Source organism: Streptomyces sp. NPDC017202 (assembly GCF_044331705.1).
In the GTDB taxonomy this organism is placed as follows: domain Bacteria; phylum Actinomycetota; class Actinomycetes; order Streptomycetales; family Streptomycetaceae; genus Streptomyces.
In genome coordinates this window covers 1-166,265 of record NZ_JBIRNP010000014.1, presented here as the reverse complement: position 1 = coordinate 166,265, position 166,265 = coordinate 1, and the positions used below count along the sequence as shown (strand labels likewise).

Here is a 166,265-nt window from a genome sequence, read left to right as displayed (position 1 = left end):
TGCCGGAGGGACAGCGCGCCGAGGCCGGGCGCTACCTGCTGCATCCGGCCCTGCTGGACGCCGCCCTGCACACCCTCCTGCCCGGCGTCGTCGACCAGGACCGGGAGGCCCTCGTGCCCTTCGGATGGGAGGGCGTCACGATCCACGCGGTGGGCGCCGGGACGGTCCGGGTGCGCTTCTCCCTCGACGCCGCCGACTCCGTCGCACTGACGGTGGCGGACGGTACGGGTGCCGCGGTGGCGTCCGTGGAGGGCTTGACGCTGCGGCCGTTGTCGGCGGAGGCGCTGCGTGCGGCGGCGGCCCCGGGCGGCCCGGACGGCCTGTTCGCCGTGCGGTGGAAGCCCGTACCGGTCGGCACGGCACCGGCCCCGGACGGGGCCGAGGTCGTGGAGGTCGTCTCCGGCGGGCGGTCCGCGCCCGAGGTGCTGTACGACACCCTGCACGGGATCCAGGAGTTCCTGACCGACGACAGCAAAGCGGACAACACCCTGGTCGTGGTGACCCGCGGCGCCGTCGCCCTCGACGGCGAGGAAGTCGCGGATCTCGCCGCGGCCGGCGTCACCGGACTGGTGCGCGTGGCACAGACGGAACACCCCGGCCGCATCGTCCTCGCCGACCTGGAACCGGACACCGACCTGGACACCGAGACGATCCTCGCCACCGGCGAACCGCAACTGGCCGTACGTGACGGAGTGACGTACGTGCCCCGCCTGAACCGCGCCACCGGCGAACCCGGTGAGCGGACGGTGCGCTGGGACCAGGGCACCGTCCTCATCACGGGCGCCACCGGAACCCTGGGCGCGGTACTGGCCCGCCACCTGGTCACCACCCACGGAGCACAAAACCTGCTCCTGGTCTCCCGCCGCGGCCCGGACGCACCCGGCGCCACCGAACTGAAGGACGAACTGCTCGCCCTGGGAGCCGAGGCCACCCTCGCCGCCTGCGACGTCTCCGACAAGGACTCCCTGGCGGACGTCCTGGCACGGATTCCGGCCGACCGGCCCCTGAAGGCCGTCGTCCACACGGCCGGAGTCCTGGACGACACCGTGCTCACCGACCTGACCCCCGAGCGCCTGGACGCCGTACTGGCGGCGAAGGCGGACGCGGCGTGGCACCTGCACGAGCTGACGCAGGACCTGGAGCTGTCCGCCTTCGTTCTCTACTCGTCGATCGCGGGCCTGATCGGCAATGCCGGCCAGGCCAACTACGCCGCCGCCAACACCTACCTGGACGCCCTCGCCCAGCACCGCACGGCCCTCGGACTGCCCGGCGTGTCACTGGCCTGGGGCCTGTGGAACCAGACCAGCACCATCAGCGGCGAACTCGGCGACGCGGACCTGCAACGCATCAAGCGCCTGGGGCTGCTGCCCCTCGCCACGGACGAGGCGATGGCGCTGTTCGACTCCGCCGTGGCGGGCACCGAGCCGGTCCTCGCCGTCAGCCGCATCGACACCGCTGCCCTGCGCGCACAGCACCAGGCTCCCACCCCGCTCCTTCGCGCTCTGGTCCCGGCAGGTCCGCGACGCGCGAACGACACGCGGAGTGATGCCGCCGCCTCGCTGGCCGAGCGCCTGGGCGCCCTGTCCCGGGAAGAGCGCGAACAGGCCCTCGTCGACCTCGTCCGCGCGCAGGTCGCCGCGGTCCTCGGACACGCAGACGCCGGTGCCGTCGACCCCCGGCGCGCCTTCCAGGAACTCGGCTTCGACTCGCTCACCGCCGTCGAACTGCGCAACCAGCTCAACGGCGCGACCGGACTGCGCCTGCCGAGCACGCTGATCTTCGACCACCCCAGCCCCGCCGCCCTCGCCACGCACCTGGCCTCCGAGCTGTTCGGTGAGGAGGAGTCCGTCGCCGTCACCGCGGACTCCGCCTCCATGGAACCGATCGCGATCGTCGGCATGGCGTGCCGTTACCCCGGCGGGGTGTCCTCCCCGGAGGACCTGTGGAACCTGGTCTCCGGCGAAGTCGACGCCATCAGCGAGTTCCCGTCCAACCGCGGCTGGGACATCGAGAAGCTGTACGACCCGGACCCGGAGCAGTACGGGACGTCGTACGTCCGCGAGGGCGGCTTCCTGCACGACGCGGACCTCTTCGACCGCGAGTTCTTCGGCATGTCACCGCGCGAGGCGACCGCAACCGACCCGCAGCAGCGCCTGCTGCTGGAGACCGCCTGGGAGACGCTGGAGAACGCGGGCATCGTGCCGGCCACCCTGCGCGGCAGCCGCACCGGCGTCTTCACCGGCGTGATGTACCACGACTACGCCACCGCCACCGGGACCGTCCCGGAGGAGCTGGAGGGCTACCTCGCCGCCGGCAGCGCGGGCAGTGTCGCCTCCGGCCGGCTGTCGTACACCTTCGGTCTCGAAGGTCCGGCGATCACGGTCGACACGGCGTGCTCCTCCTCGCTGGTGGCCCTGCACATGGCCGCGGGTGCGCTGCGCAACGGCGAGTGCGACCTCGCGCTCGCGGGCGGTGCCACGGTCATGGCGACACCCGCCACGTTCGTGGAGTTCTCCCGTCAGCGCGGGCTGTCCGCCGACGGCCGCTGCAAGTCCTTCTCCGACGACGCCGACGGCACCGGCTGGTCCGAAGGCGTCGGCCTGCTGCTGGTGGAACGCCTCTCCGACGCCCGCAAGAACGGCCACCAGATCCTGGCGGTCATCCGCGGCACGGCCGTCAACCAGGACGGAGCCAGCAACGGCCTCACCGCACCCAACGGCCCCTCCCAGGAACGCGTCATCAAGCAGGCCCTGGCCAACGCCGGCCTGAACACCGACGACGTCGACGCCGTCGAAGCCCACGGCACCGGCACCCGCCTCGGCGACCCCATCGAAGCCCAGGCCCTCCTCGCCACCTACGGCCGCAACCGCACCACCGACAAACCCCTCTACCTCGGCTCCCTCAAGTCGAACATCGGCCACTCCCAGGCAGCCGCCGGCGTCGGCGGCGTCATCAAGATGATCGAAGCCATGCGCCACGGGACCCTCCCCCGCACCCTGCACGCCGACAAGCCGTCCAGCCACATCGACTGGGACGCAGGAGCGGTCGAGCTGCTGACCGAGGCACGGGAATGGCCCGCCACCGACGGCCGACCGCGCCGCGCGGGCATCTCCTCCTTCGGCATCAGCGGCACCAACGCCCACGTCCTCATCGAGGAACCCCCGGCCGCCCCCGCGAAGCGGGACACCACCGAACGTGGCGAACTGCCGCTGATTCCGTGGGTGTTGTCGGGCAGGAGCGCGCAGGCGGTCCGCGACCAGGCCGCCCGCCTGCTCACCCACCTGGAGACCCACCCCGCACTCGCCGCACAGGACATCGCCCTGTCCCTGGCGACCGAACGCGCCGCCTTCGACCACCGCGCGGTGGTCACGGGCGCCGACCGCACCCAACTCGCCGACGCGGTAAGAGCGCTGGCAGAAGGCACCGGCACCCGGCCGACCCAGACACACCGCCCCGGCTCCACGGCTTTCCTGTTCACGGGGCAGGGAGCGCAGCGGCTGGGTATGGGCCGCCAGCTGCACGCGGCGTTCCCGGTGTTCGCGACCGCCTTCGACGAGGTCGCCGCCGCCCTCGACCCCCACCTGCCCCGCCCGATCAGCGACGTCATCACCGACGGCGACCACCTGGACCGCACCGAGTTCACCCAACCCGCCCTCTTCGCCATCGAAGTCGCCCTCTTCCGCCTCGTCCGCTCCTGGGGCATCACCCCCGACCACGTCGCCGGCCACTCCATCGGCGAACTCGCCGCCGCCCACGCGGCCGGCGTCTTCTCCCTGCAAGACGCCGCACGACTGGTCACCGCCCGCGGACGCCTCATGCAAGCCGCCCGCGAAGGCGGCGCCATGGCCGCCATCCAGGCCACCGAGACAGAAGTCCGCGCCTCCCTCCTGCCCCACGGCGAGGAACACATCGCCGTCGCCGCCGTCAACGGCCCCCGCGCCACCGTCGTCTCCGGCGACCAGGACACCGTCACCAAGGTCATGGAGGAATGGCAGGCCAAAGGCACCCGCGTCAAACGCCTGACCGTCTCCCACGCCTTCCACTCCCCCCACATGAACGACATCCTCGACGCATTCCGACAAGTCGCCGCCACCGTCACCTACCACAAACCCCGCATCCCCCTCGTCTCCACCCTCACCGGACGCATCGCCACCGCCGACGAACTCACCGACCCCCAGTACTGGACCGACCAGATCCGCGGCACCGTCCGCTTCACCCACGCCCTCACCACCCTCCACGAAACCGGCACCCGCGTCTTCGTCGAGATCGGCCCCGACGCCGTCCTCACCGCCCTCACCCGCGACACCCTCGACGACACCACCGCCCTCCCCCTCCTGCGCCGCGACCACGACGAAACCCACACCCTGATCTCCGGCGTGGCCCAGGCGTTCGCCGCGGGCGTGCCGGTCGACTGGTCCGCCTTCCTCGGCCCCCGTACCACCACCCCGACGCCCCTGCCCACCTACGCCTTCCAACGCGAACGCCACTGGATGGAGCGCAAGGACGCCGTCCCGGCCGACGAGGCGCGCGGCTGGAGTTCGCTCGGTCATCCGCTGCTCGCCGCGAAGGTCGAACCGGCGGGGAGCGAAGGGGTGTTGTTCAGCGGCCGGGTCTCGGTCGAGACGCATCCGTGGCTGGAGACGCACGCCGTCCTGGACGCCCCCGTCCTGCCCACCGCCGCACTCGTGGACCTCGTCGTGCGCGCCGGTGACGAGGTGGGCCTCGGCGCGCTCGACACCCTCACCGTGCACACCCCGCTCGTGCTCCCGGCGCTGACCTCGACGGAGATCCAGCTCGCCGTCGCCGGCCCCGACGGCTCGGGTCTGCGGGCCTTCACGCTGTACGCCCGGCCGGCCGACGAGGGCGCTCGCTGGACCACGTACGCGGAGGGCGGCCTGTCCGTCGCCGCCGCCCGGCCGGTGCGTGCCGTCGGCGACGGCAGCGGTACGGAGGTGGCGCTCGCCGACGAGCTGCTGCCGGACGCCGTCCGCTACGGACTGCACCCGGGGCTGCTGGAGGCGGCCCTCCGTGCGGCGGAGGAGGCCGACGCCGTCGCCCCGGCCCGTCCGGGCACCGTTCTCGTCCCCGCCGAATGGCACGACGTGCGGCTGCACGCGAGTGGTGCCACGGTCGTCCGTGTCCAGTGGCAGGCCGTCGACGAACGCACCCTGGCCGTCCGGCTCACCGACGCCGCGGGCGAGCCGGTCCTCACGGTCGGCCGACTGGTCTTCCAGGACGTGCCGTACGACCGGTTCACCGCCGCCGGCCGGGCGGCCCTGCCGCTGTACCGCACCGAGTGGGGCATCGCCGAGCTGCCGACGGCCGAGGCCCCCCTGCGCTGGGCCGACCTGGGCCCGGACGGCGGCGACGGCACCGGCACCGCCTACTCGACCCTCTCCGAAGCGGCGGAGGCCATCGCGGCGGGTGCCCCCGTCGACGCCTTGCGCGTGTGGGCGCACGACGAGTCCGGCACCGACGTGGTCGACGCCCTGCACCGGCGCACCCGTGACGCCCTCGCCCTGGTCCGGGAATATCTGGCCGACGAGCGTCTCGGGGACGTCCCGCTGGCCGTGGTCACCCGCGGTGCCGTCGCCGTCGGCGGCGAGGAGGTCGCCGACCTGGCAGGTGCCGGAGTCCGGGGTCTCCTGCGCTCCGCACAGGCCGAGGCACCGGGCCGGATCTTCCTCCTTGACCTGGAACGGTCGGCGGGCGGCGAGGGCGAGCCGCTCGCGTCGGACGCGCTGCTGTCGGCGGTGGTCGCCGCCGACGAGCCGGAGGCCGCCGTACGCGACGCCGGGATCCGCGTGCCGCGCCTGCGCCGCGTCGACTCCACCGCGGCCGCCCCGTCCGTGCCCCCGCGATCCGATGCCGACCTGCCCGTCTCCGCTCGATCCGATGCCGACCCGTCCGTCGCCGCTCGATCCGGTGCCCGCCCCTCCCGTCCCGGCTTCGACGGGTCACCCGAGGGGACCGTGCTGATCACCGGCGGCACCGGAGCCCTCGGCGCTCTGGTGGCCCGCCGTCTGGTGGCCGAGCACGGCGTACGGCACCTGCTGCTGCTCGGCCGGGAGGGCGCCGCGGCCCCGGGCGCCGAGGCCCTGGTCAAGGAGCTGACGGGAGCGGGTGCCACGGTCACCGTCACGGCCTGCGACGCCGGGGACCGCGCCGCGCTGGCGGCCGTCCTGGACGGCATCCCCGCCGAGCACCCCCTCACCGCGGTCGTCCACGCCGCGGGCGTCCTCGACAACGCGCTGATCGCCGACCTGGGCGCACCGAGCCTGGCCGGGGTCCTCGCGGCCAAGGCCGACGCCGCCTGGCACCTGCACGAACTGACGCGGGACCGGGACCTGTCCGCCTTCGTCCTGTTCTCGTCGAGCGTGGGCGTCCTCGGCGGGCCGGGTCAGGCCAACTACGCCGCCGCCAACGCGTTCGTCGACGCCCTGGCCGGCCTGCGCGCCGCCCAGGGCCTCCCGGCCACCGCGATCGGCTGGGGCGTGTGGGACCCCGCCGAGATCGGCGGGGGCATCAACGCCGGCCTCGGCGAGGCGGGCCACAAGCGCTACACCAGGGAAGGCTTCCGGCTCATCCCCGCGCAGGAGGGCCTCGGCCTGCTCGACGCCGCGCTCGCGGAGGGCGCGGCCCACCTGGTGGCCCTGCCGCTGGACCTCGCGGCCCTGCGGGCGCACGGCCGGGTACCGGCCGCGCTGCGCGACCTGGTCCCCGCGCCGGGCCGCCGGGGCGCCGCGCACGGCGCGGACGCCACGGGCGGTGCCGCGGGCCTGGTCCCGCTGGAGCAACGGCTGGCCGCCCTGCCCGCCGAGGAGCGCGAGCAGGCCGTGCTCGACCTGGTGCGCGGTGAGATCGCGGCGGCGCTCGGCCACGCCGGGGCCCATCAGGTCGCCGCCCACCGGGCCTTCCAGGACCTCGGCTTCGACTCGTTGACCGCCGTCGACCTGCGCAACCGGCTGACGACGGCCACCGGTCTGCGGCTGCCCTCCACGCTGGTCTTCGACCACCCGAACCCCGAGGCGCTCGCCGCCCACCTGCTGGGCCGGCTGGACGTGGGCGACGCACCGGGCGGGACCCCCGCCCTGGCGGAGCTGGACCGCCTGGAGGCGGCACTGCTCGGTGCGGACGCCCCCGACGACGAGGAGACCCGCTCCGCGGTCACCGCCCGGCTGAAGGCGCTGCTGGCGCGGATGACGGCGGCGGAGACACCCGAGGACGACGCGGCGGACGTGACCGAGTCCCTCGAGGCCGCCACGGCGGACGACCTCTTCGCCTTCATCGACACCCAGCTCGGCCGTTCTGCGCACTGAACTTCGGCGGGGGCGCCCCACCGGCGCCCCCGCCCGGACTGAGGAGAGACGAACCAGCATGGCCACTGAGTCCAACGACCGGGCCCGGCAGACCCCCGCCGCCAAGGGACAGACCAACGAGGAGAAGCTGGTCGAGTACCTGAAGTGGGTGACCGCCGACCTGCACAAGGCCAAGCAGCGGATCACCGAGCTGGAGAGCGGTCAGGACGAGCCCGTCGCCGTCATCGGCATGGCGTGCCGCTACCCGGGCGGGGTGACCTCGCCCGCCGAGCTGTGGAGGCTCGTCGCCGACGGGGTGGACGGCATCACCCCCTGGCCCACCGACCGCGGCTGGGACATCGAGGGCCTGTACGACCCGGAGCCCGGCAGGGCGGGCAAGTCCTACACCCGCGAGGGCGGATTCCTGGACGGGGCCGCCGAGTTCGACGCGGCCTTCTTCGGCATCTCACCGCGCGAGGCCCTCGGCATGGACCCGCAGCAGCGCGTCCTGCTGGAGACGGCGTGGGAGGCGCTGGAGAGCGCCGGCCTCGACCCGGCCGCCCTCAGGGGCAGCCGCACCGGCGTGTTCGCCGGCCTGGTGGAACAGAGCTACCTCGACCGCGAAGGCCCCGAGGAGCTCGAGGGCTACCTCATGACGAGCAAGCTCTCCAGCGTGGCCTCCGGCCGGATCGCCTACACCTTCGGCCTGGAGGGCCCGGCCGTCTCCGTCGACACGGCCTGCTCCTCCTCGCTGGTGGCCCTGCACATGGCGGTGCAGTCGCTGCGCTCGGGCGAGTCCACGCTCGCCCTCGCGGGCGGCGTCACCGTCTCCGGTTCCCCGAGCGGCTTCGTGGACTTCTCCCGTCAGCGCGGGCTGTCCGCCGACGGCCGCTGCAAGTCCTTCTCCGACGACGCCGACGGCACCGGCTGGTCCGAGGGCGTCGGCATGCTCCTCGTCGAGAAACTCTCCGACGCGCGGAAGAACGGCCACCGTGTCCTGGCGGTGATCCGCGGTACGGCCGTCAACCAGGACGGGGCCAGCAACGGTCTGACCGCGCCCAACGGTCCGTCCCAGGAACGCGTGATCAAGCAGGCCCTGGCGAACGCCGGTCTGAGCACGGCCGACGTCGACGCCGTCGAAGCCCACGGCACCGGTACCCGCCTCGGCGACCCCATCGAGGCCCACGCGCTGCTCGCCACCTACGGTCAGGGGCGTCCCGCCGGGCGCCCGCTGTACCTGGGCTCGCTCAAGTCGAACATCGGCCACTCGGTCGCCGCGGCCGGAGTGGGCGGCGTGATCAAGATGATCGAGGCGATGCGGCACGGGGTGCTGCCGAAGACCCTGCACGCGGACAAGCCGTCCAGCCACGTGGACTGGGACGCCGGTGCGGTGGAGCTGCTGACCGAGGCACGGGAGTGGCCCGAGGTCGACGGCCGGCCGCGCCGCGCGGGCGTCTCCGCCTTCGGCGTGAGCGGCACCAACGCCCACGTCATCGTCGAGCAGGCCCCCGCCGAGGACGCCCCGGAAGCCGACCCGGCCGAGTTCGCCCTTCCCGTCGTTCCCTGGGTGTTGTCGGGCAGGAGCGCGCAGGCCGTCCGCGACCAGGCAGCCCGCCTGCTCACCCACCTCGACACCCACCCCGCGTTCGCCGCACAGGACATCGCCCTGTCCCTGGCCACCGAGCGAACGGCCTTCGAGCACCGCGCGGTGGTGACAGGCGCCGACCGCACCGAACTCATCGACGCCGTCAAGGCATTGGCGCAGGGCAGCGGTGCGGAACCGTCACGGGTACGTGACGCGAGTGGGACCGCTTTCCTGTTCACGGGGCAGGGAGCGCAGCGGCTGGGTATGGGCCGCCAGCTGCACGCGGCGTTCCCGGTGTTCGCGACCGCCTTCGACGAGGTCGCCGCCGCCCTCGACCCCCACCTGCCCCGCCCGATCAGCGACGTCATCACCGACGGCGACCACCTGGACCGCACCGAGTTCACCCAACCCGCCCTCTTCGCCATCGAAGTCGCCCTCTTCCGCCTCATCCACTCCTGGGGCATCACCCCCGACCACGTCGCCGGCCACTCCATCGGCGAACTCGCCGCCGCCCACGCGGCCGGCGTCTTCTCCCTGCAAGACGCCGCACGACTGGTCACCGCCCGCGGACGCCTCATGCAAGCCGCCCGCGAAGGCGGCGCCATGGCCGCCATCCAGGCCACCGAGACAGAAGTCCGCGCCTCCCTCCTGCCCCACGGCGAGGAACACATCGCCGTCGCCGCCGTCAACGGCCCCCGCGCCACCGTGATCTCCGGCGACCAGGACACCGTCACCAAGGTCATGGAGGAATGGCAGGCCAAAGGCACCCGCGTCAAACGCCTGACCGTCTCCCACGCCTTCCACTCCCCCCACATGAACGACATCCTCGACGAGTTCCGACAAGTCGCCGCCACCGTCACCTACCACAAACCCCACATCCCCCTCGTCTCCACCCTCACCGGACGCATCGCCACCGCCGACGAACTCACCGACCCCCAGTACTGGACCGACCAGATCCGCGGCACCGTCCGCTTCACCCACGCCCTCACCACCCTCCACGAAACCGGCACCCGCGTCTTCGTCGAGATCGGCCCCGACGCCGTCCTCACCGCCCTCACCCGCGACACCCTCGACGACACCACCGCCCTCCCCCTCCTGCGCCGCGACCACGACGAGGCCCGGATCCTCGTCCAGGCCGTCGGTGCCCTGCACACCCAGGGCGTCCGGGTGGACTGGACGGCCTTCTTCGCCGGTACCGGTGCCCGCCGCATCGAGTCGCCCCTGCCCACGTACGCCTTCCAGCACGAGCGGTACTGGATCAAGCCCGTCGCCGGTGCCCTGGACACCGCCGGCCTCGGTCTCCGGCCGGGCGGACACCCGGTCTTCGGCGCCCAGGTGGAACAGGCGGACGGCCGGGGCGCGCTGTTCACCGGCCGCGTCTCGGTGCGCAGTCACCCGTGGCTGACCCGGTACACCCTCCTCGGAGCGACCGCGCTGCCGCCGGAGGCCCTGGTGGACGCCCTCGTGCGCGCCGGTGACGAACTCGGCACGGGCGCAGTGGAGTCGCTGGTCCTGGACCTGCCGCCGGCGCTGCCGGAGGACGGCAGGCTCCAGCTCCAGCTGTCCGTCGGGGAGCCGGACGCGGACCTGACGCGGGCCTTCACCCTGTACGCCCGCCCCGACGGCGGCGACCTGCCGTGGTCGGAGTGCGCGCGGGGACGGCTGGGCCACGGCGGCTCCAGGGCGCCGTTCGGCCCCCCGGCCGCGTGGCCGCCCGCCGAGGCCGCCGCGCTCGCCCTCGGGGACACCGACACGGACCGGGGCGTCACCGCCGGCTGGCGGCTCGGCGACGAGGTGTTCGCCGACCTCGTCCTCGACGAGGCGCTGCACGGCGAGGCCGCCGACTTCGGCCTGCACCCGGAGCTGCTGCGCTCGGCCCTGTACGCCGCGGCGCTGACCGGCCCGCACGGGGAACGGGACGACGAGACGCTCGCCGTCGAGTGGAGCGGCTTCCAGCTGTACGCGACCGGTGCCACCGCCCTGCGCGCCCACCTGGTCCCGACGGGCGAGCACACGGTCGCCCTGCGTCTCGCCGACCGCGCCGGCCGGCCCGTGGCCTTCGCCCGGGCCGTGACCAGCCGCTCCGTGGACGCCGGGCGGGTGCGCGACGCCCTGGCCCGGGACGCCGACGCGTTGTTCCACGTGCGCTGGCAGGCCACCCCGCTGCCCGTGCCCCCCACCGCCCCGGCCCTCGCCGTCGTCGGCGAGGACTTCGACCGCCCCACCGCCGCCCCCGCCGGCGAGGGAACCGGCCGCACCGGCCGGGAAACCGAGCGCACCGGTGGAGGAACCGACAGTCTCAGCCTGGCCGAGGCGGCCGGGCGGGCCGGGCGCGGCGAGGCCGACGCGGTCGTGGTGTTCAGGCCCGCCGTCGACCCGCGGGGCGCGGACGTCGTGGCCGCCGTGCACGCGCACACCCGTGCCACCCTCGATCTGGTCCAGCGGTGGCTGGCCGACGAGCGGCCCGGCGCCGTACCGCTGGTCGTGGTGACCCGGGGCGGTGTGGCCACCGGGGACGAGGAGTTCCTCGACCCGGCCGGCTCGGCGGACTGGGGTCTGCTGCGCTCGGCGCAGTCGGAGTCCCCGGACCGGATCGTCCTGGTGGACGCCGACACGGACGATCCGGACGCCCTCGCCGGCCCCCTGGCCGCGGTGGTCGCCTCCGGCGCCGCCCAGGCCGCGATCCGCGACGGCCGCGTCCTGCTGCCGAGCCTGCTCCGTACCCCCCAGGCCCCTCGTGCTCCCCGTGCCGAGGACGACGGCGCCCGGCGCTGGAACCCCGAGGGCACGGTCCTGATCACCGGTGGCACCGGCAGCCTCGGCGCCCTCTTCGCCCGCCACCTGGCGGGCGAGCACGGGGTGCGGCACCTGCTCCTGGTCAGCCGGCGCGGGCCCGCCGCGCCGGGCGCCGAGGACCTGCGGGCGGAACTGGCCGGGCTGGGCGCCACGACGACCGTCGTCGCCGCCGACATCGCCGACCGTGCCGCCCTGGCCGCCGTCCTCGACGCGGTGCCCGCCGAACACCCGCTGACCGGTGTCCTGCACCTGGCCGGTGTCACCGACGACGGCCTGGTCGGCGACCTCACCCCGGAGCGTCTCGACGCCGTGCTGGCGCCCAAGGCCGACGCCGCCTGGCACCTGCACGAACTGACCGAGCGGCTGGACCTGTCGGCCTTCGTGCTGTTCTCCTCCGTCGCGGGAGTCATCGGCGGCGCCGGCCAGGCCAACTACGCGGCGGCCAACGCCTTCCTGGACGGACTCGCCGCCCTGCGCGCCGCCCGGGGCCTGCCCGCCACCTCCGTGGCCTGGGGGCTGTGGGCCCAGGACTCCGGCATCGCCGGCGACCTCGACGAGGCCGACATCGCCCGCATCACCCGCGCCGGCTTCGGCGTCATCTCCCCGCAGCAGGGCCCCCGGCTGCTGGACCTCGCCCTCGCCCTGCCGTACGCCGCCCCCGTCGTCACCCCGCTGGACCTCGCCGCGATGCGGGAGCGTCCCGCGCAGGTGCCGTCGCTGTTCGCCTCCCTGGTGCGCAGGCCGGTGCGGCGCGCCGCCAACAACTCCGAGCGCACGGCGGACGGTCTGGCGCGGCGCCTGGCCGCGGCCGACGAACGCGAACAGCTCGCCCTCGTCCTGGAGGTGGTGCTCACCGCCACGGCGGCGGTCCTCGGTCACAGCGACCCGTCGTCCCTCGCCGTCGAACAGCCCTTCAGCGGGCTCGGGTTCGACTCCCTCACCGCGGTGGAACTGCGCAACCGCCTCGCCGCGGAACTGGACCTGCGCCTGCCCGGCACCCTGGTCTTCGACCACCCCACCCCCCGCGCCCTGGCGGAGTTCCTGCGGACCGCCCTGACGGACGGCGCGGACGGCACGGGCGACGGCACGGCCGCGTCGGCGGCCGGCCGGGAGGGGGAGGACCACGCGGCGGAGATCCGCCTGGACGAGGCGATCCGGCCCGCCGCCGAGGTCGTACGGCAGGTCGACGACCCGGCGGAGATCTTCCTGACCGGCGCCACCGGCTTCCTCGGCGCGTTCCTGCTGCGCGACCTGGCGCGCGCCACCCGGGGCACCCTGCACTGCCTGGTCCGCGCGCGCGACGCGGCCGACGGCCTGCGGCGGCTGCGCGAGAACCTGGAGTACTACCGCGTCTGGGACGAGGTGGACCCCGCCCGGATCAAGGTGGTCGTCGGCGACCTCGCCGAGCCCCGGTTCGGCCTGGGCGAGGAGGAGTTCGACGCCCTCGCCCGCACCGTCGACGTCGTCTACCACGGCGGTGCCCAGGTGCACTGGCTGCACCCGTTCGGCACGCTGAAGGCGGCCAACGTGGGCGGCACGCGGGAGGTCCTGCGGCTCGCGGCACGGCACCGCACCGTTCCGGTCCACTACCTGTCCACGACCGGCGTCTTCGCGGGCCAGGAGACGGGAGGCCGTCCGCTGAAGGTGGACGACCCCACCGGGCCGGCCGAGGCGCTGCCCAGCGGCTACCTGCGCAGCAAGTGGGTCGCCGAACAGGTCATCGGCATCGCCCGCGACCGGGGTCTGCCGGTCTCCGTCTACCGCGTGGACGTCGTCTCGGGCGACCAGGTCAACGGTGCCTGCCAGACCCGCGACTTCGTCTGGCTGAGCCTGCGCGGGCTGATCCAGGCGGGCGCCGTCCCGGCCGGCCTGGACGTCGCGGTGCCGCTCACGCCCGTGGACTACGTCAGCTCCGCGCTGGTCGCCCTGTCGCTGTCGGGGCGGGTCCGTCCGGGCACCTTCCACCTCTACAACCAGAGCCACATGACCTTCGCCGAGTTCGTCACCGAACTGAGGGCACGGGGCCACCGCCTGGAGGAGCTGGACCGGGACTCCTGGAGCGCCCTGGTGCGGTCGGACCCCGACAACGTGATGCTTCCGCTGCTGGAGGCCTTCGAGATGATGGCGAGGGGCGACGGGACCTTCTACCCGCCGGTCGACACGAGTGTGGCCGAAAGGGCACTGGCGGACACCGGGATCGAGTGCCCGAAGATGACGGTCGACCTGTTCCGGCGGTACGTCACCTTCTTCACGGAGGCCGGTTTCCTCCCGCCGGCGGACACAGCCGCACAACCGGTGGACGCGGCCGCACAACCGGTGGACGCGGCCGCGCGCCTCTCCGCCCGCCCCTGAACCATCGCCCAGCCGTTCGCGACGACAAGCGGCTGCCGCGCCCCGCACCGCATCGCCGGGCGGGGCGCGGCGGCCGCTGGATTGGACCCGACATGTCCGTAGTGGAGAGCCGCTGGCTGCGGCGGTTCGCAGGCGCCGAGGGCGGTGGGGGCGGCGAGAGCGGCCGGCTCCAGCTGGTCTGCTTCCCGCACGCGGGCGGCGCGGCCAGCGCCTACCTGGGCCTGACCCGGGCCCTGGCACCCGACATCGACGTGGTGGCCGTCCAGTACCCGGGGCGGCAGGAGCGCCGACTGGAGCCCGCGCTGACCTCCCTGACCCATCTGGCGCGGGCCGTCGCCGAGGAACTGGCCCGCGTCCCGCAGCGCCCGTACGCGTTCTTCGGCCACAGCATGGGCGCGGTCGTCGCCTACGAGACGGCCCGCGTGCTGGCCGAGTTCGACCTGGTCACCCCGCGGCGGCTGATCCTGTCCGGGCGCGGCGCCCCGAGCATGGAGCCCCGGGCGAGCGACCGCCTGGAGGGCGACGCGGCCCTGATCGCCGAGATCCGCCGCCTGGGCGGCACGGGCAGCCGGGTCCTGGACGACCCCGAGCTGCTGGAGATGGTGCTGCCCACCCTCCGCGCCGACTACGCGGCCCTCAGCCGCTACCGCTGGCTGCCGGGACCGCCCCTCGACATCCCGCTGACCGTCATGGTCGGTACCGCCGACCCGGTCGTCCCGGTCGACGACGCCCGCGGCTGGCTCGCCCACTCCACGCGCCCGGGCGAGCTCCTCACCTTCGACGGCGGCCACTTCTACCTCGACACCCGGCTCCCGTCGGTGGCGGAGGCGGTGCGCACCCTCCTGGGACAGCCCACGACCGTGTGAACGGCCCACGCACCGGAGCCCCTTCCCCGAAGGGGCGGCCGGCCGGCACCGCCCGACACGGGTCCGCCCGACACGGGTCCGCCCGACACGGGTCCGCCCCTGGTGACTCGCCGGGGGCGGACCCGTCGCCTGTCGAGTCGCCCACCGGACGGCGAAGCCGACGAACGCGGTCCACGCCGAGGGCTCAGTTTCCTTTGATCCTGGCCGAAGTCCCGTCCGGGGCGAACGAGTCGTGGAAGGTGAAGGCGTGCGGCGCGGAGCCGTGGTCGTGGAGGTGCTCCAGCCGGGAAACCCCGTCCTGCCAGGTGGGTGTCACGCCGTCGGAGACCCACCAGAAGACGTGATTCGGGTGCCCCGTCCTCTCGAACCAGTCGTGACGCCTGCCCAGCGCCTCACGGTGCGGACCGGTGTGGACGGCGTCGAAGGCGGGGCGCAGGTCGGTCCAGAGGGAGAGGGACGCGGCCAGGGCGGTGGTTTCCGGCGTACGGCCCTTGGCGTACCAGGCCGGTACGGCGAACTCTCCCCACGCACCCCAGTCCGCCTCGAAGAGCGCGCCCCGGTCGCCGTCCGCCGCTTCAGCACGCGCGAGGTACCCGGGGTGCCGGCTGATCTCCCGGTAGACGGCCTCACCGATGTCGTAGAACTCGCGCGTGAGAGGGGCGGGATCGGCGAGAGGTGATGTCAGGACGCCGAACGTGTACAGCGCGAGATGGGGCATGCGTCTCTCCCTGGTCGGGGGTGCCTGGTGTGGACCCGGTGCGGTGGCTCACGCAGGGGGGGCGAGGGTTCGTGGGGCGTGCCCGACTCGTCCCGCCGCGGGTGGCTCAGCCCGAAGTGACTCCCGTGCGACCGTGGGCGGTCGCCGAGGACCAGGTGAAGGTAGCTGCCTCTGCGGGCCATGTCGAAGTTGCGTTTTCCCTGTCCGAGTGGCCTCTTGCACCGGCTCTTCGCCCCGGCCGTCGCGGGGGCCGGGGCGGTGACGGGCGGGGCGGGCTGTGGGGTAAGCCGCGCGTGCGGAACGGCGTGAACGGCGTCGCGCCCGGCGTCTTCGTCCTCTTTCCGGCCGTCACGGTCACGGACTTCCTGGCCTCGCGTCGGAGGCGCGGGCGTCCTCACCGAGGTGCCTGCCGCCTGGGCGCCGGACGGCAGCGCGGGATCGCCGAGGATGATCCCGGCCGGCCCGGGGTGCGTCGCGCTACGGGCGCCGCGCTGCCGCCGGGGCGCTGATCGGCCCCAGGGCGGCCTTCACGGTGTCCGCGAGGGCGTGCGCGTCGGCTCCGGCCCGCGAGCGCAGGTTGACGCCGTACGCGAGGAGCGCCAGCAGGTCGGCGGAGGCCCCCGGATCGACGCCGACGGCGAGCTGCCCCTGTTCCTCGGCGGCGACCAGCGCCGCGTACATGGCGTCGCGCAGCTGCTGGTGGTGCCGGTCGAGGAGGGCGCGGACCCCGGGGTCGTCGTTCTCGGTCCCCGCGTGGGCGTTGGAGACCATGCAGCCCCAACGGGCGTACGCACCCGAGCAGCGGGCCGAGATGAGCCCGGTGAAGAACTCGGTGATGGCCGGCAGCCCCCTGCCGTCCTCGGCGAGGCGCTGGAACACCGGCTGGGAGCGCTGCTCGAGGTAGCGACGCAGGGCAGCCCGGTACAGCGCCCGCTTGTCACCGAAGGTGGAGTAGAGGCTGGAGCGGTTGACGCCGGTGGCCGTCACCACGTCCTGGATACCGGTCGAAGCCATGCCCTGCCGCCAGAAGAGCCGCACCACGGTCTCCAAGGTCACGTCCGGATCGAAGTGCTTGACGTCGGACATGCTTCACCCCGCTGTCTTGAAATGGGAATTCCAAGATAGCGGGCAGGGGTCGCCGCACACAGCTCCTGCGGGGTCCGCCGAGGCCGGCGGCCGTCCGGGTTCGTCCACCGTCCCCCGCCCTCGCCCCCGCCCTCACCCTCGTCGGCCACCGCCCCTTCACCACGCTCCGAACCGTCAACTACCGTGCCACCACTGGCACATGCCCTCGCACGACGCTATCTTGAAACGCCCATTCCAAGTTACGGTGGGCGGGTGCGCCGGCGTCCGGCGCCCGTGGAGACCCGCGCCCGCCACAGCCCAGGAGGACCCGCCCATGACCCTCAACGCCGAGTTGCGCGGCTTCTACGAGGCCCGGCATCAGCAGATCCCCGCCGAAGTGCGGGCGGTCATGGAACGGGCGGGGGAGGAACTCGCCGCCTCCGGCCAGGCCGAGCGCGCGCTCACCGTCGGGGCGCACGCCCCGCGGTTCACCCTCCCGTCCGCGACCGGGCGGACCGTGTCCCTCGACGCCCTGCTCACCGACGGGCCCGTGGTCCTGACCTTCTACCGCGGCGCGTGGTGCCCGTACTGCAACATCGCCCTGCGCTCGCTCCAGCAGCACCACGCGGACATCACCGGTCGCGGTGCGCGACTGGTGGCCCTCTCCCCGCAGATCCCGGACGAGTCACTGTCCCTCACCGAGAAGCACGGGCTGGCGTTCGACGTCCTGAGCGACGTCGGCTCCGACACCGCGAAGCAGTACGGGCTGGCGTTCGACCTGCCGGCCGACCTCGCGGCCGTCTACGACAAGTTCGGCTTCGACCTCCAGCGCGTCAACGGCGGCCACGCCCGCACCCTGCCGCTGCCGGCGACGTACGTCATCGACCGCGACGGCACCATCCGCTGGGCCTTCGTCGACACGGACTACACCGCCCGCGCCGAACCGGCCGACATCCTGGCCGCCCTCGACGCTCTCGCCTGAACCGACCACCACCGCGGCCCAGGAGGGCGCGTGTGGGGGGGGGCAGGGGGACGGACGGCAGACGAGGGCGCCGTCCGCCCCCTGACGCATCCCGCGACCGGCGCCCGGGGGCACCCGGCGCATGGCGCCCCATCCACCCGAACAGAACTGACAGAACGTCAGAACATCTGAATGCCTGAACGAGCTTCATGAGCACGGCGTTTGACGCAGACCGCGGGACCGAACACCGAGTCGTCGCGCCGGACCACCAGCGGATCACGGACGTCCTGGCTGATAGAAGCAGGAAGCGCGGGAGCCGGTGGACCGCCGTCAACCGGGTCGCGCTTTTCAGGGGTGGCGGCTGCGCCCGAGCGGCGTCCGCGGCGCTGCTCGACCGCGTGCAGTCCCGCGTGGACGGCCTCACCGCGTCGCCCCGGCGGGAAAGCCGGGACAGCGCCGCCGGCGCGCTCGGCCCGAGGCCGAAGGACGTCACCGTCACCGACGAGGGGCTGCGGCTCGCCCTCACCGGCGACGCGGCCACGCCGGGCGGGAGCGGCTCCTGAGGAGATGACCGCGGTCGCGCGGCGGGAGTGTCCGGCCCCGGTCACGCCTCACGTCGTCACGCCCCACGCAATACACAACCAAGGTGTACAGTTTAGCTGCAGAAAGCGCTCGGTCCGAGAGGAATCCCGTGAAGCTCACCAAGCACGCCCACGCCTGCGTCACCGTCGAGAAGGACGACACCCGTCTGGTGATCGACCCCGGCACCTTCACCCCGGACGCGGCGGCCGCTGTCGCTCGGGCGCAAGCGGTCCTGATCACCCACGAGCACTTCGACCACTTCGACGAGAAGCTGATCGCCGCCGCACTCGCCGACCGGCCCGAACTGCAGGTCTACGGCACCGCCGCCGTCGCGGCGGCCCTCGGCGGCCAGGACAGCCGCGTGCACACCGTCGCCGCCGGCGACACCTTCACCGTCGGCTCCATCCCCGTCGCCGTGCACGGGCACCGCCACGCGCCGATCCACGCCGACATCCCGTGCCCCGACAACGTCGGCTACCTCCTCGACGAGGGCACTCTCCACCACCCCGGCGACGCCTACTGCGCGCCCGACGTCCCCGTGCGCACCCTGCTGCTCCCCACCAGCGGGCCGTGGACGAAGCTCGGTGAAGCCGCCGACTACGTCCGCGCCGTCAAGCCCGAACACGTCATCCAGATCCACGAACTCATGCTCAGCGAACTCGGACAGCACTCCGTCGCCAACCTCCTGGGCGAGAACGGCCTGACCGGCACCGCGATCCAGCGCCTCGCGCCGGGCACCACCGTCCAGCTCAAGAACCAGTAAGGCCCGGTAAGGACCGGACTCCCCGACGAAGGAGCGGCATGCGCTTCGCGACCATCCGCACCGGCGACACCCTCACCGCCGCCCGTATCTAGAGCGACCGCGCCGTCCTGGTCGACGCCACCGACCCTCCGGCCAACACCAGCGGCCTCTCCCCCACCCACCTCCGCCCGGCCGCGGACACCTCGTCGCCCACGAGCGCCGTCGATGTGCACCCGCACCGCGCCCGTGATCAGCCCGCTTCGGTCAAGGCCGCGTGCGCGGCGGCGAGGATCTCCTCGGAGAGCGGGGAGCCCTTGGTGGCCCGGGACAGGACCAGCGCACCGAACAGGGTGCAGAGGCGGGCGATGCCGTCCTGGTCGTCACCGGCCAGGAAATCGACGAAGTCGGCCACCCCCTCGGCGTAGACGCGACGGGCCTCTCGCGCCCCGCCCTCGCGCGCGATGTCGGTGGCGAGCGCGGCGACCGGGCAACCGTCCGCCGGGTCGTCGCGGTGCTCGACGGAGAGGTAGGTGTCGATGAGCGCCTGCTGGGCGGCGGCGCGCTGACCCTCGTACCGCTCGAGTCCGGCGCTGTGGCGTCGGGCGAGCTCGGCGAAGGCGTGGGCGGTGGCCTCGTCGACGAGCGCCTCCTTGGAGGCGAACTGCTTGTAGAAGGCGCCGTGAGTCAGACCGGCCGCCTTCATCAGGTCGGCGACACTGACCTGCATGCCCTGCTCCCGGAACAGCCGGGACGCGGTGTCCACCACCCGCCTGCGGTTTTCCTCCGCCTGCGCCTGCGATACGCGGCCCATGACCACCTCCCATTTGGATGTCGACTGGCATCTATCATAGGCCCGTGTTTAGATTGTCTTCGTAATCTAAAAAGTTGCGGGTGGCCGACGGCGCCCGCCACGACCAGGAGTGAACATGGAACTGAAGAACGCGGTCGCAGTCGTCACCGGCGCCAACCGGGGCCTCGGACGGCACCTGGCCGCCCAGCTCGTCGAGCGCGGCGCGAAGGTGTACGGCGCGGCCCGACGCCCCGAGACGGTCGACGTGCCGGGCGTCGTCCCGCTGCGGCTGGACGTCACGGACGAGGCGTCGATACGAGAGGCCGCGCGCGTGGCGTCCGACGCGACACTGCTGATCAACAACGCGGGCATCTCCACCGGCGCGACGCTGATCGGAGGCGACGTGGCCGAGGTGCGCCGGGAGATGGAGACCAACTTCTTCGGCCCGCTCGCCGCGACCCGCGCCTTCGCCCCCGTGATCGAGGGCAACGGCGGCGGCGCCGTGCTCAACGTCCTGTCCGCCCTGTCCTGGTTCCATCCGGCAGGACTCGGCTCCTACGCCGCGTCCAAGGCCGCCGCCTGGGCGCTGAGCGACGCGACCCGTGAGGAGCTGGCACCGCGCGGGATCACCGTCTCGGCGCTGCACGTCGGCTACATGGACACCGACATGGCCGCCGACGTCCCCGCCGACCAGAAGGTCTCCGCCGCCGACGTCGCGGCCCAGGCCCTGCAGGGCGTCGAGACCGGCCTGCCCGAGATCCTCGCCGACGAGACCAGCCGGTACGTCAAGCAGAGCCTGTCCGCGGCCCCCCAGCCGAACGCGGGCTGACGCTCACCCCTGCACCCCGGCGCGACCGCCCTCCCACCCCTCACGCAAGGACATCTCGTGCGTTGCACGACCTTCGGCCACCGGACCGGACTGCGCGTCTCCGAGTACGCGCTCGGCACCGCGAACTTCGGCACCGGCTGGGGCGCAGGCGCCGAGCCCGACGAGGCACGCCGGATCTTCGACCGGTTCGCCGAGGCCGGCGGCACCTTTCTCGACAGCGCGGACGGCTACCAGTTCGGCGAGTCGGAGGAACTGACCGGAAAGCTGATCTCCGCCGACCGCGACCACTTCGTCCTGGCCACGAAGTTCACCCTCGGCGCCGGCCCGCAGCCGGACATCTCCAAGACCGGCAACAGCCGCAAGAACATGGTCGCCTCGGTCGAGACCGGCCTGAAGCGCCTGGGCACCGACTACATCGACCTGCGCTGGGTGCACTTCCCCGACGAGCTCACTCCGATGGAGGAACTCCTGCGCGGGCTCGACGACCTGGTGAGCGCCGGCAAGATCCACCACGCCGCGCTGTCCAACTTCCCCGCCTGGCGCGTCTCGCGCGCGGTAACCCTCGCGGACCTGAAGGACTGGGCCCCGATCGTGGGCATCCAGCACGAGTACAGCCTCGTCGAGCGCACCGCCGACCGTGAGCTCCTGCCCATGGCCGAGAGCCTCGGGCTCGGCGCAGCCCTGTGGTCCCCGCTCGGCGGCGGACTGCTCACCGGCAAGTACCGCAGCTCCGCCGAGGGGCGCCTGAGCGACCTGGGCATGGTCATCCACACCGAGAGCACCGGCCAGAAGACCGCCGTCGTCGACACCGTCCTGGCGATCGCCGAGGAGACCGGCGTGACGCCCGCCCAGGTGGCGGTGGCCTGGGTGCGCGAGCGCGCCGCCCGCTCCGTGGCCACGCTCGTCCCGATCATCGGCCCGCGCAGTCTCTCCCAGCTCGACAGCTACCTCGGCGCCCTCGACGTCCGGCTGACCGACGCGCAGTACACCCGCCTGGCCGAGGTCAGCGCGGTGCCGCTCGGTATGCCCCACGAAGGGATCGCCGCCACCCTGGACCGCATCCAGGGAGGCGCCGCCGACCGCGTCACCACCCCGGTCGTGCCGATGGCCTGACGGGGGAACGCGGCTGAGGACGAGGTGCGCCCGCGCCGCAGCCGGGAGAGCAGCACAAACCATCTCGTACGGGGAGAAGCCCGGGGCGAGCGGAGACCCCGGCCTTTCACGGACGGGAAACGGAACGGAGACGACGATGAAGGCTTTCATGGTCGAGAAGTACGGCGACCAGGCCGGGATGCGCGCCGCCGAAACACCCGACCCCCAGGTGGGTGCCGAGGACGTCCTGGTCAAGATCCACGCGGCGGGCGTGAACCCGCTGGACATCAGGATCCGCAACGGAGACTTCAAGGCGTTCATGCCCTACCGCCTCCCGCTCGTCCTGGGCAACGACCTCGCAGGGACGGTCGTCCGGGTCGGCCCGTCCGTCACCCGCTTCACGGTGGGCGACGAGGTCTACGCCCGGCCCGACAAGGACCGCATCGGTACCTTCGCCGAACTCATCGCCGTCCACCAGGACGACCTGGCGCCCAAACCGGCCACCCTCACCATGGCCGAGGCCGCCTCCCTCCCCCTGGTCGCCCTGACCGCATGGCAGGCACTGGTCGAGCGGGCCCGCGTACAGCCGGGCCAGAAGGTCCTCGTCCACGCGGGCGCCGGCGGCCTCGGCTCCATCGCCGTCCAGCTGGCCAAGGCGCTGGGCGCGCACGTGGCCACCACCGTGAGCACCGCCAAGGTCGACCTGGCCAGGGACCTCGGCGCGGACGTCGTCATCGACTACCGCACCCAGGACTTCGAAGAGGTCCTCGACGGCTACGACGTCGTCCTCGACAGCCTCGGCGGCAAGAACCTCGCCAAGTCCCTGCGCGTTCTCAAGCCCGGCGGCACGGCCATCAGCGTCGCGGGCCCGCCCGACCCGGCCTTCGCCCGCGAACTGGGCGCGAACCCGATCCTCCGCCTGGCCATGACCGCCCTCAGCTTCAGAACCCGGCGCGACGCCAGGCGCCACGGTGTGACGTACTCGTTCCTGTTCATGAAGGCCGACGGCGACCAACTGCGCGAACTCACCCCCCTCATCGACACCGGGAAGATCCGCCCCGTCGTCGACCGCGTCTTCCCGTTCGAAGAGACCCTCCAGGCCATGGAACACGTCGAGAAGGGACGGGCCAAGGCCGGCAAAGTCGTCGTCGCGATGGCGTAGGGGCGAAAACGAGTCCCAGGCACCGGTCACCTCCGACAGCGACAAGACCCCGCGCACCCCGCTCCCCCGCCACACCATCTCAGGACCCGGCCATGAGCACACCGTCCAGTTCACCCGCCCCGATGTCGTACGAGAACACGCCGAACCGCTCCGTGTCCGTGCGTGGCGTGCCTTCGTCCACCGGCGGCTCGGTCCGGACGAGGGCGTACCCCTGATCCTCCTCAACCACCTGTCCGCGGTCCTGGACAACTGGGATCCCCGCGTCGTCGACGGACACGCCGCCCGGCGCCCCGTGATCGCCTTCGACAACCGCGGCGTCGGCGCGTCCGGCGGCTCCACACCCGACACGATCGAGGCGATGGCCCGCGACACCGTGCTGTTCATCCGGGCCCTCGGGCACGACAGGGTCGACCTGCTCCGCCTGTCGATGGGCGGTTTCATCGCCCAGGTCATCGCGGCAGAAGAACCCGATCTCGTCCGCAAGATCGTCCTCGCGGGCACGGGCCCCGCCAAAGGCCCCGGCATCGACAAGGTCACAAGCCTCACCGTCAAGGACACCGTGATCCTGGACACACGAGACACCGGATCCTGAGGATCTGAGAACGGACATCTCGCGGCCATGAAGCACTGTCCGCCGGAGTTCAAGGCGGACGCGGTCGCGCTGTACCAGTGGCGGCCCGAGGCGACGATCCGGCAGGTCGCTGCCGATGTTCTGACGGGCGCTGTCAGACCTCCGGCCGGATCTTGCCGCCGATGTGGGCGAGGCGGATCGTGCGTTCCTCCGGGACCAGGCGGAAGTGGACGCGGCCGGCGCCCGGCGTGAACCGGGCGTGCAGGTCGAAGGTGCGTGTTTCCCCGTCCAGGTCGGTGAAACGGCACACGCGCTTACGGGTCTCGCCCTCCGGGCTGACCTTGCTCCGCCACTCGGGTTCGGCCATGGTCGTCGGATCCCACGCGGCGACGGCTTCCTCCAGCCGTTCCAGGGCTCGCCGTACGGGCACCACCCAGTGCGGGTTCAGGCCGCCGAGCTGGCCCTCGACGCGCGGCAGGAAGGTGAGGTGCGGGTAGAGGTCGGCCCGGCTGTCCCAGATCCGCAGGCCGGTGGTGACGCTCTCCCTGCGCGCCTTCCGGATCCACTCCAGATGCCCGTCGAGATGCGGCTCGGCAGACAGATGCCGGACGTCGACGGTGTCATGTCGCATCTCCAGCGTGCCATCGTCGTCCTCGACGAGCTCGGCGCGCTCCAGTGCGACCTGGTCGGTCTGCCAGGGACGGGCCACCGGAAGGCTGACGGCGATGCCGTCCATGAAGTGCGCGGCGCCCAGGCCGAGGACGACCTCGCCGTGGTGGCGGTACTCCAGATGGTCGGCGGCATCCTCTGCGGGGAAGACGCTCCGCACGGGAGAGCGGCCTTGTAAGGCCCGCAGTCGCTGCCAGAGGGCACGGTTGCGCGGGCTGGCGCCGATCCACTTGTTGACGGGGTAGCCCTCGGCGATCTCCAGCGCCTTGACGTCCACCTCGCTCACGAGGGTCGCGCCTCCTGCGGCCGCGGCGGCACGGACGACGGCCACGAAGTCGGCCATGGCCCGCTCGGCCCGTGCCGGGTCGCAGGCCGTCCCCCAGGACTTCTCGTTGAGAAACAGCAGTGACACGCTTTCCCCTCCCTCTGTGTCATCCCGTGGCGTCAGTCCAGCAGCCGGTCGAGCGAGTTCTCCCATTCGTCGAAGAAGCCCTCGGGCCACTGCTCGAGCATGCCGTCCTTGTCGATGCGCGGGGTGACGACCTCGGTGCCCGCCCCATTGCCGCTGAAGTAGTGGACGACCGCGTCCTGCGGCTGGAGGACGCCCTGTTTCACCGCGATGCGGACGCCGTTCAGCACGTGGTCGCTGTGCGTCTCGACGATCAGCTGGGCGCCGGTGGCGGCGGCCGCGGACAGCAGTGCCGCCATCCTGCTCTGCCCCTTCGGGTGCAGATGGGCCTCGGGGTTCTCCAGCAGGATCAGGCTCTCGGGCGTCGCGGTGAGGCAGGCGACCACCACGGGCAGCGCGTAGGTGAGACCGAAGCCGACGTTGGTGGGGCGCCGGCGGCGGGTGGCGTTGATGCCCGCGGTGCCGCCGAAGCCGTAGGAGAGGCGGACCGAGTCGGTGCCTTCGATGGGGTCGGTCTCGATGTTGACGCCCGGACACAGCTCCTGCATCCAGGCGATCGTCTGGTCCAGGAGCTGGGGAGACGTGGCGCCGCGATGGCGGAGTGGACCGTCGGGCACCTCCATGGGTACGTCCTGGTCCGTGTGGTGACGCAGGTAGTTGACGGTGTGTTCACCACGTACGCCGAGGAAGCCTCGCGCGACGGCGATCTGGTGGGAGCGGGGGTAGGTGACCGCCGGGGTGATGCGGTCGGCGTGCAGGTATTGGAACGGCTGCTCGGCGAGGTGCGCGCGGACCGATCCCTCCGCCAGCGGCATGACGTCCCGGTCGGGGTGGCGGACGTCGTACGCGGCGGCCCAGGTCCGCTGCTCGCCGTCCTCCTCGATGACGAAGCCGACGAGCGGCTCACGGACGGAGGGGAGTTCTTCCACCGGCCCGAAGTCCTCGTGCAGAACGTCCTGTGCGGTTCCCAGGGTCACGAGGTCACCGTTGAGCAGCAACCCGCCCCCGGCACGTCTGGTCCGGATGAGCATCTGCGTCTCGTACGACTGTCGCAGCAGCCCGAGCGCCTGCAGGACACTGCTCTTGCCCGAGGAGTTGAGACCGGTGAGGAGCGTGAGCGGGCCCAGGGGGAGTTCCAGACGCCGGAACGCCTTGAAGTTGATCAGCGTGATGCGGTTGATCACTGCCCGGCCCCGCTCCGTCCCTCGCCGAGCTCCTTCTCCAGAAGCTCCTTGACCGCGTCGAACCGCTTGCGGACCTTCCTGGCGTCACCGGTGCCCACCGAGATGGCACGTTCGAACTCCACGTCCTCCATCAGCTCCGCGAAGGCGTCGAGGACGTCGGTCTGCCGCAGCACCTCGCGCTCGTCGTCGCCGAGGCTCGCGAGATTGACGGCGACCGCCTCGAAGAGCGCCTTGTTGATGGGTGACTTGCGCTGCTGGTTCCGGCGGTACTTCCGGAAGGCGTGGGGGCCGAAGACTTCCTCGGCCGCGAGCATCGCCGTGAGGAACTCGGTCCGCAGCCGGTTCTCCTCCGCGCTGTCGAGACGGTTCACCTGGTGCATCGCCTCGGCGAGGAACGCGTCGAAGTCACCGGGCTTGTACGCGTGCGGAGAGGTCATCCGGAAGGCCAGGAAGCGAAGGACCATCTCCCGGTCGGCCATCCGGTCCCCGACGACGCTGTAACCGGTGGCCCGCCGGAACTCCTCGGTCTCCGCGAGCTCCGCGAGGAGCGTACGCGCCCGGCCCGAGATGAGCGCGTGCCGGATCTCCTGCCGGGTGAGGGGCTCGCCTCCGGTGTTGATGCGCGCGAAGACGTTGAACATCACCGGCTCGGGGGTACCTCGCCGGATGACGTGGACGACGACCTCGGTCTCACGCAGCCGGATCTGGAGTTTCCCGGACAGGTTCGCGAAGCCCGTGCCCTCGAAGTTGCGCAGGTACTCCAGGCCCGTCAGTTTCAGCGGGTCGGCGCCGACCGCCTCGGGCTCCACGAAACGCGCGATGGACGTGAGGCGCTGAATGCCGTCGACGATGGCCCAGCTGCCGTCCTTCTTCTCGGCGGCGTAGAAGGACGGGATGGGAATGCGCAGCAGCAGAGACTCGATGAGCCGGGACTGCTTGCCGTCGGTCCAGATGCCCGCCTTGCGTTGGAAGTCCGGGGCGAGGTCGATCATCTCGTTGCGCAGCCGGGACAACAGCAGATCGACGGTCGTCGTCCGGGTGTCGATGTCGATGTGCTCGGGGTCGAAGGGAGAGGTGATCTGCTCGATCACCACATCCTCGGCCTCCTCGCGCTCGATGTCGGTCGGCCGGCCGTCGGTGGTGACCTCCACGGAGAACAACGGGGATTCAAGCTCCCCGGCATCGGCCGCGGCGTCCTGGTACCGCTCGAACACCGACCGTTGGTCCCGTGTACGCCCCTGGCTCTCCTCCAACGCCGCCATGTCCTCTGGTCGCCCTCCCCCTCATGCCGTACGCGATCACCGTGTCCGCTGCGATCACCCTCACCCTACCGTCCGTGATCCCGCGGTGACGCCGGATCGATCAGAGCAGTGGGGACGGGGGTTGAGCGGGACGGCACCGGGCGGTCGGGCTCCTCGTCCCCGGTCTCGGGTTCCCCGGCGGTGGACGAACCGTCGACGAGAAGCTCTCCGCCCCGGTGCCGGAGGCCTTGGACGGGCGGGCAGATCACGGCCAAGCCGGCCACGCCCGCTGCCGCGAGCAGATCCGGGACCGCTCCCCCGCCCGGGAAAAGGAACGCCTCGGCAATGAGCTCCACGGTCACCGCGAGTCTGCCCGCGCCGGCCGGCAGGCGGCTGCCGAGCGGCTCGGCCACGGCACCGGCCGCGTCGGACTCGGGCCCGTCCGCGAGGAGCCGGGCGTCGACGATCACCAGGCTGTCCCGCCTGTACCGCGCACGGCAACTGTGCCGCAGGGTTCCGGCAACGAGCCGGGACAGGTAGCGCAGGGCGCTGTCACGATCGGCTACTTCGCCGAGGCGATAGCGCTGATCGGCGTCGGCGAGTGCCGCGACCAGCTGTTCCGTGCCCGCCCGTACCCGCTCGCGGGTGGCAGGAGGCATCATGCGGGTGCCGTGCCGGGCCTGACCGCGCAGGGCGTCGCGGAGGCGGCCGAACTGCCTGCCGTGGACGTCGAAGCGCGGAGTACCGGGACCGACGCCGGGACGGTCCCTGGGAGGTGCCGGGAGTGCCGTCTCCGTCGGCGTCACCACTGCTGCGGCCGTGGTACATCCGGAGTTCCCGTGGGGGTGTCCCGGGCGATGAGGCCGGTGAGTCCGTCACCGTCGATGTCCCAGGACGAGGCGATCCGCGTCCAGGACCGGCCGCCAGTGGCGATGAGGTACTCGGACCGGAGCGTGTTGCCGAACCGTCTGGGCAGGGACTGAACCGGTCCGGGACCGGTGGAGGCTCTGTGCGTCGGCTCCAACTCCCTCTGGGGGGCTGGTGTCGAGCGTAGTGGCTGGTCTCGGGCTCGTGGGGTGGGATGTCGCCGATCGCTGTGTGGAGATGCCGGTTGTCGAACCGGTCGGCCTCCCCCAGCCTTCGGCCGGGGGTGCCCCCACCGCGGTGGCGAGTTCGCCACGGCTGCGGGCCCCGCCACGAGGACGGAACCCGCAGCCGGTCGTTCGCCGGACAGAGGTCAGCCGCTGACCGTGATGTTCGAGCTTCCGCTGCTCCGGTATCCCTCGGTGGCCATGATCATGTAGTACTTGAACTGGCCCATGTTCATACCCGCGCGTGCCCAGGCGTCGAAGTGGTTGCCGGTGGTGATGGTGCCGGAGCCGCTGGTCACCTTCGACTGCCGGACGCTCCAGTACTGGTCGAAGGTGCGGGTGCCCTCGACGGAGGGGGCGTTGTACCGCGTCGTCCTGTAGATGTCGTACGTGCCGCCGTCGCTGTGGACGGTGCCCCTGTACTCGCCGGTGGGCCGGTAGTTGCCCCAGTTGTCGACGATGTAGTACTCCACCAGCGGGTTCGATGTCCAGCCGTAGAGGCAGCCGTAGCCGTTGCCCGACGGGTTGAAGTAGCCGGTGTAGCGGACCGTCCTGCGCCCGCCGGTGTTCCAGCCCTTGCCGGCGACGAAGTTGCCGCAGTTGGTCCACCGGGTGCTGTAACTGCCGCCACCGTTGAGCGTCATGGAGACGGAGCCACCGCCGTCGGTCCAGAACGAGTAGTACATGCCGTCGTAGCCGGTCTGGTTGGTGGTGATGGTGGTGGCGGCGTGAGCGGTGCCGGGCAGCAGCAGTCCGGACGCGGTGGCGAGCGCTGCGGCGCCGGCGCCGCCGAGGAAGCCTCGCCGGCTCAAGCCGCTGAAGGAAGCGGGGTTCTGCTGGATCTGGTCCTTCTGCATGCGTCCTCCCGATGAAGGCTGGTGGGGGGGCAGGCGGCTTCTGCTGCCCGCGGCCTTGCATGGAACACGGCGGGGATCGCCCCACGTCGTGCCGCAACGACCGACCGCCCTCCCCGGTCACATGACGCGAGGGGAACGACGGTCTCCTGTCGTTCGGTGGCCACAGTTTTCGTAGAGCATCATGACCCTGTCAACACTTTCGGCGTTCTTTCGGAAACATCGCTTTCACCAGAAGAGGTCTTGGCGAGTACGTCTTCGCTGCTCAAGCCATCCCTCACGCGAACCTTCGCGAGGGATGCAATGAGATGAGAAAGGGTCGCAACGAAAGCGTGTACGCGATATCCGAATCTTTCGAACGAGCGTGGACGCGCCTGCGGTGGCCCCATGGGGAACGACTGCGCGCGAACGGCCTCGCGGGGCTTTCGACATGTGTCCCACCGCACGGTGGTCCCCGCACCCCGTCTCGCGGCACGGGCAACGCGTCGGCCCGGAGGAAGGAGGTCCGCCCTCGCCGTGTCCGTCAGCGGCTCCGACGACCCGCTCGTGATGGTCTGACTCCGCGGCCTGCGCGCCGTCGACCCCTTGAGCAGGAAGCCGCCGGCGCCGGCCTTGGGCGCGGCGTAGACGTAGTGGTCGAGGTCGTATGTGGTGAGGATGATGACCCGCGTTCCGGCCGCCGAGGGCGCCCCGACCCTTTCGATCGTCGGCTTCGCCGTGTCGGCCGGCAAGACGGCCGACTCCTGGGCTGCTCCCGCGCAGGTCGACGCGCCGGCGTCGGAGGGCAACCCGGTCGCGAGTCAGATGCTCTACCGCTTCGACTCCGCGAGCACGAAGCAGCAGATCACCGCCGACCGGAAGAAGCTCGCCGACTCGGTGGGGTCCGGGGCACTGCTGGGTACCCGGTCCTGGCTGGACATCAAGCGCGCCGCTGATCAGGGTGCGGCGGCGACCGTCCCGTTCGTGATGGCTTTCGGCGCGCTCGGCATCGTGATGTCGGTGATCATCGTCAGCGGTGTGACCAGTGGCGCGGTCGGCACCAGCCTGCGCAGGATCGGCATCCTCAAGGCCATCGGCTTCACTCCGCTTCACTCCGCGCGAGGTCGTACGCGCCTACGCGGCCCAGGCGCTGATCCCGGCCGTCGTCGGCATCACCCTGGGTGTCGTCCCGGGAAATCTCCTGGCCGTGCCACTGCTGTCCGACATCGAGTCGGTGCACGGCGGCGTCTCGCTCTCGGTGGCCTGGTGGGTGGACGTCGCCGTACCGGCCGCCGCCCTGGTCGTCGTGGGGCTCGCGGCGCTGATTCCCGCGCTGCGGGCCGGAAGGCTGCGTACGGTCGAGGCCATCGCGGTCGGCCGGGCGCCGCGCACGGGGCGCGGCCAGTGGGCGCATCGGGCGATGGGGACACTGCCGCTGCCGCGGCCGGTGACCTACGGTCTCGCCACCCCCTTCGCGCATCCGGTACGTACTCTCGCGATGCTGCTCGCGGTGGCGTTCGGTACGGTCGCGGCGACGTTCGCGGTGGGGCTGACCTCGTCCCTGAACGCGATCGGCACCTCGCAGGACCCCGAGAACCGTGCCGCGGTCACGGTCGCGACGACCAAGGTGAGGGAAGTCGCTCCCCCGCCGCCGCCTCCTGTGGGGGGCGATGCGGTTGGCTGTGAACGGCTTCTCCGGCTCGGAGAGATCGTCGAGGACGAAGTCCAGGACGCCTGCGGCGGGGCGGCAGACGACCGTGCGGACCCCGGGTCACTCGCCTGACGCTCCGTCGGGACCAGCGTCGAACGAGCGTCATGACGGTTTCCCGTACGCCCCGCGGCGCAGGGACAACGCGTCCGCCCTCTCGCACGACGCTCACAAAGCCGCAGGTCGATCCCTCTCCCCAGTCCCCCGGCATGCTCCACGTCGTGTACTGCGGGAAACAGGTCGAGTGCATCGGCCACGCCGAGAAACCCGACAGAACTGCAGGTCAGATCCCCTTCGCCCCCCGGCTCCAGGATCGCCACGCGCTCCACGTGGTGCGTCATCGGAAAGGTGTCCCGGCAGGATGGATCTCGCACAACACCAGGTCAGGGGCCGTTTTCTGCTCCGCCGAAGCGCCCTTCGTGCGCACGGAGCGTCAAACGGGCGTCACGCCCAAGGGCTACGTCCTGGTCGGTCATTGCCGGGGATTTCAGGACCCTGCCGGTACAGCCAGCCGCTTGGCCTCCACGGCCCGGGGCCGGACCGCCCGATGAGCGAAGTGGTCAGTTGTCGGGTTTCTTCTTCGAGCGCCAAGGGGCGGCGGCCTGGGTGGGGCGAGCGCCGGCCTCGATCTGCTGGGCGTACACGGCGTTCGTCACGAGCTCGCGCGCGTATGCGGCGTCCAGCCGGCCAGGGCGGAAGAGGATGCGGTACATGATCGGCGCCACGACACGGTCGATCAGCAGTTCCGTCTCGGGCACCGGCTCCCCCCGCTGCACCGCACGGGCCAACACGACGTCGATCTGCTCCGCGGCATACGCCGAACACTGACCGGCATGGGTTCCGTCGGGGTCGCCGAGCAGGGCGTCCCGGATGTAGGCGCGCCCGGGCGGCGAGGCCATCTCGTCGAGGAACTGTTCCGCCCACGCGTCGAGATCGGCCCGCAGGCTTCCGAGATCGGCCGGATCCGTTTCCGGGCGCAGTCGTTCGACGGCCACGTCGGACAGGAGTTCCTGCAGGTCGCCCCAACGACGGTAGATCGTGGAGGGGGTCACGCCCGCCCGAGTGGCCACCATCGGGACCGTGAGCGCGTCGCGGCCCACCTCCCCTACGAGTTCACGTACCGCCGCATGGACGGACTCCTGGACGCGTGCGCTGCGCCCGCCGGGGCGGACCATGGGCCTGGGACTCATGCGATCCACCTTAATGCGATTTTGTTGCTTCTAGGCGGTGGCCGGCGTCGGCGACCCGCGGGGCCACCCACGTGTCCGGGTGCCCGAGCACGGCGGACGCCCCTGCAGCGACGCGACCGCATGCCGGCCGGAACGTCCGCCTTCCCTCAGGCGGCGATGGGAGCAAGCCGCCCCGCGCCGGCCACCGACTCCTCGTAGACCCGGCCCACACGGAGCACCGTCGCGTCATGGAAGGGGCGCGCCATCAGCTGCATACCGATCGGCAGTCCGGCGCGGTCGTGACCGACCGGCAGGGTGAGGGCCGGGACGCCGGTGATGTTGGCCGGGGCACAGAGGCGGACGTAGCTGTCCGACACGGCCTCGGTCGTGCCGTCGGCCCACTCGACGGCTTCCTGCCCCGCCTCGGCGGCGGTCATCGGCACCGTCGGCGCGGCGAGGACGTCGATTCCGTCGAACATGCGGGCCCAGGCGTCTCGCATCATGGTGCGGGCCCGCTGGGCGCGGAGGTAGTCGCCCGCAGAGGTGAGTTCGCCGGCCTCCAGCAGGATGCGGACGTCCGCCGCGTACAGGTCGGGGGTGGCCCGCAGCGACCGCTCGTGGTAGGCGGTGGCCTCGGGAACCATCAGCCCCCACTGAACGGCCTGGATGTAACGCGCCATCGGGATCTCGACGTCGACGAGCTCCGCCCCCAGCTCCGCCAGCCGCTCGATCGCGCCGCGTACGGACTCCTCGACCTCGGGCGTGACCCGGTCGAAGTAGTGGTTCCGCGGTACGCCGACCTTCAGTCCTCGCAGGTCGCCTCCCGGGAAGCGGTCCGGCATCGGGCCGGACACGCTCGCCGGGTCGCGCGGGTCGTGGCCGGCGGTCGCCGACAGCACCAGCGCGACGTCCTGGACGGTGCGGGTGAGAGGGCCCACGTGGTCCAGGGACCAGGACAGGGAGGTCACGCCTGTGCGTGGGACCAGGCCGTAGGTCGGCTTGAGGCCCACCACGCCGTTCAGGGCCGCGGGGACCCGGATGGAACCGCCCGTGTCCGTGCCCATGGCGAACGTCGCCCCGCCGGCGGCGACAGCCACCGCCGAGCCGCCGCTCGACCCGCCCGCAACCCGGCTGTGGTCCCAGGCGTTGTTCGTCTGCGGAGTGGTCAGGCCGTAGGCGAACTCGTGCGTGTGCGTCTTGCCCAGGAGGACGGCCCCGGCGGCGCCGAGCCGTTCGGCCACCCGGCTGTCGCGTTCCGCCACGTGTCCTGCCCGGACGTGCGAGCTCGCCGTGGTGGGCATCCCCTCTGCGTCGATCAGATCCTTGAGCGCCATGGGGATCCCGTGCAGCGGCCCGCGCGGTCCGCTTCCGGAGATCTCCCGTTCGGCGCGGACCGCTGCGGCCAGGGCCGCGTCGGCGGCGACGGTGACGTAGGCGCCCAGCCGTCCTTCGACGGCGGCGATACGGGCGAGCACCGATTCGGTGAGTTCGACGGGGGACAGCTCCCGTGCGCGCACCGCACGGGAGGCTTCGGTCAGCGACAGCTCAAACGGTTGCATCGGCGTCCCCCTGTCCGGCTCGGTAGGAGGACGCGGGAGGGGTCTCGCCGAAATCGAGCTCGCGCAACGTGCTGATCACGGAGTGGATGTGGTTGGCCGTCATGGCCACTCCTTCGTGTCGGCCGTCCCCGAGGGGGAGCCCCGCCCGCAGCGCCCCTCGGGCTGCCTCTTGGGGGGTGAGTTCGCCGGTCATGGCTTCCTTCCGGATCTGTATGGCGCGACGGGCCGGGGCTCGTACAGGACCTCCGGCCACCGTAAAAGCGAATCGTTTGCTTTAGTCGATCGTAGGGCCTACGGTGACTTAAAGCAAACGATTCGCCTTTAGCACGGGAAGGACCCTCATGCGGAGCGTCCCCGCGGGCCTCGCGCCTCCCCGCACCTCCCCATCCGGACGCCTGCCGTTCGCATTGCACGCCTCGATCCTGATCGCGCTGCTCGCCGCATCCAGCGCGCCGACCCCGCTGTACCCCCGCTACCAGGCTCAGTGGCAGTTGTCGTCCCTCGACATCACCGTGGTCTTCAGCGCCTACGCTCTGGCGCTCCTGATCGCACTGCTGACGACCGGAACCCTTTCCGACCATGTCGGACGCCGCCCCGTGCTCCTGGGCGCGCTCACGGTCCAGGTCGCCTCCATGGCACTGTTCGCGACGGCCGGCGGCCTGACCACCCTGATCGGCGCCCGCGTGCTGCAGGGCATCGCGACCGGCGCGGCGACCAGCGCAGCAGGTGCGGCACTCCTCGACCTGGAAGACCCCGCCCGGCCGGGTCGCCCCGCTCTGGCCAACAGCATCGCGCCGGTGACGGGCATGGCGGCCGGCGTCCTGGCAGCCACCCTCATGGTGCGCTTCGCCCCCGCTCCGGCGATCACGGTGTACGCGGTCCTGATCGCCGTGTTCGCCGCGCAGGCCATCGCCCTTGTCCCGACGTCCGAGACCGTCCGCCGCCGTCCCGGAGCACTGCGCTCGACGCGGCCCCACCTGGCGCTGCCGTCGGCGGCCGCCCACGCTCTCCTGCGCAACGGCGCCGGCGTCGTCGCCGTCTGGGCACTCGGCGGCTTCTACTCGTCCCTGGGACCGGGCTTCACACGGCTCGTCTCCCCCGGCGGACCCGAATACGCCGGCGGCATGGTCTTCTTCACGCTGACGGCCGTCGCCGCCCCGACGGTGTACTTCACGCGCAGGATGCGTGCCGACGTCTGCGCTCTTCTCGGGAGCTGCGCGGTGATTCCGGCGGCCGTCCTGACCCTGGGTGCCCTCCATCTCGCCGGCCCCGTACTTCTCTTCGCCGGGGCGGCGCTGGCCGGGTTCGGCTTCGGCGCCGTCTCCCAGGGTGCGCTGCGCGCGGTCGTCGACTCGGTCCCGGCCCGGGAGAAGGGCGGCACGCTCGCCTCCTATCACGTACTCAGCTACCTGGCGATGAGTCTGCCCGCCATCGGCGCCGGCGCCCTCACCGCCGGCTTCGGGCTGCGTACGGCAGCACTGGCCCATGCCGGCTGCGTGGCCGTACTGGGGACCGTCGCAGTCGCGACGCTGACCGCGCCGCTGCGCAGTCGGCGCCGGACACCGTCCCCGGACTCCCACTCCCGCCCGGCAACGGGCAACCACACCTCCGCCTCACCCGACACACCCGCTCCAGACGTCTCCGTCCTCGCGACCCATGACAGGTAAGGAAAGTCGCCGTGTTCACCTCATCGCAAACGACCAAGTCCACTATTTCCCCCGCCTCTTCCTGGACGGTGGGCAACCACACCGTACGACGCATCGACGAAGTGGCCCTGCCCGCCCGGACCGGTCCGTGGCTGCTGCCCGGGGCAACCACCGACCTCGTGAGCCGGACTCCCTGGCTGAGCCCCGAGTTCGCCGACGAACAAGGCGTCCTGCGCCTGGCGAGTCACAGCTTCGCCGTCGAGGTGGACGGCATGCGGGTGCTGGTGGACACCGGCATCGGAAACGGGAAGCGGCGCGCCAACCCCGCCTGGCACAACCTGAACAGCGACTACGAAGCACGGCTACGGGCGGCGGGCTTCGCGCCGGAGAGCGTCGACGTCGTGGTCCTGACCCACCTCCACGCCGACCACGTGGGGTGGAACACGCGTGCCGAGGGCGACGCCTGGGTGCCCACCTTCCCGAACGCGCGCTATCTCACCTCACGCACCGAGTGGGACTACTGGGCGGGTGTCGACATGGAGGAGGCGCGTCGGCAGATGTTCCGGGACTCGGTCCATCCCGTCCGGGAAGCAGGTCTGTTCGACCTCATCGATGTCGCGGACGAGGGCACGGACGTCGCGCCGGGCATCCGTCTGCTGCCCACCCCCGGCCACACACCGGGGCAGGTGGCGGTGGAACTGAGCAGCCGTGGCGAGACCGCGTTGGTCACCGGCGACAGCATCCACCACCCGGTCCAGATGGCGCATCCGGAGCTCTGCAGCTGTGTGGACGTCTCTCCCGAACTCGCGGCCAGGACCCGGAACCAGGTGCTCGGCTCACTGGCCGGTACATCGACTCTCCTGCTCGGGAGCCACTTCCCGGCGCCGACCGCCGGACACGTGCTACGCGAGGACGGCGGGTACCGACTGGTCCCGGCTCCCTCAGGGGTCACGCCCATCGGCGGCTGAAGCGGATCGGAGCACCCGGGACGTGCCGCGTACCGAGTCGCACCGAGTCCGTGCGGGTGACGTCCTGGGCGTCCGCGACCGGACGGCCCGGGAGCGGCTGTGAGACTCCTCCGGCATGCGCTCCGTCGTCACCGATGGGGCCGGACGACGTGATGACCGGTCACCGGCTTGCGCCCTTTGCGTGAGCCGGCTGTCGGCTGTCCCTCGTGGGCGACAGTCACGCCGCCGCGTCGCGAACGAGGGCAACCTGCCGGCCCCACTCGCCCCTCGCCGGCCGAGCAACGCGGCTCTGCTTCAGTCTCACGAATCGAGCGTCATTCGAGCGTCAGCAATGATGAATGCACGTCGCCGACATCATCCGTACGAACCCCGCCACACCCTGTAACCGCAGGTCAGGCGAGTTTGAACAAGCAGTGGGTCTACCCGACCCGCTGTACGGAGGAAAACAGGTCGAGCGGCCCACCTGGGCCACGCAACCGCAGGTCAGACGCCCTTTGCGGCAGGCTCCAGAATCGCCACGCACTCCACGTGGTGCGTCATCGGAAAGATGCCGGCTTGAGCGGGTCTCGGGAAAGGCCAGGTCAGAGGCCATTTCTCGGCTCGCTGTCCCGCCTGCGGGAGACCGGAGCGTCAAACGGGCGTAAACGGTCGACAGCCCATCCCCGCGCGTACGGCCGCCCCCTCTCTCATCCCGCCCTGCCCCTCGGGGCCTCGTCGGCGTCGCCCCGTGCCCGTGAGGGTGAGCGCTCCGGCGCCTGCGCGCCCTGTGCCGCGGCGAGCGGGCCCAGATGCTGTGCGGCGCTGTCCAGCAGTCCGAGGTCGGCCTTGGTGTGCGCGATGGCGGCGTCGATCAGGACGGCGACCAGCGGCTCGTCGGCGTGGGCGCGGCGCTGCTGCGCCAGGCCCGCGAGCTCGGACAGGTACGTCTGCCGCTGCGACTCGATCAGTGTGGCCAGGGCCTGCGGGCCCAGCGCGACAGCACCGAGGAGCTTCAGGAACAGCTCGTCGCGGAAGCCGCCGACACGCACCCAGGCGGTGGTCGCCCACGAGCGCAGCTCGGCCTCGCCCGCTTCGGTGAGTGTGTAGAGGTTCTTGTCGGGCCGGTCGGTCTGCGTGACCTGCGAGCGCGAGACATAGCCGTCACGGACCAGCCGTTCGAGGATCTGGTAGAGGTGACCGATGTTCAGACCGCCCCACTGCGGGCCGACGGCCTCCTCGAACCGGGCCTTGAGTTCGTATCCGTGATTCGGTCGCCGGGTCAGCAGCGCGAGCACGGCGTGGTGGAGCGGCATACACGTCCCTTCTACATTGTGACAACATACCCCTGAATTGTCGCAATGTATGGGCGGCGATGTACGTGCGCGATGTACGAGGGCGAGGCTGCATACATGGCTGTGAGCGTGACGTTGCGCGGGGTGAGCCGCCGGTATCCCGGCCTGACCGCTCTGGACGAGATCGACCTGGAGGTCGCGGCCGGCGAGGTGGTGATGCTGACGGGGCCGTCCGGCGCCGGCAAATCCACCGTCCTGCATGTGACGGGCGGCATGGACCAGCCCGACGAGGGGCACGTCGAGATCGACGGCACACCACTGATACCCCGGGACCTGGACCGTCACCGGCGGCGTGTCGGCTTCGTCTTCCAGCGCTTCCACCTGCTGCCCGCGCTGACCGCGCTGGACAATGTGCTCGCCCCGGTCCTGCCGCGCAGAGTGGACTTCGACCGGCGTGCGCGCGGCATGGAGCTGCTCGAAGCCGTCGGCCTGGGCCGGCGGGCCGACGCCCTGCCCTCGCAGTTGTCGGGCGGCCAGCAGCAACGCGTCGCCGTCGCACGCGCGTTGATCAACCGGCCGGGACTGTTACTGGCCGACGAGCCCACGGGCAACCTGGACAGCGTCATCGGGCGGGAGATCGTCGACCTGCTGATGTCGCTGCGCGAGCGCTACGGGATGACGATGCTGATCGCCACGCACGACGCCGAGGTCGCCGCGGGCGGCGACCGGGTGGTGCGACTGCAGGACGGCAGGATCACCTCGGACCAGCGGATCACACCGTCCGGCGACGTGCTGCACCGGCTGGGGGGCCTGCGCCCGTGATGGCGATGATTCTCGACCAGCTACGGCGGCGGCGCGGGCGCGCGCTGGCCCTGGCCGCCGGAATCCTGGTGGCGGCGACCAGTTTCACCCTGCTGACCGCGACGGTGAGCACGAGCCAGGCGACCACCGTGGGCACGGTACGGAAGAACGCACGCTCCGCGTACGACGTCCTGGTACGCCCGCCCGACTCGCAGACGGACGTGGAGCGGCAGAGCGGTCTGGTCACGCCGAACTTCCTGTCCGGCACGTTCGGCGGCATCACCGTCGACCAGTACCGGCGCATCCGCGGCATGGCCGGGATCGACGTGGCCGCACCGGTCGCCAACATCGGCTATCTCATGGTGGCGAGCACCGTCACGGTGGACGTGTCCCGCTTCCTGGACGGGAAGGCGTCCCGGCAGATCCTGCGCATCAGCCCTACGCTCACCTCCGGACTGGGCAGCTACCGCACCTCGGACGAGTACGTCTACCTCACCCGCTCCCCCCTGACGTCGGGATCGGAGTCGGACGGCCTCTTCGAGTCCGACACCCTGGAGACGGGTGCGGCCGACAAGAGCACCCAGCGGTACCGGATCAAAGGGAAGTACGACGTCTGCTTCTACTTCAACCAGGACAAGACCCAGCAGACCGAGTTCAACCTGGATCTGCCGTTGAAGCCGAACATCATCGCCGAGGACCTCAGGGACAGGTCGCCGTTCGACCCGGAGCTGAGTTCGCGGATGAACTGCCAGTCCGGTCAGGACAAGGCCACGATCGACGTTCCGGTCAGTTACCCCGTGCTGCTGGCCGCCATCGACCCGGTGGCCGAGGACCGGCTGGTGGGCCTGGGCGACACCATCGTCTCGGGCCGGATGCTCACCGAGCAGGACAAGCCGTGGAGGGTGTCGGGCGCCAAGAGCGTCCACGGACAGCACGACTCCTACATCCCGGCGCTGCTCAGCGACACCCCGCTGACCACCGGCACGCTCGACGCCACGGTCGAGCGGCTCGACGTCGGCGACCCGGCCGAGCTGCCCTCGAAACTGGGCAACCCGACAGCCGCCGGCTTCGTCCGAAACCTGCACGGCACCACGGTGGGCACGACCCGCGTCGACCTGGGCAAGGGCTACCGGAAGGCACTGACCGAGGACTCGTTCGACACCGGCAGCTACTGGACGGTCGGCCCGGTCACCTACCGCCGGACCCCCGACGGAGGCCTCGCCGCGCAGCCGCAGCCCCCGCAGAAGCCCAGCCTGTGGATCACCAACTCGAACCGGCAGCCGTTTCCCAACGTCCCCGAGGAGAACCACCAGGGCACCCAGTACCGGAAGGTGACCAGTCACGCCGCCACGAGCTGCATCGGACTGGGCAGGTGCGACGGCGTGGACTCCGGACGCCTGCCCAATCCCTTCGTCCACCTGGTCGGCCGCTACGACACCGGCAGACTGCCCGGCTTCTCACCCCTGTCCGACACCCCGCTGGAGACCTACCAGACGCCGCAGGTCACCGGTGCGGACAGCGCGACCCGAGCGAAGCTTCACGGCAAGCCCCTGCAGCCCGACCGCAACCTGGGCGGCTACGTCAGCCCGCCGCCCACCATGCTGACGACGATGGACTCCATCACCGCGCTCACCAAGAGCCGTCGGGTCCCGAGCCTCCAGGACAAGGCGCCGGTCAGCGCGATCAGGATCCGGGTGGCAGGAGTGACCGGCGTCGACACCGCCTCCCGGGCACGGGTGAACGCGGTGGCCGGGAAGATCCGGGCCACCTACCCCCGGCTCCAGGTCGACGTCACCGTCGGCAGCTCGCCTGCACCGCAGACGGTGGCACTGGGCGACTCGGCACAGGTGACGGAGCGTTGGGTCGCCAAGGGCGTGGCACTGCGCATTCTCCGGGCGGTGGACACCAAGAGCGCGGTGCTCTTCGTGCTGGTCCTCGTCGTGTGCGCACTCTTCCTCGGCCAGGCCGCGCTGGCTTCGGTGCGCTCACGTCGCACCGAGATCGGCACGCTGCGCTGCCTCGGCTGGAGCGGTGGCGAAGTACTCCGCCTGGTCCTCGGCGAACTGGCGCTGATCGGCCTCGCCGCCGGAGCCGTGGGCACGGTGCTCGCGTACGTGCTGGGCCGGGTGCTGGGCCAGCCCGAAGCCGGCGCCAAGTCGCTCCTCGTGCTCCCGGTGGCGCTCCTCCTGGCCACGGCGGCGGGCCTGATCCCCGCCTGGCTCGCCACCCGGCTGGGACCGATGGAAGCCGTCCGGCCCCCGGTGACGGCGGCCCGCCGCGCGCACCCGGTGCGTTCGGTGGCCGGACTGGCCATGCTCAACCTGCTGCGGGTGCGGGGCCGCACGCTGCTGGGTGCGACAGGGCTGGCGCTGGGAGTGGCCGCCTTCACCGTGCTGCTCGCCCTGACGCTGGCCTTCCGGGGCGAGGTGGCCGGGTCGCTGCTCGGCAGTGCCGTGGTGGCGCAGGCGCGCGAGGCCGACTACCTCAGCGTCGCTCTCTCCCTGCTGCTGGGCGCCGCCGGCGCCATCGACGTCCTGGTCATCTCGCAGCGCGAACGCGCCGCCGATCTCGCGGTGCTGCGGGCGACCGGCTGGACCAACCGCGAGCTGGCGAAGCTGACCCTCTACGAGGGAATCGGACTGGCTCTGCTGGGCGGCCTGTCCGGTGCGGTGGCCGGTCTGGCCGGGGTGCTGACCCTCGGCCGGGGCGTGCTGCACGGTCACCTGTTCCCGGTCGCCGGCGCCGCGCTGCTGGCCACGCTCGCGGCGACCGCCCTGGTGGTGGCGGCTCTGACGGTGCCGATCCGGGGGCTGTCCCGGATCGCCCCCGCCCACCTGCTCGCCGCCGACTGAGCCGAGCCGCCGCCACCGCCGGCGGCTTCGCCGGCGGCTTCGCCGGCGGCTTCGCCGGCGGCTTCGTACAGCGGAAGACCCCGGCCGTGTTCACGGGCCGGGGTCTTCCGCTGTCGACGGACGTCCGCGGTCGTGCCCTCCCCTGTCAGCGACAGCCCTCCGCATCGGCTCACGTCGCCGGACACTCATCGGTGGATCCGTTGCCGAGGAGGGCCGCCGGCCAACAGACGCCCACCCGCACGGCATGTCGGACCGGGGTGAACGAGCCGCCCGCGGGCTCGGACCTGTCGCCCGCCACCCGCCGGGTACGGCCGGGAGCCCATGGCCCCGGCGTAAGCGCCGCACCGTGGGCACGAAGATCCGGTCGTCGGCGAACTGGTCCTGGACCGGGACACGCTCACCGCCAGCACCGATCCCCACCAGCACCTGACCGTCTGGACCGGCGCCCCGGGCTCCCCCGCCCACGAGCGGCTGCGCCTCCTGGCTTCCGTGCCTCGCACACGCCTCCCTCCGGCGCCTTGGCGTGGAGACGATCGAATCAGGACGCATACACAACCTGACACCTCATCAGATCGAGCGTCGCATGAGCGTCACGGCTGCTCCGCGCGAACCCGGCGAAGCTCGGGGGCACCCCGTGCCGGCCATTCCGGCGATGATCGGAACCCCAGGTCCAGGACCAGTTCGCCGACGCGTGGCGTGCTCCACCTCCTGCACTTCGGGAAACAGGTCGAGCACACCCGACCGCACCGGAGCGGCCTAGGAAAACCGCAGGTCAGAGCCCCTTTGCGGCAGGCTCCAGAATCGCCACGCACTCCACGTGGTGCGTCATCGGGAACAGATCGAACGCCCGCAGGGTCCGCACCCGGTACCCCCCGTCGCGGAAGTACGCCAGGTCGCGGGCCAGCGCGGCCGGGTCACAGGCCACGTAGGCGATCTTCCGTGCGCCCAGGGAGGAGAGGTGCTGGACCGTCCTGCGTCCGGCGCCCGCCCGCGGCGGGTCGAGGACGATGAGGTCGACCTCGCTGATGCCCGTCCGCGGGAGCACGCTCTCCACCTTGCCCTGCTCGATACGCACACGGTCGAAGCCGGCGAGGTTGTGCCGGGCGTCCTCGACGGCGCGCTTGCCGGACTCGATGCCGAGGACCGCGCCCTTGTCGCCGATGCGGTCGGCGAGGGCGCCCGCGAAGAGGCCGACGCCGCAGTACAGGTCGAGCGCCATGTCGCCCTTGCGCGGCAGCAGACCCTGCATGACCGCCTTGACGAGGGTGTCGGCGGCCTGCGGGTGGACCTGCCAGAAGCCGCCGCTGCCGACGCGGTAGGTCCGGCCGTCGGCGCGCTCGCGCACGAACGCGCGGCCGTGGACGCGGTGGATGCCGCCGTCGTGCTCCTCGACGCGCATGACGGAGACGGGCCGGTCGAGCTCGACGAGGGGGAGGCGGGCGCCGGGCCGGGGTTCGAGGATCACCATGCGGTCCTGGGAGCCGGTCGCGGCGATGGCGTCGACGGACGCCATCCCGGACCAGTCGCGGCTCTCGATGCCCAGCTCGCTGACGCCGGGCGCCGCGATCATGCAGTGCTCGACGGGCTCGACCTCGTGGGAGCGGTGGCGCCGCAGTCCGGCGTTGCCGTCGGCGTCGACCGCGTACTGCACGCGCGTCCGCCACTGCGGCACCTGGCCGGCGGGCAGCTTGTCGCCCTCGGCCGGCATCACCGTGCCGTCCCAGCCGGCCTCCTCGGGCGTGAGGCCCGCGAGCCGCTTCAGCTGCTCGGCGATCACCTCGCCCTTGAGGCGGCGCTGGGCGCCCGGCTTGGCGTGCTGCCAGTCGCAGCCGCCGCAGCGGCCGGGTCCGGCGTACGGGCAGGGCGCCTCGACGCGGTCCTTGGACGCCTCCAGCACCCGCACCGCGTCCGCGCGCAGGAACCGGGCCCCCTCCTCGCCGTCGGTCACCCGGGCCACGACCCGCTCGCCGGGAAGCGTGTGCCGGACGAACAGCACCTGTCCCCCGTCGGTACGGGCGATGCAGTGCCCGCCGTGCGCGACGGGGCCGACCTCGACCTCGTACTCCTCGCCGACCAGCGACCTCGCCTGCGGGTCCGCCTGCGACTTCTTCGTTTCTGCCTGCATGGCGGGATGACTCCACTACGTCGAACGAGGTACGGCCGGACAACAGCCCACCAGTCTACGTGGCTGTCGTCCGGCCGCTCACCATGAGCAGGTCAGGCCTGCGGGCCCGCGGGGCCCTCGCCCGGCGCACCCGGGGAGTCGGCGGAACCCGTGCCCGACGGCTCCTTCGCGCGCCCCTCGTGGACCGGGCCGCGCCGTACGGAACCGGGGGCGTTCCAGTCCTGCCGCCTGCGGGCCCGCTTCTTGGCCACCTCGGAGGACTGGAGCTGGTAGGGCACCGAGGTCACCATCACGCCGGGCGTGAACAGCAGCCGGCCCTTGAGGCGGAGGGCGCTCTGGTTGTGCAGCAGTTGCTCGTACCAGTGACCGACCACGTACTCGGGGATGATCACCGACACGGCGTCCCGCGGCGACTCCCGGCGCAGGCTCTTGACGTACTCGATGACCGGCCGCGTGACCTCGCGGTAGGGCGAGTCCAGGACCTTCAGCGGTACGTCGATGGCGCGCCGTTCCCACTCCGCGCGCAGCGCCTTCGTCTCGGCCGGGTCGACGTTGACGGTGAGCGCCTCCAGGGTGTCGGAACGCATCAGCTTGGCGTAGGCCAGGGCGCGCAGCGTCGGCCGGTGGATCTTGGAGATCAGCAGCAGGGAGTGCACGCGCGAGGGGCGGACGCTGTCGTCGCTGGGGCCCTCGGGTGCGGCGAGTTCCTCGGAGACGCCGTCGTAGTGGCGGCGGATCACGGTCATCGTGCCGTAGAAGATCACCATGCCGAGCAGGGCGACCCAGGCACCGTGGGTGAACTTCGTGATGAGGACGACCACCAGGACGAGGCCGGTGAAGAACGCGCCGAAGGTGTTGATCGCCCGGGAGCGGACCATGTGGCGGCGCTTGGCCGGATCGGTCTCGGTCGCCAGGTGGCGGTTCCAGTGCCGGACCATGCCGGTCTGGCTGAGCGTGAAGGAGACGAAGACGCCGACGATGTACAGCTGGATCAGCCGCGTGGAGTCGGCGCCGTACACGATGATCAGCAGGCTCGCCGCGCCCGCGAGGAGAACGATGCCGTTGGAGAACGCCAGGCGGTCGCCGCGGGTGTGCAGTTGGCGGGGCAGGTAGCGGTCCTGGGCGAGGATCGAGCCGAGCACCGGGAAACCGTTGTAGGCGGTGTTGGCCGCGAGGAACAGCACCAGCGCGGTCGCCGCGGCGAGCACGAGGAAGAGGAAGCTGCCCTTGCCGAAGACGGCCTCGGCGACCTGGGTGATCACCGGGTTCTGGACGTAGTCGGCGCCGACCGCGACACCGTTGTTGAGCAGGTCGGCGGCCGGGTGCTCGGCCATGCGGACGTCGGTGACCAGGGCCAGCACGATGATCCCGCAGAACATCGTGACGGCCAGCAGACCCATCGCGGCCAGGGTCGTCGCCGCGTTCCTGGACTTGGGCTTGCGGAAGGCGGGCACGCCGTTGGAGATCGCCTCGACGCCGGTGAGCGCCGCGCATCCGGAGGAGAAGGCCCGCAGCATGAGGAAGAGCAGGGCGAAGCCGGCGAGGCCCTCGTGCTCGGGCTTGATCGTGTAGTCGGCGGTGGGCGCGCGCATGGTGTCGTCCAGGACCAGTCCCCGGAAGGCGCCCCACGCGATCATGATGAAGACGCCCGCGACGAACACGTACGTCGGAATGGCGAAGAGCTTGCCGGACTCCTTGACGCCGCGCAGGTTCATCAGCGTCAACAGCACGACGACGGCGACCGCGCAGGCCACCTTGTGCTCGACGACGAACGGGATCGCGGAGCCGAGGTTCTCGATGCCCGAGGCGATGGACACCGCGACGGTCAGGACGTAGTCGACGAGCAGGGCGCTCGCCACGGTCAGACCGGCCTTGGCGCCGAGGTTGGTGGTGGCCACCTCGTAGTCGCCGCCGCCGCTCGGGTAGGCGTGGACGTTCTGCCGGTAGGAGGCGACCACCGTGAACATCAGTACGACGACCGCGAGCGCGATCCACGGGCTGAAGTGGTACGCCGACACGCCCGCGATGGACAGGACCAGCAGGACTTCCCCGGGCGCGTAGGCCACGGAGGACAGCGGGTCGGAAGCGAAGACGGGCAGGGCGATGCGCTTCGGCAGGAGCGTTTCCCCGAGCCGATCACTGCGCAGTGCGCGCCCGATCAGGATCCGTTTGGGCACGTCGGTCAGTTTGGACACAACTGAGCATCGTAGGCCTTCGAACAGGGGACCGCCCACTCTCCCCCGGGGTCAGCCGGGTGATACCGCGTCCCTGCCGCCCCATGGACACTCTCCGTCTGCCTCACGGGTGAAATCGGCCACGGCGCGGCTGCGGATTCCGCGGCCGTCCCGACCCCCATGCCTATATGACAATTCCCCTTCCCTGCCGCCCTCTGGAGGTTCCATGCACACGACCGCGGAGCTGATCGGCGCCGCCGGCACCCTGGTCGGCCTCGGAATCCTCACCCTGTTCAGCCTGTGGAGCATCAGCCGTCGCTGACGCCGGGAACCGTGCACGGGGGTGCCCCCCCGCGGACCGCGCGTGTGTAGCTTGGTCGGCGGTCTGAGACCCTGTTACAGCCAAGCCGGCAACATTTGACCTCGGAAGGACGGTCGTGCACATCGTCATCATGGGCTGCGGCAGAGTGGGTTCCGCTCTCGCCCAGACCCTGGAGCAGCAGGGGCACACGGTCGCCGTGATCGACCAGGACCCCACCGCCTTCCGACGTCTTGGCTCCTCGTTCGGCGGCCGCCGGGTCACCGGGGTCGGCTTCGACCAGGACACCCTGCGCGAAGCGGGCATCGAGGAGGCCGGGGCCTTCGCCGCCGTCTCCAGCGGCGACAACTCCAACATCATCGCCGCCCGCGTGGCCCGCGAGATGTTCGGCATCGAGAACGTCGCCGCCCGCATCTACGACCCCCGCCGCGCCGAGGTCTACCAGCGCCTGGGCATCCCGACGGTGGCCACGGTCCGCTGGACCGCCGACCAGATGCTGCGCCGGCTTCTTCCCTCGGGTTCCGAGCCGCTGTGGCGCGACCCCACCGGCGGCGTCCAGCTGGCCGAGGTGCACGCCTCCGCCGCCTGGGTCGGACACAAGATCAGCAAGCTTCAGGAGGAGACGGGCGTGCGCGTGGCGTTCCTGACCCGCCTCGGTGAAGCGATCCTGCCCACCTCGCAGACGGTTCTGCAGGAGGGCGATCTGGTGCACGTGATGATGCGCACCGACGACGTGGAGAAGGTCGAAGCCGCGTTCGCCGAGGGCCCGAAGGAGGACGGTCACTGATGAGGGTCGCCATTGCCGGAGCCGGCGCAGTCGGCCGCTCGATCGCGGGCGAGCTGCTGGAGAACGGCCACGAGGTCCTGCTGGTCGACAAGGCGCCGACCGCCATCTCGGTCGAGCGCGTCCCGCAGGCGGAGTGGCTGCTGGCCGACGCCTGCGAGATCACCTCCCTCGACGAGGCGGCCCTCCAGCGCTGCAACGTCGTGATCGCCGCGACCGGCGACGACAAGGTCAACCTGGTCGTCTCCCTGCTCGCCAAGACGGAGTACGGCGTACCGCGCGTCGTCGCCCGCGTGAACAACCCGAAGAACGAGTGGCTCTTCAACGAGTCCTGGGGCGTGGACGTCGCCGTCTCCACGCCGCGTCTGATGTCCGCCCTGGTGGAGGAGGCGGTCAGCGTCGGCGACCTGGTCCGCCTGCTCCGCTTCAGTCACGGCGACGCCAACCTCGTCGAACTGACCCTCCCCGAGGAGTCGGCCCTGGCCGGCACCCAGGTCGGTGACGTGGAGTGGCCCGAGGACACCTCCCTGGTCACGATCATCCGCGGCACCCGCGTCCTCACCCCGTCCCGCGAGGACTCCCTGGAAGCAGGCGACGAACTCCTGTTCGTGGCAGCCCAGGCCCAGGAGGAACAGTTGGAGGACCTGTTGTCGGTCCGCCGCGAGGACATCAACGGCTGACCCTGCCCTCCCGCCCGGGCGCGACGCCGACCCTGCCGCGGCCGTTCGGTGTCCGGGCGACGGCCCGTGGACCTGTGGACAGCAGCGTTCGGAGAGGGAAGCGGGGGTCTGGGGGGGGCGGCAGCTCCCAGGGACGGGAGGGGAAGGGGCGGCGGGGGCGAGAAACCCCCGCCGGAACTACCCGTCCCGCCGGTGCCGCGGGCCGGCCTCCGCCGACTCGTGCGAGGCCCCGGCCGCCCTCGCCTCCGCCGCCTTCTCCTCCGCCTCCATCTCGGCGAAGACGTCGATCGGCGCGGGCGCCTTCGCCAGGAAGACCCACGTCAGCCAGACGGCCAGCAGGAACGGCGGGATCTTCAGCGCGATCAGTACCCAGCCCAGCTGCGTGGTGTCGGCCCACCAGTACAGCGGGAAGAGAATCGCGCACTTGGCGAGGAGAATCAGGCCCCAGGCGTAACTGGCCTTCGCATACGCCTTCTTGCGGCCGGGGTTGCGGGTACGCCAGGAGAGGTTCTCCTTGAACACCGGCCCGAGGATCAGCCCGAGCAGCGGCATCCCGCACAGGGTCGAGACGATGTACGCCAGCGACAGCCCCAGCGTGTAGAGCATGCCGGGCAGGTAGAAGTCCTTCGCGTTGCCCGTCATCATCGCGAACACGACACCGAAGGCGACGCCGAAGACACCGCTGAAGGCGTGCTTCACGGTGTCCTTCATGGCCAGGCGGACCACGACCAGGACCAACGACACCGCCAGTGCGGCGATCGCCGACATGTGCAGATCTTTGTTGATCGTGTAGATCGTGACGAACAGCAGGCCGGGCACCACCGTCTCGACCATGCCCCGCACCCCGCCGAACGCCTCGAACAGCGCGGCCTCCGTCACCGCCCGGGCGTCGTCCTGCTGAGTGTCTTCGGTCGGCTTGTCGAGCGACGTCACCGGCTACTCCCTACCAAGGGGTCTCAGTTCGTACTTGGGGTTGAACAGCACCCGGCGGCCCCGGCTCATCGAGATCCGGCCCGATGCTATGAGCCTGCGCCCCGGCTCTATACCCACGATGGAGCGTCTGCCCAGCCACACCACGTCCAGCGCGGCGGAGCCGTCGAACAGCTCGGCCTCCAGGGCCGGGACTCCGGCCCGCGGTCGCAGGGTGACCGTGCGCAAGGTACCAGTAACCGTGACTATCTGGCGGTCCTGGCAGTCTCCGATCCGCGTACAGCCGGCGGTCTCGGCATCCTCCCGCAGCTCCTCGGACTCCAGGTCCTCCTGCGAGGAGGAGAGCCGATCGAGCATGCGCCGGAACCGGCCCACCGGCTTCTCGGAACGAGGAACAGCACTCATATCTGAAGGGTACCGGGAGGCACCACCGGGCCCGTACCCGCGTTCCGACGCCCGCCTTCACCCCCGCACCCCGCCCCGCCCCCGGACCTGCTGCGGCTCACTTCTCGAACCGGTACCCCATCCCCGGCTCCGTGATGAAGTGCCGGGGATGCGACGGATCCGCCTCCAGCTTCCTGCGCAGCTGCGCCATGTAGACCCGCAGGTAGTTCGTCTCCGTCCCGTACGACGGGCCCCACACCTCCTGGAGCAGTTGCTTCTGGCCGACCAGGCGGCCGGTGTTGCGCACCAGCACCTCCAGCAGGTGCCACTCGGTGGGCGTGAGCCGTACGTCCTTGCCGTCCCGGCCGACCTTCTTGGCGCCCAGGTCGACCGTGAACGCGTCGGTCTCGACCAAGGCCTCCGACTCCGCCCCGCCCGCGGGTTCGGCACGGCGGACGGCGGCCCGCAGCCGAGCCAGCAGCTCGTCCATGCCGAAGGGCTTGGTGACGTAGTCGTCGGCGCCCGCGTCGAGCGCCTCGACCTTCTCGTCCGAGGAGTGCCGGGCGGACAGCACCAGGATCGGCACCCGGGTCCAGCCGCGCAGGCCCCTGATCACCTCGACGCCGTCCATGTCGGGCAGCCCCAGGTCGAGCACGATCACGTCCGGGTGGCGGGCGGCGGCGAGCCGGAGGGCGGCGGTCCCGTCATGAGCCGCGTCGACCTCGTAACCGCGGGCCTTGAGGTTGATCACGAGGGCGCGCACGATCTGGGGTTCGTCGTCGATCACGAGCACCCTCGTGGGGCTCTGGGCGGTGCCCCCGGTCGAGCTCATGACGCCTGCCTCTCGGTTGGTGCGGGGTGGTCCGGGAAGGGGCCGGCGGTGGGGGGTACGAGGTCCGTGGACCTCCCCGGCCGGGCCTCGCCCCGGTCCTCGGCCGCACGCACGGTGAGCACCATGGTCAGTCCCCCGCCCGGGGTGTCCTCGGCGTGGAGCGTCCCGCCCATCGCCTCGGCGAAGCCGCGCGCGACCGCGAGGCCCAGGCCCACCCCCGCTCCGCGCGGAGCGTCACCGTACCGCTGGAAGGGCTCGAAGATCCGTTCCTTGGCCTCGTCCGGGACACCCGGCCCACGGTCGACGACCCGGACCTCGACCCGGTCGGCGAGCACGCTGGCGGCGACCAGCACGGGGACTCCGTCCGCGCTGTACTTCACCGCGTTCTCGACCAGGTTGGCGACCGACCGCTCCAGCAGCCCGGCGTCCACGGCGACCATCGGCAGCGTCTCCGGGATGTCCAGCGCCACACTGTCCTCCGGAACACCGCCGAGCGCCATCGGCACCACTTCGTCCAGGTCGGTCTCCCGGATGATCGGGGTGACCGTGCCGGTCTGGAGCCGGGACATGTCCAGGAGGTTCCCGACCAGGTGGTCGAGCCGGTCGGCGCCGTCCTCGATGCCCTCGAGCAGCTCCGCCCGGTCCTCCTCGGACCAGGCCACGTCGTCGGATCTGAGACTGGACACCGCCGCCTTGATCCCGGCCAGCGGGGTGCGCAGGTCGTGGCTGACGGCGGCCAGCAGTGCCGTACGGATGCGGTTGCCCTCGGCGAGCGCGCGGGCCCGGTCGGCCTCCTCCTGGAGGCGCCGCCGGTCCAGTACGACGGCCGCCTGCGCGGCGAAGGCGGCCAGCACCCGCCGGTCCTCAGCGGGCAGCAGCCGCCCGGTGAGCGCCAGCGCCAGACGGTCCCCGACGGGCACGTCCACATCGGCGTCCTCGGGCCGCCCCACGGGTCGCCCCGTGCCGGCCCGGCCCGCGCAGATCCAGGGCGCCGTGTCGTCCGCGCGCTCCAGCAGGGCCGCGGACTCCATGCCGAAGGTCTCCCGGACCCGTTCGAGCAGCGCCTCCAGACTGGTCTCGCCGCGCAGCACATTGCCCGCCAGATAGGAGAGGATCTCCGACTCCGCCCGCAGCCTGGCCGCCTGATGCGTGCGCCGGGCGGCCAGGTCGACCACCGACGCCACGGACACCGCGACCCCGACGAAGATCACGATGGCGACGATGTTCTTCGGGTCGGCGATGGTCCAGCGGTGCAGGGGCGGTGTGTAGAAGTAGTTCAGCAGCAGGGAGCCCAGGGCCGCCGAGGCCAGCGCGGGCAGCAGGCCGCCGAGCAGCGCCGCCGCCACCGTCACCGTCAGGAACAGCAGCATGTCGTTGGCGAGGCCGAGGTGGACCGCGCTGAGCAGCACCGCCATCAGCGCGGGACCGGCCAGCCCGACCGCCCAGCCCCAGCTGATCCGGGCCCGCCCGAGCCGGGCGCCCCGGGTCACCGGCAGCCCCCGCCCCTTGGCCGCCTCCTCGTGGGTGACGATGTGCACGTCGAGATCGGGTCCCGACTCGCGGGCGACGGTGGCACCGACGCCGGGTCCAAGCACGTACTGCCAGGCCCTGCGGCGGGAGGAGCCGAGGACGATCTGGGTGGCGTTGGCGCCCCGGGCGAAGTCGAGCAGCGCGGCCGGGATGTCGTCGCCGACGACATGGTGGAAGGTGCCGCCGAGGTCCTCCACGAGCGTGCGCTGGACCGCCAGTTCCTTGGGTGAGGCGGAGGTCAGGCCGTCGCTGCCGGCGATGTAGACGGCCAGGACCTCTCCGCCGGCGCCCTTCTCCGCGAGCCGGGCCGCGCGCCGGATCAGCGTCCGCCCCTCCGGGCCGCCGGTCAGTCCGACCACGATCCGCTCCCGCGACCCCCAGATCGCCGACACCCGGTGCTCGCTGCGGTACTGCTTCAGATACTCGTCGACCCGGTCGGCGACCCACAGCAGGGCCAGCTCGCGCAGGGCGGTGAGGTTGCCCGGCCGGAAGTAGTTCGACAGGGCGGCGTCGACCTTGTCCGGTGAGTAGACGTTGCCGTGCGCCATGCGGCGCCGAAGGGCCTGCGGCGACATGTCGACCAGCTCGATCTCGTCGGCGCGGCGCACGAACTCGTCCGGGACCCTCTCCTGCTGCCGCACCCCTGTGATCGACTCCACGACGTCACCGAGGGACTCCAGATGCTGGATGTTGACCGTGGAGATCACGTCGACGCCCGCGGCCAGCAGTTCCTCCACGTCCTGCCAGCGCTTGGTGTTGCGCGACCCCGGAACGTTGGTGTGGGCCAGCTCGTCCACCAGGGCGACCCGGGGGCCGCGGGCGAGCACCGCGTCCACGTCCATCTCGGTGAAGGCGCCGCCCCGGTACTCCAGCCGTCGGCGGGTGATCTCCTCCAGGCCGTGCAGCATCACCTCGGTGCGCGGCCGGTCGTGGTGCTCGACGAAAGCCACCACGCAGTCCGTGCCCCGCTCCACGCGGCGGTGGGCCTCGGACAGCATCGCGTAGGTCTTGCCCACTCCCGGTGCCGCGCCGAGGTAGATCCGAAGCTTGCCGCGCGCCATGGCCTCATTGTCTTCCGGTGTCTCCTGCGTGCACAGCGTCGACCTTACGGCCAACGAAACGGACAAAGGGGGCGAGAGGGAGGGCGCGGGACCGCTTTGACGCAACCCTGACGCGGTGGACTCTCCGCAGGTCGACCCGGCCATACACCCTCCCCCTCACTCCCCCGCCGTTCCCCTCACCGCTACGAGGAATGCGGGTCCACGCACAACGACTCCGTTCTCGTACATGAACACAGAGTGCCCTCGTGAACCAGGCGTTGAGCGGAGACCGTAGGTACAGACCAATGAGCCGTCAAGGGTGCGCGCGCACGGAACAGGGCCGCACCCCGTCAAGGGTGCGGCCCTGTTCCGTACGACTGTGACGCGGTACGGCTGCTAGCGGACCTCGGTGATCTCCGGTCCCCGCTGCAACTGACCCATGCCCCCGGAGAAGCGGGACCCCGCGTCCTCCTGCTGGACGCTCTCCGGAACCATCTGGGCGTCGTTGGGCAGCTTCAGGACGATCGGGTCGCGAGGCGCCATCGGGCCCTCACCGCGGACCACGACGGTGTCCCGGAAGATCTGCTCCAGCAGGCCGGCGGCCTGCGGCTGCACCGCGCCCTGACCGGAGATCACGCCGCGCAGGAACCAGCGGGGACCGTCCACGCCGACGAACCGCACGACGTGGAAACCGCTCGTGCCGTCCGGCAGCTGCACCGGCACCTGCGCCCGCAGCTCCCAGCCCAGCGGGCCCTCGACCTCGTCGATGATGCCGCCCTGCTGGGTGATGCCGGAGGCGATCTCCTCGCGCACCTCGCCCCAGATGCCCTCGCGCTTGGGGGCGGCGAAGGCCTGGAGCTGGATGGCGCTGTCGCGCAGGACGACGGTCGCCGCGACGATCGCGTCGCCCGCGACCTCCACCCGCAGCTCCATGCCGTCGACTCCGGGCACGAAGAGGCCACCCAGGTCCACGCGGCCCTCGGCGGGGTCGCGCACCTCCGAGCTGTCCCAGGGACCGTCGGGCCTCGGCTCCGGCTCCAGCCTCACGCGCTCGCGCCCGCCCTCAGCCTCGTCCGCCTCAGTGTCGACACTGTCGACGACCTGCTCGGCCTCGCCGGCCGCGTCCTCGGCGGCACCCTTCTTCTTGCGACGTCCGAACACGTCACTGTCCTTCCCGGTCGGATACGACCGAAGCGTATCGATTCCCACCCGTCGCGCCGCCCACGGCGGCTTGACCGTCTGTGCCGCTTCCGCCGTCCACGGCGGCGTGGCCACCGGTGGACCCGAAGCCCCCCTCGGCCCGCGCCGAGTCGGGAAGTTCCGCGACCTCCTGGAAGCGGACCCTCTCGACCTGCTGGACAACCAGTTGGGCAATCCGGTCGAAGCGCTCGAACCGCACGGACTCGCGCGGGTCGAGATTCACCACGATCACCTTGATCTCCCCACGGTACCCGGCATCAACCGTCCCCGGGGCATTCACGAGAGCGACGCCGCATCGGGCGGCGAGCCCCGACCGGGGGTGCACGAAGGCCGCGTACCCCTCGGGCAGCGCGACGGACACCCCCGTGGGCAGTACGGCCCGCTCCCCCGGCGCCAGTTCACGGCTCTCGGTGGTCCGCAGATCGGCCCCCGCGTCACCGGGATGCGCGTACGCCGGAAGCGGTACGTCGGGATCGACGCGCCGGACCAGCACGGGCACGGGTTCACGGCTCACGGGTTCACCTCGAAGGCACGGCCGCGCCGGACCTGGTCCGGGTCGCTCATGGCGGCGTCGATCTCCTCCCGGCGGCCGTGCTGGACGAAGTGCTTGACCTGGACCTCGACGAAGAGCGCGTCGGCACGGACGGCGACGGGCCCCTCGGGGCCTCCGATACGGCCGGTGGCCGTGGAGTAGATCTTCCGTCCGGCCACGGCCGTCACCTCGGCCTCCAGGTACAACGTCGTACCGACGGGGACGGGCCGCACGAAGTCGGTCTCCAGCCGTCCGGTCACGGCGATCGTCCGCAGCAGCCAGTTCAGCGAACCGAGCGTCTCGTCGAGCGCGGTGGCCAGCACCCCGCCATGCGCCAGACCCGGCGCTCCCTGATGAGCGGGCTGCACGGTGAACTCCGCGGTGACGGTCACTCCCTCACCGGCCCGCGCCTCCAGGTGCAGCCCGTGCGACTGCCCGCCGCCACATCCGAAACACTGTTCGTAGTGTGCGCCGAGGAGCTCGCCGGGCGCGGGCGCGTCGGGGTGCCGGACCGGTTCGACGGCGCCGGCCGGAGGCTCAAGAGCTGCGGAAGTACCACTCACAGCCGCAGACCTTACCCGCCCTCCCGCCACCCACCACCACCCCGACCGACAGCACCACTCACCGCCCCTTTCGTCCCTCCCACCACCCGCCGCCGCCCGCCGCCACCCTGGGCCGGGCACGGTCCGGACACCGTGCCAAGCTTGTTTCATGCAGCTCTCCGCCACTCCGTACGACGAACGCCTCACCGCCCCCCGCTCCTGGTGGGCCATCTCGTTCCTCGTGGGCGTCGCCCTCGCCCTGATCCTGCTGCCGTTCGGCACCCTGCCGCTGCTCGGCGGCCTGGTCGGCGGCACCGCGGTCGCCGCCGTCGCTGCCAGTTCGTACGGCTCGCTCCGCATCCGCGTGGTGGGTGACTCCCTGATCGCGGGCGAGGCGAAGATCCCGGTCGCGGCGCTGGGCGAGGCGGAGGTGCTGGACGCGGAGGAGGCGCGGGCCTGGCGCACGTACAAGGCCGACACCCGGGCGTTCCTGCTGCTGCGCGCCTACATCCCCACGGCCCTGCGCGTGGAGGTCACCGACCCGGCCGACCCGACGCCCTACCTGTACCTGTCGACCCGCGACCCGCAGCGGCTGGCCGAGGCGCTGCGAGCGGCACGGCAGCCGGCGGCATAGGCGCACCGCCCTGTGAGGTCGCCGGACCCGGTGGGCGGGAGGTCGCGGCGCGGGCAAAGGTTTCGCCCCGGCCGTGCAAAGACTTCACTCAGCCGCCGAGCTCGCCGGGTCTGTCCCCGAGCGGGAGCGGATCCTGCGGCTGCTCCAGAGGCGGCAGGTCGGGCAGCGCGTCCCACGGCACCTGCATCCCGCGCAGGTCGGCCCGGACCTTGGCGGCCAGTTTCTTGGTCTCCCGGCGGTTCATGAGCGCGCCCACGGCGGCACCCACCAGGAAAGGCATGAGGTTCGGCAGGTCGCGGAGCGTGCGCTTCATGACCTGCTGCCGCAGCTCGCGCCTCATGTGGCCGCCGAGCGCCGAGTTGAACGAGGTGGGCTTGAGCACGTCCACACCGCGCTCGCCCGACCAGGAGCGCAGATACGCGGTGCTGCGGTCCACGAGGTTCCCGGCGGGGCGTACCCCGTAGACCTCGTGCAGTTCGGCGATCAGCTTCAGCTCGATCGCCGCCACGCCGCTGATCTCCGCGGCGATCTCGGCCGGCATCGCGGGCGGTACGGGGAGCATGGCCGCCGCACCGACACCGGCACCCACGGTGGACGTGGCCTTCGCCGCGCCCGCCACGAGCTTGTCGGCGATCTGCTCCGGCCCGAGCCCGGGGAACTGCCGGCGCAGCGTCCGAAGATCCCGTACGGGGATCCGCGGGGCCATGTCGATGATCCGGTCTGCGAGATGGGCGATGCCCGCCCTGGCGCGGCCGCCGCCCCTGCGGGCGCCTTCCTTGGCCAGGTCCACCGCCTTGTGCCGGATCGCCGCGGCCCGTCGCCGGGCGACGGGCGCGGCGCTCTGGGCCGGCGCCGGGAGATCGCCCCGGCCACCCGCCGCGTCGAGCGAGGCCGATCCCGCAGGGAGAACTCCCTTGCCGGATGGGCCTCGCTCGTCGTCACGCACGCCGTGAGGGCCGTCGGACGGCCCCTTGTCCGCTCCCGAAAGGGGGAAGCGGCGCTTCCGAGGAGGGGTCGAGCCGGTCACGGCCGACCCGCCCTCAGTCGCAGTCGCGGCAGATCGGCTGGCCGTTCTTCTCGCGGGCCAGCTGGCTGCGGTGGTGCACCAGGAAGCAGCTCATGCAAGTGAACTCGTCCTGCTGCTTGGGCAGTACCCGGACAGCCAGCTCCTCGTTGGAGAGGTCTGCACCGGGCAGTTCGAGGCCTTCCGCGGCCTCGAACTCGTCGACGTCGACCGCGGAGGCGGACTTGTCGTTCCGCCGGGCCTTCAGTTCTTCAAGGCTGTCGGAGTCAACGTCGTCGTCGGTCTTGCGTGGGGTGTCGTAATCGGTTGCCATTTCGCCTCTCCCCCTCTGGGTTTCTGCGGTGTCTCCAGCGCACGTAACGCGTGAGAGGCCGGACTTGTGCCCGCCTCGAGGCGGAGATTTTGCCTCACATCAAGGTCTGTTACTCAATCGACACCCAACCGGACTCCTCACGAGTGATCGGCTTGGATGGCGATCGGGACCGTACACGGTCCGAATGCCGCACCACAAAGGCGCCTCACCGTGTACTTCCCGTGATCAGGACCCCTGAAAACCCGGAGTTTCCGGGCTTTCCGACAGCATCCATGATCACGGAGAGTAGATGACCGGAAAATCGTTCTTGTGATCGATCACACACGGGAAAGCCCGGTCGAGGCCCAAAAAATTTCGCGCAAAGCGAACAAGCCCATGTGTGTCGCGGCCGGGTCTCACAGCGGCAGACTGACTCGCATCACGAGCCCTCCTCCCTCGCGCGGCTGGGCCGCGATATGGCCGCCGTGCGCCCGTGCCACGGAGCGCGCGATCGACAGGCCGAGCCCGACACCCTTGTCGCTGCCCGTACGCTCCGTGCGCAGCCGCCGGAAGGGCTCGAAAAGGTTGTCGATCTCGTAGGCGGGGACCACCGGGCCCGTGTTGGACACGACGAGCACCGCCTGACCGTGCAGGACCTCGGTGGTCACCTCGACCCAGCCGTCCTCGGGGACGTTGTAGCGCACGGCGTTCTGCACCAGGTTAAGCGCGATCCGCTCCAGCAGTACGCCATTGCCCTGGACGACCGCGGAATCCCGCTTCCCACGGATCCGTACACCCTTCACCTCCGCCTCGCCGTGCACCTGGTCGATGGCCTGCCCGGCGACCTCGGCGAGGTCGACCGGCTTGCGCTCGACGATCTGGTTGTCGCTGCGGGCGAGCAGCAGCAGGCCCTCCACGAGCTGCTCGCTGCGTTCGTTGGTCGCCAGCAGCGTCTTGCCGAGCTGCTGGAGTTCCACCGGCGCGTTCGGGTCGGAGAGGTGGACCTCGAGGAGCGTGCGGTTGATGGCCAGCGGCGTTCTCAGCTCGTGCGAGGCGTTGCCCACGAAACGCTGCTGAGCGGTGAAGGCCCGCTGCAGCCGCTCCAGCATGTCGTCGAAGGTGTCGGCCAGCTCCTTCAGCTCGTCGTCCGGCCCGTCCAGCTCGATACGGCGGGACAGGTCCGAACCCGCCACGGAGCGCGCGGTGCGCAGGATCCGCCCGAGCGGGGCCAGCACCCGGCCGGCCATGGCGTAGCCGAACGCGAAGGCGATCACCGCGAGTCCGAGCAGGGCCAGCAGCGAGCGGCTGAGCAGGTCGTCCAGCGCGTGCTGGCGCTGCTGGTTGACGCACTCGTTCATCGCGCGGTTGAGTTCGCTGGCGGTCGGCTCGTTGGGAAAGTTGCAGATGTCGCTGGCGACCTGCCCGATGAGGATCTTGAAGGGCAGCTCGCTGCCCACGTTCAGCGCGTGCGCCGCCAGCAGGTAGATGATCGACAGCAGCAGGATGCCGGCGATCAGGAACATCCCGCCGTAGAGCAGCGTGAGCCGTATCCGGATGGTCGGGCGCAGCCAGGGGAAGGGGGCCTGCGGCCGCCTGGGGTCCCAGGTGGGCTTCGGGGGCGCCTGGGGAGGCGCCGGAGTGGTGGCCACGGGATCAGATCCGGTATCCGGAGCCGGGAACCGTGACGATCACCGGCGGTTCACCGAGCTTGCGGCGCAGGGTCATGACGGTCACGCGCACGACGTTGGTGAAGGGGTCGGTGTTCTCGTCCCAGGCCTTCTCCAGGAGTTGTTCCGCGGAGACGACCGCGCCCTCGCTGCGCATCAGGACCTCCAGGACGGCGAACTCCTTGGGGGCGAGCTGCACCTCCTTGCCGTCCCGGAAGACCTCGCGGCGGTTCGGGTCGAGCTTGATGCCGGCCCGCTCCAGCACGGGCGGCAGCGGCAGGCTGGTGCGCCGGCCCAGGGCCCGCACGCGTGCGATCAGCTCGCTGAAGGCGAAGGGCTTCGGAAGGTAGTCGTCGGCGCCGATCTCCAGACCCTCGACGCGATCGCTGACGTCACCGGAGGCCGTGAGCATGAGCACGCGGGTGGGCATGCCCAGCTCGACGATCTTGCGGCAGACGTCGTCGCCGTGCACGAGCGGGAGGTCACGGTCGAGGACGACCACGTCGTAGTCGTTGACGCCGATGCGCTCCAGGGCGGCCGCACCGTCGTACACGACGTCGACGGCCATGGCCTCCCGGCGCAGTCCGGTGGCCACCGCATCGGCGAGCAGCTGCTCGTCCTCGACGACGAGTACGCGCACGTCGCTTGTCCTTCCTGTGTCCACCCGCGTAGCGCGCTGTGGGCGCACGCGGGCAGGGGGTTCGGTGAGTGTGGGCTTCCATCCTGCCCTTTTCGGCCATAAGTCGGCGGTAAGGCGGGTGCGGGGCCGTGAGGGGCAGGTGTGAAGCCCGGGAATGCCGGATTTTCTCGCCGGGTTGAGGTTTCTGCGGGAGGGAGCGGGGGGAGGACGGCTTTACACCCCGCGATCACGCTCTGCATGTGCCGCAGCACCATGCGGCACTCCGCGATCCGCTTTCCGCAGAGCGGGCGTGGGTGTCCGGCACCGTCGCCGCCCGGCCGGGCAGCGCTGGGCACCTACTGGAGACGTGATCGCCCCTTCCCAATCGGCACACCCCCGTGCCACAGACCCACGACCAAGGACGAGGGGGCGCAGCATGGACGCATTCACCGCAGGACTTCTGCAGCGCATAAGGGCGACCGAGTCCGATCTGACGCGGGCTCGAAGCGAGGGCGACGACTTCCTCGTGGAGGTCGAACAGGGCGAGCTCGACGACCTGCGCCGGCTCGCCGCCGAGCACGGTGTGCAGGTCGGCGCGACAAGCGTCTGAGCCGTTCGCACGCACGACGGAGGGGCCCCGGCGAATCCAGCGCCGGGGCCCCTTCGTGCGTCCGCGGGGCGTCCGGCCGGGCATGCGGCCGGACGCCCCGCGGACGCGTCGTCGTGCGTTCGGCGGGCGCGCCGCCGTCCGTTCAGTCGTGCCAGGCGCCGAAACCCTCCAGGAGCCGCTGGAGGGGCTCGAAGACACCCGGCGTCGCGGCGATCGCCAACTCGCGCGAGGGGCGTTCTCCGGGGCGTCCACCGGTCAGGGCGCCCGCCTCCCGGGCGATCAGGTCGCCCGCCGCGAGGTCCCACGGGTGCAGACCGCGCTCGTAGTACCCGTCGAGCCGGCCGGCGGCCACGTCGCACAGGTCGACGGCCGCGGAGCCGCCGCGCCGGATGTCGCGCAGCAACGGGATCAGCTGCCGGGAGACGTCGGCCTGGTGGGTGCGGACCTCGGTGACGTAGTTGAAGCCGGTGGAGACCAGCGCCTGTTCGAGCGGGGCCGGCGGCCGGCAGGTGATGCGGCGTTCGCCCTCCCAGGCTCCGGTCGCCCACGCGCCGCCTCCGCGCACCGCGCGGTAGGTCTCGCCGCGCATCGGGATCGCCACGACGCCGACGACGGTCTCGCCGTCCTGTTCGGCGGCGATGGAGACGGCCCAGGTGGGCAGGCCGTACAGGTAGTTCACGGTGCCGTCGAGGGGGTCGATCACCCAGCGGATGCCGCTGCTGCCCTCGCTGGAGGCGCCCTCCTCGCCGAGGAAGCCGTCGTCGGAGCGGTGTTCGGAGATCAGGCCGGTGATCAGTTTCTCGGCCGCGATGTCCATCTCGGTGACGACGTCGATGGGGCTCGACTTGGTGGCGGCGACCGCGAGGTCGGCCGGCCGGCGGTCCCGCAGCAGTTCGCCGGCCCGGCGGGCGGCCTCCTCCGCGAGTTCGAGCAGTTCCCGGTGCAGGGGGTCGGTCACGGTGCTCCTCACGCGTACGGGCTGTCGGCGCCCGCCGCGGCGGGCCTGGGGGCGCGGGACGGGCAGCAGCCCACCGGGCAGACGTTGTGGCTCGCCCCGAGCGTGCCCAGGGCGCACGGGGTGACGCCCCGGCCGCTCTCGGCCGCGGCACGCTCCAGCACGAGGTCGCGGACGGCGGCGGCGAAGCGCGGGTCGGCGCCGACGGTGGCCGAGCGGCGCACCGGCAGGCCCAGCTCCCCGGCCTTGGCCGTGGCCTCGGTGTCGAGGTCGTACAGGACCTCCATGTGGTCGGAGACGAAGCCGATGGGGGCCATCACGACGGCCGACGCCCCGGCGGCGTGCCGCTCCTCCAGGTGGTCGCAGATGTCGGGCTCCAGCCACGGGATGTGGGGGGCGCCGGAGCGGGACTGGTAGACGAGCTGCCAGGGGTGGTCGACGCCGGTGCGCTCACGGACGGCGTCGGCGACGAGCCGGGCCACGTCCAGGTGCTGCGCGACGTACGCCCCGCCGTCGCCGTGGCCCTCCTCGGGGCCGGAGGTGTCGGCGGCGGCCGTCGGGATGGAGTGGGTCGTGAAGGCGATGTGGGCGCCGTCGCGGACGTCCTCGGGGAGGTCGGCGAGGGACCGGACCACGCCGTCGACCATGGGCTCCACGAAGCCCGGGTGGTTGAAGTAGTGCCGCAGCTTGTCGATCTTCGGCAGGTCCAGGCCCTCGGCCTCCAGCGCGGCCAGCGAGTCGGCGAGGTTCTCGCGGTACTGGCGGCAGCCCGAGTAGGAGGCGTAGGCGCTGGTGGCGAGGACGAGGACGCGGCGGCGGCCGTCGGCGACCATCTCGCGCAGGGTGTCCGTGAGGTACGGGGCCCAGTTGCGGTTGCCCCAGTAGACCGGCAGGTCCAGTCCGTGGTCGGCGAAGTCCCGGCGCAGGGCGTCCAGCAGGGTGCGGTTCTGGCCGTTGATGGGGCTGACCCCGCCGAACAGGAAGTAGTGCTGACCGACTTCCTTGAGGCGTTCCTTGGGGATGCCGCGCCCGCGTGTCACGTTCTCCAGGAACGGGACCACGTCGTCCGGGCCTTCAGGTCCGCCGAAGGAGAGCAGGAGCAGGGCGTCGTAGGGGGTGGCATCGAGCGCGTCTGGCATGTCTCGATCCTGCCACCCGTCGCCGACAGCCCGGAAACTCCGGGTGTCGTGGCGGGCGACTCCCCTGAAGGGGAACGCGCGCGGGGGTGCGTTAGGGTTACCTAACTCGTAAGCTGTATCGGCTGCGTACACGCCTTACCGGGTGGGCAGCGCACTCCCGCATGTCCTGCCGAGCCCCGCAGCACCCCCCTTCCTCGCGCCGTGCCGAGCCGCCACGCACGCGTGACCGGACCCGACGGAGATCTCCGTGCCCAGCTCCTACCGCGCCCTGTTCGCCGCCCCAGGCTCGAGGGGTTTCTCCGCCGCGGGGTTCCTCGGCCGGATGCCGCTGTCGATGATGGGCATCGGCGTGGTCACGATGGTCTCCCAGCTCACCGGGCGCTACGGCCTCGCGGGCGCCCTCTCGGCGACCATCGCGCTGTCGGCGGCGGCGATCGGGCCGCAGATCTCCCGCCTGGTGGACCGGCACGGGCAGCGCAGGGTGCTGCGGCCCGCCACGCTGGTCGCGCTCGCCGCCGCGGCGGGGCTGCTGCTGGCGGCGCACTTCACGTGGCCGGACTGGGTGCTGTTCGCGTGCGCCGCCGGGATCGGTACGGTTCCCTCGCTCGGCGCGATGATCCGGGCCCGCTGGGCGGCCCTGTACCGGGGCACCCCGCAGCTGCACACCGCGTACTCCTTCGAGTCCGTGGTGGACGAGGTCTGCTTCATCTTCGGCCCGATCATCTCCATCGGCCTGTCCACGGCCTGGTTCCCGGAGGCCGGCCCGCTGCTGGCGGCCTGCTTCCTCGCCGTCGGCGTCTTCTGGCTGACCGCGCAACGGGCCACGGAGCCCGAGCCCCACCCGCGCGACCACAAGGGCGGCGGTACGGCGATGCGCTCACCCGGTCTGCAGGTGCTGGTGGCGACGTTCGTGGCGACGGGGACGATCTTCGGGGCGGTCGACGTGGTCACCGTCGCGTTCGCCGACGAGCAGGGGCACAAGGCCGCCGCGAGCGTCGTCCTGGCGCTGTACGCGGCCGGTTCCTGTGCGGCCGGTCTGGTCTTCGGCCTGCTGCGCCCCCAGGGGGCCCCGGAACGACGCTGGTTGCTGGGCGTGTTCATGATGGGCGTGAGTATGATCCCCCTCCTACTGGTCGGGAACTTGCCGTTTCTGGCCGTGGCGCTCTTCGTCGCGGGCCTCGCCATCGCTCCCACGATGATCACGACGATGTCCCTCATCGAAGAGCACGTACCACGGGCGCAGCTGACCGAGGGCATGACCTGGGTGAGCACCGGGCTCGCGGTCGGGGTCGCGCTGGGCTCCTCGATCGCCGGCTGGGTCATCGACACGGCGGGCGCGCGGGCCGGGTACGGGGTTCCGGCGGTGTCCGGGGCCGTCGCGGTCGCGGTCGGTTTCCTCGGGTACCGTCGGCTCAGCAGGCCGGCGCCGGGTCGTGGAGGCACCGTTGAGCAGCACAGCGAGCGGGAAGAGCGGCACGTGGCGTAACTGGGGCGGCAACGTCGTCTCCCGCCCCGCGCGGGAGGTCACGCCCGCCTCCGTCGACGAGCTGGCCGCGGCCGTGCGCCGGGCGGCCGAGGACGGGCTGACGGTCAAGGCGGTCGGCACGGGCCATTCCTTCACGTCGATCGCGGCGACGGACGGTGTGCTGATCCGCCCTCACCTGTTGACCGGTATCCGCGACATCGATCGCGAAGCGATGACCGTCACGGTCGAGGCGGGCACCCCGCTCAAGAGACTCAACCTGGCGCTGGCGCGCGAGGGGCTGTCGCTCACCAACATGGGCGACATCATGGAGCAGACCGTCTCGGGGGCCACCAGCACGGGCACCCACGGCACGGGCCGCGAGTCGGCCTCCATCGCCGCGCAGATCAGGGGCCTGGAGCTGGTCACGGCCGACGGCTCGGTGCTGACCTGTTCGGAGAAGGAGAACCCGGACGTCTTCGCGGCGGCCCGGATCGGTCTCGGCGCCCTCGGCGTCGTCACCGCGATCACCTTCGCCGTGGAGCCGGTCTTCCTGCTCACCGCGCGCGAGGAACCGATGCCGTTCGACAAGGTCCTCGCCGACTTCGACGAACTGTGGGCCGAGAACGAGCACTTCGAGTTCTACTGGTTCCCGCACACCGGCAACACCAACACCAAGCGCAACAACCGCAGCGCGGGCCCGCGCAGGCCGGTGGGGCGACTGGCCGGCTGGTTCGAGGACGAGTTCCTCTCCAACGGCGTCTTCCAGGCGGCCCAGTGGGTGGGCCGGGCGGTGCCGGCCACCGTCCCGGCCATCGCCGAGGTGTCCAGCAGGGCGCTCTCCGCGCGCAGTTACACGGACATCCCGTACAAGGTCTTCACGTCGCCGCGCCGGGTCCGGTTCGTGGAGATGGAGTACGCCGTGCCGCGCGAGGCGGTGACCGAGACGCTGCGCGAGCTGAGGGCCATGATCGAACGCTCTCCGCTGCGGATCAGCTTCCCCGTGGAGGTGCGCACCGCGCCGGCCGACGACATCACCCTGTCCACCGCCTCCGGCCGCGACAGCGCGTACGTCGCCGTCCACACGGCCAAGGGCGCGCCCTACCGGGGGTACTTCACCGCCGCCGAGCGCATCTTCACCGCGCACGGGGGCCGGCCGCACTGGGGGAAGATCCACACGCGGGACGCGGAGTACTTCGCCGGGGTCTACCCGCGGTTCGGCGAGTTCACGGCACTGCGGGACCGGCTGGATCCCGACCGGCGCTTCCAGAACGACTACCTGCGGAGGGTCCTGGGGCAGTAGCGGACCCGCCGGCACGGGGGCCGCGACGTCGATCCCGCCCATGCGGTGCCCGCGGCCCGAGGGACGCTCAGGCCGGTCCGTCCCCTCGCCCGCCGCCTTCTCACCCTCCGGCGGCCGCGTGACGTACGCCACGTCCAAGATCACGGAAAGCGCTTGCAGAATCAACAAGTCGCATTCCTTGCCAGAAGTTGGACGGCGCGCCAATCCACGCACGTGGCCCGAATGGAGTACTGTGGCGAGCCCTGGGTCCGGTCTCCCACCAGGATGTCCGGAGCCTTGACGGACAGCCAGGAGGGGGCCGGTCGCACAGGGTTACGGAGTTGATCACTCAGCGTGGCGAATTGATAACCGTGCCATAACGGCGATCAAGGGTCCGCGCGCGACACGCCGGGCAACTCGGCAAGGTTGTGGCAGGCTGCACCCGGGCAGGCCACACTCGACTAGCGGAAGCAGCGACGCACGTGACGTCGGCAGGCACCACCCGGGAGGTCCCCATGCCCGAACTGCGTGTCGTGGCCGTCTCGAATGACGGCACACGGCTGGTGCTGAAGGCTGCGGACAGCACGGAGTACACGCTTCCGATCGACGAGCGTCTGCGCGCCGCCGTCCGCGGCGACCGTCCCCGCCTCGGCCAGATCGAGATCGAGGTGGAGAGCCATCTCCGCCCCCGTGACATCCAGGCGCGTATACGTGCCGGCGCGACCGCGGAAGAGGTCGCACAGATGGCGGGCATCCCCGTCGACCGCGTACGCCGCTTCGAGGGCCCCGTGCTGGCCGAGCGCGCGTTCATGGCCGAGCGCGCCCGCAAGACCCCCGTTCGCCGGCCGGGTGAGAACGCCGGACCGCAGCTCGGCGAGTCCGTGCAGGAGCGACTGACGCTGCGCGGCGCCGACAAGGACACCGTGCAGTGGGACTCCTGGCGCCGCGACGACGGCACCTGGGAGGTCCTGCTCGTCTACCTGGTGGCGGGCGAACCGCACTCGGCGAGCTGGACGTACGACCCGCCGAGGCGGCTCGTCCAGGCCGTCGACGACGAGGCGCGCTCGCTGATCGGCGAGTCCGACGACCTCGCCGCGCCGGAGCCCAGCTTCCCGTTCGTCCCGCGCATCGCCCGGCTGCCCCGCGACCGCACGATGGACCGCGCTCTCGACCGGGCGAGCCTGCCCGCGCAGCCCTCCGAGCCCTCCGAGGAGAGCACCGGCGAGCGCGAACGGGACTCGCTGACCAGCCTGCTGGAAGCGGTGCCGAGTTTCCGGGGCGACATGGTCGTCCCGGAGATCCCCTCCGAGGAACCGGAGGAGCCCGCGGACGAACCGGACGTCGAGGAGCCTCCGGCGCCCGCCGCGTCCGCCGGTTCCGCCTACGCTGACGTCCTCATGCCCCGCTCCGTGGGCAGCCACCGCGATCGGCTCATCGGTTCCACGGACCGTCAGGCCGAGGCCGACGGCGTCCGTCCCGGCCGCCGCGCGGCGGTGCCCAGCTGGGACGAGATCGTGTTCGGCACCCGCCGCAAGAAGCAGGAGTAAGCAGGAGCACGGGAGCGGGCCGCCGCACGGCGGCCCGATGGCGGTGGCCGACGCTTCGCCGGAACGGTTTCGCACACGGGTTCATACGTACGGAGGGGCCGCACCTGTTCGGTGCGGCCCCTCCTTCCTTTCCTCGCTCCCTTGTCACGCTTCCCTGCCGCGTGCGACGGAGCTACCGGGGGTCGGGTCCGACGGCGACCGGCCGGGACGGGTCCGAGGACCACTCCGACCAGGAACCGACGTACAGCGCCGCCGGAATCCCCGCGACGGCGAGCGCCAGCACCTCGTGGGCGCCGGAGACGCCGGAGCCGCAGTACACGCCCACCTCGCCGCCGTCGGTCGCCCCGAGCGACGTGAAGCGGTCCCTGAGGTCGTCGACGGGCAGGAAGCGGCCGTCCGGGCCGACGTTGTCCGTGGTCGGCGCGGAGACGGCGCCCGGAATGTGTCCGCCGACCCGGTCGATCGGCTCCACCTCGCCCCGGTACCGCTCGCCCGCGCGCGCGTCGAACAGCACGCCGGAGCGGGCCAGCGCCGCCGCCGCGTCCGCGTCGAGCAGTCCCGCGGCGGCCGGCCGCGGCTCGAAGTCGCCTCCTCCGGGCGCCGGGACGTCGACCGACAGTTCTCCCCGCCACGCCGTCAACCCGCCGTCGAGGACCCGCACATCCGGGTGACCCGTCCAGCGCAGCAGCCACCACGCGCGGGCCGCCGCCCAGCCCTGTCCGCCGTCGTACACGACCACCGGCCGGGCGGCCGACACACCCGCTCGGCGCATGGCGGCGCCGAACTCCGCCAGGTCCGGCAGCGGATGGCGGCCGCCCGCGCCGGGCGCCCCGGCCAGCTCCCGGTCCAGGTCGACGTAGACGGCGCCCGGCACATGCCCGGACGCGTAGGCGGCACGGCCGTCGAACGGCGGCTCTCCGGCCGCCTTCGCCACGCTGAGCTGCCAGCGGACGTCCAGCACGACCGGCGGGTTCTCCCCCGTCAGGGCGCTCGCGAGTTCGGGTGCGGAGATGATGGCGTTCATGGCCCCATCCTCGCGCACGGGGTGGCCCCGCCGTCCAGGTCCGGCTACTCTGCTCGGCCGGACGGGCCCGATCACCCGGCGTACGGGACCGGGCACATGCCGTACAGCCGATCGACGTCCTTCGGCAATCGCACGAAGACGGATGAGGAACCGCACACCGGGCGTCCTCCCGACACGCCCGCCGCAGCACGGCGGCGCGCCCGGAGCGTTCGGCACCGCGGGTGGTGCGAACATCGGCCCCGGGGTGCGGAAGCGACGCGGCCACCGCGAGTGGCCGAGAAGAGAGTGACGATGCCCGAGGCACGTGGGCCGGCCGGCCTGAACGGCGAAGCGCACACTCGGTACGCACCCGGCACACCCTGCTGGGTGAGCCTGATGGTGCACGGGTTGACGGCCACGCAGGAGTTCTACGGCGAGCTGTTCGGTTGGACGTTCCAGCCCGGACCGCATCAGCTCGGCCCGTACGCACATGCCCTGCTCGACGGCCGTGAGGTGGCCGGCGTCGGCCAACTCCCCCCGGACCGCAACCTCTCCGTGGCCTGGACGCCCTACCTGGCTTCCGACGACGTGGACACCACCGCCGAAACGGTACGCCTGAGCGGCGGCACGATCGGGGTCGGTCCGCTGGACGCCGCCGACGCCGGACGCCTGGCCATCGGCTCCGACCCGGTCGGCGCGGTCTTCGGCATCTGGCAGGCGACGGCCCACCTCGGCACCGGCATCACGGGCGTGCACGGCACGCCCGCCTGGAACGAGCTGCTGACCTTCGAGTCGGCGAGCGTCGTCAAGTTCTACGAGACGGTGTTCGGCTACCGCCGGGAGGCCGTGGTGGCCGACGACTTCGACTACGTCACCCTGAACGCCGCGGAACGTCCGGTCGCCGGAGTCCACGGCCTGGGCAACGCCCTGCCCCGGGACCGCGGACCGCACTGGATGACGTACTTCCAGGTGGACGACGTGGACGAGGCAGTCGCGCGGGTCGTCGGCCTCGGCGGCCGGCTCCTCGCGCCGGCCCGGGACGGCGCGCACGGGCGCGTGGCGACGGTCGCCGACCCGGAGGGGGCCCGCTTCGCGCTGACGCAGGGGCCTCGCTGACGTGAACGGGACCAGACCAGCGGTCGCACCTCGACGCGCATCTGGGCGTGGCTCGGGCCGATCCCGTCTGGCGGTACTCGCAGCCCGTACTGAGCCGGCTTGAGAACGCGTGAGGCGGGTGCCGGACCAATCTCACCCAGGCCGTCAGCCGCCATCCGCGACCGGAACAGGCAGCGAGGGGAGTAGTTGACGTCGTCATGTCGGCGCGGCGCTTCCCGAGTGGGATGAGCCTGACGGAGTAGGCGAATTCCAACCTTCCCGTCGAATCGGCGCGCTCAAGGCAGAGAACGACAAGCGATGGCAGCGTACCCAGAGATGACACGCGGGCACCGATTGTCACCAAGTAGTCTTACTCGGGCCGAACCGACTCCATCGAGGCGGTTCTGGCGCCACGCAACAGCCCGGCAGCGTGTCATTGCCGTTCCCCGTTGGTCAGCGCGACAGCCACGGCCACGCCGGTCTCCCCGGAGCCGCGGGAGATGACCCGTTCGGATTCCGGGCACGGTGTCCATCGGACAGGGGGACGGAGTGAGGGAGAGCGCAGCGTCAAAGGGCGGAAGTCTTCCGGCGACGGCAGACTTGTCACTTGATGACGACCGGCTCCTACTGCGGTACATCCCCTGGGGGGATTCGACCGGAACGTCGGTGCGGGAAAAGCTCGGTGAAGCGCACCATTTCTTCTACGACAGCCCGGAGTGCTCCGAGCGGATCCCGGTGCCCGCGGCACGACAGCATCCCGTGCCGCAAGCGCATGACGGCGGCACCGGAAGCAAGCTGCCCGGCGGCATCTACCTCTTCGAGTCACGAGCCGACCGGACTCTCGTGGGGTTCGCGTTGAGCAAGGGTGAAACCGCCGTCGCTTCCCAGTTGAAGCGTCTGCGTGACGTGGACGACGGTCACCTGCTTCACCAGGCCCTTCTTCAGTACAAGGTCTGGCACGCCGCTGTCCGTGACGAGGTCACCCCCACGTTCGCCCTCGGTGACCTCGTCCGCCTCGCAGGCAGGCGGGAGACCTTGACCGTGGTCAAGGCGACGCCGATACGGGACGGAAGCGTCCAGTACAGGTTGCAGGACGCGACCGGCGGTCGCCGCATGGCGTTCGAGGAGGATCTCGAGGCGCTTCCGCCCAGCACGGACGATCCCGAGGACTGGATCCTCCGTCCGCCCGCTCCTGCCGACCGGACCGCGCTCGCGCTCACTCTCGCCAAGCTGAGCACGCCGCTCACGGATGTCGTGTACTCGTACCAGTCGAGCCGCACACTGTTCCGGCCCTACCAGTTCCGGCCCGTGCTCAAGCTGATGAGTTCGGAACGCCAGCGGTTGCTGATCGCCGACGAGGTCGGGCTCGGCAAGACCATCGAGGCCGGCTTGATCTGGAACGAGCTGGAGCAGCGCACCCATCTGCGGCGTGCCTCGGCACGGCGCGGTGGCACGCACTTCCGGGGACTCGTCGTGTGTCCCGCGGCGCTCGTCACCAAGTGGCAGCACGAGATGCGCGACCGTTTCGACCGTCACCTTCGCGTCCTCGACAAGGAGGGCATGGCGGAGTTGGTGGAGCTGTTCCGCAGCGGCGACACCAGCGAGCCGTTCGCCGGAGTGGTGTCTTTGGAGCGGCTCCGGCGGGCCGGACAGCTCGATGAACTCGCCTCCCTCCAGCCCCGGTTCGATCTCGTGATCGTGGACGAGGCGCACTACCTGCGCAACGCGAGCAGCCGGAGCCATGCCGCCGCAGCCCTGCTCGCCGACTGGGCGGACGCTCTGATCTTCCTCTCCGCCACTCCGCTGAACCTGGGCAACCAGGACCTCTACAACCTCGTTCACCTTCTCGACGAGTCGTCCTTCCCGGACCCCAGGGTCTTCGAGAACCAGCTCGAGCCCAACCGCCATCTGAACGCGGTGGCCGTCGGTCTCACCAACGGCGACGCGGACACTCCGGACGGCGCCCGGGCGCTGCACTCGCGGCTCATGCGAGTCCAGACGTCCTCGTACGGCAGGATCACCGCTCACCGACCGGAGTTCCGGCGTCTCCGGGAGCTTTTGAACACCGGCGCTCCGCTGTCTCCCCAGCAGCGCGCCGAGGCGCGGCGGTGCATCGCCGAACTCAACGCCCTGGCGGGTGTCGTCAACCGTACGCGCAAGGCCGATACGCCCGACCGCAAGGCCCTGCGTGAGGCTGAGGACGTCGCGGTCCGTTGGACCTCCCAGGAACGCGCCTTCTACGACGACCTGCACACCTGGTGTCTGCAGCGCGCCGCCCGCAGCGGGACCGCCGCCGGTTTCGCCGCGCAGATGTGGCTACGGCAGGCGGCCAGTTGTATCCCGGCCATGCAGCAGCGGCTACGGGAGCGTTTCTCGCCCCGGCCGGCCGAGGACGAGGCCGTCGAGGAACTCCTCTACGAGTCGGAAGTCGTCGACGACTCCGAGGCCGCCCCGAACGACAACGCCTCGAGGTCGTCCGCCTCCGCCGACAGAATCGCCCGCGAACTGGCGGAGCAGGCCGACGACCTCTCGACGCTGCACTCCCTGCTGCGGCAACTTCCCGTGGACACCAAGTTCGAGCGGTTCGCGGAGATGCTGCGCGGCGCCCGCGCCAAGGGCATGCGGCAGGCGATGGTCTTCTCCTTCTTCACCCGCACCCTGGACTATCTGGAGGAGAGGCTGACCCCTGAGTTCAAAGTCCGGGTGATGCACGGGAAAACCCCGCCGATCGAGCGGGAGCGCATCATGAAGGACTTCCGTTCCGGCGCGTTCGACCTGCTGCTGGTGAGCGAGGTGGGCAGCGAGGGCCTGGACTTCGAGTTCTGCAACGTCCTGGTCAACTACGACCTGCCCTGGAACCCCATGCGGGTCGAGCAGCGCATCGGACGCCTCGACCGGTTCGGCCAGCAGCACGAGAAGATCTTCATCTTCAACATGCAGGTCCCGGGCACCATCGAGACCGACATCTTCCAGCGCCTCTACACACGCATCGGGGTCTTCCAGGACTCCATCGGGGAGCTCGAACCGATCCTGCGCGGGCGCCTCAAGGAGTTGCACCGCATCGTCCTCGACCCTCACCTCACCCCGGAACAGCGACGCCGCCAGGTCGACCGGATCGCGGTCGCGCGGGTGGACCGGGAGAAGGACCTGGAAACCCTGAACGACGCCCAGGCGCTTCTCACCGGCTTGGACGGCCTGCTCATCGAAGGCTTCGACGAGAGCAGTCCGGGCCGGGGGCGCTACCTGGGCCCCCAGGAGATCCGCGGACTCGTCGAGTGCTTCCTCAGGGACAGCGGGTACGGCCTGCTGCGCGAAGTCCCCCACGAGGACGGCCTGGTGGACATCACCGGCAGCGGCGACCTGCTCAGGGCGATGTACGCGGCGATGGACGCGGGCGCCTTTCCCCAGCCCCGCGGCGATCTGCTGGCCAGGCTCAAGAGCGGTTCACCGATGCAGGCCTGCTTCACCGCGAGCGCCTCGTCGGCGAGCGGGGTCCCGTTGCTCAGCGTCCGCCATCCGCTGGTACGCACCGCCCAGTGGTGGTACGACCAGCATCCCGAGCTGCTCCTGCGCTACGGGCGGGTACGACTGCCCGGCCTGCCACCCGGCTCCCGGTATCTGGTGGAGGTCCGGCTGGCGCGCACGGACGGCACTCGTTCGCGTCGGGAGCTGTGGACCACCGCGGTCGACGTCCGGACGATGCGAGAGGTTCCCGAGGTCGGGACGGCGCTGCTGACCTGCCTCGCCCGCGGTGAACTCACCGGCGCCGAGGAGCCGCTGCCCGTCGGCATCGACGCGTCGCTCGCCGACACGCTGGAGGAGGTGCAGGCCCTCGCGGCCCTGCAGGAGCGCACGACCAAGCGGCTCTACGAGGCGGAGAACACGCGGTTCGCCGAAGGCCGGCGGGCGACGGTGAGCGACACCTTCCAGGTGAAGATCGCGGGAGCCCGTCGTCTCGCCCACGAGGTGAACCACCACTCCATCCGGCGCCTCCACGAGAGCCGGGTGACGCACCTGGAGACCCGGCGGGACGCCCTTCTGGCGCAGATGGAGCGGGACTCCCGCTTCAGTCTGTCCACCGAGACGGTCGCCCTCGTCCTGGTCGAGGGAAGCTGACCGGCCGCCGGTCGGCGGCCAGGCGTGGTGCGGGCCGCCAGCCGGTGGCCAAAGACGTGCTCCGGGCCGCCGGCCGGCGGCAGGCCCAGGCCATGGGTCCGCGATTCACTGCCACGGGTGGGAGTACAGGTCGGTGAAGGAGACATGCCCGTGCTCCTGACCGTCCCTTCGCACCCGCGTCAGACGGATGGCGCCCTGCTCTCCCGCCCGGAGCACGGGCCACCTCTCCACTCTGAACGTCATGGGCCGGGCGGTGGAGTCGTGCACGACCATCTCGCCGTTGAGCCGCAGCGCGAGCGAGAACGCCGTCCTCGGGTGGAGTACGACGGGGAGATACGGCAGCGCACTGCCTTCCACCGAGAAGTCCATCGGTTCCCCGTCCACGGCCGACGCCCGGATCCGGGCTTTGGTGATCAATCGGACGTCCGGTGTCCCCCTCCAGTGATGGGCCAGCTCCTCACGGCGCATCACCTGGTGCGGGGTGTAGAGGGGCTGGAAGGCGGGATAGAGCAGTTCGCTGTGCCGGCGCCCGTCGGGGTCGTCCCACTCCAGCACCAGGTCGAAGCCTGGCCGGGGAAGGTTGAGCCGGTGGTAGTTGTGCACCACCAGGCCGGTCACGACCGACTGCTCAGGTGATTCCAGCGCCCTGTCGAACTCCACCTCGGCATGGGGGAAGTTCTCCTCGAAGGCCTGGCGCACCAGAGGCACCTGGGACATGCCGCCGGCGAGCAGCACGTGCTGCACGTCGGTCGCCAGTTCCGACAGCGGCATACGGGCCAGACGCGCGATGTCGGGCGTCGTGCGCCTGCGCAGCCGCGCTTCGCACAGGGCGGCCCTGACGTATTCCAGGGCTTCCGTCATCTGCGGCCAGAACGCCTCCTCCAGGCGCCGGCGCGTGTAGGTGAGCAACGGCAGGTCGGTGTATCCGCCGCCGACCGGCACCGCCTGTTCGTCGTACCGCGTGTCCGAGAGCAGCACCTTGAGCCGTCGGGCGGCCGCCAGGAGCAGCGCCCTGAGGGTGGCGGGATCAGGCATCCGGTCCACCGATATGCCCATGGCCGCCAGGTCCTGTTCCAGGTCCCGGGCGATCCGGAGGTCCAGAGCGTCACCGGCCTTGGCCACACCGCGTGCCGAGAGCACGGTGAGTTCGGGGGCGCTGTCCTGGAGCGACTCGGTGACCTCGACCACGGCGATGTCGAGGGTGCCGCCGCCGAAGTCGAAGACCAGTGTGGTCCCGTCGGGCCGCTCCTCGCCGAGTTCCCAGTAGAGCCCGTCCGACCAGGCGAGGCCGGCGGCCACGGGCTCGTCGACGATGTCCCCGACAGCCACCGGAATGCCCGCGGCGTTGGCCAGGGCCGCGAGCCGCCTGCGCTGAGGCCCGTCCCAGATGGCGGGGCAGGCGAGGCGGAAGTGTGCGTCCTGCGTGTCCGCTCCGGCGGCCTTGGCGCGTAGCAGCACGTGCTTCAGCAGTCGTTCGATCAGGGTGTCCGCCGAGTGCCGGATCGTGGCAGCGGTTCCTTCACGTCCCTGCAGCGCGTCGGGCGTCAGGCCGAGGGTGATGCACTGTTTCACCGACCGCAGCGCCGAGGCTCCGGCCGCCGCCTCGGCGCCTTCGCCGAACAGGAGCTCGCCGGAGGCCGAAAGGGCGATCACGCTCGGCATCCAGGACGTGCCGTGCCCGATCGGCACGTTCTCCGGTGAGCCGCCGGGAAGCCGCTGGCTCACCAAAGTGGTCGCGGTACCGAAGTCGATGCCGATCAAGGGCTTGTCGTGCTGCACCGATGTCCTCCATGGACACTGGCTGCCGGGATTCTCGGTCCCGGCAGCGGAAATGAACTGTCTTGCCTACTGCTCGACCCCGCGGACGATGGCCTGTTCCAGCACGACGGGCTCGGGCTCACGCGAGCCCTGCCATACGAAGCCGGGCCGCTCCACCACCACACGTGCCGCCGGTCCGCCCGGGGCCCGGTGCATCACCGGGTCGTAGTCCGTCTCTTCTCCGAGTGCTCCCCTGTCCAGCACCCCCGCTGCCGCCGCGCGGGCCAGGGCCCTGCGGTACAGAGCGTTCGCCGGCCCGGTCTTGTCGTCTTCGTGGATCGCCTGGTCCGCGACTTCGGTGAGCACCGCGGCGAGCACGCGCAGCGTGTCGATCCTGGCCTGCCGCAACTGCGCCTGCGACGCTCCGCGCGCGGTCTGCCGGGACTGTCGCAACTCGTCGTCCCGCCGACGGAGCTGACGTGTCATCGCCTCCACACGCTGCTCCGCCTCTTCCAGGCCCTGCCGAGCGGACTCCGCCGTGGCCTCGGCGGCGCGGGCACGTGTCTCGGCCTCGGCGCGGTGCTTCTCCTCGTCCGCGATGCGGAGCCGCAGCCGATTCGCCGTCGCTTCCGCCTCGGCCAGCGCGTCCGAGGCGTCCCGGCGCTGCCGCTCGGACTCGGTACGGGCCGTCGCGACATTGCTTCGTTCCTCCTCCAGCAGGCGCTTGAGGGCCTCGATCTCGACCTGCGGGTCCCGCTCGGTCTCCTGCGCCGCTTCCGGTGCCTCGTCCGGGACGTCCTCCGTCACCTCCTGGACGGGTTCGTCGCTCGCGAGCTCGGCGCTGTCGGCTTCGCCGGCCTCCGCGCCGGTGTCGCCTTCCTGCTCGGCTTCCGTGCACTCGGGCTCCTCCGCGGACACCGGGGGCGCCTCCGGTGCGGCCTCGCCCTGTCGGCCTCCCGTCGCCCTCTCACTGACACCCGTGCCGTCTGTCTCCGCCGCGTCGGCGGCTTCGGCCGCCGCGGCGGCCTGGGCGGCTCGGGCTGCTTCTCGCAGCTCGGCGGGAATGCCCGAGTGGTCGGCGACATGCTGGGCCCACTCCCGCACGAGTCCGTTCCGCTGCTCCTGGATCCGGGGATCCGCCAGCAACACGCAGGCCCGGAAGACCATCTCCTCCACGAAGTCCAGCCACGGAAGGTCGTCCTCCTTGGGCCTCCTCATCAGCACCCTCTTCAGGAGCTCCCTGGCTCTGGCAGCCAGAGGTGCCAGCAGTTTGTCCTGGTCCGGCCGCCCGGCCTCGCGGTCGGAGGTCTTGGACAGCGACAGTTCGAAACACTCCATCCCGGTGCGCAAGGTGTCCCAGGCGTACTCGCCGTTCACGGCCTTGGCCGCCCTGTCCGCCGCAAGGCTCTTGGCCGGCATCGCCGCGAGGGGAACGAGTAGCGGGAGAAGTTCGAGACGTGACGGGATCTCCGCGGACTTCACAGCGTCCAGGCCGGGGTCAGTAGCGGGAAGTACCGCACGGTTTCTGGCACGCGACATCTCGGTGATGTGCTGGACCGCGACCAGCCGGACCTCTTCCGGTACGTCCTGCGGACGGGGCTCCGCCCAGCCCTGGGGCCAGTCGGTCACGGGTACGCCGAGCGCGTGCGCGGCGAGCTGTTCGTAGGGCGACGTCAGCTCGCCGAGCCCGACGGACACAGCCGCGGACAACCGCCTCGTCGCGGCCGTGTTCTTGCGGGGCATCCCCGCCAGCTCGCGGAGCGCCTCGGACGCCGACCGCCGCCGACCACGACGCGGGGTCGCTCCTGCCTTCCCTTTCCAACTCACGCAGTACTTGCCATGTGTACGAACAGCAGAGTCGGCACGGAGTGACTCGCGCACCGCGTTCCACTCGTGGGGCGGCATTTCCACGCCAAGTCCCATGCTCTTCACACGCTCCCGGAGCGCGGCGACGGTGATCGTCTCGCCCAGGTCACGGAGCAGTTCGACCAGCACCTCGACGGGATTGTTCTCGAAGTCCGCCTGGAGCGCGGCAAGGTCGGTGGCGGCCCGGTACGGGATGGTCCCCGGAGTGAGGCTTCTCACCGACTCCGGTACGGGCACCGGTAGATGCTCACGCTCTCCGCCTTCCCACTCGACGACGACTTCCGTCTCGTCCAGTGCGCGAACGGTACCTACACGACGTACGGCACTGCCGTCACATTGCTCAATCAAAGATCCGATTTCCACAGCGCGAAACCCTATAGGCCGTCGCGGCAGTCCTCCGCCGCCGTCACTTCGGCAGGCGGGCGCCCGGTGCCCGCCTGCCGCGGGAAGCGTGGGGGCGTCGGCGGCGCGGCAAGCTCCGTCGCGAGCTTCTCGACGGCCGACCGCCAGGCGCACACCTGGGCGCGGGTCGGGCCGAGTTCGTCGTGGTGGTACTTGCAGGCCGCGCTGAGGCGGTTCCAGAGGGCGTGGGCGCGGCGGGCCGGGGCAGGGCTGGCGTAGTGGTGCAGGCAGAGCAGTTTCGCGCGCATGCTGCGGAGTTCGCCGAGTCCGGCCTCCTCGGTCGCGAGGGCCGCGTCGACGGCCGCTTCCAGGGCGATGCGGAGGGCGTAGGCCGCGCCGCGGTCGCGGCCCGCCGGGGTCAGCGGGCCCTCGGCGTCCGGGCCTTCGGTGAGGAGGTCGTCGGCGGTCACGAGGAGTGCGGTGACGGTGTCGACGCCGGTGCGAGTGGCGGGCATCAGGCGTTCACCTCCGGGGTGCGGATCCGGGCGGCGAGGGCCTCGACCCTCCGGACGAAGGCGATCGGGTCGTGTGGGAGGAAGCCGCCGGGGTGGGCGCCCTGCTGGCACTGGTGGATGAGGGTCGTGCTCTCGTTGCCGTAGAGGGTGCGCAGACGGCTGCGGACCTCCTCGTCGGGGTGGACGAGGCCGTCGTCGAAGAGGGCGAGGGACGCGAGGGGGATGAGCCGTTCGGTCGCGTCGATGGCGGACTGGAGGTGCTCGGCGGGCTGCCCGGTGCGGTTGCGGCGGAGCCAGGCCGCCTCGACGATCGCCGTCGCCAGGGCCTCGCGGCACAGGGACGGCAGGACGTGGCGCAGGGCCGCCTCGGAGCAGTTCTCGGTGTGGGCGAGGGCCATGGCGTTGTCGACGGCCTCCTTGACCGGATCGGTGTCGGTGGTGACGTGCACCTTGGACTGCTCGCCGCGCTCCACCTTGAGTACGGTCACGGGCAGGCCCTGGCTGCGGAAGGCGTGCGGGAGCCGGGTGTCGTGGGTGAAGACGACGACCTGCCGGTCGTGGCCGAGTTCGTCGAGCACCTGGGCCAGGCCGTCGACCTTCGCCGGGTCCATGGACTGCACGGGGTCGTCGATGACGACGAAGCCGAAGGGGCTGTCGGCCGTGGCGGTGCGGGGCAGGAAGAGGGAGAGGGCGAGCGAGTGCAGTTCGCCCTGGCTCATGACGCCCAGGGCGGAGGCCTCGGTGTCGTCGACGGTGACGTCCATGATCAGCTTGCGGACGGTCGCCTTCTCGCTGCCGTGCATCCTCACGGGTTTCAGGTCGATGCTGCTCTGCCGGCGCAGCTTCTCCCAGATCCGCTGCGTGTGGCCGGCGAAGGCGTCGACGCGCAGGTCGCGGATCTCGGTCGTGAGCTTCTTGATCCAGTTGAGGGCGGCGTTGATCGCTGTCCTGCGGGGCCCTGCGGCCTCGGCCTCCCGGGAGAGCTTCGTCCACTCGGCGAGCAGGCCGACGACGGCGTGCCAGCGCTCGTCCATGGCCGCCAGTTCCCGGCGCGCCGCGCCGGCCACGATCGCGCACGCGTCCGTCAGCGTCACGGCCGCCTTCAGCGCGTGCTCGGCGAGTTCGGCGGGGTCGGTGATCTGCCGGCAGTCGCCCCAGGCCTGCCACGGTTCGGCGAGCGCGGCCGGGGTCTGCCGGGGCGGGGCGACCAGGTCGTGCAGGGCGCGCGTCGCGGTCCGCAGGCGGGCCTCGGCCCCGCGTACGGCCTCGGCCTCGCTCAGGAGCGCGGCGATCTGCGCCTCGGCGCGCGCGGCCCACTCCCGGTCCAGGACCTGTTCCGTGCCGCAGACCGGGCAGGCCGTGTCGTCGGCGTGACGGTCGCTGTGGCCGAGGGCCGCCTGGAGCAGTTCGGCCCTGCTGTGGGCGTCGGCGGCCGCGGTGCCCTTCAGGTCGTCGACGTCGGCGACGGCGCTCCGCAGCGCGTCGACGGCGGCGCCGATCCGGTCGAGGTCGGGGCTCTCGGTCTCGGCGGCGGCCTCCAGCCGTGCCTCCCGCAACCGTCCCTCGTCGGCCGTGGGCGCGCCGGTGATCAGCGCGTCGAGCACGGCGTGGTCGGGTCCGTCCTTCTCCTCCATCGCCACGAGGGCCTTGAGCGCCCGGTCGTCGTGCCCGACCTCCTCCAGGGCCGCGTGCAGGAGCGGCTTCTTCTCCTTCGCGGCGTTGACGACGGCGTCGAGTTCCTTCTTCGCTGCCGTCAGCCGTCGCGCGGCGGCGTTGAGGTGGTCGAGGCCGAGGATCGCGGCGATGTTGTCGTACATCTCGGACGGCTTGCCGTTGATCAGGTTGTCCAGGTCGGCGTACGACAGGAACGGGCGGTGGGCGCGGGTCGCCTGCTCCCAGCCGGCCTGTTCCAGCGGCACGGTGCCGTGGCCCGGCCGCCTGAGCACAGCCTCGGAGTCGGTGAAGGCGTCGCCGGTCCAGGTGCGGGTGAGGGTGCTCGGCGACGGGTCGCCCTCGACGGTCAGTCTGGCCTCGACGACGGTCCGTTCGCCCTGGTGCAGGTTGCGCCAGCGGACGGCGTGGCTCGGGTGCTGACCGGAACAGTGGGCGTTGGTGCCGGTGAACAGGGTCTCGACGGCCTCGGCGATGCTCGACTTGCCGGAGCCGTTGCGTCCGACGACGAGGGTGACGCCGGGCTTGGGCTTCAGCTTGAGCAGTGCCTTCGAACCGACGCCGCGGAAGCCGGTGACCGCGATGTTCCCCAGGTAGACGGGTCCCGCGGAGGCGCGGGTGCCGCCTTCGGCGCCCTCGGGGTCGCCGAGTGCCTCGCGGACGAGGGCCTTCGCCGGGGCGGACAGCTTACGGTCACCGGCCAGGCGGGCCTCAACGAGTTCGGGCAGGGGCAGTGCGTTGTCGGGGGTCCGGTCCGTCGCGTCGTCCATGGTGTCTCCCGTGATGTCCGTGCGGAGAGGGAAAGGGGCGAGCACCGACAGGCACCGGGGGCGGCCGAACCGCTGGGGTGCCTGTCGACGGACAGAACCGTAGGCGCGGGTGGGAGCTGTATAGCGTCTCCTTTCTGATAACAGCGGTTATCAAGGCAGTTGACGACAACAAGGTGATCGTTCGAGGCAGGGAGAGTGCCGGTTCACCCGCCTCGATGATCAGTGGGTTCGTCCCCGCGTCTCACCGATCCGCCTGTCCGACTCGGCGGCCGGCGCGGCCTGCTCGCGCACACCGGGGTCATAGCCGTTCCACTCCCGCAGAGCGGCACGTACCTGCTCGTACTCCGCCCAGACGGTCTTGCCCGGGCCGTCCGGGCGCGGGTGCCAGTCCCAGCGGGTCGCGAGCTGCGTCACGAGGAGCAGCCCGCGGCCGGTCTCCTCGACGCCGGCGGCGTTCTCCGGGAGGGCGGGGCGGCGGGGATGGCGTTCGGCGCGGGTGTCGGTGACCTCGACGCGTACGGTGTGGCCGTCGGGGGTGGTGCGGAGGCGGAGGTGGAAGTCCCGGCCGGGAACGTGGCCGTGGCTCACGGCGTTCGCGGTGAGCTCGGCGACGATCAGCACGATCGCGTCGTGCGGATCGGTGCCGTACGGGATGCCCCACGCGTCCAGGCGGACGGCCGCGAGGCGGCGGGCGAGACGGGCTCCACGCGGTGTGGAGGTGAAGCGCATCCCGAAGGCGGGACCCGGTGGCGGGGACGCCTCCAAGGGGGCGCAGGGGGTGGCGGGTCGGGTGGTGTCGGTGGGATTGATGGGTTTCGTCGTCACGCCCCTCACGGTCCCGTCGGTCGCGTAGCGTGACCAGTGGTGACGCAGCGACAGGGGGCAGCTGTACCCGTGTTGTACGCGCGTGTCGGAGCTGCGCGCCGTGACGGCGTTCCTTGCGGGGGCGTTGAGCGAGAGAAGGCGGTGGTGGACATGGCGGAGCGCGCGGGTACGGAGGCCGGGGCCGAGGTGGTTCCCGGGGAGCGTGAGCACGGCGAAGGCAACGGCGGCGGTGCGGGAGCGGCGGTCGTGAGTCTCGGTGACGGGTGGGAGAACGACAGCGGGGCCCGGCGGCGGCCGGAGGACGAGGCCGGACGGGGTGTCGTGGTCGCGTTCGGACAGACCATGAAGACGCTGCGGGTGCGGGAGGGGCTGGAACGCGAGGAGTTCGGGAGGCGGATCGGGTACTCGGCGTCCACGGTCGCGTCGTTCGAGCAGGGGCGGAGGATTCCGACACCCCGGACGATCGAGCGGGCGGACGAGGTGCTGGGGGCGGGCGGGTTGCTGTGCCTGTGGAAGGAGCAGGTGGAGCGGGCGCAGTATCCGGTGTTCTTTCAGGGGATGGCGGTGCTGGAGAAGGAGGCCGTTGAGCTGGTCGCCTACGACACCCTGGTGGTCAAAGGGCTGCTTCAGACCGAGGAGTACATGAGGGCGCTGCTCGCCATGAGGCGACCGCCCCTGGACGAGGAGACCATCGAGCAGCGAGTGACGGCACGGTTGGCCCGGCGGGACATCTTCGATCGTCGGCCTGCCCCACTACTGAGTTTCGTCCTCGACGAAGCAATCCTGCGGCGCCCTTACGGAGGCACGTCCGTGCTGCGCGGGCAGTTGGAGCACCTGCTGCTGATCGGGCAGAGGCGCAACGTCGAGATCCAGATCATGCCGGTCAACCGTGAGGACAATGCTGGCGTGAACGGACCGTTCACCGTTGTGACTCGGAAGGACGGCAAGAAATTCGTGTACGCCGAGGCACAAGGAATCGGCTCTCTACAGACCGACCCGGAGCAAGGGGTTCTAGCCGCCGCCCGTTATGGGATTATCCGATCACAGGCTCTCAGTCCGCGAGAGTCACTGGAGCTCATCGAAGGGTTGCTGGGATCGCTATGAACAACGCTGAGTCCTCGACCGTCGCCTCCGACCTCGCTTGGTTCAAGAGCAGCTACAGCGGAACCGAGGGCGGTGATTGTGTAGAGGTCGCCCCTGCTACGGCGGTTGTGCACGTCCGGGACTCGAAGGCTGAGGCCGGTCCCCTGCTCACAGTCTCGCGTGACGCGTGGGCGGGATTCGTCGGGTTGGCCTCGTCGGAGCGGCGCATCTGACGCTCGTACGGTCGTGAGGGTCTTGCCGACCGGAACTCTGGTCGGCAAGACCCTCCTTGTACCTGTTGTCCTGCTCCTAGGTGGGGCCTACTGGGTGCCGAGCCAGCTTTCGAACAGCATGAGATGTTCGCCCACGGCGCCCAATGAGGAAGGACTGTTCTCGTACTGCTTAGAGAGCGCCACTTCATAGACCTCGTACGCCGCTTCCGCCTCCCTGCCGGCAGCGTCCACGGCCGCGAGCGTCTCAAGCGCTTCCTTGATGTTCCCGTTCTCGGCGCTGGTCACGAGCCTGGGACAGAGCTCCTCGGCGATGTACTCGCACAACTCCATGAGATGCCGCCCCGCGCGGGTCGCCCGGTCTCGGATGACGTCCGTTCGTGCTTCGTGAAGGGCATCGTCAAGGTCGGCCTCGTCATCTTCGTCGCACCAGATGTGCCGTGCGGACGCCTCTCGTTCTTCAAGTTCCCGTTGAGAGTCACGCAGCAGCTCTTCCCAGGTGAGGGTGGGATGCGCTGACTCTTCGGCGGACAACTCCGGCAACGTCTCAATCTCCGCCGGATCCGGAAGCGTTGTGCCGTCTCCGTCTCGGAGCGCTCGGAGCAGGAGGGCCTGGCGAAGTACGGGCAGCAGCCTGTCGCCGTTAGTGGCTCCGCGAATCTCGTACGTCGAGCGCTGCACAGCTGAGTAGTCGCAGTCCGCGATGTACCCGTCAAGCTCCCATCTGAGCTCAGAGACGGAGGGAGAAATATGCCGAATCTCATCGAGCAGTTCCTCGCAGGCGTCCCACAGACGCTCGGTGATCCGGCGCACCTCCTCCGCCTCACGCACCTGCCGCTCCAGTTTGGCAACAAGCTCGGCTAGCTCACTCACAGTAACCCCCAAGATCAGACGTCCGTTGGAACCACTTCAGTCGTTCGGCGTACCGTTTACGGACCACTCGTTGGCGAAGTGTTCCATCTGGCGGAGGACCAGGTCGATGGCCTCCTTCTGCTGGTCCGGCGGGTAGTTGTTGCGGGCCAGGAGGCGCTTGATAGTGCTGCGCAGGCGGGCGCGGACGGACTCACGGGCGATCCAGTCGGGCTTGAGCTGGCGGCGGACCTCGGCGACGAGTTCGCGGGCGATGCCGGCCAGGACCTCGTCGCCCATCAGGGAACGGGCCGTACCGTGGTCGGCGACGGCGTCGTAGAAGGCGAGTTCGCGCCAGTTCAGGGGCGGGTCGAACTTCTCGCCCCGGTTGGCGTCGGCCATGACGTCCTTGGCCATCTCGACCAGCTTGGCGATGAGTTCGGCGCTGGTGTACTGCTGGCGCATGTAGCGCACCATCAGGTCCTGGAGGCGCTCGGAGAACGTCGTCTGCCGGACGATGTTGTGCCGGGTGACCTCGCGCATCTTCCGCTCGACGAGCCTCCGCAGCGCCTCGGCCGCCAGGTGCGGGGTGTCGCTCTGCTGGAGCTGGGCGACGAGTGCGTCGGTGAGGTGGGTGAGGTCGGCGGTCTCCAGTCCGGCCTCGGCGAACAGGTCCGTCACTCCACCCGTCTCCACCACGGACGACGTGAGCTGGGAGAGGTACAGCTCGACGTCGCGGGCCACGGGGAGGCCGCGTGCCTCGCGCTCCATGGCGTCCAGCTTGGCCATGTAGGCGCGGACCTCGACGAAGAACTGGATGTGCCGCTTCCAGGCCGGCGCGTCCGCGAACCGCTCCCCCACCTCCTTCGAGCTGCCCGCCAGCGCCCAGAAGCGCTCCAGCCGGTAGGCGTGGTCGCGGAAACGGCGGCCCAGGGTCTGGCGCGGGTCGTCGAGCAGGTCGGGGTTGTTGCCCTTGGTGCGGGGATCGCGCAGGTGGTTGGCGGTCTTCAGGGCCGCGTCGACGAAGGCACGGGGGCCGGGGCGGTCGAGCAGGGGTTCCCACTCGAAGCCGCGCAGGATGCCGGTGAGGATGTCGTACTCGTTGCGCAGCTCGTCCAGCGCGCGCTCGACGTCCTGGCCGAGGGTGCGGTCGCGCTGGTCGGCCTCGGTGTACTCGGCGATGGCCCGCTGGAGGTTCTCCGTCAGCGGGGCGTAGCCGACGAGGAGGCCGTCCTCCTTGCCGCGGAAGCGGCGGTTGACGCGAGCCAGGGCCTGCATCAGATTGGCGCCCTTGAGCGGCCGGTCCAGGTACATGGTGTGGATCGGCGGGGCGTCGAAGCCGGTCAGCAGCATGTTGTTGACGATGAGCAGTTCCAGCTCGTCGTCGGGGTTCTTGGCCCGGTTGATGACGGCCTTGCGGCGGCTGTCGGTCAGCGCGTGGTCGAGCAGGGCGTCCGAGTCCTTGCGGGAGTTCGACGAGAAGACGATCTTCATCGTGCCCTTCTCGAACTCGTCGCTGTGCCACTCGGGACGCAGCTCGCGTAGGGCGTCGTAGACGCGGACGCAGATCTCGCGGGTCGCGCACACCACCATCGCCTTGCCGGGCGCCCCGCCCGACTCGGAGGCACCGACGAACGGCTTCATCCGCTTCCGGCGTGCCTCCCAGTGCTCCACCAGGTCGGCCGCGAGGTCCCGTATCCGGGCCGGGGCGCCGTACATGGCGTTCATCGTCGCCACGGCCTGTTCGACACGGCGGCGCTCGGTGTCGTCGAGGCCGTCGGTGATGCGGTCGGCCTCCTCGTCGATGGTGGTCGGGTCGACGTCGCGGTCCAGGACGAGCTGAATCACGCGGCTCTCGTGGTAAACCTTCACGGTCGCGCCGTCGTCGGCGGCCCGCTTGAGGTCGTAGACGTCGATGTAGTCGCCGAACACCTCGCGGGTGTTGCGGTCGGCCTCCGAGATCGGCGTTCCGGTGAAGGCGAGCAGTGTGGCGTGCGGGAGCGCGTCGCGCAGGTGGCGGGCGAGGCCGTTGAGGTCGTCGTAGTGGCTGCGGTGCGCCTCGTCGACGATGACGACGATGTTCCGGCGGTCGGAGAGCATCGGGTGGTCGGTGCCCGACTCCCGCTCCTCCTTGGTCCTGCCGAACTTCTGGAGCGTGGTGAAGAGGATCCCTCCCGTCCTCTTCGCCGCGAGCTCCTCCCGGAGTTCGGCGCGGGTGACGACCTGCTTCGGCGTCTCCGGGAGGATCTCGCTCTCCTGGAACGTCGAGTAGAGCTGGTCGTCGAGGTCCGTGCGGTCGGTGACGACCACGACGGTGGGGTTCAGCAGGGCCGGGTCCCGCATCACCATGGTCGTGGTGAGGACCATCTCCTCCGACTTGCCCGACCCCTGGGTGTGCCAGACGACGCCGGCCTTGCCGTCGCTCGCCGAGGCCGTGCGGACGGCGTCGGCGGCGCGGGTGACCGCGTGGTACTGGTGCGGCTTCGCGATCCGCTTCATCCGCTTGGACGGGACGAAGTTGATGAAGGAGTGGACCAGTTCGAGGAAGCGGGACTGGGTGAACAGGCCGTGCAGCGCCAGGTTCTGCCCCGACTCCGAGAAGCCGTCGGCGGTCAGCGGGTCGACGCGGGCGCCGAACTCGTCCGTGTTCCACGGGGCGAAGTGCTCGTACGGAGTGAACGGCGTGCCGTACTTCGCGGTGATGCCGTCGGAGAGCAGGACGACCGTGTTGTAGCGGAAGGCGGTCGGGAACTCCTGGACGTACCGCGCCACCTGGGCGTGGGCGGTCTGGAGCGTCGCGTCCTCGTCGCCGGCGCGCTTCAGCTCGATGGCGGCGAGGGGCAGGCCGTTGACGTACAGGATGACGTCGAAGCGGCGGTTCCTGTCGCCGTCGATCACCGTGACCTGGTTGAGGGCGCGGTAGGTGTTCGCGTCCGGGTCGTCCAGGTCGAGGAGGCGGATGGTGGGGTTGTGCTCGGCGCCGTGGGAGTCGGTGTAGGTGACCGAGCGTATGCCGGTGGTGAGGTGGCGGTGGGCGGCCCGGTTCTCCTCGTAGGTGTCCTGGGAGCCGGGGGTGGCAGCGGTCGTCACGGCATCGTGGACGGCGTCCGGAGGCAGCTCCGGGTTCAGGCGCTCGATCGCCTCCTGGAGGTCCGGGTAGAGGATCAGGTCGTCCCAGGACTTGCGGTGCCCGGAGCCGGGCGCGAACTCGTTGCCGGAGGCCGACTGCCAGGCCAACTCGGCTAGCTCGTCGAGGGCGAGCAGCTCCCAGTCGGCTTCGGTGGGGCGACTGTGGGTTCTGTCGTGGGGCTCGGTTCCACCGTAGGGCATCGTCATGTGGCGTCCTCGACAATCTTCTCGGCGTCCTTGACGCGGAGGCGGCCGGACATGAGTTGGGGGAGGAGAGTGTTACGGAGGGTGGCAAGGGCGCGGTTCTCCTCCTCGCGGGTGCGCTGCAGCCGGAAGAGGTCGCGCACCTCGGTCGTGAAGTTCCGCATGGCGTCCGTTGCCGGAATCCGAAGTAGCTGCGATTGAGCCCTGTCCCGGTTGAGGCCCGGCACAGCGGAGTCGGAGTTCATGTGCTCCAGCCCAAGGCTCCTCAGGGCGAAATATAGGTACTCCAAGGACGCCCTGCCGTTCTTACACTCCACGTAGAAGGTGGTGTCGATGGGGAAGAAATCCACCTCTGACCAGTAAACGGACCCGACGGTCCCCTTGCGGCCGACGATGATTCCCGGCCCCTTCACCAAGGGCTCGTCATGAGAGCCGCTGATACCCCCGCTGCCGAAAACAGGAATCTCACCCGCAATACGGCGTGCCGCGGGAAGAGACTTCCCGTACTTGAGTTCGGCCAGGTCGCCTACGGTCACCTCTTCATCGGCCGATCCACGGAGAAGCCGGAACTTAGCCGAGCACAACTCCAGGGCCGTGGTCGCGATGCGCTCGTTGACGGCAATCTTGTCGTCCAGTGCTCCCAGCACAGAGCCGATTCGCCGCTGTTCTACGACGTCCGGTACCAGTGGAATGCGCAGGTCGCGCACCTGGGCTACACGCAAGTGGGCCACGGTCGACCCCGAGGCTTGAGAGTGCAGGAGTTCTTGAACGGCGGGACTCAAGAGGAAGTAGTGGAGAAAACGGGAGTCGGAACGCTGCTCGTTCGGCCGTAGCAGCATAGTCCGCTGCCCAAGACAGAGGCGCATCCCATCTTCGACACGGCCGACTCGCCCCACGGGGGCCTCGCGGGTGAGAACGATGTCTCCCACTTTCGGCACCGCGCGAGCTGTCCACGTGGCAAAGGTCTCACCATTCACCGGCTTGGCATCCGATAGCCGGATACGTCCGTCAATGATATTAGGAGTGCCAATGGCAAATCCCGCGATCTCTTCGCCGGGAGTGGCCTCGGGCGGCGTACGGTTTTTGCAGTCCACGACCAGGTCGCAGAGGCCGGCAAGGGTCAGAACCGTCATCGGACGTCCTCCAACTGCTCGCGCACCATCTTCTCCAGTTCTGCCGACTTGTCGAACAACTCGTACAGCTCCTCAGTCAGCTTGCTGATCCGCTCAGCGACAGCCTCCGCGTCCTCTTCCTCCGCCTCCACGGCCCCCACGTACCGGCCCGGCGTCAGCACATACCCGTGCTCCCGCACCTTCTCCAAGTCGGCCGAGTAGCAGAAGCCCGGCACGTCCTTGTAGGTCAGCCCCGCCTCGCGCGCCGACGCCGTACCGCGCCACGCGTGATAAGCGTCGGCAATCTTCCCAAGGTCGGCCTCTGCGAAAATGCGTTCCGTACGGTCGGCCATCTCGCCCATCGTCCGAGCGTCGATGAACAAGATCTCGCCCCGCCGGTCATCCAACCGCCGCGCCCCCTGCGGCGACTTGTCCTTGGACAGGAACCAAAGGCATGCCGGGATCTGCGTCGTCCGGAAAAGCTGCGAAGGCAACGCCACCATGCACGCCACCAGATCGGCTTCGATCAGGGCCCGCCTGATCTCGCCCTCGCCACTGGACTGGGAGCTCATCGAGCCGTTCGCCAGGACGATGCCCGCCGTTCCCCTCTCCCCCAGCTTGGAGATCATGTGCTGGAGCCACGCATAGTTGGCGTTGTTCTTCGGCGGAACCCCGTACTTCCAACGCGGATCGGTCTCGTCCCGCGCCCAGTCCTTGATGTTGAAGGGCGGGTTGGCCATCACGAAGTCGGCCTTGAGGTCCGGGTGCTTGTCGTCGGCGAAGGTGTCGCCCCAGCGGGCGGCGAGGTTGCCGTCGATGCCGTGGATGGCGAGGTTCATCTTGCCCAGGCGCCAGGTGCGCTCGTTGAGCTCCTGACCGTAGACGGAGATGTCGGTCTTGTGGCCGCGCCCCCGGTGCGCCTCGATGAACTTGGCCGCCTGCACGAACATGCCGCCCGACCCACACGCCGGGTCGTACACCCGCCCCTCGTACGGCTCCAGGATTTCCACGATGAGCCGGACGACGGAGCTCGGCGTGTAGAACTCGCCGCCCCGCTTGCCCTCCGCCCGCGCGAAGTTGCCGAGGAAGTACTCGTAGACCTCACCGAGCAGGTCCTGGGCCGGCTTGTCCCCGCTGCCGCCGAAGCGCGCGTCGCTGATGAGGTCGACGAGTTCACCGAGGCGCTTCTGGTCGACGCGGTCCTGGTTGAAGATCTTGGGGAGGACGCCGGTGAGGGCGGCGTTCTCCCGCATAATGGCGTCCATCGCCTCGTCCAAAAGCTTGCCGACGCCCTGGGCCTTGGCGTTGGCGGCGATCCAGGACCAGCGGGCGGTCTCCGGGACCCAGAAGACGTGGGCGCCGGTGTACTCGTCGCGGTCCTCCAGGAAGTCGGCGATCTGCTCCTCGGAGATGCCGTCCTCGGCGAGTTCCTTGGCGAGCTCGTTGCGGCGCTCCTCGAAGGCGTCGGAGACGTACTTCAGGAAGATCAGGCCGAGGACGAACTCCTTGTACTGGGCGGCGTCGATGGAGCCGCGCAGCTTGTCGGCCGCCTTCCAGAGGATGTCCTGGATCTCCTTGGCGGTGGAGGCGCTGAACAGCTCCGCCTGGTCGGCGGGCTTGCCTTTGCTTGCAGCCATCAGGTGGCCGTCTCCTTCGGTTTCAGTGGGCGTCGGTGTGCGGAAGTGGCTGGATGGTGAGCGTGCCGTCGGCCATGCCGGCCGCCATCACGCGGGTCAGGTCGTCGAGCGCGGCGCTCTGCTCGCGCAGCAGCGCCGCCCGGGACTCGATCTCGGTGAGGACGGCCTCGTACAGGTCGGCCTCGGCGCTGCTCAGGTCGGGAATCACCAGGTCCTCGATGCGGCGGGAGGCGCGCACGGCGCCGCTGGTGCGGGCGTGCTCCCCCGCCGCCGCCCGCAGCAGCGCCGCCAGCACCCGGGGTCGTACCGGCGGGTCCGCGTCGGGATGCACGCGCAGGATGCGAGCCGGGGCCGCGACCAGCGAGACGCCCTCCGTGTCGACGTACACGCCGAAGTGCGGGTGGGCGGTGACGACGAGGTCCCCGGGTTCGGTGAACTGGGCGTGCTCGTAGGCCGTGAGGAGGATGCCCCGGTCGATGCGGCGGCCGCCGACGCGGGCGGTGCCGAGGATCTCCTCGGGGGTGAGGACCGTGTAGTGGCCCTCGGGGGTGAGGTGTTCGGGGGCGAAGCGGTGGCCGGGGCGGCGGCGCAGGCGGCGGGCGCGCAGGAGGCGGCCGACGGACGTACGGCGTACCGGCTGGTTCTCCGGGCGCAGTTCCGCCTGGGCGTGCAGCCGGAGTTCGCCGGCACGCGCACGTTCGTGGAGCTCGCCCAGGCGACGTTCCAGGTCCGCGATGACCGCCGGACGTTCCACCACCGTCCGCAGGTGCCGGGACGCGGGCGTGCGGTGCTGCGGGGTGAACGCGGCACCGGGACTGCCGTCCAGGTCGGTGCCGTGGACGATGGCGGCGTGGCGCGGTTCGTGACGCCGGTCGGAGGTCCATCCCGAGGCACGCCAGATGGCGATGTCCTCGGCGAGCGCGTCGAGGACGGGCTCGGTCAGCGGCCTGGCGGAGTAGTCCGCGAGGAGAACGAGACCCGTGCGCTGCTCCTCGGGGACGCGGGCGAGGACCCAGACCGCCGTGCGGTAGCCGGGGCGGTAGGCGTAGGCGCCGTCGGGGAGGCTGATCGCCGCCTTGAGTAAACCGGGCTTGAGGAAGGAGCGGCGCAGGCGGTCGGCGTCGCCGTGCCGGGCGAGGGGGCCGGTGAGGACGTCGGCGGGGCCGAGGACGACGGCGGTGGCTCCGGTGTCGAGGTAGTCGGTGAGGGCGGCGACCTGGTCCAGGACCGTCTTCGCGTCGCGGGTCTCGGCGGCCTCGTATGGCAGCGCGCAGACGAGGAGGTGCGGGTAGCCCCACTCGTCGGCGGTCAGTTCCTCGCCCTCGACGACGTCGAGGCGGAACTCGTACACCCCGCGCACCAGCATCCGCCGGCGGACCAGGCGCACCCGGGCCGGGTCGGGGTCGGCGGCGAGGTAGACGTGGCCGGAGTCCTCGGCGGCGCGGTCGTGGAGGGCTGCCGGGAGGTCACCGGAGCAGGCGTGCGGGACGGCGATCACCGCGCCCTCGTCGAGGGTGTCGACACCGGAGAGCGCGGCGAGGGCGCGGACCACGGCCGGAGTGGGCCCGTCGGTGGCCGGGTCGTGGGAGCCGAGGCGGTGGCGGGCCTGGAGGATCCAGTCGAAGGCCTCGGCGGGGTTGTAGGCGGCGTCGATCAGTTCGTCGGCGAGGTGGGCGAGGGCCGGGCCGGTGCGGTCGGGATCGGGCAGGGCCCGCAGTTCGGCGAGGAGGAAGCGGTCGTCGGGGTCGAGGTCGGCGGCCCGCTCCAGGAGCGTGCGCCAGGGGCGGCCGTCGGCGACGGGGGCGTCGAGCTGCTGGTGCAGGCAGACTAGGGAGGTCAGCGCGCCGAGCAGGACGGACGCGGACAGGACCGGGGTGCGCCAGGCGGCCAGGGTGTGCAGGGCGAGCTCGGCGCGGAGCCGGCGGGAGTCGGTGTTGCCGCGGCCGGTGGAGGCGAGCCAGTCGACGACCGCGCGGGCGTCGAACAGGGGACGTCCGTCCTCGTGGGCGACGGGCGCGGGGAAGTCGGGGTGGCGGCGGGCCCAGGTGGTGGGGACCGGGCGCTTGACCTGGGCGAGGGCGGCGATCTCGGCGTACGTGATCCGCCAGGCCGGGGATTCGGGCAGGATGACGGAGGGCGTCTTCGCGGTCGTGTGCGTCGTCATCGGACGTGTCCCCCCTCTCCCCCGGGTCACCGAGGCCGGCTTCCTCGACTCGCTGTCCACCCCTCTTCCGTGGGGCGGACGTCAGCAATCTATAGCGAGGCCGGAAGACGGACAGAAATCCATCTGATAATACGGGTTATCAGCGATCTCCTCACCGCATCACCGGAACGGCGGGCACCTTGTGACCAGCAAGCGCCACGACGCCGAACCGGAGGACCACCCCGATGAGCCACCCGCCCTCGACCCCGCCCAGCACCCCGCAGCCCGCCGGCTCCGGGAACGCGCCGAGCTGGGGCGCCGTACCGCCGATGCCGGTCCCGCCGGCCGGGGCCGGGCAGCCTCCGGCGGGCATGCCCGCGGGGCCGAAGCCCTCGCGCCGCAAGGCCTGGCTCACCCACGGAGCGACCGCGCTCGTCGCCCTCGTGATCGGCGCGGGCATCGGCGGGGACGGGGAGTCCGGCGGCAAGGACGACTCCGCCGCTCCCGCCCCGGCCGTCACCGTCACCGAGACCGCGGCCGCGGCCGTGCCCGCCGAGGCCGGCGAACCGGAGCCGGCCGTCACGGTCACCGAGAAGGTCACGGTCACGCCGAAGCCCGCCAAGAAGCCCGGAGCGCCCACCACGGTCGAGGGCGACGGCCAGTACCTCGTCGGCGAGGACATGCAGGCCGGCACCTACAAGACCGCCGGACCCGACAAGGGCAGCGTCATCGAGAACTGCTACTGGGCGCGCACCAAGAACGCCTCCGGGGAGTTCGACGCCATCATCGCCAACGCGAACCTCCAGGGTCAGGGCCGGGTGACGGTCAACAAGGGCGAGTACTTCGAGACCAACGGCTGCCAGGAGTGGACCAAGGTCGGCTGACCGGCCGCCGCACACGCCGCCGCCGCGCTCGTGGGGGGACGCGGCGGACCCGGGGCGGGCGGTCCGCCGAGAACGGACCGCCCGCCCCTCCCCCCCCCTCTTCCGCCACCCGTTCGATGTGAACAGGAGGGTCCGTCGATGGGCCGCCGTTCCCCGCTCGCCCACGCGCCCCGCCCCGCTCTCCGGGGTCCCCGGCAAGTCCACTTCGACGGCGCGGTCAAGGCCGCCGCCCGGACGCCGGTCGTCCTCGCCACGGACGCCTCCGTCGCCGGCGACAAGGTCGGCACCGGCTACCTCGCCACCACCGGCGAGACCGGACTGCGCGCCCACGCCTACCCGCAGTACCTCACCACGCCCCGCGTCCGCGTCGTCGTCACCGAACTCCGGGCCGTGTACTGGGGACTGAGGCGGATCCTCACGGCGCACCCCAGACGGCCCGTCGAGGTGCGCGTCGACAACCTCGACGCCCTGGACCTCCTGCACGAGTGGCAGGGCGGCGGCTACCGGATGCCGGACGGCTACGGGACCCGGCTGCGCTCGCAGGGCCGCACGCCCAGCCTCGTCAAGCTGCAGATGTACGCCGAGTACACGCCCGGCTTGACCTTCGTCCACGAGAAGGCCCACGTCGGCAACCCGCTCAACGAGGCCGCCGACTCCCTGGCCAAGCTCGGCCTGCGCTCCCTGCGCGGCAGGGTGCCGGCGGCCGAGATACCCCGGCTGGTCCCGCTCTGGGCGAACGGGGCGCTGGCCGAGTACCGGCGGGGCCGGGGCTGAGCCCCGTATCCGCTCGCCGCGCCCTCCGTCCGTCACATCTCCGTTCCTCCACGCCTCCGCACCTCGATACCGAGAGGTAGTTCCGCGATGTCCTCCCCCGAGCAGCAGCCGCACACCCCTCCCCCGGCCACGGCTCCCGGGACGGGCCAGGAAACGGCCGAGGAGCCGGCGCCCGCGCTCGCCGAGCCGTTCCCCGCCCTGCCCGACCACCCGCCGGCCGCGTCCGCCTCCCGCTGGTCGCGGCTGTCGCGCGGCGCCGTCCTCGCGATCGGCGCCGGACTCGGAGCCGCCGTGGTGGGCGCCTGCTGGGCGGGGGTGTCGTTGGCCGACGGCTCGGAAGAGACGTTCGGCACCGACGGGACGCTCACCGTCACCGGGATCGGCGCGGGGCTCGACTCCGGCGACCTGTGCACCGGAACGGACGGCTACTCCGACATCGACTTCGGGGCCCAGGTCAGCGTCACCGACGCCGCCGGGACCCTCGTCGCCAAGGGCAGTCTGGGCATCGGTCAGAAGACCGATCTGGGCTGCGAGTTCCCCTTCACGGTCGACGACATCACGCCGGGCTCGAAGTTCTACACGGTCGAGGTCTCCCACCGCGGCGGTCTCACCCAGACCGAGGACGAACTGCGCGCGGGCGGCCTCGCGTTCACCCTCGGCGACTGAACGGCCGAACGACTCGAGATGACTTTTCCGTATCTTTCCCGTGCATCCCCACCTCTTCAGAACCTGCCACTGGACGATGTGCTTCACCGCCGTGTCGGCCCGCAGGACACCGTGGGCCCAGCGATCACCGTCGAAATGGAGAACCTCAGTGACCACTTACGCCGACCCGCTCGTCGACGGCACGCCCCCGATGAGCGAGTACGAGAGGCAGGTGTGGGACGCGCTCAACGAACACTGGCAGCGCCGCAACGACCGCCGCAGTCTGCCGAACTGGGCGAGCAGTGCGCTCAGTCGCACCGGTGAGGTCACGGGAAACGCCGCGCGACGCGTCAGGAACGCCGTGCCGGACGCGGTCGCGGAACCGGTCCGTCGCGCGGGCGACGCGGTCGCCGACACGGCCCTGCGGCCGGCGCTCGCAAGTGCGGCGGCGTTGCTCGAGCTGGTCAACGACAAGGCCACGGATCTCAACGACCCGAAGAACGTCGAGGAGATCGCCCGCAAGCAGGGTCTCGACATCGACAGTTTCACCGAACTGCGGGAGCAGGACCTCAAGGTCTGCGATCGCCTGCTGACCCGCAACACCCTCACGTGGCGGGCCGTCGGCGCGGCCGAAGGCGGTGCCATGGGCCTGCTGGCCATGGTCCCCGTCGCCGGTATCTTCACCGCGATGACGGCGGACATCCTGGTCGTCCAGGTCCTGAGCACGTCGATAGCAGCGCGCATCGCGTACTCCTACGGCTACGACGCGAAGGACCCCGAGGAGCAGGACTTCATCCAACGCCTGGTCCAGCAGTCCTTCATGGCACAGGCGGCCAAGGCCAAGCCGTTGCGTGATGTCGCGCGGGCGGCGGACGCGGTCAAGGGGCGCGTGAACTGGTCACAGAAGCTCCGCAACGACCACCGCCTCCTGGCCGCCCTCGAGAAGTTGATGAAGCAACTGGGCCCGGCCGGCTCCAGGGTTCCCGTCAAGAACGTCGCCAAGGTCGTGCCGTTCGTGGGTGTCCTCATCGGTGCCGGCATGAACTCCGCGGTCCTCGGCAGGGTGGCCGCCGAGGCCCAGCGCTACTGCCAGACCCGGTTCCTGTGCGACAAGTACGGGCTGCCGCTGCCGGCCGCACTGGCGACCGGCCAGGACGACGCCTCCCGGACCGACGTCCCGTAAGTGACGGCCGCCGGGTCCACGGTGCGGCCCCCGTGGTTCCCTCCTCCCCTCACAGACGAACGTCCGGGCTCCGTCAGGCCGTGCTTCGCCGTGCCGCTGAGACGTGCCGGCAAAGGCTCTGCCGAGAGATTCCGCGCTCCTTGTGCCGGTTCCCGTGGGACGGCAGGGCTCTCGCCTTCGGTCCCTCGGGGCCTGACGAACCGTGGGATCGCCCCGGTCGACGCTCCCGAAACCGTGGTCGGCGGTCGGAGTCACGGGAGAAGATGGCCCGTATGAAGGATGAAGGCTCCCCGATCGACCCCACCAGGCCGAGCATCGCCCGCGTCTACGACTACCTGCTCGGCGGCAAGGACAACTACGCCGTGGACCGACAGGTCGGCGACGTGTTCAAGCGTGATCTGCCCGGTTCGCTGGCGATCGCCTTCGCCAACCGCGCGGCTCTGACCCGGGCGGTCCGGGAGATCGCGACGACCACCGGCGTACGGCAGTTCATCGATCTCGGGAGTGGTCTTCCGACCGCGGACAACGTCCACCAGGTCGCGCAGCGGCACGCCCCGGAGTCCCGCGTCGTGTACGTCGACATCGACCCCCAGGTGCTGGTCCACGGGCGCGCCCTGCTGGAGGAGAACGACCGGACCCGGGTGGTCCCGGCCGACGTGCGCGACCCGGAGGCCATACGCACGCACCCGGAGACCGTGGAGCTGATCGACTTCGACCGGCCCGTCGCCGTGATGTTCAGCGCCATCCTCCACCACGTCAACGACGAGGAGGACCCGGCCGGGATCGTCCGCTACTGGCGCGACCGGGTGCCCTCCGGCAGCTACTTCTTCGTCAGCCACTTCCGTTCCGGCAACAACCCCGAGACGGAGGAGGCCGAGCGGGTCCTCCAGCAGACGTTCGGCCGCGGGCGGTGGCGCACCGACAAGGAGATCGAGGCCCTCCTGGACGGCCTGGAGATCCTCGCCCCCGGCATAGTCCCCGCGTCCCGCTGGCGGCCCGAGGTGATCGACGGTCCGTGGGGCGGCGAGGGCGAACGGGAACTCACCGTCTGGGAACGCCTCATCGCCGCCGGACTGGCCCGTAAGCCGTAGGGCGACGCCCGCCCGTCGGCCTGACGGCGACCGCGGGTGCGCGGTCAGCCGGAGTTGACCGGCAGCACGTCCGGGGACAGGACCGCCGCGCGGGCCGACGCGGCCGTCATGCGGCGGCGGTGGTGGCGCCGGCACAGGACCTCGTAGCCGACGGTGTCCGCCTGGTCCACGTCGCCGATCACGACCTGCGCGCCCTCGACGACCATCACCCCGCCGACCGTGCGGGCGTTGTGCGTGGCGCGGGCGCCGCACCAGCACAGGGCCTCGACCTGAAGGACCTCCACGCGGTCGGCCAGCTCGACGAGCCGCTGGGAGCCGGGGAACAGCTTGGAGCGGAAGTCGGTCGTGATGCCGAAGGCGTAGACGTCGATCTCCAGGTCGTCGACCACGCGCGCGAGCTGGTCTATCTGCTCCTCCGCGAGGAACTGCGCCTCGTCCGCGATCACGTAGTCGGCGCGGCCGCCGTGCGAGAGGTGGTCGACGAGGTAGCCGTACAGGTCCTGGCCGTCCTCGACCTCCACCGCGTCGGTGACCAGTCCGAGGCGGGAGGAGAGTTTGCCCTCACCCGCGCGGTCGTCGCGGGTGAAGATGATGCCCTGGAGTCCGCGCGCGGAGCGGTTGTGCTCTATCTGGAGAGCCAGCGTGGACTTCCCGCAGTCCATGGTTCCGGAGAAGAACACCAGCTCGGGCATGGGGAGTCGAGCACCTTTCGGTGGGATGTCGGTGGCGTGGTCGGGGCGACGGTCGTCAGGAGCGTACTTCGAGCAGCGGGACGAACTGCTCGGCCGGGGTCATGGAGCCGTGGTTGCCGACCATGGCCGACTCCTTCGGTTCGCGCTCCGAGGCGATGAGCAGGACGTCGTCCCGGGCGGCCGCGATCACGTCGCCGAGGCGGGCGTACACCCGCTCGTCGATGTGCGGGCCGAACCATCCCGCGGCGATCGCCTCGTCCCGCGAGGCCACCCAGAACTGCTCGCCGAGCACCTCGCGCCAGCAGGTCAGGACGTCGTCCTCGGCGCCCGGCACGGCGTAGACATGGCGGGCGCGGCCCTCGCCGCCCAGCAGGGCGACCCCGGCGCGCAGCTCCCAGTCCGCGTCGAAGTCGATGCGGTGGTCCTCGTCGAAGGGCACGTCGACCATGCCGTGGTCCGCGGTGACGTAGAGCGCGCTGCGCGGCGGGAGCTGCTCGGCGAGGCGCTGCACGAGGCGGTCGACGTACATGAGCTGGCCGCGCCAGGTGTCGGACGCGACGCCGTAGCGGTGGCCGGCGCCGTCGAGTTCGGCGTAGTACGTGTAGACCAGGGACCGGTCGCCGGCCGCGAGCTGCTCGGCCGCGAAGTCCATGCGCTCCTCGCCGGTGAGGCGCCCGTGGAACGTGCCGCCGCTGAGGGCGACCTTGGTGAGCGGGGTGTTCTGGAAGTGGGGCGAGGACACCTGTGCGGTGTGCACGCCGGCCGCGTCGGCCAGCTGGAAGACCGTGGGGTACGGCTGCCAGGCGTGCGGCGGGGTCCACGGCTGCCAGCGGAGCTGGTTCATCAGCTCGCCGGTGGCCGGGTCGCGGACGGTGTACCCGGGCAGGCCGTGCGCGCCCGGCGGGAGGCCGGTGCCGACGGAGGCGAGCGACGTCGCGGTGGTCGCCGGGTAGCCGGCGGTGAGCGGGCGCCCGGTGCCGCCGCGCGAGCCAGCGAGGAGGCTGTGCAGGTAGGGCGCCTCGTCACGGTGGGTCTTGAGCTGCTCCCAGCCGAGGCCGTCGATCAGGAAGACGCAGTTGCGGTCGGCCGGGGTGAGTTCCGCGATGGCCGCGGTCGTGCCCGGGACGCCCATGCCGGCGGCCAGCGTGGGCAGCAGGTCGGCGAGGGAGCCGGAGCCGTACTGGGGGACGGGTGCGGAGGAGACGGCGAGGGGTTCCGGGTCGTCCCAGACGGCGGGCTGGGCCATTACGCGGTCTGGTCCGCGGTCGCCTCGGAGAGGGACTGCGCGAAGACGAGGGTCTGGCGCACCGTCTCCGGGCCGTCCCCGGCCTCGCTGACGCGCAGGCTGAGGTCGTCCGCCGTCGAGCTTCCGGTGTAGCCGTGATCGGCGTCGCAGTTCGGGTCGCCGCAGGCGGCGGGCTCGAGGTCGATGCGGGAGACCGCACCCCAGCCGATCGTCAGCACGACCTCGCGCGGCAGACTGCCCGGCGTGTACGACTCCGGGTTGGCGACCACACGGCTCAGCACGACCGACGAGATCCGGCCGAGCTTCACGGACTCGGTGGACGTGGTGGCGTACGGCGTCGGGGAGGTGGAGTCGGCTGCCTGCTCGTCGGTGTGGCTGACGATGAAGCGGTTGTCGGTGAGGACCAGCACGGTCACGTGCCGGCGGACTTCGTTCTGGTCGAACGTGGTTTCCTGGTGGACCAGGTACGACCGGATGGGCTCGCCGCCCACGGCGGCCTCCACCGCCTCGGCCACGAGGGCCGGGTAGTAGCCGCTGCGCTCGATCGCCGCACGCAGCCCCTGGGTCGTCGTACTGGTCTTGGCCATGCCCTCCATCCTACGGGGACCCACTGACTGCGAGGGACCGGTCACGGCCGTCTCAGTAGACGGGGAGTGTCCGCGGGCCGAGGTCGTCGCGGGCGGGCGGGGGCGCGAGGCGGACGGAGGCGCCGAGAACGCTCAGGCCGTGCGGGGCGACGACGACCGGCTCCAGCGTCACCGCGACGACCTCCGGGTGGTCGTCGACCAGGCGGGACACCCTCAGCAGCAGCTCCTCCAGCGCGGGGGTGTCGACGGGCGTCGAACCCCGCCAGCCGAACAGCAGGGGTGCCGTCCGGATCGACCGGACCAGGGAGGTGGCGTCCCGGTCGGTGACCGGGACCAGGCGGTGCGCCATGTCGCCGAGCAGCTGCGAGGCGGCGCCGGCGAGTCCGAACGACAGGACGGCTCCGGCCGCCGGGTCGATGACCGCCCGGACGACGGTGTCCACCCCGCGCGGAGCCATCGCCTGGACCACCGGGCGCAGCTGCTGCGGAGCCCCGAACAGCTCGGTCAACTCGGCGTACGCCCGGCGCAGTTGCTCCTCGTCGGCGAGGTCGAGGCGGACGCCGCCCAGGTCGGCGCGGTGGCGCAGGTGGGGTGCGGTGGCTTTGAGGGCGACGGGGTAGCCGAGGGCGCCGGCGGCCCGTGCGGCCTCGTCGGGGGTGGGTGCGGGGGTGGCCCGGCGGACCGGGACGCCGTACCGGCCGAGCAGCTCGCAGGTCTCGTCGGCGCCGAGGGTGAGGCCCTGTCCGCTCGCGAGAAGCCTGCCGATCAGCGCGGCGGCGCCCCTCTCGTCGATGTCCTCGTGCTCGGGCACCTTGCCGGGTTCGGCGGCCTCGCGCCGCCACTGCGCGTACTTCACCGCCTCGGCGAGGGCACGGACCGCTCGTTCCGCGGCGGGGTAGGCGGGGATGAGGTGGGCGCCCTCGGGGGCTTCGGAGTGCTCGGCGGGTTCGCCGGACACGGCGGGTTCGCCGGACACGGCGGCGGGAGCGGGGGGTGTGCCGGTCGGCGTCGCCGACGCGGCCGTCGCCGAACCGGGTCCGGTCGCCCCGGTCATCGTCGTCCCGGCCGCCGCCGTGGCCGGGGTCGCCGTACGCGCGCGTGGGGCGGTGCTCGTCGCGGCGGACAGGGCCTCCGCGAGGCCGCCCAGCTCCACGTGCACCACGAGCACCGGCTTGGCGGGACCGGCGGCCGCGGCCGAGCGCAGCGCCTGCGCCAGTTCCGCGTCGTCGGGGGACGCCTCGCCGATGGCGGGGATCGCGGTCACCACGACCGCGTCGCACGTCTCGTCGGCCAGGGCGTGCGCCAGTGCGGCGTGGAAGTCCTCCGCCGACGCCTCCGTGGTGAGGTCCATCGGCGGCTGCGGGCGCAGGCCCTCGGAGAGGCACGCGTCGTACGTGAGCAGCCCCAGCGACTCCGAGTTGCCGAGGATGGCCACGCGCGGTCCCCGTGGCAGCGGCTGGCGTGCCAGCAGCAGGCCCGCGTCGACCAGTTCGGTGATGGTGTCCACGCGGATCACCCCGGCCTGGCGGAGCAGGGCGGACACCGTGGCGCGGGGCAGCCGCGTGGCCCGTACGGCGTGGCCCTGGGGGGCCGAGCCGGCGCCCTGGACCACCACCAGCGGCTTGGCCGCGGCGGTGCGCCGCGCGAGCCGGGTGAACTTGCGCGGGTTGCCGATGGACTCCAGGTACATCAGGGCGACGTCGGTGTCGGGGTCGTCGTACCAGTACTGGAGGACGTCGTTGCCGGACACGTCCGCACGGTTGCCGGAGGAGACGAACGTCGACACGCCGGTGATCCCGGTGACGCCTCCGCCGCGCCGGTGCAGCCGGGAGAGCAGGGCCACGCCGATGGCGCCGGACTGGGCGAACAGGCCGATCCGGCCGGGGCGCGGCATCTGCGGGGCCAGTGACGCGTTCAGCCGTACCCGTGGGGAGGTGTTGATGACCCCGAAGGCGTTGGGGCCGATGATCCGCATCCCGTACGCGCGCGCGTGCCGCACGAGTTCGCGCTGGCGCTGCAGCCCGTCGGGGCCGCTCTCGGCATACCCGGCGGCCAGGACGACGAGTCCCTGCACGCCGTGCTCGCCGCACTCGGCGACGGCTTCGGGCACGTGGTCGGCCGGGACGGCCACGACCGCGAGGTCGACGTGCCCGTCGATCTCGCGGACCGAGCGGTGGGCGGGCACGCCGTCGAGTTCCTTGAGATCTTCGGGGAAGGCCTTGTTCACGGCGTACAGGTCGCCGGTGAAGCCGGCCTCCCGGAGGTTGCCGAGGACGCTGCGGCCGACGCCGCCGGGGGTGCGGCCGGTGCCGATGACGGCGACCGAGCCGGGCACCAGCAGCCGCCGTACGGAGCGGGCCTCGGCGCGCTGTTCCCGCGCGCGCTGCACCGCGAGGGAGCGCTCGGTGGGTTCGAGGCCGAACTCCAGGTGCACGACGCCGTCCTCGAAGCTGCGCTTCTGGGTGTAGCCGGCGTCCGTGAACACCTTGATCATCTTGGTGTTGGCCGGGAGCACCTCGGCGGCGAAGCGTCGGATGCCTCGCTCGCGCGCGACGGCCGCGATGTGTTCGAGGAGGGCGGAGGCGACACCGCGGCCCTGGTGGGCGTCCTGCACGAGGAACGCGACCTCGGCCTCGTCGGCCGGCGCCGAGGCGGCCGTCCCGTCGGCACCAATGCGGTCATAGCGTACGGTGGCGATGAACTCGCCGCCTACCGTGGCCGCGAGTCCCACCCTGTCCACAAAGTCGTGGTGCGTGAAGCGGTGGACGTCCTTGGCGGACAGTCGCGGGTAGGGCGCGAAGAAGCGGTAGTACTTCGACTCGTCCGACACCTGCTCGTAGAAGCTGACCAGGCGCTCGGCGTCATCGACGGTGATGGGGCGGATGCGCGCGGTGCCGCCGTCGCGCAGCACCACGTCGGCTTCCCAGTGGGCGGGGTACTCGTGGCGGTCCGACGCGCTCTGCATGGGGCCCAGAGTACGGCTCGCGTACGACAACGGCGCGGGGCAGTCTGTGGAGGACGGATGTCGGATCGAGGCCGCGATCCGACGACCACGCCGGGAGGGGGCCGCACGGCCCTCTCCTCCCACGCTTCACGTGTGGAACACTGGTCTAGACAACCTGAACACCGAAGGGCAGCATCACATGGCTGAGCGCCGCGTCAACGTCGGCTGGGCCGAGGGCCTTCACGCCCGCCCCGCTTCCATCTTCGTCCGGGCCGCCACGGCCGCAGGCATCCCGGTGACGATCGCCAAGGCCGACGGCAACCCCGTCAACGCGGCCTCCATGCTGGCCGTTCTCGGCCTGGGCGCCCAGGGCGGCGAGGAGATCGTCCTCGCCTCCGAGGCCGAGGGTGCGGACGTCGCCCTCGACCGTCTGGCGAAGCTGGTCGCCGAGGGGCTCGAGGAGCTTCCCGAGACCGTCTGAGCCGGCTGCCACCCGCAGCGGGCAGGAGCCGTGTCGCCCGGTCCGGGCGGCGCGGCTCCGCCGTTTCCGGGACCCGGCGGGCCCGGCGGAAATCACCGGCCGCGCGTGACGGATATTCCGCAGGCCCCGGGAAGGGCGCGCGAAGAGCATGCGACGGGCACGCGAAGGGCACACCACCGTAAATGTGGGGGCGCGCCGGAAAAAGGCAGCGGAAATACCTCTCCGCCGAATTACCTTCTTTGTATACGGCCCTCGTGTTAATGCCGGAGGCCGGACATGTTGACGACGTGTTGCGAAGTCCTCACACGGTCCCGGCGGTCACCGCCCGGAAAGCGCAGCCGGTGCGCGGAGGTCGCGCGCTCGGTGTGCAGCGCCGTCACCGCCCGCGCGCGTTCCCCGTCGCCGCGCGCCACCGCGTCCACGATCGCGCCGTGTTCCGCCCAGGACTCCACCGGGGTGGCCGACGCGTCGACCGTGTACATCCAGGAGATCTTGTGGCGCAGCTGGGTGAGCGTCGAGGTCAGGGCGTGGCTGCCGGAGGCCTGGGCGAGGGTCTCGTGGAACCAGCCCCCCAGGGAGCGCAGATCCTCGCTGCTGCCGCGCCTGGCGCGTTCCTGGCCCAGCCGGACGAGGCCGCGCAGCACCTTGAGATGGGCCTCGGTGCGCCGCTGGGCGGCCCGGGCGGCGCCGAGCGGCTCCAGGAGCATGCGCATCTCCAGCAGGTCGGCGGCCTCCTGCTCGGTCGGTTCGGCGACGCACGCGCCCGCGTGCCGCCGCGTCACGACGAAACCCTCCGCCTCCAGCGTGCGCAGCGCCTCCCGGACGGGGACGCGCGAGACACCGTAGCGGCGCGCGAGGAGTTCCTCGGTGAGGCGGCTGCCGCGCTCGTAGACACCCGCGACGATGTCGTCCCGGATGGCCGTGCACACCGAGTGCGCCGGAATACGCATGACGGACCTCCGCCTTAATCCCCGTGAAACGTCGACGATTGACGCGCCTTCCGTGACTCTATTGCAATCAGCGGGAATTTCCGATGGCGGGTCGGAATCCAGGGATATTTTTTGGACAGTACGGTCCCGGAAACGACGAAAGCCCCGGCCGTGCGGGCCGGGGCCGTACGATCTGTCGCCGTACGTCGTCAGATGTTCACGCCGTGCTTGCGGAGGTAGGCGACCGGATCGATGTCCGAGCCGTACTCCACGCCGGTGCGGGCCTCGAAGTGCAGATGCGGGCCGGTGACGTTGCCGGTGGCGCCGGACAGGCCGATGCGCTGCCCCGGGGCCACCTTCTGGCCCACCGAGACGCTGATGGACGACAGGTGGCCGTACTGGGTGTACGTGCCGTCGTTCATCCGGATCACGACCTGGTTGCCGTAGGCGCCGCCCCAGCCGGCCTCGACGACGGTGCCGAGGCCCACCGCGTGCACGGGGGTACCGCTGGCGGCGTGGAAGTCGATGCCGGTGTGGCTGCCGGAGGACCACAGCGAGCCGCCGGACCGGTAGCCGGTGGAGACGTAGGAGCCGCTGATCGGCGAGACGAAGGCGTTCAGGCGCTCGCGCTCGGCCGCGCGGGCGGCGCGGACCCGGGCCTCGCGCTCCGCCTCGACCTTGGCCGCGGCCCGGGCGGCGGCCTCCTTGCGCGCGGCCTCCGCCACGGCGGCCTGCTTCTGCGCGGCGGCCTGGTCGTCGATCCGCTCGGCGACCGTGTCGCCGATGGTGACGACCGGGATGAGGCCGGTCTGCTCGACGGCCTTCTCCGCGGCGAGGGCGGGGCCGGAGGCGACGGTGCCGATGACGCCGGTGGTGGTGAGCGCGGCGATGCCCGCCGCGCGGGCGGTGGTGCGCTTCATCCTGCTGGGACGACGGTGCTTCCCGGTGGCGCAAGTGGACGCCATGAAGTTGAGCGGTCCTTTCCTTCCCTCTCGCCTACCGGGTTAGCTGACGGGTTCGGAGCAGGAAGGTCTCCTACGGACCCCCTCGCGGCTCGCGCGGGCGTCCGATTCACCCCAGGGACTGTCTGGTTGGGTCCCCGGCTCCCCTGGCTCGCGCCGTGGGGGGACTCGGCGATGACTGTCCGGTGCCGCGGACGCGGCGCACTGCCTGACGAACAGCCCGGTCGAAACTAGACGCGGCGGCCTTCAATACCCAAACAGAACGCGGCTTTTGTAGCGCATGCCACAGGGCAGACAGGCAGCCTCTCCCTCAATTCGGACATCGAGGAGCCCTGGTGGCACATCCGTCCACCAGGGCTCCCGCGCGCGGCCTCACGGCCGCCGGTCCGCGTTCCTACTCCGCGGGGACGACCTTCACCTCACCGATGCCGAGGGCCTCGACCGGCGCCTTGATCGCGGCCGCGTCGCCGACGAGGACCGTCACCAGGCGGTCCACCGGGAAGGCGCTCACGACCGCCGCCGTGGCCTCCACGGTGCCGGTCGCGGCGAGCTGCTGGTACAGCGTGGCCTGGTAGTCGTCCGGCAGGTGCTGCTCGACCTGGTCGGCCAGCGTGCCCGCCACGGCGGCGGCCGTCTCGTACTTCAGGGGCGCCACTCCGACGAGGTTCTGCACGGCGACGTCCCGCTCGGCGTCGGTCAGACCGCCCTCGGCGAGGGTGCGCAGCACCTTCCACAGGTCCTCCAGCGCGGGACCGGTGTTGGGGGTGTCGACCGAGCCGCTGATGGCGAGCATCGCGGCGCCCGAACCGTCCGGCGCGGACCTGAGGACCTGGCCGAAGGCGCGCACGCCGTAGGTGTAGCCCTTCTCCTCGCGCAGGACGCGGTCCAGCCGGGAGGTGAGGGTGCCGCCCAGGCAGTACGTGCCGAGCACCTGCGCGGGCCACACGCGCGCGTGCCGGTCGGCGCCGATGCGGCCGATCAGCAGCTGCGTCTGGACGGCGCCGGGGCGGTCCACGACGACGACCCGTCCGGTGTCGTCGGCGGTCACCGGCGGCACCGGCCGCGGCTGGGCAGCGGACCCCGTCCAGGCGCCCAGGGTGTCGCCCAGGAGCGCGTCGAGGTCGACTCCGGTGAGATCGCCGACGATCACGGCGGTGGCCGTGGCGGGGCGGACGTGCTTCTCGTAGAAGGCGCGTACGGCAGCGGAGTCGATCTTCTCGACGGTCTCCGCGGTGCCCTGGCGCGGGCGCGACATGCGCGCGGTCGCCGGGAACAGCTCCTTGGAGAGCTCCTTGGCGGCGCGCCGGGAGGGGTTGGCCAGCTCGTGCGGGATCTCGTCCAGGCGGTTGCGGACGAGGCGCTCGACCTCGCTGTCGGCGAACGCGGGCGCCCGCAGGGCGTCGGCCACCAGGCCGAGGGCCTTGGCCAGGCGGGAGGCCGGAACCTCCAGGCTGAGGCGGACGCCGGGGTGGTCGGCGTGCGCGTCGAGGGTGGCGCCGCAGCGCTCCAGCTCGGCGGCGAACTCCTCGGCGGAGTGCTTGTCCGTGCCCTCGGAGAAGGCCCGCGCCATGATCGTGGCGACGCCGTCGAGGCCGGCCGGTTCGGCGTCCAGGGGCGCGTCGAGGATGACCTCGACGGCGACGACCTGCTGTCCGGGGCGGTGGCAGTGCAGGACGGTCAGGCCGTTGTCGAGCGTCCCGCGCTCGGGGGCGGGGAACGCCCAGGGCCTGGCCTCGCCCGCGCGGGGCTGGGGGTGGAAGTCCATCGCGGCGAGCTCGGTCACTGGGCCGCCTCCTCGTTCTCGTCCTCGTCGGCGGTGTTCTCGGCGGGCTCGGTGGGCTCGTAGACCAGTACGGCGCGGTTGTCCGGGCGCAGGCGGGCCCGGGCGATCTCCCGGACCTCCTCCGCGGTGATGTCCAGCACGCGCCGGACGGCGGTCAGGGCCAGCTGCGGGTCGCCGAACAGCACCGCGTACCGGCACAGTTCGTCGGCGCGGCCGGCGACCGTGCCGAGACGGTCCAGCCACTCGCGCTCCAACTGGGCCTGGGCGCGCTCCATCTCCTCGTCGGTGGGGCCCTCCTCGGCGAACCGGGCGAGCTCCTCGTCGATGGCCGTCTCGATGACGGGCACCTCGACGTCGCCGGACGTCTTGACGTCCAGCCAGCCCAGGGAGGGCGCCCCGGCCAGGCGCAGCAGGCCGAAGCCGGCGGCCACGGCCGTACGGTCGCGGCGGACCAGACGGTTGTAGAGGCGGGAGGACTCGCCGCCCCCGAGCACGGTGAGCGCCAGGTCGACCGCGTCGCACGCGCGTGTGCCGTCCTGCGGCAGACGGTAGGCGGCCATCAGCGCGCGGGCCGGGACCTCCTCCTCGACGACCTCGCGCAGCTGCTCGCCGATGATGTCGGGCAGGGAGCCGTCACGGGGCTGGGGCTTGCCGTCGTGGGCGGGGATGGAGCCGAAGTACTTCTCGACCCAGGCGAGCGTCTGCTCCGGGTCGATGTCGCCGACGACCGACAGCACGGCGTTGTTGGGCGCGTAGTACGTGCGGAAGAACGCGCGCGCGTCCTCCAGGGTCGCCGCGTCCAGGTCGGCCATCGAGCCGATCGGCGTGTGGTGGTAGGGATGGCCCTCGGGGTAGGCGAGGGCGGTCAGCTTCTCGAACGCCGTGCCGTAGGGGACGTTGTCGTAGCGCTGGCGGCGTTCGTTCTTGACGACGTCGCGCTGGTTCTCCATGGACTCGTCGTCCAGCGCGGCCAGCAGCGAGCCCATGCGGTCCGCCTCCAGCCAGAGGGCGAGCTCCAGCTGGTGCGTGGGCATGGTCTCGAAGTAGTTGGTGCGCTCGAAACTGGTCGTGCCGTTGAGCGAGCCGCCCGCGCCCTGGACCAGCTCGAAGTGACCGTTGCCCTTGACCTGCCCGGAGCCCTGGAACATCAGGTGCTCGAAGAGGTGGGCAAGGCCGGTACGGCCCTTGACTTCGTGGCGCGAGCCCACGTCGTACCAGAGGCACACCGCCGCGACGGGGGTCAGGTGATCCTCGGAGAGCACCACGCGCAGGCCGTTGGCCAGGCGGTGCTCGGTCGCTGTCAGGCCCCCGGAGCCTGCCTGGGCTGTGGCCGTGTGACCCATGGGCATGTACGTCCTTCCGATCGCGGGCGCGGTCGTCGAAACCGCGTTTTTCCTGCCGGTCCTGCCAGTTTTTCCTGCCGGTCCTGCCACTGTATGCAAGCGTGCGGAGCGGCGGTGGAGTTCCCGGGCGGCGTACGCCGAGAGCGAGATCGCGTAGCCTGCGGACAGCCGTGGACGAGGTGCCTCTCCGGCCGGTCCGGTCGCCGACGTCCGGGCCCCGGGACGCACTGTCGGTGCCACGGTCCACAATGGTCCGCGGAGATCCCGTCACACGCCTCAGCAAGAGTGAGCCGCAGGACGCGCGTCGACACCGACGTGAGCGCCCCGCAGGCGAGCGACCAGGAAACAGGAGGAGCCGGCAGCGATGGCCCGCCGCAGCACGAAGACCCCGCCGCCCGACGACTCGTACGAGGAGCGGATCCTCGACATCGACGTCGTCGACGAGATGCAGGGCTCCTTCCTCGAGTACGCGTACTCGGTCATCTACTCCCGCGCCCTGCCGGACGCCCGCGACGGCCTCAAGCCCGTCCACCGCCGGATCGTCTACCAGATGAACGAGATGGGCCTGCGCCCCGACCGCGGCTACGTGAAGTGCGCGCGGGTCGTCGGCGAGGTCATGGGCAAGCTCCACCCGCACGGCGACGCGTCGATCTACGACGCCCTGGTGCGCATGGCCCAGCCGTTCTCCATGCGCGTGCCCCTGGTCGACGGCCACGGCAACTTCGGCTCGCTGGGCAACGACGACCCGCCGGCCGCCATGCGGTACACCGAGTGCCGTCAGACCGCGGCGACGAGCCTGATGACCGAGTCCATCGACGAGGACACGGTCGACTTCAACCCGAACTACGACGGCCAGGAGCGGGAGCCGGCGGCACTGCCCGCCGCGTTCCCGAACCTCCTGGTCAACGGCTCCTCGGGCATCGCGGTCGGCATGGCCACGAACATGCCGCCGCACAACCTGGGCGAGGTCGTCTCGGCCGCCCGCCACCTGATCCGGTTCCCGAACGCGGATCTGGACACGCTGATGAAGCACGTCCCGGGCCCGGACCTGCCCACCGGCGGGCGGATCGTCGGCCTCTCGGGGATCCGGGACGCCTACGAGACGGGCCGCGGCACCTTCAAGATCCGCGCCACGGTGTCGGTGGAGACCGTGACGGCCCGCCGCAAGGGCCTCGTCGTCACCGAACTGCCCTTCGCCGTCGGCCCCGAGAAGGTCATCGCCAAGATCAAGGACCTGGTCGGCTCGAAGAAGATCCAGGGCATCGCCGACGTCAAGGACCTCACCGACCGCGAGCACGGGCTGCGCCTGGTCATCGAGATCAAGAACGGCTTCGTGCCGGAGGCGGTCCTGGAGCAGCTGTACAAGCTGACGCCCATGGAGGAGTCCTTCGGCATCAACAACGTGGCGCTGGTGGACGGCCAGCCGCTCACGCTGGGCCTGAAGGAGCTGCTCGAGGTCTACCTCGACCACCGCTTCGAGGTCGTCCGGCGGCGCAGCGAGTTCCGCCGGACCAAGCGCCGCGACCGCCTGCACCTGGTCGAAGGCCTGCTCACGGCGCTCGTCGACATCGACGAGGTCATCCGGCTGATCCGCTCCAGCGACAACAGCGCGCAGGCCAAGGAGCGCCTGATCGAGCGCTTCTCCCTGTCGGAGATCCAGACGCAGTACATCCTCGACACGCCGCTGCGCCGGCTGACCAGGTACGACCGGATCGAGCTGGAGGCGGAGAAGGAGAAGCTCAACGAGGAGATCGCCGAGCTGACCCGGATCCTGGAGTCGGACGCGGAGCTGCGCAAGCTGGTCTCGGCCGAACTGGCCGTGGTGGCGAAGAAGTTCGGCACCGACCGTCGTACGGTCCTGCTGGAGTCGGCGGGCACGCCGGCCTCCGCCGTGCCCCTCCAGGTCGCCGACGACCCGTGCCGGGTGCTGCTCTCCTCGACGGGTCTGCTGGCCCGCACGGCGAACGCCGAGCCCTTCGGGGAGGACGCGGACGCCCGGCGGACCAAGCACGACGTGATCGTGTCGGCCGTGCCGGCCACCGCGCGCGGGGAGATCGGCGCGGTCACCTCGACGGGCCGGCTGCTGCGCATCAACGTCGTGGACCTGCCGCAGCTGCCGGACACGGCGTCCGCGCCCAACCTCTCGGGCGGCGCGCCGCTGGCGGAGTTCGTCCCGCTGGAGGGTGACGAGACGGTGGTCGGCCTGACCACGCTCGACGAGTCCTCCCCCGGTATCGCGCTCGGCACGGAGCAGGGCGTCGTCAAGCGTGTGGTGCCCGACTATCCGAGCAACAAGGGCGAGCTGGAGGTCATCACCCTCAAGGAGGGTGACCGGATCGTCGGCGCGGTCGAGCTGCGCACCGGCGAGGAGGACCTGGTCTTCATCACGGACGACGCCCAGCTGTTGCGCTACCAGGCCTCGCAGGTCCGCCCGCAGGGCCGCCCGGCCGGCGGTATGACGGGCATCAAGCTCACGGACGGCGCGAAGGTGATCTCCTTCACGGCCGTGGACCCGGCGGCCGACGCGGTGGTCTTCACGGTCGCGGGCTCGCGCGGCACCCTGGACGACTCCGTCCAGACGACCGCCAAGCTGACCCCGTTCGACCAGTACCCGCGCAAGGGACGGGCGACCGGCGGCGTGCGCTGCCAGCGGTTCCTGAAGGGCGAGGACTGCCTGTCCCTGGCCTGGGCGGGTCCCGCCCCGGCGCGGGCCGCCCAGAAGAACGGCACACCGGTCGACATGCCGGAGATCGATCCGCGCCGGGACGGCTCGGGCGTGTCGCTGGGCAAGCCGGTGTCGGTCGTGGCCGGCCCGGTCTAGGCCTCCTCGACCGCCTCGACCGCCTCGACCGCCTCGTCTTCGGGGTGCCGGACGTAACGGAGGACGCCCCACATGCCGCGCTCGTCGGCGTGCGGGGCGTCGTTCTCGCAGGCCTGCAGTTCCTTGGCGAGGGCGGCGGTCCCGATGCCGGAACCGATGAGGACGAGCTGGGTGCGGCGCTCCTCGGCGGAGCCCCAGGGTTCCGGGTAGAAGCGCAGGAAGCGCCCGACGGCGTGCACGGCGTAGCGGTTGGCAGGGTCGTGCGGTCCGAAGTCGACGTACCCCTTGATGCGGTACAGCCCTTCGGGACGGCTGTCGAGGAACGGCATCAACCGGCGCGGGTCCAGCGGGACTTCGGAGTCGAAGGACACGCTGTCGTAGGCGGTGTGCAGGTGGCCGGCGTGATCGCCGTGACCTTCCGGCCCGTCGGGACCGCCCTGTCGGTCGCGGGCGTGCTGCCCGTCCTGTCCCTCGACGCCGTCGTGGCCGTCGCCGTCCTGTCGGTGCAGGTCGTCGAAGGAGAGCTGCCCCACGCGCTCCTCGCTCGGCCGGCAGTCGAAGAGGAACTCGGGGTCGATACGGCCGTAGGTCGCGGGTACGACGGCGGTCCGGTCGGTGAGGGAGCGGACGAGGCCCAGGACGCGTGCGGCGTCGGGCGCCCGGTCGAGCTTGTTCACCACGACGAGGTCGGCGAGGGCGAGGTGCCGGTCGATCTCCGGGTGCCGGGCGCGGGTCTCGTCGAACTCGGCGGCGTCGACGACCTCGACGAGCCCGCCGTACACGATCCCCGGATGCTCGCTGGCGAGGACCATGCGGACGAGTTCCTCCGGCTCGGCGAGCCCGCTGGCCTCGATGACGATGACGTCGATGCCGGTGGAGGGGCGCGCGAGGCGCTCCAGGTACCCGTCCAGCTCACCGGCGTCGACGGCGCAGCACAGGCAGCCGTTGCCGAGGGAGACGGTCGAGTCGCCGAGGGCGCCCGCCACGGCCATGGCGTCGATCTCGATGGAGCCGAAGTCGTTCACGATCGCGCCGATACGGCTGCCTCCGCTGCGGTGGAGGAGGTGGTTGAGCAGTGTCGTCTTGCCGGAACCCAGGAATCCGGCGAGTACGACGACCGGGATCTGCTGCGGAGTGCGGCTCTGCGTCAACGTGCGACCTCTCTGACACCTACGCGTGCACCGGCTCGCGGCCCGGCGCACGGTCGGGGATGGAATGCGCAGCCAGGATACGAGCAGGGGGAATCACCGCGAAGTGAACGATTGTTAGCAGCGCTCGCGGGGCAGACGTTGGGCATGGCGCCGGAGTGTGCGACCCTCGCTTCCCTCCGTGCGCCTCTTCTCCGCCTCCCCCGCCGATCAGAGCCGCTCGGCACCCTGGAGGTGGCAAGCGCCACCCATCGCTCGCCGGTCCCCGTCAGCCGACCCGCAATCGACGACCGGCGGGCGGCCGCCTGATTCGGGGGTTGACATGGTCACACGGAAGAAGATCACGGGGAGGTTCAACTCGGCGGCGACAGGGATCCTGGTCGCCACGGCAGGGTTGACGTTGGCCGCACGTCAGCGGCGAATGGAGAAGGCCCGTCTGCACGCGCGCCGACTGGAGCTGGAGGAGCTGGCGATCCGGCGCGAGTCCCTGGCACATCAGCAGCGCATGCACTGGGAATTGCTGACCAGGGCGATCGACGACCCGTCCCTGGCCGAGGTCATCGACACGTACGACAAGGACATTCCGGCAGAGAGGCGCCGCCAGTTCTTCTACGCCAACGCCTGGTACGTCAACCTCTACCACGTCTACCGGGCGGGGCTGGTGGACCGCGACGAGCTCTACGCGGCCCTCCGGGAGTTCTTCCAGAGCCCGATCTTCCGCGAGTACTGGGAGGCGGCGAGGCACATGCGCGCCTCCCTGAACGAAACTTCGGAAGAGGCGCGCGTGGGCCGCATGGTCGACCGCCTGGTCCAGGACCTCGACGAGGCCGACACGGACGAATGGTGGGTCGTCGGCACTCCTCCCACCGACTGACGTCGGGCGGTCCCGCCGAACGGGTCAACACACCGGCACCGGCGACACGACGGGGATGTTTTTCGGCCATGCAGCCACGGGGGCCTCTCGAGCACCAGTAGCGTGTGGCGTTCACCACTCTGTCCGAGTTGATCGTTCATAAGGACCGGTAGCTTTGAAGATCGTGCGCCGCATCGGTGTGCCCCCCAGCGCCCGTGGCAGTTCCTCCGGATCGACCTGCCCCGACGTGTTCGAACTCAGTGACGGCAATTTCGCCGTCATCGGCACCGAGGCCACCGAGGCGCTGGACGGTGAACTGCCCGCGGACGCCGCACGCGCCGACTACGAGCGCATCGTCGTCGTGAGCAGGGAAACCTTGATCCGCGCCAAGGCGGACATCCCCGACGCCTGACCCCTCCGCCCGGGCACGCGTCCATCCGAAGACCCGTCCCGTCGCCCCCACCCCGGCCGCGCGCAACCGCTCCGCGAGCCGGCGGTCACCCGGCGAGCAGCCCGGCACCCCGTCCCTGCTCGATCACCACCGATGAGGCCTGGCGCCGGAACGGCACCAGGCCACACGCGTTCTCCGGCCGTCTTCCGGGAAGTCGCCCACGGGGCCGGTCATCCGCCGGGGCGGTCGCGCTCCGGCTCAGGCCGCCGACACGGGGACGGGCGCCCGAGGTCCCACGTACCGGGCCGCGGGCCGGATGATCTTCTTGTCCTCCGCCTGCTCCAGGATGTTGGCGCTCCAGCCCACGACGCGGGCCGCCGCGAAGGTGGGGGTGAACATCTCGCGGGGCAACCCGCACAGTTCCATGACCACGCCCGCGTAGAACTCCACGTTCGTGTGCAGTTCCCGGCCCGGCTTCAGCTCGGCGAGGATCGCCTCGACCTGGCGCTCGACCTCCACGGCGAAGTCCACGCGCGGCCCCCCGAAACCCTGGGCGATCTCGCGGAGCATGCGCGAACGCGGGTCCTCGGTCCGGTAGACGGCGTGCCCGAAACCCATGATGCGATCGCCGGCGAGAACCCGCTCGCGGATCCACGGGTCGATGCGGCCGGGCGTGCCGATCGCGTCCAGGGTGTCCAGCGCACGGCTGGGGGCACCGCCGTGCAGGGGTCCCGACAGCGCGCCCACGGCGGCGACCAGGCAGGCGGCCACGTCGGCGCCCGTCGAGGTGACGACCCGGGCGGTGAAGGTGGACGCGTTGAATCCGTGGTCGATGGTGGAGATCAAGTACTGCTCGACGGCCCGCGTCCGCTCCGGCTCCGGTTCGGCACCCGTCAACATGTACAGGTAGTTCGCCGCGTACGAGAGGTCGTCGCGCGGCTCGACGGGCTCGAGGCCCCTGCCCAGCCGGTGGAGCGCGGTGAGCAGTGTGGGCACGGCGGCCGCCGCGGCGAGGGTGTCCTGCCGGCGCCGGTCGGCGTCGATGTCGTAGACCGGCCGGAAGCCCTTCGCCGCGCCCAGCAGCGACAGGGCCGTCCGCAGCCCCGCGAGCGGGTCGGCGCCCGCGCCCACCGCCGCGACGGCGGGCAGGGCGGCGGCCACCCGGTCGGGGAGCCTTCGCAGAGCGGCGGTCTCCGCGGCGAAGGCGGCGGCGCGGCGCGCGTCCGGCAGGTGGCCGTGGACGAGGAGATGCCAGACGTCCTCGAACGGGCGGCTGCGGGCGAGGTCGACGGCCGAGTACTGCCGGTAGTGGTAGAAGCCCTCGCGTCCCCGGACGTCACCGACCTCGGTGTCGGCGACGACGACACCGGCGAGCCCCCGCGGCACCTCGACGGGTGTGGCTGCGTACCTGTTGACGGACATGGTTTCCTCCTCGAACTTGATTCGACTGTCCATGGTTGACTACTGAGGTGTCAATATTGATTGAATCAATAGGTCAGTCTTGTGGATACGGTGATCCCATGCGCGATCAGGAACCCGGCCCCGGCCACCCGGAACGACGGCTGACCACCAAGGAGGCCGCCGAGCTGCTCGGCGTGAAGCCCGAGACCGTGTACGCCTACGTCAGCCGGGGCCAGCTGGGCAGCCGGCGCGTGCCCGGCGGCCGGGGCAGCACCTTCGACGCCCGGGAGGTCGAGACGCTCGCGCGACGCAACAGGCGGGAGAGCAACGGGAGTCCGGGCACCGGCGCCGAACAGTCCGTACGCACCCACCTCACCCTCATCCGCGAGGACCGGTACTACTACCGGGGCGTCGACGCGACCGAGCTGGCCGCCCGGCACTCGTACGAAGAGGTCGCCGAATGGCTCTGGACCGGCCGGATGCGGCACGGAGCCACCTTCACCGCGCCACGGGCCGCTGTCGAGGCCGCCCGCCGCGCGGTCGACGCCCTGCCCGAACACGCCGGTCCCACCGACCGCCTGCGCGTCGCCGCGATCGCCGCCGCGGTGGCGGACCCGCTCCGCTTCGACCTGTCCGCGGACGCGGTGCTCGGCGCCGCCCGCGGCCTCATCCCGACCCTCGTCGCCGCCCTGCCGCCGAAACTGCCCACCCACCGGGACGGCGGTTCGCTGGCCCAGCGGCTGTGGGGGCGGCTCAGCCGGCAGCCGGCGGCAGAGGCCCCCCTGCACGTCCTGGACACCGCGCTCGCCCTGCTCGTCGACCACGACCTGGCCGCGTCGACGCTCGCGGTACGGGTCGCGGCCGGCGCCCGCGCACACGCGTACGCGGCCGTCACCGCGGGGCTCGGGGTGATCGAGGGCCCTCTGCACGGCGCGGCGAGCGGGCTCGCGCACCGGCTGGTGCTCGACGTGCTCGACCGGGGCTCGGCGGGCCCCGTGATCGCGGAGGAGCTGCGGGCCGGCCGCCGCATCCCCGGCCTGGGACACCGGCTCTACGCGCGGGAGGATCCCCGCGCGCGTGTCCTCTTCGCCCGCCTGGCGGAGATTCCCGAGGCGGCGCCGGCGCTGGCCGCCGCCCGCGACATCGTGGACACGACCGCCCGCCACACCCCGCTGCACGCCAACGTCGACCTCGCGCTGGCGGTCCTGACGGCGTCCTGCGGCATGGAGGCGTCGGCCGGCGAGACCGTCTTCGCCGTCGCCCGGACGGCGGGCTGGATCGCGCACGCCCTGGAGGAATACGGCGAACGCCCCCTGCGCATGCGTCCGAGCGGAATCTACGTGGGCCCGAAACCACCCCGGCCGGTCCCCGAGTAGGCCCGCCGCACCGCACCGTGCCGGACAGCCGCGACACGGCGGCGCCGGAAACCGAGCGGCACGTGCGCGCGTGCCGTGTCGCGGGACACGCGCCCCACCGGAGGCCGCAGGGCATCAGGTCAGGTTAGGCTCACCTCTGTGAGTACGTGCACGACCGTCTCGCGGGACCTCGACGAGCCCATGCCGGGGACCGCGGCCACGGCGACGACCTGGCTGCTGCTGGAACAGCCCGGCCCCTGGGGTGCCAAGGCGCTCACGTCGAGCCACCTGGATCCCTCGCTGGGCCGCGCCCTGGAGGAAGCCGCGCAGGGCACCGGCGTACGCGTCGCGCTCATCCGCCGCCCCGGACCGCACGCCGACTTCGGCACCCCTCCCCCGCGCCAGGTGTACGCGGCCCACACCGTGCCCGGCGGGGTGTGGCTGCACAGCGCCAGGACCGATGACCCGGGCCGGCTGCTGGACCTCGACTTCGCCGCGCTCGGCCGAGGCGACCACCGGACCTTCGGCACCGCGCTCGGCGGCACCCCGCACACCGGCGACCCGCTCGCCCTCGTCTGCACCAACGGCAAGCGCGACCGCTGCTGCGCCCTCCTCGGCCGCCCCCTCGCCGCCGAACTCGCCGCGTCGGGCCTGGACGGTGTCTGGGAGGTCACCCACCTGGGCGGTCACCGGTTCTCGCCGACCGTGCTCGTCCTGCCGTACGGCTACGCCTACGGCCGCGCTCGGGCCCACTCCGTCGAAGAAGTGCTGCACGGCGTCCAGGAGGGCCGCATCGTCGTGGACGGCTGCCGCGGGAGTTCCGCCTGGGAACGGCCCGCTCAGGCGGCGGAGCTGGCCGTACGGAGGGCGACCGGCGAGTGTGCGGCCGAGGCCCTCACCGTCGTGCGCACACAGGGCGAGGCGCCGCGCTGGGAGGTGACCGTCACCCACGTCGACGGGCGGCACTGGCGGGTCGTCGTGGTCCAGGGCGCGTCGCTGCCGCCCCGCCCGGAGAGCTGCGGGGCAGCGGTCCTGGGATCACCCGCACGGATGGACGTGGTGGCGGTGCGCGAACTGAGGCCCGCGGTCCTGGTCGGCTGATCCGCTGAGCGGCCGGCACCTGCCGGACGGTCCCTGCCGGCCGCTCACGCCGTGAACCGATCGCCGAACCGTTTCCTCTTGAGTCGATCAAGAGATCCACATCACACACCCCTACGGCTGCGCGGGGCCGCCCACGTACCGTCGTGGGTATGAGCCCCACTCCCCCCGTCCGTCGCCTGCGCCTCGGCCTGCCCCGACGCGTCTTCTCGCAGGTCCTGCTCATGCAGCTGGCGATCGCCGCGGGAGTCGCCGTGCTCGCGACCGGACTGTTCCTGGCACCGCTCGGCGAGCAGCTGGACGACCAGGCCATGCGCCGCGCGCTCGCCATCGCGCAGACCACCGCCGCCGTACCCCAGATCGCCGAGGACCTGCGGCGCACACAGCCGTCGGCCGACGGTCCGGTGCAGCGCGAGGCGGAACGGATCCGTAGGGCGAGCGGGGCCGAGTACGTGGTGGTGATGGACCTCCGCGGCGTCCGCTGGTCCCACACCCAGCCGCAGGAGGTCGGCGGCCACGTCTCGACGGATCCCAGCGAGGCCCTGGCCGGCCGGCAGGTCATGGAGATCGACGACGGCACCCTGGGCCGCTCGGCCCGCGGCAAGGTACCCCTGCGCGACAGCACGGGCCGGATCGTCGGGGCGGTCTCGGTCGGCATCGAGTACGACAGCGTGCGCGCCCGGCTGATCCACGCCATCCCGGGGCTGTTCGCCTACGCGGGAGGCGCGCTCGCCGTGGGGGCGCTGGCCGCCTGGCTGATCTCCCGGCGGGTCCAGCGACAGACCCGGGACCTGGCGTTCTCCGACATCTCGGCGCTGCTCGCCGAGCGCGAGGCGATGCTGCACGGCATCCGGGAGGGCGTCGTGGCGCTGGACCGGACCGGCCGCGTCCGCCTGCTGAACGACGAGGCGCAGCGTCTCCTGGGCATAGGGGACGAGGCGGTGGGCCGGTCACCGGACGAAGCGCTGGGCGAGGGCCGTACGTCCGACGTCCTGGCCGGCCGGGTGACCGGTACGGACCTGGTCGCCGTCCGCGGGCAGCGCGTGCTGGTCGTCAACCGGATGCCCACCGACGACGGCGGCGCCGTGGCCACCCTGCGCGACCGCACCGAGCTGGAGCAGCTGGGCCGGGAACTCGATTCCACGCACGGGCTGATCGACGCCCTGCGGGCCCAGGACCACGAGCACGCCAACCGCATGCACACGCTCCTGGGGCTGCTCGAACTGGAGATGTACGACGACGCCGTGGACTTCGTCGGCGAGGTGGTCGGCGACCACCGGGCGACGGCCGAGCAGGTAACGGAGAAGATCGGGGATCCGCTGCTCGCCGCCCTGCTGGTCGGCAAGGCGACCGTCGCGGCCGAACGCGGCGTGGCACTGCGGATCTCGGAGGGCACGCGGCTGCCCGACCGGCTGGTCGACCCGCGCGGGCTGGTGACGATCGTGGGCAACCTGGTGGACAACGCCCTGGACGCCGTGGCGGGCGCCCCCCACGCGCGGGTGGAGGTCGAGTTGCGCGCCGAGGGCCGCACCGCCGTTCTCCGGGTGAGGGACACGGGACCGGGAGTCCCCGCCGAACAGCACGAGTTGATCTTCACGGAGGGCTGGTCCACGAAGAAGCCGCCGGCCCACGGCAAGCGCGGCATCGGCCTCTCCCTGGTGCGCAGGCTCGCCGAGCGGCAGGGCGGGCGCGCCGCCGTGAGCGACGCGCACGGCGGGGGCGCCGAGTTCACCGTCGTCCTGCCCGAGGCGCTGGCCGAGGCCGAGCGGGAACCCGCCCTGGCCGCGTCCCCGCGGAGCACTGCCGAGGAGGAGGCGCGATGATCGAGGTCCTGGTCGTGGACGACGACACCAGGGTCGCCCGGGTCAACGCGGCCTACGTCGAGAAGGTGCCGGGCTTCCATGTCGCCGGCGTGGCGCACAGCGCGGCCGAAGCGCTCCGTCAGGTGGCGCGGTTGCCGCGACTCGACCTGATCCTGCTCGACCACCACCTCCCCGACGGGACGGGCCTGGAGGTCGTCCAGGAGATACGCGGACGCGGCCACCAGGCCGACGTGATCATGGTCACGGCCGCACGGGACGTCACGACGGTGCAGGCGGCGATGCGGCAAGGCGCCCTGCAGTACCTGGTCAAGCCGTTCACCTTCGCGGGTCTGCGCGGCAAGCTGGAGGCGTACGCGGAGCTGCGCCGTACGCTCGACAGCCGCGTCGAGGCCGAACAGGCCGACGTCGACCGCATCTTCGGGGCCCTGTCCGCGCCCTCGGAACCGGGGCTGCCGAAGGGGCACTCCCCCACCACGGCGGAACTCGTGCGCCAGTCCCTGATGAACGCCGAGGGGCCCCTGTCCGCCCTGGAGATCGCCGAGCGCACCGGGGTGAGCCGCCAGACCGCGCAGCGTTATCTGAAGCTCCTGGAGCGCACCGGCAGGGCCCGGCTCACCCTGAAGTACGGCGACGCGGGCCGCCCGGAACACCGTTACGTGTGGGCGACCCGCGCCTGAGGAAGCGGCCCGTGGACGGCGGACGAGCCCTTGAGGTCCTCCAGGGCCTGTCCGGCGGCGATCGGAGGCAGGACCTCAGACGGCCCCCGCACCCGTCAGCGACCGGACCTCCGTCTCCGCGTGCTTGGCCTCGTCCGGCACCTCGGCCGAGGTGACCGTGCCGAGCCAGCCGGCGAGGAAGCCCAGCGGGATCGAGACCAGCCCGGGGTTCTCGAGCGGGAAGATCTGGAAGTCGACGTCCGGGAAGAGCGCCTGGGGGCTGCCCGAGACCACGGGCGACAGGACGACGAGCACCAGGGACGGAACCAGCCCGCCGTAGATCGCCCAGACGGCACCGCGGGTGGTGAAGCCCCGCCAGAACAGCGAGTACAGCAGGACCGGCAGATTCGCCGACGCGGCGACGGCGAAGGCGAGTCCCACCAGGAACGCGACGTTGAGATCGCGGGCCAGCAGGCCGAGGCCGATCGCGATCGCGCCGATGCCGACGGCGGCGATCCGCGCCACCGTCACCTCGCTGCGCGGTGCGACATGCCTGCGTCGCAGGGAGGCGTACAGGTCGTGGGCCACCGACGCCGAGGAGGCGAGCGTGATCCCCGCGACCACGGCGAGGATCGTGGCGAAGGCGACGGCCGCCACGATCGCGAACAGCACCGTCCCGCCCGTGGAGCCGGCCCCGCCGCCCAGGTCGAGGGCCAGGAGCGGTACCGCCGTGTTGCCGGAGGCGTGGGAGCCGCGTACCGCGTCCGGGCCGACGATCGCCGCCGCGCCGAAACCGAGGACGATCGTCATGAGGTAGAAGCCGCCGATGAGCCCGATCGACCAGACCACGGAACGCCGGGCGGCCCGCGCCGTCGGCACGGTGTAGAAGCGGGACAGGATGTGCGGCAGGCCCGCCGTCCCCAGTACCAGTGCGAGCCCCAAGCTCATGAAGTCGAACCGTGAGATCCAGTCCCCGCCGTACTTCAGGCCGGGTGCCAGGAACGCGGCCCCGTGCCCGCTGCGCTCGGCCGCCGTGCGCAGCAGCCGGTCGAAGTCACCGTGGAACCGCACCAGGACGAGCACGGTGAGCACGATCGTGCCGCCGAGCAGCAGAACCGCCTTCACGATCTGGATCCATGTGGTGGCCCGCATCCCTCCCAGCGACACATAGATCACCATGAGCGCGCCGACGCCGATCACCGCCCATGCCTGCGCGGCCTCGCCCGTGTCGCCGAGCAGGAGCGCGACCAGGCTGCCCGCGCCCACCATCTGCGCCACCAGGTAGAGGATCGACACGGTGACCGAGGCCGTCCCCGACGCGATCCGCACGGGACGTTCGTTCATCCGTGCGGCGATGACGTCGGCGAGCGTGAAGCGCCCGCAGTTGCGCACCAGTTCGGCCACGAGGAACAGCACGACGAGCCAGGCCACGAGGAAGCCCACCGAGTACAGCAGCCCGTCGTAGCCGAAGAGGGAGATGAGCCCCGAGATACCGAGGAAGGAGGCGGCCGACATGTAGTCGCCCGCGATGGCAAAACCATTTTCCATGGGCGAGAACAGCCGCCCGCCCGCGTAGAACTCCTCCGCCGAACCATGCCGGCTGCGGCTCACCCACGTCGTGATTCCCAGGGTGATCGCGACGAAGACACTGAACAGCAGCAACGCCAGCGTCTGATGGTCACCGGTCACACCGCACCGCCTCGTGCCTCGCGCGTCAGTTCCTGGGTGTCCCAACGCAGTTCGAGGGCCGCACGGTCCCTGCGCAGCCGCGCGTGCCGGGAGTAGGCCCAGGTGAGCAGGAACGTGCTGAGGAACTGCCCGAGTCCCGCCAGAAGCGCCACGTTCACCGCACCCCACACGGGACGGGCCATGACTCCGGGCGCGGTCGTCGCCGTCACGACGTAGGCCACGTACCAGAGGAAGAATCCGATGACCGCGGGAACGACGAACCGCCGGTACCGGCTGCGGACCTCCTGGAACGCGTCGCTCCGCTGAACCTCGACGTACACGAGAGCAGCCGCGGCGGCTCCGTCCGTACGCTGTCGGCGGGCTGCCGGAACCTCGGTCACGGGCGGCACGGTGCCCGACTCGCCCCAGCCGGAGGCCAGCGCCTCGTACCAAGGGTCGTCGTACCGCGCGTCCCCGGGTGCCTCGACGGATGCCGGGCCCGCACCTTGCCATCGATCGCCCGAACTCTCGGAACCCTGCTCGCTGCCGCGGGCACGGCTGTTGCTTGACTGCATGCCCAAGGATGGACAGAACGGGAAGATCCCCGACTCTTCTTCCCTTCCCACTTCACCCCATCAGGTGATGAAAAGCCCCGTTCACCCCGCCGGCGGCCGCACCAACCCCTTCCTGAACGCGTAACGCACCGCCTGCGCCCGGTCCTTGAGCCCCGTCTTGGTGAACATGTTGTTGATGTGGGTCTTCACCGTCGCCGTGGACACCTGCAGTTCGCGGGCGATCTCCTGGTTGCTGAGTCCCTCCGCGATCAGGACGAGCACCTCGGTCTCCCGCGCGGTCAGCCCGTCGGGCGGTCCGACGAGCACCGTCGGTTCCGGCTCGGGCTCCGAGAGGCGCTCCAGCAGCCGCCGTTGAACGCTCGGCGACAGTCCCGCGTCCCCGGACAGCACGCTCTGCACAGCTCGCAGGATCTCGTCACCGCCCGCGTCCTTGGTCAGGTAACCCCGTGCGCCCGCTCTGAGCGCGGGGAACAAGGACTCGTCGTCCCCGAAAGTCGTGAGCACCACGACCTGGGTGCCGGGATGCTCGGCACGGATGCGCCGAGTCGCCTCGGCTCCGTCGCAGCGGGGCATCCGCAGGTCCATGAGCACCACGTCCGGGGCGAGTTCGGTGACGAGCCGCACTGCCTCCTCGCCGTCCGCGGCGGCGCCCACGACCTCGATCCCCGGCAGCAGCCCGAGCAGCATCACGATGCCTTCCCGGACGACGGTCTGGTCGTCCGCCACCACGACCCGGGCGGGCCGCACCCCCGACTCCCCCGTCATACCGGCACCTTCAGCGTCACCACGAACCCTTCCTCACCCGGTCCGGCCTCGAGCGAACCTCCCAACAGTTCGGCGCGCTCCCGCATCCCCAGCAGACCGTACCCGCCTCCCGCCCCGGCGAGTTCGCCCGGCGGCCCCCCAGAGTCCCTGACGTGCAAGGTCACTTGGCCGGGCTCGTAGTCGAGGCGCAGACGTACTCTGGCCCCGGGCGCGTGCTTGCGGACGTTGGTCAGGGCCTCCTGGGCGACCCTGCGCACGGTCTGTGACGCGTCGGCCGGCAGCGGTCTGCGCTCCCCCGCCACGGTGACCTCCGCACCGGCGGTCGCCCGCACCAGCCCGGTCAGGAACTCCTCCAGGGGAGTCAGCTCACCCCGCAGCGCGGAGAGCGCCTGCCGTGTCTCGTCGAGACCGTCGCGCGCCATCCCGCGCGCCGCGACCACCCGCTCGAGAATCCGGTCACGGTCCGCGCCCCGCTCGATCAGCAGCCGGGCGGCCTCCAGGTGCACGAGTTGCGCCGAGAGGCTGTGCGCCAGCACATCGTGGATCTCCCGGGCGATCCGGGCCCGCTCGGCCAGCGCGGCCGACTCCGCCTCCGCGGCCCGCGCGGCTCTCTCCTGGGCCAGCAGCCGCTGGGCACTGCCCCGGGCCTCCGCGTCCAGGCGGAGCGCGTACCCCGCGAGGGCCATGCCGCCGGTCGCGGCGGCTGTGCCCAGCCACCCGTCGCCGCTGAACACCGCGAACGCGGCGAAGCCCGCGCCCGCCGTCGGAAGCGCGGCTGCCACGGGCAGTCGCTCCAGGGCCGCGACGGCGGACCCGCACCACACAACGGTGGCCGGCGTCTCGAATCCCGCGGCATGGACGCCGGCGGCCAGTCCCAGCAGCAGAAGCAACAGGGTCACGGACGGCCACAGCCGGTGCTCGGCCGTCAGGCGGAAGAACGCCCAGGCCAGCACGGCGGCCACGAGGAATCCGCCGGCCCCGGCCACTGCTGTCCAGCCATGGACACGATCGTCGTGGAAAGCGCTCCAGAGCAGGACACCGGCCACCAGGAGCCGTACGGCCCAGGCGAGCAGCCGCCTCGGCCGTGGGATCCCCTCACGGCCGAGCGCCTCCTGGGAGGGCCAGCGTAGGAAGGCGTCCCGCATCACACGCGCTCCTTCCACCGGGACCGGGACGCGTCGGCACCGTGCGCCGGGGCTGGGGCCAGAGCGGGGGCCGGCTCCAGGAACCGCACCCGCCACGTCAGGATGCCGGAGCGGACGAGCAGGGTGGTGGCGAGAGCGAGCAGCAGGGCCGAGCCGCCCTGGGGGACGCCCACCATCGCGCCGCACGCGAACGGAGCCACACGCAGGCCGATACCGACGGCCCGGACAGCCGCGCTCACCCTGATGCTCCTGCTCCACACCGCACCGTCCGCCTCCACCCATATGCGCGTGGTCCAGGCCCAGCCGGCTCCCATGGCGAGACCCACGAGCAGTTCCCCGGCGAGTATCGCGGCGGACGCCGTGTGATGGCGGGCGTCGAGGAGGTCGGGCTCACGCAGGGCCGCGACGGCGAGGATGCCGGGCAGCACCCACCAGCGTCGGTCCCCTTCGACACGGCCGGCGCGGAACTGCCGCACGATCACCACGACGGCCACGGCCGCGATCAGCAGTGCGTCGACGAGCCCGGGCATGTCGGCCTCCGTGAGCGGGAAGGGGCGGCCGACGGCGAGTGCCGTCGGCGCCTTCGACGCTACGGAAAGACACGGGTCCGCAGATCGGACTACGGGTGGATCATGGGTGGATCTCGGCGAGCCGCGCTCTCCACCCACGGGTGGAGCCTTCGCCGACCGCGCCTGAACGGAACGCCGGGCGGGGCCGACCCGGCGTCCGGTTCGGCCCCGCCCGGTGTCCCGCCCGGCCCGGCGTCGGCTGCTACGCGTCGATCCGCGACCGGTCCAGCGTCGCCGCCGAACTGGAGATGAATTCCTTGCGCGGTGCCACGTCGTTCCCCATGAGCAGATCGAACACCTGCTCGGCCGCTTCCAGGTCGGAGAGGTTGATCCGCCGCAGGGTGCGGTGACGCGGGTCCATCGTGGTCTCGGCCAGCTGATCGGCGTCCATCTCGCCGAGGCCCTTGTAACGCTGGATGGAGTCCTTGTACCGGACCCCCTTGCTCTGGAACTCCATGAGCTTGTCCCGCAGCTCGCGGTCCGAGTACGTGTACACGTACTTGTCCTGCCCCCTCTTGGGCTGGATGAGCTCGATGCGGTGCAGCGGCGGCACCGCCGCGAACACCCGGCCCGCTTCCACCATGGGCCGCATGTACCGCTGGAACAGCGTCAGCAGCAGGCACCGGATGTGGGAGCCGTCCACATCGGCGTCGGTCATCATGATGATCTTGCCGTAACGGGCCGCGTCGATGTCGAAGGTCCGCCCGGAGCCCGCTCCTATGACCTGGATGATCGCACCGCATTCGGCGTTCTTGAGCATGTCCGTCACGGACGACTTCTGAACGTTGAGGATCTTGCCCCGGATCGGCAGGAGTGCCTGGAACTCGGAGTTCCGCGCGAGCTTCGCCGTACCGAGCGCGGAGTCGCCCTCGACGATGAACAGTTCGCTGCGGTCGACGTCGTCGCTGCGGCAGTCCGCGAGCTTGGCGGGCAGGGAGGAGGACTCCAGAGCCGTCTTGCGGCGCTGGGCGTCCTTGTGCTGCCGGGCCGCGATACGCGTACGTGCGGCGGCGACCGCCTTCTCCATGACGACCCGCGCCTGGGCAGCCGCGTCCCGCTTGGTGGACGTCAGGAACGCCTTGAGTTCCCGGGAGACCACGGTGTTCACGATGCGGCGGGCCGCCGAGGTGCCGAGGACCTCCTTGGTCTGGCCCTCGAACTGGGGCTCGGCGAGCCGGACCGTGACGACGGCCGTCAGCCCCTCCAGGGCGTCGTCCTTGACGATGTCGTCCTCGGCGACGCGCAGCAGCTTCTTGGCGCGCAGCACCTCGTTCATCGTCTTGGCGACGGCCTGCTCGAAGCCCGCCACGTGGGTGCCGCCCTTGGGGGTGGCGATGATGTTGACGAAGGACCGGAGGGTGGTGTCGTACCCGGTGCCCCAGCGCAGCGCGACGTCGACGCCCAGTTCGCGGGTGACCTCCGTCGGCGTCATCTGGCCGTGGTCGTCGAGGACGGGCACCGTCTCCTTGAAGGAGCCCTGCCCGGTGAAGCGGAGGACGTCGCAGACGGGCCTGTCAGACGCGAGGTACTCGCAGAACTCACTGATGCCGCCATCGAAGCGGAAGGACTCCTCGCCCTTGCTGCCGCCGTCACCCAGGCCGTACTCGTCGCGGACGACGATCGTCAGGCCGGGCACCAGGAAAGCGGTCTGGCGGGCGCGCTGGTGGAGGTGCTCCAGGGAGAGCTTGGCGTCCTTGAGGAAGATCTGCCGGTCGGCCCAGTAGCGCACGCGCGTGCCGCTGCGGGTCTTGGGGATCCGCTTGGTCTTGCGCAGTCCGCTCGCGGGCTCGAACTTCGCGTCGGGCCCGGCGCCGGCGAACGCCCCGGGGACGCCGCGGCGGAAGCTGATCGCATGGGTGTGCCCGCCACGGTCGACCTCGACGTCGAGCCGGGCGGACAGGGCGTTCACCACCGAGGCACCGACACCGTGCAGACCGCCGGAGGCGGCGTACGAGCCACCGCCGAACTTGCCGCCGGCGTGCAGTTTGGTCATGACGACCTCGACACCGGACAGACCGGTCTTGGGCTCGACGTCGACGGGGATGCCCCGGCCGTTGTCCCGCACCTCGACGGAGCCGTCGTCGTGAAGGATCACCTCGATGTGGTCGCCGTAGCTGCCGAGGGCTTCGTCGACGGAGTTGTCGATGATCTCCCAGAGGCAGTGCATGAGGCCACGGCTGTCGGTGGACCCGATGTACATACCCGGGCGCTTGCGCACGGCCTCGAGGCCTTCGAGGACGAGCAGGTGCCGCGCGGTGTAGTTGGAACCGTCCCGGTCTGCTCCTGCCAGCAGCGCTGTGGACGGCACGGACGTATCGGCGGTCACGCGGTTCGCTCCTCGCTGAATTTCAGATGGGCCCTCACGGGGTAAGGGCGCGGCTTCGGTCGCCGCAAAGAGGGTACCGAGGCCTGGTAGAGCCGTTGTCACGCCACCCTCCCCCGAACTCACACTAGTCCAGCGTCGCATGCATGTTCGATCCCTCGATGGAGTGAAGTACATATCACGTTCCCTTCGAGGCATGAACCATTTAGGCTCCGGGCACGTCCTCATGAACAAACCGGCAATCCAGCCGGGAGGACCGGCCCATGACCGACAGCGCGAAACCGTACGACACAGCAGACATGTAATACGGCACATTCGCCGCCAAACCGGCAGCAGACGGCCGCCTCGGAAGATTTTTTCGAGGAGAAGCCACGAGCGGGAACGTTTGGGGCTGGTTGGATGTTGACCCTGGTACGACAGCTCGTCGAGCTAGAGAAGAGGCGACGTGACTACTGTTCTGACCCCCGCGAGCCCGATGACGGCCGCTGACCGCTGCGACCGCTGCGGCGCCCAGGCGTACGTGCGCGTCGTCCTGCTCAGCGGCGGAGAACTGCTCTTCTGCGCCCACCACGGTCGCAAGTTCGAGCCGGAACTCAAGAAGATCGCCGCTGAGATACAGGACGAGACGGAGCGACTGACCGCCGTTCCCGCCTCAGAAGAAGAGCGCTGACAGTTCGCGTTCGACGACGAGCCACAACCGGCACAGGCTGGTAGCGGGCGGCCGCCCCTGCGTCCCAGGGGCGGCCGCCCGCACTCGTTCGTCGTCCCCGGTGTCCCCGGTTCAGCCCGCGTGCGGCGTCCGAGCGGCGCCCGGCAGCGCGGCCTCCCAACGCAGCGTGCTGACGATGTCGGACACGCGCGTGTAGACACCGGGGCTTCCGGCCCGCCCGCACCCGTCCCCCCAGGACACGAGACCGATCAGTCGGCCCCGGGCGACCAGCGGTCCGCCACTGTCCCCCTGACACGAGTCGCGGCCTCCCTGGGCCTCCCCCGCGCACACCATCGTCTGCGCCCGGTACGCACCGTCGGCCGGCCCTGGGTACGCGTTCGCGCAGACACTGTCCCGCAGTACGTGCACACGGGCGGCCCGCAGACCGTGGGCGTAGGAGCCGCTCCCCGTGGTGTCCCCCCAGCCGTAGACCACGGCCTCGGTCCCCGGCTCGTACGCCGGATCACCGACGCCGGTCATCGTGATGACCGAAGTCCGCGGCAGCGGCTCGGCCAGCTTGAGCACGGCGAAGTCGCCCGAGTTGCCGTGGGCGTCGTAGGCCGGGTTCACCCAGATCTCGTTCACGGCGATCTCCCGGCCGGCGTCCGAGTAGAGGTCCGTGCGGCCCGCGACGACCTTCAGGTCGCGCGCCCGGTCCGGGGGGACCCCCAGGACCTCCTCGCCCATGCAGTGGGCCGCGGTGAGCACCGTGGTCGGGCCGACGGCCACTCCCCCGCAGAACTGCCCGGACCGCATACCTCCGAACCGGTCACGGCTGGACAGGGCGACGGTCCAGGGACTGTCCGACACATCGACCGGGAAGCCGCCCACCACGACCCCGTCGGAGGCCGCAGGGGCGGCGGGAGCGGCGGAGGCCAGCGGTATCGCCGTGATCGCGGCCGCCAGGACCAACGGCCGGGTCAGCGCCCGGACAATGGGACGACGCATGTACGCTCCTCACTCTGGAGTGATCAAGGAACACCCAGAGTGATCCAGCCCCTGGCGCCGCGCACCCGGGCGCCAAGGCGAAGGCCCGGCTCCCTGCGGGGAACCGGGCCTTCGGCGTCGTACGGAGTCGACTCAGTCGAGGTAGTCGCGCAGCACCTGGGAACGCGACGGGTGGCGCAGCTTCGACATCGTCTTGGACTCGATCTGGCGGATGCGCTCGCGCGTCACGCCGTAGACCTTGCCGATCTCGTCGAGGGTCTTCGGCTGACCGTCGGTGAGGCCGAAACGCATGGAGACCACGCCGGCCTCACGCTCGGACAGGGTGTCGAGGACGGAGTGCAGCTGCTCCTGGAGGAGCGTGAAGCTGACCGCGTCGGCCGGTACGACGGCCTCGGAGTCCTCGATGAGGTCACCGAACTCGCTGTCGCCGTCCTCGCCCAGCGGGGTGTGCAGCGAGATGGGCTCGCGGCCGTACTTCTGGACCTCGATGACCTTCTCCGGGGTCATGTCGAGTTCCTTGGCCAGCTCTTCCGGGGTGGGCTCGCGACCCAGGTCCTGGAGCATCTGGCGCTGCACGCGCGCGAGCTTGTTGATGACCTCGACCATGTGCACCGGGATGCGGATGGTGCGGGCCTGGTCGGCCATGGCGCGGGTGATCGCCTGACGGATCCACCAGGTGGCGTACGTGGAGAACTTGTAGCCCTTGGTGTAGTCGAACTTCTCGACCGCGCGGATCAGACCGAGGTTGCCCTCCTGGATGAGGTCCAGGAAGAGCATGCCGCGGCCGGTGTAGCGCTTGGCGAGGGAGACCACCAGACGGAGGTTCGCCTCCAGCAGGTGGTTCTTGGCGCGGCGGCCGTCCTCGGCGATGATCTCCAGCTCGCGCTTGAGCTTGGGGGCGAGCTTGTCGGCGTTGGCCAGCTTGTCCTCGGCGAACAGACCGGCCTCGATGCGCTTGGCGAGCTCGACCTCCTGCTCGGCGTTGAGCAGCGGGACCTTGCCGATCTGCTTGAGGTAGTCCTTGACCGGGTCGGCGGTGGCGCCGGCGGCGGCGACCTGCTGGGCCGGCGCGTCGTCCTCGTCCTCGTCGGAGAGGACGAATCCGGCGCTCTCGGTGCCCTCGGGCTCGTCGCCCGTCTTGGGGGTCTCCTCGAGGACCTCGTCCTCGACCAGCTCGGCGTCGTCCTTCTTGCCGGCGGTCTTCTTGGCCGCCGTCTTCTTGGCGGGGGTGGCCTTCTTGGCGGTCGCCTTCTTGGCGACAGTCTTCTTGGCAGCCGCCTTCTTCTCGGTGGCGGCCTCGCCTGTGGGGTCGTCCACAGCGGGGGCGGCCGGAGCGGCGGGGGAAGTGGCGGTGGCCTTCCTGGTGGTCACCGTCTTCGCCGCGACCGTCTTGGTGGCGGCGCGCTTGGCCGGACTCTTCGCTGCGACGCTCTTTCGGGTGCGCTTGGGCTCCGCGGCACTGACCATCAGCGTCACACCCTCTTCCTCGAGGATCTGGTTGAGGCTGCGCAGTACGTTTTTCCACTGAGTGGCCGGAATCTGGTCAGCTTCGAAGGCCCGACGCACATCGTCGCCGGCGATCTGCCCCTCAGCCTTTCCCCGCTCAATGAGCGCCATGACAGAGACGGACTCGGCGATCTCCGGCGGGAGCGTACGGGATGTGCTGGCCGACACGAACAACCTCTCGGAACGTTGGAAAACGGCTTCCGGCCCCGTCCACGAGGGACAGGAGCCGACCACCGGCCTGGGGGTGGGCCGACGGTGCGGGCGGGGGCCGGGAAGTTGCACAGCGCCTTCTATGGCGTCCGTATTCCTTCCGCGGCAGTCACCTCTTAGGTCATCGCGTTGCTTCCATGAGCGTTACGCCCAATCTTCGTGGCCCGAGTCACACCCCGTAAGCGCTCAAAGGCTGTCAGACGCGGGCAGATAAGGTCACCCGCAGTGTCTACCCACACCGTTGCGAGTCAATCGGCCTCGACGCGCGGTCGGACCCCGCAGACCCGAGGTGGGTCCTGCGGGGTCCGACGGGAGGGCGGGGAGGCGGGGCACGACGCAGGAGGAGGAAGAGGAGTGGGGCGTCCCCGGCAGCGCCGACCGCGGCGTGCGGTCAGTGCTCGCGAGGCGCCGGGACGACCCGCTCCACCTCGGGGTGGAGGGTGAGCAGCTGCCGCATGGCCGCTTCGGCACCGGCGCCGTCACCCGCGGCGAGGGCGTCGGCGATCCTGCCGTGGTGGCCCAGCGAAGCCTCGGTCGGCCGGTCGCAGCCCGTGACAGGGCCGCCGGAGACCTGAAGTGCGGAGGACACGATGCCGGAGAGGTGCTCCAGCATGCGGTTGCCCGCGACCTGGATGAGCAGAGAATGGAACTCAGCGTCGGCCCGGGAATAGGTGAGCGCGTCGCCCTGCCCCATGGCGTGTCCCATGATCTCGACCATGTCCGACAGTCGCTGCTGGACGTCCTCGCGCCCGTGCCCGGCCGCGAGACGGGCGGCGAGCGGCTCAATCGTCCAGCGCAGCTCGCTCAGCTCGCGCCGCTGGTTGTCACGCTGCGGACCGAAGGCCCGCCACTCGATGATGTCCGGGTCGAGAAGATTCCAGTCGCTCACGGGACGCACGCGCGTGCCGACGTTCGGCCGCGCGCTGACGAGTCCCTTGGCCTCCAGGACCCGGAGCGACTCGCGGACGACGGTGCGGGAGACCTCGAAGCGCTGGCCGATCTCCTCCGGCACGAGCGGGCGGTCCGCACCCAGATCACCGGAAACGATCATCTGGCCGAGCTGCTGGACGAGCTGGCCGTGCAGCCCGCGTCCGCGGCTGCCCGCGCCACGCCGGCCCACACGGCCCAGCTCGGGATCCGCACCCTCCCAGACAGGGGTGCCGACGCGGTCGGCGGCGGGGCCCTCCCCGAAGGGGTAGCGGTCGAGTTCGCCCGGGCCGGCCAGACCGGAGTCGGCGGAGCGGGCGGCGGTCATCATGGTGTGCGCAAGGGTACTCACGGATCCTTTGTCGGCGCCGCCTCCAACTCCCTTGAGGTCTTTGGTGAAAAGCACACGAAAGGGTGATCGCTCACTCCGTCGCAATTGACGCCTTATCGGAAAGAAATGGGCGTTCTGCGGGGAGTTGCGCACAATCCGTTCCCAGGTGGGAACGGGCGGTCGTCATCGGGCACGACTGCGCATGGTTGTGAGCAGATACGCGCAGAGCAGACCGCTCAGCGACAACGCCAAGGCTCCACCCACGGGTTGAGCGACCACGCGCAACGCGGCTGCCACATAGCGGTCTCCGCCGAAGGGCCACTGCGAGAGCAGCACCTCACGCAGCCGCACCGAGAATCCGGCGGCGGTCCGCACAGATGCGCTCTCCACGGCTTTCTGTACGAGCGGTACGACAGCCACCGGTACGGCGACCACCGCGGCGAGTCCGGCCGTGGTGGACCGGAAGACGCCCGCGGCCAGAACGCCGGCCCAGGCGCAGCCGACCGTGAGCGCGAGCCAACTCGCCCCCAGCTGCAACCAGTCGGCGGGAACCTGCATGAACTCCCGCCCGTGGACGAGATAGAGCACTTCGGCGTCACAGCCCGCGGTGAGGAAGGCGAGCGTCAGCGCGGTGAGGGCGGAGACGAGGAGCTTGGCGGTGAGCAGACCCAGCCTGCGCGGCACGCTCCCGCGATCCGCCGCCAGGGCGGGGTGGCGGAACTCGTCCCCGAAGGCGAGCGCACCGAGCAGGCCCGCGCCGAGCGCCGCCGGGGGCAGCGGCAGCTGCACGGGCCAGGCGGCCAGCAGCCGTGCCTGCGAGGTGTGCCCGATACGGGCCAGGACGAGCGAGGTGAGGGCGGAGACGAGCAGGACGGCGGCACCGGTGAGGAAGCCGGTGCTGATACCCGCGGCACGGCGCAGTTCGTAGCGGAGAGGGCGCAGCGGGCTGGGGGCGGAACGGACGGCGATGGGGGGTGGCAGAGCGGGCAGGGCGCCCTCGAGAGCTCGGGAGGGGCCCGAGGGGCCCCCGGCCGGGGCGCGGGCGGGTCCAGCGACGGCGACCGGGGAGTCGTCGGGGCCGCCGTCCGGCGGGGCCGGCTGCGCGGGGGGCGCCGTCATGGCCGCGGCGGCCGGTCCCGGTCCGGCGTCTCCCGGCGCGACCGATTCCCCGACCGGCGTGACCGCCGACCCTGCGGCGGCCCGTCCCGGTCCCACGACTCCCGGCGCGACCGCCCCCTTGACCGGCGCCGTCGCCGTGTCCGGCACCGCCCCCTTGACTGGCGCCGTCGCCGTGTCCGGCACCGCCCCCTTGACCGGCGCCGTCACCGTGGCCGCGGTGGCCGGTCCCGGTGCGATAGGGGTCGGCCGGGGTCCGGCTGCGGTGGAGGTGGAGGGCGGGTTCGGGGTCGGGCGGTCAGGTTCCGGGGAGGGGGCGTCGGCGGCCGCGGTGGGCTGCTCCTCGTGGGACGTGCCGCCGGACGGTCGGTCGTCGCGGGCGTGGGCCGGGCCGGGTTCGCCGTCCCGGCCGCCGGTCTCCTGCACGGCGTGCGTCGAGTCCACGTTGCCGCCGTCGGCTCCGGGTCCCATGTCGCCCACCTCGTCGGCGAGTTGGTGGACGAGGATGCGGTGCCGGAACGCGGCCTCCCCGATGTCTGCACAGGTACTGCCGTACACGGAGAGGCGGTTGCCGTCCTCCTGCACGACCTCGACGGAGCGGCGAGCGGTACGGGCCTCTTTGGTGAGCGCGGCCGCCAGGCGCGCGGCGTGCGGGGTGCGGACGGCGACGCGGGGCCGCAGCCGGTTGCGGGCGAAATGCGCGGCTTCCTGGTCGGCGACGAGCCTGCCCTGGTCCAGGGTGACGACCCGGTCGGCCGTACGGGCGGCCTCCTTGGGCTCGGCCGTGGTCGAGAGCACGGTGCCGCCCTGGGCCGCGTGCGCGCGCAGCAGACCGTGCAGCCAGCGGCTTTCGCGCTCGGAGAGCCCGTCGGCCGGTTGGTCGAGCACGAGGGTGTGCGGATCGGCGAGAAGGGCGCAGGCGAGGCCGAGCCGGCGGTCCATGCCGCGGGAGAGGGTGCCCAGGCGCTCGTCGCGCAGGCTGACCAGGCCGACCGCTTCGAGGACTTCGTCGGCCCGTCGGACCGGGACACCGGCGGCCGCGCACAACATGCGCAGATGGCCGCGGACGGTGCGGGCCGGATGCCCCGGCACATCCCCCAGGAGGACACCGACCTCCCGGGACGGGTGGGCGATGCGGTGCAGGGGGCGCCCCCTGAAGTAGGTCAGACCACGGCCCTGTTGGAGTTCGAGCATGAGTCTCAGTGCCGTGGTCTTACCCGCGCCCGGCGCTCCGAGCAGCACGGTCACGTGTCCCGCGCGCGCCTCGAAGGAAACGTCGTCGAGCGCGAGCGGGAGGCCCTTGCGGGGATTGCTGGTCAGTCCGAAGGCCTGGATCACCCGTAGCAAGATAGCGCGCTATGTACCGTTTTGCGGAGTAGCACGGCTGGCCACGGAACCCTGATCGTCACGGGGCGCCAACCACCCCGCCCGGAACGGCGATCGACACGGACACCTGATCCACGGGAGGCGCGAGGTGAACACCGAGCGACGGTCGACGTCCCGGAGCGGTCACGGCCCGGTCAGCACGTCCCGGGGCGGTCGAGGCCCTGGCCCGCCGCGCATGTCCCGAAGCGGTCGAGGCCCTGTCACACACCTCCCGGTACGCGCGCCGGGATCACACCTCGGGGCGCAGCATCGGCGGGTTGAGCAGGGTCGCGCCGCCGGCGCGGAAGAGCTGCGCGGGGCGGCCGCCCTGGCGGGTGGTGGTGCCGCCCGTGGGGACCAGGAAGCCCGGTGTGCCCGTCACCTTGCGGTGGAAGTTCCGCGGGTCCAGCGCCACCCCCCACACCGCTTCGTACACGCGGCGCAGCTCGCCGACGGTGAACTCGGTGGGGCAGAAAGCGGTCGCCAGCGACGAGTACTCGATCTTGGAGCGGGCCCGCTCGACCCCGTCGGCAAGGATCTGCGCGTGATCGAAGGCGAGGGGTGCCACCGGTTCGCCGTCACGGCCGTAACCGCCCTGCTGCAGCAGTTCCTCGACCGGGGCCCAGCACGCGTTGCTCGCGTCGCCGCCGGCACGCGGTGCCGGCAGGTCGGGGGCGAGGGCGAGGTGGGCGACGCTGACCACACGCATCCGGGGGTCGCGCCCGGGATCGCCGTAGGTGGCGAGCTGTTCCAGGTGGGCGCCGTTGTCCTGGTCGGGGGCGGCGGGACCGTGGGCGCGCAGTCCGGTCTCCTCGGCCAGTTCGCGTGCCGCTGCCTGGGAAAGGTCCTCGTCGTCCCGCACGAAGCCGCCCGGAAGGGCCCACCATCCCTGGAACGGCGGCTCCCCCCTGCGCACCGCCAGCGCGCACAGGGCATGGCGGCGCACGGTCAGCACGACCAGGTCCACAGTGACGGCGAAGGGCGGAAACGCTGACGGGTCGTAGGGCATGCGGCGATCATAGTCGTCTTCCTGACGATAAACACGCCCTTCGTCCGCCGCATCGACGGCTGAGCCACCGCGGTCCGCGCGGCCGTCTCCACGCGCCCCGGGGCTGTCGGCCCGCCCGTGTCCCGCCGGGTCACGCGCCCAATTGCAGCCCGTCGGCCGCCTCCTCGACCATGGCCAGCCCGAGTCGGCTGACCCGCACGGAGAAGGGGGCACCGGAGACCCGCAGGCCTGTCAGACAGACCTCGCCCAGGGGTGCGCCGCGCAGCGGGCGCAAGGTCACGGTCCCGGCCGGGGCGTCGGGCCGGATTCCCGCCACCGTGGTCAGGAGGAGTACCCCGGCGGCGGCCGCGGTGGCGGCGGGGCGGCAGGCGGCCGGGTGGGGCAGTGGAGCACTCCCCTCGGTTCGCTGCTCCCCGCCGTACATCTCGGGGAGCCGGTGGCCGAAGGCCTCGGCAGCCGCCAGTACGCCCCGCAGCAGGGACCCCGCCTCCTTCTCGTATCCCGCCGCCGCCAGCCCCGCGACTCCGATCGCCGTCTCGTGGACCCGTACGGCACCGCCGCGATGCCCGAAGGGGTTGTGACCCGCCTCCCTCACGCCCAGTCCGCGCAACCCCCAGCCGGAGTCCATGCCCGGGCTGCCGAGGAGCCGGGCGAGTTGTTCGGTCCGCACCTTGTCGAGGAGCCCCTGGGCGTACTCCCCGCCGCCCAGCAGGCCGGTGTCCAGGAGGTGGACGGTGGTCGCTCCCAGACGGGGCACCGGGCGGCCGTCCGGGGTCCGGGCGGCGGCGGGGCGGCCGCCTGCCGGGTCGTCGACCCAGAAGTCCTCGTGGAACGCGGTCCGCAGAGCCTGCGCCCATTCCCTCAGTCCGTTGCCGCCTGGTCTGCCCAGGGTGTCGAGCAGGTCGGCGCCGAGCAGTGCCGCGCGGTGGGCATGGGCCTGCGTCTCGCACCGGAGGGGCCCGCCGGGCTGGGGGTCGCACAGGTACGTGCCCTCCCCCACCGTGGCCCGCAGCCAGGCCAGACAGCGCTCGGCCGTCGGCAGCAGCTCCTCCGTCTCCCGATCGGGCAGCCCCCACCGGCGGGCCTCCGCCAGGACCACGGGGAAGAGCAGCGTCGCCTCCGTCCCGGTGCAGGCCGGAGGCAGGTGTGCGCCCGCGTCGCGCCGCGGTCCCGGGATCATGCCCGTCCGTGGCCCCTTGCCCCTGACCTGGGTGCGGGCGAGGGCGCGCAGCGTGCCGGCGGCGAGCCGCGTGCCGAGAGGCAGGGTCATACGGGCCGCGGCCAGGGCCTCGGCGGGGGCCGGCCCGCAGCGCCACGGTGCTCCCGCGGCGAGCTGGGTGTCCCCGGGGTGTAGGGGGTCCCGCACGAGGAGGGCCTCCAGGTCCTCGATGCTCGTGTCCAGGAACTGACGGACCCGGGGGTCGTCGCCGGTCGCCCGCGCGGCGGCCAGGGGGCTCGTGGCGGCCCGGCCCACGGCCCGCACCGGTCCCGCACCTTCCAGGCGGACTCTCAGCTCGACGGTCACGCTGCCGCCGGGAGGCACGTCGAACTCCCAGCGCAGGAGCCCTGCGGAGGCGAGCGCGTCGGTGGGTGGCGGGTGGGCCGTGATGCAGGCGTTCCCGGCGGGGCCGGCCCAGCGCAGGCCGGAGTCGTGCACGTCTGCGGGCAGCTCGGGCCCGACGGCGCCGGCCGCGACGGTGCCCAGGTCGGCCAGGTCCGTGCCGAGGGCCACCTCCACCGGCAGACGTAGTGGGCGCGTGGCGGCGCTGCGCAACGTGATCCGTTCGACGCCGTCCGCGGAACGGGTTCGCTCGACGACGACGTCCGGGTCCGGTCCTCCATGGGGCGTGACCCGCAGGGTTCCGACGAAACGAGCCCGGTCGGCCGATGTCATCCGTGCCTGGACGACGAGCGGTTCGCGTCCGGCGACCCGCACCTGGCAGCGGGACAGGACGCGTCGGCCGGCCCGGTAGAACCCCTCCAGTCCGTGTCCGGTCAGCTGTCCCTCGCCGGTGGAGATGGCGAGACCGGGCAGGGAGACGCAGATCATCGCCGTGTGGACGGGGGGCAGATCGGCGGGGCGACGCGGGGTCGCTCCCTGAGCCGGTGGCATCTCCCGTCGCGGGGGCCGAGGTGCCGGATCGGGTGGCGGCAGCACCGGGCGGCGTTCGTCGGTGGCTGAGGGCGGAGTCGGCTGATGCATGAGGTGACTTCCTCTGCTCTCTGGACGCCTCTGGCGTGGTCGGCGGCCGTCTCCGGCAGGGCGCAGCGGCACAACCCGGGCGGGCTGTGCCGCCACCCAGGGAACGGGGTTGGGCTCCGCCAGGTCACGCCCGCGCGGGCGACGGCCCACCGAATGGCGCTGGTGCGGCGGCCGGGAGGCCGCTCCCACGGCTGTCCGGCTGTGAGCGGCCTCCCGGCCGGTCCGGTACGACGATCGACCGGGCGCCTCCCGCCTCCGCGCTCCGAGCGGGTACCGGCTCACCTCTGCCCGTTGCTCTCGTCGCCGTCGGCGCAGCCGCTCCGCCGCCGTGCGGCGGCCTCGGCGGAGGTGCGGGTACGCGAGCGCGTGTCGGCCCGGCCGGGAGCGGCGGGCCGCGTCGGGCCGGCCGCACGGGTGCGGAGGGTCTTCGCTCCCCGTTCCTGCGCCGCCCCCACCGTCGTCCGCGCGGGAGATCCGGCGACACCGGCGGAACGCGTACGGCGTCGGCGGCGGTCGGCGCCGGGGGACCGCTCCGGTCCCGGAGCGGGAGCGGAACCGGTCGCGCTGTCGGCATCCGATGCCGCACCGGGCTGGGCTCCGCCCCGGCCGTCGGTCCGGCCGGCACCGCTTTCGTGGCTCTCGACGCCGATCCGGGTGACCTCCTCGCCTGCTCGAGGCCGTGTCCCTCCTTGGAGTTGAACGGCGGCCCGGTCGTGACCACGGGTCCCGGACACGGCCCCGGTTGGGGTCACGGTCCCGGTTCCGGCCCCGGCCCTCCCCCGACGGTCGGTTCCTCCTCCGACCTGCTGTTCGCGCACCTCGCGCTCGGCGCGCAGGCAGCGTCGGACCGATTCGGGGTCCAGACCCTCGTTGCAGGCATGGTGCAGGAGGCGGGCGAAGAGGTAGCTCGGGTCCGCACCCAGGGCCATGGCGAGGGCTTCCCGGGCCTCGAGTTCGTCACCGCTGGACCATGCGACCCAGCCGGCGAGGGTGAGCGGGGCCGCCGCGTGCTCGCCGTAGGGGCCGACGCAGCGGCGGGCCAGCGCTCGCCAGAGCCGCAGGGCGGGGGTGGCTTCGTCGCCCTCCATCCACTCGGCGGCGCGGTCACGCGTCACCCGGTCCTGGAGGCCCAGAATGAGGGCAGCGGCTTCGTCGGAAGCCACGAGCTCGTCGTCCCGGCGGTCCGCGGGGAGGGCGCCCATCACCGAGGGCGCTTCGGAGAACCTGCGGATCACGCGTGCGGCCAGTGCGATGGTCTCCTCCGCGACGGCCGCGCGACTCGTGTCGTGGAGCATCCGGGGAAGCAGGTCCATGCCCGCCGTGTCGAGGGCCAGCTCCTGCTCCACGGCGACACCCGTTTCCAGCGGTAGCAGCCGGGCCCTCAACTCCCCCAGCGTGCCGCGGACCTGGATGCCGACATAGGTGGCCGCCGCAGCCAGCACGGATGTGCCCGGCAGGCCCATCGGCACCCCCTCGACCGGGCAGCAGCCCTCGCCGGAGCAGCAGTACGACCAGAAGCGGCCGTCCGAGATGCACAGCGCCTCGATCACCGGGATGTCGAGCCGACCGCACTCGACACGGAGCGCGTGCGCGAGCGGCTGGAGGCGCTCCCGGACCCGACCGCCCGTCTCGCCCTTCGCCGGTTCCTGGCAGAGGTAGGCGACGATCTGCGCGGGGCGGACTCCCCTGCGTTCGCTGCCGGTCACGAGCCCCTGTGCCAGTTGCCGGGCCACCGCGGGCCAGTCCTCCGGGTGGGCCGGGATGCCGAGGCGGGCCCGGCCGCCGAACCTGCCCCGGCCGCCGTGGTCGTGGAGGGCGACGAGAACGATGCTGTCCTCGGGCCGGTACCCGAGCAGGTAGGGCAGGGCGTCGGCCAACTCGGCCGGGGTGCGCAGGGTGACCTGGTGAGGGGCGGGGCCTCCGTCGGGGAAGGGGCGCCCGTCGTACGGGACGTGACCTTCGTACGCGGTCTCGGTCTCGTGGTCGTACGAGGCCGCACGGCCGTACGCGGTCTCGTGGTCGTACCCGGCCCGGCTCTCGTGCGGTTCGGGGCCGGTACGTTCCCCGCGTCCGGTGATGTCGCCGTTTCCGGAGGATCCTGTCGTTTCGCTGTGGTTCGTCATGTGTCGACGATCTCGCGGACTGTGGAATTCCGGTTGAGCCTGTGGATAAGTCTGGCCAGGGACACGTCATCGACGCGAGGCCCGGCTACCCGCCGAGCTCCCCCTCCGCCCGGACCCCAGCCTTTCGCAGGGGGTGCTCAGCCCGCCGCGGCGAGGACCAGCGGAAGAACCGCCTCGCTGCCTGCCCGGCGAAGGAGACGGGCGGCGACCGCGAGGGTCCAGCCGGAGTCGGTGTAGTCGTCCACGAGCAACACCGGACCTGGAGCGGCCGCCAGGGCGGCGGCCAGCTCATCGGAGACCGTGAAGGCCTCCGAGAGCGCCCTGAGGCGCTGGGCGGAGTTGCTGCGACGAACCGCGTGGGCACCGCCCGGGCCGGTGCAGGTCAGGGCGCCCAGGAAGGGGAGACGGCCGACGGCCGCGATGCCCTGGGCGAGGGAGCCGACCAGTTGCGGGCGGGCCAGTGACGGGACCGCGACGACGCCCACCGGACGGGCCGAGGCGTCGGGGGCGTCGGCCGCCCAGCCGCCCGGGGAGCGCGCCCAGTCGGCGAGGACGGCCACCGCGGCTTTCAGGACCTCGTCGGGAACGGGTCCGTCGGGGGTGTTCTCGGCCAGCAGGGGGCGCAAGCGGTTGCCCCAGCCGATGTCCGAGAGGCGCCCCAGGGCGCGCCCGGTGGAGCACTGCTCGCGGACGGGGATGCGCCCCTTGAGGTCGACGCCGAGCGCGGCCATGCCCGTCGGCCACATGCGGCGCGGCTCGACCTCCACCCCCGGGCGATCCAGTTCCTTCGTCGCCCCGGTGAGGGCCTCGGCCGAGACCGAGGAAGCGATCCAGGCACCGGCGCAGTTGTCGCAGCGGCCGCACGGGACCGCGCCCTCGTCGTCCAGCTGCCGGCGCAGGAACTCCATCCGGCACGCGGTCGTGCTCACGTAGTCGCGCATGGCCTGCTGCTCGGCGGCCCGCTGCCGGGCCACCCAGGAGTACCGCTCGGTGTCGTACGTCCAGGGCTGCCTCGTGCTCTCCCAGCCGCCCTTGACCCGCTTGACGGCCCCGTCGACGTCGAGGACCTTCAGCATCGTCTCCAGCCGGGTGCGCCGCAGGTCCACCATCGCCTCCAGGGCGGGCACGGACAGCGGCCGTCCCGCGTCGGCGAGGGCCGAGAGGGTCTGGCGCACCTGCGCCTCGGGCGGGAAGGCGGTGTCGGCGAAGTAGCGCCAGATGGCCTCGTCCTCCTTGCCGGGCAGCAACAGCACCTCGGCGTGCTCCACGCCTCGGCCCGCGCGGCCCACCTGCTGGTAGTAGGCGATCGGCGAGGAGGGCGAGCCGAGATGGACGACGAATCCCAGATCCGGCTTGTCGAATCCCATGCCCAGCGCGGAGGTGGCCACGAGCGCCTTGACCCTGTTCTCCTGGAGGTCGGTCTCGGCCTGGAGCCGGTCGGCGTTCTCCGTGCGGCCCGTGTAGGAGTCCACCGTGTAGCCGCGCTGCCGCAGGAAGGCGGTGGCCTCCTCGGCCGCGGCGACCGTCAGCGCGTAGATGATCCCGGAGCCCGGCAGTTCGTCCAGGTGCTCGGCGAGCCAGGCCAGGCGGTGCGCGGCGTCCGGCAGCCGGACGACTCCGAGCCGGAGGCTTTCCCGCTCCAGCGAGCCGCGCAGCACCAGGGCCTCGCCGGCGCCGGTACCGAGCTGCTCGGCCACGTCGGCCGTGACGCGCGCGTTGGCGGTCGCGGTGGTGGCGAGGACCGGCACACCGGGGGCGAGGTCGCCCAGCATGGCCCGCAGCCGGCGGTAGTCGGGGCGGAAGTCGTGGCCCCAGTCGGAGATGCAGTGCGCCTCGTCGACCACCAGCAGACCGGTCGTGGCCGCCAGCTTGGGGAGCACCTGGTCCCGGAAATCGACGGAGTTGAGGCGCTCCGGACTGACGAGGAGAACGTCGGTCTCGCCGCGCTCGACCTCCTGGTAGATCGCGGCCCACTCCTCCGGATTCGCCGAGTTGATGGTGCGCGCCTGGATGCCCGCCCGCCCCGCGGCCTCGACCTGGTTGCGCATCAGCGCCAGCAGCGGCGAGACGATCACCGTCGGCCCGGAACCGCGCCGGCGCAGCAGCGCGGTGGCGACGAAGTACACCGCCGACTTGCCCCAGCCGGTGCGCTGCACCACCAGGGCCCGCCGGCGCTCCTCGACGAGGGCCGCCACCGCCTGCCACTGGTCCTCACGCAGCCGCGCCCCCGGCGCACCCACCAGCTCGGCGAGGATGGCGTCTGCTTCGGTGCGGAGTTCCAGGTTGTCCATGCCCCCATGCAACCCGATGGCACCGACAATCGGCCACCTCACTCTGCGTGAGGGGACGTGGCGCGTCCGTGCACCCAGAACCAAGGTCGGCACCGCGCGCACCGGCCGACGCCGCCTGCGCGCCGGCCGACGCCGCCTGCGCGTCGGCCGGGGAAGGCCTGCGCGTCGACCGGGAAACGCCACCCCTGGGGCAGATGAACGAGCGGTGTACGACCGGCACACGCGTCACACTGCGTTCATGGGGTAAGGATATAAGACACTCTCCGCCACATAAGGGTCGGTGGCCCCAATTGCTCGTTGCCGCATCCAAGTTCGACAGGAAGAATTGAGTTCCGCTCCCCGCACGGCTCGCCCGTGGTCCGGCAGGGCTCTGCTGCGGTGTGCGTGCCCCCGAATCCGACCCGCCCGCAGGTGTGGGCCGTAGCCGAAGGGAGGCTCGTGACCCTCGGATTCGCTCCGTCGTCGGCATCGCTGTCGACGCCCCCGTCCGCCGCTTCCGCCAACCGCTTGCTCGAACCCGCGGAGTGGGCTTCGGCCGGCATTCCGCTGCTGCGCAACCCGCGAGAGGTCGTCAGCGGCCTGCACGCGCGTCATCTGCCGAAGCCGGCCACCGCGATCGTGGCGGTGCTCGATCCGGACGAACGGCTGCTGGCCAGCGCCTCGTTCACACGTCGCCAGGCGCAGGCCGACGGCTGGATGTTCCGCAACGCGCTGCTCGCCCAGCTGCGCCGGGTCGTCCCGCACGATCTGCGGCGCCGCACGCCGGTGCGCACCGCCGTGCTGCTCTACTGCCGCGAGGGCGACGCGCGCTGGACGGAGGAGGACGGTGCCTGGATGTGGGGTCTGCGTGACGCCTGCACCTTGCACGGGCTGCGCTGCGGGGCGTACATCACGCTGACCCGGGACGGCTGGCAGGTCCTCGGCGAGGGCCGCGGAGGCCGCCGCCCCCACGCGGGTTCACCGCCGGAGCCCTTCGCGCTGTCCGAGGCGCCGCCGCCGTTGCCGCGGACCGGCGGCGCAGCCTCGGAGGTGCTGCGCCGCGCGGCCGCGCGCTGAGAGCTGCCGACGCCCCCGCCGAGTCGGCAGAAACGATCCGCCTTCACCGGACAGCGGTCCCGAAGAACCGACTGCGCGGTGCCGCGTCGCACCGCACGACACGGGGTGCCGGCACCGCGCATCACGCGCCGGCACCGCGCATGCGGCGTCGGCACGGCACATCACGATGTCGCGCGCGACGCATCACGATGCCCGCGAACGACGCCGCGCCCCGGGCTCGTCCGCCGTCCAGGGCCGGAGCCCGCGCGAGTCCGCGGCCATGCGCACGCCGAGGCACGCACCCGGACTTCCGGGTCCGCGCACCCGAAGACCGTCAGGGAGGTGCCGCGGGGCGGCTCCTCCCCCGCCCCGGATGCTCTCCCGGACGACCGGGAGACGACCCGGAGCGGGCTCAGATGCCCCCGCCGAGCACCGAGTTGATCTGCTGCGGTTCACCGCAGCAGATCAGCAGGGCACCGGCCCGGGCGCGGGCCGCCGGAAGGGCGGTGGCGGCGACGGCAGCGGAACGTCCGTTGACCGCGACGACGACCACGGGTCGCACCGCCGCCCGGTCCAACGCGGAGGCATCGGCGTAGAAGACGTCGTCCCCCGAGTCGTGCTGCGCCCAGTAGGACGCCTCACCGAAGGACAGTTCATGGGCGGCCCACGGGTGCTGTTCGCCGGTGGTGACCACCAGCACCTCACCCGGGGCGCGGCCCGACTCGAGCAGCAGGTCGACGGCCTCCTCGGCGGCGTCCAGCGCACCCGCGGCCGAGGCCGGGATCAGCTGGATCTGAGGAGTCGCCGAAGCGGGTACGGAAGGGGAAACGGCAGGGACGGCCGGGGCCGAAGGGCCGGGCACGGCGGCCACATCGCGCGGCGTGCGCTGCACGGGCGGCGTGGGCCGGACAGGACCAGGCCGACCGGGACGCGACGGAGCCGCGGGACGGGGACCGGGTACGGGTCGAGGGGTCGGCGCGGTGCGGCCACTGGCCGGAGTGGCGCGGGGACCCTGGGCACTCTCGTGAATCTGAGGCTCCTCGGGAATGAGAGGCATGGGCTGATGTCTATCAAACAGTGGTGCGGCTCGCGCCAGCGGGTGGCACATCAGTGCGAGCGGAATCGTCAGAAGTCGAAGCCGAGCTGGCCCTCGATCTCCGGCGCGCTTCCGTTCGCCCAGCTGCGGGCCTTCTTGAGGTGCCGCCACTGGGGCAACGCATCAAGATACGCCCACGACAACCGGTGGTACGGGGTGGGGCCCCGCTCCTCCAGTGCGGCCTTGTGGACGGGCGACGGATACCCGGCGTTGTCCGCAAAACCGAAGTCTGCATGGTCGATGCCCAGTTCGGCCATCATTTTGTCGCGCTGCACCTTGGCGAGCACCGAGGCCGCCGCGACGGCCACGCACGACTGATCGCCCTTGATCACCGTGCGGACCCTCCAGGGGTCGCCGAGGTAGTCGTGCTTGCCGTCGAGGATCACCGCCTCGGGGCGCACCGGCAGGGCGTCCAGGGCACGCACCGCGGCGAGTCGCAGAGCGGCGGTCATCCCCAGGTCGTCGATCTCCTCCGGGGAGGCGTGCCCGAGGGCGTACGAGGTCACCCACTTCTCCAGTTCCACGGCAAGCTCGTTGCGACGCTTGACGGACAGGAGCTTGGAGTCGGTGAGGCCGACGGGGGGCCGGCGCAGTCCGGTGACCGCCGCGCAGACGGTGACGGGACCGGCCCACGCACCGCGCCCCACTTCGTCGACACCGGCGATGATCTTGGCTCCGGTCGTGGCGCGGAGGGAGCGCTCGACGGTGTGAGTGGGTGGTTCGTACGGCATGGCGGCCTTAGCCTACGCCGCCCGGATCCCCTCGCGACACCCCGGTCGGCAGGACGCCGCGTGCGATCGCCGAAGGACTCGCCATCGGCTCGTTCAGCCCGCGTCCGGCCGCAGCAGCGGCAGCATGGACTGGTCGATCATCTCCTCGATCCCCCGATCGCTCCATTCGCTTCCGCACATCTCGGAGAGGTACATCATCACGGCCGGAACGGCATCCAGCACATAGCCGTTCACCGCGCCGAAACACCCCTCACCCCTTTCGATCCCACGCCTGATGACCTCGCGCAGAAGCTGAACGGTCGACTCGACGGCCCCTTCGAGGATCAGGGCGTGGAAGCGCTCCGCCTGACGCGGATCGCACTCGTGAATGATCGAGCGCAGCGTGAAACCCGGCCGGGAGTACATGGCGTCGCGCGCCCGGCGCGTCAGGGCCAGCAGGTCCTCGCGCACGCTCCCCAGACGGGGCGCCGCGTCCAGCCTCGGCAGTCCGGCACGCGGGGCGTCGGCGACGAGGCCCTCCTTGGACGGTCAGCGGCGGTACACGGCCGCCTTGCCGGTCTGGGCACCGGCCGCCACCCCTTCCATCGCGAGGCCGTTCCACCCGACCGTGCCCACCGGCCTGTTCAACGCCACCCAGCAGGTGAGCGGTTCGATCGGACTGGCCCTTTCGACCACCGTCTTCGGCTCGGCCGGCACCGACGAGGCGAAGAAGCAGCAGCTGAAGTTCCTGGCCGAGGGATCGGCGGAACAGAAGGCCGAGTTCGCGACGACCGGGAAGTTGCCCGCTCCGCGGGGACACGAGGTACTCGCCCACGGGATCTCGACGGCCTTCGCGCCGGCCGCCGCCATGGCCGCGCTCGCCGTGGTGATCTCCGTACCGGTCGTCCGGGTCCGCAAGAGCGACCTGGAGGCACTGTCGGGCACAGCGGGCCCCGTGGTCGGCTGACCGCGAGTCCCCTCGGGCAGGCCGCGGGCCGGCGTCGACACACCTCGCAGGCGCGTGTCCGCGGCCGCTCGCCCGGCCCCTCACTCCACCCCGACCGATGCGCTTCCGCCCGCCGAGCACCCCGTAGGCGATGGCGGACACCCTCACGACCGCCCACACCGCGGACCTCACGCTCATCCCGCCTCCGTCCAGCCGCTCGACCGTCTCCCCCGCTCCCGGGCTCACCGATCGCGGGGCGGATGTCCGGACAACGCGCGAACGGTCACGCAGAGTTCCCTTCGGCCACACAGCGTTCACCTGGGCGGACGGCGAACGAGGACGGAAACCGCTCAGCGGTGAGGGCGGCGGCGCTCAGGACGCCGTGGGGACCCAAGCCGGCAGTGCCTCCACCCGTTCCACCCAGGTGGCGGGAGGCGCGCCGGCCTTTCCGGAGGCGATGACGCCGCCGACGATGGCGCAGGTCGTGTCCACGTCCCCACCCGCCTGAGCGGTGGTCCAGAAGGCCTCCTCGTAGTCGCCGAGGGAGCGGGCGGCGGACCAGAGCGCGAACGGCACGGTGTCGTGGGCCGTCGTACGCCGGCCGCAGCCCAGCACCGCCGCGACGGTGCCGGCGTCGTCGTAGTCGAGCATGTCCCGGGCACGGCGCAGTCCCGCCGTCACGGCGCTTCTGGGGATGAGGCCGATGACGCCCTCCAGGAGGGCGTCGGCGCCGGGCGGACCTGTCGGCGCACCGGCCAGCGCGGCGGCCGCGGCGACGGCCATGGCGCCGACCACGGCCTCCCGGTGCTGGTGCGTGGGGTAGGCGGAGATCTCCGCCTGGTGGGTGGCCTGCTCGGGGTCGTCCGCGTACCAGGCGCCCAGGGGGGCGATCCGCATGGCGGCGCCGTTGCCCCAGGAGCCCTGGCCGTTGAACAGGGCGGCTGCGAGTTCGCGCCAGTCGCCGCCTTCCCGGACGAGTCTCAGCAGCCGGTTGACGGCGGGGCCGTAGCCGCGGTCGAAGTCGTGGTGCGCGGCGAAGGAGTGGGCCAGGGCGTCCTGGTCGATGCGCCGGTGGGCGGCCAGGACGGCGACGACGGAGCAGGCCATCTCGGTGTCGTCCGTCCACCGCCAGGGCCCCGGCGGCAGTTCGCGGTCCTTCAGCAGCGGGTAATGGGCCGGCACGAAGAACTGTGAGCCCAGCGCGTCCCCCACCGCGAGTCCGCGCAACGCTGCCAGGGCGCGCCCCAGGCGTCCCTCGGGGGAGGAGTCAACGGTCATCGCTCTGCCACTCTCCAGTGATCCCGTACGGCTCCGGAACCCGCCACCGGTCGAACGGCCGGTCGAGGGTGTACTTGCCGTCGTCCCCGAGAACGAGCATCCGCATCTCGGCGTTCCCGGGATTCGACAGGGACTCGAATTCTGCGACCGTCCAGTGGAACCAGCGCATGCAGAACAGTCGCATGGCCAGGCCGTGCGTCACGATCAGCACGTTCGGCGGGTGGTCGGGTGCCTCGAAGCTGCGGAACAGGCTCTCCAGGAAGCCGCCGACCCGGTCGTACACGTCCGCCCCGCTCTCGCCCTGGGCGAAGCGGTAGAAGAAGTGCCCGTAGGCGTCGCGGTAGGCCTTCTGGAGGCGGACGTCGTCGCGATCCTGCCAGTTCCCCCAGTCCTGCTCGCGCAGCCGGGGTTCCTCCCGCACGCGTATGAGGTCGGGGTCGAGGTGGAAGGCGCGGAGGGTCTCGTGGGTGCGCCGGTAGGGCGAGACGTACACGCTGACCTGCTCGTCGCCGAACACCTCCCGCAGTCTCCTGCCCGTCTCCTCCGCCTGGTGCCGGCCCCGCTCGGTCAGGGCCAGCGCGTGGTCGGGTTCACGCTCGTAGACGGTGTCATCAACATTGCCCGTTGACTCCCCGTGCCGGACAAGGACGATGCGCCGTGGTCTTGCCATGCGAAAACACTAGATCGAGTGGCGGCCGATCGAGCACTCCTACGGCCTCCATACGGCGTAGGTCACACGAATTCCCGCACCCCGGAGGTGCGTCGGCGCACGCGGTCCGGGAATCCGGATCTCACACCGTCCAGGTGGGCTCCAGCTCCACGATGTCGCCGGTCATGGCCGAGACGTCCGCTTCCGTCTGCGCGCGCAGGGCGAGCCGTTCCACCCGCTCGGTGCGGTACTTGCCGTGCTCGGCCTGCGAGCGCCACATCGACAGGACCAGGAACTCGTGTCCCGGCGCCTCCGCGAACAGGCCGCGGACCATGCCGGGTGATCCCGCCATGGCCGGGTTCCACACCTTCTCCTGCATCAGGGTGAAGTGTTCGGCGCGTTCCTCGTGGACCCGGCACAGGGCCACCCGGACCAGGTCGGAGTCGGTGAAGCGGGGCTCGAAGCCCGTCTTCACGTCGAAGCGGTAGTCGAACAGGCGGACCTGGGCGTCCTTGAAGGTGCCCGCCTGGGTGGTCGCGAGCCGGTCGTGGGAGCGCGCCATGAAGGAGTCGTAGAAGGCCCGGCTCTCCCAGAAGGCGAAGACATGCGCGACCGAGGGCCGTGCCCTGCTCCAGCCCCCGCCCTGCCCCCGGAATCCCGGCTCCCCCAGAAGCCCCGCCCACTTTCGCTGCCCCCGCTCGAACCCGCGACGGTCCACCACGGTGCAGCGAATCCACTTGACCAGCACCGCGCCATGGTACGGCCGACGGGGTGGCGTCGGTCACTCCTGGGCGCCAGGCACCCGTGCGGGCTGCCGCACGCGCGTGGCAGGATGGACAACCGGCCCTGATGAGCGGCCAGTTCGGCGCGACAGCAGACGGGGACGGGGAGGGGAAGACCGGTGAACGGCCTCAACAAGGGGATCCGCAAGGTCGAGATGGCGCTGAGGTGGGACCCGAGTCCGGCGGGTGAGCCGCCCACCGACCTGGACATAGTGGCCGGCACCTACCTCGCGGACGACCCGGGGGGCGAGCCCGCCTACGTGGTGCACTTCGACAGCCGCTCCCCCGACGGCACCATCACGCTCAACCGCGACAGCACGGACGGCAGGGGCTTCGGCTGGGACGAGGTCATGACACTCGAACTCGACCGACTGGATGCCCGGTACGCGCGCGTGGTGGTCGGCGTCGTCATCCAGCAGCGTCCCGAGGAACGGACCTTCGTCAGCGTGCGCAATCCGGCCTTCCGGATACGCGAGGGCTACACCGTGCTGACCGAGAACGACTTCGGGGGCGTGCTCGGCGCGACGGCGGCCACGGTCGCGGAGTTCGTGCGCGACCCGGTCGACGGCTGGTCGCTCCACGACGGCGTGCAGGGCTACGAGGAGGACCCGGCGGCCTTCACCAGGATCATGGGCCGACTGCGCCGGTCCTGAACGCCGGTGGGACACGGAGTGAGCGGGTGGAGCCGGGGTCCGGCGCCACCCGCTCACTCCGTCCCGGCCGGGGTCTCCGGGAGGTCCGGGGCTCGGGGTCCCGCACCTCCGGACGCCGAGGGCGGTGGAACCGGAAACCGGCTCCACCGCCCTCGCCAGGTCGTTCACCCCGGGCGGGCCCTACCGCCCGGGGTCGCCCGATATCAGCTGCAACCGCTGGTCGAGCCGCAGCCCTCGCAGATGTAGCAGGAACCGGCGCGCTGCATCTTCGTGCCGCAGGAGAAGCACAGCGGGGCGTCGGCGTGGATGCCCAGCTGCATCTCCACCAGCTCGGCGCTGGTGTGGGCCTGCTGCGGGGCGGGCTTGGCGGCCTCCACCTCGGCCTTCGGCGTGGCCACGGCCTTCAGGTCCTGGGCGCGCGGGGCCGACTGGGCCAGACCCTCGACGTCGACGTCCTCCTCGGACGGCTCGTACGAACCGGTCTCCAGGTGGCGCTGACGCTCGTCGGCGGAATGGATGCCGAGCGCGGAACGGGTCTCGAAGGGCAGGAAGTCGAGCGCCAGGCGGCGGAAGATGTAGTCGACGATCGACTGGGCCATCCGCACGTCGGGGTCGTCCGTCATACCGGCGGGCTCGAAGCGCATGTTGGTGAACTTCGAGACGTACGTCTCCAGCGGTACGCCGTACTGGAGGCCGACGGAGACCGCGATGGAGAAGGCGTCCATCATGCCGGCGAGCGTCGAGCCCTGCTTGGACATCTTCAGGAAGACCTCGCCGAGACCGTCGTCCGGGTAGGAGTTGGCGGTCATGTAGCCCTCGGCGCCACCGACCGTGAACGACGTCGTGATGCCGGGACGGCCCTTGGGGAGACGCTTGCGGACCGGGCGGTACTCGACGACCTTCTCGACCGCGGCGCGGATCGTGTCCTCGGCCTTCTCGGTGACCTCGTTCTTCTCCTTCTCCTTGGTCTTGGCGGAGAGGGGCTGGCCGACCTTGCAGTTGTCGCGGTAGATCGCGAGCGCCTTGACGCCGAGCTTCCAGGCCTCGAAGTAGATCTCCTCGACCTCCTCGACGGTCGCCGTCTCCGGCATGTTGACCGTCTTGGAGATGGCGCCGGAGATCCACGGCTGGATCGCGGCCATCATGCGGACGTGGCCCATCGGGGAGATGGCGCGCTCGCCCATGGCGCAGTCGAACACCTCGTAGTGCTCGGGCTTGAGGCCGGGGGCGTCGATCACATTGCCGTGCTCGGCGATGTGGGCGACGATCGCCTCGATCTGCTCCTCCTGGTAGCCCAGGCGGCGCAGGGCCTGCGGCACGGTGCCGTTGACGATCTGCATCGAGCCGCCGCCGACCAGCTTCTTGAACTTGACCAGGGCGAGGTCGGGCTCGACACCGGTGGTGTCGCAGGACATCGCCAGACCGATGGTGCCGGTCGGGGCGAGCACGGACGCCTGGGAGTTGCGGAAGCCGTTCTTCTCGCCGAGGTGCAGCACGTCCTGCCAGGCCTCGGTGGCGGCGGCCCAGACAGGGCTGTCCAGGTCGTCGATGCCGACGGCCTTCTGGTTGGCGTCGGAGTGCTGCTTCATGACGCGGTTGTGGGCGTCGGCGTTGCGGGCGTAGCCGTCGTAGGGACCGACGACCGCGGCCAGCTCGGAGGAGCGGCGGTAGGCCGTACCCGTCATCAGGGAGGTGATGGCGCCGGCCAGCGAGCGGCCGCCGTCCGAGTCGTACGCGTGGCCGGTCGCCATCAGCAGGGCGCCGAGGTTGGCGTAGCCGATGCCGAGCTGGCGGAACGCGCGCGTGTTCTCGCCGATCTTCTGGGTCGGGAAGTCCGCGAAGCAGATGGAGATGTCCATCGCGGTGATGACCAGCTCGACGACCTTCTGGAAGCGGTCGGCCTCGAAGGACTGGCTGCCCTGGCCGTCGTCCTTCAGGAACTTCATCAGGTTCAGCGAGGCGAGGTTGCAGGACGTGTTGTCCAGGTGCATGTACTCGCTGCACGGGTTCGACGCGGTGATCCGGCCGGACTCGGGGCAGGTGTGCCAGGTGTTGATGGTGTCGTCGTACTGGATGCCCGGGTCGGCGCAGGCCCAGGCGGCTTCGGCGATCTTGCGGAAGAGCGACTTGGCGTCGACCTCCTCGATCACGTCACCGGTCATCCGCGCGCGCAGGCCGAACTTGTCGCCCTGCTCGACGGCCTTCATGAACTCGTCGTTGACGCGGACGGAGTTGTTGGCGTTCTGGTACTGGACGGACGTGATGTCGTCGCCGCCCAGGTCCATGTCGTAACCCGCGTCGCGCAGGACGCGGATCTTCTCCTCCTCCTTGACCTTGGTCTCGATGAAGTCCTCGATGTCGGGGTGATCCACGTCGAGGACGACCATCTTGGCGGCGCGGCGGGTGGCACCACCGGACTTGATGGTGCCGGCGGAGGCGTCGGCGCCGCGCATGAAGGAGACCGGGCCGGAGGCGTTGCCGCCGGAGGAGAGCAGCTCCTTGGAGGAGCGGATGCGGGAGAGGTTCAGGCCGGCGCCGGAGCCGCCCTTGAAGATCATGCCCTCTTCCTTGTACCAGTCGAGGATCGACTCCATGGAGTCGTCGACGGACAGGATGAAGCAGGCCGAGACCTGCTGGGGCTGCGGCGTGCCGACGTTGAACCAGACGGGGCTGTTGAAGCTGAAGATCTGGTGCAGGAGGGCGTACGCCAGCTCATGCTCGAAGATCTCGGCGTCGGCGGGCGACGTGAAGTACTTGTGGTCCTCCCCGGCCTTCCGGTAGGTCTTCACGATGCGGTCGATCAGCTGCCTGAGGCTGACCTCGCGCTGCGGGGTGCCGACGGCACCCCGGAAGTACTTGCTGGTGACGATGTTGACCGCGTTCACCGACCAGAAGTCGGGGAACTCGACGCCACGCTGCTCGAAGTTGACCGAGCCGTCGCGCCAGTTGGTCATGACGACGTCACGGCGCTCCCAGGCCACCTCGTCATACGGGTGCACGCCGGGGGTCGTGTGGATGCGCTCGATACGCAGGCCCTTGGTCGCCTTGGCGCCCTTGGCTCGGGAACCCCGTGCCGGACCGCTCGCCGTCTCTGTCATGCCGCCTCCCTGTACGGGCGAAAACGCCCTGAAATGCCACGCTGTTCCCGTGACACGGTGTTCTGTCTTGTGCTGCGGGCACCACCATTCGCCACGCCCGCAGCAGGTCTCGTCCGCCGTCGCCCGGCCCGGTCCGGAACCTGCGTTCCGGTTCCGGCCCGCGGTCAGTCGGCGGAGTGGGCGGGCTCGGGAACCTGCACGGTCCCTCCGCGCCCGCCGTCGTCCTCCCGGCCCCCCGCGACGGCGTCTGCCGCGCCCTCGCGGCCGCCGTCGTCCGCCTCGGGGTGCCGCGCCTGCCTGAGTTCCGCGATCGCGGCCTCGAAGTCGTCGAGCGAGTCGAACGCCCGGTAGACGGAGGCGAACCGCAGGTAGGCGACGAGGTCCAGCTCCTGCAACGGGCCGAGTATGGCCAGCCCCACGTCGTGGGTGGTCAGCTCGGCGCTCCCGGTGGCCCGCACGGCTTCCTCGACCCGCTGACCGAGCTGGGCGAGCGCGTCCTCCGTGACGGGCCGTCCCTGGCAGGCCTTGCGCACGCCGTTGATGACCTTGGTGCGGCTGAAGGGCTCGGTGACCCCGGACCGCTTGACCACCATGAGCGAGCACGTCTCCACGGTCGTGAAACGACGGGAGCAGTCGGGGCACTGGCGGCGCCTGCGGATCGACGTGCCGTCGTCGGTCGTACGACTGTCGACGACACGGCTGTCGGGGTGCCTGCAGAAGGGGCAGTGCATGATCCATCCCTCCTCACAGCAGTCTCCATGGCCTCGCGGGCCTCACGGGCCCCTCGAAGCAGCCCCCAGCATAGGTGATTCCGGAGGGTGCGAAGTCCCGGGGGAACACAACTTGTGGGCTGCCGGGGACATCCAACCACTAGATGTAGGGCTTGGCTCATTCACCCAGGCTGTGTCGCGTGTCGCGTCGTCGGTCCTCACAGGACGCGTTCCGGCGGTCACGGCGAGCACACGGAACCGGCCGCGTTCGGCCCGTCGCGTACGCGCGCGTACATGCCGTGTACGGCCGTGTCGTCGCGCGCACGACCGGGCGGCCGTCCGCGCCCGACCAGGCGGCCGCCCGCCGCACGGCCGTGCCGCCGTGCCGCGCACGGGGATACCGTGAGCGCCCGGAGGAGGAGAGGTGGGACTCTCGCGCAGAGCCGGGCCCGGCTCCCGGCCCGCCGGGGTGCGAGTGGCAGACTGGGGCCACCCCTCGCAAGGCGATCGGCTCCGGCGGCGAAGAGTACAACAAGCGCCCTTCACGTCCGGCGGGCAGCGCGTCAGCCATACACCTCGGCACATGATCAAGTCACGCTATCCACGCTTTTTCACTCGAACGTGTGTTTGGCGCAACCTTTCGAAAGCAACTACCGTTGTGCAGCAGGGAGACAACCGAGAGGGGCCGACGTGACCACCACCGCAGACAGTGCCACCATCACTGCCCAGGACCGCTCCCAGGGCCGACTCGAGCCGGTGCACGCGATGAACGAACCCATGAATCCGGAGGGGCACAAGCGCTCCCTGCCGGGCCGACCTCCAGGCATCCGGGCGGACAGCTCGGGACTCACCGACCGTCAGCGGCGGGTGATCGAGGTCATCCGGGATTCCGTCCAGCGGCGCGGATACCCGCCGTCGATGCGGGAGATCGGCCAGGCGGTCGGCCTGTCCAGCACCTCGTCGGTCGCACACCAGCTGATGGCACTGGAGCGCAAGGGCTTCCTGCGCCGTGACCCGCACCGTCCCCGCGCGTACGAGGTGCGCGGGTCCGACCAGGCCGCGACGGCGCAGCCCACGGACACCGCCGGCAAGCCCGCCGCGTCCTACGTCCCGCTGGTCGGCCGGATCGCCGCCGGCGGCCCGATCCTCGCCGAGGAGTCGGTGGAGGACGTCTTCCCGCTCCCCCGGCAGCTCGTCGGCGACGGTGAGCTGTTCGTGCTCAAGGTCGTCGGTGACTCGATGATCGAGGCCGCGATCTGCGACGGCGACTGGGTCACCGTCCGCCGCCAGCCGGTCGCGGAGAACGGCGACATCGTGGCCGCCATGCTGGAGGGTGAGGCCACCGTGAAGCGCTTCAAGCGCGAGGACGGCCATGTGTGGCTGCTCCCGCACAACGCGGCATACGAGCCGATCTCCGGCGACGACGCGACCATCCTCGGCAAGGTGGTGGCCGTTCTGCGCCGCGTCTGAGTGCGGCGGCGGACGGGCCTCCTCGACCGCCCCCCTGACTGGGCCCCGGAATCCCTGCGCCGGTTCCGGGGCCCTGTGCTGTCCGGGCGCCGGTGGGGCCTGTGCCGTCCAGGGCCTGGTCGGTCCTGCGCCGCAGGGCGGTCCGGGCGGTCCGGTCACCGAGCGGAACAGACGGGACGGAAGAGGGCCCGTCCCGTGCGGAAGGGGGCCCGTCCGCACGGGACAGGCCCCCTTCCTCGCCCCCCCGTGCCCTACGCGTCGACCTGCTTCGCAGCCGCATCGATCGCCGCCAGCGACCTGCGGACCTGGTTCGGGTCCGTCGTGAACCAGAAGTCGGGCATCGAGGCCTTCAGATAGCTGCCGTAGCGGGCCGTGGCGAGCCGCTGGTCCAGCACTGCGACGACTCCGCGGTCGCCCGACGCGCGGACGAGCCGGCCCGCGCCCTGGGCCATCAGCAGCGCGGCGTGGGTGGCGGCGACCGCCATGAAGCCATTGCCGCCGGCCTCCTCGACCGCCTTCTGGCGAGCGCTCATCAAGGGGTCGTCCGGCCGCGGGAAGGGGATCTTGTCCATCACCACCAGCTGACAGTTCGGGCCGGGCACGTCGACACCCTGCCAGAGCGACAGCGTGCCGAAGAGGCAGGTCTCCGGGTCGGCCGCGAAGTTCTTGATCAGCTCACCGAGCGTCTCCTCGCCCTGCAACAGGATCGGGAACTCGGGGATGCGGGCACGCAGCTCCTCAGCGGCCAGCTGGGCGGCGCGCATCGAGGAGAAGAGACCGAGGGTGCGTCCGCCGGCCGCCTGGATCAGCTCCGTCAGCTCGTCCAGCATGTCCGCGCGGTCGCCGTCGCGCGCGGGGCGGGCCAGGTGCTTGGCCACGTACAGGATGCCCTGCTTGGGGTAGTCGAAGGGGGAGCCGACGTCGATGCCCTTCCACTGGGGGACGTCCTCGCCCTGGGTGCCCTCCGGGGCGAGCCCCATGGAGGCGCCCACGCCGTTGAAGTCGCCGCCCAGCTTCAGCGTCGCCGAGGCCAGGACCACGGAGCGGTCCGCGAAGAGCTTCTCGCGCAGGAGGCCCGAGACGTTCATGGGGGCGACGCGCAGGGAGGCGCCGAAGCGGTCGTGCCGCTCGTACCAGACGACGTCGTACTCGGAGCCGTTCACGAGGCGCTCCGCCACGTCGTGGACGCTCTCCACCGACGCCAGGGCCTGCTTGCGGACCGAGTCCTCGTCCTGGACGGACTTGTCGCGGGTCGCGCCGATCGCGGAGATCACCGTGCGGGCGGCGTCGCGCAGCGCCATGAGGGCGTAGCCGAGGTCTTCCGGGATCTCTTCCAGACGGCCCGGAAGAGCCAGCTCCATCAGTCGCTCGAAACCCTCGGCTGCGGTCTGGAGCTGGTCGGCCGCCTTCTCGTCGACGAGCTTCGCGGCGCGGCGCACGGCCCTGTTGACCTGGCCCGCGGTCAGCTCGCCGGTGGCGACGCCGGTGACCCGCGAGACCAGCTCGTGGGCCTCGTCGACGATCAGCACCTCGTGCTGGGGAAGGACGGGAGCGCCCTCGATGGCGTCGATGGCCAGCAGGGCGTGGTTGGTGACGACGACCTCGGCCAGCTTGGCCCGCTCGCGGGCCATCTCCGCGAAGCACTCGGCGCCGTACGCGCACTTCGTGGCGCCGAGGCACTCGCGGGACGAGACCGAGACCTGGCCCCAGGCGCGGTCGGAGACGCCAGGGGTCAGGTCGTCCCGGTCGCCGTCCTCCGTCTCGTCGGCCCAGTCGCGCAGCCTCAGCAGGTCCTGGCCCAGCTTGCTGGTGGGCGCGGCGGCCTCGAACTGGTCGAAGAGGCCCTCCTCCTCGTCCTGGGGCATGCCCTCGTGCAACCGGTGCAGGCACAGGTAGTTCGACCGGCCCTTGAGCATCGCGAACTCCGGACGGCGGCGCAGCAGCGGATGCAGCGCGTCGACCGTGCGCGGCAGATCGCGCTCCACGAGCTGGCGTTGCAGCGCCAGGGTGGCGGTCGCCACCACGACCCGCTCACCGTGCGCGAGCGCGGGCACGAGGTACCCCAGCGACTTGCCGGTGCCGGTGCCGGCCTGGACCAGCAGATGGGATCCGTCGTCGATCGCCTCCGCGACGGCTTCGGCCATGGTCACCTGGCCGGGGCGCTCCGTACCGCCGACGGCGGCGACGGCGGCGTGCAGGAGTTCGGGGAGTGAGGGCTTCGTCATAGCGCGACCACCCTACGGGGCGGCACTGACAAAGGTGTGGTCACGGGGGACGGGAGCGATGCGATCAAGACGGTGGGCCTCCCGGTGGGCGGGGCGGGGCGCCGGTTTCGGCACACGGGTGACCGATCGGGACCGGATGCGGGCGGCCGCTGATCGGACGGCTCGACAGGGTGAGCTCAACAGGGTGAGTTCGGCAGGGTGTCAGAGCAGATGACGCGAAGCCTGGTCCCGGATCATGAGAGCGGCTCGCTCGGCGGGCAGGCCGACCTCCGCGGAGAGCCGGAAGCCGGCGGTCAGGAAGGCCGCGACGGACGGCGTGTTGTGGGCAATACCTCGCGGCTGAGCAGGGCCGCGAGCATGACCGCGTCCACGGGCGCGGAGTGCTCGGGGGCGTCGGCCGGGCGCGGAAGCCCGAAACGGTGCCGGCCGGTGGGCGACCAGTAGTGCACGGGGACGAGGAGCGCGGTGCCGGTGGCGGGCAGCGGGATGCGCAGAACACCGTCGCCGGGGGGGCGGGCAGGCCGGTCTCGCGGACCCAGCAGCGCAGCAGGTTCTCCACGGCCGCCGCCTGGGCCGACCGATGGGGGTCGGGGTGGTGCAGCGGGTCGGCCGCGGCGCCCTGCCGCCCCCCCGGGGGGGCCGGGAGGACCGACGTGGGCGACGAGGACGGGGCGGGGCGGTCACGGTCGTTCCTTCGCTCGGGTGCGGGCCACGGCGTGCACCGCGTCCGAGAGTCGGTCGAGTACGGCCGCCGCCTGTTCGTCGGTGATGGTCAGGGGTGGCAGCAGGCGTACGACGCTCGCGTGGCGTCCGGTCAGTTCGACGATCAGGCCGCGGCTCAGGCACTCCCGCCGGACGGCGGCGGCCAGTTCGGGTGACGCGGGAGGAGGCGGCGCGGGGGAAGCCGGCGCGGGAGGAGTCCCCCGAGCGGCGGCACCACGTCCCCCCGGGATCCCCTCCGGGTCGACCATCTCCACCCCGATCATCAGGCCGCGCCCCCGCACGTCCCCGACGCACGGGAAGTCGTCCGCCAGACAACGGAGTTGGCGCAGGAGGCGGTCGCCCAGGGCGGCCGCGCGTCCGGCGAGGCCGTTGGCGCGGACATGGGCGAGGGTGGCCGCGCCGGCGGCCATGGCGAGCTGGTTGCCGCGGAACGGGCCCGCGAGGGCGCCGGGTTCCCGGACGTCGAGGTCGTCCCGGTGGACGATCACGGCCAGGGGCAGACCGCCGCCGACGGCCTTGGACAGGATCATCACGTCGGGGGTGATGCCACTGTGTTCGACGGCCCAGAAGGCACCGGTCCGCCCGACGCCCGTCCGGGTCTCGTCGGCGATCAGGGGGATCGAGCGTTCGGCGGTGACGCGGCGCACGCGGCGCATCCAGGCGTCCGGCGCGGGGATCACTCCCCCCTCGCCCTGGACGGGTTCGAGGATCAGCCCGGCCGGCGGGCGCACCCCCGGCCCGGGGTCGTCGAGGACCGACCCGGTCCAGTGGGCGGCGAGTTCGGTGCCCCGCTCGCCACCGGCACCGGAGGGACAGCGGTGATCCCGGGGGTACGGCAGCCGGGTCACCCGTACGTCGGGGTCGCGGCCGAGGGCTTCGGGGGAACCCGGGGTCGTTCCGTGCCGGGCCCCGGTGAACGCCAGGATCCCGGTGCGGCCCGTGGCGGCCCGGACCAGCGCGAGCGCGGCCTCCACCGCGTCCGAGCCGGCCGGTCCGCAGAACCGCACGCGCGCGTGGCCGGCCAGTCCCGGCGGCAGGGTGTGCAGCAGCTCGGCGACGAAGGCGTCCTTGAGCGGCGTGGCGAGATCGAGGGCGTGCAGCGGGGCGCCCGAGTCGAGGACCTTGCGGACCGCCTCCAGGACGACGGGATGGTTGTGGCCGAGCGCGAGGGTCCCGGCGCCCGAGACGCAGTCGAGGTAGCGGCGGCCGTCGGCACCCTCGATGGTCAGCCCCCGGGCCCGGACCGGCACGACCGGCAGGGCCCCGGCGCAGGTCCGCGCCGCCGATGCGCGTGCCGACTGCGCGCCCGGGACGCTCTCCTGGGCGGGGCGTCCGCGCACGGGAGTGCCGGGCACGGAGACCTCCGCACCGGCCGGGCTCCCGCACACCGGGGTCCCCGCGGCGGTTCCCCCGTCGGGATCACGTCCCGGGGACGTCTCCCCCGGCACTGGCTGCGTTACGGCCACGGTTTCTGTCCTCCCGCTGTCCACCGGCGAGTCGGTGCGCCGCGGGGCTCCCCTCGCCGGGTCCCGACCGGCGTGCCGGGCCGGGGGCGGCGACAGCGCGCCCTCGGGGGATTCCCGCGGGAAGGGCCGCGCACGGACCGTCGCCCCACGGCTACCAACCGCCGACGGTCCTGCGGGTTACGGGTTGCCCCAAGATCCTTGCCGTGACGGAACCGTTGCTGTTCCGTCGGTGCTCCCCCACAGCGAACGCATATCGTGTGATGCCGTCCCACCCGGCCGTGAGACCCGCCCGAACCAGGCATGAGAGGACGCCGAGTTCCCGCGGTGTGCGCGGCCGCCGCTCCAAGTTCCTTGACACCACGGGGAGTCTCACCATGCGATCCATACGGCCGTCCTTCGTCGCCCGGCGGGGGAGGAACGCCTCGCGCAGAATCTCCCCCGCGCTGGGGGCCGTCGCCCTGGCCTCGGCGCTCGCCCTCACCGCGACCGCCTGCGACTCGGGCGGCGCCGACGCCGACACCCGGGCCGGTGCCTCCGCCTCGGCCGCGGGCGACGGAAAGATCACGATCCCGGACGACATCAAGGACCGGCTCAAGGAACACGGGATCGATCTGGACAAGTGGAAGAACGGCGCCTGGAAGAACTGGGACAGGGACGACTGGCTGCGCGAGGCGCAGGACTACGTCAACCCGATCATCAAGGGCCTGTGGGACCCGGACCGGATGCGTGAGGCGGAGGACCCGGACCGCAGCGTCGACGAGAACGACCTCTCCGACGACCAGGGTGTGACCGACCCCGAGCTGGCGGCGGTGGACGCGGCGGCCGTGCCGACCACCTACCACGCCAACGCCCCCGAGGCGGGCAAGGTGTTCTTCGACTCCCCCGAGGGCACGATGGTCTGCTCGGCCACGGTCGTGCAGGACCCGGCCCACCCCGGCAAGTCCAACCTGGTGTGGACGGCGGGCCACTGCGTGCACGCCGGCAAGAAGGGCGGCTGGTACCGCAACATCGCCTTCGTGCCGTCGTACAACGACTCGGGCATGTCGGCCGCGAAGCTGCAGACGGCGACCAAGGAAGAGGTGGCGCCGTACGGGGTCTGGTGGGGCGACTGGGCGCAGACGTCCGACCAGTGGATCGAGCAGGGCGGGCAGACCGGCGGCGACGGCGCCTCGTACGACTTCGCCGTCATCCATGTGACGCCCGAGGAGGGCAGCGCCGGGAAGTCGCTGGAGGAGATGGTCGGTTCGGCGCTGCCGGTGGACTTCGCGGCCCCGGCGGTGACCAAGGTGAAGGACATCACGGCGACCGGCTACCCGGCGGCGGCGCCGTACGACGGGCAGACGCTGTACCAGTGCCAGGACAAGCCCGGGCGGCTGTCGCTCAACGGCACCGACCCGACGATGTACCGCATCGGGTGCACGATGACCGGTGGTTCGTCCGGCGGCGGCTGGGTGGCCGCCGGCTCGGACGGCAAGCCCGCGCTGGTGTCCAACACCTCGATCGGCCCGGTGAACGCCGGCTGGCTCGCGGGTCCGCGGCTGGGCGAGGTGGCCAAGGGCGTGTACGACTCGGTGAGCGAGAAGTTCGCCGGCCGGTAGACCTGCCCGCGTACGACGAGGGCCCGCCCCCGCCGCGACGAGCGGGGCGGGGGCGGGCCTTCGGGTGAACCGACGCGTCAGACGAGCGGCGCGGGAACGTACGGCGCGAGATCCGCCGCCAGTTCCTCGTGCACCCGCGCCTTCAGCAGGGTGCCCTCCGCCGTGTGCTCCTCGGAGATCACCTCGCCCTCGGCGTGGGCGCGCGCGACCAGCTTGCCGTGGGTGTACGGCACGAGCGCCTCGACCTCGACGGACGGCCTGGGCAGCTCGTCGTCGATGAGCGCCAGCAGTTCGCCGATGCCCTGGCCGGTGCGGGCCGAGACGGCGATGGAGTGCTTCTCGTTGCGCAGGAGCCGCTGGAGCGTGAGCGGGTCGGCCGCGTCGGCCTTGTTGATCACGACGATCTCGGGCACGTCGATGGCGCCGACGTCCCTGATCACCTCGCGCACGGCGGCGAGCTGCTCCTCCGGGGCCGGGTGCGAGCCGTCCACCACGTGCAGGATCAGGTCGGACTCGCCGACCTCCTCCATGGTGGAGCGGAACGCCTCGACCAGGTGGTGCGGAAGGTGGCGGACGAAGCCGACGGTGTCGGCCAGCGTGTAGAGCCGGCCGCTCGGGGTCTCGGCCCGGCGCACGGTCGGGTCGAGGGTCGCGAACAGGGCGTTCTCGACCAGCACGCCCGCGCCCGTGAGCCGGTTGAGCAGCGAGGACTTGCCTGCGTTGGTGTAGCCCGCGATGGCGACGGAGGGCACCTTGTGGCGCTTGCGCTCCTGGCGCTTGATCTCGCGCCCGGTCTTCATCTCCGCGATCTCCCGGCGCATCTTCGCCATCTTCTCGCGGATCCGGCGCCGGTCCGTCTCGATCTTGGTCTCACCGGGACCGCGGGTGGCGAGGCCGCCGCCCTTGCCGCCGCCCATCTGACGGGACAGCGACTGGCCCCAGCCGCGCAGCCTCGGCAGCATGTACTGCATCTGCGCGAGCGCGACCTGCGCCTTGCCCTCCCGGGACTTGGCGTGCTGGGCGAAGATGTCCAGGATCAGGGCCGTGCGGTCGATGACCTTGACCTTGACGACGTCCTCGAGGTGGATCAGCTGGCCCGGGCTCAGCTCACCGTCGCAGATGACGGTGTCCGCGCCGGTCTCGAGGACGATGTCGCGCAGCTCGTCGGCCTTGCCGGAGCCGATGTAGGTGGCGGCGTCGGGCTTGTCGCGGCGCTGGATCACGCCGTCGAGCACGAGCGCGCCCGCGGTCTCCGCGAGGGCGGCCAGCTCGGCGAGGGAGTTGTCCGCGTCCTGTGCGGTCCCCGAGGTCCAGACGCCGACGAGCACGACCCGCTCCAGGCGGAGCTGACGGTACTCGACCTCGGTGACGTCCTCGAGTTCGGTGGAGAGACCGGCGACGCGGCGCAGGGCCGCCCGCTCGGAGCGGTCGAGCTGGTCGCCGTCCCGGTCTCCGTCGGTGTCGAGGCTCCAGGCGACGTCCTCTTCCATCAGGGCATCGGCCCGAAGACCTTCGGGGTAGGCGTGCGCGAGGCGCTTGGTGTCCTGGGAAGGGGAAGAAGAGGAGGTCATTGGGTCCTTACGTCGTTGGGGATGCCGGTTCGGCGGTCATAGTGCACAACGCACGAGCGGTCCGGGAGATTCCCGTGTCCCGTGCCCCGCCGACTCGACGATGGTCGCACGGTACGGCCCGTCTCGTCATCGCCTTATTCGGAGGCCTTGACGGCGGGGCCGGGGGCCTTGCCGGCGGGCGCGGCCGGCTTCCACTCCGGGTGGCCGGGCATCGGCGGGGTCTTCTCGTCGTACAGCCAGTGCTGGAAGAAGCTCCCGAGGTCACGGCCGGAGATCCGGGCGGCGAGGCGGACGAAGTCGGCCGTGCCCGCGGTGGCGTCGCGGTGGTCGCTCAGCCAGCTCCGTTCCAGCCGGTCGAAGGCCTCCTGGCCGATCTCCTGGCGCAGGGCGAAGAGCACCAGGGCCGCGCCGTCGTAGACGTTGGAGCGGAAGATGCCGATCTTCTGGCCGGGCGCCGGCGGCTTGGGGGCGCCGGGCGGGCCGCCGGCCGTGCGCCAGCGGTCGGAGGCGCCGTAGGCCGCCTTCATGCGGGCCTGAAGGGTGCGGTCGGCCTTCTCCTGCGCGTACAGGGCCTCGTACCAGGTGGCGTGGCCTTCGTTGAGCCAGAGGTCGGACCAGGTGCGCGGGCTGACGCTGTCGCCGAACCACTGGTGGGCCAGCTCGTGCACCATGATCGACTCGACGTACCACGTGGGGTAGGCGGGCTCGGTGAACAGGCCCTTCTCGAAGAGGGAGAGGGTCTGCGTCTCCAGTTCGAAGCCGGTGGCGGTGTCGGCGACGAGCACGCCGTACGTCTCGAAGGGGTAGGGGCCGACCTTGCTCTCCATCCAGGCGATCTGGTCGGGGGTCTTCCGCAGCCAGGGTTCGAGGGCCTCGCGGTCCTTGGCGGGGACGACGTCCCGCACCGGCAGTCCGCGCGGTCCCTCGCGGTGCAGGACGGCGGAGCGCCCGATGGAGACCTGGGCGAGTTCGGTGGCCATCGGGTGCAGGGTGCGGTACGTCCACGTCGTCGCGCGGCCCGCCCGGTCGACGTCGGTCGGCAGACCGTTGGCGACGGCCGTGTACCCGCTGGGCGTGGTGACCCGGACGGTGAACATGGCCTTGTCGGAGGGGTGGTCGTTGCACGGGAACACCAGGTGGGCGGCGTCGGCCTGGTTGGCCATGGCGAGTCCGTCCGCGGTCCGCAGCCAGCCGCCGTCCCGGCCGTCGGGGCTCACCGGGTCGCTGGTGTGACGCACGGTGACGCGCATCCAGTCGCCGCGGGGCAGCGGGTGCGCCGGCGTGATCACCAGGTCCTCGCCGGCGGCGGCGAAGTCGGCGGGCTCCCCGTCGACCTCGACGGACCGGACCTCGCCGTGGGCGAAGTCCAGGTTGATCCGGTCCAGGGTGGCGGTGGTCCAGCCGTCGATCGTGGTGACCGCCTGGAGCGGTTCGTCGTTGCTTCCGGAGTACGTGAGGGCCAGGTCGTACGACGCCACGTCGTAGCCGGGGTTGCCCAGGTGGGGGTAGAGGCGGTCGCCGACGCCGAGCGGGGCGGGCGGGGCGCCCGCGGCGACGAGGCAGACGGAGACGGCCGAGGCGAGGAGGGCGGAGGTGAGGCGGCGGGAGCGGGCGGTGCGGGGCCGGCGGGAGCCGGTGCCGTCCCGGTGGGCCTGGGCGCGGGGGGAGAGCAGCATGCACCACGGCTACCAGCGCGCCCCGCCCGTGCGGCGCCGACGCGCGACCGGTCCACCCGAACGGATTGCGCACGCGCGCGTGCGGTGACGGACGGGGCGGGAAGGATCCGGGCCGTGCCTCGGGGGATCAGGAGAACGGCGTCTGGTGGTGCGCGCGTCCCACGTCGTACACACCGGGGACGTCGCGCATGGCGCGGATGAGGGTGGGCAGCCGGGCCGCGTCGGGGAGCTGGACGGTGTAGGTGTGGCGGACCCGCTGCTGGCTGGGCGGTTCGACGGTCGCGGAGACGATCTCGGCGCCCTCCAGGGCCATCGCCTCGGTGAGGTCGGCGAGCAGATGGGGGCGGCCGAACGATTCGGCGAACAGGGTGACCCGGCACTCGGTGGTGTCCCCCCAGCGCACGTCGACCGCCGCGCGCCCCGCCTCCGTCATGCGCGCCACGGCGGCGCACTCCACGCGGTGCACGGTCACCACCCCGCCGCGTACGGCGAAGCCGGTGACCTCGTCGGCGGGGACGGGCGTGCAGCACCCGGCGAGCCGGACCCCGGCGCCGGGGCGGTCGACGACGGTGATCGCGGCGCCGGGGCGGGACGTGGGCGTCTCGGGCGCGGAGGCGTCCGGTGCGGGGTGGGCCGGGGCGCCGTCGGACGGGGGCCTGGCCGGGCCGGCCTTCGTGCCGTCGGCCTCGGCGGGCACACCGTCCGCACCCGGGTGGGCCGCGAGCCACCGCTGGATGGCGATGCGCGCGGCGGGCGTGTGGGCGTGCTCCAGCCACTCCCTGGAGGGCTCGGAGGCGGGGTCCTGGCCCATGAGGAGCTGGACGCTGTCGCCGTCCCGCAGCACGGTGCTCAGGGTCGCCAGGCGGCCGTTGACGCGGGCGCCGAGGCAGGCGTGGGCGTCCTCGCCGTACTGCGCGTACGCGGCGTCCACGCAGGTGGCGCCCTCGGGCAGGCCGAGGGCGCCGCCGTCGGGGCGGAAGACGGTGATCTCGCGGTCCTGGGCGAGGTCCTCGCGCAGGGTGGACCAGAACGTGTCCGGGTCGGGGGCCGCCTCCTGCCAGTCGAGGAGACGGGAGAGCCAGCCGGGGCGGGTGGGGTCGACGCGCTCGCCGTCGGGCGCGCCCTGCTCCTCCGCCGGTGGGGCGTAGGGATTGCCGAGCGCGACGACTCCGGCCTCGGCGACCTTGTGCATCTGGTGGGTGCGGATGAGGACTTCGGCGACCTGGACGTCGGCGGGGGTGCCCCCGGACGAGTCCGTGCGGGCCCGGGGGAGGGAGACGGCGGTGTGCAGCGACTGGTACAGGTTGAACTTGGGGACGGCGATGAAGTCCTTGAACTCCGAGACCACCGGCGTCATACAGGTGTGCAGTTCACCGAGGACCGCGTAGCAGTCGGCGTCCTCGTTGACGAGGACGAGCAGGCGGCCGAAGTCGGAGCCGCGCAGCCGTCCGCGTTTGCGGGCGGTGCGGTGCAGGGAGACCAAGTGCCGCGGCCGGATGAGGACTTCGGCCTGGATGTCGGCGTCGCGCAGCACCGCGCGCGTCACGTCGGCGAACTCGGCGAGGGCGTCGTCCGCGCGCGAGGCGTTGTCGACGATCAGCTTGCGCGTGTGCTCGTACTCCTCGGGGTGCAGGATGGCGAAGACCAGGTCCTCCAGTTCGGTCTTCAGCGCCTGGACACCGAGGCGTTCGGCGAGCGGGATGAGGACGTCGCGGGTCACCTTGGCGATGCGTTCCTGCTTCTCGGGACGCATCACGCCGAGGGTGCGCATGTTGTGCAGCCGGTCGGCGAGTTTGATGGACATCACGCGGACGTCGTTGCCGGTGGCGACGAGCATCTTGCGGAACGTCTCGGGTTCGGCGGCGGCGCCGTAGTCCACCTTCTCCAGCTTCGTCACGCCGTCGACGAGGTAGCGCACCTCGGCGCCGAACTCGTCACCGACCTGATCGAGCGTCACATCGGTGTCCTCCACCGTGTCGTGGAGCAGCGATGCCGTCAACGTGGTCGTCTCGGCGCCGAGTTCGGCCAGGATCAGCGTCACGGCCAGCGGGTGCGTGATGTACGGCTCGCCGCTCTTGCGCATCTGACCGCGGTGGGAGGACTCCGCGAGCACGTAGGCGCGGCGCAGTGGTTCGAGATCGGCGTCCGGGTGGTGGAAGCGGTGGGCCTCGACCACGTGCCCGATCGCGTCGGGCAGCCTGCCGCGGGAGGCGGGGCCGAGCAGGGCCGCCCGGCCCAGACGGCGCAGGTCGATCCGGGGGCGGCTGCGCCTGCGGGGCGCGGCAGGCACTACCGGGCCTGGGGTCGCGGGGTTCGTGGCCTCCGCACTCATGGGCACCTCCGGCTGCGTGGACCGGCGGACGGGGTGCCCCAGGGCGGACACGGCTCGGGGGGCTGGCGACAGTCCCCCGTCCGGGCCGGTGCTTGATGCTACCGAGCCCACCACGCCCGACCGACCGCCTCTCGCCGAGCGTGAAACGGATCACCCATTCGAGCGAAGCCTGTGAGGTTTACGGTTTTGCGCCGACGGACACCGAGTCGGTCTTGATTTCGAACTCGCAGGCACGGACCCGGCGGCACCCCTGTGCGTGCCGGGCCGTCACGGCCTCCGATGCCAAGCCGCAACCCTCCTCAGCGGGTGGCGTTTTCCAGCCACTCGGAGTCGATCTCGCCTTCGGCGACGATCACCGCGGGACCGGTCATCTCGATCTCGCCGTCGGGCCGCTCGGTGATCACGAGCCGTCCGCCGGGGACGTCCACGGTGTACGTCACCGGAGTACCGGTGACGGACGGGTCGGCGCCGTCCCTGCGGGCGGCGGCCACGGCGACGGCGCACGCGCCCGTGCCGCAGGACCGGGTCTCGCCGGAGCCGCGCTCGTGCACGCGCAGCGCGACGTGCCGCGGGCCGCGGTCGACGACGAACTCGACGTTGACCCCGTCCGGGTAGGCGGAGGCGGGGCTGAAGGGGGGCGGCGCGTACAGGTCGCCCGCGTGCGCGAGGTCCTCGACGAAGGCGACGGCGTGCGGGTTGCCCATGTTCACGTTCCGTGCGGGCCAGCTGCGCTCGCCGACGGCGACCGTGACGTCGCCCTCGGGGAGGCGCGCCCTGCCCATGCCGACGGTGATGTCGCCGTCCTTGGCGAGGTGCACGCTCTTCACGCCCGCGCGCGTGGCGATCGCGAGGTCGCCCTCGGGGACGAGGCCGGCGTGGCGGAGGTAGCGGGCGAAGACCCGGACGCCGTTGCCGCACATCTCGGCGATCGAGCCGTCGCCGTTGCGGTAGTCCATGAACCACTCGGCCTCGGCCGCCAGGCCCTTCGCCTCCGGGTGCGCGGCGGAGCGCACGACGTGCAGCAGTCCGTCGCCGCCGATGCCCGCGCGACGGTCGCACAGGGCGGCGACGGCGGCCGGGGGGAGGTCGATGGCGTTCTCGGGGTCCGGGACGATCACGAAGTCGTTCTCGGTGCCGTGTCCCTTGAGGAAGGCGATCCGCGTGCTCATCCCCCGATCGTACGGGGTGGGTACGACGCTGCCGCGCGGCGGCGACGCGGGACGGGGACGGACGGGGCGGAGAGGGCCTAACGCAGCCGTGCGACCCGCAGGACGGCCAGGACCACGACCGCGGCGACCAGGACGACGTAGGCGAGGACGACCCGCCAGTCGGGACGGCGGCCGGAACCGCGCTGCGGCAGGCCGGGCCAGGTGTGTCCGACGCGGCGGGCGGCCATCATTCCCCAGCCGGCCGCACAGGAGCAGATCAGCAGGCCCAGCATGGCGATCACGGCGCCGCTGTCGCCGAAGTCGAAGGCGAGCGGGAAGGCGAACATCAGGGAGCCCGTCGCGGCCAGGGTGACGATGGGGGCGAGCTGCCAGATCCGCAGCCTGCGCTGGGGGCGCAGCTCGACCTCGACCTCCGGGCCGCCGGCGAACATCTCCTCCGGCTCGGGCCCGTCGGCGGTCACGCCGCCCTCGGCCTCGTCCGTGTCGTCGATGCCGTCCGTGCCGTCGATCTCGTCGATGCCGTTCGAGCCGTCGACGGCGTCCGTACCGGCGTCGCCGTTCGAGCCGTCGGCACCGTCCGCTCCCGCGGGACCCGGGCGGCCGTCCACCGGCTCCGGTTCGCCCTGCTCGCCGGTGACGTGCTCGGTGCCTTGTGCGGTGTCACGAGGGCCGGCCTCCATCGCCACGCGCCCTCCCCACTCGGACTCCACTTGGTCGATCGAAGCTCGATGATGGCACGGGGCCGGAGGCCCGGATGACGGCCTGAGCGTCCCGATGCCATGACGTGATCAGGCTGTGACCGGTCGTTCGACCAACGTCAACGCGAGCTGCGGAAGTTCCGCGAGGTCCGCCGCGGCCCCACTCAACCAGTGCACCCGCGGATCGCGCCTGAACCAGGAATCCTGACGGCGCGCGAAGCGTTTGGTGGCGCGGACCGTCTCCGCCCGCGCCTCGTCCTCGGTGCACTCTCCGGCCAGGGCCGCGAGGACCTGCTGGTAGCCGAGCGCGCGGGAGGCCGTGCGCCCCTCGCGCAGGCCCCGCGCCTCCAGCGCGCGCACCTCGTCCACGAGCCCCGCGTCCCACATCCGGTCGACTCGTCGGGCGATGCGCTCGTCGAGTTCGGGGCGGGTCACGTCCACGCCGATCTGGATCGTGTCGTAGACGGAGTCGTGCCCCGGCAGATTGGCCGTGAAGGGCTTCCCGGTGATCTCGATCACTTCGAGGGCGCGGACGATACGGCGGCCGTTGCTCGGCAGGATCGCCTGCGCCGCCTCCGGGTCGGCGGCCGCCAGGCGGGCGTGCAGGGCGCCGGAGCCGCGCAGTGTCAGCTCCTCCTCCAGCCGGGCCCGCACCTCGGGGTCGGTGCCGGGGAACTCCAGGTTGTCGACGGCGCCGCGGACGTACAGCCCGGAGCCGCCCACGAGGACCGGCCAGCGGCCAGCGGCGAGCAGGGCGTCGATGCGGGCCCGGGCCAGGCGCTGGTACTCGGCGACCGAGGCGGTGACGGTGACGTCCCAGATGTCGAGGAGGTGGTGCGGGACGCCGCCGCGCTCCTCGGGCGTCAGTTTGGCGGTGCCGATGTCCATCCCTCGGTACAGCTGCATGGAGTCGGCGTTGACGACCTCGCCGCCGAGCCGTCGGGCCAGAAAGACGCCCAGATCGGACTTTCCGGCCGCGGTCGGTCCGACGACGGCGATGACCCGGGGGGTGGGGGGTGCGCTGCTCACCGCACCAGTCTCCCAAACGTCACCCCGTGCCCTCGAACGAGTGAGGTGACAGGACTCGCCGCCAGGCCGTTGCCGGGTGCGCGACTTCCGTCACCCGTTCACGGGGCGGCGTGACCCGGTGACGCGGACGGACGCACCGGGCGACGCGGGATTTCGCCCGCACGAGTACCGTATGGAGTGAATATGGGCGTTATGGAACTGCTTTTCCGTAAGTCGAAGGCCGCACGGCGAGCAGACGCGGTCGCGGACCGGACGGTCGCGGACGGAACGGTCGCGCAGGAAGCGGCCGCTCCGGAGACGGCGGCCGCCTCCGGGACACCGGCCGGTTCGTCCGAGGACGGCACCGGGGCGGAGGAATCCGCCGAGGACGGTGCCGGCATCCCGCGGCAGCAGTCGTCCGGCAAGGCCGCCGACGGTCGGACCGGCGATAACGCCCGCACCTGACGGACCCGCCAGGGAAGGTGACCCATGGGTCTTCTGCACAATCTGAAGGTCAGACTCAGCCCTGCCAAGGACAAGATGTCCGGCCTCGCGCAACAGCACGGGGGCAAGATCCATCACGGGATCGACAAAGCCGCCCACGTCGTCGACGAGAGGACGAAGGGCAAGTACTCGGGCAAGATCCAGTCGGGCACCGGCAAGGCCAAGGGCGCGGTGGACCGGCTCGCGCACAAGGACGAGCCGGGAGCGGGCGGCGACACGTTCACGCCCCCGACCACGCCTCCGCCCCCGAGCACGCCTCCGCCGACGTCCTGAACGACGGCCGACGTCGGCACGGCGAGAGAGGGACGGACGGTCGCGGTGCGCGCACACGGCATTCCGCCGTCCCGCGCGCGCCGACACCGGTGCGGCCGGAACCCCGCCGGGCGGCAGCGCGTCCGGCGGCGGACGGAGCCATGACCACGCGGCCGCGCCGAGCGGCCTAGGTGGTGTCTTCAAATGATCTTGAGTGGTGGATCATGGTCGGGTGATACGTCGCCATGAACTGTCCGATGCGGAGTGGGAGTTCGTCCGGCC

Annotated in this window: 125 protein-coding genes, 4 pseudogenes and 1 riboswitch; of the genes and pseudogenes, 48 read left to right on the top strand and 81 right to left on the bottom strand. The window is 71.6% G+C overall.

What is annotated here, in order from left to right:
- From ACH4N1_RS25130 to ACH4N1_RS25120, 3 genes are all read left to right on the top strand, one after another.
- The coding region (locus ACH4N1_RS25130; protein ID WP_398100262.1) for an SDR family NAD(P)-dependent oxidoreductase at positions 1-7,319 on the top strand (7,319 nt) is incomplete at its 5' end.
- Positions 7,320-7,467: 148 nt separating this feature from the next.
- Positions 7,468-14,031 (top strand): thioester reductase domain-containing protein, encoded by a 6,564-nt coding sequence (locus ACH4N1_RS25125; RefSeq protein WP_398100269.1) that lies wholly within the window; start codon positions 7,468-7,470, stop codon positions 14,029-14,031.
- A 92-nt stretch (positions 14,032-14,123) separates the two neighbouring features.
- Positions 14,124-14,897 (top strand): thioesterase II family protein, encoded by a 774-nt coding sequence (locus ACH4N1_RS25120; RefSeq protein ID WP_398100260.1) that lies wholly within the window; start codon positions 14,124-14,126, stop codon positions 14,895-14,897.
- Positions 14,898-15,081: 184 nt separating this feature from the next.
- On the opposite strand, the gene ACH4N1_RS25115 is transcribed toward ACH4N1_RS25120, so the two are convergent.
- Entirely contained in the window at positions 15,082-15,615 is a 534-nt protein-coding gene (locus ACH4N1_RS25115) for a DUF3291 domain-containing protein (protein WP_398100259.1), read from the bottom strand.
- Positions 15,616-16,092: 477 nt separating this feature from the next.
- Positions 16,093-16,701, bottom strand: a complete 609-nt coding sequence (locus ACH4N1_RS25110; RefSeq protein WP_398100258.1) for a TetR/AcrR family transcriptional regulator — start codon at positions 16,699-16,701, stop codon at positions 16,093-16,095.
- A gap of 313 nt (positions 16,702-17,014) precedes the next feature.
- On the opposite strand from ACH4N1_RS25110, the gene ACH4N1_RS25105 reads away from it, so the two are divergent.
- From ACH4N1_RS25105 to ACH4N1_RS25095, 3 genes are all read left to right on the top strand, one after another.
- Positions 17,015-17,662 carry a peroxiredoxin-like family protein gene (locus ACH4N1_RS25105; protein WP_398100257.1) on the top strand — a complete coding sequence of 216 codons (648 nt, stop codon included), beginning with the start codon at positions 17,015-17,017 and terminating at the stop codon, positions 17,660-17,662.
- 188 nt (positions 17,663-17,850) lie between these two features.
- Complete coding sequence (locus tag ACH4N1_RS25100) at positions 17,851-18,204, top strand: hypothetical protein (RefSeq protein ID WP_398100256.1); 354 nt, start codon at positions 17,851-17,853, stop codon at positions 18,202-18,204.
- 128 nt (positions 18,205-18,332) lie between these two features.
- A complete protein-coding gene (locus ACH4N1_RS25095; RefSeq protein WP_398100255.1) occupies positions 18,333-18,986 on the top strand; it encodes an MBL fold metallo-hydrolase in 654 nt (217 codons plus the stop codon).
- A 229-nt stretch (positions 18,987-19,215) separates the two neighbouring features.
- On the opposite strand, the gene ACH4N1_RS25090 is transcribed toward ACH4N1_RS25095, so the two are convergent.
- Positions 19,216-19,776, bottom strand: a complete 561-nt coding sequence (locus tag ACH4N1_RS25090) for a TetR/AcrR family transcriptional regulator (protein ID WP_398100254.1) — start codon at positions 19,774-19,776, stop codon at positions 19,216-19,218.
- 115 nt (positions 19,777-19,891) lie between these two features.
- Here ACH4N1_RS25090 and ACH4N1_RS25085 point away from each other — a divergent pair, with 115 nt between their 5' ends.
- From ACH4N1_RS25085 to ACH4N1_RS25075, 3 genes are all read left to right on the top strand, one after another.
- The gene (locus ACH4N1_RS25085) at positions 19,892-20,584 is read left to right on the top strand and encodes an SDR family oxidoreductase (protein ID WP_398100252.1); all 693 of its coding nucleotides are present in this window, start codon (positions 19,892-19,894) and stop codon (positions 20,582-20,584) included.
- A 57-nt stretch (positions 20,585-20,641) separates the two neighbouring features.
- Positions 20,642-21,697: an aldo/keto reductase gene (locus tag ACH4N1_RS25080; RefSeq protein ID WP_398100251.1), complete on the top strand. Its 1,056-nt coding sequence runs from the start codon at positions 20,642-20,644 to the stop codon at positions 21,695-21,697.
- A 136-nt stretch (positions 21,698-21,833) separates the two neighbouring features.
- Positions 21,834-22,838 (top strand): NADP-dependent oxidoreductase, encoded by a 1,005-nt coding sequence (locus tag ACH4N1_RS25075; protein ID WP_398100250.1) that lies wholly within the window; start codon positions 21,834-21,836, stop codon positions 22,836-22,838.
- Positions 22,839-22,917: 79 nt separating this feature from the next.
- Here the strand turns inward: ACH4N1_RS25075 and ACH4N1_RS25070 are convergent, their stop codons facing one another.
- A complete protein-coding gene (locus ACH4N1_RS25070) occupies positions 22,918-23,067 on the bottom strand; it encodes a hypothetical protein (RefSeq protein WP_398100248.1) in 150 nt (49 codons plus the stop codon).
- On the opposite strand from ACH4N1_RS25070, the gene ACH4N1_RS25065 reads away from it, so the two are divergent.
- The gene (locus ACH4N1_RS25065) at positions 23,050-23,430 is read left to right on the top strand and encodes an alpha/beta fold hydrolase (RefSeq protein ID WP_398100267.1); all 381 of its coding nucleotides are present in this window, start codon (positions 23,050-23,052) and stop codon (positions 23,428-23,430) included. The genes ACH4N1_RS25070 and ACH4N1_RS25065 overlap by 18 nt on opposite strands.
- Before the next feature lie 133 nt (positions 23,431-23,563).
- On the opposite strand, the gene ACH4N1_RS25060 is transcribed toward ACH4N1_RS25065, so the two are convergent.
- The 6 genes from ACH4N1_RS25060 to ACH4N1_RS25035 form a co-directional block, all read right to left on the bottom strand.
- Positions 23,564-24,490, bottom strand: a complete 927-nt coding sequence (locus tag ACH4N1_RS25060) for a hypothetical protein (protein WP_398100246.1) — start codon at positions 24,488-24,490, stop codon at positions 23,564-23,566.
- A gap of 32 nt (positions 24,491-24,522) precedes the next feature.
- Positions 24,523-25,671: a DUF3696 domain-containing protein gene (locus ACH4N1_RS25055; protein ID WP_398100244.1), complete on the bottom strand. Its 1,149-nt coding sequence runs from the start codon at positions 25,669-25,671 to the stop codon at positions 24,523-24,525.
- Positions 25,668-26,885: a DUF262 domain-containing protein gene (locus ACH4N1_RS25050; RefSeq protein ID WP_398100243.1), complete on the bottom strand. Its 1,218-nt coding sequence runs from the start codon at positions 26,883-26,885 to the stop codon at positions 25,668-25,670. Before ACH4N1_RS25050 ends, ACH4N1_RS25055 begins: the two co-directional genes overlap by 4 nt.
- Before the next feature lie 113 nt (positions 26,886-26,998).
- The gene (locus tag ACH4N1_RS25045) at positions 26,999-27,721 is read right to left on the bottom strand and encodes a hypothetical protein (protein ID WP_398100241.1); all 723 of its coding nucleotides are present in this window, start codon (positions 27,719-27,721) and stop codon (positions 26,999-27,001) included.
- A 428-nt stretch (positions 27,722-28,149) separates the two neighbouring features.
- A complete protein-coding gene (locus ACH4N1_RS25040; RefSeq protein ID WP_398100240.1) occupies positions 28,150-28,860 on the bottom strand; it encodes a glycoside hydrolase family 11 protein in 711 nt (236 codons plus the stop codon).
- A gap of 932 nt (positions 28,861-29,792) precedes the next feature.
- The gene (locus ACH4N1_RS25035; RefSeq protein WP_398100270.1) at positions 29,793-29,939 is read right to left on the bottom strand and encodes a hypothetical protein; all 147 of its coding nucleotides are present in this window, start codon (positions 29,937-29,939) and stop codon (positions 29,793-29,795) included.
- On the opposite strand from ACH4N1_RS25035, the gene ACH4N1_RS25030 reads away from it, so the two are divergent.
- Complete coding sequence (locus tag ACH4N1_RS25030; RefSeq protein ID WP_398100239.1) at positions 29,882-30,619, top strand: FtsX-like permease family protein; 738 nt, start codon at positions 29,882-29,884, stop codon at positions 30,617-30,619. The two genes, ACH4N1_RS25035 and ACH4N1_RS25030, sit on opposite strands and share 58 nt — an antisense overlap.
- 485 nt (positions 30,620-31,104) lie before the next feature.
- On the opposite strand, the gene ACH4N1_RS25025 is transcribed toward ACH4N1_RS25030, so the two are convergent.
- The 3 genes from ACH4N1_RS25025 to ACH4N1_RS25015 form a co-directional block, all read right to left on the bottom strand.
- The gene (locus ACH4N1_RS25025) at positions 31,105-31,734 is read right to left on the bottom strand and encodes a TetR/AcrR family transcriptional regulator (protein WP_398100237.1); all 630 of its coding nucleotides are present in this window, start codon (positions 31,732-31,734) and stop codon (positions 31,105-31,107) included.
- 146 nt (positions 31,735-31,880) lie between these two features.
- A complete protein-coding gene (locus tag ACH4N1_RS25020) occupies positions 31,881-33,272 on the bottom strand; it encodes an amidase (RefSeq protein WP_398100235.1) in 1,392 nt (463 codons plus the stop codon).
- Positions 33,259-33,465, bottom strand: a complete 207-nt coding sequence (locus ACH4N1_RS25015) for a hypothetical protein (RefSeq protein WP_398100233.1) — start codon at positions 33,463-33,465, stop codon at positions 33,259-33,261. Before ACH4N1_RS25015 ends, ACH4N1_RS25020 begins: the two co-directional genes overlap by 14 nt.
- 148 nt (positions 33,466-33,613) lie before the next feature.
- Between ACH4N1_RS25015 and ACH4N1_RS25010 the strand changes: the two genes are divergently transcribed.
- On the top strand, positions 33,614-34,939 hold the full coding sequence (locus ACH4N1_RS25010; RefSeq protein WP_398100232.1) for an MFS transporter: 1,326 nt from the start codon (positions 33,614-33,616) through the stop codon (positions 34,937-34,939).
- Positions 34,940-34,950: 11 nt separating this feature from the next.
- Positions 34,951-35,886 (top strand): MBL fold metallo-hydrolase, encoded by a 936-nt coding sequence (locus ACH4N1_RS25005; RefSeq protein WP_398100230.1) that lies wholly within the window; start codon positions 34,951-34,953, stop codon positions 35,884-35,886.
- A 686-nt stretch (positions 35,887-36,572) separates the two neighbouring features.
- Here ACH4N1_RS25005 and ACH4N1_RS25000 read toward each other — a convergent pair.
- Positions 36,573-37,178, bottom strand: a complete 606-nt coding sequence (locus ACH4N1_RS25000) for a helix-turn-helix transcriptional regulator (RefSeq protein WP_398100229.1) — start codon at positions 37,176-37,178, stop codon at positions 36,573-36,575.
- 96 nt (positions 37,179-37,274) lie between these two features.
- On the opposite strand from ACH4N1_RS25000, the gene ACH4N1_RS24995 reads away from it, so the two are divergent.
- From ACH4N1_RS24995 to ACH4N1_RS24985, 3 genes and pseudogenes are all read left to right on the top strand, one after another.
- Positions 37,275-37,979: an ABC transporter ATP-binding protein gene (locus tag ACH4N1_RS24995; RefSeq protein WP_398100227.1), complete on the top strand. Its 705-nt coding sequence runs from the start codon at positions 37,275-37,277 to the stop codon at positions 37,977-37,979.
- On the top strand, positions 37,979-40,810 hold the full coding sequence (locus ACH4N1_RS24990; RefSeq protein WP_398100225.1) for an FtsX-like permease family protein: 2,832 nt from the start codon (positions 37,979-37,981) through the stop codon (positions 40,808-40,810). The genes ACH4N1_RS24995 and ACH4N1_RS24990 overlap by 1 nt, the downstream gene beginning before the upstream one ends.
- A gap of 360 nt (positions 40,811-41,170) precedes the next feature.
- Positions 41,171-41,299: pseudogene (locus ACH4N1_RS24985) on the top strand (transcriptional regulator); the annotation flags it as partial.
- A gap of 283 nt (positions 41,300-41,582) precedes the next feature.
- On the opposite strand, the gene ACH4N1_RS24980 reads toward ACH4N1_RS24985, so the two are convergent.
- Entirely contained in the window at positions 41,583-42,935 is a 1,353-nt protein-coding gene (locus ACH4N1_RS24980) for a class I SAM-dependent RNA methyltransferase (protein ID WP_398100223.1), read from the bottom strand.
- A 92-nt stretch (positions 42,936-43,027) separates the two neighbouring features.
- Positions 43,028-45,130 carry an APC family permease gene (locus ACH4N1_RS24975; protein WP_398100222.1) on the bottom strand — a complete coding sequence of 701 codons (2,103 nt, stop codon included), beginning with the start codon at positions 45,128-45,130 and terminating at the stop codon, positions 43,028-43,030.
- A 416-nt stretch (positions 45,131-45,546) separates the two neighbouring features.
- Here ACH4N1_RS24975 and ACH4N1_RS24970 point away from each other — a divergent pair, with 416 nt between their 5' ends.
- Both ACH4N1_RS24970 and ACH4N1_RS24965 read left to right on the top strand, forming a co-directional pair.
- Positions 45,547-46,215 (top strand): TrkA family potassium uptake protein, encoded by a 669-nt coding sequence (locus ACH4N1_RS24970; RefSeq protein WP_363090169.1) that lies wholly within the window; start codon positions 45,547-45,549, stop codon positions 46,213-46,215.
- Positions 46,215-46,892 (top strand): potassium channel family protein, encoded by a 678-nt coding sequence (locus tag ACH4N1_RS24965; RefSeq protein ID WP_398100221.1) that lies wholly within the window; start codon positions 46,215-46,217, stop codon positions 46,890-46,892. Before ACH4N1_RS24970 ends, ACH4N1_RS24965 begins: the two co-directional genes overlap by 1 nt.
- A 177-nt stretch (positions 46,893-47,069) precedes the next feature.
- On the opposite strand, the gene ACH4N1_RS24960 is transcribed toward ACH4N1_RS24965, so the two are convergent.
- The 7 genes from ACH4N1_RS24960 to ACH4N1_RS24930 form a co-directional block, all read right to left on the bottom strand.
- The gene (locus ACH4N1_RS24960; RefSeq protein ID WP_382787764.1) at positions 47,070-47,825 is read right to left on the bottom strand and encodes a DUF3159 domain-containing protein; all 756 of its coding nucleotides are present in this window, start codon (positions 47,823-47,825) and stop codon (positions 47,070-47,072) included.
- 3 nt (positions 47,826-47,828) lie between these two features.
- On the bottom strand, positions 47,829-48,227 hold the full coding sequence (locus ACH4N1_RS24955; protein WP_358795597.1) for an OB-fold nucleic acid binding domain-containing protein: 399 nt from the start codon (positions 48,225-48,227) through the stop codon (positions 47,829-47,831).
- Between the two features lie 97 nt (positions 48,228-48,324).
- Positions 48,325-49,038 (bottom strand): response regulator, encoded by a 714-nt coding sequence (locus ACH4N1_RS24950; protein ID WP_398100220.1) that lies wholly within the window; start codon positions 49,036-49,038, stop codon positions 48,325-48,327.
- Positions 49,035-51,629: an ATP-binding protein gene (locus ACH4N1_RS24945; RefSeq protein WP_398100219.1), complete on the bottom strand. Its 2,595-nt coding sequence runs from the start codon at positions 51,627-51,629 to the stop codon at positions 49,035-49,037. The genes ACH4N1_RS24950 and ACH4N1_RS24945 overlap by 4 nt, the downstream gene beginning before the upstream one ends.
- 375 nt (positions 51,630-52,004) lie before the next feature.
- Positions 52,005-52,769, bottom strand: coding sequence for a DUF3710 domain-containing protein (locus ACH4N1_RS24940; RefSeq protein ID WP_366062557.1), 765 nt, complete (start codon positions 52,767-52,769; stop codon positions 52,005-52,007).
- A gap of 1 nt (position 52,770) precedes the next feature.
- Positions 52,771-53,322 (bottom strand): dUTP diphosphatase, encoded by a 552-nt coding sequence (gene dut / locus ACH4N1_RS24935; protein WP_398100217.1) that lies wholly within the window; start codon positions 53,320-53,322, stop codon positions 52,771-52,773.
- A complete protein-coding gene (locus tag ACH4N1_RS24930; RefSeq protein WP_398100216.1) occupies positions 53,319-53,903 on the bottom strand; it encodes a PaaI family thioesterase in 585 nt (194 codons plus the stop codon). Before ACH4N1_RS24930 ends, dut begins: the two co-directional genes overlap by 4 nt.
- Positions 53,904-54,051: 148 nt before the next feature.
- Here ACH4N1_RS24930 and ACH4N1_RS24925 point away from each other — a divergent pair, with 148 nt between their 5' ends.
- A complete protein-coding gene (locus ACH4N1_RS24925) occupies positions 54,052-54,516 on the top strand; it encodes a DUF3093 domain-containing protein (RefSeq protein ID WP_366062560.1) in 465 nt (154 codons plus the stop codon).
- Between the two features lie 88 nt (positions 54,517-54,604).
- Here the strand turns inward: ACH4N1_RS24925 and ACH4N1_RS24920 are convergent, their stop codons facing one another.
- From ACH4N1_RS24920 to ACH4N1_RS24905, 4 genes are all read right to left on the bottom strand, one after another.
- Positions 54,605-55,543, bottom strand: a complete 939-nt coding sequence (locus ACH4N1_RS24920; RefSeq protein ID WP_398100214.1) for a hypothetical protein — start codon at positions 55,541-55,543, stop codon at positions 54,605-54,607.
- A gap of 13 nt (positions 55,544-55,556) precedes the next feature.
- Entirely contained in the window at positions 55,557-55,853 is a 297-nt protein-coding gene (locus ACH4N1_RS24915; RefSeq protein WP_003993510.1) for a DUF4193 domain-containing protein, read from the bottom strand.
- Positions 55,854-56,248: 395 nt separating this feature from the next.
- A complete protein-coding gene (locus ACH4N1_RS24910; RefSeq protein ID WP_398100213.1) occupies positions 56,249-57,481 on the bottom strand; it encodes a sensor histidine kinase in 1,233 nt (410 codons plus the stop codon).
- Between the two features lie 4 nt (positions 57,482-57,485).
- The gene (locus ACH4N1_RS24905; RefSeq protein ID WP_020125132.1) at positions 57,486-58,139 is read right to left on the bottom strand and encodes a response regulator transcription factor; all 654 of its coding nucleotides are present in this window, start codon (positions 58,137-58,139) and stop codon (positions 57,486-57,488) included.
- A 415-nt stretch (positions 58,140-58,554) separates the two neighbouring features.
- Between ACH4N1_RS24905 and ACH4N1_RS24900 the strand changes: the two genes are divergently transcribed.
- Positions 58,555-58,728, top strand: coding sequence for a hypothetical protein (locus ACH4N1_RS24900; protein ID WP_366061247.1), 174 nt, complete (start codon positions 58,555-58,557; stop codon positions 58,726-58,728).
- Positions 58,729-58,870: 142 nt separating this feature from the next.
- On the opposite strand, the gene ACH4N1_RS24895 is transcribed toward ACH4N1_RS24900, so the two are convergent.
- Positions 58,871-59,686 (bottom strand): inositol monophosphatase family protein, encoded by an 816-nt coding sequence (locus ACH4N1_RS24895; protein ID WP_398100211.1) that lies wholly within the window; start codon positions 59,684-59,686, stop codon positions 58,871-58,873.
- An 8-nt stretch (positions 59,687-59,694) separates the two neighbouring features.
- Complete coding sequence (locus ACH4N1_RS24890) at positions 59,695-60,822, bottom strand: ferrochelatase (protein ID WP_398100208.1); 1,128 nt, start codon at positions 60,820-60,822, stop codon at positions 59,695-59,697.
- A 247-nt stretch (positions 60,823-61,069) separates the two neighbouring features.
- Between ACH4N1_RS24890 and ACH4N1_RS24885 the strand changes: the two genes are divergently transcribed.
- The 3 genes from ACH4N1_RS24885 to sepH all read left to right on the top strand — a co-directional run bounded on the left by ACH4N1_RS24885 (position 61,070) and on the right by sepH (position 65,113).
- Positions 61,070-62,308, top strand: coding sequence for an MFS transporter (locus ACH4N1_RS24885; protein WP_398100206.1), 1,239 nt, complete (start codon positions 61,070-61,072; stop codon positions 62,306-62,308).
- Positions 62,268-63,587 carry a D-arabinono-1,4-lactone oxidase gene (locus tag ACH4N1_RS24880; protein ID WP_398100205.1) on the top strand — a complete coding sequence of 440 codons (1,320 nt, stop codon included), beginning with the start codon at positions 62,268-62,270 and terminating at the stop codon, positions 63,585-63,587. Before ACH4N1_RS24885 ends, ACH4N1_RS24880 begins: the two co-directional genes overlap by 41 nt.
- A gap of 494 nt (positions 63,588-64,081) precedes the next feature.
- Positions 64,082-65,113 carry a septation protein SepH gene (gene sepH / locus ACH4N1_RS24875; protein ID WP_398100203.1) on the top strand — a complete coding sequence of 344 codons (1,032 nt, stop codon included), beginning with the start codon at positions 64,082-64,084 and terminating at the stop codon, positions 65,111-65,113.
- Between the two features lie 172 nt (positions 65,114-65,285).
- Here sepH and ACH4N1_RS24870 read toward each other — a convergent pair whose 3' ends face one another.
- On the bottom strand, positions 65,286-66,137 hold the full coding sequence (locus ACH4N1_RS24870; RefSeq protein ID WP_398100202.1) for a sulfurtransferase: 852 nt from the start codon (positions 66,135-66,137) through the stop codon (positions 65,286-65,288).
- Between the two features lie 291 nt (positions 66,138-66,428).
- Between ACH4N1_RS24870 and ACH4N1_RS24865 the strand changes: the two genes are divergently transcribed.
- Positions 66,429-67,232 carry a VOC family protein gene (locus ACH4N1_RS24865; RefSeq protein ID WP_398100200.1) on the top strand — a complete coding sequence of 268 codons (804 nt, stop codon included), beginning with the start codon at positions 66,429-66,431 and terminating at the stop codon, positions 67,230-67,232.
- 738 nt (positions 67,233-67,970) lie between these two features.
- Positions 67,971-71,327, top strand: coding sequence for a helicase-related protein (locus tag ACH4N1_RS24860; protein ID WP_398100198.1), 3,357 nt, complete (start codon positions 67,971-67,973; stop codon positions 71,325-71,327).
- A 105-nt stretch (positions 71,328-71,432) separates the two neighbouring features.
- On the opposite strand, the gene ACH4N1_RS24855 is transcribed toward ACH4N1_RS24860, so the two are convergent.
- From ACH4N1_RS24855 to ACH4N1_RS24835, 5 genes are all read right to left on the bottom strand, one after another.
- Entirely contained in the window at positions 71,433-73,106 is a 1,674-nt protein-coding gene (locus ACH4N1_RS24855; RefSeq protein ID WP_398100196.1) for an Hsp70 family protein, read from the bottom strand.
- Between the two features lie 66 nt (positions 73,107-73,172).
- Positions 73,173-75,188 carry a hypothetical protein gene (locus tag ACH4N1_RS24850; RefSeq protein WP_398100195.1) on the bottom strand — a complete coding sequence of 672 codons (2,016 nt, stop codon included), beginning with the start codon at positions 75,186-75,188 and terminating at the stop codon, positions 73,173-73,175.
- A gap of 137 nt (positions 75,189-75,325) precedes the next feature.
- Entirely contained in the window at positions 75,326-75,808 is a 483-nt protein-coding gene (locus tag ACH4N1_RS24845) for a hypothetical protein (protein ID WP_398100194.1), read from the bottom strand.
- Positions 75,808-78,249 (bottom strand): AAA family ATPase, encoded by a 2,442-nt coding sequence (locus tag ACH4N1_RS24840; RefSeq protein WP_398100192.1) that lies wholly within the window; start codon positions 78,247-78,249, stop codon positions 75,808-75,810. The genes ACH4N1_RS24845 and ACH4N1_RS24840 overlap by 1 nt, the downstream gene beginning before the upstream one ends.
- Before the next feature lie 219 nt (positions 78,250-78,468).
- On the bottom strand, positions 78,469-79,074 hold the full coding sequence (locus ACH4N1_RS24835) for an ATP-binding protein (protein ID WP_398100190.1): 606 nt from the start codon (positions 79,072-79,074) through the stop codon (positions 78,469-78,471).
- A 150-nt stretch (positions 79,075-79,224) separates the two neighbouring features.
- Between ACH4N1_RS24835 and ACH4N1_RS24830 the strand changes: the two genes are divergently transcribed.
- Together ACH4N1_RS24830 and ACH4N1_RS24825 are read left to right on the top strand one after the other, a co-directional pair.
- Positions 79,225-80,178 (top strand): helix-turn-helix domain-containing protein, encoded by a 954-nt coding sequence (locus ACH4N1_RS24830; RefSeq protein ID WP_398100266.1) that lies wholly within the window; start codon positions 79,225-79,227, stop codon positions 80,176-80,178.
- The gene (locus tag ACH4N1_RS24825; protein WP_398100189.1) at positions 80,175-80,390 is read left to right on the top strand and encodes a DUF397 domain-containing protein; all 216 of its coding nucleotides are present in this window, start codon (positions 80,175-80,177) and stop codon (positions 80,388-80,390) included. The genes ACH4N1_RS24830 and ACH4N1_RS24825 overlap by 4 nt, the downstream gene beginning before the upstream one ends.
- An 87-nt stretch (positions 80,391-80,477) precedes the next feature.
- Here the strand turns inward: ACH4N1_RS24825 and ACH4N1_RS24820 are convergent, their stop codons facing one another.
- Genes ACH4N1_RS24820 through ACH4N1_RS24800 form a run of 5 tightly spaced genes read right to left on the bottom strand, consistent with a single transcriptional unit; the run spans position 80,478 to position 89,482 of the window.
- The gene (locus ACH4N1_RS24820) at positions 80,478-81,260 is read right to left on the bottom strand and encodes a hypothetical protein (protein ID WP_398100187.1); all 783 of its coding nucleotides are present in this window, start codon (positions 81,258-81,260) and stop codon (positions 80,478-80,480) included.
- Between the two features lie 36 nt (positions 81,261-81,296).
- The gene (locus ACH4N1_RS24815) at positions 81,297-84,572 is read right to left on the bottom strand and encodes a type I restriction endonuclease subunit R (RefSeq protein WP_398100186.1); all 3,276 of its coding nucleotides are present in this window, start codon (positions 84,570-84,572) and stop codon (positions 81,297-81,299) included.
- The gene (locus ACH4N1_RS24810) at positions 84,569-85,702 is read right to left on the bottom strand and encodes a restriction endonuclease subunit S (RefSeq protein ID WP_398100185.1); all 1,134 of its coding nucleotides are present in this window, start codon (positions 85,700-85,702) and stop codon (positions 84,569-84,571) included. Before ACH4N1_RS24810 ends, ACH4N1_RS24815 begins: the two co-directional genes overlap by 4 nt.
- Entirely contained in the window at positions 85,699-87,318 is a 1,620-nt protein-coding gene (locus ACH4N1_RS24805) for a type I restriction-modification system subunit M (protein ID WP_398100183.1), read from the bottom strand. Before ACH4N1_RS24805 ends, ACH4N1_RS24810 begins: the two co-directional genes overlap by 4 nt.
- A gap of 22 nt (positions 87,319-87,340) precedes the next feature.
- Positions 87,341-89,482 (bottom strand): hypothetical protein, encoded by a 2,142-nt coding sequence (locus ACH4N1_RS24800; RefSeq protein ID WP_398100182.1) that lies wholly within the window; start codon positions 89,480-89,482, stop codon positions 87,341-87,343.
- Between the two features lie 224 nt (positions 89,483-89,706).
- Between ACH4N1_RS24800 and ACH4N1_RS24795 the strand changes: the two genes are divergently transcribed.
- The 5 genes from ACH4N1_RS24795 (at position 89,707) to ACH4N1_RS24775 (ending at position 94,038) form a co-directional block, all read left to right on the top strand.
- Positions 89,707-90,345, top strand: coding sequence for a hypothetical protein (locus ACH4N1_RS24795; protein WP_398100180.1), 639 nt, complete (start codon positions 89,707-89,709; stop codon positions 90,343-90,345).
- A gap of 138 nt (positions 90,346-90,483) precedes the next feature.
- Positions 90,484-91,119: a hypothetical protein gene (locus ACH4N1_RS24790; protein ID WP_398100178.1), complete on the top strand. Its 636-nt coding sequence runs from the start codon at positions 90,484-90,486 to the stop codon at positions 91,117-91,119.
- An 87-nt stretch (positions 91,120-91,206) separates the two neighbouring features.
- The gene (locus ACH4N1_RS24785; RefSeq protein WP_398100177.1) at positions 91,207-91,785 is read left to right on the top strand and encodes a hypothetical protein; all 579 of its coding nucleotides are present in this window, start codon (positions 91,207-91,209) and stop codon (positions 91,783-91,785) included.
- Between the two features lie 148 nt (positions 91,786-91,933).
- Positions 91,934-92,947: an EcsC family protein gene (locus ACH4N1_RS24780; protein ID WP_398100175.1), complete on the top strand. Its 1,014-nt coding sequence runs from the start codon at positions 91,934-91,936 to the stop codon at positions 92,945-92,947.
- A 272-nt stretch (positions 92,948-93,219) separates the two neighbouring features.
- Entirely contained in the window at positions 93,220-94,038 is an 819-nt protein-coding gene (locus tag ACH4N1_RS24775) for an SAM-dependent methyltransferase (protein ID WP_398100173.1), read from the top strand.
- A 44-nt stretch (positions 94,039-94,082) separates the two neighbouring features.
- Here ACH4N1_RS24775 and ACH4N1_RS24770 read toward each other — a convergent pair whose 3' ends face one another.
- From ACH4N1_RS24770 to ACH4N1_RS24755, 4 genes are read right to left on the bottom strand one after another with little or no spacing between them, the layout of a single operon-like run.
- Positions 94,083-94,730: a thymidine kinase gene (locus tag ACH4N1_RS24770; RefSeq protein ID WP_398100172.1), complete on the bottom strand. Its 648-nt coding sequence runs from the start codon at positions 94,728-94,730 to the stop codon at positions 94,083-94,085.
- Between the two features lie 55 nt (positions 94,731-94,785).
- Complete coding sequence (locus ACH4N1_RS24765; RefSeq protein ID WP_398100170.1) at positions 94,786-95,976, bottom strand: alkaline phosphatase family protein; 1,191 nt, start codon at positions 95,974-95,976, stop codon at positions 94,786-94,788.
- Positions 95,976-96,572, bottom strand: coding sequence for a DUF5998 family protein (locus ACH4N1_RS24760; RefSeq protein WP_398100264.1), 597 nt, complete (start codon positions 96,570-96,572; stop codon positions 95,976-95,978). The genes ACH4N1_RS24765 and ACH4N1_RS24760 overlap by 1 nt, the downstream gene beginning before the upstream one ends.
- Before the next feature lie 43 nt (positions 96,573-96,615).
- Positions 96,616-99,528, bottom strand: coding sequence for a GNAT family N-acetyltransferase (locus tag ACH4N1_RS24755; RefSeq protein WP_398100168.1), 2,913 nt, complete (start codon positions 99,526-99,528; stop codon positions 96,616-96,618).
- Between the two features lie 178 nt (positions 99,529-99,706).
- Here ACH4N1_RS24755 and ACH4N1_RS24750 point away from each other — a divergent pair, with 178 nt between their 5' ends.
- The gene (locus ACH4N1_RS24750; protein ID WP_079659035.1) at positions 99,707-99,988 is read left to right on the top strand and encodes an HPr family phosphocarrier protein; all 282 of its coding nucleotides are present in this window, start codon (positions 99,707-99,709) and stop codon (positions 99,986-99,988) included.
- A gap of 257 nt (positions 99,989-100,245) precedes the next feature.
- On the opposite strand, the gene ACH4N1_RS24745 is transcribed toward ACH4N1_RS24750, so the two are convergent.
- From ACH4N1_RS24745 to ACH4N1_RS24730, 4 genes are all read right to left on the bottom strand, one after another.
- Positions 100,246-100,938, bottom strand: a complete 693-nt coding sequence (locus tag ACH4N1_RS24745; RefSeq protein WP_398100166.1) for a GntR family transcriptional regulator — start codon at positions 100,936-100,938, stop codon at positions 100,246-100,248.
- A gap of 188 nt (positions 100,939-101,126) precedes the next feature.
- Positions 101,127-101,882, bottom strand: a complete 756-nt coding sequence (locus ACH4N1_RS24740) for a M23 family metallopeptidase (protein WP_398100164.1) — start codon at positions 101,880-101,882, stop codon at positions 101,127-101,129.
- A gap of 13 nt (positions 101,883-101,895) precedes the next feature.
- Positions 101,896-102,063, bottom strand: a riboswitch (cyclic di-AMP (ydaO/yuaA leader).
- Between the two features lie 210 nt (positions 102,064-102,273).
- Positions 102,274-103,662 carry a M16 family metallopeptidase gene (locus ACH4N1_RS24735; protein WP_398100162.1) on the bottom strand — a complete coding sequence of 463 codons (1,389 nt, stop codon included), beginning with the start codon at positions 103,660-103,662 and terminating at the stop codon, positions 102,274-102,276.
- Positions 103,659-105,011, bottom strand: coding sequence for a M16 family metallopeptidase (locus ACH4N1_RS24730; protein ID WP_398100160.1), 1,353 nt, complete (start codon positions 105,009-105,011; stop codon positions 103,659-103,661). The genes ACH4N1_RS24735 and ACH4N1_RS24730 overlap by 4 nt, the downstream gene beginning before the upstream one ends.
- Before the next feature lie 358 nt (positions 105,012-105,369).
- Here ACH4N1_RS24730 and ACH4N1_RS24725 point away from each other — a divergent pair, with 358 nt between their 5' ends.
- Positions 105,370-107,826: a DNA topoisomerase (ATP-hydrolyzing) subunit A gene (locus ACH4N1_RS24725; RefSeq protein ID WP_398100158.1), complete on the top strand. Its 2,457-nt coding sequence runs from the start codon at positions 105,370-105,372 to the stop codon at positions 107,824-107,826.
- On the opposite strand, the gene ACH4N1_RS24720 is transcribed toward ACH4N1_RS24725, so the two are convergent.
- Positions 107,823-108,977: a CobW family GTP-binding protein gene (locus tag ACH4N1_RS24720; protein ID WP_398100157.1), complete on the bottom strand. Its 1,155-nt coding sequence runs from the start codon at positions 108,975-108,977 to the stop codon at positions 107,823-107,825. The two genes, ACH4N1_RS24725 and ACH4N1_RS24720, sit on opposite strands and share 4 nt — an antisense overlap.
- A 319-nt stretch (positions 108,978-109,296) precedes the next feature.
- Between ACH4N1_RS24720 and ACH4N1_RS24715 the strand changes: the two genes are divergently transcribed.
- Both ACH4N1_RS24715 and ACH4N1_RS24710 read left to right on the top strand, forming a co-directional pair.
- Positions 109,297-109,848, top strand: coding sequence for a DUF6082 family protein (locus tag ACH4N1_RS24715; RefSeq protein WP_398100155.1), 552 nt, complete (start codon positions 109,297-109,299; stop codon positions 109,846-109,848).
- Between the two features lie 154 nt (positions 109,849-110,002).
- Positions 110,003-110,239 carry a hypothetical protein gene (locus tag ACH4N1_RS24710; RefSeq protein ID WP_398100153.1) on the top strand — a complete coding sequence of 79 codons (237 nt, stop codon included), beginning with the start codon at positions 110,003-110,005 and terminating at the stop codon, positions 110,237-110,239.
- Between the two features lie 237 nt (positions 110,240-110,476).
- Here ACH4N1_RS24710 and ACH4N1_RS24705 read toward each other — a convergent pair whose 3' ends face one another.
- On the bottom strand, positions 110,477-111,640 hold the full coding sequence (locus ACH4N1_RS24705; RefSeq protein ID WP_398100151.1) for a citrate synthase/methylcitrate synthase: 1,164 nt from the start codon (positions 111,638-111,640) through the stop codon (positions 110,477-110,479).
- Positions 111,641-111,738: 98 nt separating this feature from the next.
- Here ACH4N1_RS24705 and ACH4N1_RS24700 point away from each other — a divergent pair, with 98 nt between their 5' ends.
- From ACH4N1_RS24700 to ACH4N1_RS24685, 4 genes are all read left to right on the top strand, one after another.
- Positions 111,739-112,995: a citrate synthase gene (locus tag ACH4N1_RS24700; protein ID WP_398100150.1), complete on the top strand. Its 1,257-nt coding sequence runs from the start codon at positions 111,739-111,741 to the stop codon at positions 112,993-112,995.
- 138 nt (positions 112,996-113,133) lie between these two features.
- The gene (locus ACH4N1_RS24695; RefSeq protein WP_398100148.1) at positions 113,134-114,075 is read left to right on the top strand and encodes a sucrase ferredoxin; all 942 of its coding nucleotides are present in this window, start codon (positions 113,134-113,136) and stop codon (positions 114,073-114,075) included.
- A gap of 149 nt (positions 114,076-114,224) precedes the next feature.
- A complete protein-coding gene (locus tag ACH4N1_RS24690) occupies positions 114,225-115,895 on the top strand; it encodes an ATP-binding protein (RefSeq protein ID WP_398100146.1) in 1,671 nt (556 codons plus the stop codon).
- The gene (locus tag ACH4N1_RS24685; RefSeq protein ID WP_398100144.1) at positions 115,892-116,572 is read left to right on the top strand and encodes a response regulator; all 681 of its coding nucleotides are present in this window, start codon (positions 115,892-115,894) and stop codon (positions 116,570-116,572) included. Before ACH4N1_RS24690 ends, ACH4N1_RS24685 begins: the two co-directional genes overlap by 4 nt.
- 75 nt (positions 116,573-116,647) lie before the next feature.
- On the opposite strand, the gene ACH4N1_RS24680 is transcribed toward ACH4N1_RS24685, so the two are convergent.
- From ACH4N1_RS24680 to ACH4N1_RS24655, 6 genes are all read right to left on the bottom strand, one after another.
- Complete coding sequence (locus tag ACH4N1_RS24680; RefSeq protein WP_398100143.1) at positions 116,648-118,240, bottom strand: cation acetate symporter; 1,593 nt, start codon at positions 118,238-118,240, stop codon at positions 116,648-116,650.
- Positions 118,237-118,794, bottom strand: a complete 558-nt coding sequence (locus ACH4N1_RS24675; protein ID WP_398100141.1) for a DUF485 domain-containing protein — start codon at positions 118,792-118,794, stop codon at positions 118,237-118,239. The genes ACH4N1_RS24680 and ACH4N1_RS24675 overlap by 4 nt, the downstream gene beginning before the upstream one ends.
- 81 nt (positions 118,795-118,875) lie before the next feature.
- Positions 118,876-119,559, bottom strand: coding sequence for a response regulator (locus ACH4N1_RS24670; RefSeq protein ID WP_398100140.1), 684 nt, complete (start codon positions 119,557-119,559; stop codon positions 118,876-118,878).
- Positions 119,556-120,707: a sensor histidine kinase gene (locus ACH4N1_RS24665; RefSeq protein WP_398100138.1), complete on the bottom strand. Its 1,152-nt coding sequence runs from the start codon at positions 120,705-120,707 to the stop codon at positions 119,556-119,558. Before ACH4N1_RS24665 ends, ACH4N1_RS24670 begins: the two co-directional genes overlap by 4 nt.
- Complete coding sequence (locus ACH4N1_RS24660; protein ID WP_398100136.1) at positions 120,704-121,234, bottom strand: DUF1453 domain-containing protein; 531 nt, start codon at positions 121,232-121,234, stop codon at positions 120,704-120,706. The genes ACH4N1_RS24665 and ACH4N1_RS24660 overlap by 4 nt, the downstream gene beginning before the upstream one ends.
- A 241-nt stretch (positions 121,235-121,475) precedes the next feature.
- The gene (locus tag ACH4N1_RS24655) at positions 121,476-123,599 is read right to left on the bottom strand and encodes a type IIA DNA topoisomerase subunit B (RefSeq protein WP_398100134.1); all 2,124 of its coding nucleotides are present in this window, start codon (positions 123,597-123,599) and stop codon (positions 121,476-121,478) included.
- A gap of 442 nt (positions 123,600-124,041) precedes the next feature.
- On the opposite strand from ACH4N1_RS24655, the gene ACH4N1_RS24650 reads away from it, so the two are divergent.
- Positions 124,042-124,266, top strand: a complete 225-nt coding sequence (locus ACH4N1_RS24650) for a hypothetical protein (protein WP_073492764.1) — start codon at positions 124,042-124,044, stop codon at positions 124,264-124,266.
- 111 nt (positions 124,267-124,377) lie between these two features.
- Here ACH4N1_RS24650 and ACH4N1_RS24645 read toward each other — a convergent pair whose 3' ends face one another.
- The 8 genes from ACH4N1_RS24645 to ACH4N1_RS24610 form a co-directional block, all read right to left on the bottom strand.
- Positions 124,378-125,253: a S1 family peptidase gene (locus ACH4N1_RS24645; protein WP_398100133.1), complete on the bottom strand. Its 876-nt coding sequence runs from the start codon at positions 125,251-125,253 to the stop codon at positions 124,378-124,380.
- 132 nt (positions 125,254-125,385) lie between these two features.
- Complete coding sequence (locus ACH4N1_RS24640) at positions 125,386-126,927, bottom strand: RNA polymerase sigma factor (RefSeq protein ID WP_398100131.1); 1,542 nt, start codon at positions 126,925-126,927, stop codon at positions 125,386-125,388.
- A 433-nt stretch (positions 126,928-127,360) separates the two neighbouring features.
- A complete protein-coding gene (locus ACH4N1_RS24635; RefSeq protein ID WP_398100130.1) occupies positions 127,361-128,248 on the bottom strand; it encodes a FadR/GntR family transcriptional regulator in 888 nt (295 codons plus the stop codon).
- 162 nt (positions 128,249-128,410) lie between these two features.
- Complete coding sequence (locus tag ACH4N1_RS24630; protein WP_398100129.1) at positions 128,411-130,681, bottom strand: ATP-binding cassette domain-containing protein; 2,271 nt, start codon at positions 130,679-130,681, stop codon at positions 128,411-128,413.
- Between the two features lie 277 nt (positions 130,682-130,958).
- Positions 130,959-131,717, bottom strand: a complete 759-nt coding sequence (locus ACH4N1_RS24625; RefSeq protein WP_398100128.1) for an NUDIX domain-containing protein — start codon at positions 131,715-131,717, stop codon at positions 130,959-130,961.
- A 130-nt stretch (positions 131,718-131,847) separates the two neighbouring features.
- Positions 131,848-133,767 carry a glycogen debranching N-terminal domain-containing protein gene (locus ACH4N1_RS24620; protein WP_398100126.1) on the bottom strand — a complete coding sequence of 640 codons (1,920 nt, stop codon included), beginning with the start codon at positions 133,765-133,767 and terminating at the stop codon, positions 131,848-131,850.
- Between the two features lie 431 nt (positions 133,768-134,198).
- Positions 134,199-136,043, bottom strand: a complete 1,845-nt coding sequence (locus ACH4N1_RS24615) for a DUF4192 family protein (RefSeq protein ID WP_398100124.1) — start codon at positions 136,041-136,043, stop codon at positions 134,199-134,201.
- A 137-nt stretch (positions 136,044-136,180) separates the two neighbouring features.
- Positions 136,181-138,334 (bottom strand): RecQ family ATP-dependent DNA helicase, encoded by a 2,154-nt coding sequence (locus tag ACH4N1_RS24610; protein WP_398100122.1) that lies wholly within the window; start codon positions 138,332-138,334, stop codon positions 136,181-136,183.
- A 438-nt stretch (positions 138,335-138,772) separates the two neighbouring features.
- Here ACH4N1_RS24610 and ACH4N1_RS24605 point away from each other — a divergent pair, with 438 nt between their 5' ends.
- Positions 138,773-139,390, top strand: a complete 618-nt coding sequence (locus ACH4N1_RS24605; protein ID WP_398100120.1) for a hypothetical protein — start codon at positions 138,773-138,775, stop codon at positions 139,388-139,390.
- A gap of 391 nt (positions 139,391-139,781) precedes the next feature.
- On the opposite strand, the gene ACH4N1_RS24600 is transcribed toward ACH4N1_RS24605, so the two are convergent.
- The 3 genes and pseudogenes from ACH4N1_RS24600 to ACH4N1_RS24590 form a co-directional block, all read right to left on the bottom strand.
- Entirely contained in the window at positions 139,782-140,426 is a 645-nt protein-coding gene (locus ACH4N1_RS24600) for a hypothetical protein (RefSeq protein WP_398100118.1), read from the bottom strand.
- 68 nt (positions 140,427-140,494) lie between these two features.
- Positions 140,495-141,196: a ribonuclease HII gene (locus tag ACH4N1_RS24595; protein WP_398100117.1), complete on the bottom strand. Its 702-nt coding sequence runs from the start codon at positions 141,194-141,196 to the stop codon at positions 140,495-140,497.
- Between the two features lie 93 nt (positions 141,197-141,289).
- Positions 141,290-141,850 (bottom strand): annotated as a pseudogene (locus ACH4N1_RS24590) (TetR/AcrR family transcriptional regulator C-terminal ligand-binding domain-containing protein).
- Here ACH4N1_RS24590 and ACH4N1_RS24585 point away from each other — a divergent pair.
- A pseudogene (locus ACH4N1_RS24585) lies at positions 141,810-142,142 on the top strand (MFS transporter); the annotation flags it as partial. The pseudogenes ACH4N1_RS24590 and ACH4N1_RS24585 sit on opposite strands and share 41 nt — an antisense overlap.
- Positions 142,143-142,493: 351 nt before the next feature.
- On the opposite strand, the gene ACH4N1_RS24580 reads toward ACH4N1_RS24585, so the two are convergent.
- From ACH4N1_RS24580 to ACH4N1_RS24570, 3 genes are all read right to left on the bottom strand, one after another.
- Positions 142,494-143,399 carry an ADP-ribosylglycohydrolase family protein gene (locus ACH4N1_RS24580; RefSeq protein ID WP_398100116.1) on the bottom strand — a complete coding sequence of 302 codons (906 nt, stop codon included), beginning with the start codon at positions 143,397-143,399 and terminating at the stop codon, positions 142,494-142,496.
- Positions 143,389-144,069: a histidine phosphatase family protein gene (locus ACH4N1_RS24575; RefSeq protein ID WP_398100114.1), complete on the bottom strand. Its 681-nt coding sequence runs from the start codon at positions 144,067-144,069 to the stop codon at positions 143,389-143,391. The genes ACH4N1_RS24580 and ACH4N1_RS24575 overlap by 11 nt, the downstream gene beginning before the upstream one ends.
- 121 nt (positions 144,070-144,190) lie before the next feature.
- Positions 144,191-144,796 (bottom strand): YdbC family protein, encoded by a 606-nt coding sequence (locus ACH4N1_RS24570; protein ID WP_398100112.1) that lies wholly within the window; start codon positions 144,794-144,796, stop codon positions 144,191-144,193.
- A 153-nt stretch (positions 144,797-144,949) separates the two neighbouring features.
- Here ACH4N1_RS24570 and ACH4N1_RS24565 point away from each other — a divergent pair, with 153 nt between their 5' ends.
- Positions 144,950-145,483, top strand: a complete 534-nt coding sequence (locus tag ACH4N1_RS24565; RefSeq protein WP_398100110.1) for a TerD family protein — start codon at positions 144,950-144,952, stop codon at positions 145,481-145,483.
- A 203-nt stretch (positions 145,484-145,686) separates the two neighbouring features.
- Here the strand turns inward: ACH4N1_RS24565 and ACH4N1_RS24560 are convergent, their stop codons facing one another.
- Both ACH4N1_RS24560 and nrdR read right to left on the bottom strand, forming a co-directional pair.
- Entirely contained in the window at positions 145,687-148,581 is a 2,895-nt protein-coding gene (locus tag ACH4N1_RS24560; RefSeq protein WP_398100109.1) for a vitamin B12-dependent ribonucleotide reductase, read from the bottom strand.
- A gap of 164 nt (positions 148,582-148,745) precedes the next feature.
- On the bottom strand, positions 148,746-149,312 hold the full coding sequence (gene nrdR, locus ACH4N1_RS24555; protein ID WP_398100107.1) for a transcriptional regulator NrdR: 567 nt from the start codon (positions 149,310-149,312) through the stop codon (positions 148,746-148,748).
- 669 nt (positions 149,313-149,981) lie between these two features.
- Here nrdR and lexA point away from each other — a divergent pair.
- A complete protein-coding gene (gene lexA / locus ACH4N1_RS24550; RefSeq protein ID WP_398100106.1) occupies positions 149,982-150,761 on the top strand; it encodes a transcriptional repressor LexA in 780 nt (259 codons plus the stop codon).
- 251 nt (positions 150,762-151,012) lie between these two features.
- Here the strand turns inward: lexA and ACH4N1_RS24545 are convergent, their stop codons facing one another.
- From ACH4N1_RS24545 to ACH4N1_RS24535, 3 genes and pseudogenes are all read right to left on the bottom strand, one after another.
- A complete protein-coding gene (locus ACH4N1_RS24545; RefSeq protein WP_398100104.1) occupies positions 151,013-152,986 on the bottom strand; it encodes an ATP-dependent DNA helicase in 1,974 nt (657 codons plus the stop codon).
- Positions 152,987-153,318: 332 nt separating this feature from the next.
- A pseudogene (locus tag ACH4N1_RS24540) lies at positions 153,319-153,587 on the bottom strand (iron transporter); the annotation flags it as partial.
- Positions 153,588-153,666: 79 nt separating this feature from the next.
- Entirely contained in the window at positions 153,667-155,064 is a 1,398-nt protein-coding gene (locus ACH4N1_RS24535) for an aminotransferase class III-fold pyridoxal phosphate-dependent enzyme (RefSeq protein WP_398100102.1), read from the bottom strand.
- 485 nt (positions 155,065-155,549) lie between these two features.
- On the opposite strand from ACH4N1_RS24535, the gene ACH4N1_RS24530 reads away from it, so the two are divergent.
- A complete protein-coding gene (locus tag ACH4N1_RS24530; RefSeq protein WP_398100101.1) occupies positions 155,550-156,773 on the top strand; it encodes a trypsin-like serine peptidase in 1,224 nt (407 codons plus the stop codon).
- Positions 156,774-156,850: 77 nt separating this feature from the next.
- Here ACH4N1_RS24530 and hflX read toward each other — a convergent pair whose 3' ends face one another.
- The 6 genes from hflX to miaA all read right to left on the bottom strand — a co-directional run bounded on the left by hflX (position 156,851) and on the right by miaA (position 165,248).
- Entirely contained in the window at positions 156,851-158,344 is a 1,494-nt protein-coding gene (gene hflX / locus ACH4N1_RS24525; RefSeq protein ID WP_398100099.1) for a GTPase HflX, read from the bottom strand.
- 134 nt (positions 158,345-158,478) lie between these two features.
- Complete coding sequence (locus ACH4N1_RS24520; RefSeq protein ID WP_398100097.1) at positions 158,479-160,020, bottom strand: M1 family metallopeptidase; 1,542 nt, start codon at positions 160,018-160,020, stop codon at positions 158,479-158,481.
- A gap of 127 nt (positions 160,021-160,147) precedes the next feature.
- Entirely contained in the window at positions 160,148-162,352 is a 2,205-nt protein-coding gene (locus ACH4N1_RS24515) for a RelA/SpoT family protein (RefSeq protein WP_398100095.1), read from the bottom strand.
- Positions 162,353-162,651: 299 nt separating this feature from the next.
- Entirely contained in the window at positions 162,652-163,521 is an 870-nt protein-coding gene (gene dapF, locus ACH4N1_RS24510; protein ID WP_398100093.1) for a diaminopimelate epimerase, read from the bottom strand.
- Between the two features lie 77 nt (positions 163,522-163,598).
- Complete coding sequence (locus tag ACH4N1_RS24505; protein WP_398100263.1) at positions 163,599-164,201, bottom strand: hypothetical protein; 603 nt, start codon at positions 164,199-164,201, stop codon at positions 163,599-163,601.
- A 108-nt stretch (positions 164,202-164,309) separates the two neighbouring features.
- Positions 164,310-165,248, bottom strand: a complete 939-nt coding sequence (gene miaA / locus ACH4N1_RS24500) for a tRNA (adenosine(37)-N6)-dimethylallyltransferase MiaA (RefSeq protein ID WP_398100091.1) — start codon at positions 165,246-165,248, stop codon at positions 164,310-164,312.
- 192 nt (positions 165,249-165,440) lie between these two features.
- On the opposite strand from miaA, the gene ACH4N1_RS24495 reads away from it, so the two are divergent.
- Together ACH4N1_RS24495 and ACH4N1_RS24490 are read left to right on the top strand one after the other, a co-directional pair.
- Complete coding sequence (locus tag ACH4N1_RS24495; protein ID WP_398100089.1) at positions 165,441-165,692, top strand: hypothetical protein; 252 nt, start codon at positions 165,441-165,443, stop codon at positions 165,690-165,692.
- Between the two features lie 24 nt (positions 165,693-165,716).
- Positions 165,717-166,004: an antitoxin gene (locus ACH4N1_RS24490; RefSeq protein ID WP_398100087.1), complete on the top strand. Its 288-nt coding sequence runs from the start codon at positions 165,717-165,719 to the stop codon at positions 166,002-166,004.
- Positions 166,005-166,265 lie beyond the last annotated feature (261 nt).

Excerpts from the sequence above, each read along its gene's own strand:
- ACH4N1_RS25120 (WP_398100260.1), top strand. The coding sequence starts at position 14,124 with ATGTCCGTAGTGGAGAGCCGCTGGCTGCGGCGGTTCGCAGGCGCCGAG.
- ACH4N1_RS25115 (WP_398100259.1), bottom strand. The coding sequence starts at position 15,615 with ATGCCCCATCTCGCGCTGTACACGTTCGGCGTCCTGACATCACCTCTC.
- ACH4N1_RS25110 (WP_398100258.1), bottom strand. The coding sequence starts at position 16,701 with ATGTCCGACGTCAAGCACTTCGATCCGGACGTGACCTTGGAGACCGTG.
- ACH4N1_RS25105 (WP_398100257.1), top strand. The coding sequence starts at position 17,015 with ATGACCCTCAACGCCGAGTTGCGCGGCTTCTACGAGGCCCGGCATCAG.
- ACH4N1_RS25100 (WP_398100256.1), top strand. The coding sequence starts at position 17,851 with ATGAGCACGGCGTTTGACGCAGACCGCGGGACCGAACACCGAGTCGTC.
- ACH4N1_RS25090 (WP_398100254.1), bottom strand. The coding sequence starts at position 19,776 with ATGGGCCGCGTATCGCAGGCGCAGGCGGAGGAAAACCGCAGGCGGGTG.
- ACH4N1_RS25085 (WP_398100252.1), top strand. The coding sequence starts at position 19,892 with ATGGAACTGAAGAACGCGGTCGCAGTCGTCACCGGCGCCAACCGGGGC.
- ACH4N1_RS25075 (WP_398100250.1), top strand. The coding sequence starts at position 21,834 with ATGAAGGCTTTCATGGTCGAGAAGTACGGCGACCAGGCCGGGATGCGC.
- ACH4N1_RS25040 (WP_398100240.1), bottom strand. The coding sequence starts at position 28,860 with ATGCAGAAGGACCAGATCCAGCAGAACCCCGCTTCCTTCAGCGGCTTG.
- ACH4N1_RS25025 (WP_398100237.1), bottom strand. The coding sequence starts at position 31,734 with ATGAGTCCCAGGCCCATGGTCCGCCCCGGCGGGCGCAGCGCACGCGTC.
- ACH4N1_RS25020 (WP_398100235.1), bottom strand. The coding sequence starts at position 33,272 with ATGCAACCGTTTGAGCTGTCGCTGACCGAAGCCTCCCGTGCGGTGCGC.
- ACH4N1_RS25015 (WP_398100233.1), bottom strand. The coding sequence starts at position 33,465 with ATGACCGGCGAACTCACCCCCCAAGAGGCAGCCCGAGGGGCGCTGCGG.
- ACH4N1_RS25010 (WP_398100232.1), top strand. The coding sequence starts at position 33,614 with ATGCGGAGCGTCCCCGCGGGCCTCGCGCCTCCCCGCACCTCCCCATCC.
- ACH4N1_RS25000 (WP_398100229.1), bottom strand. The coding sequence starts at position 37,178 with ATGCCGCTCCACCACGCCGTGCTCGCGCTGCTGACCCGGCGACCGAAT.
- ACH4N1_RS24995 (WP_398100227.1), top strand. The coding sequence starts at position 37,275 with ATGGCTGTGAGCGTGACGTTGCGCGGGGTGAGCCGCCGGTATCCCGGC.
- ACH4N1_RS24990 (WP_398100225.1), top strand. The coding sequence starts at position 37,979 with ATGGCGATGATTCTCGACCAGCTACGGCGGCGGCGCGGGCGCGCGCTG.
- ACH4N1_RS24980 (WP_398100223.1), bottom strand. The coding sequence starts at position 42,935 with ATGCAGGCAGAAACGAAGAAGTCGCAGGCGGACCCGCAGGCGAGGTCG.
- ACH4N1_RS24965 (WP_398100221.1), top strand. The coding sequence starts at position 46,215 with ATGAGGGTCGCCATTGCCGGAGCCGGCGCAGTCGGCCGCTCGATCGCG.
- ACH4N1_RS24955 (WP_358795597.1), bottom strand. The coding sequence starts at position 48,227 with ATGAGTGCTGTTCCTCGTTCCGAGAAGCCGGTGGGCCGGTTCCGGCGC.
- ACH4N1_RS24950 (WP_398100220.1), bottom strand. The coding sequence starts at position 49,038 with ATGAGCTCGACCGGGGGCACCGCCCAGAGCCCCACGAGGGTGCTCGTG.
- ACH4N1_RS24945 (WP_398100219.1), bottom strand. The coding sequence starts at position 51,629 with ATGGCGCGCGGCAAGCTTCGGATCTACCTCGGCGCGGCACCGGGAGTG.
- ACH4N1_RS24925 (WP_366062560.1), top strand. The coding sequence starts at position 54,052 with ATGCAGCTCTCCGCCACTCCGTACGACGAACGCCTCACCGCCCCCCGC.
- ACH4N1_RS24915 (WP_003993510.1), bottom strand. The coding sequence starts at position 55,853 with ATGGCAACCGATTACGACACCCCACGCAAGACCGACGACGACGTTGAC.
- ACH4N1_RS24900 (WP_366061247.1), top strand. The coding sequence starts at position 58,555 with ATGGACGCATTCACCGCAGGACTTCTGCAGCGCATAAGGGCGACCGAG.
- ACH4N1_RS24890 (WP_398100208.1), bottom strand. The coding sequence starts at position 60,822 with ATGCCAGACGCGCTCGATGCCACCCCCTACGACGCCCTGCTCCTGCTC.
- sepH (WP_398100203.1), top strand. The coding sequence starts at position 64,082 with ATGCCCGAACTGCGTGTCGTGGCCGTCTCGAATGACGGCACACGGCTG.
- ACH4N1_RS24870 (WP_398100202.1), bottom strand. The coding sequence starts at position 66,137 with ATGAACGCCATCATCTCCGCACCCGAACTCGCGAGCGCCCTGACGGGG.
- ACH4N1_RS24865 (WP_398100200.1), top strand. The coding sequence starts at position 66,429 with ATGCCCGAGGCACGTGGGCCGGCCGGCCTGAACGGCGAAGCGCACACT.
- ACH4N1_RS24845 (WP_398100194.1), bottom strand. The coding sequence starts at position 75,808 with ATGCCCGCCACTCGCACCGGCGTCGACACCGTCACCGCACTCCTCGTG.
- ACH4N1_RS24840 (WP_398100192.1), bottom strand. The coding sequence starts at position 78,249 with ATGGACGACGCGACGGACCGGACCCCCGACAACGCACTGCCCCTGCCC.
- ACH4N1_RS24830 (WP_398100266.1), top strand. The coding sequence starts at position 79,225 with ATGGCGGAGCGCGCGGGTACGGAGGCCGGGGCCGAGGTGGTTCCCGGG.
- ACH4N1_RS24825 (WP_398100189.1), top strand. The coding sequence starts at position 80,175 with ATGAACAACGCTGAGTCCTCGACCGTCGCCTCCGACCTCGCTTGGTTC.
- ACH4N1_RS24815 (WP_398100186.1), bottom strand. The coding sequence starts at position 84,572 with ATGACGATGCCCTACGGTGGAACCGAGCCCCACGACAGAACCCACAGT.
- ACH4N1_RS24810 (WP_398100185.1), bottom strand. The coding sequence starts at position 85,702 with ATGACGGTTCTGACCCTTGCCGGCCTCTGCGACCTGGTCGTGGACTGC.
- ACH4N1_RS24805 (WP_398100183.1), bottom strand. The coding sequence starts at position 87,318 with ATGGCTGCAAGCAAAGGCAAGCCCGCCGACCAGGCGGAGCTGTTCAGC.
- ACH4N1_RS24800 (WP_398100182.1), bottom strand. The coding sequence starts at position 89,482 with ATGACGACGCACACGACCGCGAAGACGCCCTCCGTCATCCTGCCCGAA.
- ACH4N1_RS24795 (WP_398100180.1), top strand. The coding sequence starts at position 89,707 with ATGAGCCACCCGCCCTCGACCCCGCCCAGCACCCCGCAGCCCGCCGGC.
- ACH4N1_RS24790 (WP_398100178.1), top strand. The coding sequence starts at position 90,484 with ATGGGCCGCCGTTCCCCGCTCGCCCACGCGCCCCGCCCCGCTCTCCGG.
- ACH4N1_RS24785 (WP_398100177.1), top strand. The coding sequence starts at position 91,207 with ATGTCCTCCCCCGAGCAGCAGCCGCACACCCCTCCCCCGGCCACGGCT.
- ACH4N1_RS24775 (WP_398100173.1), top strand. The coding sequence starts at position 93,220 with ATGAAGGATGAAGGCTCCCCGATCGACCCCACCAGGCCGAGCATCGCC.
- ACH4N1_RS24770 (WP_398100172.1), bottom strand. The coding sequence starts at position 94,730 with ATGCCCGAGCTGGTGTTCTTCTCCGGAACCATGGACTGCGGGAAGTCC.
- ACH4N1_RS24765 (WP_398100170.1), bottom strand. The coding sequence starts at position 95,976 with ATGGCCCAGCCCGCCGTCTGGGACGACCCGGAACCCCTCGCCGTCTCC.
- ACH4N1_RS24760 (WP_398100264.1), bottom strand. The coding sequence starts at position 96,572 with ATGGAGGGCATGGCCAAGACCAGTACGACGACCCAGGGGCTGCGTGCG.
- ACH4N1_RS24755 (WP_398100168.1), bottom strand. The coding sequence starts at position 99,528 with ATGCAGAGCGCGTCGGACCGCCACGAGTACCCCGCCCACTGGGAAGCC.
- ACH4N1_RS24750 (WP_079659035.1), top strand. The coding sequence starts at position 99,707 with ATGGCTGAGCGCCGCGTCAACGTCGGCTGGGCCGAGGGCCTTCACGCC.
- ACH4N1_RS24745 (WP_398100166.1), bottom strand. The coding sequence starts at position 100,938 with ATGCGTATTCCGGCGCACTCGGTGTGCACGGCCATCCGGGACGACATC.
- ACH4N1_RS24740 (WP_398100164.1), bottom strand. The coding sequence starts at position 101,882 with ATGGCGTCCACTTGCGCCACCGGGAAGCACCGTCGTCCCAGCAGGATG.
- ACH4N1_RS24730 (WP_398100160.1), bottom strand. The coding sequence starts at position 105,011 with ATGCCCATGGGTCACACGGCCACAGCCCAGGCAGGCTCCGGGGGCCTG.
- ACH4N1_RS24725 (WP_398100158.1), top strand. The coding sequence starts at position 105,370 with ATGGCCCGCCGCAGCACGAAGACCCCGCCGCCCGACGACTCGTACGAG.
- ACH4N1_RS24715 (WP_398100155.1), top strand. The coding sequence starts at position 109,297 with ATGGTCACACGGAAGAAGATCACGGGGAGGTTCAACTCGGCGGCGACA.
- ACH4N1_RS24705 (WP_398100151.1), bottom strand. The coding sequence starts at position 111,640 with ATGTCCGTCAACAGGTACGCAGCCACACCCGTCGAGGTGCCGCGGGGG.
- ACH4N1_RS24700 (WP_398100150.1), top strand. The coding sequence starts at position 111,739 with ATGCGCGATCAGGAACCCGGCCCCGGCCACCCGGAACGACGGCTGACC.
- ACH4N1_RS24690 (WP_398100146.1), top strand. The coding sequence starts at position 114,225 with ATGAGCCCCACTCCCCCCGTCCGTCGCCTGCGCCTCGGCCTGCCCCGA.
- ACH4N1_RS24685 (WP_398100144.1), top strand. The coding sequence starts at position 115,892 with ATGATCGAGGTCCTGGTCGTGGACGACGACACCAGGGTCGCCCGGGTC.
- ACH4N1_RS24675 (WP_398100141.1), bottom strand. The coding sequence starts at position 118,794 with ATGCAGTCAAGCAACAGCCGTGCCCGCGGCAGCGAGCAGGGTTCCGAG.
- ACH4N1_RS24670 (WP_398100140.1), bottom strand. The coding sequence starts at position 119,559 with ATGACGGGGGAGTCGGGGGTGCGGCCCGCCCGGGTCGTGGTGGCGGAC.
- ACH4N1_RS24660 (WP_398100136.1), bottom strand. The coding sequence starts at position 121,234 with ATGCCCGGGCTCGTCGACGCACTGCTGATCGCGGCCGTGGCCGTCGTG.
- ACH4N1_RS24645 (WP_398100133.1), bottom strand. The coding sequence starts at position 125,253 with ATGCGTCGTCCCATTGTCCGGGCGCTGACCCGGCCGTTGGTCCTGGCG.
- ACH4N1_RS24625 (WP_398100128.1), bottom strand. The coding sequence starts at position 131,717 with ATGCCCTACGACCCGTCAGCGTTTCCGCCCTTCGCCGTCACTGTGGAC.
- ACH4N1_RS24620 (WP_398100126.1), bottom strand. The coding sequence starts at position 133,767 with ATGATCTGCGTCTCCCTGCCCGGTCTCGCCATCTCCACCGGCGAGGGA.
- ACH4N1_RS24615 (WP_398100124.1), bottom strand. The coding sequence starts at position 136,043 with ATGACGAACCACAGCGAAACGACAGGATCCTCCGGAAACGGCGACATC.
- ACH4N1_RS24610 (WP_398100122.1), bottom strand. The coding sequence starts at position 138,334 with ATGGACAACCTGGAACTCCGCACCGAAGCAGACGCCATCCTCGCCGAG.
- ACH4N1_RS24600 (WP_398100118.1), bottom strand. The coding sequence starts at position 140,426 with ATGCCTCTCATTCCCGAGGAGCCTCAGATTCACGAGAGTGCCCAGGGT.
- ACH4N1_RS24595 (WP_398100117.1), bottom strand. The coding sequence starts at position 141,196 with ATGCCGTACGAACCACCCACTCACACCGTCGAGCGCTCCCTCCGCGCC.
- ACH4N1_RS24580 (WP_398100116.1), bottom strand. The coding sequence starts at position 143,399 with ATGACCGTTGACTCCTCCCCCGAGGGACGCCTGGGGCGCGCCCTGGCA.
- ACH4N1_RS24575 (WP_398100114.1), bottom strand. The coding sequence starts at position 144,069 with ATGGCAAGACCACGGCGCATCGTCCTTGTCCGGCACGGGGAGTCAACG.
- ACH4N1_RS24560 (WP_398100109.1), bottom strand. The coding sequence starts at position 148,581 with ATGACAGAGACGGCGAGCGGTCCGGCACGGGGTTCCCGAGCCAAGGGC.
- nrdR (WP_398100107.1), bottom strand. The coding sequence starts at position 149,312 with ATGCACTGCCCCTTCTGCAGGCACCCCGACAGCCGTGTCGTCGACAGT.
- ACH4N1_RS24545 (WP_398100104.1), bottom strand. The coding sequence starts at position 152,986 with ATGACGAAGCCCTCACTCCCCGAACTCCTGCACGCCGCCGTCGCCGCC.
- ACH4N1_RS24530 (WP_398100101.1), top strand. The coding sequence starts at position 155,550 with ATGCGATCCATACGGCCGTCCTTCGTCGCCCGGCGGGGGAGGAACGCC.
- hflX (WP_398100099.1), bottom strand. The coding sequence starts at position 158,344 with ATGACCTCCTCTTCTTCCCCTTCCCAGGACACCAAGCGCCTCGCGCAC.
- ACH4N1_RS24520 (WP_398100097.1), bottom strand. The coding sequence starts at position 160,020 with ATGCTGCTCTCCCCCCGCGCCCAGGCCCACCGGGACGGCACCGGCTCC.
- ACH4N1_RS24515 (WP_398100095.1), bottom strand. The coding sequence starts at position 162,352 with ATGAGTGCGGAGGCCACGAACCCCGCGACCCCAGGCCCGGTAGTGCCT.
- dapF (WP_398100093.1), bottom strand. The coding sequence starts at position 163,521 with ATGAGCACGCGGATCGCCTTCCTCAAGGGACACGGCACCGAGAACGAC.
- ACH4N1_RS24505 (WP_398100263.1), bottom strand. The coding sequence starts at position 164,201 with ATGGAGGCCGGCCCTCGTGACACCGCACAAGGCACCGAGCACGTCACC.
- ACH4N1_RS24495 (WP_398100089.1), top strand. The coding sequence starts at position 165,441 with ATGGAACTGCTTTTCCGTAAGTCGAAGGCCGCACGGCGAGCAGACGCG.
- ACH4N1_RS24490 (WP_398100087.1), top strand. The coding sequence starts at position 165,717 with ATGGGTCTTCTGCACAATCTGAAGGTCAGACTCAGCCCTGCCAAGGAC.